At 71.0% G+C, this 230686-nt stretch carries 179 protein-coding genes, 5 tRNA genes and 4 pseudogenes (2 of these 188 only partly in view); 114 read left to right on the top strand and 74 right to left on the bottom strand.

Going from position 1 to position 230686, the window contains the following annotated elements; all coding sequences use genetic code 11:
• The 5 genes from IE198_RS06045 to IE198_RS06025 all read right to left on the bottom strand — a co-directional run.
• Positions 1-905: the 5' portion of an ABC transporter substrate-binding protein gene (locus IE198_RS06045; RefSeq protein WP_189883431.1), read on the bottom strand. It extends 127 nt beyond the left edge of the window; the window shows 905 of its 1032 coding nt (coding positions 1-905); it begins with the start codon at positions 903-905; its stop codon lies beyond the left edge, outside the window.
• A gap of 187 nt (positions 906-1092) precedes the next feature.
• Complete coding sequence (locus IE198_RS06040; RefSeq protein ID WP_100107265.1) at positions 1093-2253, bottom strand: acyl-CoA dehydrogenase family protein; 1161 nt, start codon at positions 2251-2253, stop codon at positions 1093-1095.
• Positions 2254-2259: 6 nt separating this feature from the next.
• The gene (locus tag IE198_RS06035) at positions 2260-3195 is read right to left on the bottom strand and encodes a hydroxymethylglutaryl-CoA lyase (protein WP_189883429.1); all 936 of its coding nucleotides are present in this window, start codon (positions 3193-3195) and stop codon (positions 2260-2262) included.
• The gene (locus IE198_RS06030) at positions 3192-5159 is read right to left on the bottom strand and encodes an ATP-binding protein (protein ID WP_189883427.1); all 1968 of its coding nucleotides are present in this window, start codon (positions 5157-5159) and stop codon (positions 3192-3194) included. The genes IE198_RS06035 and IE198_RS06030 overlap by 4 nt, the downstream gene beginning before the upstream one ends.
• 14 nt (positions 5160-5173) lie before the next feature.
• Entirely contained in the window at positions 5174-6790 is a 1617-nt protein-coding gene (locus IE198_RS06025) for a carboxyl transferase domain-containing protein (RefSeq protein WP_189883424.1), read from the bottom strand.
• An 88-nt stretch (positions 6791-6878) separates the two neighbouring features.
• On the opposite strand from IE198_RS06025, the gene IE198_RS06020 reads away from it, so the two are divergent.
• Both IE198_RS06020 and IE198_RS06015 read left to right on the top strand, forming a co-directional pair.
• Positions 6879-7475 (top strand): SACE_7040 family transcriptional regulator, encoded by a 597-nt coding sequence (locus IE198_RS06020; RefSeq protein WP_189883422.1) that lies wholly within the window; start codon positions 6879-6881, stop codon positions 7473-7475.
• Between the two features lie 364 nt (positions 7476-7839).
• On the top strand, positions 7840-8628 hold the full coding sequence (locus IE198_RS06015; RefSeq protein ID WP_189883420.1) for a phosphatase: 789 nt from the start codon (positions 7840-7842) through the stop codon (positions 8626-8628).
• A 10-nt stretch (positions 8629-8638) separates the two neighbouring features.
• Here IE198_RS06015 and IE198_RS06010 read toward each other — a convergent pair whose 3' ends face one another.
• Complete coding sequence (locus IE198_RS06010; RefSeq protein WP_189883418.1) at positions 8639-8932, bottom strand: hypothetical protein; 294 nt, start codon at positions 8930-8932, stop codon at positions 8639-8641.
• Positions 8933-9161: 229 nt separating this feature from the next.
• On the opposite strand from IE198_RS06010, the gene IE198_RS06005 reads away from it, so the two are divergent.
• The 3 genes from IE198_RS06005 (at position 9162) to IE198_RS05995 (ending at position 11130) form a co-directional block, all read left to right on the top strand.
• Positions 9162-9839: a response regulator gene (locus IE198_RS06005; protein WP_229833763.1), complete on the top strand. Its 678-nt coding sequence runs from the start codon at positions 9162-9164 to the stop codon at positions 9837-9839.
• The gene (locus tag IE198_RS06000; RefSeq protein ID WP_189883415.1) at positions 9836-10918 is read left to right on the top strand and encodes a sensor histidine kinase; all 1083 of its coding nucleotides are present in this window, start codon (positions 9836-9838) and stop codon (positions 10916-10918) included. Before IE198_RS06005 ends, IE198_RS06000 begins: the two co-directional genes overlap by 4 nt.
• A gap of 68 nt (positions 10919-10986) precedes the next feature.
• Positions 10987-11130, top strand: a complete 144-nt coding sequence (locus IE198_RS05995) for a hypothetical protein (RefSeq protein ID WP_189883412.1) — start codon at positions 10987-10989, stop codon at positions 11128-11130.
• Positions 11131-11158: 28 nt separating this feature from the next.
• On the opposite strand, the gene tesB is transcribed toward IE198_RS05995, so the two are convergent.
• The 3 genes from tesB to IE198_RS05980 all read right to left on the bottom strand — a co-directional run bounded on the left by tesB (position 11159) and on the right by IE198_RS05980 (position 13903).
• Positions 11159-12034: an acyl-CoA thioesterase II gene (gene tesB / locus IE198_RS05990; RefSeq protein ID WP_189883409.1), complete on the bottom strand. Its 876-nt coding sequence runs from the start codon at positions 12032-12034 to the stop codon at positions 11159-11161.
• A gap of 34 nt (positions 12035-12068) precedes the next feature.
• A complete protein-coding gene (locus IE198_RS05985; RefSeq protein WP_189883406.1) occupies positions 12069-13226 on the bottom strand; it encodes an acyl-CoA dehydrogenase family protein in 1158 nt (385 codons plus the stop codon).
• Between the two features lie 176 nt (positions 13227-13402).
• A complete protein-coding gene (locus tag IE198_RS05980) occupies positions 13403-13903 on the bottom strand; it encodes a hypothetical protein (RefSeq protein WP_189883403.1) in 501 nt (166 codons plus the stop codon).
• A 148-nt stretch (positions 13904-14051) separates the two neighbouring features.
• Here IE198_RS05980 and IE198_RS05975 point away from each other — a divergent pair, with 148 nt between their 5' ends.
• The gene (locus IE198_RS05975; protein WP_189883400.1) at positions 14052-14690 is read left to right on the top strand and encodes a hypothetical protein; all 639 of its coding nucleotides are present in this window, start codon (positions 14052-14054) and stop codon (positions 14688-14690) included.
• Between the two features lie 34 nt (positions 14691-14724).
• Here the strand turns inward: IE198_RS05975 and IE198_RS05970 are convergent.
• The 3 genes and pseudogenes from IE198_RS05970 to IE198_RS05960 all read right to left on the bottom strand — a co-directional run.
• Positions 14725-14907: pseudogene (locus IE198_RS05970) on the bottom strand (DUF397 domain-containing protein); the annotation flags it as partial.
• Positions 14907-15293, bottom strand: a complete 387-nt coding sequence (locus tag IE198_RS05965; RefSeq protein WP_189883397.1) for a contact-dependent growth inhibition system immunity protein — start codon at positions 15291-15293, stop codon at positions 14907-14909. The gene IE198_RS05965 and the pseudogene IE198_RS05970, both read right to left, overlap by 1 nt.
• Positions 15269-16693 (bottom strand): PucR family transcriptional regulator, encoded by a 1425-nt coding sequence (locus IE198_RS05960; protein WP_189883394.1) that lies wholly within the window; start codon positions 16691-16693, stop codon positions 15269-15271. The genes IE198_RS05965 and IE198_RS05960 overlap by 25 nt, the downstream gene beginning before the upstream one ends.
• Positions 16694-16828: 135 nt before the next feature.
• Here IE198_RS05960 and IE198_RS05955 point away from each other — a divergent pair, with 135 nt between their 5' ends.
• The 4 genes from IE198_RS05955 (at position 16829) to IE198_RS05940 (ending at position 21533) form a co-directional block, all read left to right on the top strand.
• Complete coding sequence (locus IE198_RS05955; RefSeq protein ID WP_189883391.1) at positions 16829-18307, top strand: sodium:solute symporter family protein; 1479 nt, start codon at positions 16829-16831, stop codon at positions 18305-18307.
• 79 nt (positions 18308-18386) lie between these two features.
• The gene (gene speB / locus IE198_RS05950; protein WP_189883388.1) at positions 18387-19358 is read left to right on the top strand and encodes an agmatinase; all 972 of its coding nucleotides are present in this window, start codon (positions 18387-18389) and stop codon (positions 19356-19358) included.
• The gene (locus tag IE198_RS05945) at positions 19355-21037 is read left to right on the top strand and encodes a thiamine pyrophosphate-binding protein (protein WP_189883385.1); all 1683 of its coding nucleotides are present in this window, start codon (positions 19355-19357) and stop codon (positions 21035-21037) included. The genes speB and IE198_RS05945 overlap by 4 nt, the downstream gene beginning before the upstream one ends.
• Before the next feature lie 154 nt (positions 21038-21191).
• On the top strand, positions 21192-21533 hold the full coding sequence (locus IE198_RS05940; protein WP_189883382.1) for a hypothetical protein: 342 nt from the start codon (positions 21192-21194) through the stop codon (positions 21531-21533).
• A 203-nt stretch (positions 21534-21736) separates the two neighbouring features.
• Here the strand turns inward: IE198_RS05940 and IE198_RS05935 are convergent, their stop codons facing one another.
• On the bottom strand, positions 21737-22150 hold the full coding sequence (locus tag IE198_RS05935; protein ID WP_189883380.1) for a nuclear transport factor 2 family protein: 414 nt from the start codon (positions 22148-22150) through the stop codon (positions 21737-21739).
• Positions 22151-22566: 416 nt separating this feature from the next.
• Between IE198_RS05935 and IE198_RS05930 the strand changes: the two genes are divergently transcribed.
• From IE198_RS05930 to IE198_RS05915, 4 genes are all read left to right on the top strand, one after another.
• Positions 22567-26385 (top strand): ABC transporter ATP-binding protein, encoded by a 3819-nt coding sequence (locus tag IE198_RS05930; protein WP_189883377.1) that lies wholly within the window; start codon positions 22567-22569, stop codon positions 26383-26385.
• A 291-nt stretch (positions 26386-26676) separates the two neighbouring features.
• On the top strand, positions 26677-26991 hold the full coding sequence (locus IE198_RS05925; RefSeq protein ID WP_189883374.1) for an LAVTG motif-containing sortase-dependent surface protein: 315 nt from the start codon (positions 26677-26679) through the stop codon (positions 26989-26991).
• A gap of 126 nt (positions 26992-27117) precedes the next feature.
• Entirely contained in the window at positions 27118-27483 is a 366-nt protein-coding gene (locus IE198_RS05920; RefSeq protein ID WP_308426787.1) for a hypothetical protein, read from the top strand.
• An 89-nt stretch (positions 27484-27572) separates the two neighbouring features.
• A complete protein-coding gene (locus IE198_RS05915; protein ID WP_189883371.1) occupies positions 27573-29006 on the top strand; it encodes a S28 family serine protease in 1434 nt (477 codons plus the stop codon).
• Positions 29007-29075: 69 nt separating this feature from the next.
• Here IE198_RS05915 and IE198_RS05910 read toward each other — a convergent pair whose 3' ends face one another.
• A complete protein-coding gene (locus tag IE198_RS05910; protein WP_189883368.1) occupies positions 29076-30908 on the bottom strand; it encodes a glycoside hydrolase family 3 protein in 1833 nt (610 codons plus the stop codon).
• A gap of 307 nt (positions 30909-31215) precedes the next feature.
• Complete coding sequence (locus IE198_RS05905) at positions 31216-32136, bottom strand: LysR family transcriptional regulator (RefSeq protein ID WP_189883366.1); 921 nt, start codon at positions 32134-32136, stop codon at positions 31216-31218.
• Between the two features lie 110 nt (positions 32137-32246).
• Here IE198_RS05905 and IE198_RS05900 point away from each other — a divergent pair, with 110 nt between their 5' ends.
• Positions 32247-33155 carry an EamA family transporter gene (locus IE198_RS05900; protein ID WP_189883364.1) on the top strand — a complete coding sequence of 303 codons (909 nt, stop codon included), beginning with the start codon at positions 32247-32249 and terminating at the stop codon, positions 33153-33155.
• Between the two features lie 266 nt (positions 33156-33421).
• The gene (locus tag IE198_RS05895) at positions 33422-34591 is read left to right on the top strand and encodes a DUF1266 domain-containing protein (RefSeq protein WP_229833762.1); all 1170 of its coding nucleotides are present in this window, start codon (positions 33422-33424) and stop codon (positions 34589-34591) included.
• Here IE198_RS05895 and IE198_RS05890 read toward each other — a convergent pair.
• The 5 genes from IE198_RS05890 to IE198_RS05870 all read right to left on the bottom strand — a co-directional run bounded on the left by IE198_RS05890 (position 34572) and on the right by IE198_RS05870 (position 39177).
• Positions 34572-35183 carry a DUF6058 family natural product biosynthesis protein gene (locus tag IE198_RS05890; protein ID WP_189883361.1) on the bottom strand — a complete coding sequence of 204 codons (612 nt, stop codon included), beginning with the start codon at positions 35181-35183 and terminating at the stop codon, positions 34572-34574. The two genes, IE198_RS05895 and IE198_RS05890, sit on opposite strands and share 20 nt — an antisense overlap.
• A gap of 36 nt (positions 35184-35219) precedes the next feature.
• Positions 35220-36047 (bottom strand): sugar phosphate isomerase/epimerase family protein, encoded by an 828-nt coding sequence (locus IE198_RS05885; protein WP_189883358.1) that lies wholly within the window; start codon positions 36045-36047, stop codon positions 35220-35222.
• The gene (locus IE198_RS05880; protein ID WP_189883356.1) at positions 36044-36934 is read right to left on the bottom strand and encodes a bifunctional helix-turn-helix transcriptional regulator/GNAT family N-acetyltransferase; all 891 of its coding nucleotides are present in this window, start codon (positions 36932-36934) and stop codon (positions 36044-36046) included. Before IE198_RS05880 ends, IE198_RS05885 begins: the two co-directional genes overlap by 4 nt.
• A gap of 317 nt (positions 36935-37251) precedes the next feature.
• On the bottom strand, positions 37252-37692 hold the full coding sequence (locus tag IE198_RS05875; RefSeq protein ID WP_189883353.1) for a DUF7144 family membrane protein: 441 nt from the start codon (positions 37690-37692) through the stop codon (positions 37252-37254).
• A 411-nt stretch (positions 37693-38103) separates the two neighbouring features.
• Positions 38104-39177, bottom strand: coding sequence for a LacI family DNA-binding transcriptional regulator (locus IE198_RS05870; protein ID WP_189883350.1), 1074 nt, complete (start codon positions 39175-39177; stop codon positions 38104-38106).
• Positions 39178-39317: 140 nt separating this feature from the next.
• Here IE198_RS05870 and IE198_RS05865 point away from each other — a divergent pair, with 140 nt between their 5' ends.
• The 5 genes from IE198_RS05865 to IE198_RS05845 all read left to right on the top strand — a co-directional run bounded on the left by IE198_RS05865 (position 39318) and on the right by IE198_RS05845 (position 46701).
• On the top strand, positions 39318-40469 hold the full coding sequence (locus IE198_RS05865) for a Gfo/Idh/MocA family protein (protein ID WP_189883347.1): 1152 nt from the start codon (positions 39318-39320) through the stop codon (positions 40467-40469).
• Positions 40466-41644 (top strand): dihydrodipicolinate synthase family protein, encoded by a 1179-nt coding sequence (locus IE198_RS05860; protein ID WP_189883344.1) that lies wholly within the window; start codon positions 40466-40468, stop codon positions 41642-41644. The genes IE198_RS05865 and IE198_RS05860 overlap by 4 nt, the downstream gene beginning before the upstream one ends.
• A 32-nt stretch (positions 41645-41676) precedes the next feature.
• Positions 41677-42474, top strand: a complete 798-nt coding sequence (locus tag IE198_RS05855) for a sugar phosphate isomerase/epimerase family protein (protein WP_189883702.1) — start codon at positions 41677-41679, stop codon at positions 42472-42474.
• 473 nt (positions 42475-42947) lie between these two features.
• Complete coding sequence (gene recD2 / locus IE198_RS05850; RefSeq protein ID WP_189883341.1) at positions 42948-45164, top strand: SF1B family DNA helicase RecD2; 2217 nt, start codon at positions 42948-42950, stop codon at positions 45162-45164.
• A gap of 247 nt (positions 45165-45411) precedes the next feature.
• Entirely contained in the window at positions 45412-46701 is a 1290-nt protein-coding gene (locus IE198_RS05845; protein WP_189883338.1) for a citrate synthase, read from the top strand.
• A gap of 419 nt (positions 46702-47120) precedes the next feature.
• On the opposite strand, the pseudogene IE198_RS34975 reads toward IE198_RS05845, so the two are convergent.
• From IE198_RS34975 to IE198_RS05830, 3 genes and pseudogenes are all read right to left on the bottom strand, one after another.
• Positions 47121-47729: pseudogene (locus IE198_RS34975) on the bottom strand (heavy metal translocating P-type ATPase); the annotation flags it as partial.
• A gap of 327 nt (positions 47730-48056) precedes the next feature.
• Positions 48057-48377 carry a heavy-metal-associated domain-containing protein gene (locus IE198_RS05835; protein ID WP_189883332.1) on the bottom strand — a complete coding sequence of 107 codons (321 nt, stop codon included), beginning with the start codon at positions 48375-48377 and terminating at the stop codon, positions 48057-48059.
• 104 nt (positions 48378-48481) lie between these two features.
• Positions 48482-49165 carry a TetR/AcrR family transcriptional regulator gene (locus IE198_RS05830; RefSeq protein WP_229833761.1) on the bottom strand — a complete coding sequence of 228 codons (684 nt, stop codon included), beginning with the start codon at positions 49163-49165 and terminating at the stop codon, positions 48482-48484.
• A gap of 163 nt (positions 49166-49328) precedes the next feature.
• On the opposite strand from IE198_RS05830, the gene IE198_RS05825 reads away from it, so the two are divergent.
• Positions 49329-51713 (top strand): MMPL family transporter, encoded by a 2385-nt coding sequence (locus IE198_RS05825; protein WP_189883327.1) that lies wholly within the window; start codon positions 49329-49331, stop codon positions 51711-51713.
• A 79-nt stretch (positions 51714-51792) separates the two neighbouring features.
• On the opposite strand, the gene IE198_RS05820 is transcribed toward IE198_RS05825, so the two are convergent.
• Positions 51793-51990, bottom strand: coding sequence for a helix-turn-helix transcriptional regulator (locus IE198_RS05820; RefSeq protein WP_189883324.1), 198 nt, complete (start codon positions 51988-51990; stop codon positions 51793-51795).
• Positions 51991-52201: 211 nt separating this feature from the next.
• Positions 52202-53113, bottom strand: coding sequence for a sugar phosphate isomerase/epimerase family protein (locus tag IE198_RS05815; protein WP_189883321.1), 912 nt, complete (start codon positions 53111-53113; stop codon positions 52202-52204).
• A 138-nt stretch (positions 53114-53251) separates the two neighbouring features.
• Between IE198_RS05815 and iolC the strand changes: the two genes are divergently transcribed.
• The 5 genes from iolC to mmsA are packed head-to-tail and all read left to right on the top strand — an operon-like array spanning position 53252 to position 59546.
• Complete coding sequence (iolC, locus tag IE198_RS05810; protein WP_189883318.1) at positions 53252-54403, top strand: 5-dehydro-2-deoxygluconokinase; 1152 nt, start codon at positions 53252-53254, stop codon at positions 54401-54403.
• On the top strand, positions 54400-55284 hold the full coding sequence (locus IE198_RS05805; protein ID WP_444545422.1) for a Cgl0159 family (beta/alpha)8-fold protein: 885 nt from the start codon (positions 54400-54402) through the stop codon (positions 55282-55284). Before iolC ends, IE198_RS05805 begins: the two co-directional genes overlap by 4 nt.
• Positions 55285-55300: 16 nt before the next feature.
• Complete coding sequence (gene iolB / locus IE198_RS05800) at positions 55301-56125, top strand: 5-deoxy-glucuronate isomerase (RefSeq protein WP_189883311.1); 825 nt, start codon at positions 55301-55303, stop codon at positions 56123-56125.
• On the top strand, positions 56122-58029 hold the full coding sequence (gene iolD / locus IE198_RS05795; RefSeq protein ID WP_229833760.1) for a 3D-(3,5/4)-trihydroxycyclohexane-1,2-dione acylhydrolase (decyclizing): 1908 nt from the start codon (positions 56122-56124) through the stop codon (positions 58027-58029). The genes iolB and iolD overlap by 4 nt, the downstream gene beginning before the upstream one ends.
• A 14-nt stretch (positions 58030-58043) precedes the next feature.
• Entirely contained in the window at positions 58044-59546 is a 1503-nt protein-coding gene (mmsA, locus tag IE198_RS05790) for a CoA-acylating methylmalonate-semialdehyde dehydrogenase (RefSeq protein ID WP_189883306.1), read from the top strand.
• A 128-nt stretch (positions 59547-59674) separates the two neighbouring features.
• Here the strand turns inward: mmsA and IE198_RS05785 are convergent, their stop codons facing one another.
• Complete coding sequence (locus IE198_RS05785) at positions 59675-60865, bottom strand: S8 family peptidase (RefSeq protein ID WP_189883303.1); 1191 nt, start codon at positions 60863-60865, stop codon at positions 59675-59677.
• A 351-nt stretch (positions 60866-61216) separates the two neighbouring features.
• Between IE198_RS05785 and IE198_RS05780 the strand changes: the two genes are divergently transcribed.
• From IE198_RS05780 to IE198_RS05760, 5 genes are all read left to right on the top strand, one after another.
• Positions 61217-63988 carry an alpha/beta fold hydrolase gene (locus IE198_RS05780; protein WP_189883301.1) on the top strand — a complete coding sequence of 924 codons (2772 nt, stop codon included), beginning with the start codon at positions 61217-61219 and terminating at the stop codon, positions 63986-63988.
• Complete coding sequence (locus tag IE198_RS05775; RefSeq protein WP_189883297.1) at positions 63985-64872, top strand: ABC transporter permease; 888 nt, start codon at positions 63985-63987, stop codon at positions 64870-64872. Before IE198_RS05780 ends, IE198_RS05775 begins: the two co-directional genes overlap by 4 nt.
• 150 nt (positions 64873-65022) lie before the next feature.
• Positions 65023-66630, top strand: a complete 1608-nt coding sequence (locus tag IE198_RS05770; protein WP_189883293.1) for a vWA domain-containing protein — start codon at positions 65023-65025, stop codon at positions 66628-66630.
• A 105-nt stretch (positions 66631-66735) separates the two neighbouring features.
• Positions 66736-67209 carry an anthrone oxygenase family protein gene (locus tag IE198_RS05765; RefSeq protein WP_189883291.1) on the top strand — a complete coding sequence of 158 codons (474 nt, stop codon included), beginning with the start codon at positions 66736-66738 and terminating at the stop codon, positions 67207-67209.
• Between the two features lie 491 nt (positions 67210-67700).
• Positions 67701-68201 (top strand): MarR family winged helix-turn-helix transcriptional regulator, encoded by a 501-nt coding sequence (locus tag IE198_RS05760; protein ID WP_189883700.1) that lies wholly within the window; start codon positions 67701-67703, stop codon positions 68199-68201.
• A 287-nt stretch (positions 68202-68488) separates the two neighbouring features.
• On the opposite strand, the gene IE198_RS05755 is transcribed toward IE198_RS05760, so the two are convergent.
• A complete protein-coding gene (locus IE198_RS05755; protein ID WP_229833759.1) occupies positions 68489-69190 on the bottom strand; it encodes a DUF4142 domain-containing protein in 702 nt (233 codons plus the stop codon).
• 492 nt (positions 69191-69682) lie between these two features.
• Here IE198_RS05755 and IE198_RS05750 point away from each other — a divergent pair, with 492 nt between their 5' ends.
• Entirely contained in the window at positions 69683-70228 is a 546-nt protein-coding gene (locus IE198_RS05750) for a flavoprotein (protein WP_189883696.1), read from the top strand.
• 527 nt (positions 70229-70755) lie between these two features.
• Here IE198_RS05750 and IE198_RS05745 read toward each other — a convergent pair.
• A tRNA-Arg gene (locus tag IE198_RS05745) sits at positions 70756-70828 on the bottom strand.
• 304 nt (positions 70829-71132) lie between these two features.
• Between IE198_RS05745 and IE198_RS05740 the strand changes: the two genes are divergently transcribed.
• The 7 genes from IE198_RS05740 (at position 71133) to IE198_RS05710 (ending at position 79842) form a co-directional block, all read left to right on the top strand.
• The gene (locus IE198_RS05740; RefSeq protein ID WP_189883694.1) at positions 71133-72746 is read left to right on the top strand and encodes a dynamin family protein; all 1614 of its coding nucleotides are present in this window, start codon (positions 71133-71135) and stop codon (positions 72744-72746) included.
• 6 nt (positions 72747-72752) lie between these two features.
• Entirely contained in the window at positions 72753-74564 is a 1812-nt protein-coding gene (locus IE198_RS05735; protein WP_189883289.1) for a YfjP family GTPase, read from the top strand.
• A gap of 119 nt (positions 74565-74683) precedes the next feature.
• Positions 74684-75127, top strand: a complete 444-nt coding sequence (locus tag IE198_RS05730; RefSeq protein ID WP_189883288.1) for a single-stranded DNA-binding protein — start codon at positions 74684-74686, stop codon at positions 75125-75127.
• A gap of 256 nt (positions 75128-75383) precedes the next feature.
• Complete coding sequence (locus IE198_RS05725; protein ID WP_229833758.1) at positions 75384-76796, top strand: Cys-Gln thioester bond-forming surface protein; 1413 nt, start codon at positions 75384-75386, stop codon at positions 76794-76796.
• Positions 76797-77045: 249 nt separating this feature from the next.
• Positions 77046-78710 (top strand): energy-dependent translational throttle protein EttA, encoded by a 1665-nt coding sequence (gene ettA / locus IE198_RS05720; protein ID WP_189883286.1) that lies wholly within the window; start codon positions 77046-77048, stop codon positions 78708-78710.
• A gap of 8 nt (positions 78711-78718) precedes the next feature.
• Positions 78719-79168 carry an acyl-CoA thioesterase gene (locus IE198_RS05715; RefSeq protein WP_189883284.1) on the top strand — a complete coding sequence of 150 codons (450 nt, stop codon included), beginning with the start codon at positions 78719-78721 and terminating at the stop codon, positions 79166-79168.
• A gap of 8 nt (positions 79169-79176) precedes the next feature.
• Positions 79177-79842 carry a DUF8010 domain-containing protein gene (locus tag IE198_RS05710; protein WP_189883282.1) on the top strand — a complete coding sequence of 222 codons (666 nt, stop codon included), beginning with the start codon at positions 79177-79179 and terminating at the stop codon, positions 79840-79842.
• On the opposite strand, the gene IE198_RS05705 is transcribed toward IE198_RS05710, so the two are convergent.
• Both IE198_RS05705 and IE198_RS05700 read right to left on the bottom strand, forming a co-directional pair.
• Positions 79823-80095: a hypothetical protein gene (locus tag IE198_RS05705; RefSeq protein ID WP_189883279.1), complete on the bottom strand. Its 273-nt coding sequence runs from the start codon at positions 80093-80095 to the stop codon at positions 79823-79825. The two genes, IE198_RS05710 and IE198_RS05705, sit on opposite strands and share 20 nt — an antisense overlap.
• A 48-nt stretch (positions 80096-80143) precedes the next feature.
• On the bottom strand, positions 80144-80548 hold the full coding sequence (locus IE198_RS05700) for a globin (RefSeq protein WP_189883276.1): 405 nt from the start codon (positions 80546-80548) through the stop codon (positions 80144-80146).
• Positions 80549-80665: 117 nt separating this feature from the next.
• Here IE198_RS05700 and IE198_RS05695 point away from each other — a divergent pair, with 117 nt between their 5' ends.
• Positions 80666-81652 (top strand): methyltransferase domain-containing protein, encoded by a 987-nt coding sequence (locus IE198_RS05695; RefSeq protein ID WP_189883273.1) that lies wholly within the window; start codon positions 80666-80668, stop codon positions 81650-81652.
• A 69-nt stretch (positions 81653-81721) separates the two neighbouring features.
• Here IE198_RS05695 and IE198_RS05690 read toward each other — a convergent pair whose 3' ends face one another.
• The 14 genes from IE198_RS05690 to IE198_RS05625 form a co-directional block, all read right to left on the bottom strand.
• Entirely contained in the window at positions 81722-82984 is a 1263-nt protein-coding gene (locus IE198_RS05690; protein ID WP_189883269.1) for an FHA domain-containing protein, read from the bottom strand.
• Positions 82985-83045: 61 nt separating this feature from the next.
• Positions 83046-84401, bottom strand: coding sequence for a vWA domain-containing protein (locus IE198_RS05685; protein WP_189883266.1), 1356 nt, complete (start codon positions 84399-84401; stop codon positions 83046-83048).
• Positions 84402-84604: 203 nt separating this feature from the next.
• Positions 84605-86269, bottom strand: a complete 1665-nt coding sequence (locus tag IE198_RS05680) for a PP2C family protein-serine/threonine phosphatase (RefSeq protein WP_189883264.1) — start codon at positions 86267-86269, stop codon at positions 84605-84607.
• A 3-nt stretch (positions 86270-86272) separates the two neighbouring features.
• Entirely contained in the window at positions 86273-88870 is a 2598-nt protein-coding gene (locus tag IE198_RS05675; protein WP_189883263.1) for a serine/threonine-protein kinase, read from the bottom strand.
• A complete protein-coding gene (locus tag IE198_RS05670; protein WP_189883261.1) occupies positions 88867-90210 on the bottom strand; it encodes a coiled-coil domain-containing protein in 1344 nt (447 codons plus the stop codon). The genes IE198_RS05675 and IE198_RS05670 overlap by 4 nt, the downstream gene beginning before the upstream one ends.
• A gap of 52 nt (positions 90211-90262) precedes the next feature.
• Complete coding sequence (locus IE198_RS05665) at positions 90263-91294, bottom strand: glutamate ABC transporter substrate-binding protein (protein ID WP_189883260.1); 1032 nt, start codon at positions 91292-91294, stop codon at positions 90263-90265.
• An 11-nt stretch (positions 91295-91305) separates the two neighbouring features.
• The gene (locus IE198_RS05660) at positions 91306-92700 is read right to left on the bottom strand and encodes a GlnX family signal transduction membrane protein (protein WP_189883258.1); all 1395 of its coding nucleotides are present in this window, start codon (positions 92698-92700) and stop codon (positions 91306-91308) included.
• A gap of 331 nt (positions 92701-93031) precedes the next feature.
• On the bottom strand, positions 93032-94030 hold the full coding sequence (locus tag IE198_RS05655; RefSeq protein WP_189883690.1) for an N-acetylglucosamine kinase: 999 nt from the start codon (positions 94028-94030) through the stop codon (positions 93032-93034).
• Entirely contained in the window at positions 94027-95292 is a 1266-nt protein-coding gene (locus IE198_RS05650) for a 6-phospho-beta-glucosidase (RefSeq protein ID WP_189883257.1), read from the bottom strand. The genes IE198_RS05655 and IE198_RS05650 overlap by 4 nt, the downstream gene beginning before the upstream one ends.
• Before the next feature lie 12 nt (positions 95293-95304).
• Complete coding sequence (locus IE198_RS05645; protein ID WP_189883255.1) at positions 95305-96219, bottom strand: carbohydrate ABC transporter permease; 915 nt, start codon at positions 96217-96219, stop codon at positions 95305-95307.
• A 3-nt stretch (positions 96220-96222) separates the two neighbouring features.
• Positions 96223-97185: a carbohydrate ABC transporter permease gene (locus IE198_RS05640; RefSeq protein WP_189883253.1), complete on the bottom strand. Its 963-nt coding sequence runs from the start codon at positions 97183-97185 to the stop codon at positions 96223-96225.
• A complete protein-coding gene (locus IE198_RS05635) occupies positions 97185-98522 on the bottom strand; it encodes an ABC transporter substrate-binding protein (protein ID WP_189883250.1) in 1338 nt (445 codons plus the stop codon). Before IE198_RS05635 ends, IE198_RS05640 begins: the two co-directional genes overlap by 1 nt.
• Positions 98523-98589: 67 nt before the next feature.
• Positions 98590-99798, bottom strand: a complete 1209-nt coding sequence (locus IE198_RS05630; protein WP_189883248.1) for an ROK family transcriptional regulator — start codon at positions 99796-99798, stop codon at positions 98590-98592.
• 197 nt (positions 99799-99995) lie between these two features.
• Positions 99996-101075: a mechanosensitive ion channel family protein gene (locus tag IE198_RS05625; protein ID WP_189883246.1), complete on the bottom strand. Its 1080-nt coding sequence runs from the start codon at positions 101073-101075 to the stop codon at positions 99996-99998.
• Positions 101076-101325: 250 nt separating this feature from the next.
• Between IE198_RS05625 and IE198_RS05620 the strand changes: the two genes are divergently transcribed.
• Positions 101326-101862 (top strand): HNH endonuclease, encoded by a 537-nt coding sequence (locus tag IE198_RS05620; protein WP_100107195.1) that lies wholly within the window; start codon positions 101326-101328, stop codon positions 101860-101862.
• A gap of 367 nt (positions 101863-102229) precedes the next feature.
• On the opposite strand, the gene IE198_RS05615 is transcribed toward IE198_RS05620, so the two are convergent.
• Complete coding sequence (locus IE198_RS05615; RefSeq protein WP_189883243.1) at positions 102230-105181, bottom strand: glycoside hydrolase family 84 protein; 2952 nt, start codon at positions 105179-105181, stop codon at positions 102230-102232.
• A gap of 242 nt (positions 105182-105423) precedes the next feature.
• On the opposite strand from IE198_RS05615, the gene IE198_RS05610 reads away from it, so the two are divergent.
• Genes IE198_RS05610 through IE198_RS05600 form a run of 3 tightly spaced genes read left to right on the top strand, consistent with a single transcriptional unit; the run spans position 105424 to position 108166 of the window.
• Positions 105424-105705, top strand: coding sequence for a hypothetical protein (locus tag IE198_RS05610; protein ID WP_189883241.1), 282 nt, complete (start codon positions 105424-105426; stop codon positions 105703-105705).
• Positions 105706-105715: 10 nt separating this feature from the next.
• Positions 105716-107914 carry a 4-alpha-glucanotransferase gene (gene malQ, locus IE198_RS05605; RefSeq protein ID WP_189883239.1) on the top strand — a complete coding sequence of 733 codons (2199 nt, stop codon included), beginning with the start codon at positions 105716-105718 and terminating at the stop codon, positions 107912-107914.
• A 21-nt stretch (positions 107915-107935) separates the two neighbouring features.
• Complete coding sequence (locus IE198_RS05600) at positions 107936-108166, top strand: hypothetical protein (RefSeq protein ID WP_189883238.1); 231 nt, start codon at positions 107936-107938, stop codon at positions 108164-108166.
• 431 nt (positions 108167-108597) lie between these two features.
• On the opposite strand, the gene IE198_RS05595 is transcribed toward IE198_RS05600, so the two are convergent.
• The 10 genes from IE198_RS05595 to IE198_RS05550 form a co-directional block, all read right to left on the bottom strand.
• Positions 108598-109941 carry a cytochrome P450 gene (locus tag IE198_RS05595; RefSeq protein ID WP_229833757.1) on the bottom strand — a complete coding sequence of 448 codons (1344 nt, stop codon included), beginning with the start codon at positions 109939-109941 and terminating at the stop codon, positions 108598-108600.
• A 16-nt stretch (positions 109942-109957) separates the two neighbouring features.
• A complete protein-coding gene (locus tag IE198_RS05590; RefSeq protein ID WP_189883235.1) occupies positions 109958-111055 on the bottom strand; it encodes a selina-4(15),7(11)-diene synthase in 1098 nt (365 codons plus the stop codon).
• Between the two features lie 154 nt (positions 111056-111209).
• The gene (locus tag IE198_RS05585; protein WP_189883233.1) at positions 111210-112658 is read right to left on the bottom strand and encodes a cytochrome P450; all 1449 of its coding nucleotides are present in this window, start codon (positions 112656-112658) and stop codon (positions 111210-111212) included.
• Positions 112655-113275 (bottom strand): GTP-binding protein, encoded by a 621-nt coding sequence (locus IE198_RS05580; protein ID WP_189883231.1) that lies wholly within the window; start codon positions 113273-113275, stop codon positions 112655-112657. The genes IE198_RS05585 and IE198_RS05580 overlap by 4 nt, the downstream gene beginning before the upstream one ends.
• The gene (locus tag IE198_RS05575; protein WP_189883229.1) at positions 113256-113615 is read right to left on the bottom strand and encodes a DUF742 domain-containing protein; all 360 of its coding nucleotides are present in this window, start codon (positions 113613-113615) and stop codon (positions 113256-113258) included. Before IE198_RS05575 ends, IE198_RS05580 begins: the two co-directional genes overlap by 20 nt.
• Positions 113612-114028 (bottom strand): roadblock/LC7 domain-containing protein, encoded by a 417-nt coding sequence (locus IE198_RS05570; protein ID WP_100107186.1) that lies wholly within the window; start codon positions 114026-114028, stop codon positions 113612-113614. Before IE198_RS05570 ends, IE198_RS05575 begins: the two co-directional genes overlap by 4 nt.
• Positions 114025-115509, bottom strand: a complete 1485-nt coding sequence (locus tag IE198_RS05565; RefSeq protein ID WP_189883686.1) for a sensor histidine kinase — start codon at positions 115507-115509, stop codon at positions 114025-114027. Before IE198_RS05565 ends, IE198_RS05570 begins: the two co-directional genes overlap by 4 nt.
• A 454-nt stretch (positions 115510-115963) precedes the next feature.
• Positions 115964-118534 carry an aminopeptidase N gene (pepN, locus tag IE198_RS05560; protein ID WP_189883228.1) on the bottom strand — a complete coding sequence of 857 codons (2571 nt, stop codon included), beginning with the start codon at positions 118532-118534 and terminating at the stop codon, positions 115964-115966.
• Positions 118535-118808: 274 nt separating this feature from the next.
• Positions 118809-119837: an aspartate-semialdehyde dehydrogenase gene (locus tag IE198_RS05555; protein WP_189883226.1), complete on the bottom strand. Its 1029-nt coding sequence runs from the start codon at positions 119835-119837 to the stop codon at positions 118809-118811.
• A 191-nt stretch (positions 119838-120028) separates the two neighbouring features.
• Positions 120029-123358 (bottom strand): S8 family serine peptidase, encoded by a 3330-nt coding sequence (locus IE198_RS05550; protein WP_189883224.1) that lies wholly within the window; start codon positions 123356-123358, stop codon positions 120029-120031.
• Positions 123359-123555: 197 nt separating this feature from the next.
• Here IE198_RS05550 and IE198_RS05545 point away from each other — a divergent pair, with 197 nt between their 5' ends.
• A complete protein-coding gene (locus IE198_RS05545; protein ID WP_189883222.1) occupies positions 123556-124041 on the top strand; it encodes an NUDIX hydrolase in 486 nt (161 codons plus the stop codon).
• Here the strand turns inward: IE198_RS05545 and IE198_RS05540 are convergent.
• Together IE198_RS05540 and pepN (IE198_RS05535) are read right to left on the bottom strand one after the other, a co-directional pair.
• A complete protein-coding gene (locus IE198_RS05540; RefSeq protein WP_189883220.1) occupies positions 124017-125015 on the bottom strand; it encodes a hypothetical protein in 999 nt (332 codons plus the stop codon). The genes IE198_RS05545 and IE198_RS05540 overlap by 25 nt on opposite strands.
• Before the next feature lie 453 nt (positions 125016-125468).
• The gene (gene pepN, locus IE198_RS05535) at positions 125469-128030 is read right to left on the bottom strand and encodes an aminopeptidase N (RefSeq protein WP_189883218.1); all 2562 of its coding nucleotides are present in this window, start codon (positions 128028-128030) and stop codon (positions 125469-125471) included.
• Positions 128031-128146: 116 nt separating this feature from the next.
• Here pepN (IE198_RS05535) and IE198_RS05530 point away from each other — a divergent pair, with 116 nt between their 5' ends.
• Positions 128147-128782 carry a mycothiol-dependent nitroreductase Rv2466c family protein gene (locus tag IE198_RS05530; protein WP_189883216.1) on the top strand — a complete coding sequence of 212 codons (636 nt, stop codon included), beginning with the start codon at positions 128147-128149 and terminating at the stop codon, positions 128780-128782.
• Between the two features lie 124 nt (positions 128783-128906).
• On the opposite strand, the gene IE198_RS05525 is transcribed toward IE198_RS05530, so the two are convergent.
• Both IE198_RS05525 and IE198_RS05520 read right to left on the bottom strand, forming a co-directional pair.
• A complete protein-coding gene (locus IE198_RS05525) occupies positions 128907-130325 on the bottom strand; it encodes an amino acid permease (RefSeq protein ID WP_189883215.1) in 1419 nt (472 codons plus the stop codon).
• Positions 130326-130414: 89 nt separating this feature from the next.
• A pseudogene (locus tag IE198_RS05520) lies at positions 130415-130720 on the bottom strand (hypothetical protein); the annotation flags it as partial.
• 258 nt (positions 130721-130978) lie between these two features.
• On the opposite strand from IE198_RS05520, the gene IE198_RS05515 reads away from it, so the two are divergent.
• Positions 130979-131563 carry a biotin transporter BioY gene (locus IE198_RS05515; protein ID WP_189883213.1) on the top strand — a complete coding sequence of 195 codons (585 nt, stop codon included), beginning with the start codon at positions 130979-130981 and terminating at the stop codon, positions 131561-131563.
• Positions 131564-131932: 369 nt separating this feature from the next.
• On the opposite strand, the gene IE198_RS05510 is transcribed toward IE198_RS05515, so the two are convergent.
• Positions 131933-133426: an amino acid permease gene (locus IE198_RS05510; RefSeq protein ID WP_189883211.1), complete on the bottom strand. Its 1494-nt coding sequence runs from the start codon at positions 133424-133426 to the stop codon at positions 131933-131935.
• Between the two features lie 169 nt (positions 133427-133595).
• Between IE198_RS05510 and IE198_RS05505 the strand changes: the two genes are divergently transcribed.
• Together IE198_RS05505 and IE198_RS05500 are read left to right on the top strand one after the other, a co-directional pair.
• On the top strand, positions 133596-134084 hold the full coding sequence (locus IE198_RS05505; protein ID WP_100107173.1) for a ribose-5-phosphate isomerase: 489 nt from the start codon (positions 133596-133598) through the stop codon (positions 134082-134084).
• Positions 134084-134896 (top strand): Fpg/Nei family DNA glycosylase, encoded by an 813-nt coding sequence (locus IE198_RS05500; protein WP_189883209.1) that lies wholly within the window; start codon positions 134084-134086, stop codon positions 134894-134896. The genes IE198_RS05505 and IE198_RS05500 overlap by 1 nt, the downstream gene beginning before the upstream one ends.
• A 155-nt stretch (positions 134897-135051) precedes the next feature.
• Here the strand turns inward: IE198_RS05500 and IE198_RS05495 are convergent.
• Positions 135052-136185: pseudogene (locus IE198_RS05495) on the bottom strand (GNAT family N-acetyltransferase); the annotation flags it as partial.
• A 139-nt stretch (positions 136186-136324) separates the two neighbouring features.
• On the opposite strand from IE198_RS05495, the gene IE198_RS05490 reads away from it, so the two are divergent.
• Positions 136325-137470 (top strand): PP2C family protein-serine/threonine phosphatase, encoded by a 1146-nt coding sequence (locus IE198_RS05490; protein ID WP_189883207.1) that lies wholly within the window; start codon positions 136325-136327, stop codon positions 137468-137470.
• 262 nt (positions 137471-137732) lie between these two features.
• Complete coding sequence (locus IE198_RS05485; RefSeq protein ID WP_189883205.1) at positions 137733-138197, top strand: HD domain-containing protein; 465 nt, start codon at positions 137733-137735, stop codon at positions 138195-138197.
• A gap of 9 nt (positions 138198-138206) precedes the next feature.
• On the opposite strand, the gene IE198_RS05480 is transcribed toward IE198_RS05485, so the two are convergent.
• On the bottom strand, positions 138207-139373 hold the full coding sequence (locus IE198_RS05480; RefSeq protein ID WP_189883204.1) for an acyltransferase family protein: 1167 nt from the start codon (positions 139371-139373) through the stop codon (positions 138207-138209).
• A gap of 422 nt (positions 139374-139795) precedes the next feature.
• Between IE198_RS05480 and IE198_RS05475 the strand changes: the two genes are divergently transcribed.
• On the top strand, positions 139796-139990 hold the full coding sequence (locus IE198_RS05475; RefSeq protein WP_005317603.1) for a hypothetical protein: 195 nt from the start codon (positions 139796-139798) through the stop codon (positions 139988-139990).
• Between the two features lie 87 nt (positions 139991-140077).
• On the opposite strand, the gene IE198_RS05470 is transcribed toward IE198_RS05475, so the two are convergent.
• Positions 140078-140148: transfer RNA gene (locus tag IE198_RS05470), tRNA-Gly, on the bottom strand.
• Between the two features lie 140 nt (positions 140149-140288).
• On the opposite strand from IE198_RS05470, the gene IE198_RS05465 reads away from it, so the two are divergent.
• The 5 genes from IE198_RS05465 to clpX all read left to right on the top strand — a co-directional run bounded on the left by IE198_RS05465 (position 140289) and on the right by clpX (position 144956).
• Positions 140289-140365: transfer RNA gene (locus IE198_RS05465), tRNA-Pro, on the top strand.
• A 149-nt stretch (positions 140366-140514) separates the two neighbouring features.
• The gene (gene tig, locus IE198_RS05460) at positions 140515-141903 is read left to right on the top strand and encodes a trigger factor (RefSeq protein ID WP_189883203.1); all 1389 of its coding nucleotides are present in this window, start codon (positions 140515-140517) and stop codon (positions 141901-141903) included.
• 294 nt (positions 141904-142197) lie between these two features.
• The gene (locus IE198_RS05455) at positions 142198-142803 is read left to right on the top strand and encodes an ATP-dependent Clp protease proteolytic subunit (protein ID WP_189883680.1); all 606 of its coding nucleotides are present in this window, start codon (positions 142198-142200) and stop codon (positions 142801-142803) included.
• A gap of 42 nt (positions 142804-142845) precedes the next feature.
• Complete coding sequence (locus tag IE198_RS05450; RefSeq protein WP_189883202.1) at positions 142846-143520, top strand: ATP-dependent Clp protease proteolytic subunit; 675 nt, start codon at positions 142846-142848, stop codon at positions 143518-143520.
• A gap of 149 nt (positions 143521-143669) precedes the next feature.
• On the top strand, positions 143670-144956 hold the full coding sequence (gene clpX / locus IE198_RS05445; RefSeq protein ID WP_189883201.1) for an ATP-dependent Clp protease ATP-binding subunit ClpX: 1287 nt from the start codon (positions 143670-143672) through the stop codon (positions 144954-144956).
• A gap of 69 nt (positions 144957-145025) precedes the next feature.
• Here clpX and IE198_RS05440 read toward each other — a convergent pair whose 3' ends face one another.
• Positions 145026-145991: a hypothetical protein gene (locus IE198_RS05440; RefSeq protein ID WP_189883200.1), complete on the bottom strand. Its 966-nt coding sequence runs from the start codon at positions 145989-145991 to the stop codon at positions 145026-145028.
• 136 nt (positions 145992-146127) lie between these two features.
• Here IE198_RS05440 and IE198_RS05435 point away from each other — a divergent pair, with 136 nt between their 5' ends.
• The 16 genes from IE198_RS05435 (at position 146128) to IE198_RS05360 (ending at position 170531) form a co-directional block, all read left to right on the top strand.
• Positions 146128-148749 (top strand): valine--tRNA ligase, encoded by a 2622-nt coding sequence (locus tag IE198_RS05435; RefSeq protein ID WP_189883198.1) that lies wholly within the window; start codon positions 146128-146130, stop codon positions 148747-148749.
• An 80-nt stretch (positions 148750-148829) separates the two neighbouring features.
• Positions 148830-150338, top strand: coding sequence for a bifunctional tetrahydrofolate synthase/dihydrofolate synthase (folC, locus tag IE198_RS05430; RefSeq protein WP_189883196.1), 1509 nt, complete (start codon positions 148830-148832; stop codon positions 150336-150338).
• A gap of 6 nt (positions 150339-150344) precedes the next feature.
• On the top strand, positions 150345-150692 hold the full coding sequence (locus tag IE198_RS05425) for a DUF4233 domain-containing protein (RefSeq protein WP_189883194.1): 348 nt from the start codon (positions 150345-150347) through the stop codon (positions 150690-150692).
• A gap of 108 nt (positions 150693-150800) precedes the next feature.
• Positions 150801-151214, top strand: a complete 414-nt coding sequence (gene ndk / locus IE198_RS05420; protein ID WP_100107161.1) for a nucleoside-diphosphate kinase — start codon at positions 150801-150803, stop codon at positions 151212-151214.
• A gap of 260 nt (positions 151215-151474) precedes the next feature.
• Positions 151475-152494: a rod shape-determining protein gene (locus IE198_RS05415; RefSeq protein WP_189883677.1), complete on the top strand. Its 1020-nt coding sequence runs from the start codon at positions 151475-151477 to the stop codon at positions 152492-152494.
• 136 nt (positions 152495-152630) lie between these two features.
• Positions 152631-153677, top strand: coding sequence for a rod shape-determining protein MreC (gene mreC / locus IE198_RS05410; protein WP_189883193.1), 1047 nt, complete (start codon positions 152631-152633; stop codon positions 153675-153677).
• Between the two features lie 13 nt (positions 153678-153690).
• On the top strand, positions 153691-154362 hold the full coding sequence (gene mreD, locus IE198_RS05405; protein ID WP_189883191.1) for a rod shape-determining protein MreD: 672 nt from the start codon (positions 153691-153693) through the stop codon (positions 154360-154362).
• A gap of 16 nt (positions 154363-154378) precedes the next feature.
• Positions 154379-156544 carry a penicillin-binding protein 2 gene (gene mrdA / locus IE198_RS05400; RefSeq protein WP_189883189.1) on the top strand — a complete coding sequence of 722 codons (2166 nt, stop codon included), beginning with the start codon at positions 154379-154381 and terminating at the stop codon, positions 156542-156544.
• 3 nt (positions 156545-156547) lie between these two features.
• Positions 156548-157747 carry a rod shape-determining protein RodA gene (gene rodA, locus IE198_RS05395; protein WP_189883187.1) on the top strand — a complete coding sequence of 400 codons (1200 nt, stop codon included), beginning with the start codon at positions 156548-156550 and terminating at the stop codon, positions 157745-157747.
• A 665-nt stretch (positions 157748-158412) separates the two neighbouring features.
• A complete protein-coding gene (locus IE198_RS05390) occupies positions 158413-159930 on the top strand; it encodes a CYTH and CHAD domain-containing protein (RefSeq protein WP_189883185.1) in 1518 nt (505 codons plus the stop codon).
• A gap of 50 nt (positions 159931-159980) precedes the next feature.
• Positions 159981-161906 (top strand): TIGR03960 family B12-binding radical SAM protein, encoded by a 1926-nt coding sequence (locus IE198_RS05385; protein WP_189883183.1) that lies wholly within the window; start codon positions 159981-159983, stop codon positions 161904-161906.
• 76 nt (positions 161907-161982) lie between these two features.
• Positions 161983-162195 (top strand): hypothetical protein, encoded by a 213-nt coding sequence (locus IE198_RS05380; RefSeq protein ID WP_189883182.1) that lies wholly within the window; start codon positions 161983-161985, stop codon positions 162193-162195.
• A 55-nt stretch (positions 162196-162250) separates the two neighbouring features.
• Complete coding sequence (locus IE198_RS05375; RefSeq protein ID WP_229833756.1) at positions 162251-163375, top strand: hypothetical protein; 1125 nt, start codon at positions 162251-162253, stop codon at positions 163373-163375.
• Between the two features lie 124 nt (positions 163376-163499).
• Positions 163500-164279 (top strand): TIGR03936 family radical SAM-associated protein, encoded by a 780-nt coding sequence (locus IE198_RS05370; RefSeq protein ID WP_189883181.1) that lies wholly within the window; start codon positions 163500-163502, stop codon positions 164277-164279.
• Positions 164280-164512: 233 nt separating this feature from the next.
• Positions 164513-168787 (top strand): Rne/Rng family ribonuclease, encoded by a 4275-nt coding sequence (locus IE198_RS05365; protein WP_189883180.1) that lies wholly within the window; start codon positions 164513-164515, stop codon positions 168785-168787.
• 88 nt (positions 168788-168875) lie between these two features.
• A complete protein-coding gene (locus IE198_RS05360; RefSeq protein WP_189883179.1) occupies positions 168876-170531 on the top strand; it encodes a glycosyltransferase family 2 protein in 1656 nt (551 codons plus the stop codon).
• A 59-nt stretch (positions 170532-170590) separates the two neighbouring features.
• On the opposite strand, the gene IE198_RS05355 is transcribed toward IE198_RS05360, so the two are convergent.
• Positions 170591-172528: a glycosyltransferase family 2 protein gene (locus IE198_RS05355; RefSeq protein ID WP_229833755.1), complete on the bottom strand. Its 1938-nt coding sequence runs from the start codon at positions 172526-172528 to the stop codon at positions 170591-170593.
• A 319-nt stretch (positions 172529-172847) separates the two neighbouring features.
• On the opposite strand from IE198_RS05355, the gene rplU reads away from it, so the two are divergent.
• From rplU to IE198_RS05300, 11 genes are all read left to right on the top strand, one after another.
• Positions 172848-173168, top strand: a complete 321-nt coding sequence (gene rplU / locus IE198_RS05350; protein ID WP_015033583.1) for a 50S ribosomal protein L21 — start codon at positions 172848-172850, stop codon at positions 173166-173168.
• Between the two features lie 14 nt (positions 173169-173182).
• Positions 173183-173437 carry a 50S ribosomal protein L27 gene (gene rpmA, locus IE198_RS05345; protein ID WP_100107140.1) on the top strand — a complete coding sequence of 85 codons (255 nt, stop codon included), beginning with the start codon at positions 173183-173185 and terminating at the stop codon, positions 173435-173437.
• A 119-nt stretch (positions 173438-173556) separates the two neighbouring features.
• Positions 173557-174993: a GTPase ObgE gene (obgE, locus tag IE198_RS05340; RefSeq protein ID WP_189883178.1), complete on the top strand. Its 1437-nt coding sequence runs from the start codon at positions 173557-173559 to the stop codon at positions 174991-174993.
• Between the two features lie 223 nt (positions 174994-175216).
• Positions 175217-177247, top strand: a complete 2031-nt coding sequence (locus IE198_RS05335; protein ID WP_189883177.1) for a glycosyltransferase family 4 protein — start codon at positions 175217-175219, stop codon at positions 177245-177247.
• 201 nt (positions 177248-177448) lie between these two features.
• Positions 177449-178948 (top strand): bifunctional cytidylyltransferase/SDR family oxidoreductase, encoded by a 1500-nt coding sequence (locus IE198_RS05330; RefSeq protein ID WP_189883176.1) that lies wholly within the window; start codon positions 177449-177451, stop codon positions 178946-178948.
• A 137-nt stretch (positions 178949-179085) separates the two neighbouring features.
• Entirely contained in the window at positions 179086-181164 is a 2079-nt protein-coding gene (locus IE198_RS05325) for a hypothetical protein (RefSeq protein WP_189883174.1), read from the top strand.
• Positions 181165-181297: 133 nt separating this feature from the next.
• Positions 181298-182530 carry a glycosyltransferase family 2 protein gene (locus IE198_RS05320; RefSeq protein WP_189883172.1) on the top strand — a complete coding sequence of 411 codons (1233 nt, stop codon included), beginning with the start codon at positions 181298-181300 and terminating at the stop codon, positions 182528-182530.
• 69 nt (positions 182531-182599) lie between these two features.
• Entirely contained in the window at positions 182600-183667 is a 1068-nt protein-coding gene (locus tag IE198_RS05315) for a glucose-1-phosphate thymidylyltransferase (RefSeq protein WP_189883170.1), read from the top strand.
• Positions 183664-184650, top strand: coding sequence for a dTDP-glucose 4,6-dehydratase (rfbB, locus tag IE198_RS05310; protein ID WP_189883168.1), 987 nt, complete (start codon positions 183664-183666; stop codon positions 184648-184650). The genes IE198_RS05315 and rfbB overlap by 4 nt, the downstream gene beginning before the upstream one ends.
• A 29-nt stretch (positions 184651-184679) precedes the next feature.
• Positions 184680-185555, top strand: coding sequence for a dTDP-4-dehydrorhamnose reductase (gene rfbD, locus IE198_RS05305; protein ID WP_229833777.1), 876 nt, complete (start codon positions 184680-184682; stop codon positions 185553-185555).
• Positions 185556-185633: 78 nt separating this feature from the next.
• Positions 185634-186428 (top strand): O-methyltransferase, encoded by a 795-nt coding sequence (locus IE198_RS05300; protein WP_189883164.1) that lies wholly within the window; start codon positions 185634-185636, stop codon positions 186426-186428.
• A gap of 72 nt (positions 186429-186500) precedes the next feature.
• On the opposite strand, the gene rfbC is transcribed toward IE198_RS05300, so the two are convergent.
• Positions 186501-187100 carry a dTDP-4-dehydrorhamnose 3,5-epimerase gene (gene rfbC, locus IE198_RS05295; protein ID WP_189883162.1) on the bottom strand — a complete coding sequence of 200 codons (600 nt, stop codon included), beginning with the start codon at positions 187098-187100 and terminating at the stop codon, positions 186501-186503.
• A 57-nt stretch (positions 187101-187157) separates the two neighbouring features.
• Entirely contained in the window at positions 187158-189212 is a 2055-nt protein-coding gene (locus IE198_RS05290; protein WP_229833754.1) for a glycosyltransferase family 2 protein, read from the bottom strand.
• 331 nt (positions 189213-189543) lie between these two features.
• Here IE198_RS05290 and IE198_RS05285 point away from each other — a divergent pair, with 331 nt between their 5' ends.
• From IE198_RS05285 to IE198_RS05260, 6 genes are all read left to right on the top strand, one after another.
• Positions 189544-190842 (top strand): acyltransferase family protein, encoded by a 1299-nt coding sequence (locus tag IE198_RS05285; protein WP_229833753.1) that lies wholly within the window; start codon positions 189544-189546, stop codon positions 190840-190842.
• A 204-nt stretch (positions 190843-191046) separates the two neighbouring features.
• Positions 191047-192153, top strand: coding sequence for a glutamate 5-kinase (gene proB, locus IE198_RS05280; RefSeq protein ID WP_189883671.1), 1107 nt, complete (start codon positions 191047-191049; stop codon positions 192151-192153).
• Positions 192154-192299: 146 nt separating this feature from the next.
• Entirely contained in the window at positions 192300-192845 is a 546-nt protein-coding gene (locus tag IE198_RS05275; RefSeq protein ID WP_189883160.1) for a DUF8830 family protein, read from the top strand.
• An 88-nt stretch (positions 192846-192933) separates the two neighbouring features.
• Entirely contained in the window at positions 192934-194226 is a 1293-nt protein-coding gene (locus IE198_RS05270; RefSeq protein ID WP_189883157.1) for a glutamate-5-semialdehyde dehydrogenase, read from the top strand.
• Between the two features lie 90 nt (positions 194227-194316).
• Positions 194317-194925: an SCO2584 family spore wall biosynthesis protein gene (locus IE198_RS05265; RefSeq protein WP_189883155.1), complete on the top strand. Its 609-nt coding sequence runs from the start codon at positions 194317-194319 to the stop codon at positions 194923-194925.
• Between the two features lie 125 nt (positions 194926-195050).
• Positions 195051-196127 carry an SCO2583 family membrane protein gene (locus IE198_RS05260; protein ID WP_189883153.1) on the top strand — a complete coding sequence of 359 codons (1077 nt, stop codon included), beginning with the start codon at positions 195051-195053 and terminating at the stop codon, positions 196125-196127.
• On the opposite strand, the gene IE198_RS05255 is transcribed toward IE198_RS05260, so the two are convergent.
• Positions 196112-197206, bottom strand: a complete 1095-nt coding sequence (locus tag IE198_RS05255) for a M48 family metallopeptidase (RefSeq protein ID WP_189883150.1) — start codon at positions 197204-197206, stop codon at positions 196112-196114. The two genes, IE198_RS05260 and IE198_RS05255, sit on opposite strands and share 16 nt — an antisense overlap.
• A 221-nt stretch (positions 197207-197427) precedes the next feature.
• Here IE198_RS05255 and IE198_RS05250 point away from each other — a divergent pair, with 221 nt between their 5' ends.
• From IE198_RS05250 to IE198_RS05215, 8 genes are all read left to right on the top strand, one after another.
• Entirely contained in the window at positions 197428-197589 is a 162-nt protein-coding gene (locus IE198_RS05250) for a hypothetical protein (RefSeq protein ID WP_189883148.1), read from the top strand.
• A gap of 38 nt (positions 197590-197627) precedes the next feature.
• Positions 197628-198260 (top strand): nicotinate-nucleotide adenylyltransferase, encoded by a 633-nt coding sequence (nadD, locus tag IE198_RS05245; protein WP_189883146.1) that lies wholly within the window; start codon positions 197628-197630, stop codon positions 198258-198260.
• Positions 198261-198279: 19 nt separating this feature from the next.
• Positions 198280-200007, top strand: coding sequence for an LCP family protein (locus tag IE198_RS05240; RefSeq protein WP_189883144.1), 1728 nt, complete (start codon positions 198280-198282; stop codon positions 200005-200007).
• 95 nt (positions 200008-200102) lie between these two features.
• A complete protein-coding gene (rsfS, locus tag IE198_RS05235; protein WP_100111109.1) occupies positions 200103-200537 on the top strand; it encodes a ribosome silencing factor in 435 nt (144 codons plus the stop codon).
• A gap of 38 nt (positions 200538-200575) precedes the next feature.
• Complete coding sequence (locus tag IE198_RS05230) at positions 200576-201211, top strand: histidine phosphatase family protein (RefSeq protein WP_229833752.1); 636 nt, start codon at positions 200576-200578, stop codon at positions 201209-201211.
• A 145-nt stretch (positions 201212-201356) separates the two neighbouring features.
• Positions 201357-201429 (top strand) — tRNA-Ala (locus tag IE198_RS05225).
• Positions 201430-201778: 349 nt separating this feature from the next.
• On the top strand, positions 201779-202012 hold the full coding sequence (locus IE198_RS05220; protein WP_005317760.1) for a hypothetical protein: 234 nt from the start codon (positions 201779-201781) through the stop codon (positions 202010-202012).
• A gap of 158 nt (positions 202013-202170) precedes the next feature.
• Positions 202171-202243: transfer RNA gene (locus IE198_RS05215), tRNA-Ala, on the top strand.
• 64 nt (positions 202244-202307) lie between these two features.
• On the opposite strand, the gene IE198_RS05210 is transcribed toward IE198_RS05215, so the two are convergent.
• Positions 202308-203903, bottom strand: a complete 1596-nt coding sequence (locus tag IE198_RS05210) for an NADH-quinone oxidoreductase subunit NuoF family protein (protein WP_189883142.1) — start codon at positions 203901-203903, stop codon at positions 202308-202310.
• A complete protein-coding gene (locus IE198_RS05205) occupies positions 203900-205489 on the bottom strand; it encodes a hypothetical protein (RefSeq protein WP_308426786.1) in 1590 nt (529 codons plus the stop codon). The genes IE198_RS05210 and IE198_RS05205 overlap by 4 nt, the downstream gene beginning before the upstream one ends.
• A 521-nt stretch (positions 205490-206010) precedes the next feature.
• Between IE198_RS05205 and leuS the strand changes: the two genes are divergently transcribed.
• The 5 genes from leuS (at position 206011) to IE198_RS05180 (ending at position 214740) form a co-directional block, all read left to right on the top strand.
• Positions 206011-208863 carry a leucine--tRNA ligase gene (leuS, locus tag IE198_RS05200; protein WP_189883138.1) on the top strand — a complete coding sequence of 951 codons (2853 nt, stop codon included), beginning with the start codon at positions 206011-206013 and terminating at the stop codon, positions 208861-208863.
• Positions 208864-208969: 106 nt separating this feature from the next.
• On the top strand, positions 208970-209737 hold the full coding sequence (locus IE198_RS05195) for a hypothetical protein (RefSeq protein ID WP_189883136.1): 768 nt from the start codon (positions 208970-208972) through the stop codon (positions 209735-209737).
• 99 nt (positions 209738-209836) lie between these two features.
• Positions 209837-210682 carry a DegV family protein gene (locus IE198_RS05190; RefSeq protein WP_189883134.1) on the top strand — a complete coding sequence of 282 codons (846 nt, stop codon included), beginning with the start codon at positions 209837-209839 and terminating at the stop codon, positions 210680-210682.
• Positions 210683-211357: 675 nt separating this feature from the next.
• Positions 211358-212194, top strand: coding sequence for a ComEA family DNA-binding protein (locus tag IE198_RS05185; protein WP_373299773.1), 837 nt, complete (start codon positions 211358-211360; stop codon positions 212192-212194).
• The gene (locus IE198_RS05180; protein ID WP_189883131.1) at positions 212191-214740 is read left to right on the top strand and encodes a ComEC/Rec2 family competence protein; all 2550 of its coding nucleotides are present in this window, start codon (positions 212191-212193) and stop codon (positions 214738-214740) included. The genes IE198_RS05185 and IE198_RS05180 overlap by 4 nt, the downstream gene beginning before the upstream one ends.
• Positions 214741-214920: 180 nt before the next feature.
• On the opposite strand, the gene IE198_RS05175 is transcribed toward IE198_RS05180, so the two are convergent.
• Positions 214921-215376 (bottom strand): pyridoxamine 5'-phosphate oxidase family protein, encoded by a 456-nt coding sequence (locus IE198_RS05175; protein WP_189883129.1) that lies wholly within the window; start codon positions 215374-215376, stop codon positions 214921-214923.
• Between the two features lie 124 nt (positions 215377-215500).
• On the opposite strand from IE198_RS05175, the gene IE198_RS05170 reads away from it, so the two are divergent.
• From IE198_RS05170 to holA, 3 genes are all read left to right on the top strand, one after another.
• Positions 215501-216349, top strand: coding sequence for an arylamine N-acetyltransferase family protein (locus IE198_RS05170; protein WP_189883127.1), 849 nt, complete (start codon positions 215501-215503; stop codon positions 216347-216349).
• Positions 216350-216407: 58 nt separating this feature from the next.
• A complete protein-coding gene (locus tag IE198_RS05165; protein WP_189883125.1) occupies positions 216408-216653 on the top strand; it encodes a hypothetical protein in 246 nt (81 codons plus the stop codon).
• 98 nt (positions 216654-216751) lie between these two features.
• The gene (gene holA / locus IE198_RS05160; RefSeq protein WP_189883123.1) at positions 216752-217735 is read left to right on the top strand and encodes a DNA polymerase III subunit delta; all 984 of its coding nucleotides are present in this window, start codon (positions 216752-216754) and stop codon (positions 217733-217735) included.
• Between the two features lie 259 nt (positions 217736-217994).
• Here holA and rpsT read toward each other — a convergent pair whose 3' ends face one another.
• Positions 217995-218261: a 30S ribosomal protein S20 gene (gene rpsT, locus IE198_RS05155; RefSeq protein WP_189883121.1), complete on the bottom strand. Its 267-nt coding sequence runs from the start codon at positions 218259-218261 to the stop codon at positions 217995-217997.
• Between the two features lie 255 nt (positions 218262-218516).
• Between rpsT and lepA the strand changes: the two genes are divergently transcribed.
• The 4 genes from lepA to hemW all read left to right on the top strand — a co-directional run bounded on the left by lepA (position 218517) and on the right by hemW (position 226042).
• Entirely contained in the window at positions 218517-220382 is a 1866-nt protein-coding gene (gene lepA / locus IE198_RS05150; RefSeq protein WP_189883119.1) for a translation elongation factor 4, read from the top strand.
• A 271-nt stretch (positions 220383-220653) separates the two neighbouring features.
• Positions 220654-222543, top strand: coding sequence for an AMP-dependent synthetase/ligase (locus IE198_RS05145; protein ID WP_189883117.1), 1890 nt, complete (start codon positions 220654-220656; stop codon positions 222541-222543).
• A gap of 247 nt (positions 222544-222790) precedes the next feature.
• Positions 222791-224794, top strand: a complete 2004-nt coding sequence (locus IE198_RS05140; RefSeq protein ID WP_189883667.1) for a SpoIIE family protein phosphatase — start codon at positions 222791-222793, stop codon at positions 224792-224794.
• Between the two features lie 15 nt (positions 224795-224809).
• The gene (gene hemW, locus IE198_RS05135; protein WP_189883115.1) at positions 224810-226042 is read left to right on the top strand and encodes a radical SAM family heme chaperone HemW; all 1233 of its coding nucleotides are present in this window, start codon (positions 224810-224812) and stop codon (positions 226040-226042) included.
• Between the two features lie 57 nt (positions 226043-226099).
• Here the strand turns inward: hemW and IE198_RS05130 are convergent, their stop codons facing one another.
• Both IE198_RS05130 and IE198_RS05125 read right to left on the bottom strand, forming a co-directional pair.
• Positions 226100-226906: a DUF3097 domain-containing protein gene (locus tag IE198_RS05130; protein ID WP_189883113.1), complete on the bottom strand. Its 807-nt coding sequence runs from the start codon at positions 226904-226906 to the stop codon at positions 226100-226102.
• Between the two features lie 26 nt (positions 226907-226932).
• Complete coding sequence (locus IE198_RS05125) at positions 226933-227655, bottom strand: MBL fold metallo-hydrolase (RefSeq protein WP_189883111.1); 723 nt, start codon at positions 227653-227655, stop codon at positions 226933-226935.
• Positions 227656-227845: 190 nt separating this feature from the next.
• Here IE198_RS05125 and hrcA point away from each other — a divergent pair, with 190 nt between their 5' ends.
• The 3 genes from hrcA to IE198_RS05110 all read left to right on the top strand — a co-directional run.
• Positions 227846-228871 (top strand): heat-inducible transcriptional repressor HrcA, encoded by a 1026-nt coding sequence (hrcA, locus tag IE198_RS05120; protein ID WP_189883109.1) that lies wholly within the window; start codon positions 227846-227848, stop codon positions 228869-228871.
• Positions 228872-230008, top strand: a complete 1137-nt coding sequence (gene dnaJ / locus IE198_RS05115; RefSeq protein ID WP_189883107.1) for a molecular chaperone DnaJ — start codon at positions 228872-228874, stop codon at positions 230006-230008.
• A gap of 346 nt (positions 230009-230354) precedes the next feature.
• Positions 230355-230686 carry the 5' portion of a nitronate monooxygenase gene (locus IE198_RS05110; RefSeq protein WP_189883106.1) on the top strand. The gene runs 742 nt beyond the window's last position, so 332 of the gene's 1074 nt are visible here — the first part of the coding sequence; it begins with the start codon at positions 230355-230357; the stop codon falls past the right edge of the window.

Genomic DNA, 230686 nt, shown 5'->3' with positions numbered 1-230686 from the left:
CCGGCCCAGGTGGGCTTGGCCTTGAGGGTGTCCGGCTGCAGGGTGCCGGTGCGGTTGTCGAGGATGATGATGTCGGCGTCGTACTTGCCGGCGTTCTCCCAGCTGAGCTCCTCGAAGAAGCCCTGGGCGTTCGGCTTGGGCTCGACGAACTTCACGCCGAGTTCCCGGAAGTAGAGCGTGTCCGCGGACATCTCCGGGACGGAGACATAGAAGAGGTCCTGGCTGCCGGAACCGATGAGGACCTTCAGGTTCGGCTTGGCCTTGGCTGCCTGGCGCAGGCGCTCGGCGGCCTTCTCGAAGCGCGCCTTGGCGTCCGTGACCTTCTTGGCCTTCATGTCGGCGCCCAGGGACTCCGCGAGGTCCGCACGGCGCTGGAGGGCACCCGGCATGTTGATCTGGGCGGCCCACAGGGCGACGCTCGGGGCCAGCTTGAGGATCTTGTCCTTGGACTGGTCCGGCACGTACCAGAGGGCGTTCTTCTCCCACATGTCCGTCACCAGCAGCTCCGGCGCGAGCGCCGCGTACTTCTCGACGCTGAACTCGCCCCAGACATTGCCCAGGATCTCGAGCTTGGTGATGTCCATGTCACCGGCCTGGACGTCGGGCTTGCCGTCGGCGGCCTTTGTCGGGCCGAACACGCCCGTGACCTCGATGCCGTAGTCGAACAGGGCGGCGGCGGTGCCGGTGAAGGCGACGATGTTCTGGGGCGTGTACTCGGACTCGGCGCTCTGGCCGCGGTCGTCCCTGAAGGACCAGGGGCCGGACGTCGGGGCGGCCTTGCCTGAGGCGTTCTTCTTGTCCTTGCCGTCCTGGCCGCACGCGGCGAGCGCCACGCCCAGCCCGACGGCGCCCCCGGCGGAGAGCAGACCGCGTCGGGTGAGGTGGGAAGCTCGGGCGTTGGGCATGGTGTTTCCGCTTTCGTACGGTGCCGGATGAGGCACCGGCAGGTTCGAGGGTAGGTTAGCCTAACCTCACAACCTGTCCAGGGGCTGCCCCGATCGAGCGGCGCCGGCCGTGCGTGAGCTTGAACACGCGGCGGCGCGCGGCCCCTCCGGGGTGCCGCGCGCCGGTTGTCGCCTGCCTGTCGCCGGCTCAGCCGGTGAGACCCAACTCCCTTGCGATCAGCATTCGCTGGACCTCGCTGGTGCCCTCGCCGATCTCCAGTATCTTCGAGTCACGCCACATTCGCGCCACCGGATACTCGTTCATGAAGCCATAGCCGCCGTGGATCTGGGTTGCCTCACGGGCGTTGTCCACCGCGACCGTGGAGGAGTACAGCTTGGCGACGGCCGCCTCCTTCTTGAACGGCTCTCCGGCCACCAGCCGGGACGCCGCGTCACGCCAGCCGACACGCGCCATGTGGGCCTTCATCTCCATGTCCGCGATCTTGAACTGGATCGCCTGGTTCGCCCCGATCGGCCTGCCGAACGCATGCCGTTCCTGGGCGTACTTCACGGACTCGTCCACACAGCCCTGCGCGAGGCCGGTCGCCAGCGCCGAGATGGCGATCCGGCCCTCGTCGAGGATGCGCAGGAACTGCGCGTACCCGCGGCCCTCCTCGCCCAGCAGGTTGGAGAGGGGGACCCGCACGTCGGCGAACGAGAGCTCACGGGTGTCGGACGCGTTCCATCCCACCTTGGAGTAGGGGGCGGCGACGGTGAAGCCCGGCGTACCCGAGGGGACGATGATGGACGAGATCTCCGGCCGTCCGTCCGCCTTGCGGCCCGTGACCGCGGTGACGGTCACCAGACCGGTGATGTCGGTGCCCGAGTTGGTGATGAAGCACTTGGAACCGTTGATGACCCACTCGTCGCCGTCCCGCACGGCGGTGGTCTTCGTACCGCCCGCGTCGGATCCGCAGTCCGGCTCGGTCAACCCGAAGGCGCCGAGGATCTCACCCGAGCACAGCCGCGGCAGCCACTGCTGCTTCTGCTCCTCGGTGCCGAACAGATGGATCGGCATCGCGCCGAGCGAGACGCCCGCCTCCAGGGTGATGGCCACGGACGAGTCGACACGGGCCAGCTCCTCCAGGGCGATACCGAGGGCGAGGTAGTCGCCGCCCATGCCGCCGTACTCCTCGGGGAACGGCAGCCCGAACAGGCCCATCCTGCCCATCTCGCGGACGATCTCGTACGGGAACTCGTGCCGCTCGTAGAAGTCGCCGATCTTCGGGGCGACCACGTCGTGCGCGAACTGCTCGACCGTACGGCGGAGTTCCTCGTGTTCGGCGGAAAGCCGGTGGTCAAGGGACATCAGGAGTCACTCCTTGTGGGAGAGGGCACGGACGGTACGGGAGGGGCTGGGGCGGCCCAGCTGTTCGGCCATCCACACGCTCGTGGCGGTGAGCCGGCCGAGATCGACCCCGGTTTCGATGCCGAGGCCGTGAAGCATCCACACGAGGTCCTCGGTGGCGAGGTTTCCCGTCGCGCTCTTCGCGTACGGGCAGCCGCCGAGGCCGCCCGCCGAGGAGTCGACGACGCCCACGCCCTGCTGGAGCGCGGCGAGGGTGTTGGCGAGGGCCTGACCGTAGGTGTCGTGGAAGTGCACGGCGAGCCGGTCGCTCGTCACTCCGGCCTCGTTCAGCGCGGTGAGCAGGGCGGCCACATGGCCGGGGGTGGCGACGCCGATCGTGTCGCCGAGGCTCAGCTCGTCGCAGCCGATGTCGGCGAGGCGCCGCGTCACCCGGACGACCTGGTCGATCGGGACCGGGCCCTCCCACGGGTCGCCGAAGCACATGCTGAGATAGCCGCGCACCCGCAGGCCGTGCTCGACGGCCCTGGTCACCACCGGCTCGAACATGGCGAGCGCCTCGTCGACCGTGCGGTTGAGGTTGGCCCTGGCGAACGACTCGGTGGCGCTGGCGAACACGGCCACCTCGCGGGCACCGAGGCCCAGCGCACGGTCCAGGCCCCGGTCGTTGGGGACCAGGACCGGCAGCCGCACGCCGACGAGGTCGCTGACCAGGGGGAACAGCTTTTCGGCGTCGGCCAGTTGGGGCACCCACTTGGGGTGGACGAAGCTGGTCGCCTCGACCGTGGTCAGTCCGGCACCGGCGAGGCGGCGGACGAACTCGGCCTTGACCTCGGTGGGTACCACCGACTTCTCGTTCTGCAGACCGTCGCGGGGGCCGACCTCGTGGATACGGACCCGGGTGGGCAGGCCCTTGGCACGGACCGTCATGGGCAGCGTCGTCATTTCTGCTCCTCGCCGGGCTCGTCGCTCTCCTGCGGGGTGACCACGGCCAGCACCTGGTCCATGGCGACGGTCGAGCCCGCGGTGACGTCGAGCTCGGTGACCGTCCCGGCGTGCGGGGCGGAGATGACGTGCTCCATCTTCATCGCCTCGACCACCAGCAGGCTCTGCCCGGCCGCCACCACGTCGCCGACGGCGACCTTGACGACGGTGACCGTGCCCGGCATGGGCGCGGCCAGGGTGTCCACCCCGGAGCGGGCGGCACCGCTGAGCGACGCCTCGACCGGGTCGTGATCCGCCACATGCCAGGAGTCACCGTCCCGGCCGAGCCAGTCGCCGGCCCGGTGGAAGGTGTGCGTGACGCCGTGCATCTCCACGGAGACCGTGTGCGCCTCCACCCGGGGCGTGGCCTGCCTGCGGACGGTGTGCGTGACGGGATCGGTGCCCGGCACGCGCAACGGGAAGGCGAGCGGGGCCGGTTCACCGCCCGTCCGCCAGCCGCTCGGCACCGAGAACGGGTCGGTCCAGCCCTTCGTCACGGGCGGTGCCAGCTCGGCGGCCCTGACCGCGGCCGCCGCCTCGTACACCTCGTCCGGCACTCCATGTGGCACCAGGGCGTCCGCCTCGCGCTCCACCAGGCCCGTGTCCATCTCGCCGGACACCACCGCGGGATGCGCCAGCAAGCGGCGCAGGAAGCCCGCGTTCGTCGGGACGCCGAGCGTCACCGTATCCGCGAGGGCCGCTCGCAGTTTGCGCAGGGCCGTGGGGCGGTCGGGGCCGTACGCGATGACCTTCGAGAGCATCGGGTCGTACAGGCTGCCGACCTCCGAACCCTCGGTGAGGCCCGAGTCGGTGCGCACACCGTCGGCCTGCGGCTCCCGGAGCAGCAGGACCGTACCGCCGGAGGGCAGGAAACCGCGGGCCGGGTCCTCGGCGCAGACACGGGCCTCGACCGCGTGCCCCGTGAGCGTGATGTCGTCCTGGGTGAAGGCCAGCCGCTCACCGGCGGCCACCCGCAGCTGCCACTCCACCAGGTCCAGGCCGGTGACGAGCTCGGTCACCGGGTGCTCCACCTGGAGGCGCGTGTTCATCTCCATGAAGAAGTACTGCGAAGGGTCGGTGCCCGGGACGATGAACTCCACCGTGCCCGCGCCCCGGTAGCCGCAGGAGCGGGCCGCCTGCACGGCCGCCTCTCCCATCGCGGCGCGCGTCGCCTCGTCCAGCAGGACGGACGGCGCCTCCTCGATGATCTTCTGGTGGCGGCGCTGCAGCGAGCACTCGCGCTCGCCGAGGTGCACCACATTGCCGTGACCGTCGGCCAGCACCTGGATCTCGATGTGCCGGGGCCGGTCGATCCAGCGCTCGACCAGCAGCGTGTCGTCGCCGAAGGAGGCCCGGGCCTCCCGCCTGGCCGCCGCGATCTCGTCCATCAGCGCGGACTCGACACGGGTGAGGCGCATGCCCTTGCCGCCACCGCCCGCCGAGGGCTTGAGGAGCACCGGCATACCGATCTCGCGGGCCGCCGCGGCCAGTTCACCGTCGCTCAGGCCGCTGCCGGAGGAACCGGGCACGACCGGCACACCGGCCGCCTTCACGGTCTCCTTGGCGCGGATCTTGTCGCCCATCAGGGAGATCGCGGAGGCGGGCGGGCCGATGAAGACCAGGCCGGCCTCCGCACAGGCCCGGGCGAAGCCCGCGTTCTCCGCGAGAAAGCCGTAGCCGGGGTGGACGGCCTGGGCGCCGGTGCGGGTCGCGGCGTCCAGCAGTCGGTCGATCGAGAGGTAGCTCTCGGCGGCCGGCGCCGGGCCGATACGGACGGCCGTGTCCGCCTCGCGCACATGGCGGGCATCGGCGTCCGCGTCGCTGAAGACGGCCACGGAGCGCACGCCGAGGGACCGCAGGGTGCGGATGACCCGTACGGCGATCTCGCCCCTGTTGGCCACCAGAACGGTGTCGAACATCGTCATCGTCTCGAGGTCCCTCACATCCGGAAGACGCCGAAGCCGGCGTCTCCCAACGGGGCGTTGGCACACGCGGTCAGAGCGAGCCCCAGCACCTGCCGGGTCTCCATCGGGTCGATCACGCCGTCGTCCCACAGTCGGGCCGTGGCGTAGTAGGCGCTGCCCTGTGTCTCGTACTGGGCGCGGATCGGGTCCTTGAAGGCCTCTTCCTCCTCGGCGGACCACTGCTCGCCTCGGCCCTCCAGCTGGTCCCGCTTGACGGTGGCCAGCACGGACGCGGCCTGCTCGCCGCCCATGACCGAGATCTTGGCGTTGGGCCACATCCACAGGAAGCGGGGGCCGTACGCCCGGCCGCACATCGAGTAGTTGCCCGCGCCGTAGGAACCGCCGACGACGACCGTCAGCTTCGGTACGCGGGTGCAGGCCACCGCGGTGACCATCTTGGCGCCGTGCTTGGCGATGCCGCCGGCCTCGTAGTCCTTGCCGACCATGAAGCCGGAGATGTTCTGCAGGAAGAGCAGGGGGATGCCGCGCTGGTCGCACAGCTCGATGAAGTGAGCGCCCTTCTGGGCCGACTCGGCGAACAGGATGCCGTTGTTGGCGACGATGCCGACCGGGTGGCCGTGGATCCGGGCGAAGCCGGTGACCAGCGTCTGGCCGAACTCGGACTTGAACTCGCAGAAGCGGGAGCCGTCCGTGATCCGGGCGATGACCTCCCGGACGTCGTACGGCGTGCGGGAGTCGACCGGCACCGCGCCGTACAGCCCCGCCGGGTCGACCTTGGGCTCCTGGGCCGGCTCGACCGACCAGGGCAGCGGGCCGCGCTCGGGGAGTGTCGCCACGATGTTCCGCACGATCCGCAGCGCGTGCGCGTCGTCCTCCGCGAGGTGGTCGGTGACGCCGGAGACGCGGGAGTGGACCTCGCCGCCGCCGAGTTCCTCCGCCGTGACGACCTCGCCGGTCGCCGCCTTCACCAGCGGCGGGCCGCCGAGGAAGATCGTGCCCTGATTGCGGACGATCACGGCCTCGTCGCTCATCGCCGGGACGTACGCCCCGCCCGCCGTGCAGGAGCCGAGGACCGCCGCGATCTGGGGGATTCCCGTGCCGGACATCCGCGCCTGGTTGTAGAAGATCCGGCCGAAGTGCTCGCGGTCGGGGAAGACCTCGTCCTGCATCGGCAGGAACGCGCCGCCGGAGTCCACGAGGTAGACGCACGGCAGCCGGTTCTCCAGTGCGACCTCCTGCGCCCGCAGATGCTTCTTCACCGTCATCGGGTAGTACGTGCCGCCCTTGACGGTGGCGTCGTTCGCCACGACGACGACCTCGCGCCCGCTGACCCGGCCGATGCCGGCGATGACCCCGGCGGCCGGGGCCTGCCCGCCGTACATCCCCTCGGCCGCGAGGGGGGCGAGCTCCAGGAAGGGCGAGCCGGGGTCGAGCAGGGTGTCCACTCTGTCCCTCGGCAGCAGCTTCCCGCGCGCCGTGTGGCGGGCGCGCGCCTTCTCGCCGCCGCCGAGGCGGGCCGCCGCGAGGCGTGACCGCAGGCCGTCGGCGAGCTCCTGGTGTGCCGCCTCATTGGCCTGCCAGGCCTCGGACGCCGGGTCTGCGGCGCTCGTCAGCACTGGTGCCTGCTGCATCGATCGAGCTCCCTTGCTCGGTTAATGAGCGTTAACGTATTGCGTCCAGGTTAACGACCGCTAACCGCCCTGTCTAGAATGAATGTTCATGAGCACCAGGACCGCGGCCCCGACCCGCCGCGAGCAGATCCTCAGGGAGGCCGCCCGCCTCTTCGCAGAGCGGGGCTTCCACGGAGTGGGCGTCGACGAGATAGGAGCCGCGGTCGGCATCAGCGGCCCGGGCCTGTACCGCCACTTCGCGGGCAAGGACGCGATGCTGGCGGAGCTGCTGGTCGGCATCAGTGAGCGCCTCCTCGACGGGGGGCGGCTGCGGGTCGAGGAGGCGGGAACGGGCCCGGAGGCCCTGCTCGCGTCGCTCATCGACGGCCACATCGACTTCGCACTCGACGACCGCCCGCTGATCACCCTGCACGACCGCGAGCTGGACCGCCTCCGGGACAGCGACCGCAAGCGGGTGCGCCGGCTCCAGCGGCAGTACGTGGAGCTGTGGGTGACCGTGGTGCGGGAGCTGCATCCAGAGGTCGCCGAGTCGCAGGCGCGGGCGGCGGTGCACGCCGTCTTCGGTCTGCTGAACTCCACCCCGCACCTGGGGGCGAACGGCGGCGGCCCCCTGGGCCGCACGGCGACGGAGGCGCTGCTCAGACGCCTGGCGCACGGCGCGTTCGCGTCGCTCGCTACGCCGTAGGCGCGACCGGGCCGTTCGACCGGCGGGCGCGGAAGCGGGCCACGACGCCCGAACGGCCGGGCTGTCGGACCGTCCGGGGCCGTAGGGCCACCGGCCGGCCGTCGCGCGCGACCGACGGCCCGCCGCCGGGGCCGCCCCCGTCGCCCGTAACCCGTGACGTCCGGCGGGCCGCGGCGTCGGCCGCATGCCGGCCCCTGCCTGGCCACCGAGCCCGACGCCCCAGCGGCCGGGCAGGAGCAGGACGGGGGCAGTGCGGGCAGGGCCGAGGGCCGTCACCGCGGCCTCTGGCGCCGCGCGCGGCGCCCCGCGTCCCAGCGGGCAATACGGTCGACACGCTCCGCGCACCCCACGGCACAATGGGTCCATGCCGATACCCAGCCGCGCCGCCCTCGTCGACCACCTCGTCCGCTCACGTATCGCAGGAGACGTCGCCACGCCACGCGACAACAACCTCTCCCACTACCGCAAGCTGGCCAACGGCGACCGGCACTACTGGCTCGGGCTCGAGCTCGGCGACCGCTGGAGCGACGAGCAGGACGTGCTCGCCGTCATGGCCGAGCGGTGCGGTGTGAGCGACGACCCGGAGCACCGGCAGGGGCAGGACACCATCGACCCCGAGCTGACCGTCGACGCGCTCGAGCGCATGGCCGCGCGGCTGCGCAAGGCGGCCGACGCCCAGGAGCGCGTGCTCTTCGCGACCGGGCACCCCGGTGGCCTGCTCGACGTGCACCGGCAGACCGCGGCGGCCCTGCGGGCGGCCGGGTGCGAGATCGTACGCATCCCCGGTGGACTCTTCGCCGACGAGGGCATGGTCTTCCAGTTCGCCGACGTCGCCATGCTGGAGCGCGGCGCGACGCTGTGGCACACCCACTCGCCCGCCCCGATGGCAGCCATCCTGGACGCCATGGCGCGCGAAGGCCGGCCACTGCCCGACCTGGTGGTGGCCGACCACGGCTGGGCAGGCTGCGCGGGCCAGCGCGGACTGGACTCCATCGGATACGCGGACTGCAACGACCCGGCGCTGTTCATCGGCGAGGCCGAGGGCACCCTCCAGGTCACCGTCCCCCTGGACGACCACGTCACCGATCCGCGCTTCTACGACCCGATGACCGCGTATCTGCTGGATGCGGCGGGCCTCACACCCGCGGAGTGACCCCGCGGGCTCAGTCCCGCCAGCGGCCGCGCACCACGCAGTACGTGCCGGCCAGCAGCAGCAGGAAGAGCCCGCCGCGCAGGGTGAGACCGAGTGCGTAACGCCAGCCGGTGCCGAGCTCGACCACCCGCTCGCGCAGGACGAAGAACAGCACCACGGAGCCGACGATGAGTACGGCACCACCGACGGTCCACGCCGCCCGGGCGTGGGGGGACGCCTTCGCCCATCCGGCGGTCCCGGCCGCGTCGTGCGCCGGCTCAGCGGCGTACGACGGTTCCTCCTCGGCCGGGGGCACCGCACTCATCAGTTCCCCTTGTGGGACGGGCCCGGCGGCCCGGGCGACGTGTGTCCCGGGAGGTGGTCCAGCTCCCGGGGATCCGGACGGGGCGCTTGTGGCGTCCCCGCAGACCTGTCCGAGAGGTCACGCCGCCCCGCGCGTGTGGGGCGCGCGGGGATGCGCTTCGGGCAGTTCTAGGATCTGCACCCAGACTCTCAGCAGCCGCCGTCGCATCGCTCAGACCACAGGACGACCTTTGCTCTACGACTTGAGGCCGCCGGTGCGTGTGCTCCTCGTCGACGACGAGGAGCTCGTACGCACCGCGCTGCACCGCATCCTCGACTTCGCCGACGCCATCACCGTCGCCGCCGCCTGCGACGGGCCGGACGCCGTCGCCGCCGCCCGACGGCTCGCCCCCGACGTGGTGCTGCTCGACATCGACATGCCGTCCGCGAACGGCCTCGACGTGCTGCGAGACCTGCGGGCGCTGCCCGAGCCGCCCGTAGTGGCGATGCTCACCGCCCTGGACCGGGCCGACCACGTCGAACGGGCGCTGCAGGGCGGCGCCTCCGGCTTTCTGCTCAAGACCACCGAGCCGCGCCTGTTCGTCGACGCCGTGCGGCTCCTCGCCGCCGGCGGAGTGATCTGCACACCGCCCGGCAGCGCCGCCGTCCTCGGCCGCCGGCTGCGGTCCGCCCCCGCAGTCGCGCCCGCCGAGCCCGAGGACCTCACCGGCCTCACCGACCGGGAGCGCGACGTCCTCGCCCTGATCGCGGCCGGACTTCCCAACGCCGACATCGCCACGTACCTCGGCATGGGCGTGACCACGGTCAAGACGCACATCGGCGCCCTCAAGCGGAAGCTCGCCGTGACCAGCCGGGTGGGCCTGGCGGCGGTCGTCCACCGGTCGGCGGGCGGACGGGAGCAGGAATGACCCCTCGAACCTGGGCGGTCGAAGCTCTCGTCCTCACCGTCGCCGTCGCCGAGGTCCTGGCCACCCGCGCCTGGCTGGAGGACTGGATGACGGTGGGCGCGCTCGCCGCCGCCGGCACGCTCGTCCTGCGCAGACGCTTCCCGCGCACCGTGCTCGCCCTCGCGCTGCCCACCCTCGCGACCGGAGTGCTGTGGCTGCCGGCCATGTGCGCACTGCACGCACTCGCCGCGTCCGAGCGCCGCCGCGGCGAGGTCGTCGCCGGGTCCGCGGCCGTCGCCGTCGTGGCCTTCGTCCCGTGGCGGCACCTCGGCGGCTACGTCTGGTCGCTGCCGGACACCACCCTCGCCGTCATGCTGGCCGGGCTGCTGGCCGTCGCCCCCGCCGCCCTCGGCCTGCTGGGCCGCGCCCGCGCCGAACTCGCCGCCCGCCTCGCCGAACTGGCGCTCTCCAGGGAGCGCGAGCGCCGTTACGCCGCCGAACAGGCCGCGCAGCGGGAACGGGAGCGGCTGGCCCGCGACGTGCACGACACGGCGTCCCACCATCTGAGCCTGATCAGCCTGCGCGCAGGCGCACTCGCCGCGACCGCCGAGTCCGCCCCGTACCGGGAGGAGGCCGCGGCCCTGGGCGAGCTCGGCCGCCGGGCCGCGGCCGACCTGCGCCGGGCCATCCGCCACGACGGACCCGGCCTGGACCGGCTGCCGGAACTGCTCGAGGCCGCGGGCGACATCGTGGGCTCGGCGCACCTGGATGCGGGCGACTGCCCTCCCGCCGTCCAGCACACCGCGTACCGCATCGTGCAGGAGGCCCTGACGAACATCCGGCGCCATGCCCCGGGCGCCTCGGCGGAGGTCTCGGTCCGGCGCACCGACGACGGCCTGCGCATCACCGTCCGCAACACCCCGCCGCCGGGCCCCTGTGCTGCTCCGGACCGGGGCGGTCACGGTCTGCCCGGCCTCCGTACCCGCACGGCAGCCCTCGGCGGCACCCTCACGGCGACCCCGACACCGGACGGCGGTTTCGCGGTGGATGCGACCTTGCCGCTGCCGGGGCTGCCCGCTTCGGCAGCCGCGCGCGCCTGAGCCAAGGGCACGTCAGCCTGGACCGATCCTTCACTCGAGGACGAGTTTCCAGGCTGTCCACGACCGCCATGGGGCTACAGCCGGAGCCCGGCGGCACCATGCCGCTGGCCCGCCTGGCCCGCCTGGCCCGCGCCCTCGACGCGGCGCTGAGCCTGGAACCGGACGGCGACACCTCGCGCGTGACGTTCAACGAACACGCGCCCGCTGCCTGAGCAGCGGGCGCGCGGGGTTCATGTCACATCAGGCGCGGGGGACGCGGACCACGCCCTCCTGGATGACCGTGATCGCCAGGCGCCCGTCCTGCGTCCAGATGCGGGCCTGGCCCAGACCGCGGCCGCCCGAGGCGGACGGGGACTCCTGGTCGTACAGCAGCCATTCGTCCGCACGGAACGGCCGGTGGAACCACATCGCGTGGTCCAGCGAGGCACCGACCACGTCGCCGACCGCCCAGCCGCCGCGCCCGTGCGCGAGCAGGATCGAGTCCAGCAACGTCATGTCGGAGACGTACGTGGCCAGGCAGACGTGCAGCAGAGGGTCGTCGGCGAGTTTGCCGTTCGCGCGGAACCACACCTGGGAGTGTGGCTCGCGAGGCCGGCCCGCAGTGGCGTACGGCGGCTCGTCCACGTACCGCAGGTCGACCGCCGCCCGCGCCTCGAGCATCCGGTCCACCACGCCCGCGTCGACGAACCGGTCCGCGTAGCGCGGCAGCATCTCGGCCGCCGTGGGCAGCGTCTCCGGGTCCGGAGAGTCCGGCATGTCCTCCTGATGCTCCAGGCCCTCCTCGTACGTCTGGAACGACGCGGAGAGGTGGAAGATCGGCTGCCCGTGCTGGACGGCGACCACGCGGCGGGTCGTGAAGGACCGGCCGTCGCGGATGCGGTCGACCGTGTAGACGATCGGCGCGCCCGGGTCGCCCATGCGCAGGAAGTACGAGTGCAGGGAGTGCGCCGTGCGGTCCGCCGGGACCGTACGGCCCGCGGCAACCAGCGCCTGGGCCGCGACCTGTCCGCCGAAGACCCTGGGGACGACGGCGGACCGGGAACGCCCGCGGAAGATGTTCTGCTCGATCTGCTCCAGGTCGAGCAGATCGAGCAGACCGTCGAGTGCTGAGCTCATGTCAGGAACGTACAGCTCCGGTTCTACCGGCCTCTTACAGACCCATGTCCTTGGCGATGATCATCTTCATGACCTCGCTGGTGCCGCCGTAGATCCGGTTGACGCGGTTGTCCGCGTACAGGCGGGCGATCGGGTACTCGTTCATGAAGCCGTAGCCACCGTGCAGCTGGAGGCACCTGTCGATGACGCGGTGCGCGACCTCGGTGCAGAACAGCTTCGCGGACGCGGCCTCCGCGGCCGTGAGCTCACCCGCGTCCAGCGCCTCGGTGGCACGGTCGGCGACCGCCTCGGCGGCGTCCACCTCGGCCTTGCAGGCGGCCAGCTCGAACTTGGTGTTCTGGAAGGACGCGACGGTCTTGCCGAAGACCGTGCGGTCGCTCACGTACTCCTGGGCGAACCGCACGGCAGCCTTGGCCTGCGCGTACGCACCGAACGCGATGCCCCAGCGCTCGGACGGCAGGTTCTGGCCGAGGTAGTAGAAGCCCTTGTTCTCCTCGCCGAGCAGGTCCTCGACCGGGACCTTCACGTCGACGAACGCCAGCTCGGCGGTGTCCGAGGTCTTCAGACCGAGCTTGTCCAGCTTGCGGCCGACCGAGTAGCCCTCGGCCTTGGTGTCCACGGCGAAGAGGGAGATGCCGTGGCGGCGGTCCTCGGCGGTCGGCGCGTCCGTACGGGCGCACACGATCACGCGGTCGGCGTGCACACCGCCGGTGATGAAGGTCTTGGCGCCGTTGAGGACGTAGTGCGTGCCGTCCTCGGAGAGCTTGGCGGTGCTCTTCATGCCCGCGAGGTCGGAGCCGGTGCCGGGCTCGGTCATCGCCAGCGCCCACATCTCCTCGCCGGAGACGAACTTCGGCAGGAAGCGCTTCTTCTGCTCGTCGGTGGCGAGAGCCTTGATGTAGGGCAGGGCCAGCAGCACGTGCACGCCGGAGCCGCCGAAGTTGACGCCCGCGCGTGAGGTCTCCTCGTAGAGCACGGCCTCGAACTTGTGCGTGTCCAGGCCCGCGCCGCCGAACTCCTCGGGGACGTTGATGCCGAAGACGCCCAGCTCACCGAGCTTGTAGTAGAAATCGCGCGGCGCCTGGCCCGCAGCGAACCACTCGTCGTAGACCGGGACGACCTCGGCCTCGATGAAGGCGCGGATCGTGTCCCGGAACGCCTCGTGGTCCTCGTTGAAAACGGTACGGCGCACGGACGCCTCCTCGTGACTGTGACTCTGGCTGGTGGGCGCGCTGAATATCTAAGCGCTTGCTCAGCCTAAGTTACCCGGGGGTTGTTGAAAGTGTCCATAGTGATGCTGAGCACGCCCGGATGCGACGACGGCCTCGCAAGTGCGGTGCCCTCGCCGAATGTCGCTTTTGGGTGCCCTCAGCAGGCGATTCCCTGCGAGCGCAGCCACTCGCACTGTGTCTCACCGGTCGTCTTCCCGCCGTCGTAGGCGCGGGGGTCCTTGTATCCGGGGCCGACGGGTTCGTGCTCCTCGAAGACGCCGTCGCCGTCCAGGTCGCCGCCGTTCGGGTCGATCGTCCCGCCGGGGTTACGGCAGTTCAGGCGGTCGGCGGGGTCCGTGGTGCAGGCCTTGCCGTCGGCGGCGGAAGGGGCGGAGCGGGACTTGCGGGCTTCCGCGGCAGCCTTGTCCTGCACGGCCTTCCTGGCCGCGGCATCCTGGGCTGTGGCCTGGCGCTCAAGGGCCTCTTCGAGCGCGGGTGTCCCTGCTTGGAAGGAGATTCGCGGACGCTGGTCGGCCGGCGACTGGGATCCGGACACCTCCGACCCGCAGGCGGCGAGGGTCGAGAGCAGGCTTGCCGCCAGAAGGGCGGTACCGGCGAAGGTTCCGGTCCTGCGACGCTTTGCGTGAATGAGGCCCATGGTTCGACCAATGCGAGAATTGTCCGCCTGTCTGATGAACGCTACGACGGCTCTCCCAGGGGGTCAACGTTTCGGTGAAGGTCCCGGCACGGCAACGGAAGGGGACACCGTGCCCCGGGCGGGAAGGTCGTGCGACACCATGGCCCGCATGAAGCCTGCCGCGCGGCTGCCGCGCCCTTGGTTGCCCCTCACAGCCGTGGTGTCCGTCGCCCTGGTCGCCTGCGGAACCGAGACCGCCGGAAGTGGTGCCGACCGGGCCGAACTCGAGGAACGCGCGCGTGCCGCGCAGGTGGCGATCGAGAACGTCTATGTCACCGAGGTGCCCGGCTACGAGGTAGCCAAGCAGTCCGTGGGCGTCCTCGGTGCGGACGGCTTCTCGGCGACGTACGTCAAGCAGGACAGCGGCGCGCAGATACGCCTCGGCGTCGACCGGGGCACCATGGACGCGGCGAACTGCCCGAAGCTTCCGGTCGGCGTCGGCACCGGTGGCACGGGCGGCGCCGTCGAGTGCGTGGAGGACGGCAAGAGCTGGTACCGCACGAGCGGCACGCAGCACGAGTACGTGACCGAGGCGGACGGGCGTCTGGTGCGGGTAGAGGCCGACACCGCGGCCGTCGAACGCGACACCCTGCGCAAGGCGGCCGAGGCCGCGCATGCCGCGAGCGACGCGGAACTCGACGCCGTACTGCCTCCCGCGCGGGCGGGCGCCGGTCAGCCGGTCGAGCGCGGCGACCTGCCTCCGGCCGGTGACGGGGCGCCGAACAACGAGGTGGGCGTGGGTGGTTGAGCGGGGGCTGGCGGCCGGAGTGCTTCAGGTCCGTGAGGAACGCGGACCAGGCTGCGCTGTGGAACATGAGTGCCGGGCCCTGCGGATTCTTGGAGTCGCGGACCGGGACGCCGGAGGTTTGGCCGTCCAGAGCCTTGACGCAGCCGCCCGCGTCGCGCCCGCTGGGTGAGGACTCGCGCCAGCCGGCCAACCCGGACGAAGGCCGGATGAGGTGCATCAATCCCGGAGGCTGTGGATGAGGATGCCCTTGATGCCGTCGAGCCATTGGCGGAGAGAGACGTTCTTCGGTGGGCGTACCTCAAGGCCAAGCGCGTCAGCTGCGATGCGTAGCTCCTCGTCGGTTTCGACGATCGACAGCAAGGCGCGGATTTCTGTTGCCGCCCGCCGAAGGTCTTCCCCGGGGTGTCCTGCGAGATAGTCGTCGAGGGCTTCCTTGTGAGATGCGTAGTCGACAGAGAAGTCCTGGTGGAAGTAGGCGCCAATGAGTTGGTGCAGCTCGGGGAAGCGCTTGCGCCACTCCCAGGCGTTCTGCGGGAGAGCTGGTTGTATGTACTGGCCGCGGACGTCCGAACAGTCCGTCACCCGTGCCGCAGCGCGAACCACAGCTCCATCCGGACGTCCACGTCGTCCAGGTCCGCGTCCAGCAGCGCCGCGCAGCGGCCGATGCGCTGGCGGACCGTGTTGCGGTGGATGTCCATGGCGGCGGCGGTGCGGTCCCAGCTGCCGTGGAGGGAGAGCCAGGTGCGCAGCGTCTCGACGAGCGCGGGGGAGTCCGCGAGCGGCGCCAGCCGCCGGCGGGCGGCGTCGAGGGAGAGCGGGTCGGCGTGCCGGTGGTGGACGAGGGGCTTGCCGGTGGCGACCGCGCGGCGGACGGCCCTGGCCGCCTGCGCGTCGGCGGCCGCGAGCTCGTCGGGGCCGACGGGGGCGCTCACGCCGAGCGTCCAGCCGGGCTGGGCGGTCGCCTCCCGGTCTGCCGGGAGCAGGATCCGTACGGAGCCGTCCGCGTCGGGGTCGACGAGCGCGCTGCCGAGGGCCGCCCCGAGCGCGGCCGCCGCGAAGGGGGAGCGGTCGCCACGCCCGTGGACCACCGTCCACGGGCCGGGCCCCAACAGCGGCGCCGTCTCGGCCGGTGCCGACCCCAGCAGCAGTCGTACGAGCGCGGCGCTGCGGCCGGAGGCGTCCGCACCCTGGTGCGGCGCGGTGAGCAGGGAGAGGAGCACGACGGCGACCCCGGCCACCGTGTGGTCGCCGGGCTCCCGGGCGGGCGTGGCGAGCCCGAGGACGAGTCCCTGGCTGCCGCCGAGGGCGTAGGCGGCGAGGTGTCCCTCGGCCACCCGGTCCGTCGCGGAGGCGGGGGCGGGGCGGGGCGACGCACCCGGGCTCACGACGTGCGCCAGCCGGGTCAGGCCCGTCGCCACGTCCGGCGCCGGTTCGCGGCCCGCCGCGGAGAGCCGGGTACCGTCCGGGCCGAGCAGGACCGCCCAGCCCTCCAGCCGGACGGCGAGCTGGTGCAGCACCGCCGGGACCGGGTCCGGGCGGGCAGCTGCCGCGGCCAGGCCCTGCTGGGCCTGGGTCACCCGGCGGAGCTCGCGGTGGCGGGCCTCCGCCATCAGTCGCCACACCACCCGTGCGACGGCGGTGAACGTGGTCTGCGGCGGCACCTCCAGCAGCGCCAGCCCGTGCCGTTCGCATGCGTCGACCAGCTCGACGGGGACCGTGTCGTACACGGGTGCCACGCCGAAACCGAGCGCCACCGCGCCCGCCTGGACGATGCGTGAGACGTAGCGGTCCGGGTCGTCCAGCAGTACGCCCGCGCTGAGCAGCAGCTCGCCGCCCAGCAGATACGGATACGGGTCGGCCATCTCCGAGGTGTGGACCATGTGGACGACCGCGCCGTCGCTCGCGGGCGGCCCCGCCAGCTGGCGCAGCCCGAGTTCCGGGTCGGCGAGGAGTGCGGCCAGCGGGATCGGCGGGGTGGGTGGGGCCGCTGTGGGCTCCGGCATGGACGGTCCATCCATCGACAACGAGAAGAATGGATAAAACGTACACTTCAAGGACGCTTTCCGGCCACTTACCGTCGACTCTCACAAGCGCGCAACCAAGGACCGTTCCCGGGGGACGAGACGGAAGGAAAGCCGATGGCTGTCGACTACGCAGTGATCGTCGTCTATCTGGCCGGCATGCTCGGCATGGGTTGGTGGGGCATGCGCCGCGCCAAGTCCAAGAGCGAGTTCCTGGTCGCGGGCCGCCGCCTCGGCCCCTGGATGTACTCCGGAACCATGGCCGCGATCGTCCTCGGCGGCGCGTCCACCATCGGTGGCGTCGGCCTCGGCTACAAGTACGGGCTGTCGGGCGCGTGGATGGTCTTCACCATCGGCCTCGGGCTCCTGGCGCTGTCGATCTTCTTCTCGGCGCGCATCGCCCGGCTGAAGGTCTACACCGTCTCCGAGATGCTCGACCTGCGCTACGGCGGCAAGGCCGGTGTCATCTCCGGCGTCGTGATGTGGGCGTACACGCTGATGCTCGCGGTCACCTCGACCATCGCGTACGCCACCATCTTCGACGTCCTCTTCGACCTGAACCGCACCGCCTCGATCGTTCTCGGCGGCGCCGTCGTCGTCGCGTACTCGACCCTCGGCGGCATGTGGTCGATCACCCTCACCGACATGGTGCAGTTCGTCGTCAAGACGATCGGCGTGCTGCTGCTCCTGCTGCCGATCGCGGTCGTCAAGGCGGGCGGCTTCAGCGAGATGAAGGCCGCGCTGCCAGGCGAGTACTTCGCCCCGCTCGGCATCGGGGGCGAGACGATCTTCACCTATGTCCTGATCTACACCTTCGGCATGCTGATCGGTCAGGACATCTGGCAGCGGGTGTTCACTGCCCGCGGCGACAAGGTGGCACGCTACGGCGGCACCGTCGCCGGTACGTACTGTCTCGTCTACGCCCTGGCCGGCGCGGTCATCGGAACCGCGGCCAAGGTCCTGTACCCGAACCTCGCCAACGCCGACGACGCCTTCGCGACCATCGTCAAGGACGAACTGCCGACGGGTGTGCGCGGCCTGGTGCTCGCCGCGGCCCTCGCCGCCGTGATGTCCACGTCGTCCGGCGCCCTGATCGCCTGCGCCACCGTCGCCAACAACGACATCTGGTCGCGGCTTCGCGGCCTTGCGCACAAGGGCCCGGAGCACGACGAGGTGAAGGGCAACCGTGCCTTCATCCTGATCATGGGCATCGCGGTCATCTGCGTCGCGATCGCGCTCAACAACGTCGTCGAGGCGCTGACCGTCGCCTACAACCTGCTCGTCGGCGGTCTGCTCGTGCCGATCCTCGGCGGTCTGCTGTGGAAGCGCGGCACCGTGTACGGCGCGCTCGCCTCCGTCGTCGTCGGCGGCTGCGCGGTCGTCGGCCTGATGGCGACGTACGGGATCCTCGCCAACGAGCCGGTCTACTACGGCCTGCTGTCCTCGCTCGCGGCGTACGTGATCGTTTCCCTGGCCACCCCGCCGACCGACGCGGCGGTCCTCGCGAACTGGCGCGAGCGGCTCGCGGGCCGGGGCGGCGTCGAGGATGCGCAGCCGGAGCCCCCGGCGGCCGAACCGGCCGCCGTGCACAGTTGAAGCCGGGCACAGTTAAAGTCGTACAACCGCACTGAAGCGCAATGAAGCGCCACGAAGCGTAGGAAAGAAGGCATTTCACATGAGCAGCAACGAGCAGCCGCGCGGCCCCGTCGACTCCTCCCGCATCCCGCGGTACGCCGGACCCGCGACGTTCGCCCGGCTGCCCAGGCTCGACGAGGTCGGCCGCGCCGACGTCGCCGTGGTCGGCGTCCCCTTCGACTCCGGTGTCTCCTACCGCCCCGGTGCGCGCTTCGGCGGCAACGCCATCCGCGAGGCGTCGAGGCTCCTGCGCCCCTACAACCCGGCGCAGGACGCCTCGCCCTTCGCGCTCGCCCAGGTCGCGGACGCGGGCGACATCGCGGCCAACCCGTTCAACATCAACGAGGCCGTCGAGACCATCGAGGCCGCCGCCGACGACCTGCTGGGAACCGGAGCCCGGATGATGACGCTCGGCGGCGACCACACCATCGCGCTGCCGCTGCTGCGCTCGGTCGCCAAGAAGCACGGCCCCGTCGCGCTGCTGCACTTCGACGCGCACCTCGACACCTGGGACACCTACTTCGGCGCCGAGTACACGCACGGCACCCCGTTCCGCCGGGCCGTCGAGGAGGGCATCCTCGACACCGAGGCGCTCTCCCACGTCGGTACCCGCGGCCCGCTGTACGGCAAGCAGGACCTCACCGACGACGAGAAGATAGGCTTCGGCATCGTCACCTCCGCGGACATCTACCGCCGCGGCGCCGACGAGGTCGCCGACCAGCTCCGCCAGCGCATCGGCGACCGCCCGCTGTACATCTCCATCGACATCGACTGCCTCGACCCGGCGCACGCGCCCGGCACCGGCACCCCCGAGGCGGGCGGCATGACCTCCCGTGAACTGCTGGAGATCCTGCGCGGCCTCGCGTCCTGCAACCTGGTCTCCGCCGACGTCGTCGAGGTCGCCCCGGCCTACGACCACGCCGAGATCACGTCCGTCGCCGCGTCGCACACGGCGTACGAGCTGACCACGATCATGTCCCGCCAGATCGCGGCTGCAAGGAAGTCGCAGTGACGCACGACCACGACCTGGTGCTGCGGCCCACCGCCGCACAGACCGCGGCCGCGCTGAACCCGCCGGCCGGGCGCAACGGCGGCGACCTCGTCGTGGAGACCCTCTCCGGGCTCGGCGCGACGACGCTCTTCGGCCTGCCCGGCCAGCACGCGCTCGGCATGTTCGACGCGCTGCGCCGCTCGTCCCTGACCTACGTCGGTCTCCGCGTGGAGAACAACGCCGGCTTCGCCGCCGACGCGTACGGCCGGATCACCGGCGAGGCCGCGCCGCTGCTGCTGTCCACCGGGCCCGGCGCGCTGATGTCCCTGGCGGCGCTGCAGGAGGCGGCCGCGGCGTCGGCGCCCGTGCTGGCGATCGGCAGCCAGGTGCCCTCGGCCGGACTCGGCGGTGGCCGCCACGGCTATCTCCACGAACTGCGCGACCAACAGGCGTCGTTCCGCGACATCGTGAAGTCCGTGCACGTGGTGCGTACCGCCTCCCAGATCCCGTCCGCGATCGCGGCGGCCTGGGAGTCGGCGCTGACCGCCCCGCACGGGCCGGTATGGGTGGAGATCCCGCAGGACGTCCTCCTCGCGGAGACCACCCTGCCGGTCGTCACCGCCATGGACGCCACGCCCGACGAGGTGGTGCCGCGCCCCGAACTGACCGCGGTCGCCGCCGATCTGCTGTCGAACGCCACCCGGCCGGCGATCATCGCGGGCGGCGGAGTCGTCCGCTCCGACGCGTCCGGCAAGCTGCTCGCGCTCGCAGAGAAGCTCGACGCGCCGGTCGTCACCACCTTCGGCGGCAAGGGCGCCTTCCCGTGGGAGCACCCGCTCTCTCTCCAGTCCTGGCTGGAGGACCGCCACACCACCGACTTCCTGGAGTCGGCGGACGTGCTGCTGGTCGTCGGCTCCGGACTCGGTGAACTGTCCTCGAACTACCACACGTTCGCACCGCGCGGCCGGGTGATCCAGATCGAGGCGGACCTCGGCAAGCTGGAGTCCAACCATCCGGCGCTCGGCATCCATGCCGACGCGCGTCTCGCGCTGTCCGCCCTGCTGGAGACGGTGTCGGAGCGCGAGGACCCGTCGGCCCCCGAGTCGGTACGGAACGTGCTGGGCGCGGTCAGGGACCGGATCGAGTCCCAGGACCTGACGCTGGAGCAGCAGATCCTCGCCTCTGTGCGCGAGGCCCTGCCGGACGACTCGCCCAGCTTCTGGGACATGACGATCCTGGCGTACTGGGCGTGGTCGGCGTTCGATGCCCGCCGGCCCAACACCATGCACTCGGCGCAGGGCGCGGGGGGCCTCGGCTACGGCTTCCCGGCGGCCGTCGGTGCCGCGGCCGCCGACCGGTCCCGCCCGGTGCTCGCCGTCTCGGGCGACGGCGGTGCGATGTACTCGATCGCGGAGCTGGCCACCGCCCGCCAGTACGACCTTCCGGTGACCTGGCTGATCGTCGACGACGGTGGCTACGGCATCCTGCGCGAGTACATGACGGACACCTTCGGCGAGGCCACGGCGACCGAGCTGTCCCGCCCGGACTTCGTCGCCCTCGCCGAGTCCTTCGGGGTCCCTGCGGTCCGTACGAGCGCGGAGTCGCTGTCGGAGGACCTGTCGAAGGCTTTCGCCCAGCCGGGCCCCTCGGTGGTCGTGCTCCCCGCGCTGCTGCGGATGTTCGCCCCGACGCATCTCTGACGCCGGCGGGCCGGGGGCCCTTGTGCCCCCGGCACCGAGGGCGACTCGTCGGTGTCCAGGCGCTGCTGGTCACCTGTGTCGTCCGGCGGACCGCGCCTGGTCACCAGCACGACGTGCTTCGTCCTGGGCCAGATCGCCCTGGGCGACCGGGGCGTTGGGCATAGGTGCCCCGGGTGCGCTGCGAGCCGTCGTGGGATGCGGGCTCTACCTGGCGCTGATCACTCTGTTCGCGGCCGGTCTCGCGGCGGCGCTGCGCAGTGCGCCCGCGGTCATGGGCATTCTGATCCCGTTCCTGCTGATGCTGTCGTTCGTACTGGGGGATGTGTCCGAGGGCGGCGGCTGGGTCGACTTCCTCCCGGACCGTGCGGGCCAGCAGATCCTGCTCCAGCACCCGGACGGCCCGTTGAACCCATGGACGGGAACGGGCGTCCTGGTGCTCTGGGTCGCAGCGGCACTGTGGGTGGGCGGCCGTCGGCTGCTGCGGCGGGACGCCTGAGGAGCGGTCGGGGCGGGGCGCCCGGCGGCCTGGGCGGCGCGACCGGGACGCCAGCGTCAGCGCACGGACAGTGTGGTCGGGCGCGGCGTCGCCCTGCTCGTCCCCGTGCCGGTCCCGGTTCCTCGTCCCCGTCCCCGTCCTCGTCCCTCCGTCCGGCGACTGCCGTGACTCACTACCCACGGTCCGTGACAGGGGGACATCCGTCAGCCGCCGCCTGCTCCGGTGGTGTCCGCGAACGAGTGGTGTTCGTGCGCGACGACCCAGCGTCCCGTCTCCTTCCGCAGCCCGATGCTGAGCCGCAGCCGTGTCTCCGGATGCTCGGTGAGTTCCTGAGGAGTTCCGCAGCGCAGCAGGGCGTGCGCGAAGGCGACATCGGTACCGGCGGTGACGTCGAGGGAGACGATCTCGAACGCGGCGCCCTGCGTCTGCCACTCGAAGAACGGCGGCCAGGTCTCGCGGTACACGTCGATGCCACGGACGCCCTCATGAGGGGGCGGTACGTCGAACATCATGATGTCGTCGGCGTGGTCAACAAGGACGGCGTCCAGTTCGCCCTTGTGAACGGCCGCGGCCCATTGCTCGATCAAGGTACGGATCTGCTTCTCGTCGTCAGCCATGGTTCCGCCCCTCTCGACTCGTGGACATTGCTTACAGGGACGACTCGGCCGCCCGCCCGAACTCATCGCCGGCCCGGCGCCCGGTGGTGCCGGTGGCCACGAAGCCGAGGTGGACCGGCTCGGGTGCGGGCTGCGCGGTCGGTCAGGGCGCGCAGCTCTCGCCGCATCCGGTCGGTGTCGGAGTCCGTGTCGGTAAAGGTGTCGGTGTCCATGGAGAGCCTGTTACCTCAAGTCCGCTTGAGGTAAAGACTTCGGCCGTCGTGCTCCCGCAGCCGCCGGTGCCGAGCCCTGCCCACGGTCCTAGGTCTCAGGACCGGTCTTTGTTGCGGAGGGATGAAATCCGGGGCCTTTCGCGTTGGTGCATTCCGGAAGATCAGGCCCGTAGGGCCGAGGCGGAACCAACGGGGAGGCATCACGTGGCGGCGGAGCCAGCAGCGCAGGGATGGGCACGGCGGCTGTCCGGGTACGCCTGGCGGTACCGGCGCAATGTCGTGCTCGCGCTCGGTTCGTCGCTGGGCGGCATGGCCGTCATGGCGATCGTGCCGCTGATCATCAAGGTCGTCATCGACGATGTGATCACCGCGAAGACGCGCTCGCTGACCACCTGGACCGGGCTGCTGATCGCCGCCGCCGTGGCCGTCTACCTCATGACGTACATCCGGCGCTACTACGGCGGACGGCTCGCCCTCGACGTGCAGCACGACCTGCGCACCGACATGTACGGGACGATCAGCCGGCTCGACGGGCGGCGGCAGGACGAACTGTCCACCGGGCAGGTCGTCGGTCGGGCCACCAGCGACCTGCAGCTGATCCAGGGGCTGCTCTTCATGCTCCCGATGACCATCGGGAACTTCCTCCTCTTCGCCATCTCGCTCGCCATCATGGCGTGGCTGTCGCTTCCCCTGACCCTGATCGCGCTCGCCGTGGCCCCCGCCCTGTGGATCATCGCAAGGCGCAGCCGCACCCGGCTGCACCCCGCCACGTGGTACGCGCAGAGCCAGGCCGCCGCCGTCGCCGGGGTCGTCGACGGCGCCGTCAGCGGTGTGCGGGTGGTGAAGGGCTTCGGGCAGGAGGAGCAGGAGACCGGGAAGCTGCGCGAGGTGAGCAGGAAGCTCTTCGCGGGCCGACTGCGGACGATCAAGCTCAATGCCACCTACACACCCGCCCTGCAGGCCGTGCCCGCCCTCGGCCAGGTCGCCATGCTCGCGCTGGGCGGCTGGCTGGCCACGAAGGGCGAGATCACGCTCGGCACGTTCGTCGCCTTCTCGGCCTACCTCGCCCAGCTCGTCGGACCGGTCCGGATGCTCGCCATGGTGCTGACCGTCGGCCAGCAGGCCGGGGCCGGAGTGGAACGGGTCCTGGAGCTGATCGACACCGAGCCGAGCATCAAGGACGGGACGAAGGAACTGCCGGCGGACGCCCCGGCCACCGTCGAGTTCGACCACGTGAGCTTCGCGTATGCGGACGGCAAGCCGGTTCTCGACGGTTTCTCGCTGGAGATCGCCGCCGGCGAGACCGTCGCTGTCGTCGGCGCGTCCGGCAGCGGCAAGTCCACCGTCTCGCTGCTGCTGCCCCGCTTCTACGACGCCACCCGCGGCGCCGTCCTGGTCGGCGGCCACGATGTGCGGGAGCTGTCGTTGGACTCGCTGCGGGCCGCCATCGGCCTCGTACCGGAGGACAGCTTCCTGTTCTCCGACACGGTCCGTGCGAACATCGCGTACGGGGTACCGCACGCCACCCAGGAGGAGATCGAGAAGGCTGCCCGTGCTGCCCAGGCCGACCGCTTCATCGCCGAGCTCCCCGAGGGCTACGACACCAAGGTCGGCGAGCACGGGCTCACCCTCTCCGGCGGCCAGCGCCAGCGCATCGCCCTTGCCCGCGCCATCATCACCGACCCGCGGCTGCTGCTCCTCGACGATGCCACCTCCGCCGTCGACGCCCGTGTCGAGCACGAGATCCACGAAGCGCTGGCGCACGTCATGGCGGGGCGCACGACGCTGCTGATCGCCCACCGCCGCTCCACGCTCAACCTCGCCGACCGCATCGCCGTCCTCGACGGCGGCCGGCTCGCCGACATCGGCACGCACGAGGAGTTGGAGCGGCGCTCCGCGCTGTACCGGCGGCTGCTGACCGACCCGGACGAGCTGGGCGGCGTCTCGCCCGGGCACGTCCTTCAGCAGGCCGGGCGGGAGCCGGACGAGGACCGCACCGTGCGTGACGAGCTGGACGCCGAATTCGACGTGGAGCGCGGCATCACCCCCCGGCTGTGGGTGCGCGACGAGAGAGCGGAGGAGGCCAAGGAGGACCCGGGCGCCACTCCCGAACTGCTGGCGCAGGTCGAGGCGTTGCCTCCGGCCACCGACACGCCCGGCATCGACGAGGCACAGGCCACCCGCCCCGAACCGGCGGGCGCGGCGTCCGGCGAGGGCGGCCGGCTGCGCGCCGTGCTGCGCGGCTTCGGTCTGCCGCTGCTGCTCAGCCTGGCCCTGGTGGCGGTCGACGCCGGCATGGGGCTGCTGCTGCCCGTGCTGATCCGGCACGGCATCGACGAGGGTGTCGAGCAGCTCGCGCTCGGCGCCGTATGGGTGGCGTCCGCTCTTGCGCTGGTTACCGTGGTCGTCCAGTGGGCCGGTCAGATCGGCGCGATGCGGATGACCGGCCGCACCGGCGAACGAGTCCTGTACTCCCTGCGCCTGAAGATCTTCGCGCAGCTCCAGCGACTCGGCCTGGACTACTACGAGCGTGAGCTGACCGGCCGGATCATGACCCGGATGACGACGGACGTCGACGCCCTGTCCACGTTCCTGCAGACGGGCCTGGTCACCGCTTTCGTCTCGGTCGTCACCTTCTTCGGGATCATGGTCGCGCTCGTCGTCATCGACGTTGAGCTCGCGCTGGTGGTCTTCGCGACCCTGCCCGTGCTGATCGTCGGCACGTACTTCTTCCGCAAGCAGAGCGTCAAGGCGTACGAGCTGGCCCGCGAGCGCATCAGCGTCGTCAACGCCGAACTCCAGGAGTCCGTCGCCGGACTGCGGATCGTGCAGGCGTTCCGGCGGGAGCGTGCCGGGCGCGAGAGCTTCGCGGCCCGCAGTGACAGCTACCGTCAAGCCCGGGTCCGCGGCCAGTGGCTGATCTCGGTCTACTTCCCGTTCGTGCAGCTGCTCGCGTCCGTCGCCACGGCCGCCGTCCTGATCGTGGGCGCCGGCAGGATCGAGGCGGGGACGCTGACCACCGGAGCGCTCGTCGCCTATCTGCTCTACATCGAGCTGTTCTTCGCGCCGGTGCAGCAGCTCTCCCAGGTCTTCGACGGCTACCAGCAGGCGGCGGTGTCGCTGCGCCGCGTGCAGGAGCTGCTGCGTGAGCCGACCTCGACCGTCGTGCCGCACGAGCCGCAGCCGGTACGGGCCCTGCGCGGGGACGTCGCCTTCGAGGACGTGTCGTTCGCCTACGGCGACGACGAGGAGGCGCTGACCGGCGTCGATCTGCGTATCCCGGCCGGCCAGACCGTGGCCTTCGTCGGCGAGACCGGCGCGGGCAAGTCGACGCTCGTCAAGCTGGTGGCACGCTTCTACGACCCGACGGGGGGCCGGGTGACCGTCACGCTCGCGGACCCGTCGTCGCGGGCCGAGGGCACATCCCGGGCCGATGGCTCCGGGGGAGCACGGGACCTGCGGGAGCTGGATCTGGCGTCCTACCGGCACCGGCTCGGTGTCGTCCCGCAGGAGGCGTACCTGTTCGCCGGCACCGTACGGGACGCCATCGCCTACGGCCGCCCTGGTGCGAGCGACGCCGAGGTGGAGGCCGCCGCACGGGCCGTCGGCGCGCACGACATGATCGCCACGCTCGACGGCGGCTACCTGCACGAGGTCTCCGAGCGCGGCCGCAACCTCTCGGCCGGACAGCGCCAGCTGATCGCCCTGGCCCGCGCCGAACTCGTCGACCCCGACGTGCTGCTGCTCGACGAGGCGACGGCCGCCCTGGATCTGGCCACCGAGGCACAGGTCAACCAGGCCACGGACCGGCTGACCGGCCGGCGCACGACGCTCGTCGTCGCCCACCGGCTCACCACCGCCGCCCGCGCCGACCGGGTGGTCGTGATGGACCACGGCCGGGTCGCGGAGGACGGCACCCACGACGAACTGCTGGCCTTGGACGGCCGGTACGCCGCACTGTGGCGCGCCTTCATCGGCGAGGGCATAGAGGGCATAGGGGAGGATGAGCCGGCGGCGGTGTGAGGCCGGTGGACCGTACAACCTTCCGGTACCGGACCTCCCCCCGCACCTGGTTCTCGTCACGCTCCCCGCCGGTACGAAGGCGGTGAAGATCCCAGGTCTGTGCAACCCGTCGGACGAGCCGGGGCGCTACAGGTGCGGCAGCTGGCAGCGGTGGGTGGAGGAGGACTACACGGCGCCGCTCACGTTCACATTGAAGGTCGAGAAGGCGGTCCCCGGCGCCAAGGGCACGGTCGCGCTGACAGGTGAGCCGCGCCCGTTCGACAAGAACCCGGCGAACGACACTCTGCGTTCGTGCTCGACGTGGCGGACGGCGGCTCGTCGACGGGCGGTTCCGGCGGCAGCTCCGGCGCGTCCACCGGCGGTTCGGGTGGTTCCGGTGGTTCCACCGGTTCCGGCGGGCCGTCCTCGACCGGCGCCGGCTCGTCCTCGATCGGGGGCGGCTCCTCGTCGGCGACGGGCGGCGCGGGGACGGCGACCAGCGGCGGCAACCTGGCGGCGACCGGCTCCGGTTCGGCCCTGCCTCTCGCCGGCGCTGCCGCAGCAGCGGTGGCCGCGGGCGGCGGCCTGGTCGTCGCGCTGCGCCGTCGCCGGGCCCAGCGGCAGTAGCGGGCCGGCCGGGTCGCAACCAAACACGGCCACCATGCGTCGTACGCATGTACGGAGCAGTGGCATTTGGGGGCAGGCGTGTTCGGTGGGGCGGGGAGCAGGAAAACGGAGCGGCCGGGGCGCGTCGTGGCACGGGCACTCGCCGTGGTCACGGCCATCGCGGCGCTGACCTTCGCCGCCCCGGGCGTCCCGCACGCGGAAGCCGCCGCGGCCTGTCCCGGCCGGCTGGCGAAGACGGTCTCCTTCTCCACCGGCGAGCTGCGCGTCTACGAGCGCGGCGACTACGCCTGCGCCATCACCCTTGCCAAGCGTCCCGGCACCCGGCGGTCGATGTCCGTGTCGCTCCAGCCCCGTGGCGGACACGGGGACGAGGACAGCGGGAGCTTCACCCGGCAGGCCGGGCCGGTCACCGTCCACTCCCTCAACCGCTGTGTCCGCGCCACCGGTTCCGTCTCCGGGGTCTCCCGCTCCACCGGCTGGATCCTGTGCTGATGCGCCGCTGAGCCCCAACCAGGTCTGGCGGGGCCGCTGTTGACACCGCTAGGTTCACCGCGTCCGCTTTTGATCAAAGGGGAGGGTGAATGCGCAAGGCGCTCAGATGGCTGCTGTCGCTCGTGGTGCTGATAGGTACCGTGAGCGCGGCCGGTGCCACGGCGAACGCGGCTACCGCCGCGGAGCCGGCGACCGGCACGGACATCAAGGACCGGATTCTGTCCATCCCGGGCATGGGCCTCATCGAGGAGAAGCCGTACCCGGGTTACCGTTTCTTCGTCCTCGACTACACACAGCCGGTCGACCACCGGCACCCGTGGCGCGGCACGTTCAAGCAGCGGATCACCCTGCTGCACAAGGACACCAACCGCCCCACCGTCTTCTTCACCTCCGGCTACAACGTGTCCACCACGCCGCGCCGCAGCGAGCCGACGGCCATCATCGACGGCAACCAGGTCTCCCTGGAGTACCGCTACTTCACGCCGTCCCGCCCCGCGCCCGCCGACTGGTCCAAGCTGGACATCTGGCAGGCCGCCAGCGACCAGCACCGGGTCTTCGAGGCGCTGAAGAAGATCTACGACAGGAACTGGATCTCCACCGGCGGCTCCAAGGGCGGCATGACCGCCACCTACTACGAGCGCCACTACCCGCGCGACATGGACGGCGTCGTCGCGTACGTCGCCCCCAACGACGTCGTCAACAACGAGGACAAGGCCTACGACCGCTTCCTGGCCAACGTCGGCACCGAGGAGTGCCGCCAGAGGCTGAACGCCGTCCAGCGCGAGGCCCTGGTCCGCCGTGAGCCGCTCGAGGCCATCTACGAGAAGTACGCCGCGGATGCCGGGTACACCTTCGAGACCGTCGGCAGCCTGGACCGGGCGTACGAAGCGGTCGTGCTCGACTTCGTCTGGGCGTTCTGGCAGTACAGCCGACTCTCCGACTGCGAGACGATCCCGGCCGCGGCCACCGCGTCCGACCAGGAGATTTTCGACACCGTCGACTCGATCGCCGGGTTCTCGGCCTACGCCGACCAGGGGCTCGCCAACTACACGCCGTACTACTACCAGGCGGGCACCGAGCTCGGTTCGCCCGACATCACGCAGCCCCACCTGGACGGTCTGAGCCGCTACGGCTACCAGCCGCCGCGGAACTTCGTGCCGCGTGACATCCCGATGCGCTTCAAGCCGTGGGTGATGAAGGACGTCGACACCTGGGTGAGGCACAACGCCAACCGGATGATGTTCGTCTACGGCGAGAACGACCCGTGGGGCGCCGAGCCGTTCCGGGTGGGCAAGCACACCCGTGACAGCCACGTCTACACCGCGCCGGGCGCCAACCACGGCGCGAACGTGGCCGGTCTGGTGGCCGAGGAGAAGGCGGAGGCCACTGCCGCGATCCTGCGCTGGGCGGGCGTCGCCCCGGCCGCGGTCCAGGAGGACCCGGCGAAGGCCAGGCCGCTGGCGAAGGCCGACGCGAAGCTCGACAAGCGCGACCTGGAGGGTGAGCCGCTGCTGCGCCCGTAGCCGGCCGACAGCCGAAAGGCCGTGCCCCGCCGCTCGTACGAGCGGCGGGGCACGGCCTTTTCGAGCGTGCTACCGGTACGACAGCCCGTGGCCGACCGGGAACAGCACCCGTGACGGGTCGTCCGCCCGCTGCACCGGCACCGGCAGGCGTCCCTCCGGCTCCGCGTGTCCCGCGATCACCCGTGCCGCGGCCCGCAGTTCGACATCGGTCCAGGAGTAGGCCGCCAGCGCTGCCGCGACCCCGTCGAGCAGGGCGATGTCGTACGGATTGCGGATCGCGAGCGCCACCACCGGCACGCCTGTTGTGACCAGGCGGGCCACCAGCGTGCGCTGGGAGCTGTTCGCGGAGACGTTGTACGTGCCGACGACCACCACGTCCTTGCCGTTCGCGGCGGAGACCGCCTCCGCGATCTTCGTGCTGCTCGGCGCGGTCCCGGTCGACAGCGCGGTCGCCCGGAAGCCCAGCTCGCCCAAGGCGTTCGCCAGTACGGTCGTCGGCGGCCCGGTCGTGCCGCTGGGAGACGCGAGATCGGCGCCGACGACCAGGACGTCGCCGTGGCTGCGGTGGCTCAGCGGCAGCAACCCGTCCGGGTTGGTCAGCAGCGTGGTCGTACGCTCGGCGATCCGGTCGGCGGCGGCGAGGTGGGAGCCGGTGCCGACGGTGCGGTCCACCCCGTGCCGGGACACGAACGGGTCACGGAACAGGCCGAGTTTCGCCTTGAGCAGCAGGATGCGCAGGATCGATTCGTCCAGCCGGGCCTCGGTGATCTCGCCGCTTCTGACCGCGTCCATCACACCGTTCCAGGCGACCGCCAGGTCCGGCGGGTTGAGCAGTTGGTCCACGCCCGCGAGCAGCGCGAGCACCGGCACCCGGTGGTCCCCGTACTTCTCCCGTACGCCCTCCATGTTGAGAGCGTCCGTGACGACCACGCCGTCGTAGCCGAGCTCCTCGCGGAGGATGCCGGTGAGGATGGGGCGGGAGAGCGTTGCCGGATCGTTGCTGGGGTCCAGGGCGGGGAACTGGATGTGCGCCGTCATGATCGAGTCGATCCCGGCGGCGATCGCCGCCCTGAACGGCGGTGCGTCGATCTTCTCCCACTCCTGGCGGGTGTGGGAGATGACCGGGATGCCGGTGTGGCTGTCGACAGTGGTGTCGCCGTGCCCCGGGAAGTGCTTGGACGTCGCCGCGATCCCCGCGCTCTGGTAGCCCGAGACCTGTGCCGCCACCATCCTGGCGACCGCGGCCGGGTCCGCGCCGAAGGACCGTACACCGATGACCGGGTTGGCCGGGTTGATGTTCACATCGGCGACGGGCGCGTAGTTCTGGACGATGCCCATGGCGGCGAGTTCGCTGCCTGCGATCTGCGCGGCCTTGTGGGCGAAGGAGGCGGACCCGCCCGCACCGAGCGCCATCGCGCCCGGCATCAGCGTCGCCGGTTTGCCGACGCGGGCGACGATGCCGTGCTCCTGATCGGTGGAGATCAGCAGTGGCAGCGGGGTCGGCTGGGCGAGACCGGCCCGCTGGATGCCGTTGGAGAGGTCGGCGATCTGGTGCGGATCACGAGTGTTGTGCGCCCAGGCGAAGTAGATGATGCCGCCGACGTGGTATTCGGCGATGAGCTCGGCGGCGTTGCGCACGCCCATCTCTTCGAGGTTGAGGTCGACGTCGGCCTGGTCCGGATCGGTGGCGGAGTGACCGTAGACCCGCATCACGAAGAGCTGGCCGACCTTCTCCTCGAGGCTCATCCCCGAGACGATCCGCTCGAGCCGTAGTCGGGTGCCACGGGATGCGGTGGCGGTCGCCGCGGCCGCCGCTGAACTGGGCGCTGCGGTGGCGATCGCGCCCGCGGCGACGGCGGTCGCGGTGAGAAGTGTGCGTCTGGAGATGTTCCGGTCGTGCACTGGTGCTCCTTCCGGCCTTGCTCGACAGGGGCGTTGCACAAGGGAGTTGAAGGAAACTTCCAAGGTGTCACGGATATCCGGAAACTAACTGCCAGGTCAAGGCCCCGCGCACAAACGTCACCGGACCGGCGGGGCGGGCCGGGCCCGGGGGACGGACTCCGCGGGCACCGACGCTGCTCGGACCGGCCCCCTTGTCGCCGGCCGCCGGTTCGTCGTACCGGTCCCCGCAGGGCAGGCACTCCGGGCGCGCCCGTATCAAGGGCCGGCCGCACGGGCGCGGCTGGAACCGACCGGACCTGGGCAAGGCTCAGTGCGGCCCGGGCTTCGCGATCACCGAGGGCCAGAGCTTCTGCAGGGTCCGCACCGTCTCCGTGATCGCAGGCCGCCTTGCCGCCCCCGTACGCCACAGTGCGTGCAGCCGGCGCGTCGGTACTGGGGCCAGCTGCACGGCCACGACCTGCGGTGGCAACGTCCCGCGGCCCAGCCGGGGGACCAGTGCCACGCCGAGCCCGGCGGCCACGAGGGCGACCTGGGTGTGGTACTCCTCCGAATGATGCGCGATCAGGGGTTCGCAGCCGGCGGCCCGCAGGGTACGCAGCAGCCAGTCGTGGCAGACCGTGCCCGGCGGCTGGGTGATCCAGCGCTCGTTCTTCAGGTCCTCACGCCGTACGGAGTCGGCGTCTGCCAGCAGGTGGCAGGCAGGGACCAGCACGTCGCACATGTCGTCGCCGATGACGGCCTGTTCGACGCCGGGCGGGGTCGGCAGTGGCGCGATGTCCCAGTCGTGCGCCACCGCCAGGTCGATCGCGCCGCGCGCGACGAGATCGACGGACAGGTGCGGGTCGACCTCGTGGAGCCGGGCGTCCAGCTCGGGGTGGCGGCGGGCGAGATCGGCGAGCACATGCGGCATCAGCCCACGGGACGCGCTGGCGAAGCACGCGATGGAGAGCCGCCCGGTCGGTTTGCCGCGCCGCTCCTCGAGGCGGACCTCCGCCTCCTCGACCAGGGCGAGCAACTGTTGGCCGGTGGCCGCAAGTTGCGTTGCTTCTTCGGTCAACCGGATGCCGCGGCCCTGACGTTCGAGGAGTGTGGTGCGGGTCTCCCGCTCGAGTTTGGCGATCTGCTGGGAGACGGCTGAGGGCGTGTAGCCGAGCGCGGCCGCCGCGGCGCCGACCGTGCCGTGGACGGAGACGGCGTGCAGGGCGCGCAGTCGGCCGAGATCGAGCATGGTTGCTCTCCTTGTTGCGCATGCACCAGATTTTCATTAGCAGTACTTCATCCAACCATGAAGAAATCCGCGCTGGTGCTACATGGTTTCTCAGGGTGATGCTCGATGCCATGCGACCCGCCCACATCGCCCTCGCCTCTCTCGTCGCCGCCGTCTGGGGAGTCAACTTCGTCGTCATCGAGATCGGCCTCGACCACTTCCCGCCGCTGCTCTTCTCCGCCCTGCGCTTCCTCGCCGCCGCCCTGCCCGCGGTGTTCTTCGTCGGCCGGCCGAAGGTCGCCTGGAAGTGGATCGTCGGCGTCGGATCGGTGCTGGGCGTCGCCAAGTTCGGTCTGCTCTTCATGGGCATGGACAGTGGGGCCCCCGCCGGACTCTCCTCCTTGATCGTTCAGATCCAGGCGGTCTTCACGGCCCTGTTCGCCTTCACCGTCCTCGGCGAACGACCCGGCCGGGTCAGAGCCGCGGGCATGGCCGTGGCCTTGGCCGGTATAGCGGTCGCCGCCGTCGACGAGGGCACCTCGGGACCGCTCCTCGGCTTCGCCCTCGTCATCGCCGCGGCGGCCTGCTGGGGCGTCTCGAACGTCCTCACCCGCAAGGCGTCCCCGCCCGACGCCTTGAACTTCATGGTCTGGGTCAGCACCGTCCCGGTCCTCCCACTGCTCGCCCTGTCTCTCTTCATGGAGGGCGCCGACCGCGATCTGGCTGCCCTGAGCTCCCTGGACTGGACGGGCGCCGGGGTCGTCCTCTACGTCGCCTGGGTCACCACGATCTTCGGTTTCGGCGCCTGGGGTTGGTTGCTCCGACGCCACCCTGCGTCCTCGGTGGCCCCGTTCTCCCTACTCGTACCTGTCTTCGGCATGTCGTCGGCGTTCCTGATCCTCGACGAGCCGGTGAGCCCGCTTCGGTGGTGCGCGGCGGCGCTCCTGGTCGGCGGCGTCGCCCTCACCACCCTGCCGGGCCGGCGGAAGCCGCGGCCCGCCGTACCGCAGCAGGAGCCGCTGACTACCGGAAGGGCCTGACGTTCTAGGGTGATCCCTCCGACCGACCGACGGGGGATCGACATGTTCACGCAGCGCGGCGACGGGGCGCAGGGCCGGTACGACGCCCCTGTGCAGCATCTGCACCAGGCGAACACCGGAGCGGGGCCCGGACGAGCCGTTCCCTGTCGGATGTGCGGCTCGCTGCCTGCCGTCCACAGGGCAGTCCGCGTGCACCCGGGCATGTCGGATCTACGCGGCCGGCGCCGAGGCCCTGTGCCTGAAGCTTCCCTGCAGCGGGTGAGCCGGTGAACGCCGGACCGATGACGGTCGGCTGGCAGGCGCCCACCGACGTGGAGAGCAGGTTGTACGCGGCGAAGATGCGGGGCGACTGGGCCGCGTTCTTCGACCAGTTGGCCGGGACGTATCTCTACTGTGCCGTCCAGCGGGCGGAGGCGGAGGCGGGCAGGTCGACCCACGCCCCCTTCCGCAGCCCGGCGACCGGTACCTGGTGCTTCGCCTACTACACGCAGGGCGTGCTGCCGATGCCGCAGCCCGACCCGGTCTTCCACCGCAGCACCTTCGCGGCCGTCGTACGCGGCTGGGGCAACGACAGCCGCTGGCTGGCCATCAACCCGGGCACGCCGGGCGAGGCGTACTTCCCGGCGAACCCGCAGACACTGCACCTGTGGCGGCAGCACGCCGAGCGCTTCTCACCCGTCGAGTCCGGAACGCTGCGGACCCTGCGTGTGGGCGGCCCGCTCCAGGGGCCCATGGCCAAGGGCCTGGCCTGCGGTGCCCAACTCGCTGTGCACCGGGGCGATCTCTGGAACTCGCTGGCGGACCACGGCGCAGGCTTCAACGCGATGCGCCGGTTGGTCGCCGACTCGTGGGACATCCGAGGCGCGGACGACTGGCAGGGTGTTCAGGAAGCGATGCTCGAGGGCCGATGCGTGAGCCGGGTCTGGGAGTTCGTCCTGTCCGTCCGCCAGGAGATGGCACGCCAGTACGGGGGAGCGGTCGATCCTGTCCACTGGCGGGAGACCGCCGCCCGCATCCTGCGCAGCAACGCCGAGCCGGACAGGGTGCCCGACGCCGCGGTCAGCGGTGTCCAGCAGCTGATCGGCCGCATCACCCGCTACGAGGCCCGTTTTCGCGCGGACGGCCTGCTGTCCGAGGGCCGCTGTGTGCGCTCCGTCCTGGCCTGGGACTTCGGCCGGGCTGTCCACATGGCCCGCTGGGGTGTGGCCGCGCGCTACTGCGACCTGCCGGCCGCCGAGCGGGCGGTGCTCCGTGCCGCGGAGTCGAGCCTGGAGACGTACCGGTCGTGGGAGGACTTCGGTGCGGGGTACGCCCTGGGCCGCTGCCTGCATTTCGACGAGGAGGAGTTCGGCCCCTGGTACACGGAGCTGGTCGACATCCACCGGATTCTCACCACCGATCCGGACAGCCCCTGGCTCACCGTCCCGTGGAGGTAGGGGCCGTACCGCGCGGGAAACGGGCCCGCATCGCGTCGATGCAGAGGTCGCGGGAGGTGGGACGGCCGAAGCGGAGCCGGTCGTAGGGGGTGAACGCCGGCTCCAGCGCGTCCAGTTCGTCGATCGCGGCATGGAGCCGGGCCGACCACTCGGGAGAACCGGCGTCCGGATCGTGGGGCGCCGCCGTGATCTCCGTCGTGAGCTGCTCCTTGCGCTGGATCGTTTCCGGGCGGACCGACTGCAGGCACACGTACTGGCCGCTCAGATACGCCTCCCACTCCTGCCGACCCACCGACGGGTCCGCCCAGTGCGCGACGAACCAGGTCGCCGGCTTCTCCGGGCCGCCGGCCGCATCTGCCAGTGCGAACAGGTCCTTCGGGACCATCTCCGCTCCGTCGGACCGCAGATAGCCGGGCAGGGGCAACAGTCCGGCCGGCATCGTCAGGCGCACGGCGTCGGGCTCGCGCCCGGAGGTCAGGCACAGGTCGTCCAGTACGGCGAACTGGGCGCTGACGTAGGCGTCGTCCGCCGCGGACATCGGATGGTCGCCGTTGACCTGCCGGAACCGGGCCGCCAGCTCGCGCTCGTACATGGGACGTCGCTCCTTCGTGAGTCGGTCCCGTGCACGCTAGGTGCCGGAAGGTTCGGCGGCCGCCGAACCGTCCCCGGCGTCCCGGTCCCGGATCACTGCGAGGAGATGCTCGCGCCCGGCCGTCAGCAGGCCCGGCAGCTCCGGCGCCGTCGGATACCAGCGCTTCTCGTACTCCCAGCACACCCAGCCGTCCGGGTCCGCGAGCGCAAGGCACTCGGCGAGCGGCAGCACGCCCCGCCCCAGCGGGAGCGGGGCCAGGTCGTCACGCGAGGCCACGTCCTTGACCTGGATGTATCCGAGGAACGGGCTCAGTGCCGCGTGGGTCGCCTCGGGCGCTTCACCTCCGATCCACGTGTGCAGCACGTCCCACAGTGCGCCCGCGTGCTTGTGGCCGACCAGCCCCAGCACGCGGGTGACGTCGGCGCCCGTGCGGTGCGAGTCGTGCGTCTCCAGCAGGATCCGTACACCCAGATCGGCCGCGGTCTCCGCGGCGGCCCCGAGCCGGCGCGCCGCGATGGCGTCGGCCTCGGCCGGGGGCAGGTCGCCACCGCCGGGGAAGACACGGACGAACGACGCGCCGAGGTCCTTGGCCAGTCGGCAGAGGCGCTCCATCTCCTTGATCACGGGGCCGTCCTCGCCCACCGCCGCGATGCGCGCGTACCCGGCGACGGTCAGGATCTCGACGCCCGCGCGCTCGAACTCCCGGACGGCCTCCGCCCTTTCCGTCGTGCCGATGCCCGGATGAACCGGCTCCTCCGGATGGGCGCGCAGCTCGACGCCCTGGTATCCGCTGTCGGCGGCGAGACGGGCCACCTCCTGCAGCGGCCTGCCCGGCACGCCGAGGGTCGAGAGGGCGAACTTCATCGATCCGTTCCTTTCCGCAGCTCCAGCCGCCAGTCCTGACCGATCAGATCCGCCCCGTACGAACGGTGCGGTTTCTCGGCGACGAGGGTGAACCCGGCCCGCTGGTAGATCCGGCGGGCCCCGGCCAGTACGTCATTGGTCCACAACACCATGTCCCGGTACCCGGCCTCGCGCGCGAAATCCACGGCTGTGCGCACCAGCCGGTCACCAAGACCGTGGCCCCGCACCTCGGGCTCGACCAGCAGCAGCCGCAGTCGGGCCGTCGCCGGTGTCCCGTCCCGTACGCACATCACGGAGCCCACCGGCCGCCCGTCCAGCTCCGCTATCCACACCCGCTCCAGGTGCGGGTCGTGGTCCTGCGCGAAATCCGCGACGATCCGGGCGACCAGGCCCTCGAAGCCGGCGTCCCACCCGTACTCCGCGGCGTACAGCGCGCCGTGGCGCTGGACGATCCATCCGAGGTCACCGGGGCCGGGTCCGCGCAGTACCGGCTCCGGTGGTGCGGCGCCCGGGCGGGCCGCCGACAGCAGCTCCCGTACGGTGCGCAGCGCCCCGGACAGGCGCTCCCGGTCCTGCTCGGGCACCGCGTCGACCAGCGTGCCGACCGCTTGTCGCGACCGCTCGTCGAGCAGCGCGACGGCCTCCCGGCCACGCTCGGTGAGCGTGATCCGCTGCCGCCGGGGGTCCCGCTCGGACGGCGCCCGCTCGACGAGCCCGTCCCGCTCGAACCCGGCGAGTAGCCGGCTGAGGTAAGCGGCGTCGAGCGAGAGCTCGACGCGGAGGTCGGCGGCGTCTCTACGGGTGCCGTGCGCGAGCTCGTACAGGACCCGTGACTCGGTGAGCGTGTAGGGCGTGTACAGATGCCGGCGTGGAGGTGCCGGAGACACCGAGCCCGTGGGGCAAGGTGTTCCAGAGCCAGTGCTGGACCCGTTCGGCGAGCCGGCTGACCCCGAGCAGCACGAGCCCGGACCCGACACCGATGAGCAGCGCGGGCAGCACAAGAGGGAAGAGGGCGCGGGTCTGCGGGGGCCAGATGCCCGACCGGTGAGGTCCTGCGGGTGCTTCGCGGGTCACGGTGTGCTCCCGCGACGGTGGACGGGACGCGACCCGGCCTTCCGGCTCGCTCGGTGCGCGCTGCCGCGCGGCCGTGGCAACTGGCCTCGGCCGCGCTCCGCGAGCATCCCGTCGACCGACGGGCGCGGGATCAGGGCGCCGGGGCGGACGTGCGGCCGCGATCGGTGCACAGCGCCCAGATGACGAACACGCCGATCGCGATGCACACGACGGCCCAGATCGGCTGGTACGGCAGCCACATGAACTGGAACACCACGGACAGCGCGGCCAGCCCCACGCCGAGTCCCCGGGCCCAGGCTGCGCCCTGCAGGATGCCCCAGCCGGTGACGGCCAGCAGGACACCGAGGATCAGATGGATCCAGCCCCAGGCGGTGAGGTTGAACTCGAAGACGTAGTCGCCCACCTGGGTGTACACGTCGTCCTCGGCGATGGCGGCGATACCGGCGAGGATCCCGAGGACGCCTTCCATGAGCAGCAGGACACCGGCGAGCACGGTCCCGCCGGCCGCCCAGGCCCGCGTGGCGCGTCCCGTGTGCGGGGCGTGACCGGTGCTTCGGGTTGCGTTGGCCATGATCGTTCTCCGTCTCTCCGTCTCCGCCCCTGTGGGGCAAGGGGCTCCAGCCTGCGGTGGAGCTGCGGTGACGGCGAGCGGTGTGGGCCATTCGGGTGACCCTCCCGGCCCGGCCCGGCCCGGCCCGGCACGCGCCGCCGGTCGCCGGGCCGCGGCGGTCGTCGGCGGCTGCGTTCGCTGCCGGTCCGGGCTCCCGGCCGGCGCATACAGCCGCTGCCGGGCGGGGGCCGTGCGGGTCAGGACCGCCGCTGGTACGACGGCGGGCCGACGCCGGGTCAGGCAGGCCCGAGGCGCGGCCGTTGCCCATGCCCGCGTCCGGGTGCTGCCCGGGCCGGGCCGGCCGGCCTGCCCCGCCCGCGTCGCTCACGGCCGCGCGCCTGATCGGGGCGCGGCCGTGTCACGACCTGTCCGTCACCCCTCGCGGGGCGGGGCCGTCGAGTCGCGGGCCATCAGTTCCGCCGCGATCGTCGCGATACCGCCCGGCGGTGGCGCTTCCTTGCCCATGGCCAGGCGGCCGGCCCTCGCGCCCGCCGCGAAGAGGGGGAGACGGACCGTCGTGAGCGCGGGGACGGCGTCCACGGAGAAGGGGAGGTCGTCGAAGCCCGCGACGGAGATGTCCTGCGGTATCCGCAGGCCCTGGTCCCGCAGCGCCGCGCACGCGCCCAGTGCGACGGTGTCGTTCGCGGCGACGATCGCGGTCAGGTCTGGTTTCCTGCGCAGGAGTTCGAGGGTGGCGTCGTAGCCGGAACGGCGGTCGTACGGGCCGTGGACCGTCAGCCGTTCCCGCTCCGCGGCGTCCCCGCAGAGCCCTGCCGCCGCCATCGCCGTCCGGTGGCCCTCCAGCCGGTGGCGGGTCGTGGTGCGTTCCACGGGGCCGGCGACGTAGCCGATGCGCCGGTGTCCGAGCGTGATCAGGTGTTCGGTGAGCCGCCGGCCGCCGCCGCGGTTGTCGAAGGCGAGCGCGGCGGCGACCGCGTCACTGCCGGGCAGCGGGGGGCGGCCGCACAGCACGATCCGTGTCCCCGCGTCCGCGAGCCTGGCGAGCTTCGCGGTCATGGCAGCCGTGTGGCCGGGGTCCTCCAGTGCGCCGCCGGTGAGGACGACGGCCGCAGCCCGCTGGCGCTGCAGCAGGGTGAGGTAGGTGAGTTCGCGTTCGGGTGAGCCGCCGGTGTTGCAGACGACGGCGAGCTTCTCGCCGCCTGCCCGACCCGTTCCCTCCTGCCCACCGATCTCGGTCTGCGCCGCTCCGGCCATGATCCCGAAGAAGGGGTCGGCGATGTCGTTGACGAGGATGCCGACGAGGTCGGACGTCGCGGCGGCGAGCGAACTCGCGGGACCGTTGAGGACGTAGTCGAGTTCGTCCACCGCGCGCAGCACCCGTTCGCGTGTCGACACGGCGACCGGATAGTTGCCGTTCAGTACGCGGGAGACGGTCGCCGGGGACACCCGGGCGCGGGCCGCCACATCCGCCAGGGTGACTGTCATCGCTTTCCTCCGTGGGAGCTGGAGCGGCCCCTTGTCCGGGCCGCTGTCGGCAGGCTAGCTTCATATCGCCTAGAAAGCGCTTGCTACGTTCAGGTCGAGGGAACGCGGAAGAACCGGGATGAAGGACGGGGAGGCACTTCGTGACACGCAGAACCGTGCGGATCGCCTTGAACGGCGTCACCGGTCGGATGGGGTACCGCCAGCACCTGGTGCGCTCCCTCCTCGCCATCCGCGAACAGAGTGGTCTCGACCTCGGCGGCGGCGAAGTGCTCTGGCCCGAGCCGGTGCTCGTCGGCAGGCGTGAACACGCGCTGCGTGAGATTGCCGAGCAGCACGGACTGACCGAGTTCTCGACCGATGACGACGCCGTCCTCGCTGACGAGAGCATCGACATCTACTTCGACGCGCAGGTCACCTCCGCCCGCTTCGAGTCCCTGAAGAAGGCCATCGCGGCGGGCAAGCACGTCTACACCGAGAAGCCGACCGCAACCGATCTCGCCGGTGCCCTCGAGCTGGCCCGCCTCGCCGAGAGCAGGGGCATCAAGCACGGCGTCGTCCAGGACAAGATCTTCCTGCCGGGCCTGCTGAAGCTGAAGCGCCTCATCGAGGGCGGTTTCTTCGGCCGGATCCTGTCCGTGCGCGGCGAGTTCGGCTATTGGGTCTTCGAGGGCGACTGGCAGGAGGCGCAGCGGCCGAGCTGGAACTACCGGACACAGGACGGCGGCGGGATCACCGTCGACATGTTCCCGCACTGGGAGTACGTGCTGCACGAGCTGTTCGGCCGGGTCACTTCCGTCAACGCGCACATCGCCACGCACGTCCCTCAGCGGTGGGACGAGCAGGGCAGGCCGTACGCGGCGACCGCCGACGACGCCGCGTACGGCATCTTCCAGCTGGAGGGCGGCGCGGTCGCCCAGATCAACTCCTCCTGGACGGTACGGGTCAATCGCGACGAACTCGTCGAGTTCCAGGTCGACGGCACGCACGGCTCGGCCGTCGCCGGCCTGCGCAACTGCAGGGCCCAGCACCGCTCCGCCACCCCGAAGCCGGTGTGGAACCCGGACTTGCCGGTCACCGAGTCCTTCCGCGACCAGTGGCAGGAGATTCCCGACAACACCGAGTTCGACAACGGATTCAAGGTCCAGTGGGAGCTGTTCCTGCGCCATGTCGCCCTCGACGAGCCGTACCACTGGGACCTGCTGGCGGGTGCGCGCGGTGTGCAGCTCGCCGAGCTCGGCCTGCGCAGCTCCGCCGAAGGCCGCCGCTTCGACGTGCCGGAGCTGACGCTGTGACGATCCAACTGCCGCGCCCGGACGGTAGCTTGGCGGCGTACGAGCCACGCACCGAGCCCCTGACCTTCACGTCCGGTGCCCCTCTCGCCTCCCGTACGGTCTTCTCCGCCGCCCACGTGGTGGCCGACCCGTACGCCGACACCAGCCCCGACTCTCCCCCTGGCTTCGCCGGGGGGAACCCCAGCGCCGTCGACTGGGAGGCCACCCTCGCCTTCCGCCGCCACCTGTGGTCGCACGGGCTCGGCGTGGCGGAGGCCATGGACACCGCACAGCGCGGCATGGGCCTGGACTGGGAGAGCGCGGCCGAGCTGATCCGGCGCTCCGCGGCGGAGGCGAAGGCGGTCGGCGGCACGGTCGCCTGCGGGGTGGGCACGGACCAGCTGACCGCACCGGCCTCCCTCGCCGAGGTCCGCGACGCCTACGAGCAGCAGCTCGCGCTCGTCGAGTCCACCGGCGCACAGGCGATCCTGATGGCCTCCCGCGCCCTCGCCGCGGCGGCGACCGCGGCCGACGACTACCTCACGGTCTACGAGCACCTGCTGCGGCAGGCGTCCGAGCCGGTGATCCTGCATTGGCTGGGCCCGATGTTCGACCCGGCCCTGGCAGGCTACTGGGGCAGCACGGATCCGGACGCGGCCACCGAGTCGTTCCTGGCGGTGATCGCCGCCCACCCGGACAAGGTGGACGGCGTCAAGGTGTCGCTGCTGGACGCGGGACGGGAGATCGCCCTGCGCCGCCGACTGCCGCAGCGCGTGCGCTGTTACACGGGCGACGACTTCAACTACCCCGAACTGATCGCCGGCGACGAGTGCGGCTTCAGCCACGCCCTGCTCGGCATCTTCGACCCGCTCGGTCCGCTGGCGGCGGAGGCGGTGCGCGTCCTGGACACGGGCGACACGGAAGGCTTCCGCAAGCTCCTCGACCCCACGGTCGAGCTGTCCCGCCACCTGTTCCAGCCGCCGGCCCGCTTCTACAAGACGGGTGTGGTGTTCCTCGCCTGGCTGGCCGGCCACCAGTCGCACTTCTCGATGGTGGGCGGCCTCCAGTCGGCGCGCTCCCTGCCCCACCTCGCCCGGGCGTACGAACTGGCCGACGGCCTGGGCCTGTTCCCGGATCCGGCACTCGCCCGGTCCCGCATGCGGTCCCTGCTCGACGTTTATGGAGTCCCCCGGTGAGCCCTGACCTGAGTCGCTTCAGCATCAACCAGATGACGGTCAAGCAGCTGAGCCTGCCCGAACTGACCGAGGCGTGCGTCCGGCTCGGCGTCCCTGCCGTGGGCCTGTGGCGCGAACCGGTCGCCGAGTACGGGCTGGACGCCACGGCCAAGCTCGTACGGGACGCGGGGCTCGCGGTCACCTCCCTGTGCCGCGGCGGTTTCCTCACCGCGACCGATCCGGCGGAGCGTGCCCGCGCCCTGGACGACAACCGGGCCGCGATCGACGAGGCGGCGGTCCTGGGCACGGACACGCTGGTCATGGTCTCGGGCGGCCTCCCGCCGGGCAGCCGCGATCTGACCGCGGCCCGCGAACGCATCGCGGACGCGCTGTCCGTGCTGGCCCCCTACGCCGGCGAACGCGGCGTCCGTCTCGCCATCGAGCCCCTGCACCCGATGTTCGCGTCCGACCGCTGCGTGGTCCCGACGCTCGACCAGGCCCTCGACCTGGCGGAACGCTTCCCGGCAGACCAGGTGGGCGTGGTCGTGGACACGTACCACATCTGGTGGGACGACCGGGCACCGGCGGCCGTGGCACGCGCGGGAGCCGCGGGCCGGATTCACTGCTTCCAACTCGCAGACTGGACCACCCCGTTGCCTGCGGGCGTACTCAACGGCCGAGGTCAGCTCGGCGACGGCGCGATCGACCTGCGCGCGTGGCGGGAGAGGGTGGAGGCGGCGGGCTGGGCGAGGCCCATTGAGGTGGAGCTGTTCAACGACGGGCTGTGGGCGAGGGACGGGGTGGAGGTACTGGCGGAGACCGTGGAGAGGTTCGTCGACTGCGCGGGGTGACCACCGGGGTGCCGGCCGCACACTGAAGCTCGTCGCCGGCCTCACCTCCCGCCGCGTCGGCGAACGCCCCCTGCATGGCGAGGACAGTGCGCCGGTCCGGGCCGCGACCGGAAGCACCGATGCCGCACCGAACGCGCGGTGACGCCGACGCCGCAGATGCATCGCACGGGGCAGAAGACCAGACCGGCCGACCGGCACCGGAAGCCCATGGCCGGAACCGGGCGGAAAACATGGCGAGAACTACTCCCCGCAATCGTGCAACCAACTTTGGGTGACCGGAGTCGTATGTGTCGTCAGGGCTCCGGGGGAGCGCCTCCGGGGGGAGGGCGCCGAGCCTTGACGGGAGGGGGAGCGCAGGGGCCCGGTCGTCGATCGGGCCCCCTTTCTCCTTCCTGAGTGACGCCGGGGCCCGGAGCGACCCTGGTTGTCCACAGGCCGTCCGCGTTGTCGGACCGTGGCGATAACGTCGGGTCATGTCCAATCCGGCCGTCTTCCGACCCGCCGTGCTCGAGGGCGTCCTCGAGCGGATCACGTATGCCAACGAGGACAACGGCTACACCGTGGCGCGTGTCGACACCGGGCGCGGCGGTGACCTGCTCACCGTCGTCGGCTCGCTGCTGGGTGCGCAGGTGGGCGAGTCGCTGCGGATGGAGGGCCGTTGGGGCTCCCACCCGCAGTACGGCAAGCAGTTCACCGTGGAGAACTACACGACCGTGCTGCCGGCCACGATCCAGGGCATACGCCGCTATCTCGGATCAGGTCTGATCAAGGGCATCGGACCGAAGATCGCCGAGCGGATCGTCGACCACTTCGGCACGGACACCCTCGACGTCATCGAGCAGGAGCCGAAGCGGCTCATCGAGGTGCCCGGACTCGGACCGAAGCGGACGAAGATGATCGGCGCGGCCTGGGAGGAGCAGAAGGCCATCAAGGAGGTCATGGTCTTCCTCCAGGGCGTGGGCGTGTCGACGTCCATCGCGGTGCGGATCTACAAGAAGTACGAGGACGCCTCGATCTCGGTCGTGAAGAACCAGCCGTACCGCCTGGCGGCCGACGTGTGGGGCATCGGTTTCCTGACCGCCGACCGGATCGCGCAAGCGGTCGGGATACCCCATGACAGCCCGGAGCGGGTCAAGGCCGGGCTGCAGTACGCGCTGTCGCAGTCGACCGACCAGGGACACTGCTTCCTGCCGGAGGAGCAGCTGATCGCGGACGCGGTGAAGCTGCTCCAGGTCGACACCGGCCTTGTCATCGAGTGCCTCGCCGAGCTCGCGGCCGACGAGGAGGGGGTCGTGCGGGAGCGCGTGCCGGCGCCGGACGGGGGAGAGCCAGTGACGGCCGTGTATCTGGTCCCCTTCCACCGCGCGGAGTTGTCCCTCGCCGGGCAGGTGCGGCGGTTGCTGGCGGCCGGGGAAGACCGGATGGCGGGCTTCCAGGACGTGGACTGGGACAAGGCGCTGGCCTGGCTCGTGGAGCGTACGGGCGCGAAGTTGGCACCGGAGCAACAGGCGGCGGTGAAGCTGGCCCTGACCAGCAAGGTTGCCGTGCTGACCGGCGGGCCCGGCTGCGGCAAGTCGTTCACCGTCCGCTCCGTGGTGGAGCTGGCGCGGGCGAAGAAGGCCAAGGTGGTGCTTGCGGCGCCGACCGGGCGGGCCGCCAAGCGCCTCGCCGAGCTGACCGGCGCAGAGGCGTCGACCGTGCACCGGCTGCTGGAGCTGAAGCCCGGCGGCGACGCGGCGTACGACAGGGACCGGCCGCTGGACGCGGACCTGGTTGTCGTCGACGAGGCGTCGATGCTCGACCTGCTGCTGGCGAACAAGCTGGTCAAGGCCGTGGCACCGGGCGCGCACCTGCTGATGGTGGGGGACGTCGACCAGTTGCCGAGTGTGGGCGCCGGCGAGGTGCTGCGGGATCTGCTCGCCGAAGGCGGCCCCGTTCCGAATGTGAGGCTCACCCGGATCTTCCGGCAGGCGCAGCAGTCCGGCGTCGTCACCAACGCCCACCGGATCAACTCCGGACTGCAGCCCATCACCACGGGGCTCCCGGACTTCTTCCTGTTCGTGGCGGAGGAGACGGAGGACGCCGGACGGCTCACCGTCGACGTGGCGGCACGCCGTGTCCCGGCCAGGTTCGGCCTCGATCCGCGCCGCGATGTGCAGGTGCTGGCGCCGATGCACCGTGGCCCGGCCGGTGCGGGGACGCTCAACGGGCTGCTCCAGCAGGCAATCACCCCGGCCCGGCCGGATCTCGCCGAGAAGCGGTTCGGCGGCCGGGTCTTCCGCGTCGGCGACAAGGTCACTCAGATCCGCAACAATTATGACAAGGGGCGCAACGGCGTCTTCAACGGCACGGTGGGCGTCGTCACCGCGCTCAGCACGGACGACCAGCGGCTCACCGTCCTGACCGACGAGGACGAAGAGATCGCGTACGACTTCGACGAACTGGACGAGCTGGCGCATGCGTACGCGGTGACGATCCACCGCTCCCAGGGCAGCGAATACCCGGCGGTGGTGGTCCCGGTCACCATGGGAGCCTGGATGATGCTCCAGCGGAACCTGCTCTACACCGCCGTGACCCGGGCGAAGCGGCTCGTGGTGCTCGTCGGGTCCCGCAAGGCGATAGGCCAGGCGGTCCGAACCGTCTCCGCGGGCAGGCGCTGCACGGCTCTCGCGCACCGGCTCGCCGTGTGACCGCTGCCCGTCGCTGCCGCTCGGCGGGGTGACGGTTCGGGTTCCCCGGGGCGTGGGAAACACCACCTCGACCCCACCTCGGCTTCCAGAACCGGGGCGAAGGGGGCAAGATGAGCAGGTTGGCGGCACTGAGTGCCGCCGATAGGCCCAATGGTCGACCCCGAGTGCACTCTCCTGAGCCAAATGGGGGATGGTAGAGACAGTCAGGGCACCTCGAAGAAGAGGCACTACGTCGGTGAGGGATGACGTGAGCGACAACTCTGTAGTACTGCGGTACGCGGACGGTGAATACACCTACCCGGTGGTCGAGAGCACCGTCGGCGACAAGGGCTTCGACATCGGGAAGCTCCGAGCCCAGACCGGTCTGGTCACCCTGGACAGCGGATACGGCAACACCGCCGCCTATAAATCCGCCATCACCTACCTCGACGGCGAGCAGGGCATTCTGCGCTACCGCGGCTACCCGATCGAGCAGCTGGCCGAGCGCTCCACCTTCCTCGAGGTGGCCTCCCTGCTGATCAACGGCGAACTGCCGACCGTCGACGAGCTGGCGTCCTTCAAGGGTGAGATCACGCAGCACACGCTGCTGCACGAGGACGTCAAGCGCTTCTTCCAGGGGTTCCCGCGCGACGCCCACCCGATGGCCATGCTGTCCTCCGTGGTCAGCGCGCTGTCGACGTTCTACCAGGACAGTCACAACCCGTTCGACGAGAAGCAGCGCCATCTTTCGACGATCCGGCTGCTCGCCAAGCTGCCGACGATCGCGGCCTATGCCTATAAGAAGTCGATCGGCCACCCCTTCGTGTACCCGCGCAACGACCTCGGGTACGTCGAGAACTTCCTCCGCATGACCTTCTCGGTCCCGGCCCAGGAGTACGAGCTCGACCCGGTCGTGGTCTCCGCGCTCGACAAGCTGCTGATCCTGCACGCGGACCACGAGCAGAACTGTTCCACCTCCACCGTGCGCCTGGTCGGCTCCTCGCAGGCGAACATGTTCGCCTCGATCTCCGCCGGCATCAGCGCCCTGTGGGGCCCGCTGCACGGTGGTGCCAACCAGTCGGTGCTGGAGATGCTCGAGGGCATCCAGGCAGGCGGCGGCGATGTCGACTCCTTCATCCGCAAGGTGAAGAACAAGGAGGACGGCGTCCGTCTGATGGGCTTCGGCCACCGGGTCTACAAGAGCTTCGACCCGCGCGCCAAGATCATCAAGGCGGCGGCGCACAATGTCCTCTCGGCACTCGGCAAGTCCGACGAGCTGCTCGACATCGCGCTGAAGCTCGAGGAGCACGCGCTCTCCGACGACTACTTCGTATCGCGCAACCTTTACCCGAATGTGGACTTCTACACGGGTCTGATCTACCGCGCGATGGGCTTCCCGACCGAGATGTTCACCGTGCTGTTCGCGCTCGGCCGGCTGCCCGGCTGGATCGCCCAGTGGCACGAGATGATCAAGGAGCCGGGCTCCCGTATCGGCCGCCCGCGCCAGATCTACACCGGCGAGGTCCTGCGCGACTTCGTCCCGGTCGAGGCCCGCTGACCCCCTACCGTCCGGGCCGGGGCCGCTGAACCCCGCACCGTACGGGCCGGGGCCGGTGCGGCCCCGGACCCCGGAACAGCGGAAAGCGCCCCGCTGCCGATCCCCCCACGGGTCGGCGGGCGGGGCGCTTCCCATTTCCCCGACAGCGGATTCCCCCCACGGGATCCGGCCGGGCGTCTGCTGAGGCAGAAGCTCCTCACGCGGTATGCCGGGGTACGTACGTACGGGAGGGCCGCTCAAAGCTCCCCGGTGCACGTGCCCCGGCCAACGCTTGCCTGGGACGTCCCCCAAGACATCCCATGAACGTCCCCCAAGACGTTCTCGGCATCGCCCACTTAGACTCGCTGCGAGCCTGAATGGTTACCCCCAAATATCTGTGATCTAGGTCTCCTTGTGAAGGTCTTGTGACCTGTTTGTAGTCACGAGAAGGAGTGTAAGTGCAGGCTGTTGAACACCACAAAACGGATGAAAAGGTCGCGGCGAACCCGGTGATCATGGGTTTGAGCAGGCCGGATGCCGCCAGAGGCGGTGCGGCAACGTTGTAGCCAAGGCCCAGTAAAGATTGCCTTTGATGGTGGCCGGAGTCCGCCTGGCGAGACGGATGACGACCGCTGCGAGGTGCAGATCACCCCTCACGAGGGTGAGGCCCCCGCCTCGATCGCCACATCCGTACCGGTACCCATCGCCGGTCCCGGATCCGCGGTCGCTGTCGCCGCCGCGTCGCCGTCGCCGACCATCGCCTCGGTGCGGCCCTCCGCCTGCAGTCGTGCGACGACCTCGACCGTCTGCTCGGGTGTGACCCCCGCGTTCACCCTCCACACGGGCCTGAGTCAACGACCACGCATCCGTGGTCCTGCCCGTCGGTAGCGCCGGAGGGAGCCCGGGCGCCCGGAGGCCCCGTACGGCCTCGGCGCCGGTGTCCTTGACCGCGTCGGCCACGGTGAGGGCGCCGGGGTCTTGCCGTTCCGCGCGGCGAACACGGCCGTGCGGCCCTTCGCAGCGGCTGGGTCCGTCTCATGGGGGAGGTCGGGCCCAGCGGCGGGCTCGGGCGGCTGCTCGGCCGTGCACCAGGCCCTCGCGATGGCCGCGATCAGGTCGGCGGCCTCGGGGCGCCGGGTAGGAGATGTGCGCCTTCGGCGGTCGCGTGGTTTCCCGTGGCCGAGATGCCGTCCGTGCGGTTCGGCTTCCTCTCGGCGCGAGCCCCGCAGGAGGCGCAGGTCATTGCGCCGATGGTGAGCTCCACCTCGAACGTCTCCGTGTTCGGGACACCGGCCGGCCGGGCCGTACCCCACCGGTGGCCGACCGCTCGGGGACGGCCCGGGCCCGGGCGTGGTCCCGGGCGTCCCGGGTGCGGGTCAGGCCTTGCCTGCCAGCTCGTAACCGGCCTCGTCGACGGCCGAGCGCACCGCTTCGTCGTCCAGCGGAGCCTCGGAGACCACGGTCACCTGGCCGGTGGCGGCGACGGCGGTCACCGAGGTGACCCCGGGGAGCGCGGAGATCTCGCCGCTGACAGCGCCCTCGCAGTGGCCGCAGGTCATGCCGGTGACCCGGTAGACGGTGGTCACGCCGCCCTGGGGGGCGGCGGCGGAGTCGTGGCAGGAGCCGGTGGGGGAGCAGCAGGAGCCTGCCGCCCGGGTGTCCTCGATCTCGATGCCGGTCTTCGTCTCGGCGGTCATGGCGTTCTCCTCTTCGAGGGCTTCGGCGCGTACGTGGATACGGACATGGCGAGCCGGCGGTGCGGACGGCGCCGCTTCCTCCTGCCCCGTGAAACACTATACCCCTAGGGGGTATAAATCCCGGCACCCGGGCCGCAGAAAAGGGGCTGCAGATAGCGGAACATGATCGCCTTCAACTCGTTCGTGTACGCCATGCGCTCCGCTCCCTCGTGGGCGAGGATCAGGTCGAGTCCGGCCTTGAAGACGGCGAACGTCATGGTCGACACCCGGTGGACCTCCGTGGCGGAGCTGTCCGGGAGGGAGTCGGTGAGGATCTCCTCGATCCTCTCGAGCAGGCCCGCGTGGACGGTGTCGAACTCCTGGGTGATGCGTCCGGGGATGTCGGGTCCGTGCATCAGGACGGCGAAGGCCGGGTTCTCCTCGTTGAAGGTGATCAGTGGGTCGAGCACGGCTTCGAGGAGCTGTTCGAGCGGGAGATCCAGATTCGCCGCGGTCAGCGCCGCGCCGTGGGAGTCGCGCCACTGGTGCAGGAGTCGGTCGCCCAACTCGATCGCGATGGCCTCCTTGTTGGGGAAGAACTGGTAGAGCGTGCCGGGCGAGACGCCGGCCTCGCGGGCGATCGCATTGGTGCTGGCCGCGGTGTAGCCGGTGGTGCAGAAGACATTGGCCGCGGCGTCGAGGAGTTGGGTGATGCGCCGTTCGCCGCGGGCCTGGCGGCGACGCGGCCTGGCGTCCGGTGACTCCGTCTCCGGTGTGTTCGCGGGCTCCGGCTTGGTCTGCTCCGGCACGTGAAATCCCCAGCTTCCTGGCACGGTTGACAAACACGAGCAGGCACTCGCATTCTTGGTGAATGCGAGTGATCACTCGTGTTTGCCAGTCTATGGCAATGGTCGACCCATGCTGCCTGCCGGGAAGCCTGCGCACGGGTCAGGGTGAAGGGGACACCGCAGCATGTCCGAAGTCAACAGCCCGCCCCGCGCCGCGAGCGCCTCGCCGGGAGGCGGTCCGCCCGGCGGCGACAGCCCGGCGTCCGGTGGGAAGGAGCACCGCCGCGGGGGCCCGTCCGGCGAGGGCGCGTCGCGTGTCGGGGGATGGACCGGCTTCGTCACGGCGCGGCCCCGTCTCGCCCTGCTGGCCGCGCTGGTCCTGACCGCGCTCGCCGTCTTCGCCGGCAGTGGAGTGGCCGACCGCATGGGCAGCGGCGGCTGGGAGGATCCCGCCGCCGAATCGACGTATGCGACCGAGGCCATGGAGCGGGCCTTCCCCGCCTCGCAGCCGAATCTGCTGCTCCTCGTCGACGCCGGTCGGGCCGGTGTGGACGACCCGGCGGTCGCCGCGAAGGCCGCCCGCCTCGCGAAGCGCCTCTCAGCGGAGGGCGGCGTCACGGGCGTCGGCTCGTACTGGCAGACCAAGACGCCCGCCCTGCGCTCGGAAGACGGGCGGCACGCGCTGATCGCGGCCCGTATCGAGGGCGACGAGAAGACAGCGGCCGAGGTGCTGGACCGGATCGCGCCCACCTTCCGGGGGGAGCACGGCCCGGTGGAGGTGTCGGTCGGAGGACCGGTCGCCGTGCAGCACGAAATGACGACGATCATCCAGGAGGACCTGCTCCGTGCCGAGCTGATCGCCCTGCCGGTGACGCTGGTGCTGCTGGTCATGGTCTTCGGCAGCGCGGTCGCAGCGCTCCTGCCGCTCGGCGTCGGCATCGTCGCCATTCTGGGGACGAACGCGGTACTGCGCGGCATCACCGAATTCGCCGACGTCTCCGTCTTCGCCCAGAACCTCACCACCGCACTCGGGCTGGGACTCGCCATCGACTACGCGCTGTTCATCGTGCGCCGCTTCAGGGAGGAACTGGCAGGCGGTGCCGAGGTGCGTGACGCGGTGGGCGCGACGCTGCGCACCGCGGGACGCACGGTCCTCTTCTCCGCCCTGACGGTGGCTGTGTCACTCGCGGCCATGCTGGTCTTCCCCCAGTACTTCCTCCGTTCCTTCGCCTACGCAGGGATCGCGGTCGTGCTGCTCGCCGCGGCTGCCGCGCTGATCCTGCTGCCCGCCGCGCTGATGATCCTGGGCCACCGGGTCAACGCCCTGGACCTGCGGCGCCTCTTCCGCCGGGGGCGAGGCGACGCCACCGCCGCCGCGTCCGGGGCCCCGGGCCAGGCAGAGGAAGGCGGCGCCGGATGGGGGCGGTTCGCCGGGCTGGTGATGCGCCGGGCGCCTCTGTTCGCCTTCGCCACCGTCATCGGCCTGGTGCTGCTCGGACTCCCGTTCCTGGGCGTCAAGTTCGGTACGCCCGACGACCGTCAGCTGCCGAGCACCGCCGAGTCCCACATCGTCCAGCAGGAGATACGGGACGGCTTCCCCGGCAGTCCCACCGGCGGCCTCGAGGTCTTCGCCGAGCCGGCCGCGGGTGCGGCCTCGGGACCGACACCCGCGCAGTACGCGCAGTACCGCGACCGGATCACCGTCCTCCCGGGCGTCCTGAGGGTCGACGGCCCCGTCACCGCGGGCACCTCGGCGTACTTCACGGTGCTGCCCGAGGGGGAGGCCGTCGGTGAGCAGGCGCAGCGGCTCGTCCATGAACTGCGCGACGTCTCCGCCCCGTTCGACACGTCGGTGACGGGCAGGGCAGCGGTCCTGGAGGACTCCAAGGCCGCCATAGCCGACCGGCTGCCCCTCGCGCTGGGGATCATCGCCGTGGTGACCCTGCTGCTGGTCTTCCTGCTGACGGGAAGCGTGCTCATCCCCGTCCAGGCCGTCGTGCTCAACGCGCTCAGCCTGACGGCGATGTTCGGAGCCGTCGTCTGGGTTTTCCAGGACGGCAACTTGTCGGAGCTGCTGTCCTTCACCTCCACCGGTGACATCGAGACGACCCTTCCGGTGCTGATGTTCTGCATCGCCTTCGGACTCTCCATGGACTACGGGGTGTTCCTGCTGTCCCGGATCAAGGAGGAGCACGACCGCACCGGCGACCACGAGCACGCCGTACGGTTCGGGCTCCAGCGCACCGGCGGGCTGATCACCGCCGCCGCCGTGATCCTCGCTGTGGTGATGATCGCCATCGGCATGTCCCGGGTGACCAACACCAAGATGCTCGGCCTCGGGATCGCGCTCGCCGTCCTGATGGACGCCATGGTGGTGCGCAGCCTGCTGGTCCCCGCGGTGATGAAGCTGACCGGGGCCGCGACCTGGTGGGCACCGCGGCCGCTGCGCCGCTTCCACGATCGGTTCGGCCTGAGCGAGGGCGAGATATCGCCGAAGTCAAGGCAGCCGGAGGAGACGGCCGATGGCGCTGCGGCGGCCGCCGAAGAGCGGGACGGCGTGAAGGTCTGACGGACGGTGTCCCGCAGTGCACGGCCGGCCCCGCAGCCGTCACCGGTGCGGGGCCGCCGCTGTCATCCTGCGCCGGCGCTCACTCCCTACGGCCCCGGTTCCCGGGCCGGTTGGCCACCCAGATGCGGATCGTCTCCGCGTACCAGAACGGCTTGCCGGACTCCACATGGTCCGGTGGCGGCAGAAAACCGTGCTTGCGGTACGAGCGGACGGTGTCCGGCTGCACCCTGATGTGCGCGGCGATGTCCTTGTAGGACCAGAGCCTTTTGTTCGTCATGTGTGGCACCTCCCTGCGCGCGCAGCAGAGGCGGTGGGTATGCCGTCGGGGGAGCTGCCGCGCGGACGCTGGCGATCACTGAGCCTTTGCTCGCCCAACGACATGGAGTGGCTCCAGGAGGCCGCCTGTTGAGCACCTGTGACGTAATGCCCGCGTAATGGAGACATGTGTGATGCGACGACGACATCAGTGACAGATGCGATGCATTACGTCAGACGCCGCAGGAGCGCAGAAAACCGCGCGTTCGTTCGGCGATCGGAAGGGGCTTGTCCGGCGGGCAGGGATACATGTCCTGCTCGACGATGGCGAAGAGCTCGACCCCCAGGGACTGTGCGGCGGTCAGTACGGGTTCGAGCGCGGGCACGCCGGCCGGCGGCTCGCACATCACACCCCGGCCCACCGCGGGTCCGAAGGGAACCTCGTCGGCGACGACTTGGGCGAGGATCTGCGGATCGACCTGCTTGAGATGGAGGTAACCGATCCGCTCCCCGTAGGTCTCGATGAGCTTGACGCTGTCGCCGCCGCAGTAGGCGTAGTGACCGGTGTCCAGGCAGAGCGAGACGCGGTCGGGGTCGGTGGCGTCGAGGAAGCGGGTGACGTTCTCCTCGGTGTCGATATGGGTGTCCGCGTGGGGGTGGACGACGATCTCCAGGCCGTAGCGCTCGCGCACCTCGTGGCCGAGCCGCTCGGTCTGCTGCGTCAGGTGGCGCCATTGCTCCTGGGTGAGCGTGCGGTCCTCGAGCACCCGTCCCGTCTTGTCGTCGCGCCAGAAGGAGGGGATGACGACCAGGTGGGAGGCGCCCATCGCCTGGGTCAGCGCCGCGATGTCGGAGACATGCGCCCATGTCTCGTCCCACACCGCGGGGCCGTGGTGCAGGCCGGTGAAGACGGTGCCGGCCGAGACGTCGAGACCGCGCCGCGAGGTCTCCTCCGCCAGACGGAACGGGTCGGTCGGCAGATAGCCGTAGGGGCCGAGCTCGATCCACTCGTAACCGGCGTGTGCGACCTCGTCGAGGAAGCGCTGCCAGGGGACCTGCCGGGGATCGTCGGGGAACCACACCCCCCAGGAGTCGGGGGCCGAGCCGACCCGGATGCGGTTCAGGGCGGGTACGGATGAGGTCATGCCGGTCAGCTTTCCGGCCGCCGGAGAAAGGTGTCAAGGCTTGGTCCGAATGTAAGGACAAAATGTTGACAGGGTTCGCCGGGGAGGGCTAGACCTGGAGTCAGCCGGCACCGGCGGGTTCGAACCGAAGGGACGCGCATGCCTCAGCCGTATGACGTGATCACGATGGGCCGGATCGGGGTCGACCTCTATCCGCTGCGTGCCGGGGTCCCGTTGGCGCAGGTCGAGACCTTCGGGAAGTTTCTCGGCGGTTCGGCGACGAACGTCGCCGTGGCCGCCGCCAGGCTGGGCAGACGGACCGCCGTGATCACCCGGACGGGGCGCGACGCCTTCGGTGACTATCTGCACCAGGCGCTGGGGGAGTTCGGCGTCGACGACCGCTGGGTGACCCCGGTGGACGCGTACCCGACGCCGGTCGCCTTCTGCGAGATCTTTCCGCCGGACGACTTCCCCCTCTACTTCTACCGGCTGCCGAAGGCGCCCGATCTCGAGATCCGGGAAAGTGAGTTGGAACTGGAGCCGATCCGCGAGGCCCGGGTCTTCTGGATGACCGGTACGGGGCTGTGCGCGGAGCCGAGCCGGTCGGCGACCCTCGCGGCGCTGGCCCATCGGGCCAGGTCGGGGATCACCGTGTTCGACCTCGACTGGCGGCCGATGTTCTGGCCGGATCCGCAGGAGGCAAGGGCCTACTACGCCCAGGCCCTGACCCATGTGACCGTCGCGGTGGGCAACCTGGAGGAGTGCGAGGTCGCCACGGGCGAGCGTGAGCCGCACGCCGCCGCCCGGGCCCTGCTGGCGGCCGGGGTCGAGCTCGCGGTCGTCAAGCAGGGCCCCAAGGGAGTGCTCGCGCTGCACCGGGACGGCACCCAGGCAGAGGTGCCACCCGTACCGGTCGACGTCGTCAACGGCCTCGGTGCAGGGGATGCGTTCGGGGGGGCGCTGTGCGACGGGCTGCTCGCCGGACGGGAGTTGGAGCCGACGATGCGGTTCGCCAACGCGGCGGGAGCGATCGTGGCGTCGCGGCTCGCCTGCTCGACGGCGATGCCGTACGCGAAAGAGGTGGAGATGGTCCTCGCGGGCGGCCCGCTCCCACCGGACCCGAGCGCGCCCCCGGACCCGGCCGCGCCCCCCGACACCGCGCGAAGCGCGGTTGCGGGCCCTGGGGGTCCCTCCGCGCCGCCAGGCGCAGGGGGAGGAGCCCGGTTCGGAGAAGGGACGGGCAGAGGTGCGGCCCCATGCCCGCCGACAGCGGAGCCCGCTTCCGACGATGCGCGCGGGGAGCCGTCGTGAGCCGGGTCGACATCACCACGCTCGTCGGGATCCGGGCCCGCCGTCCCGAAGCGGTCGCCGAGGCGGCCGTGCGCAGACGGCGCCGGCCCCGGCTGGTCGGCGACAGCGGACGGCTGCTGATCATCGCCGCGGACCACCCCGCACGCGGTGCCCTCGCCGTCGGCGACCGCCGTCTCGCCATGGCCAACCGCCTCGATCTCCTGGAGCGGCTCTGCCTCGCCCTGTCCCGCCCCGGTGTCGACGGCGTCCTCGCCACCGCCGACATCCTCGACGACCTGCTGCTCCTCGGCGCCCTCGATGACAAGGTCGTCATGGGCTCCATGAACCGCGGAGGACTCGCCGGCGCCGCCTTCGAGCTCGACGACAGGTTCACCGGTCACCGCGCACGCGACCTCGAGCGGCTCTGTTTCGACGCGGGCAAACTGCTGCTGCGCATCGACTACGACGATCCGGCCTCCCTCGACACGCTGGCGGCCGCCGCCCGCGCGGTCGACGAGATGGCCGAGTGTCAGCTTCCCGTCTTCATAGAGCCGTTCATCTGTCACCGCACCGACGGCCGGCTCCGCAACGATCTCAGCGCCGAAGCCGTCACCCGTTCCATCGCCATCGCCTCCGGACTGGCCGGCACGTCCGCGTACACCTGGCTGAAGGTGCCCGTCACCGACGACCCCGACGACATGCGGACGGTGATGGAAACCTCCACCCTCCCTGCGGTGCTGCTCGGCGGCGACATAGGGGACGACCAGGACCGCGCCTACGAGAAGTGGCGCGGAGCGCTGCAACTGCCCACGGTCCAGGGACTGGTGGTCGGACGCTCATTGCTCTATCCGCTCGACGGCGATGTCGCGGGCGCAGTCGACACGGCCGTCGGGCTGCTCTAGGGGATACGGACGACGCATGGAAGACAACGACAAGCCGCAGGGTCTCCACCTTCCCGCGGGCAGCGCCGCGAGCGCTCCGTACGCCTTGAGCATCAGCCCCGGGCGGGCCGGCTGGGGCTACTCCGCCTTGCGGGTGCTCGAGCTGGAGCCGGGCGGCTCGCATCCGCTGACAGCCGGCGACAGCGAGTGGATCGTGCTGCCGCTCACCGGCGGTTGCACCGTGCACACGCAAGGCGAGATCTTTGAACTGCAGGGGCGGGAGAGCGTGTTCGACACAGTGAGCGACTTCGCCTATGTGCCGCGCGACGCCCATGCCCAGATCGCCTCCGGCGCGGGAGGCCGCTTCGCCCTGGCAGGAGCGAGGTGCGAGCGCCGACTCCCCGCTCGCTACGGCCCCGCGCCGGAGGTACCCGTCGAGGCTCGCGGCAGCGGCATCCATTCCCGCGAGGTGCACAACTTCGCCGCCGCCGGCGCCTTCGAGTGCGACCGGCTGATCGCCGTCGAGGTGCTCACCCCCGGTGGCAACTGGTCCTCCTACCCGCCGCACAAACACGACGAGCACCGCCCCGGCGAGGAGAGCGAACTCGAGGAGATCTACTACTTCGAGATCGACCGCGGCGGCCTCGGCTACCAGCGCATCTCCCCGTCCCGCCCGGGCGGCGCCGACCTCCTCGCCGAGGTCCGCACCGGCGACGCCGTCCTCGTGCCCGACGGCTGGCACGGTCCGTCCATCGCGGAGCCGGGCCACACCATGTACTACCTCAATGTGATGGCGGGCCCCGGCGCCGAGCGCGAGTGGCTGATCCGCTTCCACCCCGACCACACGGAGGGCTACCGGTGACCACCCCACGACAGGCCGGCTCGGCGCCGACGGGATCCCGGCGGCTGACCACGGCCCAGGCCCTCGTCGCGTTCCTCTCCCGCCAGTACACCGAGCGCGACGGCCGGCGCCACCGACTGATCGGCGCCACCTGGGGCATCTTCGGCCACGGCAATGTGGCGGGCGTCGGCCAGGCACTTCTGGAATCCGCCGAGGACATGCCCTATCTCCAGGGCCGCAACGAACAGGCCATGGTGCACGCGGCCGTCGGTTACGCCCGCCAGTCCCGGCGGCTGGCCGCCCACGCCGTCACCACCTCCATCGGCCCCGGGGCGACCAACCTGGTCACCGGCGCCGCCCTCGCCACGATCAACCACCTCCCCGTCCTGCTGCTCCCCGGCGACACCTTCGCCACCCGCCCCGCCGACCCCGTTCTCCAGCAGCTCGAAGTGCCGTACGCCGGCGATGTGTCGGTGAACGACTGTCTGCGCCCCGTCTCCCGCTGGTTCGACCGGATCACCCGCCCCGAAGCACTCGTTCCGGCCGCGCTCCAGGCGATGCGCGTCCTCGCCGACCCGGCGCAGACCGGCGCGGTCACGCTCGCGCTCCCGCAGGACGTGCAGGCGGAGGCGTACGACTGGCCGGAGGACTTCTTCGCCGAGCGCACCTGGCAGATCCCCCGGGCGCGCCCCGACGCCCGTGCGACGGCGCAGGCCGCAGCCGCCCTGCGGGCAGCCCGCCGCCCCCTGCTCGTCGCCGGCGGCGGAGTCCACCACTCGGAGGCGCAGGACGCGTTGCGGGCCTTCGCCGACGCGACCGGTGTCCCGGTCGCCTCCACCCAGGCCGGCAAGGGATCGCTGCCGTACGACCACCCCTGCGACATCGGCGGCATCGGCCACACGGGCACCGCCACGGCCGACGACCTGGCACGCAGCGCGGACCTGGTGATCGGCGTCGGCACCCGCTGGTCCGACTTCACCACCGCTTCCTCGACCCTCTTCCAGGGCGAGCAGGTCCGCTTCGTCAACATCAACGTCACCGCGTTCGACGCCCACAAGATGTCCGGTCTCTCCCTCGTCGCCGACGCCCGCGCCGCGCTCCAGGAGTTCACGGCAGCCGTCGAGGGCCATCAGGTCGGCGCCGCGTACTCAGCGGAGTACGGCGAGGCAAAGGCGGCCTGGGAGCGGCGGGTGACCGCTGCCTTCACCGCCCCGGACCCCGAGGTGCCCCCCACCCAGCCGCAGGTCCTCGGCGCACTGGACTCCCTGGTGACGCCCGACGACATCCTGATCAACGCCGCCGGCTCCCTCCCCGGCGATCTGCACAAACTCTGGCGCGCCAGGTCGGTCGACCAGTACCACGTCGAGTACGGCTACTCCTGCATGGGCTACGAGATCCCGGCCGCCATCGGCGTCTCCCTGGCCGCCCCCGGCCGTCCCGTGTGGGCCCTCGTCGGCGACGGCACGTACCTGATGAACCCCACCGAGATCGTCACCGCCGTCCAGGAGGGCGTGCCGATCAAAATGGTGCTCCTGCAGAACCACGGCTACGCCTCCATCGGCGGCCTCTCCGAGTCGGTGGGCTCCGAGCGCTTCGGCACCGCCTACCGGCACCGGACCGCCGAGGGCACCTTCACGGGTGCCCCGCTGCCCGTCGATCTCGCGGCCAACGCCGAGTCCCTCGGCATGCGGGTCCTCCGCGCCCGCAGCGTGCGTGACCTGCGGGAAGCACTGGCGGAGGCCCGCGCCGCGGACGGACCCACATGTGTCTACGTCGAGACCGAAACGGCAGACACTGTGTCGGGCGCGCCCGGAGCACAGGCGTGGTGGGATGTTCCAGTGGCCGAGACCGCGACTCGCCCGTCGGCGGTCAAGGCCCGGGAGGAGTACGACAGGCAGGCCGCAACCCGACGCCGCCATCTCTGAAGGAGCATTTCGTCATGACGAAGACCGTCAACCACTGGATCGGTGGCAAGACCGTCGAAGGGGCGTCGGGTAACTGGGGCCCGGTCACGGACCCGGCGACGGGAGCCGTCACCACGCGCGTCGCCCTCGCCTCCGTCGACGAGGTCGGCGCGGCCGTGGCCGCGGCGCGGGAGGCGTACGCGACCTGGTCCACGTCCTCGCTCGCGCAGCGCACCGCGGTCCTGTTCCGCTACCGCGCCCTGCTGGACGCGCGCCGCGACGACATCGCGGCCCTGATCACCGCCGAGCACGGCAAGGTGCACTCCGACGCACTCGGCGAGGTCGCCCGCGGCCTGGAGATCGTCGAACTCGCCTGCGGCATCACCACCCAGCTCAAGGGCGAGCTGTCCACCCAGGTCTCCAACCGGGTCGACGTCGCCGCGATCCGTCAGCCGCTGGGCGTCGTCGCCGGCATCACCCCGTTCAACTTCCCGGCGATGGTGCCGATGTGGATGTTCCCGCTGGCCATCGCCTGCGGCAACACCTTCGTCCTCAAGCCGAGCGAGAAGGACCCGTCCGCCGCCAACCTCCTCGCGGAGCTGGCCGCGGAGGCCGGTCTGCCCGACGGCGTGCTCAATGTGGTCCACGGCGACAAGGTCGCCGTGGACGCGCTGCTCGAGCACCCGGACGTCGCCGCGGTCTCGTTCGTCGGCTCGACCCCCATCGCCCGCTACATCCACACCACCGCCTCCGCCAACGGCAAGCGGGTCCAGGCGCTCGGCGGTGCGAAGAACCACATGCTGGTCCTGCCCGACGCCGACCTCGACGCCGCCGCCGACGCGGCCGTCTCCGCTGCGTACGGCTCGGCGGGCGAGCGCTGCATGGCGATCTCCGCGGTCGTCGCGGTCGGCTCCGTCGCCGACGAGCTGGTGGAGAAGATCCGCGAGCGCGCCGAGAAGATCAAGATCGGCCCGGGCAACGACCCCACGTCCGAGATGGGCCCGCTGATCACCGCCGCCCACCGCGACAAGGTCGCCTCCTACGTCAGCGGCGCGGCCGCCCAGGGCGCGGACGTGGTCCTCGACGGCACCGGGTACACCGTCGACGGCTTCGAGGACGGCCACTGGATCGGCCTCTCCCTCCTCGACAAGGTCTCCACCGACTCCGACGCCTACCGCGACGAGATCTTCGGCCCGGTGCTGTGCGTGCTGCGGGCGGAGACGTACGAGGACGGCGTGGCACTGATCAACGCCTCGCCGTTCGGCAACGGCACCGCCATCTTCACCCGTGACGGCGGTGCGGCGCGCCGCTTCCAGCTGGAGATCGAGGCCGGCATGGTCGGTGTGAACGTGCCGATCCCCGTGCCGGTGGGCTACCACTCCTTCGGTGGCTGGAAGGACTCGCTCTTCGGCGACCACCACATCTACGGCAACGACGGTGTGCACTTCTACACCCGGGGCAAGGTCGTCACCACCCGCTGGCACGACCCCGCCGACGCCCCGGTGGGCGTGGACCTGGGCTTCCCCCGCAACCACTGACGCGTGAGGCGGTGCGCGGCCGTCGGGCCGCCACCGCGCGCGATTGCCCGAGGGGCCCCGCACCCGCCGGACACGGCGGATGCGGGGCCCCTCGGGCGTCGGCTCCCTCGGGGGAGCCCCGGTATCGGCTAGAACAGCGAGTGCAGCAGCCTGTTCGGCGAACCGGTCATCGGGCTTTGGACCTTGCCCGGTGTCGCGTTGTTCACCAGGGCGTCCCGGACCTGCGCCGGGGTGGCCGTCGGGTGTGCCGAGAGGTAGAGCGCGGCCACGCCCGCGGTGTGCGGGGTCGCCATCGACGTGCCCGAGATGGTGCTGGTGGCGGTGTCGTTGTCCTTCCAGGCCGAGGTGATGTCCACGCCCGGCGCGAACAGGTCCAGGCACGTGCCGTAGTTGGAGAACGACGCGCGGCGGTCCGTGCGGTCCGTCGCGCCGACCGTGATCGCCTCCGGGACACGGGCGGGCGAGTAGTTGCACGCGTTCGCCGGGATGCCCAGGAGCGGCAGGCCGTTGCCGGCCGCGACGGAGTAGCTGACGCCGGAGGCGATCGACTTCTTCACGGCGTTGTCCAGCGACGCGCTGGCGCTGCCGCCGAGGCTCATGTTGGCCACGGCGGGCTTCTGTGCGTTGGCGGTGACCCAGTCGACGCCCGCGATGACACCGGCGGTGGTGCCGGAGCCGTTGCAGTCGAGGACCCGTACGGCGATGAGGTTGACGGCCTTGGCGACGCCGTAGTTCTTCCCGCCGACGGTGCCCGCCACATGTGTGCCGTGGCCCTGGCAGTCCTGGCCGTTCTGGCCGCCGCCCACCGTGTCGGTGCCGACGCGCGCCCGTCCGCCGAACTCGCCGTGCGACGTGCGGATGCCGGTGTCGATGATGTAGGCGTTCACGTTCGACGCCGACGTGTTGTAGGTGTACGTCTTCGACAGCGGCAGATCGCGCTGGTCGACGCGGTCGATGCCCCAGGTGGCGTTCGCCTGGCTGTCGTTCAGCCGGACCGTCGAGTTCTGCTCGACGTAGGCGACCCTCGGGTCGGCCGCGATCTCCTTCGCCTTGGCGGCCGGTATCGCGGCGGAGAAGCCGGAGAGAACGTTGCTGTAGGTGTGCTTCGGAGTGACGCCGAGATCTGCGGCGCGGGTCGTGCCGTCCTTGAGAACGACGATCCAGCTGTTGGGGATGGCAGTTGCAGTGGGAGCGAGACGAAGATCGCCGATGATCGCGCTGTGCGCGGTGGGGGAGACGGCGAACTGGAGACCGGTCGCGGCGGCGACTGCTGATATCAGCGCCCCGGCGCGACGGGCAGTGGCTCTCATCTCGTGCACCTGACCTTTCGTTGACCGGTTGTTACGGGCAAGTACGGGCGTGCATGGTGCCAGGACGTGCGGATACCAGGGCCAGAGCCCCGTTATGTGACCTGCGCCACAGGAGGGCGACTGATGAGTAACTGGCCGGATAAGTACCCCTGCTGAGCAGGTTTCAGGGAGTGTGGATCTTGTGTGCCTCCTGTCACGGTCCCAAATGTCCCGTACGGGCCACGGCCTGGCTCGGAGTCTGCGTTCCGGCGTCTACCGCGTCCGGTGTAGAAGGCCGGCGTCGTGTACTACCCGAGGAGGCGTACCGGTTCCACCTGGCGGCAGCCGACGGCCGGCCGTCGTGCGCTTAGGGTTTCAACCATGCAGATCCGAACCCCCCGGCCGCGGGGCCGCCTGCTCGCGGGCGTAGCCGCCTTCGCCGTCCTTGCCGGCGCCGGTACGTGGACCGCCGTGGCCGACGACTCCGCGCCTGCCGTGCACCGCGAGGACCGGGTGCACAGCATGCCCGGGGCGGAGATCGACACCTCGTACTTCACCAGCGGCGGAGCCGGCCGTCGCCCTGCCGTCCTCCTCGGGCACGGCTTCGGCGGCAGCAAGAACGACGTCCGGGAGCAGGCCGAGAAACTGGCCCGCGACGGCTACGCGGTGCTCACCTGGTCGGCCCGTGGCTTCGGCCGGTCCACCGGACAGATCGGAATCAACGACCCGGACAAAGAGGTCAACGACGTCTCCCGGCTGATCGACTGGCTGGCGCAGCGGCCCGAGGTGCAGCTCGACGCGGACGGCGACCCGCGGGTCGGCATGAGCGGCTCGTCCTACGGCGGCGCGATCTCCTTGCTGGGCGCGGCGTACGACCGGCGGGTGGATGCGATCGCACCGCAGATCACCTATTGGAACCTCGCCGACGCGCTCTTCCCCGACGGCGTCTTCAAGAAGCTGTGGGCCGGAATCTTCTTCTCGACCGGCTCGACGGCCTCGATGGGCGGCACGGCGCCGGGAGGCCGCCCGTCCGCCGAACCGGACACCCCCGCCGAGCCGCCCGCGCCCGACGCGCCCGCCGGACAGGCTGAGGCGGCCAGGGGCACCGGGGCGCCGGCGGTCGCGCCCGTGAACCCCGACGGGTGCGGCAGCTTCCAGCCGGCGCTGTGCGCCATGTACGAACGCGTCGCCGTCGCCGGGAAACCCGATGCAGAGGCGCGGAAGCTTCTCGAAAGCCGCAGCCCCTCCGCCGTCGGCGACCGGATCAAGGTGCCGGCGCTCATCGTGCAGGGCCAGTCCGACTCGCTGTTCCCGCTCTCCCACGCCGACGCCATGGCGAGGACGATCAGTGCCAACGGCGCACCCGTCGCCGTCGACTGGATCGCGGGCGGCCACGACGGCGGTGACCGCGAGACCGGCCGCATCGAGGCCCGCATCGGCGACTGGTTCGACCGGTACCTGAAGCAGGACGAGGGCGCCGGCACCGGCCCCGCCTTCCGTGTCAGCCGCACCGGCGGCGTCGACTCCACCGACGGCCAGGCGCTGCTGCGCGGCGCGACCGGCCCCGCCTATCCCGGTCTCACCGACGGCGCCCGGCAGTTCACGCTGACCGGCCGCGAACAGCGCTTCTCGAACCCGGCCGGCGGCACGCCGCCCGCCATCTCCGCCGTCCCGGGCCTCAGCGGCGGCGCGGGCGCGCTCTCCTCGCTCGGCGTCGGTCTGTCCCTGGACTTCCCCGGGCAGTTCGCGGGCTTCGAGTCCGGGCCGCTCGACACCGCCACGCGTGTCACCGGCTCGCCCACGATCAGGGTGAAGGTGACCTCCGACAGCGGCGAGGCCGTGCTGTTCGGCAAGGTCTACGACGTGGGACCGGACGGCAGGCAGCAGGTGCTGCCCGCACAGCTCGTCGCCCCCGTCCGGATCGAGGACGCGAAGGCCGGCAAGGAGGTCGAGCTGACCCTGCCGGCCGTGGACCACGAGGTCGACGCCGGGCACCGGCTGCGTCTCGTGCTTTCGGCGACCGACCTCGCCTACGCCTCCCCGGCCACTCCTGCCACCTACACGGTCTCCCTCGCCGGACAGCTCTCCGTGCCCACCGCGCCCGCCGTGCGGAGCCAGGCGGCCGGCCTGCCCCCGTGGGTGTGGGCGCTGCCCGCCGCAGGCGTCGTCGTGGCCGGGGCCCTGCTGCTCACCGCCCGACGCCGCACCGTCGCACCGGCCCCCGACCCCGCGCGCGCCGACGTGCCGCTGGAGATCACCGATCTGACCAAGCGGTACGCCAAGTCGGCCGACCGGTACGCCGTGCGGGACCTGTCCTTCCGTGTCGAGAAGGGCCAGGTGCTCGGCCTCCTCGGCCCCAACGGCGCCGGCAAGACGACCACACTGCGCATGCTGATGGGCCTGATCCGGCCCGACGCGGGCGAGATCCGGGTCTTCGGCCACGCGATCAAACCGGGCGCGCCCGTGCTCTCCCGGGTCGGCGCGTTCGTCGAAGGCGCGGGCTTCCTGCCGCACCTGTCCGGGCGACACAACCTGGAACTGTACTGGCGGGCCACCGGCCGTCCCGCGGCCGACGCACACATCGAGGAGGCCCTGGAGATCGCCGGCCTCGGGGACGCGCTGGCACGCGCGGTGCGCACGTACTCGCAGGGCATGCGGCAGCGGCTCGCCATCGCCCAGGCCATGCTCGGCATGCCGGACCTGCTGATCCTCGACGAGCCGACCAACGGGCTCGACCCGCCGCAGATCCGCGAGATGCGGGACGTGATGATCCGTTACGCCGCGGGCGGCCGGACCGTCATCGTCTCCAGCCACCTCCTGTCGGAGGTCGAGCAGTCTTGCACCCATCTGGTGGTCATGGACCGCGGCCGGCTCGTGCAGGCCGGGCCGGTCGCCGAGATCACCGGCGAGAGCGACACTCTGCTCGTCACCACCGACGGCGAGGTGGCGGAACCTGTCGTCGAGAAGATCGCGGCACTGTCCGGGATCGGCTCGGCCGCGCGTGCGGACGAAGGGCTGCTCGTACGGCTCGACGGAGCCACCGCCACCGAGTTGATCACCGAACTGGTGCGGCTGGACGTGCCCCTGACGGGCGTCGGCCCGCACCGCCGCCTGGAGGACGCGTTCCTCACCCTGATCGGAGGTTCCGCATGAGCGCGCCCGTGGAGACCGGCACGCCGAGCGCGGTGCTCGTCGAGTCCGCCCCCGGCTACCGTGCCCGGCACACTCTTCCGCTCCGGGTGGAGGCCGTGAGGCAGCTGAAGCGCCGCCGGACACTGGTGATGGCCGCCGTGTTGGGCGCGCTGCCGCTCGTCCTGATCGCGGCCTTCGCGATCGGAGGCACCCCGGACGGCCGGGAACGCGGCCGGATCACCCTGATGGACACCGCCACCGCCTCCGGCGCGAACTTCGCGGCCACTTGCCTGTTCGTGTCCGCCGGCTTTCTGCTGGTGGTGCCGGTGGCACTGTTCCACGGCGACACGGTCGCCTCCGAGGCCAACTGGTCCTCCCTTCGCTATCTGCTGGCCGCTCCCGTGCCGCGTACCAGGCTGCTGTGGTCGAAGCTGGCCGTGGCGCTCGGCTTCAGCGCCGCCGCGATGCTGCTGCTGCCGCTGGTCGGGCTGATCTCGGGCACGATCGCCTACGGCTGGGGGCCGCTGAAGCTGCCCACCGGCGGATCGCTGGCGGCCGGCGACACACTGGCCAGGATCGGTCTCGTCGTGGCGTTCGTGTTCGTCTCCCAACTGGTCACCGCCGCTCTGGCCTTCTGGCTGTCCACCAAGACCGACGCCCCGCTGGGCGCGGTCGGCGGCGCCGTCGGCCTGACCATCATCGGCAATGTGCTGGACGCGGTGACGGCGCTGGGCGGCTGGCGCGAAGCGCTGCCCGCGCACTGGCAGTTCGCCTGGATCGACGCCCTGCAGCCGCAGCTGGAGTGGAGCGGCATGCTCAAGGGCGCGTCGGTGTCCGTCACTTACGCGCTGGTGCTGTTCGCGCTCGCCTTCCGGAACTTCGCCCGTAAGGACATCGTGTCCTAGCAGAGCGGGGGTAAGGGCAGAGCGGGGCGTAGGGGGCGAAAGCCCCGTCCCGTTGCCGCATCGAGACCCTTCCGCAACTCCTTCGACTGCTCCTTCCGGCCACCTGGGACGTCACATTCACAAGTGCCGACGACCCGAGGGGGAGACCGGATGAAGTTCCGTACAGGGACCGGTTCGAGGAGGGGCAGGGCAGTCGTGGCGGCCGTTCTGGCCGGTGGCGTACTGCTGACGGCCGGCTGCGGGGCCGGTTCCGACAATCAGGCCACCGACTCGAGCTACGACGGAGGGCGGCCCGACGGCGCGCCCGAGCCCGTCCTGCCCGACGGCGGCAAGGGCGCGCCGAGCCGTGAGGGCGACGAGAGCGGCGAGGAGAAGCGTGACTTCGCGCCGCCGGCCGACTACCTGTCCACCTTCGCCCTCGACGTGGACACCGCCTCCTACGACTACACGCGCCGCCTCCTCAAGGAGGGCGGCATGCCGGCGCAGAGGCAGGTCCGGCCGGAAGAGTTCATCAACAGCTTCCGCCAGGACTATCCGCGGCCCGGGGGCAACGGCTTCTCCGTGACCGTCGACGGGGCGCGGCCGAACGCCGGCGCCGACGGCGAGATCAAGGCCTCCGGCGGCGACACCCCCGACTACGACGGCGACAACTGGTCCCTCGTCCGCGTCGGGCTCTCCACCCGGGCCGAGGACCGCGAGGCGGACCGGCCTCCCGCCGCCCTCACCTTCGTGATCGACATCTCCGGCTCCATGTCCGAACCCGGCCGGCTCGACCTCGTCAAGAAGTCCCTCGGCACCCTCACCGACCAATTGCGCGACGACGACTCGGTCGCCGTCGTCACCTTCAGCGGCGAGGCGGAGACCCGGCTGCCGATGACCCGCCTCGACGGCAACCGCGACCGCATCCACTCCGTCGTCGACGAACTGGAGCCAACCGACTCCACCAACGTGGAGGCCGGCGTCACAACCGGCTACGACGAAGCCGTCGAAGGCCGCAGGAAGGGCGCCACCAACCGCGTGGTGCTGCTGTCCGACGCCCTCGCCAACACCGGCGAGACGGAGGCCGAGGCCATCCTCGAACGGATCCAAGACGCCCGACGGGACCACGGCATCACGCTGTTCGGCATCGGCGTCGGCAGTGACTACGGCGACGACCTGATGGAACGCCTCGCCGACAAGGGCGACGGCCACACCACCTACGTGTCCACCGAGGAGGAGGCACGCAAGGTCTTCGTCGACCAGTTGCCCCGCCACATCGAACTGCGGGCGCGGGACGCCAAGGCACAGGTCGCGTTCGACCAGCAGACCGTCAAGCAGTTCCGGCTCATCGGCTACGAGAACCGCGAGGTCGCGGACGGGGACTTCCGCAACGACCGGGTGGACGGCGGCGAGGTCGGCCCCGGCCACACCGTCACCGCGCTCTACGCCGTGCGCCTGAGGGAAGGCGCGAGCGGCCATGTCGCGACCGCGACCGTGCGCTGGCTCGACCCGAGGACGCGGGCGCCGCACGAGGAGAGCGGTTCGGTCGAGACCGACTCGATCGACGGCTCCCTGTGGGGCGCGCCGTCGATGCGGCTCCAGATCACCGCGGTCGCGGCCTACTTCGCCGAGTCGCTGCGCGGCGGTTCGATGCCGGGCGCCCCTGGCCTGGCCGCACTGGAGGACCGGGCACGGGCGCTGGCCAAGGAGACGGAGGACGACGCGGTCGGCGAACTGGCGGACGCCATCGGGCAGGCGCACCGGCGGTCGGGCGACTGAGGCCTCGCGGGCGAGCGGTCCGGGGCCGTCGTCGACCGACCCCGGACCGCCGCCCACACATGAAACAACGGCACGTCACCCTTCGCGTCACGCCATCATGAAGGCATGGCCACCCCGCTGCTCGCACTCGCCGTCGTCTCCACGGGCCTGTACGCGGGCTTCTACCTGATCTTCCTGACCGGCATCATGCCCGCTCTTGCGCGCCTGTCCGACGAGCAGTTCACGGCCGCCATGCGGCGCATCAACGAGAAGGTGCCGCGCGCCACGTTCCTGCTGGTCTTCCTGGGGGCCGTCGGCTTCCCGGCCGCCGCCCTCTTCGTCCCGGTCGAAGGCCGGACAACGGCCGACCGGTGGCTGGTCCTCGCCGCGCTGGTCTGCGCGATCGCCGGCCATCTCATCACCGCCGCCGGCAACGTCCCGCTGAACAACGCCCTCGCGGCATCGGAGAATGCGGCCCCGCCCGTGCCCGACCGGGACGCCCGGGCGGCCTTCGAGTCCCGGTGGAACGCCTTCCACCTGGTCCGCACCCTCCTTGCACTCGCCGCTTTCGCATGTGTCGTCTGGGCCGCTGTGCCGTGAATGGGCGGGCCGCGACGGGTCCCGAGGGCCGCAGAACCGGCCCGCCGCGGGCGGCGGCCCGACCTGCTCGACGCCGGGCTCTGGACGTGTCACCCCATCCGGACCCCCGGCCGTTCGGGCTCGTCCTCGCCCTGCTCGACCGCTCTCTCCCCCGGGCCGGGGCGTGGCTGCTGATCCGCCCGAACCGCCGGGTTCCTCCGCGGCGTTCGCAGTCGGCGGGGTGTCGGCCGACCGGCACGCCCGCCGTTTGGCGTCCTGTGGCCGAGCCCGGCCGCGGCCGCCGCCGCCCCGCCTGTGCCTCGACGCAGGTGCCGCCGCACGACGACGCAGCGATGCCGCTGATCCGCTACCGCCGTGCCAGAGGAGGGCGGCGCCCCGAGTCGTGAGCCGGACGGGGCGCCTGCTGCGAGGTCGCCGTGGGGTGCGAGGCCGGCGCACGATACAAAGAAGAAATGACCGAACCAGCGCACTCCTCGTACTCCTCACGGGGGATGGACGACGTCGACGCGGTGACCCGTGCGGTGCTGACCGCGTCCCGACTGCTCGTCGCCCTCTCCGCACGCTCGCTCGCCGCGGTGGAGGACCGAGTGACGCTGCCGCAGTTCCGGCTGCTGGTGGTGCTCTCGCTGGAAGGGCCCGCGAAGCTCGTCGCGCTCGCCGACCGGCTCGGCGTGAACCCGTCGACGGCCATGCGCATGATGGACCGGCTGATCGCTGCGGGCCTGGCGGACCGGCAGGTCAACCCGGACAACCGGCGTGAGACGGTGCTGCGGCTGACGAGGGAAGGCCGGCGCATCGTCGAGGACGTGACCGCCCAGCGCCGCATGGAGATCGGCGCCATCGTCGAACGGCTCGACCCCGTGCAGCGGGCCGCACTCGTCGACGCGCTGGCCGCCTTCACGGAAGCCGGCGGTGAACCGACGGTCCCCGACCAGGACGGCGAGCTGTATCCGCTGGGCTGGTCGGACCTGGACCCGCGCGCCGGGCACTGAAAGCTCCGCCCGGTGCTGCGTGCGCCTGAGTGCCGGCGCCTGAATGCGCTTATGTCCGTCGCCCCGTACGGCGGGCGTTCCTGGTACGGACGGTCTGTGGACGGGGAGGACCCGGTCGACTCGTCGGCGTACCGTGTCGAGCTGCGTCACCGTGCCAGTGCCGCTCCCGGGCAGAGGCCGGCGAGAAGCCGGGTCCTCCACCACGGGAAGCATTGCACAGTGCAAGGGAATTTACTTCCCCTCGGCGGCTTGGTGTTCGCCCGCCCGCGGCGCACGGGGCGGTCGCACTACTTCGGCGCCACCGCGGCCTCGACCTCCGCGAGCGTCGCCGCGTCGACGAGCCCGGTGTCCTCGAGGACCTCCATGTGGTCCAGCACCGTCTGGTTCGCCTGGCGTGCGTGACGACGGATCAGGTCGTTCTGCGTGGAGGCCCTGACCTCCGCGATCGTGGCGAAGATCTTGCCGTGCGAGGAGCGCAGCAGGTTTGCGAAGAGCCGGTCGAACTCGGCGCCCTGGGCGTTCTCCATCTGCGTCACGAAGCCCTGCTGTTCCGCGGTGGCCTCATTGGGAAGCTCCACACCCAGGATCTTGGCGTCCTCGCGGACGAGCTGGTCGAGCTTGCTGTGACCGTCGAGAAGGTGCAGTCCGGCCCGCTTCACGGCTTCGCTGGAGGCATGCGTCTGAGCGAGTCGCCCGGCGGGTATCTCCCAGAGTCCGGCCTGCCGCACCTTCACGAGGAACGTCCGGTCCACCTCGGTCACCTTCTGCGGCCCCTGGGCCTCCGCGGCGGTCGCACCGGAGTATCCGGCCCCCGCATGTCCGGCACCGTGCTGCGCGGACCCGCCCGCCGCCGCGGTACCGGCGGTGGCCTCTCCGCTTCCCGTCTGGAGCGAGACGATCACAAGGGCCACCACGGCCACGGCGGCGGTGACGATTGCGACGACCCGCATCGAGACCCCGGAACGTGCTGCGCGTCGATTCGAATGCATGGATGCCTCCCGGCTCGGCATGGAGAGAACAGTTGCTGAAGGGCGCTCGGGGAGCTGATGTCGCGGCTGGCACGGCACGCAAGGGGGAGTACGGGCCCGAGCGCCGGGGTGTTCAACCCGCGCAGTCCGTACGGCCCGACGCATCGGCTGCGGGCAAGGCGAAAGGTCCTGCGCACGGTTGTGCGCAGGACCTTTCTGCCGGTACGTCGAGGCGGGGCAGTCCGCGCCATCGACCCGTAGCCGCAGGCCGGCGCCGTGAGCTCGTGGTCGTAACCCTGGCCGACGGCACGGAACCGCCCCGGCGAACCGCGGCGGCGGAGCCGGCGGTAGAGCGACCAGCATCGTGCGCTCCGTGGTGGCGCCGACTCCCGTGCCCCGTGCAAGACGAAGTCCTCGTCGCACGAGACCCGGTCGTCCAGCGGGCCGTACGCTGCCCGAACCCCCTTGCTCCACCCGCTGACCAGGAGTCCCCGCGTGACCGAGCAGCCCGGACTGTCCGCACAGCCCGAACCGCCGAAGAAGCCGTTCCTCTACGTCGTCGTCTGCGCCTCCCAGATAGCCGGCGACGTCGGCGAACTGATCACGGCCGCACAGGAACAGAGCTGGGACGTGGGCGTCGTCGCCACGCCCCAGGGCCTCCGCTTCATCGACGCCGAAGCGATCGAGACCCGGACCGGCTACCCGATCCGCTCGGCCTGGCGCGCACCGGGCGACCCACGGCCGCTGCCCCCGGCCGACGCCATCGCGGTCGCCCCGGCGACCTTCAACACGATCAACAAGTGGGCCGCCGGGATCTCCGACACGCTCGCCCTGGGCATTCTGTGCGAGGCCTACGGCTGCGGCATCCCGACGATTGCCCTCCCCTGCCTGAGCGCCGCACAGGCCGCCCACCCCGCCTATCCGCGCAGCCTGGAACGTCTCCGGGAGATGGGCGTCCTGATCGGCTCGTACCGGCCCGAGGGCGGCGGTGGCACGGACCGCTTCCGCTGGCAGGAGGCCCTGGATCTCCTTGCTGCCGCGAGCCGGCGCCGGAGCTGACGCCCCGGGGCCGGCCGGAGGAAGCGCCGTGGTCAAGCGCGTCATGGATGCGCGGCTGCCGGACGGCGAAGACCAGTGGGGCGAACTGCTGTTCGGCCCCGCGCAGCCGGAGGTGGGAAGCAGTGGACGGGCGCGTGGGAAGGTCCACGAGGTAGGGGGCTCAAGGACCGGCGCAACGCCGGCATCCCGTCGGCGCAGGTCGTCGAATGGGCGGGCAACGGCGTGCCGGTCCTGCTCGCAACCTGCGCTCGCTGCGCCTCGGGTCTCCCCCGGCCTCGGCGGCGGCGAGGCGGGGGAGACCTTCCCGGCCTGACGCAAGATCGCTGACCCGCCCCGTGAAACTTCGACACGTATTCGACAGGGCCACCAGCAGGAACCCGGTGACAGCCGGACAGTGCCGGATGCCCCTCGTGATCACCCGAGGGCGGTCCGGCGCTTACGTCTCCGCTACGCCCCGCCCGCTAGGGTGCCTCTGACCAGCGAAAAGGCCCTCCGGGGTGGAGGGCCTCTCGGTGGTGCGCGGTGTGCGCCCCCGGCAGGACTCGAACCTGCGGCCAAGCGCTTAGAAGGCGCCTGCTCTATCCACTGAGCTACGGGGGCCGGTGGCCTGGAGACCCACTCGGGTGGTCCTTGACCTTGCTGGGCACAAGGATAGGGCTCCGATCGCCTTGGCCCGGTTGCTTCACCTGCGTGGCACGATGTGGAGGTTCGGTGAAGCGAACCGATAATCGCAGGCAGGCGCGATTCGTGCATCGCTTTTGACGTCTCGCGCCGCAGGGTGTTGTGCACTCGTTATGCCTGCGTCCCACTCGCCCCATGTGTCCCGTCTGTCGGATCGGCGCGCAGAGATCGTCATACGCTTCAAAAAGCCTCCAAAATTGGGCATTCTTCGCTTGTGGTGACCTTGGATGCACGGCCTCAGCTGATCGACGCACTTTCCGCCCTGCGCGACCGTGTCGCCGCCGTGCGTCTACCGCTTCCGCTGGCCGGCGCGCCACGGGCGCGGCAGACGCGGGCCGAACTGCTCGCCCAGCTCGACGACTATCTGGTACCTCGCCTCAAAGAGCCCGAAGCGCCCATGCTCGTGGTCATCGGCGGGTCCACGGGGGCCGGTAAGTCCACGCTGGTCAATTCCCTTGTGGGGCGGCGGGTCAGCGAGGCGGGGGTGCTGCGGCCCACCACCCGTACGCCGGTGCTGGTGTGTCACCCCGACGACCACCACTGGTTCGCGGGGAAGCGGGTGCTGCCGCAGTTCACGCGCGTCTGGCTGCCGCCGCAGGACGAGCTGGAGGAGGAGCCCCTGCCCCGCAGGACGGGTGGTCGGGCCGCCGTGGAGGAGAAGGCGCTGCGGATCGAGACCGCATCCTCCCTGCCGCGCGGCCTCGCACTGCTCGACGCGCCGGACATCGACTCGCTCGTCGTCGAGAACCGGCTGCTGGCCGGTGAGTTGATCTGCGCCGCCGACGTGTGGGTGATGGTGACGACAGCCTCGCGCTACGCCGACGCCGTGCCATGGCATCTGCTGCGTACGGCCAAGGAGTACAACGCCACGCTGGTCACCGTGCTCGACCGGGTGCCGCACCAGGTGATCGAGGAGGTGTCGCGGCAGTACGCGGCGCTGCTGACCAAGGCGGGGCTCGGCGAGGTGCCGCGGTTCACCATCCCGGAGCTGCCCGAGTCGGCCGGTGGCTCGAACGGGCTGCTGCCCAACACGGCCGTCGCGGCGCTGTTCGCCTGGCTCGCCCACCGGGCGCAGGACCCGGCGGCGCGTCAGCAGGCCATGGCCCGTACGGCCGGTGGGGTGATCGATTCACTCAATGTGCGGATGCCGGAGCTCGCGAGCGCCGTCGCCGCCCAGTACGCGGCGGCCGTACGGCTCACGACCGCGGTGGAAGAGGCGTACGAGACGGAGCGCCAACGGGTGGGCAGGCAGCTGCGTGCCGGTGCCGTGCTGGCAGGGGACGCGCGGACGCGTTGGCGCGGCTACCCCCGCGACAGTTCGGCCGGCGAGCTGCTGGACTCGCTCGTCGCCAGCCTGTCGGCCCTGCTGCAGTGCGCCGTCGCCGCCGCCGACGAGCAGGTCGAGAACGCCTGGCGGCGCGAGCCCGCGGCGGCCGCCGTCCCGCTGAACCGACGGCGTGACCTGGAGGTGGGGGAGCGGATCGGTATGGCCGTACGCCGCTGGCGCCGGGTCCTCGAGGAGCTGGCGGAGGAGGAGGTGCGGGGCATGGAGCGCAACGCCGCGCCCGACCCCGAGACCGTGGCCGCCTTGCTGGCCGCGTCGCTTCTGGGCGGGCGGCGGGCGCGGAGCGCGGGGGAGCGGCTCGCCGAGCGGATCGGGGCGCAGGGCGCGCTGCGGCTGCGCGACAAGGGCAGCGAGCTGGCCACGACGTACATCGACGAGGTGCTGAACGGCGAGCGGGAGCGGCGCCTCGCCCCCCTCGACGCGCTCGAGGTCGGCCCGGAGCCGCAGGCCGAGCTGATCGCCGCGCTGTCCCTACTGCAGAAGGAGAGGTGACCGCGGGTGACCGCCATCACCGACGACCAGAACGAGACCGGTGACCGCTGGGACGACGGCCTGATCGCGCGCCGCGCCGACGGGCGGCCCGAGACCGGCGGGACGGGGGGCGAGACGGCGGACGGGGAGGGTGACGGGCCTCCGGAGGGGAGCCTTCTGGCGGGCGACGACCACCTGCCCATCGGCGGCACGTACTGCGGCCCGCTGCGGGATCGGCTCAACGCGCTGCGTGAACTGCTCGGCCTGTCGCAGACCCGGCTCGACGGGAAGACCCTCGCGGAGGCCGGGCGCGTGCTCGACGAGGCCGCGGCGCGCCAGCGGCTCTCGTCCCGCCACACCGTCGTGGCCATCGCCGGTGCGACGGGAAGCGGCAAGTCGGCGCTGTTCAACGCGCTCGCCGGGGTGCGCATCGCCGAGACCGGGCTGCGCAGGCCCACCACGTCCGCGCCGATCGCCTGCACATGGTCGGAGGGGGCGGCGGGCCTGCTCGACCGGCTCGCCATCCCGGGGCGGCTGCGGCGTAAGCCGCTTGCGGGTGGTGACGGCGACGAGCAGCTGCACGGCCTCGTACTGGTGGACCTGCCGGACCACGACTCGGCCGTCGTACGGCACCGGGAGCAGGTGGAGCGGGTGCTGGCCCTGGTCGACGCGGTGATCTGGGTCGTCGACCCGGAGAAGTACGCCGACGCGGCCCTGCACGAACGCTATCTGCGGCCGCTCGCCGGGCACGCGGAGGTCACCTTCGTCGTGCTCAACCAGATCGACCGGCTGCCGGGCGAGGCCACCGACCAGGTCCTGGACGATCTGCGGCGGCTTCTCGACGAGGACGGCATTGCGCTGGGGGAGCACGGCGAGCCGGGCGCCACCGTCCTCGCGCTTTCCGCGCTCACCGGCGAGGGTGTGGGCGAACTGCGGGAGATGATCGGGGCGTTCGTGCAGGAGCGCAGCGCGGCGGCGCGCCGGTTGTCCGCCGATGTCGATGCGGCGGCGGCGAAGCTGCGGTCCGTGTACGTCGCCGACGGCCGGACCGGCCTGGACGAGCGGGCACGTGAGGACTTCTCGGCGCGCCTCGCCGAGGCGATCGGCGCGACGGCGGCAGGCGAGGCGGCGGAGCGCGAGTGGCGCAGGAACGCGGGTCGGGCGTGTGGTACGCCATGGCTTCGGCTGTGGCGCTGGTACGAGCGCAAGCGCATGCCGGGGGCCGCGTCGGCCGAGCCGCCGGCGCCCACGGAGGAGGAGCCGACCGCACGTCAGCGGGTCGAGCAGGCCGTCCGTACCGTCGCTGACGAGGCCGCGCACGGGCTGCCCGCGCCATGGGGGCAGGCGGTACGGGAAGCGGCCGTCCGGGGGGCCGAGGGGCTTCCGGAGGCGCTGGACGAACTGGCGGCGCGTGAGGCGGCGGAGACCAAGGGGCGGCCGCTGCGGCCCGCGTGGTGGCCGGCCGCGGTCCTTGCGCAGGCGTCGATGACGCTGCTGCAGATCTTCGGCGGCCTGTGGCTGGTGGGCCAGATCGTCGGCGTACTGGAGCCGGGGCTCGTCCCGCCGGTGCTGGTGATGCTCGCCGGGATCGTGGGCGGGCCGCTGGTGGAGTGGGCGTGCGCGGCGGCGACGAGGGGGCCCGCGAGACGGTACGGGCAGGACGCTTGCCGGCGCCTGCACGAGGCCGCGGCCGGATGCGGGCGGGCGAAGGTCCTCGATCCGATCGCGGCGGAGCTCATGCGGTACCGGGAGGTGCGGGAGCAGTACGCGGCGGTCTCCGGTTCGACGAAGCCGGGGCCCGGGGCCGTGCCGGGAGGGGTGCGTACCCGTATCGGGTGACGGGGCTGTCCACATCGGTGTGCTCGTCCACAGGCGTCGGCGGGATTTCTCCGTCCGGTCCAGCATGGAGACCGGTCGCAGTGATCGGGCAAATGCAGTCGGACGGGGAGGTGACCGTCATGAACGACACCACGGTGACGGTGGTGGGCAATGTCGCCACGAATGTGGAGTACCGGGAAACGGCCACAGGGGGGATGGCGCGATTCCGTTTCGCGGTGCCGTCGCGGCGGTGGGACCGCCGGAGCGGTAACTGGACGGACGGGCCGACGAGCTTCTACACGGTCTTCGCCTGGCGGTCGCTCGCACAGAATCTCGCGGGTTCCGTTTCGGTGGGGGAACCGCTGCTCGTGCACGGCCGGTTGAAGGTGCGCGAGGAGGAAGCGGACGGCAGACGGCGGACGTTCGTGGACATCGACGCGCTGGCGGTGGGACACGATCTGACCCGCGGGACCTCGGCTTTCCGTCGAGTGGTCAGGAGTCGGTCGGACCTGGCAGAGCGGGGATCGGCGGTGCTGGACGGTGAGGCCAGGGCGCGGCCGGAACCCGTAGCGGCCGCGCGCTGAAGGCAGTTGAGATGACCGGGACGATTCCGTCGTCGACGGGACCGGTGGGAAAGCGGGCGATCAGGGTGTGAACTGACCGGCAGGATAACGATTTTGAGTCGGAATGGTTATCTGATGGCATGACCGGGGATCGGGCTGCGCGCCGTCCATAGGATTCCCGCGTACTCACGGGGCACATGAGTCTGCTGGCGAGACACTCCCCCCACGCGTCACACGCGAAAGGTCTCGCCCGGAGGGGAATTCTGCTGTGTTTGCTGTGTTCTCTGCGTCTGCCACACGCAGGCGGCGCGCCGCTCGTCGTCTCGCAGCCGTGGCGGTGGCGTCCGGTCTGATGGCCGTCGGCTCCATAGCCGGAGCTGGCGCTGCCGTCGCCGACGATGCGCTCCAGCACCAGGGCGGTGCGGTCGCCACGCTCGACGGGCTGCAGACGTACGACGAGGCGGTGCTGCACACCGACGGCAAGGATCAGGAGATCCTCGCGGGTCTCTTCGAGATGACGGTCGACGGCGGCGGTCAGCTGCAGACCTACTGCATCGACATCCACAACCCGACCCAGGACCAGGCCAAGTATCTGGAGACCCCCTGGGACCAGACGTCGCTGAACGACAACGAGAACGCGGGCAAGATCCGCTGGATCCTTCAGCACTCCTTCCCCCAGGTGAACGACCTCGCCGCACTGGCCAAGAGGGCGGAGCTCGGTGGCCCGCTCACGGACAGGACCGCCGCTGCCGGCACCCAGGTCGCCATCTGGAGGTTCTCCGACGGCGCAGACGTCACGGCGTCCGACCCGCAGGCCGAGAAGCTCGCCGACTGGCTGGAGAAGTCCGCCCAGGATCTCGCCGAGCCCAAGGCCTCGCTGAGCCTCGAGCCGAACGCCGTCTCCGGCAAGCCGGGCGGGCGGCTCGGCCCGGTCACGGTCCGCACCGACGCCGGTGAGGTCGCGGTGACGCCGCCGGCCGACGCGGCGGCCAGTGGTATCAAGATCACGGACGAGGCCGGCAAGCCGGTCACCTCCGCCGCCGACGGCAGCAAGCTGTACTTCGACGTCCCCGAGGACGCCGCGGACGGAACGGCCGCGCTCGGTGTCCAGGCGAGCCTGTCGGTGCCGGTGGGACGGGCGTTCGCCAGCGCCACCAAGAGCCAGACGCAGATCCTCGCCGGATCGAGCCAGTCCACCGTCTCCGCGAAGGCCACGGCGACCTGGGCGAAGGCGGGAGCCATCCCCTCCCTGTCCGCGAAGAAGAACTGCGCCAAGGGCGGCGTGGACATCACGGCCGGCAACAAGGGTGACGCCCCGTTCACCTTCTCGCTGGCCGGCTTCGAGCACACCATCGAGGCGGGGGCGTCCCGAACCGTGACGGTGCCGGTCGCCGAGGACCAGGCATACGACTTCACGATCATCGGGCCGGGCGGCTTCAAGAAGAACTTCAAGGGCGTGCTGGACTGCAAGACCGCGAGCGCGCCTCAGGAGCCGGGCACCGAGACACCGTCGCCGCAGCCCAGCCCCGCCTCGGCGGGCGGCACTTCCGCGGGCCTCGAGGGCGACCTCGCCGCGACGGGCGGCTCCAGCGCCACGCCGATGATCGCGGGCATCGCGCTCGCGCTGGTGCTGGTCGGCGGCGGCGCGGTGTTCTTCTTCCGTAAGAAGAAGACGACCGCGGGCGAGTGACGGCAGCGCTGCTCACGGTGACAGTGAGCTGAGGAGGGGTCCGGGACGGGGACGTGCCGGGCCCCTTTCCGTCCCGGCCGCGCGCAGGACCGTGCCCCACAGGCGGGACCGCGCTGCCCGCAGGGGGCGGGTACCGGAAGTCCGGTATCCGCCCGGTCGCCGGGCGCTGCGGGCGCGGTTTTCGTCCGGGGGGCGGCGTACGGCAAGATGGGTGTATCTGCCCACCCACTTCCTGCCGGACGGTTTCTCTTGGCTGAGTACATCTACACGATGCGCAAGACGCGCAAGGCGCACGGCGACAAGGTCATCCTCGATGACGTGACGCTGAGCTTCCTGCCCGGTGCGAAGATCGGTGTGGTCGGCCCCAACGGCGCCGGTAAGTCCACCGTGCTGAAGATCATGGCCGGACTGGAGCAGCCCTCCAACGGCGATGCCTTCATCTCGCCCGGTTACAGCGTCGGCATCCTGCTGCAGGAGCCCCCGCTCGACGAGTCCAAGTCCGTCCTCGAGAACGTCCAGGACGGTGTCGCCGAGGTCAAGGGCAAGCTCGACCGTTTCAACGCGATCGCCGAAGAGATGGCGACGAACTACACGGACGAGCTGATGGAGGAAATGGGCAAGCTCCAGGAGCAGCTCGACCACGCCAACGCCTGGGACCTCGACGCCCAGCTCGAGCAGGCCATGGACGCCCTCGGCTGCCCCCCCGGCGACTGGCCCGTCACCAACCTCTCCGGTGGTGAGAAGCGCCGCGTCGCGCTCTGCAAGCTGCTGCTCGAGGCGCCCGACCTGCTCCTCCTCGACGAGCCCACCAACCACCTGGACGCCGAGTCGGTCCAGTGGCTGGAGCAGCACCTGGCGAAGTACCCCGGCACCGTCGTCGCCATCACCCACGACCGGTACTTCCTCGACAACGTCGCCGAGTGGATCCTCGAGCTCGACCGCGGCCGTGCCCACCCGTACGAGGGCAACTACTCCACCTACCTGGAGAACAAGGCTTCCCGCCTCAAGGTCGAGGGCCAGAAGGACGCCAAGCGCCAGAAGCGGCTCAAGGAAGAGCTGGAGTGGGTCCGCTCCAACGCGAAGGGACGGCAGGCCAAGTCCAAGGCCCGTCTTGCGCGTTACGAGGAGATGGCCGCCGAGGCCGACAAGATGCGGAAGCTGGACTTCGAGGAGATCCAGATCCCGCCGGGCCCGCGTCTGGGCTCCGTCGTGGTCGAGATCGAGAACCTCAGCAAGTCCTTCGGCGACAAGGTCCTCATCGACGACCTCTCCTTCACCCTGCCGCGCAACGGCATCGTCGGTGTGATCGGCCCGAACGGCGCCGGCAAGACCACGCTGTTCAAGATGATCCAGGGCCTGGAGAAGCCGGACTCCGGCACGATCAAGGTCGGCGAGACCGTCAAGATCTCCTACGTCGACCAGAGCCGCGCCAACATCGACCCCAAGAAGACGCTGTGGGCCGTCGTCTCCGACGAGCTGGACTACATCAACGTCGGCCAGGTCGAGATGCCCTCCCGCGCGTACGTGAGCGCCTTCGGCTTCAAGGGCCCGGACCAGCAGAAGCCGGCCGGTGTCCTGTCCGGCGGTGAGCGCAACCGCCTCAACCTGGCGCTCACCCTCAAGCAGGGCGGCAACCTGCTGCTCCTCGACGAGCCGACCAACGACCTCGACGTCGAGACGCTGTCCTCCCTGGAGAACGCTCTGCTCGACTTCCCGGGTGCGGCCGTGGTCGTCTCCCACGACCGCTGGTTCCTCGACCGGGTCGCCACGCACATCCTCGCGTACGAGGGCGACTCCAAGTGGTTCTGGTTCGAGGGCAACTTCGACTCCTACGAGAAGAACAAGATCGAGCGTCTCGGCCCGGACGCGGCCCGTCCGCACCGCGCCACCTACAAGAAGCTCACCCGGGGCTGATGTCGCGCATGGCTCGTCACATCTACCACTGCCCGCTCCGCTGGTCGGACATGGACGCCTTCGGGCACGTCAACAACGTGGTCTTCCTGAGGTATCTGGAAGAGGCGCGGATCGACTTCATGTTCCGGCTGGCGCCGGGGGACGGCTCGCCGTCGTTCTCCGGCGGCTCCGTGGTCTCCCGGCACGAGATCGACTACGTGCGGCCGCTGGTCCACCGTCACGAGCCGGTGATCATCGAGTCGTGGGTGACGAAGATCAACGCCGCGTCCCTGACCATCGCGTACGAGGTCAAGGAGGCGGACGATCCCGCGAAGGTGTATGTGCGGGCCTCGACCGTCGTCGTGCCGTTCAACCTCGAGGCGCAGCGGCCTCGGCGGATCACCGCCGAGGAGAAGTCGTTCCTCGAGAAGTACCTCGACGACGCCGACAAGGCCTCCGAGGGTGCCCTCGTCGCATGAGCGTGCCCATGTCCGTACCTGTGCAGAGTCTGCGGCTCGCCGACACGAGGGAGGCGGAGGACCTCTCCGCCTTCCTCGCCCGGCTGATCCACTACGACCGCGCCGCCGCGGTCCGGCTGCAGGCGCAGGGCGAGGCGCTCGCGGTCTTCGGGCGCCCGCCGTCCTTCGAGGTGCTTGCCATCCGTACGGCGCGGCTCGCTGAGGCGGTGCAGATGGACGTCACGGTCTCCGCGGGTGAACTGCTCGAGTCGCTGGGCGCCGCGGAGTTCGCCGTACCGGGCGCGGTCACGGGCCCGCCGTGGGCGGGCGTCCTCCCACCGCGCGGCGGCTGGCGGGAACTGCCCGGGCTCCCGGACGTCTCCGCGATGCGGGGTGCGGTGGCGGCGGCCGTCGCCGAATTCCGCGAGCGGGACGAGGCGCTTCCCGCGGAGCGGCGCACACGGGTGGAACGGGACCGGATCGGCCGCGAGATCTGGTCGCGCACGGTCGGCGGGACGGGCCTGCCGTTGCGTGCGGTGCACGCAGCGCAGTCCCTCGGCTTCCTGCGGCCCGGTGTGCCGGTGGAGCTGCTGTCCGCGGGGGCGGTGTGGCTGAGGCTGCGTACGCCCTTCGGTTCGATCGCGGTCCGCACGGGCGGGCTGGGCGGCCTGCCCCTCACCCCGACGGGGCCTTGACCTGGCGGGTGGGGTCGGGCTCGCCCTTCCGGGCCTCCGGCTCCTGGAGGGAGCGCGGCAAGGCGTACCGCCCCGAGCGTTCGAGCCTGCGCACCGTCACTGGCAGCCCGTCGAAGGACCGCTCGGCCCCGCGGACGACGGCCTTCTCCGCCGCGTCGCGGCGCTCCTGAGGGACCCGGGCGGTGACGGTCAGCGCGGCGGCTGCCGCGTCCCGGCCGCTCAGGGGTGTGCCGCAGCGCGGCGTCACCGACACAGCCGCGGATTCCGTACCGGTCGCCGTCGGGGACGGGACGGAAGGCGGTCAGTCCGGGGTGTTCATCATCGAGGCCGCGGCATAGGTGAGGTAGTCCCACAGCTGCCGCTCGTGCTCCTCGGCGAGGCCCAGTTCGTCCAGCGCCGTACGCATGTGCCGCAGCCAGGCGTCGTGGGCGGCCCGGTCGACGGTGAACGGCCCATGGCGCATCCGCAGCCGCGGGTGGCCGCGGCGGTCGCTGTAGGTGCGCGGCCCGCCCCAGTACTGCATCAGAAAGAGCGCGAGCCGCTCCTCGGCCGGGCCCAGGTCCTCCTCCGGGTACATCGGCCGCAGCAGCGGATCCTCCGCGACGCCCTCGTAGAAGCGGTGGACGAGGCGCCGGAAGGTCTCCTCGCCGCCGACCTGCTCGTAGAAGGTCTGCTCCTGAAGCGTCCCGCGCGGAATCTCATTCACGTCCCCATGCTCTCAGACCCGCCGGCCGAGGACCGAGGGCCTAGGACTCCCCGGGGACTCCCGCCCTGCGCGGCATGGAGGCTCGCTTCGAGGACGGCCGCGCAGGAAAGTGGACATATGGGTCACGAGGTGGACCGTTTTTCCGAGCCCGCCGCACAGGCGCGGCGGTCGATGGTGCGGCGGATCGTTGCCGGGGGAGGGCTGACCGATCCGGCCTGGCGGGCCGCGTTCGAGGACGTGCCGCGGCATCTGTTCGTGCCGTACTACTTCACCGCCCGGGCGGGGACCTATGAGCGCCTGTGGTGCGAGGACCCGGACCCCGCACGCCGTGCCCGCTGGCTGCGCGGTGCGTACGCGGACGAGCCGCTGGCCACCCGCCTGCGCGACGGCGATCTCGTCTCTTCCAGCAGCCAGCCCTCGCTGATGGCCCTGATGCTGGAGGCGCTCGAGGTCGCCGACGGGGACCGCGTCCTCGAGATCGGTGCGGGCACCGGCTACAACGCGGCGCTGCTGGCGCACCGGCTCGGTGACGCGGCGGTGACGACCATCGACCTGGACCCCGAGATCACCGAGTCCGCCCGCGTACATCTCGCGGCCGCCGGCCACCGGCCCACCGTGGTCACCGGCGACGGAGCACGCGGCTGCCCCGAACGCGCCCCCTTCGACCGCATCATCGCGACGTGCACCCTGGCGTCGGTGCCGTCGGCCTGGCCCGCCCAGTGCAACGACGGAGCGCGGATCGTCGCACCGCTGTCGACGGGGATCATCGCCCTGCGGGTCGGCCACGGCGCAGGCGGCCGCACCGCTGAGGGACGCTTCCTGCACACGTCGGCGTACTTCGTGCCGCTGCGCGGAGGGGCCGTGCCCGAGGAGACGCCGGCCGGCGGTCTGCCGAGGCGGGCAATCGAGAACGACCTCTTCCGCTTCCTGCTGAGCCTGAGCGCGGGCTCGCTCGACGCGCGCGAGGCGCTGTCCCTGTGGGAACGGGAACACCGCCCCGACCGCAACCGCTTCGGGGTCACGGTCAGCGGCGAACACCAGTGGGCGTGGCTGGACGACCCCGCGGGACCCTATGTCTGGCCCCTCGGGTCGCCCGGCGTCTGAACGCTCGCGGCGCGCGCCGCGTATCCATGGTTGTCGGCAGCAGGATCGCCGCCGCCGCGGCTGGGTCTCTCAGCCGCGGCGGACGGTGATCGTCGTCCAGGCGCCGACGTGCACCCGGTCGCCGTCGTTCAACGGGACCGGGACGTACGGCTGGATCGGCTCCTCGGCCCCGTTGAGCGTGGTGCCGTTGGTCGAGTTCTGGTCGACGACCGCCCAGGATCCGTCCGGCTGCTGCACCAGCACCGCATGCTGGTGCGAGACACCCGGGTCCTCCGGAGGCACCGACAGATCGATGTCGGGGGACTCGCCCGTCGACTGCCGGCGGCGGCCGATGGTGATCTGACCTCCGGTGAGCGGCAGTTGCTGCTCGGGCGAGAACGCAGGCAGATTGAGCCCGGTGGCCTCGGGGCCGCTGCGCTGCATCATCGCCATGAAGTACTCGCGGTCCGGCCCGATCACGGCCGTCCAGCCCACCGGAGCGGCATCGGGCCGTGGAGCCTGCGGCCGACCGGGGTGCGTGCCCTGCATGCCGGGGCCCTGGTGGTGCTGCGGGGGCATCGGCTGCTGCGGGAACGACGGCGGCCCCTGGTGGCCCTGCGGACCACCCGGGTGACCCTGCGGTCCCGGCGGAGGCGGGGGCGACTGGGTACGGGAGGGCGGGGGGAGCATCCAGTCGTCGCCACCGGTGTGCTGGGGCTGCGGTGGCGCGGGCGGCGGCTGCTGGAAGGCCGGGGGGGCCGGCGGTCCGGGCTGCTGGAAGGCCGGTGGCGCCGGCGGTCCGGGCTGCTGCGGGAACGGCGACGGCGGAGGCGGCGGACCGCCCTGCGGCTGGAAGGCACCGGGCGGCGGCTGGTGGTGCCCGGGCGGCTCCTGCTCCAGCGGCTCCGCCGGCCGGTTCATCTGCGAGGGACGCGAGCCCTGGTACTCGAAGGGATCATGCTGCTGCCGCGCCGGCGCCGGAGGAGGCGGGCCGTGCTGCGCCGGCGGGGCGGACGGGCCCGGCTGGGACTGGAAGCCCGGCGGGAGGTTCAGCCCGCCCTGCGGCTGGGGCGGAGCCACGGGCGTGTACGACGTCGCCGTGTGCGTGAGGAAGTTGTACCGGCACTCCTCGCAGAACGGGGCCATGGCCTCGCGCGGGGTGCGGCACTGGGGGCAGAGCTCCGCCTGGGCCGTGGCGTTCGGATCGCCCGGGCCGGGATAGCCGTAGCCGGGCGGCGGCGGTGGAGGCGGCGGTACGGCACCCGCGGGCGCGCCGGGAGGAGCCATGCGGTGGCCGCAGACCTCGCACCAGTCGTCGGATCCCGACTGGTGTCCGTTCGGGCAGGTCGGCATGTCGGCGCTTCCCCCTCTCCTCATCCGGCCCGTGGGCCGTTCACTTCGTGTCCGTGCGTGATCACTTCTTGACGCGAACCGTCTTGGTGGAGCGCGTTTCGAGAGTCATCTCGTCCGCGTCCGCGACCTTCGCCTTCAGTCGCACAGTACCGGTCGCCGCGTCGACGACGTCCACCACCTTCGAAAGCAGTTTCGCAGTGTCCTCGTTCCCGGAACGTGCCGCCAGCAGCACCGCGCGGCCCAGTTTCGCCGTTGCACCGTCGAAATCGCCCGACTTCCTGGCCTCCAGCCCCTGCTGGATCACCTGTGCCAGCTCCGCCTGGCCCGTGTAGTGCGCCACCTGCGGATTGATCGAGGTCGACGCGGCCATGTCGTCCGTCCACACCGCCCGTACGAGGCCGTGCGACAGGACCTCGGGAGCGCCGCCGTCCGCCGCCGGGACGATCAGAGAGGCCCTCGCCGCCAGCATCTCCTGGCCGATTCCGGCCTCCGGCACCTGGACACATATGTGGTAGTCCCGGGACTCGTCGCCCCAGGAGCCGGTCGGATAATCGCCTGCGCGCGGGCCGGCCTCCGTTCGCCGCCCGGTGAGGTCCTCGACGGTCGGCGCGACCTGCTTGACGAACTTGATCTCCACGCCGACCGGGGTCCACAGCCGCAGCGCGACGTCCGCGACCTCCTTGTTCATCGCGTTCTCCATCATCCGCGTGAAGTCCGCGGCCAGGCCGCCGGGGTCGGCGACGATGTCGGCCGTGCCGAGCAGCGCGGAGGCGATGCCTGTGACTTCTTTCACCTCCCAGTCCGTGCCGACGCCGCGGGCGTCACAGGTGAAACGGCCCGCGCATGCGTCGAGCGCGGCCCGCAGCTCATCGGCCGACTCGTGCTCGTTGCGCCCGTCGGTGAGCAGGATGCCGTGCCGGATCGCCAGGTCGGTCGAGGACAGCAGCCGGTCGGCCAGACGCAGCCAGGTCCCGATCGCCGTGCCGCCGCCGGCCGTGAGCGCCCGCAGCGCGCCCTTGGCCTGGGTGCGGGTGGCCGGATCCGCGACGGCGAGCCGGCCACCGCCCGGATACACCTCAAGTGCTTTGTGCGTGCCAGCGACCACCGCGAAGGCCACACCGTCCCGCAGGGTGTCGATCGCCGCGGCCGTCGCGTCCCGGGCGTTGCGCAGCTTCTTCGGCGGGTAGTCCATCGAGCCGGAGCAGTCGACCATGATCACCACACCGGCGGCCGGCCCGCGGTCCGACTCGGAGGGTGGCGGCGACGCCTGCCGCAGCGGCACCCCGCCGGTGGTGCCGCCGCCGGTCGAGGTGACCGTGACGATCGCGTTGACCTCGCGGCCGCCTTCCGGGAGGTATTCGTTCTGGTACACCTCGACCGAGAACTGCGGCACCTGGGACTTGGAGAAAACGGCCATCCGATCAGCTCCTTGTGACTCCGCCGAGGCAGCGGGAAACGACTGTGCAGGCGGGTTGGCAGGGTGGGCAGGGGGTTGGTGGGCCGGTGGTGGACGAAGCGGTCAGTGGCCGACCCGAGTTGTCAGGGGCTGACCCGAGCGGTCGGGGCTGATGGAAGAGGTCGGGGCTGATCGGCAGCGGTCAGGTCCACGGAGCGGTCGGGTCAAGCCATGTCGTAGGCCGATCCTGCGCCTTGCTGCGGTACGGCGAACGGCAGCACCGCCACCGTTACGTTGTCGTGGCCGCCGCCGTCGAGGGCGTGGCCGACCAGCATCTGCGCACTGTGCAGGGGCCGTTCCGAGGCGTCCGCGGGAATGACCCGGGCCATCTCCTCCGCGGCCTCCGCGTAGTTCCACAGCCCGTCCGTGCAGACTACGACCACCCCGGAGCGGTCCGGCTTGAACGCGGCGGTGTGCGGCTCGAGTTCGTAGGCGTCGGCGCCCAGCCAGCCCGTGATCGCATGGGCCCGCTCGTCCGCGTACGCCTCCGCCTCGTTCATCAGGCCTGCCGCCACCATCTGGGCCGCCCATGAGTCGTCCTCGGTCAGCCGGGCAGGCGGTCCCGAACGGTCGTCGGGGACCCAGTAGGCCCTGCTGTCGCCGACCCAGCCGACGATCAGCAGACCGCCGGCCGCCACCGCGGCGACGATCGTGCAGGCGGGTGCGTTCTGATGGCGGTTCGGGTCGTCCCCGGGGGCCTGCTCGGACTGTTCGGCCAGGGAGTTGACCGCCTCGGAGGCGGCCACGATCGCCTCGTGCATGGCCTGCTGCGCGTGCGTGCCGCGGGGCAGCGCCTCCAGCAGCCGCTCGTTGGCGGCGCTCGCCGCGGCGGCCGACGCCTCGTCGGGGCGGGTCGCCGACGAGACACCGTCGCAGACGACGGCGACGACGGCCGGTGAGCCGTCCGGAAGGGCGGTGGACGAGACGGCGAACGAGTCCTCGTTGCGGTGGTGCCGCAGGCCCCGGTCGCTGACCGCGGCGACCGAACCGAGCTCCTGCTCCATGTGGTCGCGTTCACGGGGCTGGGCGTGGCCGCAGTTCTCGCAGTAGCCGTCGGTGTCGACCCGGCCGGCCCGGCAGGCCACGCAGAGCTTGGCACCGGGCGGCTCGGCGGCGGGCTCGGCGGCGGCCGCTCGAGGGTCGGCGGGGCTGCCCGGCGCGGGCGCGGCGAGCTCGAAGTCGCCGAAGGGTGGGCTGTCGTACCGCACGCCGGACGCGGCGGGCGCTTCCTGGCCGGTGCCTTCGCCGGTTCCGGCGGAGCCGGCCGACGGCGCACCGCCGGCGGAGCGCTCGTGGTCACCATGGCCCCCGGTGCAGGGCGCCTGGGCGGAGGGGACCGCCGGTCCGCCCGCCACGGGTCCGCATCCGTACGCCTGGTCGGCGGACCCGGCCACCGGGTCCGGCGCGCATGCGGTGGCCGGGTGCGGTACGGCGGACGGTGCCGCCGCGACGGAGCCGGCCGGGCCGGGTGCGGCGCCCGGTCCGGCAGCGGGACGGGCGGGACCGGCCGCGCAGGCGCCGGAAGCCGCGTCCGCGCCGGGCGCAAGGGTGTTCGCCGACGCTCCCGGCGTCAGCTCCTCGCCGTCGGAGTCGGTGCCGGGAACGTCGGCCGCGCGCTGCGTCGGGGTGGGAGTGCCCATCGTGTCGGTGCCGGTGGCCGCAGGCCATTCGACAGGGGTGGCGATGGCCACGGTGGGGCGGTCCTGCGCCGTGACGGGCACGGCCGACAGGTCGTACCCGCAGGCCCCGCAGAACCGGTCACCCGGCTCCAGAGGTTCGTCGCAACCGGGGCAGGTCGACCCGGCAGCCGGCTGGTGCTGTTGCGCCATCAATCACACCCACGTCCGGGGGCGGTAGCGGTTGGCCCGCTCCACCAGCTCTATCCGCTCCTCGCCGCGCTGGGCGAGCCGGGCGAGCACCCGGAAGGAGCGTTCCAGTCCGAAGCGCAGACCGCGTTCGTCCAGCGAGCTCCCGAGCAGTGCGCTCGGGGCGTGCACAACGGACGGCCCGCTTCCGGGACTTCCGGAGAGTACCCAGTCCAGCGCCGTGCCGAGTACCTCTGTGGACAACTGCTCGCGCCGCACCGCGTCCAGGCCGAACTCCTCGAGTGCGGCCACCTGGGCGGCCGCCGCCGACAGGTCGTCCAGCAGCGGCTCGTGGACGGCGCGGCGCCGGAGCCTCGCCCTTACGGCGGCCACACGCGCCGCCGTGTAGTGGATCGAGGCCTCCGGCACCGACTCCAGGGTCCGTACGGCTCCGGCGCCCTCGCCCGCCGCGAGCTGGACCCGGGCGAGCCCGAATGCCGCGCTCACATGGCTGGGGTCGGTCGTCCACACGAGACGGTAGTAGTCCGCCGCGTTGTCCAGCTGGCCGAGCACCTCCGCGCACAGACCGAGGGCCAGCTTGGGCGCGGGCTCGCCGGGGAACGCGTCGTAGATCGCGTCGAAGGACAGCGCCGCGGCCTCGTGGTCGCCGGTCACCAGGGAGGTGACGCCCCGGTACCAGACCACCCGCCAGTCGTCGGGCTGCTGCTTCTCCATGGTGGCGAGCGCGGTCGTCGCGGACGACAGGTCGCCCGTCTCCAGCAGGGCGCGCAGCTCGCGCAGCCGGGTCTCCGGGGAGCTCGCGGGAGCCGTGTGCAGTGCCGCGATCAGTTCGGGGGGTGCCGCGGCCATCAGCCCGGCCAGGAAGCCCGCGTTCGGGTCGCCCGGGTCGACGCGGGGGAGGGGCAGCGCAAGCGCGTGCGCCCGAGCGTCGAGCACGGCGAGGTAGGGGGCGAGGGCCGGTCCCGCCGGCGCCCCGCCCGGCGCGGGGGGCACGGGCTGCGCGGGCGTACGGGGTGCGGGAACCGCCGCGTACGGGGCGTGGGCGGACGGCACCGGCGGCTGAGCAGGTGCCTGCGGGGCGACGGCGGCCGCCGGGGCGAGGCGTCTGCCACGTGCCCGGGCCCGGGAGCCGAGCTGCGAAACGTCCCCTGTCGGCTCGGCGAACAACTCGGTGTCCGTCACCCGCAGTTCCGGCCTGAACAGCGTCGACATAGCGGGGCGGGGACGGCCGGTCTGCATGGCGACGACCTCCCTGAGCACCCCCGTCAGCTGCTCGGCCATCTCCTGGGCGGACGCGAACCGCCGTGCCGGGTCCGGGTCGGTGGCCCGCACCAGGAACCGGTAGAACGACTCGTACGTCCGGAAGACCTCGATGTTCTCCGGGTCCGGCAGACAGTCGACGAACACATTCGTGTAGCCCTGGAAGTCGAACGTCAGGACGGCGAGGGTCCGCGCCACCGTGTAGAGGTCGGAAGCGACGGAGGGGCCGACCTCGGCCACCTCCGGTGCCTGGTAGCCGACCGTGCCGTAGATGGCGGACTCTTCGTCGTCCATCCTGCGGACCGCACCCATGTCGATCAGCTTGAGCTGGTCCTGCTGCTGGATGGCGTTGTCGACCTTGAAGTCGCAGTACAGCAGGTTCCTGCTGTGCAGATGGCCGAGCGCCTCCAGCGCCTCGATGCCGTACGCACAGGCCTGCTCGATCGGCAGCGGGTCGCGCCGCCCGTCCGGGCCGCGCCGCTCGTTGGCGATCTCCTTGAGCGACTTGCCGCCCACGTACTCCATGACGATGTAACCGTCGAGGGAGCCAGTGCGCTGGTCGAGGTGCTCGACGAAGTTGTAGATACGGACGATGTTGGAGTGCTCGATCTCGGCGAGGAATCGCCGCTCGGAGATCGCGGCCGCCATGGCGTCCTGGTCACCGGTGTCCAGCAGGCCCTTGAGGACCACCCACCGGTCGGACACCGCACGGTCCACGGCCAGATAGACCCAGCCCAGACCGCCGTGCGCGAGACAGCCGACCACCTCGTACTGGCCGTGCACGATGTCGCCACCGGTCAGCTTCGGCACGAACGAGTAGGGGTGGCCGCACTTGGTGCAGAAACCCTCCGTGCGTCCGGGCCGGTCGCCGCGCGCCCGGCCCACCGGAGCGCCGCAGTCCGAGCGTGAGCAGAACCGCTTGCGCTCGGGCACCTCCGGGTTCGCCATGACGGCGGAACGCGGGTCGGGGCGCGGGACGTCCGGCACGGTCACCAGCCCCGCGCCCAGCCGGTTGCGCGCAGACGAAGCCGTCGAAGAGCCGGAGCTGCGGACCGAGACCGACCGTGCCGAAGTGCTGCTTCCGGTCAGCGAACGCGACAGCCGCCCCGACACCGACCGGCGCGAGGTCGACGAACGCGCGGACGCCCGTGACGAGCGTGAACTGCTGCGCGAGGACGAGGAGTCCCGGCCGCCGCCGGCGATGCCGGTGGGCGGCGAGGAGACCATGCCGGTGGGCGACACCACCGGGGCGAGGCCGCAGGTGTCGCAGTACAGCTCGCCGCCGCCCATGTCCTCGTACGAGCCCTCGCAGCCGGGGCGCTGGCAGTTCTTGTTCCCGCTCATGAATACCCTCCGCGGTCGGTCGGTCCCGGCTCCGGTGCGGCCGCTCTCGGCACCAGGGCTTCCGCCGCGGCGTGCTGGTAACGCAGAACGGCCTGCTCGGCGACGCGCAGATCGCACGGCGCGCTCCACAACATGCGGCGTGCCGCGTCGTACCGTTCGATGAGCAGTGGGTCCTCGGCCATGCCGTGCCGTGCGATCTTCGCCTTGTACGCGTCCAGGCGGCCGCGCAGCTCGGCGCGGACCGCGAGGGGCGCGGTGACGGCGGTCAACGACTCGCGAGCACGCTGCAGTTCGTCCTCCGCCTCCCGCTCCAGGGAGTCGAGCAGCGGAGACAGCCGGTGCCACCGGGCGTGCCTGCGGTACTCGGCGGCCGTGGCGAGACGCTCCTGCAGCGCGGTCGGCGGGCCGCTGACGGCAGGCACCTCCGAGGCGGCGATCTTCGCCAGGACCTCCCCGCGCGCCGCGCGGGCCTCCGCCAGGGTCCGGTCGGCGCGGGAGAGCAGGTCGCGCAGTCGCATCAGCCGCTCCTCCGAATCCTGCCGGACCTGGAGCACCGCCTCGATCTCACGGCGCACATCCTCCAGGGCACGCGCCGCCCGGTCGTAGCGGTCCGTGTCCGGCCGGCCGCCGCCGGGTGCCGAGCTGCCCGGCCCCGGCCGCCAGAAGGCGAGCGGGTCGGACACCACCTGGGCACGCAGCGTGGACAACTCGTGGGTGATGGACTCCAACTCGTCGCCGGCGGGGTGCTCCCCGGGCCGCACGCCCACCGAGTGCGCGAGCGAGCGGGTACGCCGCAGCTCGGCGGAGAGCAGGTCTATGCGGGCCGGAAGCGCCGACCACACCGCGTCGGCGGTCACCACCGTGTCCAGCGAGGACGCGTAGAGCTCGTTCATCCTGGCGACGAGTTCCTCGAGGGTGAACTCCTCCGCGAGCTTGGCGGGCCCGGTGATCTGCGGCGCGGGGAGGGCGGCCGGGCTCGCCACGGTGACGCTGCGGCCGCGCAGCCGCTCGGTCAGCTCGACCAGGTCCTCGCGGCTGGACCAGCGTCTGCGGGCCCGGAGCTGACGGATGTCGGTCAACGCGGCCGTGTAGGCGTCGAAGTAGGACCAGAGCAGGGCGATCTGCTGTTCGGCCGTGGCCCAGCGGTCCTTGGTGACGCCCGTCAGCTCGGCGCCCTCGAGCAGCCTGCGGCCCGCGTGGTCCTGGAGCGCCAGCAGCGAGGTCTCCACCGCTTCGTGCTCCGCTCCGAGCCGGGCCAGCGCACGGTCCACCTCGTCCCGGTCCATCACCGGCCCGTGCGGTCTCCCCGCCGAGCTGGGGAAGGGTCCCGCGACGCCCATCGATCACCTCTCCGTTCGTACTCGTCGTGTGAGCTGTGAGTGTCCAGCAGGTCTAGTTCCGGTATTTGGGCTGCGGCGGTCCGGTGATGCCCGGCAGGTCGGCCGCGAGCCAGCGGTCGTACGCCTTCTGCCAGGCGCCCCTGCGGTAGTCGACCAGGACCTGGTTGATCCGGCGCACCAGGTCGTCGTGGCCGAGTTTGGTGGCCACTCCGTAGTACTCGGTGGTGAAGGGCTTCGCACCCTTGAGCTCGACCGCCGGGTCCTGGGCCGCCTGTCCGGCCGCCAGGGCGTTGTCGGTGACGATCGCGTCGACCATGCCCTGCTGGAGCCTGACCAGGCAGTCCAGCTGGTTGGGCACCGTGTACAGGTCCTCGTCCCCCGGCAGGCCGTCGTGCTTGTCCTTGAACGTCGCGCCGAAGCTGTTCTTCTCCAGCGCCTCGTACGCCGTCGAGCCCTCCGCCGAGCAGATCCGCTTGCCCGCGAGCGACGTGTCGTACCCCGTGATCGACGAGCTCTTCGAGGCCAGCACCTGCTGGCCCGCCTGGAAGTAGGCGGTGGAGAAGGCGACCTGTTCGATACGGCCGCAGCTGATGGTCATCGTGCGCACCACGATGTCCACCGTGCCGTTTTCCAGGGCGGTGATGCGCTGGTTGGTGGGTATGGCACGGAAGATGACGGCGTCGGGGCTGCCGACGATGTCTTCGGCGATGGCGCGGGCGAGGTCGATGTCGAAGCCCTCGAGGCCACCGCTGACCGGGTTGCGGTACCCCCAGCGGTAGCTGTTCTGATCGACGCCGACGACCAGCTTGCCCCGTTCCTTGATCGCGTCGATCGTGGGCCCGCCGGCGCTCGACGGGGGCAGGGAGGCCTCCGGGTCCTCGCAGGTGTCGGCCTTGGCGGCCACGGCGGAGGTGAGTGCCTGGCCGGTGTTCCCCGTCAGGGCGTCCGCACCGCCGTGGGACAGCGGCAGCAGGGTGACGGCAGCGGTCAGCGCACAGGCGGCGGCCATTCCCGCGACGCCGCCCCAGCCGCGCAGTGCGCGCACGGAGCGCCGGCCGCTCGGGCGTGCCTTCGTGTCCGTCATCGCTCCCCCTCTCACCGGTACTCCGAAAGCCTGCGGTTGATACCCAGCACAGCGCCCGCCGCGCCGAGGACGCCCAGCGCTGCGGCCCCGACCGGCAGGCCGGACAGCGCCCCTCGCCCGTCCTTCGCCGCCGCGGTGAACTCATGCTGCTCGTGCGCCAGCGCCTCCTCCAGCGCGGCGTCGACCTTGTCGAAGGACTCGCCGGTGGAGCCCTCGGCGCCGATGACCTTACGGAGCACGCCGTCGTAGTCACCGGCCCGGTCGGTCCTGGTGACGTCCTTGTGACGCTCCTGCCACTCGGACACGGCCGAGACCGCGGCCTCGACCGGCCCGCGGCCCTTGCCGTCGTCGGCCAGCAACTGCGCCCGGTGCAACTGCTCGCCGAGCTGCTTCATGCCGACGGCGTAATCCGTCTCGTACTTGTCGCTCTTGCCGTCGTTGGTGAGCACCGCACCGCGCGCCACCACGGTCAGGTTCTCGTTGGCCCGGGCCTTGAGGGAGTTGATCCGCGCGTCGCCCAGCACCTTGAGGGACTGCTGGCCGTGCAGGTCGGCGTCGTTCAACTGGGCGCGGGCCACCGTGTGTCCCACCGCGAGCCACAGCAGCAGGACCGTGGTGGCCGCGGTCGCGGCGACCAGGCCGGTGTTGAACACGCGGTTCGTACTGCGGTAGTTGCGCCGCTGCGCCCATACGAGGGCGCCGATCGCCACCGCGCCGGCCGCCAGGGAGAGGACGGGCCAGAAACGGGCGTCGTCGTCGTCCTGCTGGAGCCGCGCCGTCTCCGCGTCGTACAGCTTCTGAGCGGCGGGCAGCAGGTCCCTGGACATCTGGTCGTTGGCGAAGCGGAGATACGCGCCGCCCAGCGGCCGGCCGAGCCGGTTGTTGGCCCGGGCGCTCTCGATCAGGCCCGTGTAGTACGGCAGCGCCTCGTTCAGCAGGGCGATCTGCTGTCCGGATTCACTCGAACTGTCGGTGTTCGTCGCCGCCTTGACGAGCAGCCGGGAGGCCAGCGCGATGTCCTTCTCGTACCGCTGTGCCACATCGCTCGGCTCTTCGATACCGGCGAGGAAGCCGCTGGACGCCGCCGCGTCCGCGTCGGCGAGCGAGCGGTAGATCGCGGCCGCGTCGGCGCTCAGCGGCTGACTGCGGCTCACCACGTCGTCCGCGGCGCTCGCGCGGGCGGAGACCTCGAATGCCGTCACCGCACCGAAGGCCACCACCAGCGCCGCGAGGACGGCACCGATGATCTGCAGCCGCCCGGGCTCAGTCGTCGCGGCGGCACGCAGCCGCCGACGGCCCTCGGCCCAGGCGCCGCGCCCCGCGGGCGGCTGGGCCGGCGGGTGTCCGGGCGGCGCATGGTGCGGAGCCGACTGAGGCGCTGTGCGCACATTCGGCGGGTGTGTCACGTGACCTCCCCCTTGGTCGCTGACGTCGGCCCGCCCCCCGGCGGGTCCTGGACTGCTCCGGCCAGAAGTATGGCCGCAGGGGACTGTCTCACACCACAAGTGACTCGATCTTGCTACCGGCGCGGACGCCGGACATCGCCCTCTTCGCAACTTCCCCACTGTGTCCCCACCATGAATACGCTTCCCGACCTTGATCGGTTCCCTCGCACCACGCGAATGACGACACGACGGCTACGACACGACGGCTACGACCGGGCAGCCACGAGGAGACGGCACAGCGCCGCCTGCGCCCCGGAAGGCACGGCGGCGCGCCGTCCCCCGGCGGACCACCTCACGCGTACTGCTCCCGCAGCGCCGCCCGCGCCCCAGCCGGAGCCCCGAGGTGGTCCAGTCCCAGCAGCGCCGCCCCCAGCACCGGCGCTGCCGTCACCACCTCGACGACCGCCTTCGGCGCCCGTACCGCCAGCAGTTCGCGGATGCGCCCGTCCAGCTCGGGGTGCCGGGCGGCCAGCACACTGCCGCCGAGCAGCACCGGCACCTCCTCGCCGAGGAGTTCGAGGCGGTCCAGAGCGACGGTCGCCATCGCCACGACCTCCGCGGCCTGCCGGTGCACCAGCGACCGGGCCACCGGGTCACCCGCGGCGCTCGTCGCGAAGAGCACCGGCGCCAGTTCGTGCCGTCGTGCCGCCGTGACATGGCCGAGGTGCAGTGCCTCGATCAGCGCGTACATCGAGTCGAGGCCGAAGTGTGCAGGCAGCGTGGCGGCCAGCGCCGTCGGCTCGCCGCGTCCGTCCTCGGCCCGCGCCGCGTGCCACAGTGCCTCTTCCGCGAGGCCCCCGCCGCCGCCCCAGTCCCCGGAGAGCTTCCCGAGCGCGGGGAAGCGTGCGGTGCGGCCGTCGGGCAGCATGCCGACGCAGTTGATGCCCGCTCCGCAGACGACGGCGACGCCCCGCGGTTCGTCCACCCCGGCCCGCAGGATCGCGAAGGTGTCGTTGCGCACCTCGGTGGTGCGCCCCCAGCCGCGGTCCTGCAGGGCGGCGGTCAACTCCCTCTCCTCCACGGGCAGGTCGGCGTTGGCGAGGCAGGCGGAGACATGCTCGACCGCGCCGCTGATCCCGCACCTGGCCCTGGCGTCCTCGACCGTGGCCGCAAGGGTGTCGATCGCCGCCGTGACACCGACCTTCGGCGGCTGGAAGCCCGGCCCTCTGCTCGAGGCGAGCACCCAGCCGTCGGCGCCGACGAACGCCACGTCGGTCTTGCTGTTCCCCGCGTCGATGGCGAGGACGACCCGGGGGGTTCTTGCCGGTTTCCCCCCGGAAGGACCGGTCACGCCCACGCGAGGTGCTCCCGGTTGTGCGCGATCAGCCGGCCGGTGAGCCTGTCGGCGTACTCGTACTGCCCGACCAGCGGGTGTGACAGCAGCGCCTTGAAGACCCGCTCGCGTCCGCCCCGCAGCGCGGCCTCCAGCGCCAGGTCCTCGTAGGCCGTCACGTTCGCGGTCAGCCCGGTGTACAGCGGGTCGAGTTGTCCGACCGCCAGCGGAGTCGCCCCGTTGGTGTCCACCGCGGCCTGCACCTCGATGACGGCGTCGTCCGGCAGGAAGGGAAGCGTGCCGTTGTTGTACGTGTTCACCACCTGGTACGGGGAGCCCGCGCCGCTCAGCAGTGAGGCGGCGAGGTCCACGGCCGCCTCCGAGTAGAACGCGCCGCCCCGCTTGGCGAGCAGCTCCGGCTTCTCGTCGAGCTGCGGGTCGCCGTACATCTCCAGCAGCCGCTTCTCCATCTCCGCGACCTCCACGGCCCGGGAGGGCTTGGTCCGCATTTCCCGTACGGCCTCGTCGTGACCGTAGTAGTAGCGCAGGTAGTACGAGGGCACGACGCCGAGGCGGTCGATCAGCTCCCGCGGCATGCGCAGATCGCCGGCGACGGCGTCACCGTGCTCCGCCAGCAGCCGCGGCAGCACGTCCTCGCCCTCGGGACCGCCGAGCCGGACGGCGGTCTCCCAGGTGAGGTGGTTGAGCCCCACATGGTCCAGATGGATCTCGGACGGCACCACGTCCAGCAGCCCGGCGAACTTCCGCTGGAAGCCGATGGCCACGTTGCACAGCCCGACGGCCTTGTGCCCGGCCTTCAGCAGCGCGCGGGTGACGATGCCCACCGGGTTGGTGAAGTCGATGATCCAGGCGTCCGGGTTTGTGCGGCGCACCCGCTCAGCGATGTCGAGGACGACCGGCACGGTCCGCAGCGCCTTGGCGAGACCGCCCGCGCCGGTGGTCTCCTGGCCGATGCAGCCGCACTCCAGCGGCCAGGTCTCGTCCTGTTCGCGCGCGGCCTGCCCACCCACGCGCAGCTGCAGAAGTACGGCGTCGGCGCCCGCGACGCCCGCGTCGACGTCCGCAGTGGTGACGATCTTTCCCGGATGGCCCTGCTTGGCGAAGATCCGCCGGGCGAGGCCGCCGACGAGTTCGAGCCGGTCGGCCGAGGGGTCGACCAGTGCGAGTTCCTCGATCGGAAGGGTGTCGCGCATCCGCGCGAAACCGTCGACGAGTTCGGGGGTGTACGTGGAACCGCCCCCCACGACAGCGAGCTTCATGAACTGGCCTTTCTAGCCCTTCACTCCGGTCAGTGTGATGCCTTCGATGAAGGCCTTTTGCGCGAAGAAGAAGACCACGATCACCGGCGCCATGATCACCACCGTGGCGGCCATGGTCAGGTTCCAGTCGGTCCGATGGGCGCCCTTGAAGGACTCCAGGCCGTAGCTCAGGGTCCAGGCGGCAGGGTTCTCCGAGGCGTAGATCTGCGGGCCGAAGTAGTCGTTCCAGCAGTAGAAGAAGTGGAAGAGAGCCACTGCCGCGATGGCCGGCCTGGCCATCGGCAGCACGATCCGCACCATCGTGCGCAACTCGCCGCAGCCGTCGATCCTGGCCGCCTCCGTGTAGTCCCTGGGGATGGTCAGCAGGAACTGCCGCAGCAGGAAGACGGTGAACGCGTTGCCGAAGGCGAACGGGATGATCAGCGGCCACAGCGTGCCCGCCAGATCCAGCTGCTTCGCCCAGAAGAGGTACATCGGAACGACGACGACCTGCGGCGGCAGCATCATTGTCGCGATGACGAGCATCATCGCCAGATTCCTGCCGCGGAAGCGGAACTTGGCAAGCGCGTACGCCACCGGGATGCTGGAGCCCACGGCGAGGACGGTGCCGAGTCCCGCGTAGAGCAGGGTGTTGCGCCACCAGGTCAGGAAGCCGGGCGTGTTCCAGACGGTGGCGAAGTTGCCCCACTCCCAGGTGTGCGGCCACAGATCCCGGGTGAGCGCCTGGTCGTCGCTCATCACGGCGGTCAGGAACACGAAGACGAACGGCAGCAGGAAGAACAGCGCGGCGGCGATCGCCAGCGAGTGGATCGCGATCCACTCCAGCGCGGCGCGCCGCCGTGCCGTGTGCCGGGCGCAGGCGCCCCGGCGGCCGGGGGAGGCCGACTTGCGGGTGGCCCGGACAGGGCTCCGGGTGATGGTGGTCATCGTTCAGTCCTCCGCCGACAAGAAGCCGGAGCGCCGCCGCATCAGCAACGCCGTGAACGCCATGGCCAGGGCGAACAGCACCAGGGCGACCACACAGGCCGCACCCGTGTCGAAGCGCTGGAAGCCGAGGTTGTGGACCGTCTGCGGGAGGGTGAGCGTTGTCCTGTCCGGGTAGCCGGGCTCGAACTGCTGCCCGGAGCCGCCGATCACCCCGCTCGCCACCTTCGCCGCCACCAGCGGCTCCGTGTAGTACTGCATCGTCGCGATCACCCCGGTGACCACGGCGAAGAGCACGATCGGCGAGATGCTCGGCAGCGTGACGTAACGGAAGCGCTGCCAGGGGCGGGCACCGTCCAGCTCCGCCGCCTCGTACTGCTCCTTCGGCACGTCCAGCAGCGCCGCCATGAAGATCACCATCAGGTCGCCGATGCCCCACAGGGCCAGGATCGTCAAGGACGGCTTGGACCAGGCGGGGTCGGTGAACCAGCCGGGGGCCGGCAGCCCGATTCCCCCGAGGATCGTGTTCGCCGGGCCCGTGCCGGGGTTGAGCAGGAAGACGAACGACATGGTGGCGGCGACCGGCGGGGCCAGATACGGCAGGTAGAACAACGTCCGGAAGACCCCGGCCCCCGTCTTGATCTTCGTGATCAGCAGTCCGATGCCGATACCGAACAGGACCCGCAGCGACACCATGACGGCGACCAGCCACAGGGTGTTGCGCAGCGCAGGCCAGAAGAACGGGTAGTCGTTGAACACGTACGACCAGTTCTTCAGCCCCACCCACGTCGGCGGGGCGAACCCGTCGTACTTCATGAACGAGAAGTAGACCGTCGAGACCAGCGGGTAGACGAAGAAGACCGCGAAGCCGATCAGCCACGGGGACAGGAAGCCGAGCGTGCGCAGCGTCGACCTGCGGCGCCTGGAGCGCAGTGCGCGGCCCGCCGGGTGGAGGGCTGTGGCCGGCATCAGCGTGCCTGCTCGTTGTCCTTGTCGACCTGGGCGTCGGTCTTCTTCAGGGCCGCGTCGAGGTCCTTCTCACGGCCGGCCTCGTGGCGCACACCCAGGTTCTGCGCGGTCAGCAGGAACGCGCCGCCGTTCACGGAGGACGGGGCGTGGGCGCTCTTCGGGTGCTGCGCGATGTCCACGAACGTGCGGTACAGCGGGTCGTCGATCAGCCTCGGAGACTTCAGCGCCGCCACCGTGGAGGGCACGTTGTGGATGGCGTTGGCGAACGAGACGACCGCGTCGGTGTCGGTGGAGAGGTACTTCACCAGCTCCCATGCCGCGTTCTGCTTCTTGCTCACCTTCGCGATGCCGAGGACGGTGCCGGACAGATAGCCCTTGCCGTAGTCGGCCACCTGGTCGTCCGGGACCGGGAAGGGCGCCGCGCCGATCTCGAAGTCCAGGCCGGCGTCCATGGCCATCCTGCCGCGCCATTCGCCGTCGAGCTGCATGGCGACCTGACCGGTGTGGAAGGGGTGCTTGGGACCCCATTCGTCGCCGAGGCCCGTGCGGAACTTCTCCAGCTTCTTGTGGCCGCCGAGCTTGTCGGCCAGGTTCTTCTGCCAGGTGAGCAGGGCTTTGGCCGCGGGGTCCCCGGCGAGGTTGGACCTGCCCTCCTCGTCGAAGTACTCGACGCCGAACTGTGAGGCGTAGTGCTCGAAGGTCGTCTCGTAGCCCTGGAAGTTGGGCATGAACCCGAGCTGTTCGTAGCTGTCGCCCTTGGCCTTGGTGAGCTTCTTCGCGACCTCGTCGAACTCCGAGAGGGTCTTCGGCGGCGCGGCGATCCCGGCCTCCTCGAACGCCTTCTTGTTGTAGTAGAGGCCGTACGCGTCGCCCAGCAGCGGCACCGCGCACCGCTCGCCCTCGTGCTCTGTGTACTTGGCCATCTGCGGCAGGAAGGTCTTCGACGGGTCGATCCCCGACTTCTCCAGGTACGGCTTCAGGTCGGCGAGCGCCCCGGTGGTGCAGAACCGGCCCACGTTGTCGGTGGTGAAGGAGGAGACGACGTCCGGGGCGTTCGAACCGCCCGCCCGCAGCGCCTGGTTGAGCTTGTCGTCCGTGATGCCCTTGACGATTTCGACCGTGATGTTCGGATGCTTCTTCTCGAACGACCTGATGTTCGCCTCGATCGCGGCGACCTCGCCGGGTGCGGACCAGCCGTGCCAGAAGGTGAGCGTCGTCCTCGCGTTCGGATCGTCCGTGGCGCCGCTGTCGGCGGAGCCCGTACAGGCCGTTGCGAGAAGCGAGGTCGCGGCGGCCGCGGCGAGCGCGATGCCCGGGGTCCGGTTGTTCTTGGGCATGACGAAGTCTCCCTGTGACAAGGACGGGTCGGGGGAAGGGGAGAAGCGGGGTGAAGGGGTCGTTCGGTCAGCGGGAGGTGTCGAAGACCTCGTCGCGGGTGGTGGCCAGCGCGCTCTCGAGCGCGCCGCGCAGCACCGGATGCCGGCGTACGGACCCGACCACGAGACGCGGACGGGACGCGGCCAGTTCGGTCAGCTCCGCCTGGACGCGCGCCCGCAGCGGCTCGCCGCCCGCGACGATGGCCGCGCCGGACAGCACGACCAGCTCCGGGTCGAGCACGGCCACCATGGAGGCCAGACCGGTCGCGAGTCCTGTCGCGTATGCGTCGAGCAGCTGTCCGTACGGTCCCGAGTCCCTCTCCGCGGCCCTGGCCACCAGCGCGCTCGCGACCTCGGCGTGCGGGCCGCCGCCGATGTGCTCGGGGGCGAGACCGAGTTCGCGGGCCAGCCGGGGGAGTGCCTGGGCACCGGCCAGTTCCTGGAAGCCGCCGCTGTTCGCCTTGGTCACCTGGCGGACCAGCGGCGTGCCCGGCACGGGGAGGAAGCCGACCTCGCCGGCGCCGCCGGTGAAGCCGCGGTGCAGCCGGCCGCCGATGACGACGGCGGCGCCGAGGCCTTCCTCGTTCCACAGCAGGACGAAGTTCTCGTGGCCGTGGGCGGCGCCGAGGCGCTGCTCGGCGACGGCGGCGAGATTGACGTCGTTCTCGTACTCGACGGGCATCGGCAGCGCGGCCGCCAGCTCGTCGAGCAGTGTGCGGGAGTGCCAGCCGGGCAGGTGCGACGCGTAGCGCAGGCACCCGGTGGACGGGTCGAAGGCGCCGGGCGTGCCGATGACGAGGCGGTGGACGTCGCCGCGGGTCAGGCCGGCGGCCTTGACGGCCCCGTCGAGCGCGTCGGTCACCTGCCGTACGACGCTGTCGGCGCGCCGACCAGGGGTGGGCAGTTCGAACTCGCCGACGGTCGCGCCGGCTATGTCGGCGACGGCCGCGCGGATGCGCTCGGGGGTGACGTCCAGGCCCGCGGCGTGAGCGACGCTCCCGTTGATCGCGTACAGCTGGGCGCTGGGCCCGGGCCGCCCCTCCGTGGTGCCCGTGACGACGACGAGCCCCGCCGCCTCCAGCCTGGCCAGCAGCTGTGAGGCGGTGGGCTTGGACAGGCCGGTCAGCTTGCCGATCCTGGTCCGGGAGAGAGGGCCGTGCTCCAGCAGGAGATCGAGCGCGGCACGGTCGTTCATGGCGCGCAGTACGCGCGGGGTACCGGGCGTGGTTCCGGCCACAACGGTCGCACCTGCCTCTCGGATCGGCCTCTCGGCTCTCACTGTTAGGAAGGTTTCCTATTCTGTGGATTCGAAAGTAGGCCGCGCGCCGGGCCCCGTCAATGGCGAACGCCCCCTGGGCGACCAAAGCGTTACCCGGGGGCGTCGTGTGTCGGCGTCCCGGTCCGGCAATCAGCCCGGACCGGGACGGCCCGTCCTCACTTCGAGAGGTTGGCGGACGGTGCCAGCGGCGAGGCCGCCATCGACTGCGGGGACCGGTCCGACGCGAAGACGGACGGGGCCGACATGCCGGCGGTCGGATCGGCCGGGGACTCCTCGGCCTGCTGCGGCAGCCCGCCGACGATGCGGATGCCCGCCGCGTCGAATGCGCGCTTGATCCGCCAGCGCACCTCCCGCTCCACGCCGAGCGCCTTGCCCGGCATCGTCTTCGCGGACACCCGGAACGTCATCGAGTCCAGCAGCACCTCGGTCAGGCCCAGCGTCTCGACCGGGCCCCACAGCTGCTCGTTCCACGGCTCGGCCTTCGCCAGATCGTCCGCGACCCCGCCGATGACGGACTTGACGTGGTCCAGGTCCTCCGAGGAGCGGACCGTGACGTCGACGGCAGCGGTCGCCCAGCCCTGGCTGAGGTTGCCGATCCGCTTGATCTCGCCGTTGCGCACGTACCAGATCTCGCCGTTGTCGCCCCGCAACTTGGTGACTCGCAGACCCACCTCGATCACCTCGCCCGAGGCGACACCCGCGTCCACCGCGTCCCCGACCCCGTACTGGTCCTCCATGATCATGAAGACGCCTGAGAGGAAGTCGGTGACGAGATTGCGCGCGCCGAAACCGATCGCGACGCCCGCCACACCCGCGGAGGCCAGCAGCGGCGCCAGGTCGATCTTGAAAGCGCCGAGGATCATGAGGCCGGCGGTGCCGAGGATCAGGAACGACGCGATCGACCGCAGCACGGACCCTATGGCCTCCGACCGCTGACGGCGCCGCTCGGCGTTGACCAGCAGGCCGCCCAGCGCCGTGCCCTCGACGGCCTGTGCGGAGCGGTTCATCCGCGAGATCAGCTTGGTCAGCGCCCGGCGCACAAGCATCCGCATCACCAGGGCCACGACGAGGATGAGCGCGATACGAAGCCCGGTGTTCAGCCAGGTGGACCAGTTCTCCTCCACCCATCCGGCGGCGCTTTCCGCGCGCTGCGCGGCCTCGTCGAGCGTGACGGGGGCCGGCGAGGGGTCGGTTTCCAGCACGGCGGACGACCAGGACGACCAGAAGGCGGTCACGGGAGAAACCTCCAGCTTGCGACGAGAGACCAATAACCCTAACCGGGCATCACGGCTCCTCCGGCGTCTTCAGGGGCCAAGAGACAAGGCTCACCACCGTCCGTCGAGGAGGCGCGGCGGCCTTGTGGCGGAAAACACCTCGAGCCCGTTACGCATACGTGGTGGCGCAGGAAGCGGCGATGAGTAGAAACTGTTGGCAGATCGTCCCGGCGCGAGCCACGCGCCGCCGGCGTACAAGGAGGCATCCACCGTGCCGCACGTCCTGGTCCTCAACGCGTCGTACGAGCCCCTCGGCGTCGTACCGCTCCGCCGCGCGCTCGTCCTCGTCCTGGAGAACAAGGCTCTCTGCCTCGAGGAGTCCGGCGCCTTCATGCATAGCGCGACCCGCGTCATCGCCGCGCCCAGCGTCGTGCGACTCAAACGGTTCGTGCGGGTCCCCTACCGGGGGCCCGTTCCTCTTACCCGCAAAGCGCTCTTCGCCCGCGACGGCGGGCGCTGCATGTACTGCGGTGGCATCGCAACCAGCGTCGACCACGTCGTACCGCGCAGCCGCGGGGGCCAGCACGCCTGGGACAACGTGGTGGCCGCGTGCCGCCGCTGCAACCACGTCAAGGCCGACCGTCACCTGCGCGAACTCGGCTGGCGCCTGCGTCATCAGCCGGCCCCCCCGAGCGGGCTCGCGTGGCGCATCATCGGGACCGGGCACCGGGATCCGCGGTGGCTGCCGTATCTGCAGCCGTACGGGGCGGACGACGCGATCACTCGCATCGACGGCATCTCCGCGTGAGGCGGGCCCTGCCGCTGCTCGGGGCTGTCCCCTCTCCGCCCTCCCCCTGGGGGCGGCGTCGGTGGTACCCCCATCCCGAAGCGGGGCACGCCCGCGCCCCGGTACCGGGGCGCGCGGTCGGCCTTCGGGGCTTCGTTCCCGGCGCCGGTACGCGCTTCGCGCGGTGGTCGCGACCTCTCCGCCTGGCCCGGCGGCCGGGGAGTACCTCCCGCGCCGCCGGGCGGAGGGGAGTGGCCCCGGACGGGCCGCACTGCAGCCCGCCGGTGTGTGAGGCGCGGCGGGGAAGCCCCGGGGAACGAGACTCCGGGAGGAGCCGAACGCCGGCACAGCGGGAAGGCGCGGCGGGAGAACGACTCCGCCCAGCGGCTCAGTCCGGTGCCACCGCGTACGCCTCCACCGAGAACAGCGAGTAACCGAACTCCGTCGCCCGCTCGTCCCCCTGCACCCGGATGAACCGTGTCCCCTTCGCGTCCATGCCCACCGACTCCCGGCCGCCACCGCCGTCCGTGATCGTCGCCGCGGTGCGCCAGACCTTGCCGTCCGCCGAGACCTGAATGCGGTAGCGCGTCGCGTACGCCTCCTGCCAGTGGAGGGTGACCCGGCCCACCCGGGCCGGGCGGGGGAGTTCCACCTGCCACCACGCGCTCGGGCCGATCGGTGACGACCAGCGGCTCCCGGCGTCGCCGTCGACCGCGGCGGCTGCCGGGAAGTCGGGCGTCTCGTCGCCGGACGAGGACGCCTCCGCGCCCGCCTGGCGCGCCAGGTCGCCGCCCGTGGTCGGCGGGAAGGCGCGCACGGTCAGCGTGCGCTCCTGACCGGCGAAGGAGAACGGCACCCGGTACTCCCCCGCGGGGGTGTCCTTGGGCACGGCGACCTCGACGGGGACCGTGGTCCGCTGCCCCCGCGGCACCGTGGTCCGCCCGGGGACGGTCACCTTGATCCCCGCCGGCGCCTTCGCGGTGAGCCGGCCGCGCACCTCGCCCGGGCGCTGCGCGGTCAGCCGGACCCCGGCGCTCCGGGGCCTGCCGCCGATCTCGGCGTCGGTGGTCTCGCGTACGAGGTCGAGCCCGGCCGCAGGCCCGTCCGCGAACCAGGGGACCAGCGAGCGTACGGCCGGCCGGTCGCCGCCGTCCGTGGTGACGCGTACGGCGTCCACCCGCAGCCCCTTGGCGTCGACCTGCGTCCAGCCTCCCGCCGACAGCGGGCCGAGCGGACGCCACCCCTCGCCCGGGACGTGCACCTCCAGCCGGCCGACCGACTGGGCGGACCCGGAGGAGCCGCTGGTGGGCGCTGTCATCGCGGTCACGGCGGCGAGCGGCCGCGGCCGCTCGAGGCGCACCACGTCCTCGCCGGGCCGGCCGGCCGCCGCCCGGTCGGCGCCCGTCCAGGCCCGCGACTCCTGCACCGCCCGGTCCAGGAACGGCGTCAGCACGCCCTTGCCGACCGTCGCCCGGCTCGCCGCCGCGTCCGCGCGCAGCGGCTCCAGGGCCAGCGAGGCACGCCACGCGGTCTCGCCGTCGCCGCGGCTCTGCGCCTGGAGCATGTCGACGGCCAGTTCGCCGGAGCGGCCGTAACGGGACAACTGGCTGAGCCACGGCCGTACTTCCGCCGCCAGACGGCCGTCCGCGGTGTCCGCGAGCCGGTCCGGCGCCTGGCGCATGACCGTGAAGGCCGCGCGCAGGGAGGCGGCGGCACGGTCCCTGGCCCTGGTGTCCGTCGTGGTGCGCGAACGCCAGAACTCGTCGAGCAGCGGACGCAGGTACGCCGACTCGTCGTCGGGGCTGAGGATAGACGACGCGGCGTTCCCCGCGAGGGCACGCAGCGCCTCCCGGCCCTTCGCGTCGCCACCGGCAAGGTCGTCCAGCGCGGCCTGCCAGGACTGCCCGGGCCGGTAACCCTTCGGGTTCCAGGCGTAGTCGGCGGCGGTGAACAGCGGGATCCGTGAGGCGGCGGCCTGTTCCATCGCGTTGGCGAGCAGCGCGGCGGAACCGGTGGCCACGGCGGGCTCCCGGCCGGTGTAGGGGCCGAGGAATATCCGGTCCTGCGCGTAGTCGTTGACCGGGTAGTTGTCCATGGTGACCAGCGGGTGCTCGAAGGCGTCCCGCGCGCCCGCCAGTTCGCGGCCGGTGATGGTGCGCGGCACCACGCCGACCCCGGTCCACGCCACGCGGACCGTTCCGTCCAACTCCTCGGCGAGCGCGCGCCGGTAGTCGGTCGCACCCTCCTGGTAGAACTCGGTGGGCATCACGGACAGCGGTTCCGCACCCGGGTGACGCTCCTCGAGGTGGCGCGCCAGCTGTCCCGCGACCCGCGCGTGCGCCCTGGCCGCCGCCTCGGGGCCGGAGCCGAAGGTCTCCGCGTCCTTCGAGCAGTGCCACTCGCTGTAGCTGACGTCCTGGAACTGCAGCTGGAAGGCGCGGATGCCCAGCGCCCACATGGCGTCGATCTTGCGGGTGAGCGCCTTCACGTCCGCCTCGTCGGCCAGGCACATCGACTGAGCGGGTGCCACGGCCCAGGCGAGGGTGACGTGGTTGCGGCGTGCGCGCTCGGCCAGTTCACGGAACTCCGCGCGCTGTGTGGCCGGATACGGGTCGCGCCAGCGGGACTGCCGGAAGGCGTCGTCGCCGGGGGCGTAGAGATAGCGGTTCTGCTTGGTGCGTCCCATGAAGTCGAGCTGAGCCAGCCGCTGCTCACGGTCCCAGGGCTGCCCGTAGAACCCTTCCGTCGTGCCGCGCACGGCGGTTGCCGGCCAGTCGCGTACGACGACTCCCGCGACGGTCCCCTCGACGACCAGCCGGCGCAGGGTCTGCACACCGTGGAAGAGGCCGTCCTCGCCGACGCCGTCGAGGGCGATCGTGTCACGGTTCGCGATCCGGCCGACCGCGAGCCGGTAGCCGCCGGAGGGGAGGTCGGCGCGCTCCGGTGCGCGCAGGGCGCGCAGTGCCGACGCGGCTTCCCCGCCACCGAGGTGCACCACCGGGCCACGTCCGGGGAGCCCGGTGTGCACGGTCCGTACGCCGGAGGCGTGCAGCACCTCCTTCAGCAGTTCGACCGCATACGGGTCGGCGGAGGGGTCGGCGACGACCGTCGCCTCGTCGCCGAGGCGGACCGCCTCTCCCTGGGCGCGCAGGGACTGCGGGCGCGGCCACACGGCAGGGGGCGCGGCTTCGTCCTGGGGGTCCTGTGCGGTGCCGGCCGGGGAACCGGGTTCCTGCGGCAGGAGGGTCGCGCCGTGCGCGGCTCCCGCACCGCCGAGCAGGCTGCCGATGACCGCAACCGCGACCGCCGCCGCTGTACGCCGTCTGCCCCCGAGTCGCACGGCTTTCTCCCCTCGGTCTTCCTGCCGTTCCGGTCGGTTTCGAGCCCACCACCACCACCGTCGGAGTGTCAATGTGCGTGGCCGTTGTGCGCCTTTTGCCTGGCGTGGTGAATGATCGGGGGACAACTGCCGGACGGGGAGGGCAATGTGACACGGAACACGTCGACCGATCGTGTACGTCTGCGATTCCGCCGGCTGGGTAGGGCTGCTTCGACCCCTCACGTCAGCTTGGAGTGATTATCGTGGCCGCATCCGCGCACCTGCTGCTCTCCGCCCTGTCCAAACAGGTTCCGGGACACGTCCCCGGCCCGTCGAAACCGGCCCCGAGCGCCTGCCCGCTCGCCGACGAGGTGCCGCTCACCAGCGAGCCGCCGCTCGCCTACGACGTTCCTCTCACGAGTGAGCCGCCGCTCGCTCACGCCGCCCCCCTCACCAGCGAGCCCCCGCTCGCCGACATCGCGCCCCTCACGAGCGAGCCGACCGCCCACGGCACGGCGGGCGGTACGGAGTCGCCAGGGGTCTGAAGGAGTCCGCATGGGCCTGGCCCGGCTAGCCGAGCTGCACGGAGTCGCCACCGCGTTCTCGCCCGCCAAGGGCGTCACCGTCGCAGTCCCGGACGCCACCGTCGTGGCTGTTCTCGCCGCGCTCGACATCGACGCGTCCACGCCCGAAGCGGTACGCGTCGCGCTGGAGCGCGCCGAGCGGGCCGCCGCGGAGCGGTTGCTGCCGCCGACGGTGGTCGTATGGCGAGGCCCCGACGGCGGACGGCCCGAGATCCCGCCGGCTCTGACCGGCCTGCCGGCCGGCACGGCGCTCCGCCTGAGCATGGAGTCCGGCCAGGAACTCGCCTGGACCGCCCCGCCGCCCCCAGGGCACCCGACCCCGACGCGCCCGCCGGGCGTTGTCCGGCCGTCCGCGTCACCCGCGCAGGGCGCCGGGCCCGGCGCCGGCGGCGCGCGCACCGCGCCGTGGCCGCAACTGCCGCTGGGCGCGCACCGTTTGGAGGCCGAGGCGCCGGACGGGCGCTCCGCCCGCGCCACCCTCGTCGTCGCTCCGGACCACGCCCCTGCCCCTGGAGGGCGCTCGCACGGCTTCCTGATCCAGCTGTACTCCCTCCTCTCGGCCCGCTCCTGGGGCATGGGCGACCTCGGGGATCTCGCCGAGCTGGCGAGGTGGTCGGGACGCTCACTCGGTGCGTCCTTCGTGCAGGTGAACCCCCTGCACTCCGGCGTCCCGGGCGCCCCCGCCGACCCCTCCCCGTACCGCCCCTCCTCCCGGCGCTTCCCCGACCCCGTCCATCTGCGCATCGAGGACGTCCCCGAGTACGCGTACGCGGACCCGGCGGCCCGGCAGCGATTGGAGGAACTGCGCGACAAGGCGGCCGAGCTGCGTGAAGCGGTGCTGGACAAGGGTGCGTTGATCGACCGGGACGCCGTCTGGGAGCTCAAGCGCGAGGCGCTGGAGATCCTGCACCGCGTCCCCCTCGGCCCCGGACGCCATGCCGCCTACTGCGCCTTCCTCGCCGAACAGGGCCAGGCGCTGGAGGACCACGCCACCTGGTGCGCACTCGCCGAGGTGCACGGCTCCGCGTGGCACGACTGGCCGACCGCGCTGCGCGACCCCCGTTCACCGCAGACGGCAGCGGCCCGGACGGAGCTGACCGACCGGATCGACTTCCACAGCCGGTTGGTCTGGCTGACCGACGAGCAACTGGCCGCCGCGGGACGCGCCGCGCGCGAGGCCGGTATGGATGTCGGGATCGTCCACGACCTCGCTGTCGGCGTGCATCCGGGTGGCGCCGACGCCTGGGCGCAGCAGGACGCCTTCGCCGCGGGGATGTCGGTGGGCGCCCCGCCCGACGCGTTCAACGCGCACGGCCAGGACTGGGGGCTGCCGCCCTGGCGGCCGGACACCCTGGCCGCGTCGGGCTACGCCCCCTACCGAGGACTGCTGCGCAGCATCCTGCGCAACGCGGGCGCGCTGCGCATCGACCATGTGATGGGCCTCTTCCGGCTCTGGTGGGTGCCGGCCGGCAGCCCGCCCACCGACGGCGCCTACGTCCGGTACGACGCGGAGGCGATGCTCGCGGTCCTCGTCCTGGAGGCGCACCGCGCGGACGCCGTCGTCATCGGAGAGGACCTGGGCACGGTCGAGCCCGGTGTGCGGGAGGCCCTCTCCCGGCGAGGTGTGCTCGGCACCTCCGTGCTCTGGTTCGAGCGGGACTGGAACGGCGACGGAGGCCCGCTGCCGCCCGACAAGTGGCGCGAGGGCTGCGTCGCCACCGCCACCACCCACGATCTGCCCTCCACGGCGGCCCGGCTGACCGGCGGCCACGTGGAGCTGCGCCACCGGCTCGGTCTGCTGGCCCGTTCACTGGAGGAGGAGCGCACCGAGGACACGGCCGACGTGACCGAATGGCTCGGCCTGCTCGGCGACCTCGGTCTGCTGCCGGAAGGCACGGGCGACGAGGAGGGCGGGATCCGGGCCGTCTACCGCTATCTGCTGCGCACACCGGCCCGGATGGTCGGCATCTGGCTGCCGGACACGGTGGGCGACCGCCGCCCGCAGAACCTGCCGGGCACCTGGGACCAGTACCCGAACTGGCGGCTGCCCGTCTCCGACACGGAGGGACGGCCGACGAGCCTGGAGGAGCTGGCCGCCTCGCCCCGGCTGCACCGCCTGCTGGAGGTCTTCACGGCCCGTACGGCACCCCCGGACGCGCGTCCGTCATAGCGGTTCGCTACGTTGGGCACCGTGGACAAGAAGAACGCCTTGCGCGCCGGCGCCGTCGCGGCCGGTACGACGCTGATGATGCTGCTCATGTCGTCCCCGGCGCTTGCGCTCACCCCGGACGACGGCGACGACCCGGGTCCCGGCCTGAGCGTGGCCCAGACCCTCGGCCTGTACGTGATCGCGCCGATCGCCCTCTTCGTGGTGATCGCCGGTCTGGTGATGGTGCTCGACAAGTCCAGGAAGCAGGGCTGACACAGCGCTGATCCGGTCCTGGGGCGCCCGGGGTGCATGACGCACCCTGGGCGCCTTTGTCATGACCGGACAGAGATCTGGCCTTGCTCGGGTCCCTTCAAACAGCCGTCGAAAACATTCGATGGACTGTGGTCCGAGATCACGCTCACGGTGTCCGAGGCGGCCGGTTTATGCCCGAGCACGCGCCCTCCGCGGTGGGCGGGGCGGCGATCCTGGCGGTGGCGGAGGCCGGGACGGGTGTGGCGCTGGGGCCCCGGACGGCGGCCGAGCGGCGGGCCGGTGTGGGGATGCGGGCCTTGGGGGCCGACCGGCCCCGCCGCCATGCGGTGGCGGTGGTCCGGCGCGGCTCGGAGTCGGCTTCCGGAACGTCCAGGGTGCTGGACGCGCCGCGGGGGGCGGCGGAGCGGGCGGAAGAGACCGCTGGTGTGAGCTCAGGCGTCCCGGGGGAGCACCGTCATGGGCACGTGGTCCGGATGGGCCATCGCCGAGGCTGCGGCACGCGGCGTGTGGCCGGGCACCGGACGCAGTTTCCAGCGGCGGAGGATCGTGGCGAGGGCGATGGTCGCCTCAGTCCAGGCGAAGGCGTCACCGATGCACTTCCTGTTGCCCGAACCGAACGGGACGAACTCCTCTCGCCCCCGTCCTGCCCACCGCTCCGGCAGGAAGCGGTCAGGGTCGAAGCGGTCCGGGTCCTCGTACAGATCCGGGTCGCGGTGCAGCGCGTAGAGGCTGAAGGCGACCTCGGCCCCGGCGGGCAGGGTGTAGCCGCCGAGATCCACCTCGGTTGTCGTACGGCGCATCAGCAGGGTCACGCCGTACAGCCGGATGACCTCGTCGAGGACCCGCTTGACGCCGGGCAGCCGTGGAATGTCCTCGATGGTCACCGCCCGGTCGCCGACGACCTCGTCGATCTCCGCGACCAACTGCTTCTCGACGTCCGGGTGGCGGGCCAGCTCGTGGAAGGCCCAGGACAGAGTGGAGGCGGTGGTCTCCGTGCCGGCGAACAGGATCGTGACGAGTTCGTCCCGGACCTCCGTGTCGGTCAGGCCTTCGCCGGTGTCCGCGTCCCGCGTGGCCAGCAGGACCGACAGCAGATCGGGCCGGTCGGCCTGGCCGGATTCACGTGTGGTGGCGATGACTTCGTCGATGACGCGGCGCATGCTCTCCGAAGCGGCGTCGAACTCGCGGTTGGGGCGGATCGGCAACCGGTCCAGGAACCTGGGCGACGCGGCCCGAATCAGCATGTACTTCAGGATGACGGGGAAGTTCCGGCGCACGGCCTCCACCGCGGGCCTGCCGATGTCCGCCGAGAACATCGTCTCCGCAAGCGTCTCGATCGTGTACTCGCCCATCACCTGCTCGACGGCGATCTCCTGGCCGGGCGTCCAGGACTCGGCGAGCGCCAGCACTCGGCGGCTCATGGTCTCCGCGTAACCCGCGATGCGCTGATGATGGAAGAGGGGTTGCATCAGCCGCCGGTGCTTGCGGTGGGTCTCGCCGCCCGCGTTCGCCAGACCGTTGCCGACGAGGGGACGGACGCGATCGAAGAGCCGGCCCTTCTCGAAACTGCGGGCCTGTTTGACGGTCACCTCGTTCACCAGCCGGGCACTGGTGGCGACATACATGGGCATGGTTCCCAGGTCGACGCGGACCAGTTCCCCGTTCTGCCGCAGGGAGTTCAGGAAACCGAGCGGGTCGCGCCACAGTTTCAGGGCGTGGCCCAGAAGCGGTACGCCCCCGGGAGCGCGTGGGACCGACTGCAACTCAACAGACACCGCAGAATCCTTTGCTCTAAGCGGAATGCCGGGCCGGTGCAGGTCGGCGGGCCGACACGGGTGCCGTGGCGGGGAGGTCCCACCACCAGGAAATCGCGGGGATGTCCAGCGGATCGGTGCTGTCGTCGGTGGGGACGTCGGTGAACACCGACGGCATGCTCGCCGGGTCGTCCGGTGTGGTGTAGCGCACCGAGCTGATGCCCCAGTCCTGGGCGCCGCGTATGAAGCAGCGCAGGCTGTGGAGGTACTGGCGGAGCTGGGGGCTGCCCTGCTCCGCCAGGCGCGCACTCACCCTCTCGAACAGGCACATCACCCGGTCCCGCTGGGAGATCGCCAGATCCAGTGCACGGGTCGGAGTCAGGCCGTGTTCCTGCTCGAGCACCCGCAGCACGTTGAGGTAGTAGCCCGCCGCCCTCCGCTCCTTGTGGTGGGAGAAGATGTCGTTGTCCCAGGTGATGATGAAGGACGCCATCTCGGCCACGGCACGTACCGCGGTGCGGTCGCGCTCGTGCGGCTGGAGTTCATAGCCGTAGCCCATCTCCAGTATGGGAAGCACCACCGACGTAGCACCGTCGTAGAGGCGCATCAGGGTGTAGTCGTTGAGGTTCGGCACGGTGCCCGCACGCCGGTGCGCGGCCTCCCACACCACCGAGAAGAAGTACTCCCGCAGAGCGTCCACCCAGCGGGCCGTCTGACCTGCCGTTGCATAGCGGTCCACCCGCAGTCGCAGGTCCCTCAGGCCGGCGGCCAGCGGGTCGTCCTCCAGCATGGGAGCGTCGGGGTTCTGCGCCACCCGGATCAGACGATGGAGGAGGCCTGCCAGGTCGCCCGGGCGGTGGCCCAGTTCGCCCTCCTCGCAGTGCCCGTCGTCGACGCCGAACAGCCACAGGACGAAGTCCGCGAGGAGGGAGACGACCTCCTCGCGGCCCTCCGGGAGGATTCGGGCGGAGAACGTGCCTATGCCCTGTGTGACCAGCTTGGCGCGCAGTTGCTCGGATCCGATGCGAAACGTTTCCGCCCAGGCTGCCGTCTGGACATCAATGTCCGCGTGCCGTGGGTGTATCGCCTGCGGGATGGGAGAGAAGAGCGGCGGAACGGTCAGCTCGGGCTCCACTGCTGCCTGCCTCTCGAAGCCGGGTGCAGCGCGACAACACCTCTGCAACACACGCAACTTGCACCTCAGTTGATCAACTAAGGCGCATCGTACTCAGCCGACCCGGTCGATCCAACAGGACGATGCCTGGATGAAACCGGCCAGGTCGGAACAATCAACGGCCGGAACGGAACAGTGACCGCCATGTGCCTCCGGCGCGGCGGGCAGTTGGCTGCTGGGGCACTGCTGGAGGAGCGGCAACCGGCACCGTGTCGGGCAACGGACCGGGCGCGGAAGCGAAATCCACCGCCTGCTTTCCGCCGCTTCCGTTCGACGAGCGGGGTGGTGCGAAGACCACCGGCAGTGCCTCCAGCCGCTTCGAAAGCCAGGCCGCACGCGACCGCAGTTCACCCTCGGGGACAGCGAGCCGGACGTTCGACAGCCGGGCCAGCAGCGTGTCGATGCCGGTGTCGGCGATCGCGCGGCCGATCTCCTGCCCGGGACACTCGTGGGGCCCGCTGCAGAAGGAGAGATGAGCACGGTTCCCGTGCAGGGGCGCGGTGACGTCCGGCCGGATCTCCGGATCGGCGTTGCCGGCCTCGAGACCCAGCATCAGGATGTCGCCGGCCTTGATCTGCTGACCGCCGAGCACGGTGTCGCTGATGGCCCAGCGACCAGGGATCGTCGAGAGAGGCGGCTCGTCCCACAGCACCTGCTCCAGCGCGTCGGGGAGCGTCATGTGGCCGCCGGCGAGATTCGCGCGGAAACGGCGGTCGGTCAGCACCATCCGGAGAGTGTTGGCGATCAGATTGACCGTCGTCTCGTTCGCGGCGACCAGCACGAGCCGCAGATGCTCGACGACCTCGTCGTCGCTCAGGCCCGCCGGGTGGCTCAGGAGCAGGCTGGCCAAATCGTGGCCCGGATTCTGCTTCTTGCGCCCGACCAGGCTCCGCAGCGTCTCCACGACGAAGTCGTTGCTGGCCAGAGCAGTCTCGGTGCCCTTCATCAGGTCCAGGGCCGCATCCACCAGCTGGGGCCCGTACTCCTCGGCCATGCCCAGCAGCTGCGTCATCACCAGCATGGGCAGCTTCTCCGCGAACTGCCCGATCAGATCGGCATGTCCGGTTCCGGCGAAGGCGTCGACGAGCTGGTTCGTGTACCGGATGACATAGCGCCGGATGCCACGGCGGTCGAACTGTTCCAGGCTTTCCGTCACCGCGGAACGAAGTCGCCGGTGCTCCTCGCCGTCCACGAAGATGCAGGTCGGCTGCCACTCGACCATGGGGCGCAACGGCGAGTCCGGGGTCACCTTCCCCTCTTCGAACATCCGCCAGTGCCTCGAGTCGCGGGTGAACCGGGAAGGGGAGCGCGTGACTTCGAGAATCTCCCGGTAGCCCAGCACAAGCCATGCCGGCAGGTCCCCGTGCAGCAGCACGGGTGCCACCGGACCGTGCTCCTGGCGCAGGAGCTCGTACATCGCCCGGGGATCCGCCTCCGCCTCCGCGCCGTACAGCCGGCGCAGTGCATCCGGGGGCATGCCGTGGGCGGGGCAGCCCGGTGGCGGGACGGGGCCGGGAGGCGCGGAGGGCTCGGGGGCGTGGCCGATCGGGTCGGGGGTGGTCATGACGCCTCCTGCGTCGTGGCAAGGTTCTGGAGATAGCGCATCAGCGTCATCAGGACGTCCCGGCTGGAGCCGCGCTGCCGCGCGTCGCAGAGGACGATCGGCACCGACGCCGGCAGGTCCAGGGCGCTGCGCAGCTCCTCCAGGGGGTGGTCGGGTGCGTCGGGGAAGTTGTTGACGGCCACCACGAACGGCACGCCGCGCTCCTCGAGCCGCCCGATGACGTCGAAGCTGACCTCGAGCCGGCGGGTGTCGACGAGCACCACGGCGCCCAGCGCGCCCTCGAACAGTCCGCGCCACAGGAACCAGAAGCGTTCCTGGCCCGGGGTGCCGAACAGGTAGAGCACCAGCTCCTCGTTGATGCTGATGCGGCCGAAGTCCATCGCGACGGTCGTGGACGTTTTGCGCTCCACGCCCTGGGTGTCGTCGACGCCGACCCCGGCCTGGGTCATCGTCTCCTCCGTCGTCAGCGGCCTGATCTCGCTCACCGAGCCGACCAGTGTCGTCTTGCCGACGCCGAAACCACCCACGATGACCACCTTGACGGCAGCGGTGGCCGTCGTGGGCAGCACGTCCTCGCTCCGCGGCCCGACGGCCTGCTCAGAGCTTTTGAAGTCCATCGATCACTGCCTCAATCAAAGCGCGGTCGGGGAGACGGGCGGCCTGGACGGGTGCGCGTGCCAGCACCTTGTCCTCGGCCAGAAGGTCGCTGAGCAGCACGGTGACGACACTCACCGGGAGACCCAGATAGGCGGAGATCTCGGCCACCGAGAGCGGGGCCTGACAGATGCGGGTGATCGCCGCGTGCTCCGGCTGCATGCCGGGCGCGGGACCCGACCTGGCCACGATCAGGGTGACCAGGTCGAGCGTGGCGGGCGTGGACGAGCCGCTGCGGCCGCCCGTGATGACGTAGAGCCGCTCGGGACTGCTCTCCTCCCAGTCCCCGCCCGCGTCGCTCACGCGGTCTGCCCTTCGTGCCGCGGCGGCGTGCTCAGGTGTTCTCCGATCCGCAGCACGAGGTCCCGCATCCGCTGGCCCATCAGTCCGGCGTCGACTCCCTCGTCGGCCAGCACCGCCAGGTACGCGCCCTGGCCCGCGGCCATCAGATAGAAGAATCCGCCGTCCATCTCGATGACGACGAGTCGCATCTGCCCGTCACCGTGCGGAAGTTCGGAGGCAACCGCGGCTGCCAGGCTCTGCAGCCCCGCGCAGGCGGCGGCGAGCCGGTCGGCGGTGTCGGTGTCCGCGCCGTACTGGGCCATGCGCAGACCGTCGGCTGACAGGACGACGACGTTACGGGTCTGCGGAACGCCCTCCGCCAGGTCCTTGAGCATCCAGTCCATGTTGGTCTGGTTGGACTGCCGCTGAATCATGGCTGCTGGTTCCCCTTGCTTGGCTGGGTGGTGTCGCCGGACAGGCCGCTCTGGAAGGCGGCCAGCCACATGCCGGGCTGCACCGCCGGTGCGGACGCGGGCGCCGCCTCGCCCGTGGCCGGTGCGGACTGCGCGGCCGCAGTGGCGGGGGCGGCCGGCGCGGCGGGCTCGGTCACGCGGGCCTTGCGGCGCCGCTGCGGCAGGCCGTTGGGCGTCCGCTCGGTCACCACCGGCATGTCGTCTTCGGCCGGGCCCGCCGCCGGGCCCGAGGCGGTCGGCCCGGTGACCGGCCGCGGCAGCCGCTCGTGAGTGTCGGACCCGGCCGCGCGGGGGCCGGAGGAGGTGCCGATGCCGTGCGCGAGACCGGTCGCGGAGGAGGTCGTGGTGATCAGGTCCTGCGGTACGACGAGCACGGCCCGCACGCCTCCGTACGCCGACGAGCGCAGCGATACCTGGAAGCCGTACGCCTGGGACAACCGGCCGACCACCGCGAGACCCAGGCGAGGCGTCTCGCCGAGGTCGTTGACGTCGATGCCCTGCTGCGCCTGGCGGAGCATGCGCTCGGCCCGGAGCCGGGCCTCCTCGCTCATGCTGACGCCGCCGTCCTCGATCTCGATCGCGATGCCCGACTGCACGTCGACCGCGGTCAGATGGACCTTGGTCTGCGGCGGCGAGTAACGGGTGGCGTTGTCGAGCAGTTCGGACAACGCGTGGATCAGCGGCTCGACCGCGCTGCCGACGACGGCGACCTCGGAGACCGAGTGCAGCTCCACCCGCTGGTAGTCGAGGATTCGCGACATGGCACCGCGCATCACGCTGTACAGCGGTACCGCCCTGCTCCACTGGCGGCCCGGGCGGGCACCGCCGAGCACGGCGATGGAGTCGGCGAGACGGCCGATCAGGGCCGTGCCGTGGTCGATCCGGAGCAGGTCTCCGAAGACGCTCGGCGTCTGGCCGTGCCGCTCCTCCATCTCCCGGAGCTCCTGCGCCTGCTGGTGGACGATGGCCTGGACGCGGCGGGCGATGTTCACGAAGGCCCGCTGGGCGGACTCGCGCAGGTCCTCCTCGGCGCTGACCGCCTCGACGACCGAGCGGAGCACCGCCTGGTGCTCGGCGGGGGCGTCGATCGAGGCGAGCACGTCCTCCGGGAACTCGCCCTTGCGGAGCTGTTCCACCACCTGGGGCAGCAGTTCGCCGGCGAGGCGAGTGGTCTCGGCCGCCCGCCGTCCCAGGGCCGCATCCTGCTCCGCTACCGTACGGCGCAGCTGGGCGACGACTCTGCCGCGCCGCATGACCTCGCCGCAGGCGACGGCGACCGCGGCGACCGCGACCAGGCAGATCGCGATGACCGGTGTGCGGGCCGAAGCCGGCACCAGGGACACGGCCGCGATCGCGGCAGCGACGGTCGCGGCTACGGGCAGTTGCCAGACCAGGCCGGCCGGGGGCCGCGGACTTCCGGTCGACGTTCCCTGTCGAACCATCGGCATCCTCAGAATCGAACGTGGAAGATCATATGACGACGGGCGGGAGCATATCCCGCTCCGGCGCGCAGGTTTGACGGAGGGCCATGCGGTTGTCGTGATCCATATGTTTGAAATGGCAAAAGGGCAGCTCGAGTTGACGACGGATGGGTGACGGCGCGAGGAGCGCCTGGGCGGGTGGGGCCGTTTCCCCCGGCCCGACCCGAACCCTGACGGCGCTTTGCGGGCTGCTCCCCGCGCTCGCCGCGATCGGCCCCCTGCTGCGCGGCGCGTTGCCTGTGGGACGTCGGTTTGATCGTGTCGGCGGTGGTCCCTGCGGGGTGAGGTCCGCCCAATGGGTCGCGTCGTCGGTGGGCCGCGGCAGATGCGTGAGAGGGCCCCCGGAACCGCCAAGGTTCCGGGGGCCCTCTCACACATCGGGGCCGACGCGGCGCGCCGCCCCCCGCCGCCGGGGTCAGCCCGCTGCCGCGTCCGCCGCCTGTGCCTTGAGGGCGCGCTCGACGCCCGCGCGGGACTCGGAGACGAGGCGCCGCAGGGCCGCGTTCGGGTCCGCCGAGGCGAGCCACGCGTCCGTCGCGTCCAGGGTCTTCTGGGAGACGAGCAGCGACGGGTACAGCCCGATCGCTACCTGCTGCGCCATCTCGTGGCTGCGCGACTCCCAGACACCCTTGACCGCCGCGAAGTACTTCTCGGCGTACGGCGCGAGCAGTTCACGCTGGTCGGTCTGGACGAAGCCCGCGATCACCGACTCCTGCACGGCGTTCGGTAGCTTGTCGCTCTCGACGACGGACGCCCATGCGCCGGCCTTCGCCTCCTGCGTCGGCCGCGCCGCACGCGCGGTTGCCGCGTGGCGCTCGCCTGCGGCCGTCTTGTCCCGCTCGTACTCGCCCGCGATGTCGTCCTCGTCGAAGACACCGGTCGCGGCGAGCCGCTCGACGAATGCCCAGCGCAGCTCGGTGTCGACGGCGAGGCCCTCGATGGTCTCCGTGCCGTCCAGCAGCGCCTGCAGCAGGTCCAGCTGCTGCGGGGTGCGTGCGGTCGCGGCGAACGCCCGAGCCCAGGCCAGCTGGTGGTCGCTGCCCGGCTCCGCCGCCCGCAGGTGCGCCAGCGTCGCATCGGTCCACTGGGTGAGGCCCGCCTCGCGCCAGGCCGGCGCCGCGTACAGGTCGATGGCCAGCTTGACCTGGCGGTGCAGGGACTGCACCACGCCGATGTCGGACTCCTTGCCGATCCCGGACAGGACCAGCGCCAGGTAGTCGCGGGTGGCGAGCTCGCCGTCGCGGGTCATGTCCCAGGCGGAGGCCCAGCACAGCGCGCGCGGCAGGGACTCGGTGAAGTCGCCCAGGTGCCCGGTGACGTTGCGCAGGGACTCCTCGTCGAGGCGGACCTTGGCGTACGACAGGTCGTCGTCGTTGAGGAGGACGACGGCCGGACGCGTCTTGCCCACCAGCTCCGGTACCTCGGTCAGCTCACCGTCGACGTCCAGCTCGACGCGCTCGCGGCGCACCAGCTTGCCGGCCCCGTCCAGGTCGTACAGGCCGATCGCGATACGGTGCGGCCGCAGGACCGGCTCGCCCTTGGCGCCCGCGGGAAGCGCCGGGGCCTCCTGCTTCACCGCGAAGCCGGTGATGACTCCCGAGCCGTCCATGGCGATCTCGGGCCGCAGGATGTTGATGCCGGCCGTTTCCAGCCACGCCCTCGACCAGGTCTTCAGGTCCCGGCCGCTGGTCTCCTCCAGCGCGCCGAGCAGGTCCGACAGACGCGTGTTGCCGAACGCGTGCGCCTTGAAGTACGCCTGCACGCCGCGGAAGAACTCGTCCATGCCGACATAGGCGACGAGCTGCTTGAGAACCGATGCACCCTTGGCGTACGTGATGCCGTCGAAGTTCACGAGAACGTCATCGAGGTCGCGGATCTCGGCCATGATCGGGTGCGTCGACGGCAGCTGGTCCTGCCGGTACGCCCAGGTCTTCATCGAGTTCGCGAACGTGGTCCACGAGTGCGGCCACTTCGACCCCGGCGCGTACGCCTGGCAGGCGATCGACGTGTACGTGGCGAACGACTCGTTCAGCCACAGGTCGTTCCACCACTCCATGGTGACGAGGTCGCCGAACCACATGTGCGCGAGCTCGTGGAGGATCGTCTCCGCCCGCACCTCGTACGCCGCGTCCGTCACCTTCGAACGGAAGACGTACTGGTCGCGGATGGTGACCGCGCCCGCGTTCTCCATCGCGCCCGCGTTGAACTCCGGCACGAACAGCTGGTCGTACTTGGCGAACGGGTACGCGTAGTCGAACTTCTCCTGGAACCAGTCGAAGCCCTGGCGGGTGACCTCGAAGATCGCGTCCGCGTCCAGGAACTGAGCCAGCGACGGGCGGCAGTAGATGCCCAGCGGGACGGACTGCCCGTCCTTCTCGTACGAGCTGTGCACGCTGTGGTACGGACCGACGATCAGTGCCGTGATGTATGTGGAGATCCGCGGCGTCGGCTCGAAGCGCCAGACGTTGTCCTTCGGCTCAGGCGTCGGGGAGTTCGAGATGACCGTCCAGCCCTCGGGCGCCTTGACGGTGAAGGCGAACGTCGCCTTCAGGTCCGGCTGCTCGAAGGACGCGAAGACCCGCCGCGCGTCCGGCACCTCGAACTGCGTGTACAGATAGGCCTGCTCGTCCACCGGGTCGACGAAGCGGTGCAGCCCCTCGCCGGTGTTGGTGTACGAGCAGTCGGCGACGACCTTGAGCTCGTTGTCGCCCTGACGCAGATGCTTCAGCGCGATCCGTGAATCCCTGAAGACCGCGGCCACGTCCAGCGACTTGCCGTTCAGCACGACGTCGTGCACCGCGGGTGCGACGAGGTCGATGAACGTTTCCGCGTCGGCCTCCGCGGACGCGAAGCGCACGGTGGTTTCGGACCGGTAGGTTCCGCCTTCCTGCGCCCCGGAGAGATCGAGGTCGATCTCGTACGAGTCAACGGTGAGCAGGCGCGCACGCTGCTGCGCCTCTTCACGGGTCAGGTTTGTGCCAGGCACCCGGTCATCTCCTCGGTATGTGATGTTTGCGGCACATCCTTCCACGCGCCCGGGGTCGTACGCCCGGGAGAATCCGGTCTCACCGTCACCGCGAGGATCTTCCATTCCACGACGCGGCCGACCGGTCGGTCGAGCGCCGCGGCCGTGGGCCGCCACCGTGGCGCGTGTGACGTCCGTCATGTCGCGTGCGCCTCTGGCGCCGTGAATGGCCACAGGGGGCGGGCGCCGCGTGGGCGCCCGCCCCCTGTGACGGTCCTGGACCGGACGTGCGGGGTCAGCCGCGCAGCTCCTCGGCGACCAGCTCCGCGATCTGCACCGCGTTGAGCGCCGCGCCCTTGCGCAGGTTGTCGTTCGACACGAACAGCGCCAGACCGTTGTCCACGGTCTCGTCCACGCGGATACGGCCCACGTACGAGGCGTCCTTGCCGGCCGCCTGCAGCGGGGTCGGGATCTCGGAGAGCTCCACGCCCGCGGCGTCCTTCAGCAGCTCGTAGGCACGCTCCACGGCCAGCGGGTTCGCGAAACGGGCATTGACCTGCAGCGAGTGGCCGGAGAAGACCGGCACCCGGACGCAGGTGCCGGAGACCTTGAGCTCCGGGATCTCGAGGATCTTGCGGGACTCGTTGCGGAGCTTCTGCTCCTCGTCGGTCTCGTGTGAGCCGTCGTCGACGAGGTTGCCCGCGAGCGGGAGCACGTTGTAGGCGATGGGGCGCTTGTAGACGCCGGGCTCGGGGAAGGCCACGGCCTCACCGTCGTGGGTGAGCTCCTTGGCCCGGTCCGCAACGGCCCTGACCTGTTCGTCCAGCTCCGCGACACCGGCGAGACCCGAGCCGGAGACGGCCTGGTACGTGGTGGCGATCATCGAGACGAGGCCCGCCTCCTGGTGCAGCGGCTTGAGGACCGGCATGGCGGCCATCGTGGTGCAGTTCGGGTTGGCGATGATCCCCTTGGGGCGGTCCTTGACCGCGTGCGGGTTGACCTCGGAGACGACGAGCGGCACCTCGGGGTCACGGCGCCAGGCGGAGGAGTTGTCGATCACGACGACGCCCTGCGAGGCGACCTTCTCGGCGAGCGCCCTGGAGGTGGCGCCGCCCGCGGAGAAGAGTGCGATGTCCAGCCCGGTGTAGTCGGCGGTGGAGGCGTCCTCGACCGTGATCTGCCGCCCCTCCCACTCGATCGTGGAACCGGCGGACCGGGCCGAGGCGAACAGCCGCAGCTCGTCCACCGGGAACTTCCGCTCGGCAAGGATCTTGCGCATGACCGTGCCGACCTGCCCGGTGGCTCCGACGATTCCGACCTTCACGGGGACTCCTCCGTACGATGTGCGGCTCTGGTGCCGCTCCATGATGCGTATGTCCCCACTCGCCTTGTCCAATCGGTTGTCCGAAGGGCGGGACATGTGAGACACCTCATGCCGTCCGACCTGCGACGGAGACGGCGAAGGGGCGGGGACCCGTACCGGATCCCCGCCCCGCACCGATGTGCCCGCGGGTGCTACCCGGTGACCTTGCCGATCACCACGCTGCCCGCGCCCGCGACCGTGCCGCGCCCGTTCAGCAGCTGCACCTCACCGAAGAACTGACGCCCCTCGGGAGCCGCGCCGCTAACCACGACCTCGGCGCTGACCTGCGCCGACGCGCCGTTGGCGAGCTCGACCGGCTTGCTGGAGTCGACCTTCACGGTGCCGAGCGACGTGGAGAAGAACACATCGCGGTAGTCGTACTCGGTGGTCCCGGCCGGGACCGAGTAGCCGTCGACCACGATCGTGTAGGTGCCGGCGGCCGGCTTGACCAGGCTCACCGCCTCCTCCGAGTCGCCGTCCGCGGCCTGGCCGACCACGGCGCCGTCCTTGAGGACCACGAGGTCCAGGTCCGCGCCGTTGTCCGAGGTCGAGCCGATCGCCACGTCGAGGCGCTCCACGCCCTCGCCGATGGTGACCGTGGACTCCTGCGACTCACCGTCCGTGATGGACGGACGGGCGACCTTCGCCGAGCCCAGCGAGCCGCCGGCCAGCTTGCCGTCGATGGCGGCGAAGCCGTTGGTGACGTTCCACTCGACGGCCGCCGGCGTGCCGATCTTCGCCTCGGGGAGCGTCTTGACGGCCGGGTCGAAGTCGGCGCCCAGCACTGTCACGTCCAGCTCGAACGGGTTGTCCAGCAGCGGGGACGTACGCCGCGACTCGACCTCGATCTCCCAGACGCCCGGCATCGGGTCCGCGTAGGGGCGGACGTCCGGACGGCAGGTGTTGGCAGGGTTCTCGTAGTTCGGGTAGCAGAAGATCGTCGAGCTGTCGTCGACCGGCAGTCCGTACGGGTGGATGCCGATGAACCGGGTCTGGCTGCCCTTGTCGAGCCCGCCGAGCGCGACCTCGAGGTTCTTGGCGCCCTCGGGGACCGTGACGAAGTACGACTTGTGGCTGTTGCGCTGCACCGAGTCCGACTTGGAGACGGTGTACCCGGGCTTCGCGAGCTCGTCGCTGACGACCACGGTGGCCAGGATCTGCTTGTCCACGCCGACGCTGCCCCGGTCGTCCGCCTCGAGGATCGCGCTGTGCACGCCGGCCGTCTTGGGCCGGGCCTGGACGGTGACGGTGACCGGCTGGTTCAGCGGGAGCCGGACCTTCGAGCCGCTGAGCAGACGGAAGGTGCCGTCGTTGTTCTTCCAGCGCAGCTTGTGCTCGACCGCCTTCTTCGGGCCGGTCGTGCGGGTGATGGTGACGTCGTACGTCCGGCTCTTGCCGGCCTGCAGCCCGCCCTCACGGTCGTAGAGGCCGGTGCCGAAGCCCGGAGTCTTCAGTGCGAAGTCTATCGAGGTGTCGACCGGCGCCTTGACCGCGTATTCGTGAGCGGCGACGCCCTGCCGGATCTGATCCCAGGCGTCCACCACGTTGATCAGGCCCGCGCCCTGCTCGTGCGCCTGCACATCCGCGATGCGGTGCGCGGTGCTGGTGAGGGCGGTGCGCAACTGCGCCGGGGAGAGCTCGATGTCGCGCTGCTTCGCCGCGGAGAGCAGCAGCGCGGCCGCGCCGGCGGCCTGCGGCGAGGACATCGAGGTGCCCTGCATCATCGAGTAGCCGGGAGGCAGCTGGTAGCCGGCCTCCTTGACCGGGCCGCCGGGCGACCAGGTCTGGGTGGTGTTGACCGCCGCACCGGGCGCGGTCAGCGTCGGCGTGAAGCCGCCGTCCTCACGCGGGCCGCGGGAGGAGAAGGGCAGCATCGCGTACGTCTTCTCGACACCGGAGCCGTAGTTGGCGGCCCAGGTCTCCTTGGAGATGGACGCGCCGACGGAGATCACCTTGTCGGCGACGGCCGGGTCGCCCAGGGTGTTGGTGCCCGGGCCCTCGTTGCCGGCGGAGATCACCAGCTGGACGCCGTAGGTGTCGATGAGCCGGTTGTAGAGCTCGGCACGCGCGTTGTTGCCGTCGTTCAGCGGGGGCAGACCGCCGATGGACATGTTGACGATGTCCACGCCGCGGTTGATGACCAGGTCGGCCATGCCCTCGGTGAGCGCGGTGTTGGTGCAGCCGCCGCTCCAGGTGCAGGCGCGCGAGGAGACTATCTTCGCGCCGGGTGCCGCACCGTTCATACGGCCGCCGAAGAGGCTGTTGGCGGCGGTGATGCCGGCGACGTGCGTACCGTGCGAACCTTCGATGACGCCGATGTTGACGTAGTCGGCAGTCGCGCCGGTGCTGTTGTAGACGACGTCGGTACGGACCTCGATGACGAACGGGATGCGCTCGGCGATCTCGGTCTTCGGGTCGTCCTTGCCGAAGTAGCCGACCTGGAAACCGTTCTTGTACGGCTTCATCAGGGTGTCGTCGGTGAAGTCGGCGTTGTTGTTCAGGTCGACGCGCGCCGTGCGGGTGCCCTCGTCGTAGAGGACCGCCCAGACGTCGGTGGTGTCGCCGTCCCGGTTCAGGTCGCCGGCCATGTCGCCGCCCCTGGTGGCGGCCTCGGCGAACAGGTTGAAGCGGTGGGCACCGGCCGGAGCGGTGTAGGTCCGCCCGTTCACGGCGAACGTCGGACCGGAGACGGCTGTGCTCATCCGCAGCCAGGTGCGGTCGCCGTCGGCCACCGGGTCCGTAGCCGTGACCCAGTCGACGATCTTGCGCTCGCCGGTAGTGGTCTTCTGCAGTGCCGGGTGGGCGATGTCGACACCGGAGTCGAGGACGCCGATGGTCACGCCGCGGCCGTCGGCCTTCGGGTGCTTCTTGACGAAGTCGACCGCACCGGTCTCGAAGGACGGGTTGTACGGGTTCTCTGCCGGCGTCCCCTCCCCGGGCGCCGGGTACTGCTCGACCTGGGCCTCGGCAGTCCCTGCGGCCCTGACGGTGTCCGCTGCCGGGGTCGGGTCGTCCAGCTCGATCTCGTGTTTGAGATCGATGCCGTGCACGCTGGACAGCTTGGCGGCCGACTTGAGCGCCGCCTCCGCCTTGTCCGTGGGCAGCGTGGCACGTACATAGCCGAGCTCGTCGAAGGTCCGGCCGACGGTGGCGCCTTCCACGGCGTCCAGACGGTCCGCGACCTGCTCGGTCTGGCCCGGGGCGGTGGCCACCATGACGGTGACGCTCTTCTCGCCCTTGGCCTCGGCCTCGGCGAGCAGTTCCTCGTCGGCCGTTCCGATCTTGTCCGAGGAGGCCCTGGCGGCCTTGACCTCGCTGGTGCCTGCCGGGTCGTCGGCGGGTGCCGAGGCGACGGCCGGGGCGACGCCGGCGGCGACGAGCGCGGCCACCATCGAGGCGGCGGCCGCGACGCGCGCCACGCGTCTGTGACCAGGCGTCGAGCGTCCTGCTGTGGAGCTCTCGGGTTCTGGGGTCATCAGCATCCCTGTTTGTGAAAGAGAGGGTCCGGAATACGGTGCCGGATGACCGCTCAGCCTTTCGTAATTGACAGGGCTTTGTAGAGGTCTGATTGAGACGGGATGTGTTCATGGCGTAAACCCGCCAGGGCGAGCCCTGCGCCACGCGGTACGAATGGGTCGCTATTGCCCTCCGGGATCTGACTGGTCGGTAATCTCGCCCAATGAACAAGGAGTTGAGGGTCGCGGCGTACGCCGTATGCATACGGGACGGACAGATCCTGCTGGCCCGCTGGGTCGCGCGCGAGGGTACGAAGAAGTGGACGCTGCCCGGCGGCGGCATGGACCACGGCGAGGACCCCCTCGACACCGTCGTCCGCGAGGTGGAGGAGGAGACCGGGCACACCTCCGAGATGACGGCCCTGCTCGGCCTCGACTCCGTGCGCCGCCGTTACCCGCGCCGACTGGGCGCGTTCGCCGACTTCCAGGGGCTGCGGATCGTGTACGAGGGCCGGATCACCGGCGGTGAGCTGCGAAGCGAGACCAACGGTTCGACGGACCTCGCCGCCTGGCACCCCCTGGCGTCGGTGCCTGGCCTCGACCGTGTGGAACTCGTCGACGTCGGCCTGGAACTGTGGCGCTCCAGACCCGCGCTCGGCAGAGCCGCTCAGCGCGGTCGCGACGCTCAGCGGGGCAGTACGACGACATAGGCGGCGGGCTCGCGGTCCGCCGCGGCCATCAGCGCCGTACGCACCACGGTCGCCTGCTGCTCGGGCGATTCCCGCAGCTTGCGGGGCGTCAGGTGTACGACGGTGATGCCCAGGCGCTCCAGATGGTCCCGCTTGCGTGCGTACCGTGACCACTCGGTGTCCTCGTCGTGGCGGGGCGCCCGGGTGTCCAGTTCCACGGCGACGGCCTGGTCCGGCCAGTACGCGTCGACCCCGCCGAGAGGGGGCCCGCCGGGCAGGCGCAGTTCCACGTTCCACAGGGGGTCGGGCAGGTCGCCGTCGCGCACGAGGCCGTACAGCCGCCCCTCGGCCAGTGCGCGGCCCTCCGCGAGCAGGTCGTCGACGGCACCGACGACATGCGGTCGGTCCAGCAGCCGGGCGTCGTTCAACTCCCGCAGCAGCGCGGCCGGCTCGCAGTGCCCGCCGCGCACCGCCTCCGTCAGCAGCCGGCCGATCAGCTGCGCGTCGCCGAGCTGCGCCAGGGCGTCGGCGAGTGCGCGGGGCACGGGGGCCACGGGCAAGCCGGTGATCTCCTGCGACCGCGGCATGATGTGTCCCCGCACCAGCCGGGCGCACCCCGTCGACCGCAGCCGCCGCGTCCGCGGCACGAGTACGTCGATCACCTCGAGTGCCGTCAGCGACGGCACGGCCGAGAACCCGTGCAGCGCGAGCGCGGCGGCCCCGGTCACCATGGCCTCGCCGTACGGGGCGGAGTTCTGCCGCTGGGACGGCAGGACGGGCCGGCCGGCGTACAGCAGCGCGGCGTGCAGCCGCTCCTCGCCGGTGGGCGGCCCCGGATGCAGCAGGTACACCCCTGGAAGCAGCATCTGCCATGCCCCGCCGGGCCGGCACTGCTCCGCGACCCGCGACGGCAAGACGCCGTGCGTCCGCAACTGTGCGCCGGAGACGACGCCGCGGAGGGGGAGGGGGGAGAGGGAAACGTCGGGCTGGCTCATGCCGATGAGATGCCCGCGTCGCCGGACCGGCCTAACCGCTGTTACAAAGCCGTCGACAATTCAGGACACTGCTGTCCTAAAGTACGCACGTTCGATTGCCGACAAGGCGCCCTGCGGGCCCCGCCCCCAACCCGCCTCTTTCCGCTGTACCGATGTGCGGCTCCGTCGCGTGGCGGGGGCAGGTCGCGAACCCCGGTACCGCGCTCCGTGGGGTGTCCGGGCAACTCGAGCCCCGCCGGCGTTCGAGGCGCCGGTGTCCGGGGGCAGAGCCCCCCGGCATCCCGCATCCCGCATCCCGCATCCCGCATCGCGGAGCGCGGTGAGCGGGTTCTGGACCCCCCCACGCCGGCAGGGAAGCCGGTTCCGGGAACGGGCCGGCGGGGGAACAGGCTTGCCGCAGCCGCAGCCGCAGCCGCAGCCGCAGCCGCAGCCGCACGCCGGCCCCGCGGACCGTCAGGCCCCGTCCCGCTCCTGCGCCCGCAGCGCCCGCGCCAGGTCGTCCCGGGACTCGACCACCAGCCGCCGCAGCGCCGGAGCCGCTCCCGCATGCGCGGCGAGCCACTCGTCCGTCGCGGCGAGCGTCGCGACGGAGTCCTGCAGGGCCGGGTACAGGCCCCGCACCACGTCCATCCCGATCTGGATCGACCGCTCCGCCCACACCCGCTCGATCGACGCGAAGTACTTCTCGGCGTACGGCGCGACAAGCGCCCGCTGCGACGGCTGGACGAAGCCCGAGATCGTCGCCTCGACGAGCGCGTTGGACAGCGCGTCCGACTCGACGACCGCCGCCCACGCCTGGTCCTTGACCGCCGCCGACGGCCGCGCCGCCAGGCAGCGCACCTCGTGCCGCTTGCCCGACGCCGTGTCGTCGCGTGCCAGTTCCGCCGCGATCGCGGTCTCGTCGGCGACGCCGTACGAGGCCAGCGGCTCGAGGAACGACCAGCGCAGCTCCTGGTCGACGTCCAGACCGTCGATCTTCGCGGTGTCGTCCAGCAGGGCGCCCAGCAACTGGAGGTCCGCGTCCGACGCGGCGACCGACGCGAAGAACCGTGCCCACGTCAGCTGGTGCTGGCTGCCCGGTTCCGCGGCCCGCAGCTCCCGCAGCGCGCCCTCTGCGGCAAGTCGGCCGCCCTCCTCGCGCCAGGCCGGCGCCACGTAGTGGACCAGGGCGGACCGCGTCCACGCGTGCAGCATCTGCAGCACACCGATGTCGGACTCACGCCCGGCGAACTTCAGTACCAGACCCACGAAGTCCCGTGCCGGGATCAGCGCGTCCCGCGTCAGGTTCCACAGCGCCGACCAGCACAGCGCCCGCGCCAGCGGGTCGGTGATGTTGCCGAGGGACGTCCGCAGCGTCTCCAGGGATTCTTCGTCGAAGCGGACCTTGCAGTAGGTCAGGTCCTCGTCGTTGACCAGGACCAGCCCCGGACGCTCCTCGCCCGCCAGTTCGGCCACGACGGTCCGCGCCCCGGTGACGTCCACTCCGGCCTGCGCGTACCGCACGAGCTCGGAGCCCTCGACCCGGTAGAGGCCGACCGCCACCCGGTGGGGGCGGAGCGTCCCGCCGTCCTGGGCGATCGCCAGCTCCGCGATGCGTCCGTCGTCGCCGCAGACGAGCTCGGGCGTCAGCGAGTTGACGCCGGACGTTTCCAGCCAGGACCGCGACCACGTCTTCATGTCGCGCCCGGACGTCTCCTCGAGCACGGACAGCAGGTCGCCGAGCCGGGTGTTCCCGTACGCGTGCCGCTTGAAGTAGCGCCGCGCGCCTTCGAGGAACGCGTCCCGCCCCACGTACGCGACCAGCTGCTTGAGCACGGACGCGCCCTTGGCGTACGTGATGCCGTCGAAGTTGAGCTTGGCGTCCTCCAGGTCACGGATGTCGGCGGTGATCGGATGCGTCGACGGAAGCTGGTCGGCGCGGTACGCCCATGCCTTGCGGTTGTTGGCGAAGGTGACCCAGCCGTTGGTGAAGCGGGTCGCCTCCACCATCGAGAACGAGCCCATGAAGTCCGCGAAGGACTCCTTGAGCCACAGGTCGTCCCACCACTGCATGGTGACCAGGTCGCCGAACCACATGTGCGCCATCTCGTGCAGGATGACGTTCGCCCGGCGCTCGTAGGACGCCTGTGTCACCTTGCCGCGGAAGACGAACTCCTCGCGGAAGGTGACGCAGCCCGGGTTCTCCATGGCGCCGATGTTGTACTCGGGCACGAACGCCTGGTCGTACTTGCCGAACGGGTACGGGTAGTCGAAGTGCTCGTGGAAGAAGTCCAGGCCCTGCTTGGTGAGGAGGAAGATGTCGGCGGCGTCGAAGTGCCTGGCGAGCCCCTTGCGGCACATCGCGCCCAGCTGGATCCGCAGCATCGTCCCGTCGGCCAGCTCGCGCTCGTACAGATCGGTCTCGTAGTGGTACGGCCCGGCGACGATCGCCGTGATGTACGTCGAGATCGGCGCGGTCTCGGCGAACCGCCACGTCCCGTCCTCGGCGCGGGCCCCCTCGCGGTTGCTCCACACCGTCCAGCCCTCCGGGGCCGTCACCTCGAACCGGAACGGTGCCTTGAGGTCGGGCTGCTCGAAGTTCGCGAAGACCCGGCGCGCGTCGGCCGGCTCGTACTGGGTGTAGAGGTAGACCTCGCCGTCCTCGGGGTCGACGAAGCGGTGCAGGCCCTCACCGGTGCGGCTGTAGGCGCATTGGGCGTCGACGACCAGAACGTTCTCCGCGGCCAGACCGTCGAGGGCGATCCGGGAGCCGTCGAAGACGACGGCGGGGTCCAGCTCCTCGCCGTTGAGTGTGACGGCCGTCACGGCCGGGGCCACCAGGTCCACGAACGTCGAAGCGCCCGGCTCCGCGGCCCGGAAACGGATCGTGGTCACCGACCGGTACGTGCGCGGCCCGGAGGAGTCCGCCGGCTCCCCGACCGCGGAACGCACGTCGAGGGCCACCTCGTACCCGTCGACGGACAGCAGTCCGGCCCGGGTGCGGGCCTCGTCGCGGGACAGATTCTCACCGGGCACAAGCACTCCTTCGTGTCTCGTTCGAACAGGAGCGATCCTCCCACGGGAATTGGCGGAGCCGTCGGCGGCGTTGCCCGGGTGAGGCGCGCAGGGCGCTGACCTTTTTGAGGAGTGATATGTCGCACAACGGCAAGACACCCGTGGACTTCTGGTTCGACCCGTCGTGCCCGTGGGCCTGGATGACCTCCCGGTGGATGCTGGAGGTCGAGAAGGTCCGTGACGTAGAGGTGCGTTGGCATGTGATGAGCCTTGCCGTGCTCAACGAGGACAAGCTCGACGAGCTGCCGGAGCAGTACCGGGAGCTGCTCAAGAACACCTGGGGCCCGGTGCGGGTCGTCGTCGCAGCTCAGCAGGAGCACGGCGACGAGGTGGTCGGCAAGCTCTACACCGCGCTCGGCACCCGATTCCACAACGAAGGTCAGGGCCCCGTCCGTGAGGCCGTCGTCGCGGCGCTCAAGGAGGTCGGTCTGCCCACCTCCCTCGCAGACTTCGCCGACAAGGGCACCTACGACGCCCAGCTGCGCGCCTCCCACAAGGAGGGCATCGAGAAGGTCGGCCAGGACGTCGGCACACCGGTCATCGCGGTGCCCGGCGCGGACGGCGAGCAGATCGCCTTCTTCGGCCCGGTCGTCACCCCCGCGCCCAAGGGTGAGGAGGCGGCCAGGCTCTGGGACGGCACCCTGATGGTCGCCTCGATCCCGGGCTTCTACGAGATCAAGCGCACCCGTACGCAAGGCCCCGTCTTCGACTGAGCGGTTCGCACAGGGGTGGATGTTGATCGGCTCTCGGTCCTGGGACGCAGCGGACCCCCGGACCTGAAGGCCCGGGGGTCCGCTGCGCAGGCGTGCGCCGTGTCGCTCTGCGAGCTGCCGCGTATCAGTCGGCCGTGCCGGCCCCGGTGGCGGCACGGGACTCGCGCGTCTTCTGGAGCGCGAAGCCGATGACCGCGAGCACCAGCGTCAGGATTCCGGTGCCGAGCAGCTGCAGCCGGGTCTCCTCCTCACGCAGCATGAGCGCGAAGACCGTGACCATGCCGCCCATGGCGAGCAGGGTGAGGCCGGGGAACAGCCACATCTTCACGACCAGCTTCTCGGGTGCCTCGCGCTCGGTGCGGCGGCGCAACACCAGCTGGGAGACGGCGATGAAGAACCAGACGACCAAAATGATCGCGCCGATCGTGTTGAGCAGCCACATGAAGACGTCGTCCGGCCGCCAGTAGGACAGCAGCACGCAGAGGAAACCGAAGACCGAGGAGACGGCCACGGCGATACGAGGCACGCCGCCGAAGATCCGGCCCAGTGCCTTCGGGCCCTGGCCGCGGGCGACCAGCGAGCACGTCATGCGGGAGGCGCCGTAGATGTTGGCGTTCATCGCGGACAGCAGGGCCGCCAGCACGACGACGTTCATGATTTCGCCCGCGGCGGGGATGCCCAGGTGGTCCAGGGTCGCGACATAGGGCCCCTTCTCGGCGACCGCCTTTTCGTCCCAGGGCACCAGCGTGACGATGACCGCCATCGAACCGATGTAGAACAGGGCGATGCGCCACATCGCGGTGCGCACAGCCTTCGCGACGCCCTGCACCGGGTGCTCGGACTCGGCGGCGGCAATGGTGACCGTCTCCAGACCGCCGTAGGCGAAGACGGACGCGAGCAGGCCGACGATCAGACCCTCCGTGCCATTGGGCATGAAACCGCCGTCGCCGGTGAGGTTGGCGGTGCCGGGGGCTTCGGTGCCCGGCAGGACGCCGACGATGGCGAGCACGCCGATGCCGAGGAAGAGCACGATCGCGCCGACCTTCAGCGCGGCGAACCAGAACTCGAACTCACCGAAGTTCTTCACCGCCGCAAGGTTGGTGCCGCAGAACACCAGCATGAACAGCGCCACCCAGGCCCACTCGGGGGTGCCGGGGAACCATCCCGTCATGATGGCGGCAGCGCCGATGGCCTCCAGGCCGACGGCCACGCAGAGCAGGAACCAGAAGGCCCAGCCGGCCGTGAAGCCCGCCCATGGGCCGATCGCGCGCTCCGCGTGCACCGAGAACGAGCCGGAGGCCGGGTTCGCCGCCGACATCTCGCCCAGCATGCGCATCACCAGCATGACCAGCAGGCCGGAGAGCGCATACGCGACGACGATGGACGGGCCGGCCGCCGCGATGCCGGCCCCGGAGCCGACGAAGAGCCCGGCGCCGATGACACCGCCGAGGGCGATCATCGACAGATGGCGTTGTTTGAGGCCGTGCGTGAGCGTGGCGTCGGCCTGCTGGTCGACCTGCGCGGGCGCGGTGGTCCGAGACATGGGCGTGCCCTGTTCATGAGCTGAGACGGGGGGAGCGGCCCAGTCTGGTCATGTATACCGCTTACAGGGAACGGATGTCCGTTATACGGTCACGATGTTCGCGCAAGGTCAGCGGTCGTGCACAAGGGCTCCATATCTCGGAGATGCCGCTCACGTACCTCTCGCAGGGCCGGAACCAGCAGTACAACTGATGTGGCGCCGCTCGACCCCAGCACCTGCGGGCGGGCGTCGTCGTCGGTGAGCATCAGCACCAACACGGCTGCAACGGCCGCGAGCGCCGCCCATGTGAGCCAGGGGAACGCCCACATCCGCAGGGCCGGCTGCCCCGCGGCCTCCTCCTCGATGCGCGGGCGCAGCCGCAGTCGGGACACGGCGATCAGCGCCCACGCGAACAGCGGAGAACTCTCGGCTCACTCGGTACCAATTAGGGGGTCCCTACAGTCTCTCCGAGTCAGGGCGGCCTACGCAGAACGCTCCCTGAGCCCAGGACCTCAGTGGCGAGCACCACGTCCTCTCCGGTATGGTCCCGGCTCTTTGTGTGAACCCCACCAAATCGTCAACCACGGTCTTGTGGGCGGTTGCTGATGATCGAGTGACTCTCCGTGGACTACGGTCGCCCTGTCCCGAACTGCCCTCACCCTCGCGGAGTCCCGATGAGCACTGCTGCCGCCCCCGTCCGTCCGGGGCTCGTCCTCGCCGACCTCCTGCCCGCGTCCCGCGTACGGGACATGGCCCTGGTCGTCGGCGGCGCCGCCCTCACCGGCATCGCGGCGCAGATCGCCGTCCCCGTCCCCGGCTCGCCGGTGCCGGTCTCCGGCCAGACCTTCGCCGCGCTCCTCGTGGGCACCGCGCTCGGCGCCCGCCTGGGCCTGCTCTCCCTCGCGCTGTACGCGGTGGCCGGCATGGCCGGGATGCCGTGGTTCGCCCAGGGCACCTCCGGCTATGCGATGCCGTCCTTCGGATACATCCTCGGCATGCTGCTCGCCGCGGCCGTCGTCGGCCACCTGGCCCGCCGCGGCGGGGACCGTTCGGTGCTGCGCATGGCGGGCACGATGGCCGCCGGTTCCGCGGTCGTCTACGCGGTCGGCGTCCCCTATCTGGCGCTCGCCACCGGCATGTCCCTCGGTGAGGCGGTCGCCGTCGGCCTGGTGCCGTTCCTGATCGGCGACGCGTTGAAGGCCGCCCTGGCGATGGGCGCGCTGCCCACCGCCTGGAAGCTCGTCGGCCGCCGCCGCTGACGCTCACGCCTCTTCTCCCCCACCCGCGTGGTGCGGGCCGCGGCGTCGAGCCGTATGCCGTCCATCCGGCGGGTGTTGATGAGCGGCCCGCCGTCGACGGGACCGGGCGTGCCGTGCCCGGTGGCCTGCGCCAGGACGGCCAGGCCGGCTTCGGCGGCGTGGGCGACCCCCGCAGGCACGTCCTCTATGCCGCGTGCGGCGACGGCGATGGCCGGGCGCCGCACGAAGCCGAGCCGGAAACCGGCCAGTTCGCTCTCGTGGCCCTCGTCACCGGGGCGAAGGACGGTGGTGGAAAACATGGGGGAGGCCCTCCGTTCGTTCCTCTTCGGACGTGGCGGAGAGCCTCCCCGGTTCACCTGACACGCGCCGTCAGGTTTTGTCTCGGACTCCGGAGACCGGCTCCGGGGCCTTCTCGCGGTCGGCCGGGACGGCGGCCGCGGCGGACTGCGGGAAGAACTTCTGGCGGATCAGCGCGATCGCGACGACCAGTGCCGCGACGGCGATGGACAGGAGCGCGACCTGCCGGTTGGCGTCGTCGAAGACCATGTAGACGAGCACGAAGGTGATCATCGCCGCGGTCGCCCAGGTGAGATACGGGAAGAGCCACATCTTCACCGTCAGCTTCTCCGGTGCCTCGCGCAGCAGGATGCCGCGCATCCGCAGCTGGGTGAAGCAGATCACCAGCCAGACGAACAGGGCCACCGCGCCGGAGGAGTTCAGCAGGAACAGGAACACCGTGTCCTTGAAGACGTAGTTGAAGTACACGGCGACGAAGCCGAAGACCACGGAGGCGAGGATGGCCGCGGTCGGCACGCCCTTGGGGTTGACCTTGGCGAACGCCTTGGGCGCGTCACCGCGCTCACCGAGCGAGAAGGCCATGCGGGATGCGGTGTAGAGGCCGGAGTTGAGACAGGACAGGACCGCCGTCAGGATGATCACGTTCATGACCTGGCCCGCGTGCGGGATGCCGATGGAGTCCAGGGCCGCGACGTACGAGCCCTTCTCCTCGACCGACTTGTCGTTCCAGGGCAGCAGGGTCAGCACGACGAAGATCGAGCCGAGGTAGAAGAAGCCGACCCGCCAGATCACGCTGTTGGTGGCCTTGGTGACCGCGCGCCTCGGGTCCTCCGACTCCCCAGCCGCCAGCGTCACGATCTCGCTGCCCATGAAGGAGAAGACGACCAGCAGCACACCGGCGAGGATCGTGCCCGGGCCGTTGGGCATGAAGCCGCCCGTGTCGGTCAGATGGGCGAAGCCCGCTCCCGGGTTGTCCGACCCCGGCAGCATGCCGAAGACGGCCAGCAGACCGACGACCACGAACGCGCCGATGGCGACGACCTTGATGCCGGCGAACCAGAACTCGAACTCGCCGTACGAGGAGACGGAGACCAGATTGGTGGCGGTCAGCACGACCATCACGATCAGCGCCCAGCCCCACTGCGGCACCGCCGGTATCCAGCCCTCGAGGATCTCGGCGCCCGCCGCGGCCTCGACGGCCAGCACGACGACCCAGAAGAACCAGTAGAGCCAGCCGATCGAGAAGCCGGCCCAACGGCCGAGGGCGCGGTCGGCATACGCGGAGAAGGACCCGGAGTTCGGGCTGGCCGCGGCCATCTCGCCCAGCATCCGCATCACGAAGACCACCAGCATGCCCACGAGCGCGTACGACAGGAGGATGGCGGGGCCGGCGGCGATGATGCCGGACTTCGATCCGACGAACAGGCCGGCGCCGATCACACCACCGATCGCGATCATGGAGAGGTGGCGGTTCTTGAGACCGGCCTTGAGACCGTCGGGGGAAGGTGACTGTCCGGGGGTGCCCGGCTGGCCGCCTTCCTTTGTGAGGGTCGTCTGCGACGTCATGGACGAATCCTTATGTCTTGGTGCCGCTCGGGTTACGAACCTGGGAATTAGAACCCAGTTCCCGCCCGCACGGAAGGGTCGACTCCGATTCGTTGCACTCGTCACTCCGGCGCGTGCCGAGCCCGGCCCCGCGCCCGGCTGCGCCTGCCCCGCATGCCACACTCGAACCATGCGCGTGTACCTCGGCTCGGACCATGCCGGCTTCGAACTCAAGAACCACCTCGTCGAGTGGCTCAAGGCCCATGGCCATGAGCCCGTGGACTGCGGTCCCCACATCTACGACGCCCAGGACGACTACCCGCCGTTCTGCCTGCGTGCCGCAGAGCGCACGGTCGCTGACGAGGGCAGCCTCGGCATCGTGATCGGCGGCTCCGGGAACGGCGAGCAGATCGCGGCCAACAAGGTCAAGGGCGTGCGTGCCGCGCTCGCGTGGAGCGAGCAGACCGCCGCGCTCGGCCGCGAGCACAACAACGCCAACGTCGTGGCGATCGGCGGTCGGATGCACTCCCTGGAGGAGTCGACGAAATTCGTCGAGATCTTCCTGAACACCCCGTACTCGGGTGAAGAGCGTCACACCCGCCGCATCGACATGCTCTCCGCGTACGAGACCACCGGCGAGCTCCCCCCGATCCCGGCCCACCACCCGCAGCAGGACTGATGCCCGAAGGGCACACCATCCACCGACTGGCCGCCGACCACTTCGAGAGGTTCGGCGGCCGGTCCGTGCGCGCGACGAGCCCGCAGGGCAAGTTCTCCGACTCGGCCGCCCTCGTCGACGGCCAGGTCCTCGAGAGCACCGAGGCCCACGGCAAGCACCTCTTCCTCGGTTTCGGCCCGCTCGGCTGGGTCCACATCCACCTCGGCCTCTTCGGCAAGGTCGCCTTCGGTAACGCTCCGGCGCCGCCGCCCACCGACACGGTGCGGCTGCGGCTGGCGGACCCGCGCTCGTACGTCGATCTGCGCGGCCCCACCGCCTGCGCGCTGCTCACGGACGCCGAGAAGCAGGCGATACACGACCGGCTCGGGCCCGACCCGCTCAGACCGTCCGACGGCCCCGACCGGGCCTGGGCACGGATCTCCCGGTCCCGCACGACGATCGCCGCGCTGCTGATGGACCAGAAGGTCGTGGCCGGCGTCGGCAACGTCTACCGCGCCGAGGTGCTCTTCCGCCACGGCATCGACCCCTACCGGACCGGCAGGGACCTCACCCGCGGTGAGTGGGACGCGATCTGGCACGACCTGGTCCTCCTGATGCGCGAGGGGGTACGCAACAACCGCATCGACACCGTCCGCCCCGAGCACACCCCGGAGGCGATGGGCCGTCCGCCGCGTGTCGACGACCACGGTGGCGAGGTGTACGTCTACCGCCGGGCGAACCTGCCGTGCCATGTCTGCGCCGGCGCCGTCCGCACCGCCGACCTCGCCTCCCGCAACCTCTTCTGGTGCCCGTCCTGCCAGCGCCCCGCCTGACCGGAGCCTGCGGCGCTCTTCCCCACCCGGGGCTGGAAATCCAGCCCCGCCGGCGTTCGATGCGCGGGGTCCGGGCAGAGCCGGGTATCGGGAAGGGAGGGGTGGGGGAACGGCCCGGCGCCGCGGCCGCACCCCCAGCGCCCTCGCACCCCGCCCTAGAACCCGTGCGGCAACCACGCCGCCACGTCCGAGCGGAACGCGACCGCCGCCTCCCCCAGCGCCCCCTCCCGCAGCTCCCGGACCCGCCCCGCCCACGCGAGCGCCGACAGCGACACGCCGCCGAGGTAGGCCGCGCCCAACTCCCGTACCGTCAGCGCCAGGTCCGCCGCGTCGCGGGTCCGTTCGCAGATCGCGCCCTTCGCGTCACCCGTGAGCCGCCAACGTCCGGTGTTCCAGGGGCAGAAGGCGTCGCCGACGTCGAACACCACGTCGACCGGCGCCGCGTAGCGACGGGCCGCCAGCGCGGCGCCCACATCGATGAGCCGGACGTGCAGCGAGTCACGCACCCGCACGTCGCAGCGGCGGATGTCGCTGACGAGGTGGAGCAGCGGGTCGTCCACCGGACGGTTGCGGGAGCGGACGGTCGACGTCAGGTCGATCCCGCACAGGAAACGCCACAGCATCGCGTACGCCACCGGATCGAGGGCGTCGATGTGCCGTACCGAGATCGAGCCGGCGGGACCGGCCGCGGTCCAGTCCGGCTTGTTGTGGAAACGGGCGTAGCCCACGACCTGCCCGTCCCGCTCGGCGAGCACGCACTGCATCGGGGACGCGCCCTGGCGCTCGCTCGGAGGGTCGAGCAGGGGCAGCCGCTCCCATCCCGGCCGGCGCGCGAGCATCCCGGGCCGCGCGCCGATCGTGCGCCGGTACACCTCTTCGCACGCCTGAGCGCCCTCGGCGACCGAAACGAACCGCAGACGGACGTTCTGGCCGTCCGGCGGCACGGCGATCCGCACCCGTGAGGAGTCGATCTCGACAGACATCTGGTGGGTGGCGATGCCGTAGCCGAACCGGCCGTAGATCTCCGGCTCGGAGGCGGTCAGCACGGCGAGCGGCTCGCCCCACGAGCGGACGTCATCGAGCTGGCGGCGCATCATCGACGTCAGGATCCCGCGCCGCCGGTGCGTGGCCGCGACGCTGACCATGGTCACTCCGGCCGCGGGCACGAATGTGCCGCCCGGTGCGGACACGGAGAAGGTGAACGCCCCCGCGGTACCGACGCAGTTGTCGCCGTCCCAGACGCCGATCGAGCGCTCCGTCTCCGTGAGCGCCGCCCACAGCTCGCGCTCCGGCCGGGTCTAGCACCCTCGGATCTGTCGTCATGCGCCATCCCTACCAGCCGCCCACGAACCGTCGCGACCCGATTTCGAATGCAATGTCGTGGGGTCCCCCTGCACGCGGGGGCGGCGGGTGGATAGGGTCCCGGCAATGGCCCACGGCTCTGCAGCAGACTCGTTCACGGCCCGGATGCGGAAAGCCGTGCACCGGGCCCGTACGACGCTGCGCCGATCGGCGGTCGACTACTTCCGCGGCGACGGCTCCGACTGGCTCGCACTGGCGGGCCTGCTGTTGACCGTCCCCGCGATCACCTGGGGCACGATCGCCGCGCCCGTGTGGTGCTCCCCGGTGGCGCTGGTCCTGCCGATCGTGGCGGGCGGGCTGCTGCTGCGGCCCGCCAGCCTGCTCGGTCTCTACGCGGCCGCCGCGGCAGCCCTGATCGTCGAGACCGTGGCGCTCGGTCCGTATCTGGAGGGCCCGGCAAGGGTCACTCCGGGCACGGTCCTCGTCGTCGCGGCCTGCGGCCTCTTCGGCCTGCTGATCGCCCAGTTCCGGGCCCGGGTCGGCGTGCCGTGGCGGCGCGGCGGCACCATGCTCTTCGACCTCCGCGAACGCATCCGGGTGCAGAGCGCCCTGCCGCGGCTCCCGCGGGGCTGGCACCAGGAGATGGCGCTGCGCCCGGCCGGCGGCCAGTCGTTCTCCGGCGACTTCACCGTCGCCGCCCGTACGAACGGCGGCCGCACCCTCGAGGTCGTCCTCACGGACGTGTCCGGCAAGGGGATGGACGCGGCGTCGCGCGCGCTGCTGCTTTCCGGGGCGTTCGGCGGGCTGCTGGGCTCACTGCCGCCGCACGCCTTCCTGCCCGCGGCCAACGGCTACCTGCTGAGGCAGGACTGGGACGAGGGGTTCGCCACGTCCATCCATCTCGTACTCGACCTCGACTCGGGCGACTACGAACTGCTGTCCGCCGGGCATCTGCCCGCGCTCCAGCTCCACGCGGGCAGCGGACGCTGGGAGGAGAAGTCCGCGGAGGGCCCGCTCCTCGGCGTCTACGACGGGGCGCAGTTCGACCCGGTCAAGGGCTCCCTGCGCCCCGGCGACGTGCTGATGCTCTTCACCGACGGCCTGGTCGAGGCATCGGGCCGGGACATCACCGAGGGCATCGACAGGCTCACCGGAGAGGCCGACCGCTATGTGGCCTCCGGCTTCGAGGGTGCGGCCTGGCATCTCATCGAGGCGGTCGCCAAGGACGTCAACGACGACCGGGCGCTGCTGCTGCTGTGCCGTCAGACGTGAGGTCGCCCGCCCCTCCCGTCCCCCGTCACCGCACGGCCCCGGCAGGTGGCGGCGGCCAGGCCGTCGGCCGCGGACATGATCGGCTGGAGCGCGGCCGGGCAGGGGGCGATGAAGATGCCCTCGACGGGTGAACCCGGTCCCTTCGCGCCGGGCAGCCTCTCAAGAGATGGTCAAGAGATGGTCAGTAATTAGTTTACCAAACGATTACCTGGCCACCTCTGTGCCTCTCCCGTCCGTATGCCGCTACGCGTACAGTCGTGCCATGTCGGAGCAGATGTTGACCCTGGCCGAGGTCGAGGAGATCGCCTGCGAGGCCCACGCCGCGCAGCAGGACAAGGCGGGCCGCCCCTACGTGGAACACATCGCGGCCGTCGCCGAGGGTGTGCGAGCCCGTGGCGGGAGCGACGACCAGATCGCCGCCGGCTGGCTCCACGACACGGTGGAGGACCGTGTGTTGAGCCGCGAGTGGCTGGAGGGCGCCGCGCTGCCGCGGCCCGTGAAAGACATGGTCCTCGCCCTCACCCGAGGTGAGGACGAGGACCTCGAGGACTACACGCGGCGCATCCTGGCCACGCCCGGCGCACTGCTGGTCAAGCAGGCCGACCTGGCCCACAACGCGGACCCCGCGCGCCTCGCCCTGCTCGACGGGGCGACGCGGAACAGGCTGGCCGCGAAGTACGCCAGGATCCGCGAACTGCTGGGCCTGGCCGCCGATCAGGGCGCGTGAGGCCGGCACTCACCGGCGCGGCCCCGACTCGGCGGAGTCCTGGCGGAACGCCCATTTCATCTCGGGCTCCGTGACGAACCGCAGGACCCGTCGCACCGGCGGCGAGCACAGCAGGGTCACCATCCCGCCCGCGCACAGCGTGACCACCACCAGACCGACCGGACCGCCGAGCCACGCCTGACTCTCGAACACGCCCCAGTAGTCACCGGCCTTGATGACGAAGCCGTGCAGCAGATAGCCGCAGATGGTGCCGGCACCCAGCGCCGTGAACCAGGCCCGGCGTCCCGGCACCAGCGCGAGGAAGGCGGCGCTCAGCACCAGTGCGCACCCGAAGAGCGCGATGACCACCACCAGGCCCGAGTACCAGGGCCAGCCCCGCTCCTGCACGCTGCCGGAGCGGTAGAACCAGCTCAGACTGGCGCGGGGCGCCACCCAGTACGCGAACAGCAGCGCCCCCGCGACGACCGGAACGGTCAGCAGTCGCACCTCGCGCCGCCGCAGCAGTTGGAAGTGCTCCGGCTTCAGGCACAGTCCCAGCACGAAGAACGGCAGGAACTGCAGTACCCGCGCGAGGTTGAGGTCGGCCCCGATGTCCGGGGTGAGCGCCGCCAGCGCACCGATGGCGAGTGCGATGGACATCGGCCACCGCACCATCCGCCACAGCGGGGTGGTCAGCCGCCAGATGAACAACGCCGCCAGGAACCAGGTCAGATAGAACGGGTCCAGCAGGCTGATCGGATGCGAGGGATCGTCGTTCGCGTACCGGACGAACAGCGAGTAGGCCACCTCGAAGACGACGTACGGCAGGGCGATGCCTGTCAGCAGTCGTCTGAGCTGATGCGGCTTGCCCTGGTAACTCCGGGAGAAATAGCCGGAGACGATGATGAAGGCCGGCATGTGGAAGGTGTAGATCACCATGTACAGGGCACGCGCAGCCCTGCTGCCGTCCATCACCGGCTCCCAGGCGTGCGCCACCGCCACCAGCACGATGGCCAGATACTTCGCGTTGTCGAAGTAGGCGTCCCGCCCGGTGGCCTCGGAAGCCGTCGAAGAGGCGGACTTCAGGCCACTCGGGGCCGGGGCGAGAGCGGTCGCCGCCCGGTTCGTCGGGGTGGTCTCGGGCCCTTTGACCTCAGGTGCGGGAGCCCTCTCGTATCCATGCGCAGCGTGGGACATTCAAGGCACCCTAGCCGGGCCCATTCGATTCCGTAAACTGCGCTGCGTACCTTGCCATTCGAATCCGGCACCCCTGTCCACAGGCCGATATGCACAGGTTAATCCCCCTTGAACAGGGCATATCGCCCACGCTCTGCAGCGGCGTGAATTACCTCACGGACCAACCTCGAATTTCTCGTGACCGAAGTGTGGGGACAGTGAAACGATCAAGAGGAATTCCTTCTCGTATTTCACCCGGCCGGCCCCTGCGGCGCGGCCGCGGCCCGCTCGCCCCCGCCTCCGGGTGGTGTGATCTTGTCCACGACGATTCGTCACGTGGCAGCAGGGGCAGGGGGGTTGGTGGCACGATGGTGCAGGCGGGAGTGTGCTGGGCCGCGCGCTCCCGGGCCGGCAAGGCGGACCGACCGAGGGTGTGATCAGTTGTGGCCATTTCACTGTCAGTGGTGCTTCTGTTGGCGATCGTCCTCGTGGTGCTGATCCGCGGCGGCTCCATCAAGGCGGGACCCGCCATCGTGGCGGTCCTCTTCGGCTTCTTCCTCGCCTCGACGGGCATGGCGCCGTCGATCAACAGATTCATGAACTCGATAGCCGAGACGATCAACCAGATCAGCTTCTGAGCGCCGCTCCCCGCGCGGCCCTCCCGCAAAACGACCTCGGGCCCGGTCCGGTGAGTGATCACCGGACCGGGCCCGAGGCGTGCACAGAGCGGGCGACGGGAATCGAACCCGCGTAGCTAGTTTGGAAGACTAGGGCTCTACCATTGAGCTACGCCCGCAAGCTCGCACCGCAGGTCACGAAGGCCGCGGCACGAGAAGCATCGTAGCGGGTCCGGGGTGCCGGGCGCACACCCCGTTCGTCATGCCGCAAAAGAGAGGGCGCACGCCCGCCGGGCATGTACCCTACGGTTCGCACCGACGGGGTGTGGCGCAGCTTGGTAGCGCGTCCGCTTTGGGAGCGGAAGGTCGTCGGTTCGAATCCGGCCACCCCGACCACCAGCAAGATCGCGTTGTGAGGCTCCTCCTGCTTGCCGTTACTATGCAAGCTGCGTGCCCGTGTGTCTGATGTGCCGGGCCCGATCCGCTGAATCGCCGAGTCCGGCGCAGCAGAACCCCAAGATGTCAGCCACCAAGGAGACCGAACCGTGAAGAGCGCCGTGGAGACCCTGAACCCGACCCGGGTTCGGCTCACTGTCGAGGTGCCCTTCGAGGAGCTCAAGGACAGCCTCGACGCGGCGTACAAGAAGATCAACCAGCAGGTCACGGTCAAGGGCTTCCGCAAGGGCAAGATCCCTGCCCGAGTGATCGACCAGCGGTTCGGCCGTGGTGCGGTGCTCGAGGAGGCGGTCAACGACGCTCTTCCCAAGCTCTACACCGAGGCCGTCAACGAGGCCGAGCTGAACCCCCTGGGCCAGCCCGAGGTGGACATCACCGAGCTGAAGGACGGCGAGACGCTGGCCTTCACCGCCGAGGTCGACATCCGCCCCGAGATCCAGATCCCGGACTACTCGGGCATCGAGGTCACCGTCGACGCCATCGAGGTCACCGACGAGGACGTCGAGAAGTCCGTGGAGCAGCTGCGTGAGCGCTTCGCGTCCACCAACCCGGTCGAGCGCGCCGCCGCCGATGGTGACGTCGTGACGATCGACCTCGAGGCCAAGGTCGACGGCGAGGTCCTGCCCGACGGTGTCGCGAACGGCGTTTCCTACACCATCGGTTCCGGCGAGCTCCTCGACGGCATCGACGAGGCCGTCACCGGCCTGGAGGCCGGCGGCGAGGCCACCTTCACCTCGCAGCTGAAGGGCGGCTCCGCCGAGGGCAAGGACGCCGAGGTCACCGTCAAGGTCACCGCCGTCGCCGCCCGTGAGCTTCCCGAGCTCGACGACGACTTCGCCCAGATGGCGAGCGAGTTCGACACCCTCGAGGAGCTGAAGGCCGACAGCCGTAAGCGCCTCACCGACATGAAGCAGTACGACCAGGCCACGCAGGCCCAGGAGCGTGTCCTCGAGAAGCTGCTCGAGCTGGTCGAGGTCCCGGTCCCCGAGAAGCTGCTCGAGGACGAGGTCAACACCCGCAAGCACAACCTCGAGCACCACCAGCTCGGTCAGATGGGTCTGACTCTCGACAAGTACCTGGAGATTCAGGGCAAGTCGGCCGAGGAGTTCGACGCCGAGACCAAGGAGCAGGCGGTCAAGGGCATCAAGACCCAGTTCGTCCTCGACGAGCTGGTCAACAAGGAGAAGCTGAACGTCAACCAGGAGGAGCTCACCGAGCACCTCATGCGGCGTGCCCAGTCCTCCGGCATGAGCCCCGACCAGTTCGCCCAGGCTGTCGTCGAGGGCGGCCAGGTGCCGATGCTCGTCGGCGAGGTCGCCCGCGGCAAGGCGCTGGCCGTGGTCGTCGAGGCCGCCAAGGTCCTCGACACCAACGGCGAGGTCGTCGACCTCGAGGACGAAGAGGACGAGACCGAGACCGCCGCGGAGACGGTCGAGGCCGTCGTCGACGGTGACGACGAGGAGAAGACCGAGGCCTGAGCCTCGCGCTGACCCTGCTACGGGCTCCGGACGCCACGGCGCGCCCGGGGCCCGTACGCGTACTCCCGCTCTTTCACCGGCCCGTTCCCGGCCGCCACCGCCCCGCCCGGGCGCCTCGGCGGACAGCGTGGAGCTTGCGCTCCGAGCGAACAGTTCGGGAAGCGGGATGGCTCTGTCCGACCTGCGCGTTAGGGTCCATGAATACGAGGGCAGGGGAGTCCCCCGCCCCCGGTACGAAGACGCTGAGACGGCCGAAGCCGTCAGAGACGAGCAGGTGGATACGTGACGAATCTGATGCCTACAGCCGCCGGCGAGCCGTCCATCGGTGGTGGCCTCGGCGACCAGGTCTACAGCCGACTGCTCGGCGAGCGCATCATCTTCCTCGGGCAGCAGGTCGACGACGACATCGCCAACAAGATCACCGCGCAGATGCTGCTCCTTGCCGCCGACCCGGACAAGGACATCTACCTCTACATCAACAGCCCCGGCGGCTCGGTGACGGCCGGCATGGCGGTCTACGACACCATGCAGTACATCCCGAACGACGTGGTGACGATCGGCATGGGCATGGCCGCCTCCATGGGCCAGTTCCTGCTGACCGGCGGCGCCGTCGGCAAGCGGTTCGCGCTGCCCAACACCGACATCCTCATGCACCAGGGTTCGGCCGGCCTCGGTGGCACCGCCTCGGACATCAAGATCCAGGCCGAGTACCTGCTCCGTACGAAGAAGCGCATGGCGGAGATCACCGCCCAGCACTCCGGGCAGACCGTCGAGACGATCATCCGCGACGGTGACCGCGACCGCTGGTTCACCGCCGAGGAGGCCAAGGATTACGGCCTCATCGACGAGATCATCTCCGCCGCCTCGGGCGTCCCGGGTGGCGGCGGCACCGGCGCCTGAGCCGCACCGCACCCCCGCCCGAGCCCGCAGAACGCCACCAGGATGGTGAACACCCACATGAGCAACTTCTCCGCGAACGGCCTCTACACCGGCCCGCAGCCGGACAACCGGTACGTCGTTCCCCGCTTCGTCGAGCGCACCTCCCAGGGCGTGCGCGAGTACGACCCGTACGCGAAGCTCTTCGAGGAGCGCGTGATCTTCCTCGGCGTGCAGATCGACGACGCCTCTGCCAACGACGTCATGGCGCAGCTGCTGTGCCTGGAGTCGATGGACCCGGACCGGGACATCTCGATCTACATCAACAGCCCCGGTGGCTCGTTCACGGCGCTGACCGCGATCTACGACACGATGCAGTTCGTGAAGCCGGACATCCAGACGGTCTGCATGGGCCAGGCGGCCTCCGCCGCGGCCGTGCTGCTCGCCGCCGGCACCCCCGGCAAGCGGATGGCCCTGCCGCACGCCCGTGTCCTGATTCACCAGCCGTCCTCGCAGACCGGCCGCGAGCAGCTCTCCGACCTGGAGATCGCGGCCAACGAGATCCTGCGCATGCGCGAGCAGCTGGAGGAGATGCTGGCCAAGCACTCCACCACGCCGCTGGAGAAGATCCGCGACGACATCGAGCGCGACAAGATCCTCACCGCCGACGGCGCGCTCGCCTACGGCCTCGTCGACCAGATCGTCTCCACCCGTAAGAGCACGGCCGCGTCGGCCGCCTGACCGGTACGACGGCCCTTGGCGCGGTACACGACAATGTGTGAACCGCGCCAAGGGGGGCCCGAACGGGGGGCCAGGCAAGGTACCGTCGAATATGAGGCACCAGGAGCCGGCTGAACCAAGCCGCTCCCAGGCGATTGGGGAAGCACCTCGTGGCACGCATCGGTGATGGCGGCGACCTGCTCAAGTGCTCGTTCTGCGGAAAGAGCCAGAAGCAGGTGAAGAAGCTCATCGCAGGCCCCGGGGTGTACATCTGCGACGAGTGCATCGACCTCTGCAACGAGATCATCGAGGAGGAGCTCGCAGAGACCTCCGAGGTGCGGTGGGAGGAACTCCCCAAGCCGCGCGAGATCTACGAGTTCCTCGAGGGGTACGTCGTCGGGCAGGAGCCCGCGAAGAAGGCCCTCTCGGTCGCGGTGTACAACCACTACAAGCGCGTCCAGGCCGGCGAGAACGGCGGTGCGCAGGGCCAGGACGACGCCATCGAGCTCGCCAAGTCCAACATCCTTCTGCTGGGCCCCACCGGCTCCGGCAAGACGCTCCTCGCCCAGACCCTCGCCCGCATGCTGAACGTCCCGTTCGCCATTGCCGACGCGACGGCGCTCACGGAGGCCGGCTATGTCGGCGAGGACGTCGAGAACATCCTGCTCAAGCTGATCCAGGCGGCCGACTACGACGTCAAGAAGGCCGAGACCGGGATCATCTACATCGACGAGATCGACAAGGTCGCCCGTAAGAGCGAAAATCCGTCGATCACCCGCGACGTCTCGGGCGAGGGCGTACAGCAGGCCCTTCTCAAAATCCTTGAGGGAACCACCGCTTCGGTCCCTCCTCAGGGCGGACGCAAGCACCCCCACCAGGAGTTCATCCAGATCGACACGACGAACGTGCTCTTCATCGTGGGCGGTGCCTTCGCCGGTCTCGAGAAGATCATCGAGTCGCGCGCGGGAGCGAAGGGCATCGGCTTCGGGGCGACGATCCGCTCCAAGCGCGAGATCGAGGCGAGCGACCAGTTCCACGAGGTCATGCCGGAGGACCTGGTCAAGTTCGGCATGATCCCCGAGTTCATCGGCCGCCTCCCGGTCATCACCTCGGTCCACAACCTCGACCGTGAGGCCCTTCTCAAGATCCTCGTCGAGCCGCGCAACGCGCTGGTGAAGCAGTACCAGCGGCTCTTCGAACTCGACGGCGTCGAGCTGGACTTCGACCTCCCGGCCCTGGAGGCCATCGCCGACCAGGCCATCCTCCGCGGCACCGGCGCGCGTGGCCTGCGCGCGATCATGGAGGAGGTCCTGATGTCGGTGATGTACGAGGTCCCCTCCCGCAAGGACGTGGCCCGCGTGGTCATCACCGAGGACGTGGTCCACAACAACGTCAACCCGACGCTGGTCCCGAGGATCGTCAAGGACGACAACGGCCGCCACGAGAAGAGCGCGTAGCGCTCGTCATACGAACGCGGAAGGGGCGCCCGGTCGTTGACCGGGCGCCCCTTCCGTGTGGCGGGGGTGTCACGCCTTGACGCGGACCTCGTTGCGGAGGTCGGCGGCGATGGCCGCGGTCGCCTCGATGCCGAGGCCCTTCGCCTTGTCCGTGGAGATGACGAGTGCCAGGGTGCTGTAGTCGCCCCAGACGCAGAACGCCTGAGTCTCCTGCTTCCCGGTCTGCGCGTTCTTGCCCTCGACGTTCTGGCATTTCATGATCGCGCCGTCGAGCCCGTCGGGCTCCACCGCTTCCGGCTCGCCGATGAACTTGGCGTTGCTGTCCTTGTCCTGTTCGGATTCGAGCTTGATGGCGGCGAACAGGTTGTCGATGGACTTTTCAGGGTCGTCCAGGGTGCCGTACGCGCCGGTGAACGTGAGGCCCTTGGACAACTTGACCTTGTCCTGCGCGCTGGGATCGATGAGGTCCTTCATCGTCAGGGTCGAGTACGCACCCCCGACGTTCGTGCCGTCCTTGACCCCGGCCGCGGCAAAGTCCTTGGCCATGTCCTTGTCGTCTGCCGCCGCACCGTCCTTGCTGATGCGGTTGAACTCCTTGAGGACGCTCGCGGGCGTGGTCAGCTTGTGCGGGCCGTCGTCCTCGAGGCCGCCGCCGCCACCCAGCAGGAAGTAACCGCCGCCGCCGAGGACCGCGAGGGCCACGACCACGGCGCCGATGATGAGGCCGGTCTTCTTGCCGCCGCCGCCCTGGGCCGGCGGCGGGGGCGGGTAGCCGCCCGGCTGCTGGGCGCCGTACTGGGGCTGCTGGCCGTACGGCCCGGGCTGCTGCGGCTGGCCCCACTGGCCGGGCTGCTGCTGCGGCGGCACGCCCTGCGGGGCCTGCTGCGGGTACCCGTAACCGGGCTGCGGAGCCTGCGGCTGCTGGCCGTAAGGGCCCGGCTGGCCCTGCGGCTGGCCGTAGGGCCCCGGCTGGCCGTACGGTCCGGGCTGCTGCGGCTGCTGCCCGCCGTACGGGCCCGGCTGGTTGTAGCTCATTACGGGGGTCCCCTCGTGATGTTTATGTGTTGCCAACATCCTGTCCCAAGGCCGCGTCCGCGTGGGCGGCGGGGGCCACACCGTTACCGAAGAATCGGGTTTCAGTACGACCCTGTGACACCTCTAAACTGGCCCGGTGACCGAGAACACTCAGCAGCAGACAGCGCCCCCTTCCGAACTGCCGACCCAGTACGCGCCGGCCGAGGTGGAGAGGCCGCTGTACGAGCGCTGGGTAGAACGGGGTTACTTCGAGGCCGACGAGAAGAGCGAGAAGCCGCCGTTCACGGTCGTCATCCCGCCGCCGAACGTCACCGGAAGCCTCCACCTGGGCCATGCCTTCGAGCACACGCTGATCGACGCCCTCACCCGCCGCAAGCGGATGCAGGGTTACGAGACGCTGTGGCAGCCCGGCATGGACCACGCCGGTATCGCCACGCAGAACGTCGTCGAGCGAGAGCTGGCGAAGGAGGGCAAGTCCCGCCACGACCTGGGCCGTGAGACGTTCATCGAGCGGGTCTGGCAGTGGAAGGGCGAGTCCGGCGGCCAGATCTCCGGCCAGATGCGTCGCCTCGGCGACGGCGTCGCCTGGTCGCGTGAGCGCTTCACCATGGACGAAGGCCTCTCGAAGGCCGTCCAGACCATCTTCAAGAAGCTCCACGACGACGAGCTGATCTACCGCGCCGAACGCATCATCAACTGGTGCCCCCGCTGTCTGACCGCCATCTCGGACATCGAGGTCGAGTACCAGGACGACGACGGCGAGCTCGTCTCCATGAAATACGGCGACGGAGACGACACCATCGTCGTCGCCACGACTCGCGCCGAGACGATGCTCGGTGACACGGCCGTCGCCGTCCACCCCGACGACGAGCGCTACCAGCACCTGATCGGCAAGCAGATCAAGCTGCCGCTGACGGACCGTACGATCCCCGTCGTCCCGGACACGCATGTCGACCCCGAGTTCGGCACGGGCGCCGTCAAGGTGACGCCCGCCCATGACCCGAACGACTTCGAGATCGGACAGCGGCACAACCTGCCCTCGCTCACGGTCATGGACGAGCGCGCGGTCATCACCGCCCCGGGCCCGTTCGAGGGCCTGGACCGGCTGGAGGCGCGCAGCGCCATCGTCGGCGCCCTGCGCGCCGAGGGCCGGATCGTTGCCGAGAAGCGGCCGTACCTCCACTCCGTCGGCCACTGCTCGCGCTGCAAGACCACCATCGAGCCGCGCCTGTCCATGCAGTGGTGGGTCAAGGTCGGCCCGCTGGCGAAGGCCGCCGGTGACGCCGTCCGTGACGGCCGGGTCAAGATCCATCCGCAGGAGATGGAGAAGCGGTACTTCGACTGGGTCGACAACCTCCATGACTGGTGCATCTCGCGCCAGCTGTGGTGGGGCCACCGCATCCCCGTCTGGTACGGACCGAACGGCGAGATCGTCTGCGTCGGCCCCGACGAGCAGCCGCCCACCGGTGAGGGATGGCACCAGGAGACCGATGTCCTCGACACCTGGTTCTCCTCCGGTCTGTGGCCGTTCTCCACGCTCGGCTGGCCCGAGCAGACCGAGAGCCTCGCGAAGTTCTACCCGAACTCCGTCCTGGTCACGGGCTACGACATCCTCTTCTTCTGGGTCGCCCGGATGATGATGTTCGGTCTGTACGCGATGGACGGCACGCCGCCGTTCCACACCATCGCCCTGCACGGCATGGTCCGCGACCAGTTCGGCAAGAAGATGTCCAAGTCCTTCGGCAACGCGGTCAACCCGCTGGACTGGATGGACAAGTACGGCTCCGACGCCCTGCGCTTCACGCTGGCGCGCGGCGCCAACCCCGGTGTCGACGTCCCGATCGGCGAGGACTGGGTCCAGGGCTCGCGCAACTTCGCCAACAAGATCTGGAACGCCACCCGCTTCGCGCTGATGAACGGCGCCACGGTCGAGGGCGAACTGCCTCCGGTCGAGAAGATGTCGGCGACCGACCGCTGGATCCTGTCGCGGCTGAACAAGACGGTCGCGGAGGTGGACGCGAACTACGAGGACTTCCAGTTCGCGAAGCTCTCCGAGGCGCTGTTCCACTTCGCCTGGGACGAGGTCTTCGACTGGTACGTCGAGCTGTCGAAGACGACGTTCTTCGCGGGCGGCGAGCAGGCGAAGGTGTCCGGCCGGGTCCTCGGTGAGGTCCTGGACGTGATGCTGCGGCTGCTGCACCCGGTCGTCCCGTTCGTCACCGACACCCTGTGGACGACGCTGACCGGCGGGGAGTCCTTGGTCGTCGCCGACTGGCCCGCCGACAGCGGCTTCCGTGACGAGGCGGCCGAGCGGGAGATCGAGCTGGTCCAGCGCGTCGTCACCGAGGTCCGCCGGTTCCGCAGCGACCAGGGCCTGCAGCCCGGCCAGAAGGTCCCGGCCAGGCTCACCCTGGACGGCACGGCCCTCGCGCCGCACGAGGCGGCGATCCGTCAGCTGCTGCGTCTGCAGCCGGAGGGCGAGGGCTTCCACGCCACCGCGTCGCTGCCGGTCGCCGGTGCCACCGTCGCGCTCGATCTGTCGGGCACGATCGACGTCGAGGCGGAGCGCAAGCGTCTGACGAAGGACCTGGGCGCCGCGCAGAAGGAGGTCGCACAGGCGACCGCCAAGCTCGGCAACGAGGCGTTCCTCGCCAAGGCACCGGACAATGTGGTCGACAAGATCCGGACCCGGCTTGCCAAGGCCGAGGAGGACATCGCGCGGATCAACACGCAGCTCGGCAATCTGCCCGAGAGCTGACGGACACCAGCGGCCGAGGCCCCGGGGAGCCCCCGGGGCCTCGGCCGTTTCTCTCGGTGCCCGTCCGTAGACTGGACCGCGTGAGTGAGCACCCCGATCCCTTCGACGAGTCCGACGTCTTCGACGAGATCGTCGACGCAGAGACCGACCGCGACCCTGACCTGGCGGTGATCGAGGCCGGCAGTCGCACCCTGCGCACGCAGGCCGGGACGCCGCAGGCCGACCATGTGCCCGCCCGGCCCGCGGACCCGGAGGTGGACAAGGCGCTGCGGGAGGTCGAGGCGGACCTGGCGACGCGCTGGGGCGAGACCAAGTTGGAGCCCTCCGTGGCCCGGATCGAGGCGCTGATGGACGTGCTGGGCGAGCCCCAGCGCGCGTACCCGTCGATCCACATCACAGGGACGAACGGCAAGACGTCCACGGCGCGGATGATCGAGGCCCTGCTCGCCGGGTTCGAGCTGCGCACCGGCCGGTACACCTCGCCGCACGTGCAGTCGGTCACCGAGCGGATCAGTCTGGACGGCGCGCCCATCGAGGCGGAGCGGTTCATCGAGACGTACAACGACATCAAGCCGTACGTGGAGATGGTCGACGCGAGCCAGGACTTCCGGCTGTCGTTCTTCGAGGTGCTCACCGGTATGGCGTACGCGGCCTTCGCCGACGCCCCGGTGGACGTGGCCGTCGTCGAGGTCGGCATGGGCGGCAGCTGGGACGCGACGAACGTGATCGACGGCTCGGTCGCCGTGGTCACCCCCATCGATCTGGACCACACCGACCGGCTGGGTTCCACGCCCGCCGAGATCGCGGTGGAGAAGGCCGGGATCATCAAGCAGGGCGCCACGGTCGTGCTGGCGCAGCAGCCGGTGGACGCCGCGCAGGTGATGCTGAAGAAGGCCGTGGAGGTCGACGCGACCGTCGCCCGTGAGGGCATGGAGTTCGGCGTGGTCTCGCGCGAGGTCGCGGTCGGCGGGCAGCTGCTGACGCTGCGCGGCCTGGGCGGCGAGTACGAGCAGATCTTCCTCCCTCTCTACGGCGCGCACCAGGCGCACAACGCGGCGGTTGCGCTCGCCGCGGTCGAGGCGTTCTTCGGCGTGGGCGCGGGCGACGCGCGCACCCTGGACGTGGACACGATCCGTACGGCGTTCGCCGCCGTGTCGTCGCCCGGCCGTATGGAGGTCGTGCGCCGCAGCCCCACCGTCGTACTGGACGCCGCGCACAATCCGGCGGGTGCCCGGGCGACGGCGGCGGGCGTCACGGAGTCGTTCGGCTTCTCGCGCCTCATCGGTGTGGTGGGAGCCAGTGGTGACAAGGACGTCCGCGGCTTCCTCGAGGCGTTCGAGCCGATCTTCGCGGAGATCGTCGTGACGCAGAATTCCAGCCATCGCGCGATGGACGCCGACGAGCTCGCCGCGGTCGCCGTGGAGGTCTTCGGCGACGAGCGGGTGGTCGTGGAGCCGCGGCTCGACGACGCGCTGGAGGCGGCGATCACACTCGCCGAGGAGGAGTCCGAGTTCGCCGGCGCGGGCGTGCTGGTGACCGGTTCGGTGATCACGGTCGGCGAGGCCCGGCTGCTGCTGGGGAGGGGCTGACATCCCGTGCGTACGCTCTGTGCATCGACCCTGATCGGCGAGTTCTTCGTGATCGGCTTCGCCGGTCTGGTCGCCATGAAGTCGGACGACGTCTCGATGACGGTGGTCTGGACGGTCTGCGGCGTCCTGATGCTGCTGTCGCTGCTGCTGTGCGGCATGATCACCAGGCCCGGCGGTGTGCAGCTCGGCTGGGCGCTGCAGATCGCGCTGATCGCCAGCGGTTTCGTGGTGCCGGCGATGTTCTTCCTGGGGGTGCTCTTCGCCGGCCTGTGGTGGGCGTCGGTCCACTTCGGCCGCAAGGTCGACGAGGCGAAGGCGGAGTGGGCGGCGCAGGCGGAGGCCGAGGCCCCGTAGGCGGGGCCGGGCTGCCGTACGGCTCCCGGGGCGGGTGACGCCCCGTGCGTCACACCCGGTAATGTCGGCCCCACCGCACACTTCCTGGCCTGCAAGGAGCCGCACACCATGACTCAGCGCACCCTCGTCCTTCTCAAGCCGGACGCTGTCCGTCGCGGACTCGTGGGCGAGGTCATCGGCCGCATCGAACGCAAGGCCGACTGGAAGATCGCGGCGCTCGAGCTGCGGCAGCTGGACCGCGCCACCCTGGAGCAGCACTACGCCGAGCACGTCGGCCGGCCGTTCTACGAGCCGCTCGTGGAGTTCATGCTGTCCGGTCCGGTCGTCGTGATGGTCGTCGACGGTGAGCGCGTCATCGAGGGTGTACGCCAATTGGCGGGTCCGACAGACCCGATCGCGGCCGCACCGGGGTCCATTCGGGGCGACTTCGGCACGATCGTCCGGGAGAATCTGATCCACGCCTCGGACTCCGAGGAGTCCGCCATTCGGGAACTTAAGATTTTCTTCCCAGGGCTTTCCTGACAGCGCGTCAGCCGAACAGGCCTCTTGCCCATGGGGCGACCGAAGGAATTTCGGTCGCCCTTCGGCATACGCACGGGCATTGCGGGAACGCATCGCCTCAACGCATCGTCACCATAAGCAAGAGGTGGACCACCGCGCGGTCTCGCTGCAGGCGGCACTACGATGTAAGCCTCCACGCCACACGCACCCACCTCGCCATCCTGAAAAGCCATCAAACGCTTCGATTTGGGAAGGCCAGACGCATCCTCATGGGGAACAACATGTCGTTCATCGGCCGTGACATGGCTGTCGACCTCGGGACCGCCAACACGCTGGTGTACGTCAGAGGCCGGGGGATCGTTCTCAACGAGCCGTCCGTCGTCGCCATCAACACCAACACGGGCGGCATTCTCGCGGTCGGCGCCGAGGCGAAGAAGATGATCGGCCGGACACCGGGCAACATCGTTGCCGTCCGGCCACTGAAGGACGGCGTGATCGCCGACTTCGAGATCACCGAGCGGATGCTCCGCTACTTCATCCTGAAGATCCACAAACGGCGGTACCTCGCCCGGCCCCGTGTGGTGGTCTGTGTGCCCTCCGGCATCACGGGCGTCGAGCGCCGCGCGGTCATCGAGGCGTCGACGCAGGCCGGCGCCCGGCAGGTGCACATCATCGAGGAGCCCATGGCAGCGGCCATCGGCTCCGGGCTCCCCGTGCACGAGGCCACCGGCAACATGGTCGTCGACATCGGTGGCGGCACCACGGAGGTCGCCGTGATCTCCCTCGGAGGAATCGTCACGGCACAGTCCATCCGCGTCGCCGGTGACGAGCTGGACAACGCGATCATCCAGCACATCAAGAAGGAGTACTCACTCCTCCTCGGTGAGCGGACCGCCGAGAGCATCAAGATCACCATCGGTTCCGCCTACGAGATGGACAAGGACGAGCACACCGAGATCCGCGGCCGTGATCTCGTCTCCGGTCTGCCCAAGACCGTGGTCATCTCCGCCGCGGAGGTCCGCAAGGCCATCGAGGAACCGGTCAACGCGATCGTCGACGCCGTGAAGACCACTCTCGACAAGTGCCCGCCCGAACTGTCCGGCGACGTCATGGACCGCGGCATCGTCCTCACCGGCGGCGGCGCGCTGCTGCGCGGCCTGGACGAGCGGCTGCGCCGCGAGACGGGCATGCCGATCCACATCGCGGAGGACCCGCTGGACTCGGTGGCACTCGGGTCCGGCAAGTGCGTCGAGGAGTTCGAGGCGCTCCAGCAGGTGCTGGACGCCCAGCCGCGTCGTTAGACGGGCGGACCGTACGCCGTGCGGGGGTCGGCAGGGCCCCCGCACGGGACCTCCCCCCGGACGGGGAAGGATCGCTGCTCCATCCGACACGACCATTCCTACGACCATTCCTACGAGGAAGGCACGGCCGCCGCACGTGAGGGACACAAAGGAGAGCCGGCTGCTCCTGGTGCTGCTGATCGCCATCGCGTTCGCCCTGATCACGGTGGACATCCGCGGCGGTGAGGAGTCACCGGTCGACGGCGCCCGACAAGCCGCGGCGTCGGTCTTCGGGCCTGTCGAGAACGGCGTCGCGGCGGCCGTCGATCCGATCGGCAACGCGATAGGGGCGGTCCGTAACTCCGGTGACCGTCACGACCGCATCAAGCAGCTCGAGCTGGAGAACGCCGAGCTGAAGCAGCGGCTCGGAAGCGAGGCCCGCAAAGAGAGCAGACTGCGTCAGCTCGACGGCCTGATCAGAACCGCTGCCGCCGGCCAGTACGGCATCAAGGGCGCCGAGGTCATCGGTATAGGAGCGGCCCAGGGCTTCTCCTGGACGGTGACCATCGACATCGGCTCCGACGACGGCATCCAGCGCGACATGACCGTCATCAACAACGACGGGCTCGTCGGCCGGGTGACCACCGTCGGCCCGCGCACCTCGACCGTGCTGCTCGCCAACGACCCGGACTTCACCGTCGGCACCCGTATGGAGAAGACGGACGAGCTGGGCTTCGCGACCGGTCAGGGCGACCGGCCGCTGCTGGTCCAACTGCTCAACGGCAAGTCGAAGGTCAAGGAGGGAGACCGGCTGGTCACCTTCGGCTCGCAGGCCAACAAGCCGTTCGTACCGGGTGTCCCGGTCGGCGAGATCGTCCAAGTCGACCGGGCCCGCGGTGACCTCACGCGCAACGTCCATGTCCGCCCGTACGTGGGCTTCAGCAAGCTCGACATCGTCGGTGTCGTCGTCCAGGCGCCGCGCACCGATCCGCGCGACACCGTCCTGCCGCCGAAGCCCGCCGCGCCCAAGCCCACGCCCACCGTCACGGTGACCGTCACGCCCGGGGCGACCCCGCCCGAGGGTGAGGACGACGGGCAGGCGCAGGACGGCCAGGCCCAGGACAACGGCCAGGCGCAGGACGGCGGTCTTGATCCGGGCGCGGACGACGGTGGCGACGCCACAGGCCAGAACGACGACCAGTAGGAGCTGATCCGTCATGCGTTTCAACCGGATGCTGCTCTCCACGGCGCTGGTCGTGGTCGCCCTCGTCCTCCAGGTCTCCGTCCTCTCCCGTCTCCAACTCCCCGGCGCCGTACCCGACCTGGTGCTGCTCACGGTGCTCGGACTCGCGATGGTGTACGGGCACGTGGCGGGCGCGCTCATCGGATTCGGCGCCGGACTGCTCGCCGACCTAGCTCCGCCCGCCGACCACGCCGCCGGCCGCTACGCCCTCGTCCTGTGCGTCATCGGCTACCTCGCCGGTCTCGTCCGCCCCGAGAACGGCAAGCCGCTGCGGTCCGCCACCGGCCCGATGGCCGTCGTCGTCGCAGCAGCGGTCGGTTCCACCCTGCTGTACGCCATGGTCGGCGCCCTCGTGGGCGACACCGCCGCCCGCCATGTCGGCCTGGTGGGCCTGCTGTTCACGGCGGTGATCTACGACCTGATCCTCGCACCGTTCACGGTTCCGCTGATCATGTGGCTCGCCAGACGCAGCGACAACGATCCGCTCGTCGACAGCCAGAACTCCGGCGGCACGGACGTGGCCGCCGGCTGGCTCACCTCCGGCACCGGACTGCGCCTCGGCAGCCAGCGCGGCGGCCTGCGGCTCAAGGCGGCGAAGAGCCGTGCCGCACGGGCCGGACGCATCAAGGGAGTCAAGCGACTGTGACCGAGGGGGCAGCAGCGTGAGCAACATTCCGGAGACCGGGCGGACCCCCCGGGTCCAGATCCGGCTCGTCATCATCCAGGTACTCGTCTTCTCCCTCCTCCTCACCCTCGCCGGACGGCTCTGGTACCTCCAGATCCGCAACGGCGAGGAGTACACCGACGAGGCGAAGAGCAACCATGTGCAGCGGGTCGTCTCTCCCGCTGTCCGCGGCTCGATCCTCGACGCCCGCGGTGTGCCGCTCGCCGACAACGAGACCCGCCTCGTGGTCTCCGCCTCCCGTACCGAGCTGATGAAGATGAAGGACGACGGCGAGGCAGTCCTCACCCGGCTCGCGGGAGTCCTCGGCATGAAGCCGAAGGACGTGATGGACAAGGTCCGGCTCTGCGACTCCGAGACACCGCAGCCCTGTTGGAACGGCTCCCCGTACCAGCCGATCCCGGTCACCGACGAGGCCACCACCCAGCAGGCGCTGAAGATCCGCGAACAGGCGGAGGACTTCCCCGGCATCACCGCGGAGCCCACCGCCGTCCGCCGCTACCCGGCGCCCGGCAAGGCACGGACCTCGCAGGTACTCGGTTATCTGTCGCCCGTCACCGACGAGGAGATCCAGAAGGCCAAGGACAGCGCCTCGCCGTTCCTGCGCTCCGACCAGGTCGGCCGTTCGGGCCTGGAGCGCAGTTACGACAAGGAACTGCGCGGCAACGCGGGGGTCACGTCGTACGAGGTCGACAAGCTCGGCCGGGTCATGGGCCAGACGGAAGCGGACCCGGGGGTGCCCGGCTCCCACCTCGTGACCAGCATCGACGCCCGTGTCCAGGCCGTCGCCGAGTACGAGCTCGACCAGGCGATGAAGACGGCCCGGAAGGAGACCGACAAGATCACCGGCCGCCCGTACAAGGCCGACGCCGGCGCCGTCGTCGTCATGGAGTCCAGGACCGGCCGCGTCGTTGCCATGGCCTCCCAGCCCGACTACGACCCCAACGCCTGGGTCGGCGGCATCTCCGGCAAGGACTACGCCAAGCTCACCGGCAAGAACTCCAACTACCCGCTCCTCAACCGGGCGATCCAGGGCCAGGCCGCCCCCGGCTCCATCTTCAAGGTGGTGTCGGCGAGCGCGGCCGTCCGGGGCGGCCACCCCTTCGACGACCGCTACAACTGCAGCAGCTCCTACAGCATCGGCGGCCGGAGCTTCGCCAACTTCGAGTCCAAGGGGCACGGCCCCATCACCCTCGGCGATGCGCTCAAGTTCTCCTGCAACACCGTGTTCTACGCCCTCGGCCACCAGGAGTGGCGGCGCGACGGCGGCATCAAGCCGAACAAGAACGCCAAGGACTGGTTCTACCGGACCGCCCACGACTTCGGACTCGGTGCCGAGACCGGCATCGACCTGCCGAACGAGGTCAAGGGCCGCATCCCCGACCGTCAGTGGAAGAAGGACTTCTGGGAGGCCAACAAGGACGCGTGGTGCAAGGAGGGCAAGAAGGGCGGCACCTATGTCGAGCAGATCGCCTACGAGAGCTGTCTCGAGGGGAACCAGCTGAAGGCCTACGACAGCGTGAACTTCGCCATCGGGCAGGGGGACATCCTGGTCACCCCCATCCAGATGGCCACCGCCTACGCCGCCATCAGCAACGGCGGCACGCTCTACGACCCCACCGTCGGCAAGGCCGTCGTCAGCCCCGACGGCAAGCGGATCGAGGAGATCAAGCCCGAGTCCCACGGCAAGCTGCCGGTGGACGCAGCGACCATCGAGGACCTCGACAAGGGCCTGCGCTCCGTGGTCGAGCCCGGCGGCACCGCCGCCTGGAGGTTCGGCGGCTGGCCGCAGGACAAGATCCCCATGCGGGCCAAGACCGGTACGGCCCAGGTCTACGGCAAGCAGACCACCTCGTGGTTCGCGACCTACACCGACGACTACACCGTCGTCATGACGATCTCCCAGGCCGGTACGGGATCCGGCGCATCCGGTCCCGCCGTCCGCAACATCTACGACGCGATGTACGGCCTGGACAAGGAGGGCAACCAGGACCTGAAGAGGGCCCTGCTGCCCGAGCCACAGAAGACCCTGCCCAAGATCTCCCCGGACGGATCGATCGAGGCCCCGGAGGTCAGGCCCTACGTTCCTCCGAAGCCGAAGGACGCCGAACAAGTGCTCGCGGGCCCGCCCGCGCGGAGGGACTGAGCCATGGCCACAGGCGGCTTCTCCGTCTCCGGGTACGGACCCGAACGCGGCGGGATCTGGAGCAGGCTCACGGCCCGCGACTCGGTGGTGCGCAGACTCGACTGGCCGATCCTGTGCTCCTCGATCGCGCTGTCGCTGCTCGGCGCGCTGCTGGTGTGGTCCGCGACCCGCGGCCGCACCGAGCTCAACCAGGGCGATCCGTACTACTTCCTGGTCCGGCACCTGCTCAACACCGGCATCGGCTTCGCGCTGATGGTAGGCACCATCTGGCTCGGACACCGCACCCTGCGCGGTGCGGTCCCGTTCCTGTACGGGCTGTCCGTCGTACTCGTGCTGCTCGTGCTCACCCCGCTGGGCGCCACCATCAACGGTGCGCACGCGTGGATCCAGCTCGGCGGCGGCTTCTCCCTGCAGCCCTCGGAGTTCGTGAAGATCACGATCATCCTCGGGATGGCGATGATGCTCGCCGCTCGGGTCGACGCCGGCGACCAGGTGCATCCCGACCACCGCACCGTCGCCAAGTCCCTCGGGCTGGCCGTCGTCCCGATGGCCATCGTCATGCTGATGCCGGACCTCGGCTCGGTCATGGTCATGGTGGTGATCGTCCTCGGCGTACTGCTCGCCTCCGGCGCCTCCAACCGCTGGGTCCTGGGACTCATCGGCGCCGGCGCGCTCGGCGCGGTGGCCGTCACCGCGCTGGGACTGCTCGACGAGTACCAGCTCAACCGCTTCGCCGCCTTCGCCAACCCCGAACTCGACCCGGCCGGTGTCGGCTACAACACCAACCAGGCGCGCATCGCGATCGGCTCGGGCGGGCTGTACGGCGAGGGCCTGTTCAACGGCCACCAGACCACGGGCCAGTTCGTGCCCGAACAGCAGACCGACTTCATCTTCACCGTCGCCGGGGAGGAGCTCGGCTTTCTGGGGGCGGGGCTGATCATCGCCCTGCTGGGCGTGTTGCTGTGGCGCGCGTGCCGGATCGCACGCGAGACGACGGAGCTGTACGGCACGATCGTGGCCGCCGGGATAATCGCCTGGTTCGCCTTCCAGTCCTTCGAGAACATCGGCATGACGCTCGGCATCATGCCGGTGGCGGGGCTGCCGCTGCCGTTCGTGTCGTACGGAGGCACGTCGATGTTCGCGGTGTGGATCGCGGTCGGGTTGCTGCAGTCGATCAGGGTGCAGCGACCGATAAGCGCCTAGTGCCGGGGCGGGGGGCGTGTCCCGTGCCGGGGCGTTGCGCCCCCGCCGGCCGTGTGGGGAGAGCAGGCTCCGTCGGCTCCAGGTGACTGGCAGCCTCCGGCCCCGCGTCGATGGCCGCCCGGATTGCGGCCGCGGTGGCTGCGGGGCGCCTGCGGCGGTACGTTCCCGCACCGGCCCCTTCCCGCTGTACCGATGTGCGTCTCCGCCGCGGGTCGGGGCAGGTCCCGGATCCCGGAACGCCCTTCGGGCGTCGCGTCGGACGCCGTGCCCCGGCTCCGCGGGGCTCCGCCCCCGGCGCTGAGCCCCGCCGCGGGGCGCACCGGGCTCGGCACGGGCCCCGTACCGCGCTTCTCGGGGCGTACCGGCCAAGCTCGGGGCCACGAGGTGCTCCGCGCGGTGTTCGGGGCTCCGCCTCCGCGGGAGTGGGCCCGGGGGCACTCCGGCGCTTCGTGCGGCGGCCTCGAAGCCCCCTGCGCCGCCGGGGCGCCGGGAGTACCCCCTGGCAGATTGCATACGCAGCCCGTGCGAGGCTGAGCCCCCGGCGGTGCGGGCGGAGCGCGGGGCGGGATGGGGCACCATCCACGCCGCCGGGCGTAGGGGGAGGATGGGGTGGGGAGAGCCACGGGGTGCCCCCCGCGCGCCACCGCCGCGCTAGATTCGAAGGCATGGCGGACACCAAGCGCGAGATCGAGCGTAAGTACGAAGCCACCCCCGACACCCCGATGCCCGACCTGACGAAGGTGGCCGGCGTGGCCCGTGTCGTCGGGAAGGGGACGGCCGAGTTGGATGCCGTCTACTACGACACCGACACTCTGCGGCTGGCCGCCGCGTCCGTCACGCTGCGGCGCAGGACCGGCGGCACGGACGCCGGCTGGCATCTCAAGCTGCCGGTGTCGCCCGGTGTGCGGGACGAGATCACAGCCCCGCTGTCCGACGCGGTTCCGGCAGACCTGGCCGGGCTCGTTCGGGCGTATGCACGGGACCTGCCCCTCGGACCCGTGGTGCGGCTGCTGTCCTCACGGGACGTGCACCACCTCGTCGACGGCGACGGCACCCTCCTCGCCGAGCTCAGCCGGGACGCGGTGGTCGCGGAGCGGCTCCACGGGCCAAAGGCCACCGCGCAGTGGGACGAGATCGAGGTGGAACTCGCGGACGGCGGGGATCCGGCCCTTCTTGACGCCGTCGACAAGCGGCTCCGCAAGGCCGGGGTGCGCGCGGCCGCCGCGCCGTCGAAGCTCGCCAGGGCCCTGACCGAGACGGGGGCAGGCCCAGTGGGCCCGCCCCGATCGTCCGGGTCGCGGACCGCGGGCGATCACGTCCTTGCCTACGTGCGCGAACAGACCGACGCGATCGCGGCGTACGACCCCGGTGTGCGCCGTGACCTGCCCGACGCCGTGCACCAGATGAGGGTCGCCACCCGGCGTCTTCGCAGTGCGCTGCGGACGTTCCGCAAGGTCCTCGACCGCGACGTCACCCAGCCGGTGATCGACGAGCTCAAGTGGCTCGCGGGAGAGCTGGGCGTGGCCCGTGACCAGGAGGTGCTCGCCGAGCGGCTGCACGGCATGGTCGACGCCGTGCCGGTGACGCTGCTGCTCGGCCCGGTCGCCGCACGGCTGCGGCACTGGTCCGTCGCGGGCGCGGACGAAGCGCGGCGGACCGCGGTCGCCGCGCTCGACAGCGACCGCTATCTGGCCCTGCTCGACTCGTTGGACGCGCTGCGCGCCGACCCGCCGCTGCTGAGGGCCGCCTCGGGTGCGCCGGGGGCGGTGCTCGCCAAGGCGGTCCTCAAGGAGTACGACCGGCTGGCCGCCCGTGCGGACAGGGCCCTGTCGCTGCCCGCGGGCAAGGAGCGGGACCTCGCCATGCACGACGCGCGCAAGGCCGCCAAGCGCGCACGGTACGCGGCCGAAGTGGCGCGGCCCGCGCTGGGCAAGGCGGCGAAGCGGTTCGGGAAGCGGATGAAGGCCGTGCAGAAGGTGCTCGGCGACCACCAGGACAGCGTCGTCGCCAGGGAGGCGCTGCGGGAACTCGCGATCAAGGCGCATGCGGTGGGGGAGAGCGCCTTCGTCTGGGGCCTGCTGTACGGGAGGGAGGAGGCACGCGCCGGGGCACGGGAGGCGGAGCTGCCCGCGGTGTGGGCGGAGGCGTCGGCCCCGGGAATCAGGGCCGCACTCGACGGCTGAGCGTGCGGGTACGCTTGAGAGTCGCCCCCTTGCCAGCCCAGAAGGTTTTCATGTCTGCCGAGTCGGTCTTCCCACAGCTCGAAGCGCTGCTCCCGCATGTGCAGAAGCCCATCCAGTACGTCGGCGGTGAACTCAACTCCACCGTCAAGCCCTGGGAGTCCTGCGACGTCCGCTGGGCGCTCATGTACCCGGACGCCTATGAGGTCGGGCTGCCCAACCAGGGCGTCATGATCCTCTACGAGGTGCTGAACGAGCGCGAGGGTGTGCTCGCCGAACGCACGTACAGCGTCTGGCCGGACCTCGAGGAGCTGATGCGTGAGCACGAGGTGCCGCAGTTCACCGTGGACAGCCACCGGCCCGTCGGCGCGTTCGACGTGTTCGGTCTCAGCTTCTCCACCGAGCTCGGCTACACCAACATGCTCACCGCCCTCGACCTCGCGGGTATCCCGCTGGAGTCGAAGGACCGCACGGTCGATCACCCGATCGTGCTGGCCGGCGGTCACGCCGCGTTCAACCCCGAGCCGATCGCCGACTTCATCGACTGCGCGGTCATCGGCGACGGCGAGCAGGCCGTCCTCGACATGACCGAGATCATCCGCGCCTGGAAGGCCGAGGGCCGCCCGGGCGGGCGCGAGGAGGTCCTGTTCCGGCTGGCGAAGACCGGCAATGTGTACGTGCCGGGCTTCTACGACGTCGAGTATCTGCCCGACGGCCGCATCGGCCGCGTCGTGCCCAACCGGTCCGGCGTGCCGTGGCGGGTTTCGAAGCACACCGTCATGGACCTCGACGAGTGGCCCTACCCGAAGCAGCCGCTCGTCCCGCTCGCCGAGACCGTCCACGAGCGGATGTCCGTCGAGATCTTCCGCGGCTGCACCCGCGGCTGCCGCTTCTGCCAGGCCGGCATGATCACGCGCCCCGTGCGGGAGCGAAGCATCACCGGCATCGGCGAGATGGTCGACAAGGGTCTCAAGGCGACCGGCTTCGAGGAGGTCGGTCTGCTGTCGCTGTCCTCCGCGGACCACAGCGAGATCGGCGACATCGCCAAGGGCCTGGCGGACCGCTACGAGGCGGAGAAGATCGGTCTCTCCCTGCCCTCGACGCGGGTCGACGCCTTCAACGTGGACCTCGCCAACGAGCTCACCAGGAACGGACGCCGTTCGGGCCTGACCTTCGCCCCCGAGGGCGGCTCCGAGCGCATGCGCAAGGTCATCAACAAGATGGTCTCGGAAGAGGACCTGATCCGTACGGTCGCCACCGCGTACGGCAACGGCTGGCGCCAGGTGAAGCTGTACTTCATGTGCGGTCTGCCGACGGAGACCGACGAGGACGTGCTGCAGATCGGCGACATGGCGGTCAACGTCATCGCCAAGGGCCGCGAGGTGTCCGGCTCCAACGACATCCGGTGCACGGTGTCGATCGGCGGCTTCGTGCCCAAGCCGCACACGCCGTTCCAGTGGGCGCCGCAGCTGAGCGCGGAGGAGACCGACGCGCGTCTGGAGAAGCTGCGCGACAAGATCCGCGGCGACAAGAAGTACGGCCGCTCGATCGGCTTCCGCTACCACGACGGCAAGCCCGGCATCGTCGAGGGCCTGCTCTCGCGCGGTGACCGTCGCGTGGGCGCGGTCATCCGCGCCGTCTACGAGGACGGCGGCCGTTTCGACGGCTGGCGCGAACACTTCTCGTACGACCGCTGGATGGCGTGTGCGGAGAAGACGCTGCCGGACTTCGGCGTCGACGTCGACTGGTACACCACGCGCGAGCGTACGTACGAGGAGGTCCTGCCCTGGGACCACCTGGACTCCGGTCTCGACAAGGACTGGCTCTGGGAGGACTGGCAGGACGCCCTCGACGAGACCGAGGTCGAGGACTGCCGCTGGACGCCGTGCTTCGACTGCGGCGTGTGCCCGCAGATGGACACCCACATCCAGGTCGGCCCGACGGGCAAGAAGCTGCTCCCGCTGACGGTCGTCAAGTAGGCGCTCGCCGCACGACTCCGGGGGAGGGCCCGGCCGCAGGGAATCCTGTGGCCGGGCCTTCGTCCGTTTCCCCGCGATGGCGATGCCGCAGCTCATCGCCCCGCATACACGGGTACACGACTCCTTCCTGGACGCGATCGCGGAATTCGCCGCGGACGGGACCGAGGCACACGCTGGGCACCCGCACGATGTCGCCGGCTTCGGCGACGCCCGCACCGGACGGACGGCTTCGCCGAGGGGAATGGCGCAGGTACTGGATCCGAACTCGCCTGTGCTGCGTCATGTCTGACATGGACTTGGAGAAGCCGTCGCCGGCTACCGCCGCACGGCGCCACGGCGCGCACATGGCGCCGAAGGATTACGAGCCGGGGGACGGCTGCCTCGTGCAGGTCATCCGGATCCCGGTGCGCGTCGTCGTGGTGCTCGTCGTCATCCCCGTGCGGATGGTCTGGGACGTCCTCGTGCTCTGTGGCCGGGCCGTCGAGCGGGTGCTCCTGAGGCCGCTGGGGCGGGCGCTGGGCTGGGTCTTCGAGAAGGTGGTCACGCCCGTGGCGCTCGCCCTGGCACGGCTGGCGGCCGCCATCGGCAAGGCGTTGTTCTACTGGCCCTGGGTGGCGCTTTGGCGGTACGTGGTGGTGCCGGTGGTGACGTACGGGTTGGTGGTGCCGGTCGTGTGGGTGTACCGGCAGCTGCTCACCCCGCTCGGGCACGGCATCGCCTGGCTGGTGGAGCGCCTGCTCGTCGCCCCCGTGACGTGGGTGTACCGGCAACTGCTCACCCCGCTCGGGCACGGCGTCGTCGCGGCTCTGGCGTGGTTGGTCAGGGCGTTGTTCTACTGGCCTTGGGTGGCGCTTTGGCGGTACGTGGTGGTGCCGGTGGTGAGGTACGGGTTGGTGGTGCCGGTCGTGTGGGTGTACCGGCAGCTGCTCACCCCGCTCGGGCACGGCATCGCCTGGCTGATGGAGAGGCTTTGGCGGGGCTCCGTCTGGTTGGTCAGGACGCTGCTCGTGGCGCCCGTGGTCTGGCTGTACCGGTACGTCCTCGCTCCCGTCGGCCGGGAGATCGCGTCGGCGGTCGGCGTGGCCTGGCGCATCGCCGGATACGTCTCCCGCGCGGTCGGCCGGTGCCTGAAGTGGCTCGCCCGGAACCTGGTCGGCCGCCCCGCACGCTGGTGCTACCGCGAGGTGTGCACCCCCCTCGGGCACTTCGTACGCGACGCCCTGTGGCGCCCTGCCGCCAACGCCGCCGTGCAGACCGGCCGAGCGACCCGCGCGGCGCTCGCCTCGGCTCGTGAAACGGTGCGCCAGGCACGGCGTGACGCCTGGCGGGCGCTCATCGGCACACCCCGGGAGCCGCAGTCCGTGGCGGGCCCCAACGGTCAGGCGCGTAACCTGGGTGGCAGACAACAAATACAGACCGTTCCCGGCGCGGCGGCCGAACCCGAGATCTCCCTGCACCAGCAGGGGTGAACCGGTCGGCCCCCGGGGAGCACCCTTACACGTTGAGGGCGGCGTGCCACCCGCGCCCGCTCCACACCGAGGAGAAGAACCACTGGGCAAGCGACAGCCCGAAGGCCCGCCGCCCGCACCCGCGGTGCAGCGCATCCGACTGCGCTACACCAAGCGCGGCCGCCTCCGGTTCACCAGCCATCGTGACTTCCAGCGCGCCTTCGAGCGGGCGCTGCGGCGCGCCGAGGTGCCCATGGCGTACTCGGCGGGCTTCACCCCGCACCCGAAGGTGTCGTATGCCAATGCCGCACCCACCGGCACCGGCAGCGAGGCCGAATACCTGGAGATCGCCCTCACCGACCACCGCGACCCGGACAAGCTGCGCGAACTGCTCGACGAGTCGCTGCCGACCGGTCTCGACATCACCGATGCCGTCGAAGCCCGCACCTCGGGACTCGCCGACCGGCTCACCGCCTCCGTGTGGGAGCTGCGCCTGGACGGTGTCGAGCCCGCGGACGCCGAGAGCGCCGTGGCCGCCTTTCTCGCCGCCGAGACCGTCGAGGTCCAGCGGAAGACGAAGAACGGCATGCGCACCTTCGACGCCCGCGGTGCGGTGGCCGACCTCCGGGCGGCTCCCTCGGCGTCCGATAGGACCGGGCAGGGGCCCTGTGCGATACTGCGCCTGGTTGTTCGGCACGTGACACCTGCCGTGCGACCCGACGACGTCCTGTCCGGTCTCCGAGCTGTGGCCGACCTGGCGCCGCCGGTCCCCGCAGCGGTGACCAGGCTGGCGCAGGGGCTCTTCGACGAGGAGTCCGGCACGGTGACCGACCCGCTCGCGCCCGACCGCGAGGCAGCCCCGGCCGCTCCACCCACGGCCGCCGGGACCGCTTCTGCGACGGCGCCGGAAGGTCCCGCCGCGTAAGGACGGTCGTCGTAGCGCGGCTCTTGTACTCGGGAGCCACCTGGGTCGGGCCGCGCGATGACACAGAAGACTTTCGCCAGGCCGTGCGTACATCGCGTAGGGAACCGGCGAGCCAGACATCAGCTCCCGTGCGGCGCCCGCGCCCCGGACGGCGGCACCGCGCACATCACGCGGGCCGCTGCCGGACCGGAACCAGGCGCGGCGCCCGGGAGCGTGACGGGAGAACCGCCCGCATGCTCGAGCAGACCGAATCCGGCACTGCCGGTAACAACAACGAAGACCACAACAACAGCCCGAGCGACACACTGCCGCCGCGCCGCAGGCGCCGCGCCGCGTCGCGTCCGGCTGGTGCTCCGCAGACGGCCGAGGCCGCAGAAGGGGCCGCCCAGGTGCAGGCCGCCGAGGCCGTGATTCCGGCCGTGGCCGCAGTGGGCGCCGTGGTGGAAGGCTCCGACGAGGCTGCCGAAGAGGCGCCCGCGGAGCCGGCGGCCGCCGAGGCCGCCCAGGTGGCACAGGCCGTCACCGATGCGCCGCGTGCGCGTCGCCGCGCCACGCGCAAGGTGACGGCTCCGGCCGGTTCGCCGCAGGCGGCGGAGGCTGTGGAGTCGGAGGCCGTAGTCACTGGTGGTGTGTCCGACGAGGCCGCTGTGCCGGTTGAGGCTGATGCGCCTGCGGCGCGCCGTCGTCGTGCGTCCGCTCCCGCGGGTGCGCCGGCTGTCGCTGCTTCGGCCGAGGCCGTTGCAGCTGAGGAGCCGGAGGCGGCCGCGCCGCGTACACGTCGTCGTGCGACCCGTAAGGCGACGGCTCCGGCCGGTTCGCCGCAGGCGGCGGAGGCTGTGGAGTCGGAGGCCGTAGTCACCGGTGGTGTGTCCGATGAGGCCGCTGAGCCGGTTGAGGCTGATGCGCCTGCGCCGCGGCGTCGTCGTGCGACCCGTAAGGCCACCGCTCCGGCCGGCGCGCCGAGCACCGCGGAGCCCCTGAGCGGCGAGGCCGCAGGGACGGAGTCCGCTACCGCGGCCGACGAGGCCCCCGAAGAGGCACTTGAGCCCGCCACGGTGGAGAGCGCCGCCCCCCGCCGCACCCGTCGCCGCGCTTCCGCGCCGGCCGGTGCGCCGAAGGCCGTCGAGGCCGCCGTGACCGAGGCCGCCGAGGAGGAGGCCGTCGAGGAGGAGGCCGTCGAGGCCGCCGTCGGTGAGGAGCCCGAGGTCGAGGAGCCCGAGGCCGAGGCGGCCGAGGAGGCGCCCGCGCGCCGCCGTACGCGCCGCCGCGCTTCCGCACCCGCCGGTGCCCCCCCGACCGAGACCGCAGAGGACGCCCGGCCGGTCGAGGCCGAGCCCGCCCCGGCCGACGAGGAGGAGGTGCCTGCGCCGCGCACCCGTCGCCGGGCCGCACGCAAGGCCACTGTCGCCGCCGCGCCTGAGGCGGCCGACGAGGACATGGCGGACGCGGGCGAGAGCCTGCCCGAGAGCGCCGTCGCCCAGATCGCCTCCGAGGAGGTGGAGGTCGCGGCTGCGGAGAAGGCCGCGACCCGGGGCCGTACGCGCCGCCGCACGGTGTCGCCCCGGTTCACGTCGCAGCCTGTCGAGCAGGCCGAGGAGACGCCCGCCCGCGGCGGTCGTGGCGGGCGGCCGGCCGTGCCCACCTTCCAGGCGCCGGTCTTCGCCGAGCCGATGTTCCAGACTCCGGAGACGGCCGCTGCCGCTGCCGCGAGCCGCCCGGAGCCGCAGGAGGAAGAGGAGACGGCCGAGGCCGCCGCCCCCGAGCAGACGGGCCGCCGTCGCCGCCGCCGTCGCGGTGAGCCCGTGGAGCCCGTCGAGGCGCCGGTCGCGGAGGCCGCCCCGGCCGAGGACGAGACGGAGCCCGAGCAGGCGGAGGCCGAGGAGGGCGAGGAGCAGGACGAGTACGAGGATCGTCCGTCGCGCCGTCGCCGTCGCGGAGGCCGCCGTCGTCGCCGTGGTGAGGCCGCGGAGGCGGACGAGGCCGCGGAGGAGCAGGCAGAGGAAGCCGGCGCCGAGGACGAGGGCGCCCACGACGAGGGCGAGGAAGACGAAGAGGCCGAGACGGAGACTCCGTCGGCGGCCGGCACCAGCAGCAGCCGTCGCCGTCGTCGTCGCCGCCGTCGCAGCGGTGACGCCGCCGAGGGCGAGGAGGTCGCCGACGACCCGGAGCGTACGGTCGTCAAGGTCCGCGAGCCCCGCAAGAAGGAGGAGCCGAGCGACGAGGTCCAGTCCATCAAGGGCTCGACCCGTCTTGAGGCGAAGAAGCAGCGCCGCCGCGAAGGCCGCGAGCAGGGCCGCCGCCGGGTGCCGATCATCACCGAGGCGGAGTTCCTGGCGCGCCGCGAGGCCGTCGAGCGCGTCATGGTCGTCCGCCAGAGCGGCGAGCGCACCCAGATCGGCGTCCTCGAGGACAACGTGCTCGTCGAGCACTACGTCAACAAGGAGCAGGCCACCAGCTACGTCGGCAACGTCTACCTGGGCAAGGTCCAGAACGTCCTGCCGTCCATGGAGGCCGCGTTCGTCGACATCGGCAAGGGCCGCAACGCGGTCCTGTACGCCGGTGAGGTGAACTTCGAGGCGCTGGGCATGGCGGGCGGCCCCCGTCGAATCGAGGCCGCCCTCAAGTCCGGCCAGTCGGTACTGGTCCAGGTGACCAAGGACCCGATCGGTCACAAGGGCGCCCGCCTCACCAGCCAGGTGTCCCTGCCCGGCCGCTACCTGGTCTACGTGCCCGAGGGCTCGATGACCGGCATCAGCCGCAAGCTGCCCGACACCGAGCGCGCGCGTCTGAAGACCATCCTCAAGAAGATCGTCCCCGAGGACGCCGGTGTCATCGTGCGCACCGCCGCCGAGGGTGCGAGCGAGGACGAGCTGCGCCGCGACGTCGAGCGTCTGCAGGCGCAGTGGGAGGACATCCAGAAGAAGGCGAAGAGCGGCAACGCGCCGACGCTGCTCTACGGCGAGCCGGACATGACCGTCCGTGTCGTCCGCGACATCTTCAACGAGGACTTCTCCAAGGTCGTCGTCAGCGGTGACGAGGCTTGGGAGACCATCCACGGCTACGTCTCGCACGTGGCGCCCGATCTCGCGGACCGGCTGCAGCGCTGGACCAGCGAGACCGACGTCTTCGCGGTTCACCGGATCGACGAGCAGCTGATGAAGGCGCTGGACCGCAAGGTCTGGCTGCCGAGCGGCGGCTCGCTGGTGATCGACAAGACCGAGGCCATGATCGTGGTCGACGTCAACACCGGTAAGTTCACCGGCCAGGGCGGCAACCTCGAGGAGACCGTCACCAGGAACAACCTGGAGGCGGCCGAGGAGATCGTGCGCCAGCTGCGGCTGCGCGACCTCGGCGGCATCGTCGTGGTCGACTTCATCGACATGGTGCTGGAGTCCAACCGGGACCTGGTCATGCGGCGGCTGCTGGAGTGCCTGGGCCGGGACCGGACCAAGCACCAGGTCGCCGAGGTGACGTCGCTGGGCCTGGTCCAGATGACCCGCAAGCGCGTCGGTCAGGGCCTGCTGGAGTCCTTCTCGGAGACCTGTGTCCACTGCAACGGCCGTGGCGTGATCGTGCACATGGAGCAGCCTTCGTCGGTCGGCGGTGGCGGCAAGCGCTCGAAGAAGCGCGGCCGTGGCGGTGCTCAGGAGCAGGCGGAGCCGCAGCAGGAGGCCATCGAGACCGAGACCGAGGCGGAGGTCGCCGCCGAGGTGGCGGTGCCCGTGGCGCTCGAGGAGCCCGAGTTCGTACCGGACGAGGAGCTGTACAGCAGCGTGGCCGAGGCGGAGGCGGCCGCCTCGCGCGGACGCGGTCGTCGCCGGGCCACCCGCAAGGTGTCGGCCCCGGCCGGCGCGCCGAAGGCCGCGGAGCCTCCGGCCGCCGAGGTACAGGCCGCGGCTCCCGCGCCCGTCGAGCCGGTTGCCGAGCCCGAGCCGGCCGCGCCGGCGGAGGAGGCCGCCCCCGCGGGCCGTACCCGCCGCAGGGCGACGCGGAAGGTGTCCGCTCCGGCGGGCCCGCCCGTGACGTCCGAGCCGACCGTCGTGGAGACGACCGTCAAGGAGCCGGCCGAGCCGCAGCCCGAGCCGGCGGAGGCGGCCCCCGCCCCCGCCGCCGAGGAGGCGCCGGTCGCGGCTCCGCCGCGTGCGCGCCGCCGGGTGACCCGCAAGGTGACGGCTCCCGCCGGTTCGCCGTCGGGCGCCGAGGAGGCCGCGGTCGTCGTGGTCGCCGCCGAGCCCAAGGCCGCCGAGCCCAAGGCCGCCGAGCCCAAGGCCGCGGAGCCGGAGGCCGAGGCCCCGAAGGCCGACGAGACCGAGGCTCCGGCCCCGGCGGCCAAGAAGGCGGCTCGCAAGACCGCCAAGAAGGCCACCGCGAAGAAGGCGGCGGCCAAGAAGACCGCGGCCAAGAAGACGACTGCGAAGAAGACGACGGCGAAGAAGGCCTCCAAGAAGGCCGTGGCCGCCGAGCAGGCGTCGGCTCCGGGCGTCTCGTCGAGTACGTCAGAGGCGTAGGAACAGCATCACCACCGGCGGTGGGGCCCCCGGGGGGGGGGGCCCCACCGCCGGTGGCAGGAAAACTGGGGGGGACCTGGTGAAAGCGTTGAAAGTCAGCATTGTGGTGCCCGTTTACAACGCGGGCGAGTACATCGAGCGATGCGCACCCTCGCTGACCGGGCAGAGTCTCGGTCAGGACGAGTACGAGATCATCTACGTGGACGACGGGTCGACGGACGACTCCCTGGAGCGTCTCGAGCGGCTCGCCGCCCGGCATCCGAACGTGCGCGTCCACACGCAGCAGAACTCCGGCTGGCCCGGCAAGCCCCGCAACGTCGGCATCGAGATGGCCCGGGGCGAGTACGTGCAGCTCGTCGACCAGGACGACGTGCTGGCTCCCGAGGCGCTGGAACGCCTCTACGCGATGGCATCGCGCAACGGTTCGGACATCGTGCTCGGCAAGATGGCCGGCACGATGGTCGGCCCGTCCAACATCTTCAAGCGCAACCGGGAGCGCTGCACGGTCGCCGACGCGCCCCTGATCGAGACCCTGACCGCACACCGGCTGTTCCGCAGGCAGTTCCTCGTCGAGAACGACATCCGCTTCCCCGAGGGCTACTGGCGCATGGAGGACCTGCTCTTCATGGTCCGGGCCTATCCGCTGGCCAAGACCGTCTCCGTCCTCGCGGACCACCCCTGCTACTTCTGGAACCGGCGCGAGGACGGCGGCAACAACAGCGGGGCCGCGTTCGACCTCGCCGACCACTACCGGCGGTTGCGCCTCATCATCGAGGCGCTCAAGGACGCCACCGAGCCGGGCGAACTCCAGGACCGGCTGCTGCGCAGGCTCTACCGCGTCGAGACGATGGTCCGGGTCGGCGAGCCGTTCATCACCGACGCCGAGGACGAGCTGCGGCGTGAGTCGTACGAGCTCTCCCGTGGTGTGGCCCGCGAGTGCTTCCCGCCCGGCGTGCGCGAGGGCATGCCCGCCGTGCAGAAGCTGCGCGCCACCCTGCTGGAGGACGGCGAGCCCGAGGGCCTGCTCGAACTGGCCCGCCGGGTGCGGCAGGTCAAGGCGCACCTGGACGTGGCCGACATCGGCTGGCGCGAGGACGGTGCCCTGTCGATGAAGGTCCGTTTCACGCTCCGCCGCCCCTCGGGCGCACCTCTGGCAGTGCTGGAGAAGGACGGGGAGTTCATCCTCGACCCGGACTTCACCGACGGCGTCCCGGGAGTGCGGACGCTGCCGATCGCCGACGCCCTGTCGTACGCGTACGGCGAGCTGCTCGTCCACGACCGGGCCCGCAACATCTGGTGGTTCCCTCAGGGCGACCTCGTACCGCGCCTGGAGGCGATCGGCGACGGGCTCAGCCAGGTGGTGGTGGACGGCCAGGCCGTCCTCGATCCGCGGACGCTGGCGGGCGGCGAGCCGCTGCAGCCCGGTTCGTACGACGTCTGGCTGGGCGCCCAGGCGCTCGGTGTCGGCCGCCGTCCCCGGCTCAACCCGGCCGACACCCAGCAGCGCACACCGGTGGGGAGCACAGCGCTGGGGGACACGGGCCGTACGGTCAGCGCCGGCTGGTCGGGCCCCGGGAAGCAGCTCCGTCTGGTCGTGAAGGAGCCCGCGCCCGCCCCGGCACCGCCGCCGCGGCCGACGGGTGCGCGGCGCGTCTACCGCGCGGCGCTGCGCCTGCTGCCGAAGCGCTCCCGCAAGGCGGTCCGCAAGCTGGCGGCGTCGGTCGCAAGGCGCGTACGAGGCTGAGGGTCGCCCGGTCCGGTCGTTTCCCTGCCCTGTTTGACCGGGCAGGGGAACGCGGCCGGTCAGTGCCGCTTGAGGACCCTGCGGACCTTGCGGCGGGCCCGGTCGGTGAAGGACGGGGCGGGAGCTGGAGCCCCGGGCGCCTGAAGGCGTACGACCCGGCCCCGTCGCAGCACGGCGACGGCGAAGGGCGGCGTCTTGGCCTTCGGGGCGGTGGCGGTGACCAGGGTGACGGGATGCCGGCCGTCGGGGAGGGGGATCCGGTCGGCGAGCGACAGGATGCACTCCATACCCGCGGTGATGAACGCCGGCAGCGTCTTTGCGGAGGGGCCCTTGCCCACGCGGACCTCGAGCACGAGCCGGCCGCTCGCCCCCGCCGACAGCAGAGGCAGGGCCAGTGTGGCCCGGCCGTCGCCCGGCCGCGGTCCGACGGCGGCACCGGCACGGGCGGCCAGTTCGGTGCCGAGGCGCCGCAGCCGCTCGTCCATGTCGAGGGCGAGCTGTCCGCCCTTGGTCCAGTAGGGGATCGCGATCCGTGCCGGGCTGCCCACCAGCGCGGGCCCGCAGGCCGCCCCTTGGCCGGGGACCGCCGCCGGGCCGCCGACGCGGGGCTGGCGTCCGATGCCGAGCAGCTGGAAGAAGGCCCACACGTCGTGCGGTCCGGTCTCCAGCGGCTGCCCGCCCTTCAACGACAGCGGGTCGATGCGGAGCGTTCCGGCGGCGACGAGACGGCTGCGTCCCTCGCCGAGCGGCTCGAGCCGGATGTCGAGTTCATCCTCGGGGAACCACCAGTCCTCGCGGTCGCGGTCCTTGACGATGAACTCGCCGTAGGCGTGGGCGTACGGGTCCTCGACCTCCCATTCGTCGACCCCGGGGACGTCCTTCAGCAGCTCGGGGTCGAGCAGCAGCCGGCCGTCCTGTTCCACCAGTGCCAGCGGCTCGCCGTCGGGGCGCAGCAGGGTGAGCCGTACGTCCGCCCGCAGCTCGCCGTCCTGCCAGCGGACGCCGTCGACCTCCGTGCAGGCCCTGACCTGCCGGATCCGGTCGGCCAGGGCGACCAGGGAGTCGAGCCGCCCCTCCTCGAGCAGCGTGGCGCGCAGCTTGGTGACGGCCGCGAAGCCGTCGCGTACGGCGGGCGGGAACTCCTCCAGGGCGATGGCGCGCACCGCTTCGAAGCGGCGCTGCCGCTCCTGCGGTTCGAGGCTCAGCACCTCGCCCTCGCTGACCCGCTGGAGCACCTCCGCGCGGTAGAGGCGGTGCAGCATGCCGTTCTGCCGCTCGCCGGGCTCCGTACCCTCCTTGACGGTGCGGATGGCGTGCCGGAGGTTGCCGAAGAAGTCGTGGCGGTCGGTGAACATCGACTGGGTGTTGTTGCCGCCGTCCTCCCGCTTGAGCCAGTAGTAGCAGGGGTAGTCGCCGAGGACCGATATGCGCTCCGCCTTCAGGTAGGCGGCGATGACGAACGGCATGTCCTCGAGGATCCATGGACCCTCCGGGAAGCGGATGCCGTGCTCCAGGAGGAACTCCCGGCGGAACATCTTGTGCGGGGTGAGCGTCTCCATGAGCTGGAAGTTGTCGGCCGTGCACGACTCGACCGTGCGCTTGAAGACGCTCTTGGGGCGGACCATGGTGCTGGAGACCTTGCCCAGCACCACGTCCGACCTGTTGCGGACCGCCAGTTCGTACATACGCTCCAGTGCCTGCGGGCCGAGCAGGTCGTCGTGGTCGACGAAGTGCACGTACTCACCGCGTGCCAGCTCGATGCCCACGTTGCGGGGTCTGCCCGGCCAGCCGGAGTTCGCGATCCGCTCGATGCGTACATGGGGGTGCGCGGCCGCCAGCTTCTCCAGGCGGGCCACGCTGTCGTCGGTGGAGCCGTCGTCGACGTAGACGACCTCGTAGGCATCCGCTCCGAGGGACTGGCCGAGCAGTGAGGGCGCGCAGTCGTCGAGGTACTGGCCACCGTTGTGGACGGGGACGACGACGCTGACCTTGACCACAGGAACCCCCCGGTGCTGATGATGTGAACGATCCGTGACCGTGGGGTGGATCCTACGATGCAAGCGCCGCGCGGCGTTCGTGGCGAGGGGTCCGGGGGTCGGGTGCCTGGGCCGCCTCGGGGTGCGGGCAGGGCCGGTTTGACCCGCCGGGGCGCGGTCCGTAACCTTGACCCTCGGCGTGTTTCCCTATGCGCCCACTCCTGAGCACCTCCCTCCCGGTCCGCCGGGAGAGGCCGCTCATCCATTCGGATCACACGGGCCCCGGCCCGTGCGAGCGGCTGGCATCAGGGGTTCCGTTCCGAGCGAGAGAGAGATCCGCGTGTACGCCATCGTGCGCAGCGGTGGTCGCCAGCACAAGGTTGCTGTCGGCGACATCGTTGAGGTTGACAAGATTTCCACTGCCAAGGTTGGCGACACGGTCGAGCTCTCGACCCTGCTCGTTGTCGACGGCGACGCCGTGACCAGCGACCCGTGGGTGCTGGCCGGTATCAAGGTCACGGCCGAGGTCGTGGACCACCACAAGGGCGCGAAGATCGACATCCTTCGCTACAAGAACAAGACCGGCTACCGCCGCCGCCAGGGTCACCGTCAGCAGTACACGGCGATCAAGGTCACCGGCATCCCCGCGGCTGCGAAGTAAGGGACTGAGGAGAGATGGCACACAAGAAGGGCGCATCGTCCACCCGGAACGGTCGCGACTCCAATGCCCAGCGGCTCGGCGTGAAGCGCTTCGGCGGTCAGGTCGTCCTCGCGGGTGAGATCCTGGTCCGCCAGCGCGGCACCCACTTCCACCCCGGCACCGGCGTCGGCCGCGGCGGCGACGACACGCTGTTCGCGCTGCAGCCGGGTGCGGTGGAGTTCGGTTCCCACCGTGGCCGCAAGGTCGTGAACATCGTTCCGGTCGCCTGACCGGAAGCGCATCCGAGGGGCGGACCTCACTTCCCGTACGGGAAGCGGGTCCGCCTCTCGTGTGTTGAGAGACAGACATTTACGTACGTACGACCCCCGTCATCACTGGAGGCACTTCCATGACCACCTTCGTGGACCGCGTCGAGCTGCACGTCGCCGCGGGTAACGGAGGGCACGGCTGTGCCTCCGTGCACCGGGAGAAGTTCAAGCCGCTCGGCGGCCCCGACGGCGGCAACGGCGGCCGTGGCGGGGATGTGATCCTGGTCGTCGACCAGTCGGTCACCACGCTGCTGGACTACCACCACAGCCCGCACCGCAAGGCCACCAACGGCAAGCCCGGCGAGGGCGGCAACCGCTCCGGCAAGGACGGCCAGGACCTGGTCCTGCCGGTCCCCGACGGCACCGTCGTCCTCGACAAGCAGGGCAACGTCCTGGCCGACCTGGTCGGCCAGGGCACCACCTACGTGGCAGCGGAGGGCGGCCGCGGCGGCCTCGGCAACGCGGCGCTCGCGTCCGCGCGCCGCAAGGCCCCCGGCTTCGCACTGCTCGGCGTGCCCGGGCAGGCCGGGGAGGTGGTGCTGGAGCTCAAGACGGTCGCCGACGTCGCGCTCGTGGGATATCCGAGCGCCGGCAAGTCGTCGCTGATCTCCGTGCTCAGCGCCGCCAAGCCGAAGATCGCGGACTACCCGTTCACCACGCTGGTGCCGAACCTGGGTGTGGTCACCGCCGGCTCGACCGTGTACACCGTGGCGGACGTCCCCGGGCTGATCCCGGGTGCCAGCCAGGGCCGCGGGCTGGGTCTGGAGTTCCTGCGCCACGTCGAGCGCTGCTCGGTGCTGGTGCACGTCCTGGACACCGCGACGCTGGAGTCCGACCGCGACCCGGTCTCCGACCTCGACGTCATCGAGGAGGAACTGCGGCAGTACGGCGGCCTGGAGGACCGGCCGCGCATCGTCGTGCTCAACAAGGTCGACATCCCGGACGGCCAGGACCTCGCGGACATGATCCGCCCGGACCTCGAGGCGCGCGGCTACCGCGTGTTCGAGGTGTCCGCGGTGGCGCACAAGGGTCTCAGGGAGCTGTCCTTCGCGCTCGCCGAGATCGTGGCGGAGGCGCGGGCGGCCAGGCCGGTGGAGGAGGCGACCCGGATCGTCATCCGTCCCAAGGCGGTCGACGACGCCGGCTTCACGGTCCGGCAGGATGAGGAGGGCCTCTTCCGCGTGCGTGGCGAGAAGCCGGAGCGCTGGGTGCGTCAGACGGACTTCAACAACGACGAGGCCGTCGGCTACCTCGCCGACCGGCTGGCCCGCCTCGGTGTCGAGGAGGAGCTGATGAAGGCCGGTGCCCACGCCGGCGACGGTGTGGCCATCGGTCCCGAGGACAACGCGGTCGTCTTCGACTGGGAGCCGACGGTCATGGCGGGCGCGGAGATGCTGGGCCGCCGCGGCGAGGACCACCGCTTCGAGGCGCCCCGGCCGGCGGCACAGCGGCGGCGGGACCGCGAGGCTGAGCGCGACGAGGCGCTGAAGGAGTACGAGGGCTTCGACCCGTTCTAGCCGTCCGTACGGGACCGTGGCCGGATTCGTACGGTCGTTCCCCTGAAATTGGCCCGGAGATCATCTCCGGGCCAATTTCGTATGCAACCCTCCGCGCCGCTTCTCCGTCTCCTTGGGTGAAGGCGGGCCGAAAGTGCATCAATGGTGAAAACCATGACCAGGCGGTCAAATCGGATGTGATGCACGTCCCCTTCGTCCTGGAGCGGCACCGAACGGAGCGCAGATGAAGATCTCTTTCCTCATCCACACCATTTACGGCATCGGCGGCACCATCCGCACGACGCTGAATCTGGCGGAGGAGCTGGCGAACCGCCACGAGGTCGAGATCGTGTCCGTCTTCCGCCACCGCGACGAGGCGGCCTTCTCCATCGACCCGCGCATCACCGTCGTGCCGCTGCTCGACATCCGCAAGGACTCCCCGGCGAGCGACCGGGAGGACCCCCGTTTCAGCGAGCCCGCCACGGTCTTCCCCCGCGCCGAGGCGCGCTACAAGGAGTACAGCCGGCTCACCGACGAACGGGTCCGCGAGCACTACGCCGGCTGCGACGCGGACGTCGTCATAGGGACCCGCCCCGGTCTGACCGCGTACGTCGCCCGGTTCGCCGCTCCCACCGCCGTACGGATCGGGCAGGAGCACATGACGCACAATCACCACAAGGTGGCACTCCGGGAGGAGATGTACGAACACCTCGACGCCGTCGACGCGTTCGTCACCGTCTCCGAGGGGGACGCGGCCGTGTGGCTGGAGAAGATGCCGCTGCCGACCACCAGGGTCCTCGCCATCCCGAACAGTGTCCCCGAGCCGCCCGTCGCCCCGTCCGACACGGCCGGCAGGACGATCGTCGCGGCCGGACGGCTGGCCGCGGAGAAGCAGTACCACGTCCTTCTCGACGCCTTCGCGAAGGTCGCCGCCGTCCACCCCGACTGGATGCTGCGCATCTACGGTTCCGGGGACCAGCGGGACAAGCTCAGGGCGCGGATCGACGCACTCGGCCTCTACAACAACGCCTATCTCATGGGCCCCCGTTCGCCCATCGAGCCGGAGTGGGTCAAGGGCGCCATCGCAGCGTCCACTTCACGCCACGAGTCCTTCGGCATGACCGTGGTCGAGGCGATGCGCTGCGGCGTGCCCATGGTCAGCACGGACTGCGACTACGGGCCGCGCGAGATCATCCGCGACGGCGAGGACGGGCTCCTGGTGCCGGTGGGCGACACGGATGCCGTCGCTGCCGCGTTGCTGCGGCTGATCGAGGACGAGGACCTGCGCAGACGGATGGGCGCGGCAGCCGTGCGCAACGCCCGCCGGTTCGATCCCGCGGTCGTCACCAAGCAGTACGAGACGCTCTTCGACGAACTCGCCTCTCAGGCCGCACGACGGGCGGAGCTCGCCGGGATCAGCCCCGCCGCGGACTGCGTGGTCGAACCGGACGGCTCCCTCACCCTCACGCTCGCCGCCCCGCTGCCGCAGGGCGCCCGGGGCGGTGTGCGCCTGGTGTGCACACGCACCAGCAACCCCGATGGCGCACGGACCTTCGACTTCGACGCCGCTGGGCGCGTGACGGTCCCGGCCGACGCGGCGTTCGCGGAGGGGCTGTGGAACACCTATGTGGAACTGGTGGACTCCGGTGTGCGTGGACGTGTGACCGCACGGGTCGTCGACCAGCGCGGCGCGGTCGGCGTCGCCGGACGGCTCGCGCCCGACGAGACCGTCCACAACCTGATCCCGTACAAGGACACCGCCAAGGGCGGAGCCCTGATGCTGCGGGCTTGGTGGCGGCCGGTCCACGCGGAGGCCGACGTCGTCGAGGTGGACGGCACGCGGGTGACCCTGGCCGGCAGCCTCCACGGCCGGGCCACCGCCTCCGGTGCGCCGGTGCTCGTGCTGCGCCGCCGCGGAAAGCCGAAGGACGAGATCACCTTCCCGGGTGAGCGGCAGGGCGCCAAGGGCTTCCGGTTCACCTTCTCCTCGTCCGTGCCCGCCGCCTCGCAGACCACCTCGCACGACGTGTGGGACGCCTATGTGCGCTACGCGGCGGATGAGAAACCCGTGAAAATAGGCCGGGTGCTGGACGACGTGGTGCAGAAGAAGGACGTCTTCGTCTATCCGCAGAGCGTCATCGCCAAGAGACGGACGGAGAGCCTTGCGCGGACCACGGCCAAGCGGCTCCTGGGCAGACCCCGGCCCAAGGTGCGGGTGCGGGTCTACTACACGCTCACCAATGACCTGGCACTGAACGTCGTCGACCTTCCATGACCCGCTCAGGGGTGATTCATGCCACTCAGATGTGTGGTGTCGGTCACTTCAGGGTTGCCGTCGGCGTCGGTCAATTCCCCTGATCACCGGTGAACAGGAGGTTTATCGGAGCGGTTGCAGCGGCGTCACCCGCCTTGCGGGACGGTAACGGGGGGTGCAACCATCAGTTTTGTTCCCCAGCCCTCGCAAGGTAGGTCGTCTGTGTCTGTGCAGCACATAGCCAAACCCCGAACCACAGCAGTCGTGCTCGCCGGTGGAACCGGTCAGCGCGTGGGTCTGTCCATCCCCAAGCAGCTGCTGAAGATCGCAGGCAAGGCTGTCATCGAGCACACACTGTCGATCTTCGAGCAGGCCGACTCCATCGACGACGTCATGGTGCTGATGGCCCCCGGCTATGTTCCTGACGTCGAGAAGATCGTCGCCAAGGCCGGGCTGACCAAGGTCGTCAAGATCATCGAGGGCGGCTCGACGCGCAACGAGACCACCGAGCGAGCCATCGCTGCGCTGGGTGAGGGCCTGGGCGAGGGCGAGGACCGCAACGTCCTGTTCCACGACGCCGTGCGCCCGCTGCTCTCCGAGCGGGTCATCAAGGACTGCGTCGACGCGCTGGACCGTTACCAGGCCGTCGACGTCGCCATCCCGTCCGCGGACACCATCATCGTGACCCGGACCCACGGCGAGGACGGCGAGTTCATCACCGACGTCCCCGACCGCTCCCGGCTGCGCCGTGGCCAGACGCCCCAGGCGTTCAAGCTGTCCACGATCCGCAGGGCGTACGAGGTCGCCGCGGGCGACCCGAACTTCCAGGCCACGGACGACTGCTCGGTCGTGCTGAAGTACCTGCCGGACGTGCCGATCTACGTCGTCGCGGGCGACGAGTACAACATGAAGGTCACCCAGCCGGTCGACGTCTTCATCGCGGACAAGCTCTTCCAGCTTGCCTCGACCGCCGCGCCGCGCCAGGCCGACGAGGCCGCCTACCGTGAGCTGCTCGCCGGCAAGACCCTCGTCGTCTTCGGCGGCTCGTACGGCATCGGCGCCGACATCGCCTCGCTCGCCGAGTCCTACGGCGCCACGGTGTACGCGCTCGGCCGCTCCACCACGGGCACGCACGTCGAGAATCCGGAGCACGTCGACGACGCCCTCTCCAAGGCGTACGCGGAGAGCGGCCGCATCGACTACGTGATCAACACGGCCGGAGTGCTGCGCATCGGCAAGCTGGCGGAGACGGACAACGCGACCATCCAGGAAGCGCTGAACGTCAACTACCTGGCGCCCGTCCAGATCGCCCGGGCATCGCACAAGTACCTCGCGGAGACCCAGGGGCAGCTGCTGCTCTACACCTCCAGCAGCTACACCCGCGGCCGCGCCGAGTACAGCCTGTACTCGTCCACCAAGGCCGCGATGGTGAATCTCACCCAGGCTCTTGCGGACGAGTGGGCCGGCGACGGCATCCGCGTGAACTGCGTGAACCCGGAGCGCACCGCAACTCCCATGCGCACCAAGGCGTTCGGCACGGAGCCGGCCGGTTCCCTGCTGTCGTCGGAGGCCGTCGCGCGGACCTCGCTCGACGTGCTGCTCTCCGAGCTGACCGGACACGTCATCGACGTCCGCCAGCAGGACCCCACCCGTGGGGCTTCCGAGGCGTCCGGCTTCGAGCAGGCCCTGGCCTCCGTCCTGGACCGTCAGGAAGATGTGTAATAATTCCTGACAAATATTCTCTGGGCCTCTGTAGTTGTCGCCTTGTCGCGCACTGCGGGGGCCCGAGTTCGTGAAGGTCCGCCTTCACACCTTCTTTGCAAGGCAAAACAGTCGGTACCCCCAGGAGCAGGTTCTTCGTGATTTCGAAAGCCATTCGCTTGGCTCGCGTGGGTAGCGGATCCGAGCTGGCCGCCGCACTTCTTCTGGTGCTGGGATTCCCGTGCGTCATGCTCGCCGCGATAATTCCCAGTCTCTGGTTCTTCGTGGCGGCCGTCGCCGTGACATACCTGGCCGACCAGTTTCTGCACCAGCGCTCCAGCTATCTGATCAATCGCCTCGCCAAGGTGCGGGCCGGTCTGTCGATCCGATTTCTGCTGCGCCAGCTGCTGCTCGTTCTGCTGATGGCCCGTATGGGGCTCGCGGACCAGACGGTCTTCTACGTGACCGTCGCCTGTTTGCTGGCCTTCTACGGCCTCCAGGCGCCGCACGGTGCGATGGTCACGCTGCTGCGGTTGCGTCGCAAGCTGCCGGTCGTCACCCGCAACATCGATCTCTCGGGGTACGTGCGCATCCCCGACGCGCCTCCGCGGCGACTGCTCGAACGGTCCGCGGAGAAGATGCTGCACCTCGACGTCTTCGCCATGCTGGGTGTGCTGGTGGCGATCGGCGCCGACACCCCCGGCTTCGCCTACGCGGGCCTGGCGATCACGCTGGGCCTCGCCGTCGTGTATCTGGCGCTGCTGATTCCGCACCTGCGGCCCAGCAGGCTCGTGCCGCCGGCGGACAAGGTCCTGCAGGGCATCGACAGGTGGCTGACCGACTACAAGCCGACCGTGATGATGTACTTCTCCGGATCCTCCGACTCCGCCTACCAGGTCAACATGTGGCTGGAGACGATGTCCCAGCTCGAAGGCCGGCCGGTCCTCTTCCTGCGTGAACGCAACATCGTGCCCCAGCTCGGACCCACATCGGTGCCCGTCATGTGTGTGCCGGGCAGCGTGCACCTGATGAACCTGGACCTGTCGTCCGTGCGGGTCGCGCTGTACGCCGCCAATGTCGGCAAGAACATCCACATGCTGCGCGTGCCCACCATGAAGCACGTCTTCATCGGCCACGGCGACAGCGACAAGCTCGCCAGCGTCAACCCCTTCAGCAAGGCCTACGACGAGGTGTGGACCGCCGGCCGCGCGGGACGCGACCGGTACGCGCTGGCGGACGTCGGTGTGCGCAGCGAGGACATCGTCGAAGTGGGCCGCCCTCAGCTCGCGCCCATCAAGACGGGCAACGCCAGGACGGGGAACCCCATCCCGACCGTGCTCTACGCCCCCACCTGGGAGGGCTGGGACGACAACCCCGGCAACACCTCCCTGCTGTTGGCCGGCGAGAACATCGTCAGGAAGCTCCTCGACGCGCCGGAGCCCGTGCGCGTCATCTACAAGCCCCACCCCTTCACCGGCACCCGCAGCGTCAAGGCCAAGGCCGTCGACGCCCGTATCGTGGCGCTGATCGAGAAGGCGGCGGCGGCCCGCGCGGCCGACCCCCGCTGGGCGAAGGAAGCCTCCTCGCACGCGGCGGACCAGGCCGCGGCCTCTGCCGAGCTGCAGCGCATCGAGGCCCGGCTGGCCGAGCTCGCCGGCGGGACCGGCGACGGCCAGGACGAGGCGGAGGGCTCGCGGGACTCGCTGCCGGATCCGGCGCGCGAGGCGGAGGCTGCCCGGCTCAGGGACGAGTGGAACACTGCGTACTGGCGTTCCTTCGGCTGGTGGGAGCACAAGGTCATCACCGGGCCCGCGCCGCGGCTGTACGACTGCTTCAACGAGTCGGACGCCATGGTCTCCGACATCTCCAGCGTGGTGTCCGACTTCATCGCCAGCGGCAAGCCGTACGCAGTGACCGACTCGGCTGCGCTCGGCACGGACGAGTTCAAGCGGCAGAACACGGCGGTCCGCGCCGCGGTGATCCTCTCCAACAGCGCTGAGGAGATCGACGAGCTGCTGGCCGCGGTCGCCGATCCCGCCGCCGACGCCCTCGCCGAGGAGCGCCGCACGCTCAAGGAGTACCTGCTCGGACCGGACGAGCCGACGTCGATGCAGCAGTTCGACACCGCGGTGCAGAACCTGGCCGCGAAGTCGCGGGCCCGTAATGCGGGTGTCGAGAGGCGGCTGGCCGAGCCCGAGCAGACGCCCGGTCTCGACGACACGCCCGTGGGCGGCTGACCCGCAGAAGCCTCCGGCCCGGCGGCCGCCTCCCTCGGAGGTGGGCGCCGGGCCGGGCTGCATCTGGGAACAGATCCATACGGATTGTGTCGTTCCGGACAACCTACGCACCACTCCGGTTGTCTTGGATTTGATGAATGACAAACCTTCAGTGCCCGATGTCACCGTCGTGGTCGGTGCGTACGAGGCCATGCCCTATCTCATCCGCTGCCTGGAGTCCGTGGAGAGCCAGACCCTGGGCGCCGACCGAATCGAGATCGTCGCCGTCGACGACGGCTCGACCGACGGAACCGGTGAATACCTGGACGAGTTCGCCGCCCGTTCGAAGGTGCCGACCCGCGTGATCCACCAGTCCAACTCGGGCGGACCCAGCGGCCCGCGCAACGTGGGTCTGAGGCTCGCCCGTGGCAGGTTCGTCTTCTTCCTCGACGCCGACGACTTCTTCGGCGACGAGGCGCTGGAGCGCTTGGTCGCCATGGCGGACCGGGCCGGCACCGACGTCGTCCTCGGCCGCCTCAAAGGGGTCGGGCGCAAGGTCGGCATGTCGATGTTCGCGCGCACCGAGGAGCGGGTGGACGTGTACTCCTCGCGCGTCATCTTCGCCCTGAGCGCGCAGAAGCTGTTCCGGCGCGAACTGCTGTCCCGGCTGAGCCTCGAATTCGACGAGACGCTCCCCACCGGCGAGGACGCGCTGTTCACCATGGAGGCGTATCTGCTGGGGAAGGGCGTCTCGGTCGTGGCGGACTACGACTGCTACCACCTCGTCGCCAGGGACGACGGCAAACACGCGACCCGCAGGGGCAGCTATCCGCCCCGCTTCGCGGCCATCACGGCACTGACGGAGCTGATCGTCCGGCTCGAACCGGCCGGACCGAAGCGGGACTCGCTGCTCGTCCGGCCGTTCACCGTCGGGCTGCTGCAGCAGTTCGGCCCCGCTCTGCTCAGGGAGACGGAGGAAGTGCGGCGGCACAAGCTGGAGTTGGCGGCCCCCATCATCAGGCACTGGTCCAAGGGCGTCGCCGACCGGATCAAGGTCGGGGAGCGGCTGGTGCTCGCATGTGTGGCGGCGGGCCGCCTCGACGTCCTGGCGGACGTGCTCGAATTCGTCCGGACCAAGGAGGTCCCGAGGGTGGTGACCGGGGGGCGCAGGGGCAGACTGTTCCTCGCGTATCCGCACTTCGAGAACAGACAGAGCGGCATCCCCCGGTCCACCTACGCGGTCACCGTGCCGGACTGGTCGGGCAGCGTGCGTGTCCTGCCGCCGAACACCCTTCCCTCACTCGTCCGACGAACCGTACGCAGGGCGCGAAGGAGCTGGCGGAAGCTGCGCGTCGTCCGGCGCCCGCCGACGGCGGGTCGAGCTTGACAGTGGGTAAAATCGAGCGGCCGGAGCGATAGCCGCTCGGGAAACAAGACCCAATCGAGGACAGAAATCGTGAAGGCACTCGTACTCTCTGGTGGAGCGGGCACACGCCTGCGGCCCATCACGCACACCTCGGCCAAACAGCTGGTGCCCGTCGCCAACAAGCCGGTGCTGTTCTACGGCCTGGAGGCGATCGCCGAGGCCGGGATCACCGAGGTCGGCGTGATCGTGGGCGACACCGCCGAAGAGATCCGCGAAGCCGTCGGCGACGGTTCCCAGTTCGGGATCAAGGTCACCTACATCCCGCAGGACCAGCCGCTCGGTCTCGCGCACGCCGTGCTGATCGCCCAGGACTTCCTCGGCGACGACGACTTCGTGATGTACCTCGGCGACAACTTCATCGTCGGCGGCATCAGCGGTCTGGTCGACGAGTTCCGCTCCGAGCGCCCGGACGCCCAGATCCTTCTCACCAAGGTCCCCAACCCGACCTCGTTCGGTGTCGCCGAGCTGGACGGCACCGGGCGCGTCGTAGGGCTCGAGGAGAAGCCGAAGCAGCCCAAGAGCGACCTCGCTCTGGTCGGCGTCTACCTGTTCACGCCGGCCATTCACGAAGCGGTGCGCTCCATCGAGCCGTCCTGGCGCGGCGAGCTGGAGATCACGCACGCCATCCAGTGGCTCATCGACCAGCAGCGCGACGTCCGCTCCACGACGATCGGCGGCTACTGGAAGGACACCGGCAACGTCACCGACATGCTGGAGGTCAACCGTTCGGTGCTGGAGAGCGTCGAGCCGGTCGTCGAGGGTACGGTCGACGAGAGCAGCGAGATCATCGGCCGGGTCAGGATCGAAGCGGGCGCCAAGGTCAGCGGCAGCCGGATCGTCGGCCCGGCGATCATCGGCGCCGACACCGTGATCAGTGACGCCTACGTCGGCCCGTTCACCTCGGTCTCCGAGGGATGCCGGATCGAGGACAGCGAGATCGAGTACTCCATCGTCCTGCGCGGCTCGTCGATCACCGGTGTGCGCCGTGTCGAGGCGTCCCTCATCGGCCGTGACGTCGTCGTCACGCCCGCTCCCCGCAACCCGTCCGCCCACCGACTCGTGCTCGGTGACCACAGCAAGGTGCAGATCTCCTCATGACCACGAAGATCCTGGTGACCGGCGGCGCCGGCTTCATCGGCTCCCACTACGTCCGCACCGTGCTCGGCCCCGAGGGTCCCGGTGACATCGCCGTCACCGTGCTGGACAAGCTGACGTACGCGGGCAACCCGGCCAACCTCGACGAGGTCCGTGAGCACCCCGGCTTCTCGTTCGTGCAGGGCGACATCTGCGACGCCGAGCTCGTCGGCAAGCTCATGGCCGAGCACGACCAGGTGGTGCACTTCGCGGCCGAGTCGCACGTGGACCGGTCCATCGACGGCGGCGCCGAATTCGTCCGCACCAACGTGGTGGGCACCCACACGCTGATCGACGCCGCGCACCGGGCCGGCATCAAGACCTTCGTGCACATCTCCACCGACGAGGTCTACGGCTCGATCGACGAGGGCTCCTGGCCCGAGACGCACCCGCTGGAGCCCAACTCCCCGTACTCCTCGGCCAAGGCGTCCAGCGACCTGATCGCCCTGTCGTACCACCGCACCCACGGTCTGGACGTGCGGGTGACCCGGTGCTCGAACAACTACGGGCACCACCACTTCCCCGAGAAGGTCATCCCGCTGTTCATCACGAACCTGCTGGACGGCAAGAAGGTCCCGCTGTACGGCGACGGCGGCAACGTGCGTGACTGGCTGCACATCGACGACCACGTGCAGGGCATCGAGCTGGTCCGCACCAAGGGCCGCGCGGGCGAGGTCTACAACATCGGCGGCGGCACCGAGCTTTCCAACAAGGAGCTCACCGGGCTGCTGCTGGAGGCGTGCGGCGCGGACTGGGACACCAGCGTCGAGTACGTCACCGACCGCAAGGGCCATGACCGCCGCTACTCGGTCGACTGCAGCAAGATCCGTGAGGAGCTCGGTTACGAGCCCCGCAAGGAGTTCGCGAAGGGCCTCGCGGAGACGGTCCAGTGGTACCGCGACAACCGCGCCTGGTGGGAGCCCCTGAAGGAGCGTGCGGCGCTGTGAGTGTCTGGCTCGTGACCGGCGCCGGCGGCATGCTGGCCCCGGACGTACTGGAGCGGCTGGCGGCCGACGGCATCCAGGCCGTCGGCCGAGGCCGGGCCGACCTGGACATCACCGACCCCGAGTCGGTCCGCGCGGCCATGGCCGAGCACCGGCCGGCCGTCGTCGTCAACTGCGCCGCATGGACGGACGTCGACGGCGCGGAGACCCAGGAGGAGGCCGCTCTCGCGGTCAACGGCACCGGCCCCCGGGTGCTGGCAGAGGCTTGCAAGGAGGCCGGAGCGGTGCTGCTCCACGTCTCCACGGACTACGTCTTCGCCGGCGACGGGACCAAGCCCTACGCCGAGGACGCCCCCACGGGCCCGCGCAGCGCGTACGGGCGCACCAAGCTGGCGGGCGAGGGGGCCGTACTCGACCTGCTGCCCGACACCGGCCATGTGGTCCGGACGGCGTGGCTGTACGGTGCGGGCGGCCCCAACTTCGTCCGCACCATGATCAAGCTGGAAGCGGTCAAGGACACCCTCGACGTCGTCGACGACCAGCGGGGCCAGCCCACCTGGACCGCCGATCTGGCCGATCGCCTGGTCCGGCTCGGGCAGGGCGCACTGGCGGGCACCGTCAAGGCGGGCGTCCACCACGGCACCAGCAGCGGTGAGACGACCTGGTTCGAGTTCACCCGGGAGATCTTCCGGCTGCTGGGCGCGGACCCGGAGCGGGTGCGCCCGACGACGAGCGCGGCCTTCGTCCGGCCGGCCCCCCGTCCTTCTTACAGCGTGCTCGGACACGAGGGGTGGCGGGCCACGGGTATCGAACCCATCCGCGACTGGCGCGAGGCGCTCGCAGAGGCGTTCCCCTCGCTGGTCGCGGCGGAGCGTGGCAACGACACACCCGACACTACCCGCCGGTAGATGTTTACCGTCAGGCCACGTACCCGCTAACTTCGCTGGGAATCAATCACGTTGATTCCCAGCGAAGGGCCCCACAAGGTGGACCGCCACAACTTCCTGCGCCATCTGCACCGCGTCTACAAGCCCCGGAACTATCTGGAGATCGGGGTCAACGACGGTCGCAGTCTGGCGCTGTCCCGTGTTCCCTCCGTCGCCGTCGACCCCGCTTTCCGGGTCGTGACGGACATCAGTTGCGACGTCCATCTGGTCAGGGCCACCAGTGACGACTTCTTTGCGCGCAAGGACCCGCTCCTGCACCTGCGCAACGGCCGCAACCCCTTCCGCGCGCTCGCCCGCAAGGACCCGATGAACCTTCTCGGCGCGGATCCCAAGCTGGAGCTCTCCTTCATCGACGGAATGCACCTTTTCGAATTCGCGCTGCGCGACTTCATGAACGTCGAGAAGCACTCCCGGTGGTCGAGCGTCATCGTTCTCGACGACATGCTCCCGCGCGATGTCGACGAGGCCGCCCGTGACCGCCACACGAAGTTCTGGGCGGGCGACGTCTACAAGGTCGCCGAGGTGCTCCGCAAGCACCGCCCCGACCTGGTGGTCGTCGAGGTGGACACCGAGCCGACCGGCGTGGTCTGCGTCTTCGGTGCCGATCCCGACAGCACGGTGCTCAAGCACGGATACGACAAGATCCTCGAGGAGTACGTCGTCCCGGACCCGCAGAACGTCCCCGAGGAGGTGCTGGTCCGCAAGAACGCGGTCCGGCCCGAGGCGCTGCTGGGCGCGGACTTCTGGCCGGGCCTGATCCGGGCCCGTACGCTGCGGCGTCCCCGTTCGGCCTTCGCCCAGGTGCGCCGGGGCATCGAGGCCGTCAGGGGCTGACCGCCCACCGGCACACCGGAGCCCCCGAGGCCGACGGCCTCGGGGGCTCCTTGCTGTTCACCGCAGGGCGGCTCAGCCGCGCTCGCGCAGCTGCGCGTAGTACGCCCGGCAGTCCTCGTACGACGGCAGCAGGCCCTGTGCCTTTGCCTCGGCGAGCGTCGGCGCGGCTTCGTCCTTCTCGGACAGCAGGGGCGTGATGCCCTCGGGCCACTCGATGCCGAGCTCCGGGTCGAGCGGGTTGATGCCGTGCTCGCGACCGGGGGAGTACCCCTCGGAGCAGAGGTAGACCACGGTCGCGTCGTCGGTCAGCGCCATGAAGGCGTGTCCGAGGCCCTCCGACAGATAGACGGAGTGGTGGTCGGCGTCGTCGAGGCGCACCGCCTCCCACGTCCCGAAGGTCGGCGAGCCGACCCGGATGTCGACGATCACGTCCAGCACAGCGCCACGCACGCACTTGACGTACTTGGCCTGGCTCGGCGGCACGTCGGCGAAGTGAATGCCGCGCAGGGTGCCACGGCTCGACACCGAGCAGTTGGCCTGGGCGAGGTTCAGACCGTGCCCGGCCGCCTCGGTGAACTCCGGAGCCTTGAACCACTCGTGAAAGCTGCCCCGGCTGTCCGTGAAGATCTTCGGCTCATGCACCCAGGCTCCGGCGATGGAGAGCTGCCGCATGGGATCACATCCTTGTTCTGTTGCTGTGGAAAGTGCGTGGGGCGCCGGCCGGCCCGGTCAGCCGGTGATCCGGGCGGCGAGGCGGCGGACCTTCTTGCGAGCCGAGGGGGGCAGCCTGCGCACGATCGGGCGGGCCACCCCGAGCAGCCGGCGCAGCCGGAAGCTCCGGCGCAGCGCGGCCACCTCACGCATCAGGGCCGCGTCGGCCTGCGGCAGGCTGTCGTCGAGCTGCAGGCGGCCACCCGTGTCGACGCGCACGCCGCACAGGGGCGCCAGCGGGCCCTTGTCTCCGTCCAGACGGGCCGAGAGCTGCCACTGCCCTGCCGGAGCCCCCGGCATACGGGCGGGAACCGTCAGGTGGGCGCGGCCCTTGACCGGACGGATCTCCGTCGGGAAGGAGTGCACGACCTTCGGCGCGGCGTCGGCGTCCTGCGCCGCCTCATCGCCCGCGGCAGGCTCGCTCAGCACCAGCGCCGCCCTGCCGCTCGCGGACTTGGCGGTGGTGAACACCTCCAGGCGCAGCTCGCTCTGCCCGCCGGCGAGCCGCAGCACGGGGCGGCCCTCCAGGTAGGTGGCGATCTTCTTGGCGCGGCGCGCCACATCGAGGGTCAGGTTCCCGTGAGGGTCCGTGAAGTACGGGATCACGGGGCGGACCGGGGACGAGAGCAGCGCGGGCAGGCACTTGGCATCGACGTGCTCGGCGCGGTCGGCGCCGAGGCGGGCCTTGCGCACGACACCCAGGCCCCGCAGCGGCACCCAGACGTCCCAGAAGCCGCGCGAGACCTTGCCCCGGCCAGGAGCGCCCTCGGAGGACAGCTGGCCGGTGCCGCGCAGGAGGACGCGGCAGACGTCGTCCCCCAGCTCGTCGATCTCGGTGGTGAAGGTGGCGGGGCAGGGCCACTCGACGGCGGTCTCGCGGTTGCGGAGCGAGATCTCGGCCTTGAAGGTGTCCAGGTCGTCGGTGACGTCGACGAGGGAGTCGTCGTCCACGACTCCCTCGGTGACATCCGGGTGGATGTACAGCCGGCCGTCGCGGCGCAGCAGCGTCAGGGGCTTCTGGTCCTCGCCGTACACGAGCTGGCCGGTGACCTTGATGGAGATCCGGCCGTCGGGCTGCCAGTCGAAGTCCTCCAGGCGGGCCGTCGCCTTGACGGAGGCGGCGAGGCGGGCGAGGCGCACCAGGCCCTGCTGGTCGTTCGCGCGCAGCAGCGTGGAACGCAGCCGCAGCAGTGGACCGAGACCGTTGTGCACGCCCTCGCCCACGAAGTCCTCGACGAGCGGCAGGATCGCCTGGACCATCTCGTCGAGGTACTCGGCGTCGTACTTCAGCACGGACGGCTCGCTGAGGCGGCCGAGCATCTCCACACGGTAGAAGCGGCGCAGCAACTGGTCACGGAAGTCGCCCGGCTCGGTGTTGGCGACCACGACGTCGAGGACCTCGCGGAGGTTGCCGTAGTAGCCGGACGGCACGATCTTCGCGGAGCCCGCGTTCTTCCCGTCGTCGCGGCGGGAGTAGTAGTAGCAGGTGTACGTGCCCAGGATGGAGACGACCTTGGCGGGGAAATACGCCTCCATCATGTACAGCTGGTCCTCGAGGCGGCGCTTGCCCTCGGGGTAGGCGATGTTGTTCTCGCGCAGGAACTCCGTACGGAACATCTTGTGCGGAGTGAGGCTGTCGTACAGCGGGGCGTCCTTGAGCGAGCACTTCTCGCGGTTCTTCTTGAAGACGCCGTGCGGAACGCCGCGGAAGTTGCTGGCGACCTTGCCGATGACGATGTCCGAGCCGTTGCGGTGCCCCATGTCGTAGAGACGGCGCAGCGCGTCGGAGGCCAGGTAGTCGTCCTGGTCGACGAACTGGACGTACTCGCCCTTGGCCTCGGCGACGCCGATGTTGCGAGGCTTGCCCGGCCAGCCCGAGTTGGGAATGTGGATCACACGGAAGTGAGGGTGCTCCTTGGCCAGCTTGTCGAGCCGCTCCGCAGTGTCGTCGGTCGATCCGTCGTTGACGAAGAGCACCTCGAACTCGTCCGCCGGAAGGGTCTGGCGAACGAGCGAATCGATGCACGGATCGATGTACTTGCCCGGGTTGTAGACCGGGATGACGACGCTCACTTTGGTTGACACAACTGTGCCCATCTCTTGTGGGAACCCTGGCGCGAAGGTGGGGTGGGGCGCCGGCCGGCCCGGTACGGGGCACGGGCCACCGTCCGCTCTGAGGGCGGGCCACCGTCCGGTTGCACTCTATCGGTTGCCGGCGTGCGACAGTTCAGTCGCATGCCAGTGACATCCCGGTGACATCCGGACGGCACAGGGACGCGCCCGCCCGGCGGAGCCGGCGATCTTGGTGCCGTGCCGTCGTCACGGCTGAGAACGGGTGACGTTCCTTACTTTGTTTTGACGCCGATGTCAGTGGGCGGACAGACTGACGCCTCCGTCCGGTCGCTTGGGGGACATCATCATTCGGCACATCCGCAGCAGTGCTCGTCGTCTGTGCTGGACGCACGGCTCGGTCGCCGAGCGCTTCTCGGGACGTGACAACAGCCTCGGAGTCCTCAGGCTTTCACTGGCCATGGCGGTCGTCGTCTCCCACGCCAGTGTCCTCGGCTTCGGCGACAAGGAATTCGGGCACTTCTTCAGCCACGGCCAGACCGACCTCGGGAAGCTGGCCGTCTACGGCTTCTTCGTCCTGTCCGGCATCCTGGTGACCCGCAGCGGCAAACGCCTGTCCCTCGGGCGCTTCATGTGGCACCGGGCCCTGCGGCTCCTCCCGGGACTGTGGGTCTGTCTCGCCGTCACCGCCCTCGTGGTCGCCCCCTTCCTGTACTGGCGCCAGCAGCACGGCCTGGACGGTTTCCTCGGCCACGCCGACGGGCCCCTGGACTACCTGCGGGCCAACTGGGCCGTCGCCCTCCAACAGCGCGACATCTCCGGGGTGATGGCGACTGCCCGTGACGCCGGGCTCGCGCACAGCCCGAGCTTCGACGCCGCCCTCTGGTCGCTGCGCTACGAGGTGCTCTGCTACGCCGGAGTGGCACTGCTCGCGGTGACGGGCGCTCTCACCCGGGCCCGCCGGGTGGTCGTGCTGATCACAGCGGTGCTGGGATGGCTCGTCGTCCGGCAGGCCATGGACTTCTCCTACTGGGCCGGATTCGACGACTCGTCGTACTACAAGAGCGTCGTGCTCGTGCCGGCCATGGGACGGTTCGACCCGGACGTCGTCGTCCATCTCGGCTTCGCCTTCGCCCTCGGCGCCCTCATCGAGCTCTACCGCGAGCGCATCCCGGTCAGCGACGTCCTGGGCGTCGCCTCGGCGCTGGTGCTGCTCGCCAGCCTGCGCTTCGGCTACCTGTACACCGTGGGACTGCCCGCCTTCGCGTATCTGCTGGTGTGGCTCGCGATCCGGCTGCCCGCTCCGTTCCGCCGCATCGGGGCCCGGCACGACTACTCGTACGGCATCTACATCTACGGCTTCGTCGTGCAGCAGGCGCTGGCCGTCCTCGGGCTCGCCCGCTACGGGTTCTGGGCGTACCTCGCCATGTCCGTGGCCGGCACGCTGATCGCCGCCGTGCTGTCGTGGCACCTCGTGGAACGCCCCGCGATGCGGTTCAAGGACCTGGGTCGCTCCCGCCGGCCGCGGAACACGCCCGCCGCGCAGGGGCGGGCCCGTGAGGCGGAAGGACAGCAGGCCGTTCCGGACGACGACAAGGTCCTCGTCGACAGCGGAAGCCGCAGCGCGACCTGATCGCCGGCGCACCCGTCGCCGCCTGTCCAGCGGGCGGAATGCGCGCGCACACGGTGCGTGCGCTGGCATACATTCGGCCTTGTGACAGAGGCGAGGCAGAGCGTGGCAGGACAAGTCGCAGGGCAGGCCGAAGAGCGGCGGACCGTGGAGGGAACGACGGCCGGGCACTCGACCGCCGGGCAGCCGGCCCCGTCGAGGACGCAGGTGACCGAGGCACGCAGGATCGTCGTCAAGGTCGGCTCGTCCTCCCTGACCACCGCCGCAGGCGGACTGGACGCGGACCGGGTGGACGCCCTCGTCGACGTCCTCGCCAAGATCCGCAGCGGCGGCGAGAAGGAGATAGTGCTGGTCTCCTCGGGCGCCATCGCGGCCGGTCTGGCACCGCTGGGCCTGGCCCGCCGCCCCAAGGACCTCGCCCGCCAGCAGGCCGCCGCCAGCGTCGGCCAGGGACTGCTCGTCGCCCGCTACACCGCCTCCTTCGCCCGCTACGGCGTCCGCGTCGGCCAGGTACTGCTCACCAGCGACGACACCAGCCGCCGCGCCCACTACCGCAACGCGTACCGGACCCTGGACCAGCTGCTCGCCATGGGCGCGGTCCCGGTCGTCAACGAGAACGACACCGTCGCCACCGACGAGATCCGCTTCGGCGACAACGACCGGCTCGCCGCCCTCGTCGCCCACCTCGTACGGGCCGACCTGCTGGTGCTGCTCTCCGACGTCGACGGCCTCTACGACGGGGACCCGGCCCGCCCCGGCACGTCCCGTATCGACGAGGTCCACGGCCCCGACGACATCGCCCATGTGCAGATCGGCAGCGCGGGCAAGGCAGGCGTCGGTACCGGCGGCATGGTCACCAAGGTGGAGGCGGCCCGGATCGCCGCCGCCGCCGGCGTGCCCGTGGTCCTCACCTCGGCGAGCCGAGCGGCCGACGGCCTCTCGGGTCGCGCGACCGGGACGTTCTTCCACGCCACCGGCCGTCGCTCGGCCGACCGGCTGCTGTGGCTGGCTCACGCATCCGCCCCGCAGGGCTCCCTGACCCTCGACGACGGAGCCGTACGGGCCGTCGTGGTGGGCAGGAAGTCGCTGCTGCCGGCGGGCATCGCCGGCGTGGACGGCGAGTTCAGCGCCGGGGACCCGGTGGAGCTGCGTGACGCCGCCGGGCGGGCCGTGGCACGCGGGCTGGTCAACTTCGACGCCAAGGAGATCCCGCAGCTGCTGGGCCGCTCCACCAAGGAGCTGGCCAAGGAACTGGGCCCGGAGTACGAACGGGAAGTCGTACACAGGGACGATCTGGTCGTCCTTGAGCCCTGAAAGGCGCAAAGTCCCGCCCTGCGGCACAGACCTTTGCCAAAACCGCCACACGCTCCGCCGTGGGCTGGTCAACTTTGTTGCGGGGGACGCGGGGAACGGCTCGATGACGCAGCTCGACGAAGCACGCAGCAACAGGGAGGCCGCCGGTGAGAGGAGCGCGCCCAGGGGACGCACCCCGAGGGAACGGGAGGCTGCCCTACGCCCGCCGGGCGGTGGGCGAGGAGCGGGCCCTGACCAGCGTAGGGCAGGGCGCCGACTTCGGTGAACGGCCCGGTGAAGGTCCGGCCGGGAGCGGGACCGGCGCTCCGGGGGCCGGGACACGGCCCGCCCCCGGTGGCGACGAGCGAGTGCTGTCCCGCCTGTGGCACGTCACCCTCACCGTCTCCGGCGCGGAGGCCCCCCTGAGGGACGTCCGCCGCGGGCTCGAGCAGCTGGCCCACGACCACCCCTTCCTCCTCACCAGCCGGTACGCGGGCGACCACGCGGAGATCCGCTACTGGGAAGAGGCGCGCGACCTGCACGACGCGGCCGCCGTCGCGCTCAGGCTGTGGGGCGAGCACCGGTCCACGGCCAAGCTGCCGCCGTGGGAGATCGTCGGCCTCGAGGTCATCGACCGACAGACCTACCACCAGCGCGTCGCCGAGGGTTACGGCCCGCCACCCGCCGCGCCCGTCGGAGTGCACCCCTTCTGAGCAGCCCGTTCCGACGCGGGCCGGACCCGGTCGTCTCGTACTCCGGGATGTGTGCCGGTGCCCGTCGACGGCGCATTACGCTGCACGTATGACGTCGCTCTCTTCGGTCTCGCCGTACGACAACATGTCCCCGGTCGCCCAGGCGGCCTACCGGGCCCGCGCCGCGGCCGCCGACCTCGCCCCCCTGCCGCGGTCCGCCAAGGACGACGCCCTGCTGGCGATGGCCGACGCCCTCGAGGTCCGTACGAGCGAGATCGTCGAGGCCAACGCCGAGGACGTCGCACGCGCGCGTGAGGCGGGCACCAGCGAGGCGATCATCGACCGGCTCACGCTCACCCCCGAGCGGGTGCGGGCCATTGCCGCCGACGTGCGTGACGTGGCCGCACTGCCGGACCCGGTCGGCGAGGTCGTGCGCGGCTCGACCCTGCCCAACGGCATCGACCTGCGCCAGGTGCGGGTCCCGCTCGGCGTCGTCGGCATCATCTACGAGGCCCGGCCGAACGTGACCGTGGACGCCGCCGCGCTCTGCCTCAAGTCGGGCAACGCGGTGCTGCTGCGCGGCTCGTCCTCCGCGTACTCCTCCAACATGGCCCTGGTGCGCGTGCTGCGGGACGCGGTCGGCGGCTCCGGTCTGCCGGCCGACGCCGTGCAACTGGTGCCGGGCGAGAGCCGGGACTCCGTACGGGAGCTGATGCGGGCGCGCGGCATGGTCGACGTGCTGATCCCGCGCGGCGGCGCCTCCCTGATCCGCACGGTTGTCGAGGAGTCCACCGTCCCCGTCATCGAGACGGGCACCGGGAACTGCCACGTCTATGTGGACGCGGAGACCGACATCGACATGGCCGTGGCGATCCTGCTCAACTCCAAGGCCCAGCGCCCGAGCGTCTGCAACGCCGCGGAGACCCTGCTCGTCCACAAGGACGTCGCGGCCGCCTTCCTGCCGCGCGCGCTGGACGCGCTCGCGGACGCCGGGGTGACCGTGCACGGCGACGAGCGGGTCGTCGAGTACGCGGACGCCACCAAGGCCAAGATCGTGCCCGCCACCGCCGAGGACTGGGAGACGGAGTACCTCTCCTACGACATCGCGGCAGCCGTCGTCGAGTCGCTGGAGTCGGCCGTCGCCCACATCCGGCTCTGGTCCTCCGGCCACACCGAGGCGATCGTCACCACCTCCCAGGCCGCGGCCCGGCGATTCACCCAGTTGGTGGATTCCACGACGGTCGCGGTGAACGCGTCCACGCGTTTCACCGACGGTGGTCAGTTCGGATTCGGCGCCGAGATCGGGATCTCCACGCAGAAGCTGCACGCGCGGGGCCCGATGGGGCTTCCCGAGCTGACCTCGACGAAGTACATCGTGACGGGCGACGGCCACACCAGGTGACCGTCAGCGGGGCTGTGCCCCGTGTCACCCGGGCGGGGAGAGTTTGCGCTCTCCCTGCCCAAACCGGCCCCCCAGGTCTACTCTGAAGGCGTGCCGGACGACGTGGGGGGCATGCCGTTCCCGGACGGCTGGGAGCCCGACGACGACCGCGGGGGCGCGGACGAGGACTTCGCCACCGTGGTGTTCGACGAGGACTTCGTACGGGCCGCCACGATCCACGAACCGACCGCGGTGGAGCGGCTGCTCGCCGCCGCCGAAGCGCGCGCGGAGGCCGAGGCCGCCCGCTCCGGCCCACGGGGCCACTCGGCCGACGACGACCTCTACGAAGGCCACGCGGGCCGGTACCGCCGCCGCGCTGACGACCACGAGGACGACGAGGACACCTCCAGCGGCGGTTGGGCAGGCCCCTACGGACCGCACGGCGGCGCGTTGCGCCCCTATCGGGGCAGCGCGCGCTGGCACCGGCCGGTGGCCTGGATCCTGGCGCTGGTGATGGGCATCGGGATGGTCGCGCTCGCCTTCACGGCCGTCTACCGCGGGGCCTCCAACAACAACCGCCAGGAGCCGGTACCGCAGCCCGCACGGACCGGCGTGGACGCGCCTCCGACGGGAGCCACCGTCAGCGGGCGCGGCAACGGCCCGACGGCCGCCCTCGAGCGCTCCGCCTCGGGGGCCTCCACCGTCCCGCCCACCCCGTGAGCCACTGCCCCGCCGACGGCCCCCGTTAACCTCCCGGCGTCAGGCGCGCAACTTGGTGAGACCTCGTCAGAAGTTGTCGCGTACCAGCGCGTTTACCGCACGCCCGGCGGACCTACCCTGAAAGTATGGCTGGGCGTGGAGACCCGCCCGAGGGGACTCCCGAGGGGCTCCCCGGCGGTGGAGAGGACGAGTACGGATCGGTCGTCTTCGACGAGTCCTTCGTCCGTGCTGCCCGCGTCCAGGAATTCTCCGCCATGGAGCGGATGGGCGAGCACGCGCCGGCCGTACGGAGCCTGCCCGCGTGGAACGCCAAGCGGGCGCCCGCACAGATCCTGGTGCTCGTCCTCCTCGTGGTCATCGCCTTCGGGACCGCGATCTACCTCGGTGTCCGGCACCCCTATCAGCCGGCCCCGGGCAGGCAGGCGGAGCCGTTGCGCGTCACGGTGGTCCCGCTCGCGCCGCGGGGCCCGGTGCCGGGCGGCACGCCCGCCGAGCTCTACGCGCACAGCCCGGCGGAACAGTTCCGCACCGGCGCCGCCGGAATCACCATGCCCCCGGTCCGCCGGACCGAGCACTTCTCGGAGGGGCAGGTGATGACCGCGCTGGCGACTGTCAAGGACTACCTCGTGAGGTCCTCGCTCGACCCCGACGTCGTCCTCGGCGACGCCGTGCAGCCCCTGCGCACGCTGCTCCACCCGGACCAGATGCCGCAGTTCGACCGGAGCGTCACCTCACCGGCCGCCGACGGCCGTCATGCCACGACCGGCTGGCTCGTGCGCTTCGACCCTGGGCAGGTCGCGCTGGCGGACTCCGAGGTCCGGGTGCGGGGCACGCTGGAGGTCCTGGAGACCGGGGCGGGCACCCTGGAGATCACCTCGGACCACACCTTCGTCTACGCGCTGCGCAGTGCGGCCGCCGGCCCACCGGGCTCCGACGAGGCCTCCCTCTTCATCGTCCGCCGCGAGCTGCACTTCCGCTTCGACCGTGACGACCTGGCACACCACCGCCTGGAGGTGCGGTCCAGCTATCTCCAGGCCGGGCCCCAGTCCTGCTCCGCCGACGCGTCGGCCGCCCTGCGTCCGCTGCTGGCCGGACAGCGGCCGGACCCCCGCGGTCCGGCCGGCACCGATCCGTACGCGACGGGCCGGGCCTCCGCAGCTGTGTGCGGGTCGCTCGCCCCCGAGGCTCAGCCCTCGCCCTGAGCGCTGCCCGCTTCACCTCCACCCGCCGCACCCGTGCCGTTGCTCCCGCCGCCCGCGGCGCCGTTGCCCATGAACTTGTCCCGCAGCTTGCCGCCGAGGTCGCCGGCACCGCCCGCTATGTCGCCGACCAGCTTCATCAGCGGATCCTTGCTGGTGCGCACCGACTCCGCGTAGTGCGAGGCGGACTCGCGGAAGGAGTCGCTGACCGAGGTGTCCTTGTCCTCGGTGCGGCGCGGGTAGTGGCCGTCCATGATCCGCTGGTAGTCGCGGCTCTCCGCCCACTGCTTCAGCTCGGCGGCACGCACCGTGGTGAACGGGTGGGAGCGGGGCAGCACGTTCAGAATCTTCAGCACCGAGTCACGCAGGTCACCGCCGGCCTCGTATTCCTCTGCCTGCTTGAGGAACGCGTCCACGTTCATCTCGTGCAGGTGGTTGCCGCCGGCGATCTTCATCAGGCCGCGCATCGACGCCTGCAGGTCCTGTCCCACCAGCAGGCCCGCACGGTCGGCGGACAGCTCCGACTTGCGGAACCACTCGCGCAGCGCCGTGACGATGGCCATGATCGCCACATTGCCCAGCGGGATCCAGGCGACCTTCAGCGCCAGGCTGGTGAGGAAGAGCAGGATCGTGCGGTAGACGGAGTGGCCCGACAGGGCATGGCCCACCTCGTGCCCCACGACCGCCCGCATCTCCTCCTCGTCGAGCAGCTCCAAGAGCCCGGTGGTGAGGACGATGATCGGCTCGTCCAGGCCGATGCACATGGCATTGGGCCGCGGGTCCTGCGTCACATACATCGCGGGGACCTTCTCCAGGTCCAGGATGTAGCAGGCGTCGCGCAGCATGTCGTTGAGATGCGCGAACTGGGCGTCGCTCACCCGCACCGAGTCGGAGAGGAACAGCAGCCGCAGGCTGCGCTCGGGAAGCAGCGCGCTGAGCGCCTTGAAAACGGTGTCGAAGCCGCTGAGCTTGCGCAGCGCGACGAGCGCCGAGCGGTCCGCGGGGTGTTCGTAGGCCCGTGAGGAGATCTCCGGGAAACGCTTGCGCTGCCTGCTCGGAACCTGTTCGTGGCTGTCGGTCATGGTGCCCCCTGTTGGTGCGAGTCCTCGCTCGTCCCCCTGACGGACCCCAGCGTAGGGGCTGGGGCCGCGGCACGGTGGGGCCTGTGGACAACTCCCGGCGGCCCTGCGACGGCGTCTGCGGGATGCACAACGACTGAGTCGGCGTGAGCGTGCCCGGGCGGCCCGCATACGATGTGCGCGAAGTCTCCGCTCCCACTCCCGATCGATAGGTTCTGTTGAAGATGAGCCTCACCGGCACCGCCGCAAACCTGGTCACTCTCGCCGAGGGCGCCGAGCACGGCGGCAACCACGCAAGCCTCAGCCCGTACGTCACCGGCATCGGCGCCTTCGCCGTGCTGCTGCTGCTGCTGTGGATCACCACCCGCTTCAACCGCGACCGCTGAGCCGTGGCCGGCGGCCGGTGCCAGTAGGCTCTGCACGCATGGGAGAGCAGATAGTGGCCACGGGCGGCGCCGGCTCCGGTCCGGGCAAGCGCCGACTCGGCGTGATGGGCGGGACGTTCGACCCGATCCACCACGGGCACCTGGTGGCGGCCAGTGAGGTGGCCGCCCTCTTCCACCTCGACGAGGTGGTGTTCGTACCGACCGGGCAGCCGTGGCAGAAGAGCCACAAGAACGTGTCACCGGCCGAGGACCGCTATCTGATGACGGTCATCGCCACGGCGTCCAACCCGCAGTTCTCGGTGAGCCGCATCGACATCGACCGCGCCGGACCTACGTACACGATCGACACACTGCGGGATCTGCGCTCCCTCAACAAGGACTCGGACCTGTACTTCATCACGGGTGCCGACGCGCTTTCCCAGATCCTCGGCTGGCGGAACGCCCAGGAACTCTTCTCGCTCGCCCACTTCATCGGAGTGACCCGTCCGGGCCATGATCTGACGGACGACGGGCTGCCGGAGGGCGGGGTCTCCCTTGTGGAGGTGCCGGCTCTGGCGATCTCGTCGACCGACTGCAGGGAGCGAGTCGCCCACGGGGACCCGGTCTGGTACCTGGTGCCGGACGGTGTGGTGCGCTACATCGACAAGCGCCAGTTGTACCGCGGCGAGTGAGCCGCGGAGAGGGGCACCGTTGAACGACCAGCAGAATCCGTACGACCCGTACCACCAGCCGCAGATCGTCGGCTACGACGAGTACGGGCAGCCGGTCTATCAGCAGCCCCAGCAGTACGACCCCTACGCACAGCAGCAGGACGGCCACTCTCGGCAGCAGGACGGGCAGCGCCCGCAGGGCTACCAGCAGGGCTACCAACAGGGTTACGCCCCGGGACAGCACGAGTACGGCGCCGATCAGAACTACGGCCGGCCTCAGGGGTACGGCTACGACCCGTACGCGCCCCAGCGCCCGCAGGGCGGTCAGTACGACCCGTACGCGGGCTCCCAGGCCGGTTACGGCCACGAGACCGGCACCCAGCCCGCCGTCGACACCACCGCGCAGTGGAGCATCCCGCAGCAGCAGGAGCGTCCCGCTCCTGCGGCGGCCCCGCAGTCGCCGGCGGTGCCGGAGCAGCGCCGGCCCGAGAACGGCTTTGAGCGGCCCTACCGGACCGAGCAGTTCTCATTCATCGAGGAGCCCGACGAGGACTCCGAAGACGTCATCGACTGGCTGAAGTTCACCGAAAGCCGCTCGGAACGGCGCGAGGAGGCCAAACGCCGCGGCCGCAACCGCGTCGTCGCCCTCGTCGTCACGCTGGCCCTCGTGCTCGTCGGCGGCGTCGGCTACCTCTGGTACGCCGGCAAGCTGCCCGGCCTGTCCGGTTCCGACACCAAGAGCGACACGGCGGCCGGCCCGCAGAAGCGCGACGTCATCGTGGTGCATCTGCACAACACCAAGAAGGAGGGCACCTCCACGGCCCTCCTCGTCGACAACGTCACCACCGAGCAGGGCACCACCGTCCTGCTCCCCAACACCCTCTCCGTCGCCAACGACGACGGCACCGCCACCACTCTCGGAAAGTCCGTCGAGGACGACGGATCCACCGGCACCCGGGAGGCGATCGGCACCCTGCTCGGCGCGGAGATCTCGGGCACCTGGCGCCTCGACACACCCTTCCTGGAGAACCTCGTCGAGCTGGTCGGCACGATCGACCTCACCACCGACACCGAGGTGCCCGGTGCCAAGAAGGGCGATCCGCCGCTGGTGAAGAAGGGCGAGAACCAGACCCTCAACGGGAAGGCGGCCGTCGCGTACGCCACCTACCTCGGGCCCGGCGAGGCCGAGGAGAAGCAGCTGCTGCGCTTCGGCCAAGTGATGCAGGGGGTGCTCAAGAAGCTCCCGGACGACCCGAAGTCGGCGACGGTCATCGTGGAGACGCTGGGACAGATCCTCGACCCCTCGCTGAAGGAACGGGACCTCGGCGCCTCCCTCGCCAAGCTCGCCGAGCGCGCGAAGGGCGGCGACCACCGGACGGCGGTGCTGCCGGTCCAGCAGGACGGCACGCTCACCGAGCAGGCCGCGAGCAGTGTGGTCAAGGACGTCCTGGGCGGCTCGGTCAGCGCGCCCGAACCCGGCGACACGATCCGCGTGGGCATCAAGGACGGCAGTGGGAGGGCCGACGCCCTGGAGAGGGCGCGGGTCACCCTGGTCAACGGTGGCTACAGCGTCGTCAACGGCGGCAAGGCCGACACCGTCGACGCCTCGCAGGTCACCTACGGCGACGACGCCCAGAAGGCCAAGGCGCAGGAGGTCGCCCAGACGCTCGGTCTGCCGGCCGGTGCCGTGAAGAAGGGCAAGCCGGCGGGCAACGCCGATGTCTCGGTCGTCCTCGGGCCCGATTTCAAGACCGGGGACCCGCAGTGACCGGGGCGACGGCGGTGCCCTGACCATCGCATCGTGGACTGTCGGCGGTCCGTGAGACCCTTGAAGGGTTCTTGACCGCCGACGAAAGCCTGCCTGTGACCGCCACGGATCGCTCCATCGAGCTCGTCAACGCCGCCGCCCAGGCGGCCGCCGACCGGCTCGCGCACGACATCATCGCGTACGACGTCAGCGATGTGCTCTCCATCACCGACGCCTTCCTGCTCGCCTCCGCGCCGAACGACCGCCAGGTCAAGTCGATCGTGGACGAGATCGAGGAGCGGCTGAACAAGCAGCTCGGCGCCAAGCCCGTGCGCCGCGAGGGCGACCGCGACGCCCGTTGGATCCTTCTCGACTACGTCGACATCGTGGTGCACGTCCAGCACAGCGAGGAGCGGGTCTTCTACGCCCTCGAGCGGCTCTGGAAGGACTGCCCCGAGCTCACGCTCCCGGAGGACGCCCAGAAGACCCGCGGCAAGGCGCAGGAGCACGCGCAGCTCACCGGCGGTGACACGGAAGGGGAGCAGCGCTGAACGGCATCGACACCGGCGCCCCCGCGACCAAGAATCCGGTGAGCGGCCGACGCATCGTCCTGTGGCGCCACGGCCAGACCGCGTGGAATCTGGAGCGCCGTTTCCAGGGCTCCACGGACATCGAACTGACCGAGGCCGGTGTCGCCCAGGCACGCCGCGCCGCACGGCTGCTCGCATCGCTGAACCCGGACGCGATCGTGGCGTCCGACCTGAAGCGGGCGGCGGCGACGGCGGGCGAGCTGGCCGCCGTCACGGGGCTCGACGTCTCCTACGATGCCGCCCTGCGCGAGACCTACGCGGGCGCCTGGCAGGGCCTGACCCACGACGAGATCGTCGAGCGGTACGGCGAGCAGTACGCGGCGTGGAAGCGCGGCGAGCCGGTCCGGCGCGGCGGTGGGGAGCTGGAGACCGAGGTCGCCGACCGGGCCGCTCCGGTGGTGCTGCACCACGCCGACAAGCTGCGCGACGACGGCACGCTCGTCGTCGTCAGCCACGGCGGCACCATCCGCACGACCATCGGCCGGCTGCTGGGCCTCGAGGCGCACCACTGGGAGAGCCTCGGTGGGCTCACGAACTGCTGCTGGTCGGTCGTGGGTGAAGGCGCGCGGGGCTGGCGCCTGCTCGAGCACAACGCCGGCACCCTCCCGGAGCCGGTCCTCGGCGACGACACCTGAGCGGGCCGGGCCGGGACCGGGCGCTCCAGGGCCCACGGTGCCACTCCTCCGGCCCGGAGCGGAGATCCCCGACCCGGATTTCACTTTCCGGCAGGTCGCAGGCTAAAGTTCTTCTTGTTCGCAGCGCGGAGCGCGAGGAACACGCGGGGCTATAGCTCAGTTGGTAGAGCGCCTGCATGGCATGCAGGAGGTCAGGAGTTCAATTCTCCTTAGCTCCACAACCGGATCCCGTCCCCATCGAGGGGGCGGGATTCTTCGTTCTCCGAGGCCCCCGCCCTCCCGGCGGGCGCCGTGGTCGATCTCGTACGCAAACGCCGCTGACCCCTGTGCGCGGCCGTGGCAGAATCGGACGGCCGGAGGGGACACCGGCGGTACGGGAGGGAGCGCACGATGTCCGCAAGCGGCGAGGAAGCCGGGGAGGCTGCCGATGACCTGCTTGCCACGGCGGAGGTCGGTGCTCGCCTCAGCTGTCCATCCTGTGGCTCTGCCCATGTCGCCCAGGTCCTCGGGGACAACGGTGGCGTTTCCTACGTGTGCACGGCCTGCGGCCACAGCTGGAGCTGAGTGATGGGTGCACACAGGCGGAAATGTGACTGGTGCGGCAGCGGTACGCCGATCGTCCGGGACATGGATCCGGTCAATCCGGAGTTCCAGTACTGGTGCGAGGAGTGCGCGCGGGCGCTGATCATAAAAGGCGACCCGATCGAGACGTACCGCGAGCTCGAGGGTGAGCCGATCTACGGCCGGCTCCTGGACGAGCACTGCACACTCAAACGCTTCTACTCGTTCGCGACGGCCTGACGGACCGTCGGTGGCCCGCGCCACTCGGTTGCGCGAAACGGGCATCACGGGGCGTTCCGGGCTGGCCTGGAAACGATTTGGAGATGCGACGACGGGCGCGTTAATGTTCTCCACGTCGCCGCCGCGGGGGAGACCCGAAGCGGGGCGGCACACAGCGAGGGGCTATAGCTCAGTTGGTAGAGCGCCTGCATGGCATGCAGGAGGTCAGGAGTTCAATTCTCCTTAGCTCCACAGAAGAAAGTGAAGCGGGCCACCCGGATCGGGTGGCCCGCTTCACTTTTGTGCCCGCCTCCCGTCAACCCCGGCCGCTGCCCAGGGCCTTGCGGCTGCTGCTGGGCAGCGCGGGGCGCGATGGCGGCGGCGTGGGGCCCGAGGGGGCCACCTGCTCGATGCGCATGGCGAGCGCCGGGCAGCGGCGCACGGCCCGCTGCGCGCGTCCCTGCATGTGCACGGGAACCATCGCGTCGGCCACCGACGGGTAGCCGTCGGGGTTGAGCCGGATCAGCTCCGGGATGATGTCCGCGCACAACCCGTGGCCCTGACAGAGCGTCCAGTCGACGAAGATCTTCTCCCCGCTCGGGATCGACTCCTCCGCCTCCTCGTAACCGGGCAGCGGCAGCGGCAGCACACCCGTCGTGTCACGCCCGCAGCCGCCGTGCAGGACATGCGCCGCCAGGTCGTCGGTGAACGCGGACAGCGTCGACGCGAAGAACCGTGCGGAACCGTCCGGGTGTTTGCACGCGCCACGGCCCTTGACGGCCTGGGTGACCTCGCGCAGCGCCTCCAGAGCGGCCGGGCCGCCGCCGTTCATCACATCGGCCAGCCCCCCGGCCGCGGCGGGAAGCCCCAGCTTGCAGGGGCCGCACTGCCCGGCGGTCTCCGCGGCCAGCCAGTTCGCCACCCGCAGCGCCTCGCCCAGTGGGCAGGTCTCCGGGCCGATCGGCAGGATCGCACCGGCTCCCAGCGCACCGCCCACGGAGGCCAGGGACTCCTTGGACACGACCGCCTCGTGCACCGCGGCCGCGTCGATCCAGTTGCCGTGGTAGCCGCCCGTCAGCACGCCCTGGGGCTGCGGAGGCGCCCCCGCGAGCTGGAGCACGTAACGCAGCGGCACGCCTGTCGGCACTTCGACGACCATCGGGCGGGCGACCGCCCCGGAGATCGTCAGCATGACCGTGCCAGGCTCGGAGTCGAGGCCGGTGTTGCTGTAGCGGCGGGCGCCGATGCGGGCGGCGACGGCGAGCTGCGCGAACGTCTCCGCGTTGGACAGCAGCGTCGGCGCGCCGCCGACACCGGTCTCAGCGGCGCGCACCCGGCGGCCGGGCGGCAGGGCGGGGCCGCCGTTGACGGCCCGGATGACCGAGGACGCCTCGCCGGAGACCATGCGCTCCGGGGTGCGCACCACTCTGGCCCGCAGGGCCTGGCCGCGCCGGTCGGTGAGACCTCGCTCGGCGAGTGCCGCGCGCATCGAGATCTCCGTCGAGTTGCGGGTGACCGCGACGACGAGGGTCCGTGCGCCGAGTGCCTCCGCGGCGAGCAGCGCGCCGTCGAGGATCAGATGCGGGGCTCGGTTGAGCAGCACCGTGTCCTTGCGGCAGGCGGGCTCGCCCTCGCTGCCGTTGACGACGACCACCGGCCGGATGCCGCGGCGGATGGCGGACTTGGCGACGGCGCGCAGCTTCTTGCCGAAGGGGAAGCCGGCACCGCCTCGGCCGGTGAGGGATATGTCCTCCGCGAGCTGCGCGAGCCGTTCGCCGCTCACGGGTTCGAGCGGCCCGTGCACCTTCAGATGCATGGGTAGGTCGAGGCGTTCGACGAGGTCGAACCCCTGTGTCAGCTGGGGAAGGCCGACGACGCGAACTTCGGGGACGTCGGGGAGGGGGGCGTTCACGGTCGTTCTCCTGCTGGTGCGTGCCAGGGCTCTCCTGCCGGGGGCGGGAAGAGCGGGCCGGGCAGTGGCGCTGTCTCGTCGTACGCCGGGACGGTGCCGGTGTCGTACGAGGATCGGTCGGTGTAAGGGGACGTGGGCTCGGTCAGGGGGGTGTCGTAGGCGGCGGTGTAGCCGCCGGTGGCCTCGTACGCGGGGGTGCCGCCGGTGTCGTACGCGGGGAGGCTGCCCGTCTCGTACAGGGGGGCCGAGCCGGTGTCGTACGGCGAGGGCGCTTCGTACGCCGTGGAACCGCCGTACGCCGCCGGAGGGGTGTCGTACGAGGGGGCGGGGTCGAAGTGCGGCGGAGGAGGGGTGTCGTACGAGGGGGCGGGGTCGAAGTGCGGCGGAGGAGGGGTGTCGTACGAGGGGGCGGGGTCGAAGTGCGGCGGAGGAGGGGTGTCGTAGAGGGGCACCGCCGGGTCCGGCCGCACGGACTGGGCCGGCGGGGGCGGCGAGGGCGTCGGCCAGCTGTCCGTCCGGGGCCCGGTCTCCGTCACCACGGGTATCTCCTCGGTCATCGGGACCCGCTCGGCGAGCGGGGCCGACGACTCGCCGGCCAGCGAGACCGCGCGGTAGGCGGCGGACATGCCGGCACCCCGGCCGCCGGTGGCCGCGGTGCTGTCCGGCACGACGGCCGGCTCGTCCTCCTGGGGCCGCGGGGCCTCGTAGAGCTGCGGCGACGGAGCCGCGAGCCTCGGGGGCTGGGCGCGTGCCTGGCCGAGGGGCGGCTGAAAGTCCTGCTCGTACGGGCGCTGCGACGGCACGCCGTTCATTCCGCCGGTCATGCGCTCCATGCGGTCCATACGGTCCATGCCTGCGGGTACGGTCGGGCGGCCCGTCCCGTTCATCGCACCGATGCCCGGGAGCGGTGCGGTGCTGAGATCGCGCTGCGCCTGCTCGTCGGCGGCGGCCGGCCCGTCGGCTCCGGCGCCGCCGGTCAGCTGCACGATCCTGGCGGCGATCCTGCGCTGCACGGGGCGCGGCAGCAGGCGCACGGAGACCGCGGCGGCGACTCCGGCGAGAGCCAGGCAGTACAGGGTGACGACCCAGGTGGCGGCGGGCCGGCCGGTGTAGAGGCCGTGGACCAGGGCGAAGCACCAGGCCGGGTACGCCAGCATGTGCAGCGGCCGCCAGCGGCCGGCGACCTTGATGTTGCCGGCCAGGGCGCTGCGGAGCGCACCGGTCGTGCCGGCGACCACCATCAGGAACCCCGCCAGAGAGCCGAAGCCGATCAGCGCCTCCGTGCCGGTGACCCCCAGCCCGAACGGGATCAGGGCTCCGAGCAGCGGCACATGCCCGAGTGACACCTTCACCGTGGCGTGCAGCAGGAGGAAGCCGAGCGAGGCGATGGCGGTCGCCCGGTGGATGCCCTGGGCGAGCAGCCGATGGCGTGGCGAGAGCAGCAGTCTGTCGGTGGCGATGAGGCCCCAGGCGACGGACGCGGTCAGTGACACCAGGGAGAGGACCCCGGTGGTGAAGTCGAGCGTGGCGCGGAAACTGTCGCTTCCTCCGACAGCGAGCAGGGGTATGAGCACCAACGCGGCCACGGAGAGGCCGCCTTGCACCTGGCGGCTGACTCCGCGGTCCGGACCGGACGGCAAACGCATCTTGAGACGAGGGTTCATGGGGGCGACTCCGAATGGTGCGGGAAAGCTGTCCCGTTGACGCACTCTAGGTCGACCCATACCAACCGGTACGAGGTTTCGAGGTTTATAGAGGTCAAGTGAGCCCAACTGACTTTGGGGTTGCCCTGGATAAGGTCGATACGCGGAGTAACCAGGAAGGCTCGGCCGCCCACGGCGGCCGAAACCCGTCGCCAGGGCGTCCAGAAGCGGCCGAGAGCGGTCCCGCGTGGACATCAATGCGGACGCTTCCTCCGCTGCGGTACCCTGACGCCATGCGTGCCGTACGCCTTCTGCTTAGCGAGCCGCGCTGATCAGTCCCGAAGGATGAGAAATCCGGTCGGAATCGGCGCGGCGTCCCCTCCTGTGCGAGGGGATTTTTCATTTCCCCTGGTACGTGAATCGGCTGGCAGTCGGCGAAGACGATCGATGGAGCTTTAAGGATCATGAGCGAGATGAACTCGGCTGCCGAGGCAGCAGCCCCGCATCGTTACACGGCCGCCATGGCGGCCGACATCGAGGCACGCTGGCAGGACTTCTGGGACGCGGAGGGCGCATACGAGGCGCCCAACCCGAGCGGGGACCTGGCGGGGGCCCCCGCCCAGGTGGCGAAGCCCAAGAAGTTCATCATGGACATGTTCCCCTACCCGTCGGGTGCGGGACTGCACGTCGGTCACCCCCTCGGATACATCGCGACCGACGTCTTCGCCCGTCACCAGCGGATGACCGGGCACAACGTCCTGCACACCCTGGGCTTCGACGCCTTCGGCCTGCCGGCCGAGCAGTACGCCGTGCAGACCGGCACGCACCCGCGCGTGTCGACCGAGGCGAACATCGAGAACATGAAGGCGCAGCTGCGCCGCCTGGGCCTGGGCCACGACAACCGCAGGTCGTTCGCCACGATCGACCCGGACTACTACAAGTGGACCCAGTGGATCTTCCTGCAGATCTTCAACTCCTGGTACGACGAGCAGGAGCAGAAGGCCCGCCCGATCGACGAGCTGACGGCCCAGTTCGAGAGCGGCGCGCGCCAGGTTCCCGGCGGGCGGGAATGGAGCGCGCTGAGCGCCCGTGAGCGCGCCGACCTGCTGGGCGAGTACCGCCTGGCGTACGCCTCCGACGCGCCCGTCAACTGGTGCCCCGGCCTGGGCACCGTGCTGGCCAACGAGGAGGTGACCTCCGACGGCCGCTCCGAGCGCGGCAACTTCCCTGTCTTCAAGTCCAAGCTGCGCCAGTGGAACATGCGCATCACCGCCTACGCCGACCGGCTGCTGGACGACCTGGACGCGCTGGACTGGCCGGAGGCCATCAAGCTGCAGCAGCGCAACTGGATCGGCCGCTCGGAGGGCGCCCGCGTCGACTTCTCGGTCGCCGGCCACGACGGTGCGCGGATCACCGTCTTCACGACCCGCCCCGACACCCTGTTCGGCGCCACCTACATGGTCCTGGCGCCCGAGCACGGCCTGATCGACTCCATCGTCCCGACCGAGTGGCCCGAGGGCGTCAAGGAGGCCTGGACCGGCGGCGCCGCGACCCCCGCGGAGGCCGTGGCCGCCTACCGCAAGCAGGCGCAGACCAAGAGCGACGTCGAGCGGCAGACCGAGCACAAGGACAAGACCGGCGTCTTCACCGGCTCCTACGCCCTGAACCCGGTCACCGGCGAGCGGATCCCCGTCTTCGTCGCCGACTACGTCCTGATGGGCTACGGCACCGGCGCCATCATGGCCGTCCCCGGGCAGGACGAGCGCGACTGGGAGTTCGCGGAGGCCTTCGAACTGCCCATCGTCCGAACCGTGCAGCCGCCGGAGGGCTGGGAGGGCGAGGCGTTCACCGGACAGGGCCCCGCCATCAACTCCGCCAACGACGAGATCTCCCTGGACGGTCTGGACGTCGCTGCCGCCAAGGCGAAGATCACGGCCTGGCTGACGGACAAGGGCATCGGCGAGGGCACGGTCAACTTCCGGCTGCGCGACTGGCTGTTCAGCCGCCAGCGCTACTGGGGCGAGCCCTTCCCGATCGTCTACGACGAGGACGGCGTCGCGCACGCGCTGCCCGAGTCGATGCTGCCGCTGGAGCTGCCGGAGGTCGACGACTACTCGCCGCGCACCTTCGACCCCGACGACGCCGACACCCGGCCCGAGACGCCGCTGTCCCGTGACGAGGACTGGGTGAACGTCGAGCTGGACCTGGGCGACGGCCCCAAGCGCTACCGCCGCGAGACCAACACCATGCCCAATTGGGCCGGTTCGTGCTGGTACGAACTGCGCTACCTGGACCCGCACAACAGCGAGCAGCTGGTCGCCCCCGACATCGAGCAGTACTGGATGGGTCCGCGCGAGGGACAGCCGCACGGCGGCGTCGACCTGTACGTCGGCGGCGCGGAGCACGCCGTGCTCCACCTGCTGTATGCCCGCTTCTGGTCCAAGGTCCTGTTCGACCTGGGGCACGTCTCCTCGGTCGAGCCGTTCCACAAGCTGTACAACCAGGGCATGATCCAGGCGTACGTCTACCGGGACGAACGCGGCTTCCCGGTCGCCGCCGCCGAGGTGGAGGAGCGGGACGGCAAGTTCTGGTTCGACGGCGAGCCGGTCAAGCGCGAGCTGGGCAAGATGGGCAAGAGCCTGAAGAACGCCGTCACCCCGGACGAGATCTGCGCGGAGTACGGCGCGGACACCCTGCGCCTGTACGAGATGGCCATGGGCCCGCTGGACGTCTCGCGGCCGTGGGACACCCGCGCCGTCGTCGGCCAGTACCGCCTGCTGCAGCGGCTGTGGCGCAACGTGGTCGACGAGGCGACCGGTGAGGTCACCGTTGTCGACGGCGAGCCGGACGAGGCGACGCTGCGTGCCCTGCACAAGGCCGTCGACGGTGTCTCGCAGGACATGGCGGCGATGCGCTTCAACACCGCCATCGCCAAGATCACCGAGCTGAACAACCACCTGACGAAGGCGGGCGGCGCCCTGCCGCGGTCGGTGGCCGAGCGCCTGGTGCTGCTGGTGGCACCGCTGGCCCCGCACATCGCGGAGGAGCTGTGGCGCAGGCTGGGCCACACCGACTCGGTCGTCCACCAGGACTTCCCCGTCGCCGACCCGGCGTACCTGGTGGACGAGACCGTGACCTGTGTCGTGCAGATCAAGGGCAAGGTCAAGGCGCGCCTGGAGGTCTCCCCGGCCGTCACGGACGAGGAGCTGGAGACGCTGGCCCTGGGTGACCAGGCCGTTGTCGCAGCTCTGGGCGGTGCGGGGATCCGCAAGGTGATCGTACGCGCGCCCAAACTGGTCAACATCGTGCCTGCGTGACGGACAGGGGTTTCCCCTTACGGGCAGGTTGGGGGTTCCGTCGGAACCTACGGCCTGCCCGTTCCGTTTACCGTGGAAGGACCACCGACGACGCCGGAGGGCGCACATGGAAGCCGTGATCACGATTCTTGCGCTGCTCTTCTTCGCCTTCATCGCGCTGGGGGTGTATGTGAGCGTGAAGGCCGTGCGGGCCGCCAAGCGCGGGGTCGAGCGCACCGTCACCCAGGCGCGACGCACGGTCGAGGAGACCGCGCTCCGCGCCAAGAGCTACGGTCAGACCGGCGTCGCAGGCGAGCTCGCCCAGCTCCGGCTGAAGCTGCGTACGTCGATGCGGGCGACCCAGGACACGCTGAACGCCGGTGCTGCACAGGACGCCTCGCTGTCCGAGTCACTGGCCCTCTTCCGGCGGCTCAGCGAGCACGCCCACGAGCTGGACGAAGAGCTCAGGCGACTTGAGCGCGAGCCGGACCAGGGCACCGTCTCCTCACTGATGCCCGGTCTGCGCGAGCGTACGGAACGGATCACGCACTCCGCCGAATCGCTGCGCTGGGCGGCGCGCGACAGGGCGCAGAAGTTCTCCGACGACGACCTGGACGCGCTGAGCACGCAGATCGACATGGAGGCGGGGGCGCTGCGGCACTGGTCGGCCGCGGACGGCTGCACGGAGCCGGCGGCGTGGCCGAAGGCGCCGGAGACCGGAGCCGCGGACCGGGCCGGGCCGGACGCGGGCGCGCAGAACCGGCCGGAGACCGAGCCGCAGTCGCAGGCGGGAGCAGGGGCGCCGGGCCGCCCGCAGGCGATCAGCGCCCGGGACCCGCGGCAGCAGACGGCGTATCCGTGGCAGAAGACGGCCCGTCCGGAAACCACGAACTGACGCGTCACGGCGCCGTGAAGACCTTCGCGGGGACGTCCGCGTCGCGCGTGGACGGGGTCGGGCTGCCGTACGGCGCCGCCTGCGGGTAACCTCCCGGTCATGTCCCGCCATGTCGCGATCGTCACCGATTCCACGGCCTACCTGCCGCCGCCGGCGATGGAGCGGCACTCCATCACCGCCGTGCCGCTGACCGTCGTGCTCGGAGACCAGGCGCTGGAGGAGGGCACCGAGATCTCGGCCCGCTCACTCGCGACCGCCCTGCAGAAGCGGCGCCCGGTGACCACGTCCCGGCCCAGCCCGGAGATGTTCAGCCAGGCCTACCGCGCCGCCGCCGACGCCGGTGCCACGGGAATCGTCTCGCTGCATCTCTCCGCGGAACTCTCGGGCACCTACGACGCGGCCGTGCTGGCCGCCAAGGACGCACCGGTGCCGGTACGGGTCGTCGACACCGGAATGATCGCCATGGCGCTGGGATTCTGCGCGCTCGCCGCCGCCGAGGTGTCGGAGACGGGCGGCTCGCTGGACGAGGCGGTGGCCGCCGCGGAGAAGCGGGCTGAAGGCACCTTTGCGTACTTCTACGTCGACACCCTCGACTATCTGCGCCGCGGGGGCCGGATCGGTGCGGCACAGGCGCTGCTCGGCTCCGCGCTCTTGGTGAAGCCCCTGCTCCAGTTGGACGACGGCCGCATCGACATGCTGGAACGGGTGCGCACGGCGTCGAAAGCCATCGCCCGGCTCGAGGAGATCGCCGCCGAACGGGCGGGCACCGCGCCGGTGGACATCGCAGTGCACCATCTGTCGGCGCCGGAGCGGGCCGCGGCACTCGCGGACCGGCTGCGCGAGCGGGTGCCGGGACTGGTCGACCTGCATGTCAGCGAGGTGGGTGCGGTGATCGGGGCGCACACGGGCCCGGGGCTGCTGGGCGTCGTCGTCTCGGCGCGCTGAGGCGGCGACCGCCGCGCTCACCCGTGACGGTGGTCGAGTTATCCACAACGGTCCGGTTGTCCACCGGAATTGGGCGGGCTCGGCGGGTTCGGACGATTGTGCCTACCGTCCTGTGGCATGGCTCTTCGATCACGTTCCGCAACCAGTGGACCGGGCCGCGCCCCGGCCTCCGACAGCCGCGTCCGCCACGGTCGTCGCCATGGTCACGGCCCCGGCCACGCTCATGTCCGTCGGCCCGAGGCTGTTCAGGGGCCGGGGCATGGGCTCGGGCAAGGGCCGGTGCGGGGGGCGGCGCACGACGTCGGGGACGGTGTCCGTCCCGGTCGGGGTGTGGGCGCGGACACGCGTGGATTACGGGCTGTTCGGCTACGTGGTGGGCGCGCGCCGACGGCCCAGGCGGCGGCGCTGCGCCGGCGGGCGGACGCCCTGTTCAGGGCTGTTCCACGGCCCGCGGGCGGGCAGGCCGCGGGCCCGGTGCCCGGAGAGCGGGAGGCACGCCCGCTCCCGGGCGCGTACCCGGCTCCGCATCCGGCGTCGTCCGACGCGGTGCGCCCGGCTCCGCTTCCGATGCCGCACCCGGCGGCGCTCGGGGTGCCCGGCACCGACTCGGGGCAACGGCGGGTCGGGGCGGGCACCGGGCCGGGGCGAAGCGGTCTCGGTGGGCGGGTGCGAGCGGTGGCGCAGACTCCGCCGCGGTCGCCTGCCCGCCGGTCGCCGGGGGTGGCCACCGCCGGCGACGCCCAGGACAGGGCAGGGGCAACCTGGTCCGGCACCGGCAACGACACGGAGACGTCCGGGGACAGGCCGCCGCCGCGCTTCCGGCTCGCGCTGCGCGACCGACTGCCGGTGTGGGTCCAGCTCCGGTGCGGGCTCGAACCCAGGACACTCGCTGCGCTCGCCGTGGTCCTCGTGGCGGCGACCGTCTTCGCGGTGCAGGACTTCTGGGTCGGCCGGCCCGAGCCCGTACGCGCCCCTGAACTCGTCCAACAGGGCTCCGCCCAGCCGCCGTCCGGGCCCGCGGGGGAGCCGTCCCACTCGTCGGGGCCTCCGGCCTCCGGCCCGGGGCAGGCCGCCGCCATCGTCGTCGACGTGAGTGGCAAGGTGAGGCGACCCGGTGTGCTCGAACTCCCCGCCGGCTCGCGGGTCGCCGACGCGCTGGCGGCGGCCGGAGGAGTCAGGGAAGGTACCGACCTGACCGGGCTCAACCGGGCGCGGGTGCTGACGGACGGCGAACAGGTCGTCGTGGGCGTCCCCGCCCCGCCGGCACCGGGCGGTGCCGGCGCAGGACCTTCCACCGGGACAGCCACCGGGACACCCACCGGGCCGATCAGCCTGAACTCGGCCACCGCCGAGCAGTTGGAGACGCTGCCCGGAGTGGGCCCCGTGCTCGCGCAGCACATCCTCGACCACCGTGTGCAGAACGGCGGCTTCCGGTCGGTCGACGAACTGCGCGATGTCAACGGGATCGGTGACCGCCGGTTCGAGGACCTGCGGAACCTGGTGCGGCCATGACCCGGGCGGCGGTCCACGCCCAGGCGGCGGCACACGGGCTGGGGGCCGCCGCCCCGCGCCAGGAGGAAGGCCCGACCGACCTGCGGCTCGTCCCGCCCGCGCTGGCCACCTGGGTGGCGTCGGCTCTCGCGCTGGGGGCACCGGGCCGGTGGACGGCGGTCGGCGCGGCGGCCTGTCTGGCCGCCGCGGCACTGCTGCCGCTCTGGGCGGCCGCCGGACGGCGCCGGGCCCGGCAGGACGCCGTGGGCGCAGCCGCCTACCCGGCGGGGGTGTCTGCTCCGGCAATCCGCTCGCAGAGGTGGCGTCCGGGCGCCACGGCCCTGGCCGGGGCGTTGGTGTGCGCCGCTGCCGGGGCCGCCTCCGCCGGGCTGCACGGGGCGGACCTGCGTCGAGGGCCGCTGCCCGGCCTGGCGGACCGGCACGCGCGCGTCACCGTCGAACTGACCGTCACCTCGGACCCGCGGCCCACCAGTCCCAAGGTGGTGGGTGCCCGGACGGCCCCGGCAGCCGTCGTGCTGAATGCGGAGGCGACACGGGTGACTGCGCCGGGCGGCGCCGTCACCGCGACCCGCACGCCCGTACTGCTGCTGGTGTCCCCCGGCGAAGGGGACACGGCCTGGCAGCGGCTCCTGCCTTCCACACGACTGAGGGTGGGCGGACGCCTCGCCCCGCCGCTGCGCCCGGACGACCCCTTCGCGGCAGTGCTGCGGGCCGACGACGGCACACCACGGACCATCGGCCCGCCGACCGCTCTGCAGCGCACGGCCGGCGACCTGCGTGCCGGACTGCGCAATGCCACGGACCACCTGGCACCCGACGCGCGCGCACTGCTGCCGGGCCTGGTGGTCGGGGACACCTCACGCATCCCCGCCGACCTGCGGGATGCGTTCGAGGCGACGGACCTGACCCACCTTCTCGCCGTCTCCGGAAGCAACCTCGCCATCGTGCTGATCCTGCTGATCGGACCCCCCGGCACGGCCCTGCTGGCCGAACGGCGTGGTCTGGCACCCCGTTTGGGCCTCACCCTGCGAGGAACGGCGCTGCTCGGCGGCGCGCTCACGCTTGCTTTCGTCCTCGTGTGCCGGCCGGAGCCCAGCGTGCTGCGGGCGGCAGCCTGCGGACTCATCACCCTGCTGGCCATCGGCACCGGCCGGCGCAGATCGCTCGTCCCGGCGCTGGCCGCCGCCGCCCTTCTGCTCTTGTTGTACGACCCATGGCTGTCACGGAGTTACGGCTTTCTGCTCTCCGTCCTGGCCACCGGCGCGCTGCTCACCGTCGGTCCTCGCTGGAGCGAGGCACTCCAGCGGCGCCGGGTACCGGCCCGGCTCGCGGAGGCGCTGGCCGCGACCGCCGCCGCGCAGGCGGTCTGCGCCCCGGTGGTGGCCGTGTTCGCCGCCCGGGTCAGCCTGGTCGCGATTCCCTGCAACCTGGCCGCCGAACTCGCCGTGGCCCCGGCGACGGTCCTCGGTTTCGCGACGCTGGCCGCGGCACCCGTCGCGATGCCGGCCGCGGAACTGCTGGCCCGCTGCGCAGGCTGGCCCGCAGGTTGGATCGCCTCCGTGGCGCGTGCCGGCGCGGCCCTGCCGGGCGCCCAGATCGACTGGCCGGGCGGCTGGCGCGGCGGGCTGCTGCTCGCGGCACTCACCGCGGTGGTGCTTATCGTGGTCCGCCGACTGACGCGGCATCCGTGGGTCGCGGCGCTCTGCGTGCTCCTGCTCGTGCTCGTCGTGGCGCGCCCGGCCCCGCTGACCTCGAGGCTCACCGGCTGGCCGCCTCCCGGCTGGGTCCTGGTGATGTGCGACGTGGGACAGGGCGATGCCATGGTGCTCGCGGCCGGTGACGGCTCGGCGGTGGTCGTGGACGCCGGGCCGGACCCTCGCCTCACCGACCGGTGCCTGAGCGAACTGGGCGTCACACAGGTGCCGTTGCTGCTGGTCACCCACTTCCACGCCGACCATGTGGCCGGACTTGCCGGAGCGCTGCGCGGCCGGGCGGTCGGCGCGATCCAGACGACCACCTTCGAAGAGCCGCGACGGCAGGCCGAGTTCGTGCGGCGCACGGCATCCGCGGCCGGCGTACCGGTGATCCAGGCGATACCGGGGGAGCACCGCCGAGCCGGAGGGCTCACGTGGCAGGTACTGTGGCCGGATCTGTCGCGGGGCGCCGCCCCGGAAGGTCCGAACGACGCCAGCGTTGCACTGCTCGTCCGGTCCGCGGGAGGCCTGTCGATGCTGCTCCTCGGTGACCTCGAACCACCGTCCCAGCGGCGGCTGATACGGGCACACCCCGCACTGCCCGCAGTCGACGTCCTCAAGGTCGCCCACCATGGATCGGCCTACCAGGACGCCGCCCTGCTGGCCGGTGCCAGGCCCCGGATGGCGCTGATCTCGTGCGGCAGGGACAACCCGTACGGGCACCCCGCACCCCGTACGGTCGGAGCGCTGCGGGCACAGGGGGCGCTCGTGCTGCGTACGGACCGGGACGGCGCGATCGCGGTGACGGGCGCCGGGGCCGACCTGCGGGCGGTGGCACGGGGCACCGGTTGACGGGGGCGCCGAGCCGCCCAATGCCGCCGAGCGGCCAAGACCCGCCCTGCCGCGGAATGCCGCCGAGTGGCCAAGACCCGCCCCTGCCCCGGAATGCCGCCGAGTGGCCAAGGCCCGCCGTGCCACCCTGCCGCGGAATGCTGCCGAGCGGCCGCAGACCGGCATGCCGCGGTCCGGCGGTCAGTCCAGCCAGCGTCCGTCCGCCATGATCAGCCGGTCCTTCAGTTCGTTCTCCTCACGCCACGCCTTGACGACACGGGGGGTGATCCGCAGATACACCCAGGACTGCCGGTCCCGGGGGTCCCAGTCCAGCTTCGCCGCGAAGGCGTCCGCGGACTCCGTGGCCAGAGCGGACCCCTCGACGACCTCGGCCGAACCTTCGACATGCACGACGTCCCGGGTGTGGCCGAGGGTCACCACGACCTCGCCCCGCGGTGTCACATTGCGCGCCGTGGGGTTGCGGCGCCGGGTGCACATCAGCAGGGAGGCACCGTCCCAGACGAACGACAGGGGCATCAGGCACGGTTGACCGTCCTCGGTCGCTGTGGCGACCCAGGCGTCGTCGTCGGTGACGAGCCGGGCGAGGGTGTGCCGTCGGCGCTCTTCCCGGCTGCGCGCCGGCTCGTGAGTCGTCATGGACGGCACGCTATTGGTCCGCCGGGCGGTGCCGCGTCGGACGAAGGGAGGAGCGACCTCCGCCATCGGGACCAGGACCAGCGACGCCTGGCGGGGCAGCGAAGCAAGCGGGCAGACTGCACGTATGAGCACGCCTCCGCTGAGCCCCTCGGCGTCGCACCTCTCGCCGCCGGCGCCGCCGGTCCCTTCACCGCAGGCCGTCGACGCCTATCTCGCACGCATCGGCGGCGGACGGCCCGAGCGCGCCGACGCCATGGCGCTCCGCGAGCTCCAGCTGCGGCACCTGTTGTCCGTGCCCTTCGAGAATCTGTCCATCCACCTCGGCGAGCCCCTCGTCCTGGCGGACGGCCCACTCCTCGAAAAGATCGTCGGCGCCCGCCGCGGCGGCTTCTGCTACGAACTCAACGGGGCTTTCGCCGCGTTGCTGCGCGGTCTCGGCTTCGGTGTCACGCTGCTCCAGGCCCGGGTCTTCGGCGACGGCGGACGGCTCGGCATCCCCTACGACCACCTGGCGCTGCAAGTCGAGACCGTGGACGGCACCGGGCCCTGGCTGGCCGATGTCGGGTTCGGTGACCACAGCCACCACCCTCTCCTGCTCGGCGAGCGGGGCGACCAGGCCGACCCGGCGGGGACCTTCCGTGTCGTCGGGGCGGGAGACGGGGACCTCGACGTGCTCCGGGACGGCAAGCCGCAGTTCCGCCTCGACACCAGGCCGCGTGAACTCGTCGACTTCGAGGCAGGCGCCTGGTGGCACCGCACCTCGCCCTCCTCCCACTTCACCCAGTCGCTGGTGTGCTCGATGCTCACCGCGGACGGACGGATCACCCTTTCCGGCCGCAAGCTGGTGACCACCGTCGGCGGCAAGCGCCAGGAGCGACCGCTCGGGGGAGACGACGAGGTGCTCGCCGCCTACCGGAAGCACTTCGGCCTGGAACTCGAGCAGGTGCCCCAGATCCGGCCTGCCTCGCGCTGAGACCTGGTGCCGCCGGGTGCCACGACGGAGCGTCCCCGCGCACCGGCACAATATGGCGGTGAGCGATGTGAGACATGTCCTGGTGCTGCCCGACCGTGACGCCGCCGAGGAGGTGGCGGAGACGATCGGTGACCGTTTCACGGTGACGGGGGAGCCCCAGCTGGTACGGGACGCGCTGGCCGGCGAGGACGACGCCGAGGACGCGCAGTGGCTGGTCGTCGTGGAGGACCCCGACGGCAGGCTGGACGCCGACGCGCTGGACGAGTTCGTCGCCGACTGGGACGGGTGGCGCGAGGCGCACTGACCGTCCGTCCGCTTCGCCGGCACCGGGTCCTGCGGTACGGGCCCGAGCGGCAGCGGGGAGGGCCGGACTGTCGGCGGCGCGTGGGATGCTGGAGCACGATGGCCACCAAGAATTCGACCGACGATCCCCTCGCCCCCGTCACGCTCGCGGTGGGCCAGGAGGATCTGCTTCTCGACCGCGCCGTCCAGCAGGTCGTGGCGGCGGCGCGGGCCGCCGACGCGGACACGGACGTACGGGACCTCACCGCGGATCAACTGCAGCCCGGCACGCTTGCCGAGCTGACCAGCCCGTCGCTGTTCGCCGAGCGCAAGGTGGTGATCGTGCGCAACGCGCAGGATCTTTCCGCCGACACGATCAAGGACGTGAAGGCGTATCTCGGCGCGCCCGTCGAGGAGATCACCCTCGTCCTGCTGCATCCCGGCGGCGCCAAGGGCAAGGGCCTGCTGGACGCGGCCCGCAAGGCGGGGGCGCGCGAGGTCGCCTGCCCGAAGACGACCAAGCCCGGGGAGCGGCTCACCTTCGTGCGGTCCGAGTTCCGCGCGTCGGGCAGGTCCGCCACGCCGGAGGCCTGCCAGGCCCTCGTCGACGCCATCGGCAGCGATCTGCGCGAGCTGGCGTCGGCGGTGTCCCAGCTGGTCGCGGACGTCGAGGGCACCATCGACGAGGCGGTCGTCGGCCGTTACTACACGGGCCGCGCGGAGGCGTCGAGCTTCAACGTCGCCGACCGGGCGGTCGAGGGCCGGGCGGCCGAGGCCCTGGAGGCCCTGCGCTGGTCCCTGTCGACCGGCGTCGCGCCCGTGCTGATCACCAGTGCGCTCGCGCAGGGCGTGCGGGCGATCGGCAAGCTGTCCTCCGCGCGCGGCGGCAGGCCGGCCGACCTGGCGCGGGAGCTGGGCATGCCGCCGTGGAAGATCGACCGCGTGCGCCAGCAGATGCGCGGCTGGACTCCTGACGGGGTGGCGGTGGCCCTGCGGGCCGTGGCGGAGGCCGACGCGGGGGTCAAGGGCGGCGGCGACGACGCGGAGTACGCGTTGGAGAAGGCGGTCGTGGCGATCGCGATGGCGGCGCGCTCGCGGCGCTGAGCGCCCAGGACCGGGCCGGCCACCGAGAGGGAACCGGGCCGGTCGCCGAATGCCCTGGGGAGCGCCCCGGAGATGACGCGCTGGTACGACGAAGGCCCCGGGCCGGCCGCCCTGGGGAAGGGCGGTGGCTCGGGGCCTTCGTGTGAAGCTCGGTGCGCCGCACCCGCGTGGCGAACGCAGGCCGCGTGCGGCGCGAGGGGTGCCGGTCAGGAGCGGATGAGAGGGCCCGCTGGATCCGTTCCGGCGATCAAATCAGTGCTCAGCCCTGGAGGGTGGCAACCTTGGAAGCCAGCGCCGACTTCTTGTTGGCGGCGGCGTTCTTGTGGATGACGCCCTTGGAGACGGCCTTGTCCAGCTGGCGGGAGGCGGCACGGGTCGCCACGGTCGCCTGCTCGACGTCGCCGGCGGCGACAGCCTCACGGGCCTTGCGAATCGCGGTCTTGAGCGAGGACTTGACGGCCTTGTTGCGCAGGCGCGCCTTCTCGTTCGTCTTGTTCCGCTTGATCTGGGACTTGATGTTCGCCACGAAAGAGCCTTTTCAGGATCGATGATCTTCGGGTTGTGTCCCTTCCCCGCGGCCCTTCGGGCCGGGAGGTGTGCCCAGAGAGGGAGGGCACGAGACACAGCTGCTCAGGCTACCAGCAGCTCCTCGGGCGGCCCAAACCGGGCACAGTCCCGTGCGCGTGGGACCATGGAGCCTACGTATCGATCCGACATCGACCCGAGCCGCGCCCGAGTCGAGCTCACCGACCCGGCGTCTGCCAAAGAATCAGGACCCTGCGTGCCCGCGACTCCTACCCACGTGCCCGAGCCGAGCCGTACCGCCCCGGCTCTGATCCGCAACTTCTGCATCATCGCGCACATCGACCACGGCAAGTCGACGCTTGCCGACCGGATGCTCCAGCTGACGGGTGTGGTCGAACAGCGGCAGATGCGCGCTCAGTACCTCGACCGGATGGACATCGAGCGCGAGCGCGGCATCACGATCAAGTCCCAGGCGGTCCGGTTGCCCTGGGCCCCCACCGAGGGAGAGGGTCAGGGGAAGACCCACATCCTCAACATGATCGACACTCCGGGCCACGTCGACTTCACCTATGAGGTGTCCCGGTCCCTGGCCGCCTGCGAGGGCACGGTCCTGCTGGTCGACGCGGCCCAGGGCATCGAGGCGCAGACCCTCGCCAACCTGTACCTGGCGATGGAGAACGACCTCGCCATCGTCCCGGTACTCAACAAGATCGATCTGCCGGCCGCCCAGCCGGAGAAGTTCGCGGAGGAGCTGGCGAACCTGGTCGGCTGCGACCCCGACGACGTGCTCAGGGTGTCCGCCAAGACGGGTCTCGGTGTCGAGGCGCTGCTCGACCGCGTGGTCAGGGAGGTCCCGGCCCCGGTCGGTGTGGCCGATGCCCCCGCCCGCGCGATGATCTTCGACTCCGTCTACGACTCGTACCGCGGTGTCGTCACCTACGTCCGCGTCATCGACGGCCAGCTCAACAAGCGTGAGCGCATCCGGATGATGTCCACGGGCGCCACCCACGAGCTGCTGGAGATCGGCACCAACTCGCCGGAGATGCTGCCGGCCGACGGGCTCGGAGTCGGCGAGGTGGGCTATCTGATCACCGGTGTGAAGGACGTCCGCCAGTCCAAGGTCGGTGACACGATCACCAGCCTGCACAAGGGCGCCACGGAGCCCCTCGGCGGCTACAAGGACCCGAAGCCGATGGTCTTCTCGGGGCTGTATCCGCTGGACGGCTCCGACTACCCCGAGCTGCGCGACGCCCTGGACAAGCTCCAGCTCAACGACGCCGCGCTGGTCTACGAGCCGGAGACGTCCGCGGCGCTGGGCTTCGGTTTCCGCGTGGGCTTCCTCGGTCTGCTGCACCTGGACGTGATCCGGGAGCGCCTCGAGCGCGAGTTCGGCCTGGACCTGATTGCCACCGCTCCCAACGTGGTCTACCGCGTGACCATGGAGGACGGCACCGAGCACACGGTCACCAATCCGAGCGAGTTCCCCGAGGGCAAGATCGCCGACGTCCACGAGCCGGTCGTTCGGGCCACGATTCTCGCGCCCAGCGAGTTCATCGGTTCGATCATGGAGCTCTGCCAGACCCGCCGGGGCACCCTTCTGGGCATGGACTACCTCTCCGAGGACCGGGTCGAGATCCGCTACACCCTGCCCCTCGCGGAGATCGTCTTCGACTTCTTCGACCAGCTGAAGTCCAAGACGCGCGGTTACGCGTCCCTCGACTACGAGCCCACCGGCGAGCAGGCGTCCAGCCTGGTCAAGGTGGACATCCTGCTGCACGGTGACAAGGTCGACGCCTTCTCGGCCATCACCCACAAGGACGCCGCCTACGCCTACGGTGTGCGGCTCGTCGCCAAGCTGCGCGAGCTCATTCCGCGGCAGGCGTTCGAGGTGCCCATCCAGGCGGCCATCGGCTCCCGGGTCATCGCCCGCGAGACCATCCGCGCCATCCGCAAGGATGTCCTCGCCAAGTGCTACGGCGGTGACATCTCCCGTAAGCGGAAGCTGCTGGAGAAGCAGAAGGAAGGCAAGAAGCGGATGAAGATGGTCGGTTCCGTGGAGGTCCCGCAGGAGGCCTTCATCGCGGTGCTGTCCAGCGACGAGGGCGGCAAGAGCAAGAAGTAGCCGACGCGTCCCCCCGGGTCCGGGAAAGGCGCCCGTCCCGTGCCGGGACAGGCGCCTTTCGGTCTTACGGAACCTCCTGGGCGGCAGATGCCTGAAGAGGGCATCGTTCCTACTCCAAACGGCGGATCCGCGTTCCGTTCGTTATGAAGCGGCAGCCCGCAGGCTCTTACGCGCCGGTCGAACGGGCTCTACCCTGAGCACGGCTCGATGGTTACTCGCCAGTTAAACAACCAGCCCGTCGTGCAGTGCTGCCGCCGGCCCGGAGGACGTCGTGAGCGAAACCCAGACCCTGATCGAGAACCGGCCACCCTCGGTGGCCGCCCTCTTCACCGAGCGCGTGGCAGCCACGCCGGACGGCGAGGCCTACCGCTATCCGGTGCCCTCCGCCTCGGGCTCGGGGCCCGACGACTGGAAGTCCCTTAGCTGGGGCCAGGCCGCCGAGCGGGTCTACGCCATCGCGGCCGGGCTGATCGAACTCGGGGTGAACCCCGAGGACCGGGTCGCCCTCGCCTCCTCCACCCGGGTCGAGTGGATCCTCGCCGACCTGGGCGTGATGTGCGCAGGCGGCGCGACCACGACGGTCTACCCCTCGACCAACGCCGAGGAGTCGGCGTACATCCTCTCCGACTCCGAGAGCCGGGTGCTGATCGCGGAGGACGCCTCCCAGCTGGCCAAGGCGCGCGAGAAGCGCGCCGAACTGCCCGAGCTGAAGCACGTCGTCGTCATCGACCCCGCCGGTGTGGAGCCGGACGCCGCCGACCCGGAGGGTTGGGTCCTCACCCTGGCCGACCTGGAGGCGCGCGGCGCGAAATACCTCGCCAAGCACCCGGAGGCCGTCCAGGAGAGGGTCGCGGCGATCACCGCCGACCAGTTGGCGACGCTCATCTACACCTCCGGCACCACCGGACGCCCCAAGGGTGTGCGGCTGCCGCACGACAACTGGTCCTACATGGCCAGGGCCACCGCCGCGACCGGCCTCATCACCAAGGAGGACGTGCAGTACCTCTGGTTGCCGCTCGCCCATGTCTTCGGCAAGGTGCTGACCTCCGGACAGATCGAGGTCGGCCATGTCACCGCGGTCGACGGCCGGGTCGACAAGATCATCGAAAATCTGCCGGTCGTCCAGCCCACGTACATGGCGGCCGTGCCCCGCATCTTCGAGAAGGTCTACAACGGAGTCGCGGCCAAGGCCCGGGCCGGCGGCGGCGCCAAGTACAAGATCTTCCAGTGGGCCGCCGGCGTCGCCCGTGAGTACGCCAAGGTCACTCAGGACAACTTCCGCCGCACCGGCAGGGCGTCGGCCCCCTTCGGGCTGAGCGCCAAGCACAAGATCGCCGACACCCTCGTCTACGCCAAGCTCCGCGAGGCCTTCGGCGGCCGGCTGCGCGCCGCCGTCTCCGGCTCCGCCGCGCTCGCGCCGGACATCGGCTACTTCTTCGCCGGCGCCGGCATCCACATCCTGGAGGGCTACGGCCTCACCGAGTCCAGCGCCGCCTCCTTCATCAACCCGGGCGAGGCCTACCGCACCGGCACGGTCGGCAAGCCCGTTCCGGGGTGCGAGGTGCGCATCGCCGACGACGGCGAGATCCTGCTCCGCGGCCCCGGGATCATGGAGGGCTACCACAACCTGCCCGAGAAGACCGCCGAGGTCCTCGAGTCCGACGGCTGGTTCCACACCGGCGACATCGGTGAACTGTCCGCCGACGGCTACCTGCGGATCACGGACCGCAAGAAGGACCTGATCAAGACGTCCGGTGGCAAGTACATCGCGCCCGCCGAGGTCGAGGGCCAGTTCAAGGCGGTGTGCCCGTTCGTCTCCAACATCCTGGTGCACGGCGCGGACCGTAACTTCTGCACCGCGCTGATCGCCCTGGACGAGCCGACGATCCTCGGCTGGGCCGAGGAGAACGGCCTGGGCGGCAAGAGCTACGCCGAGGTCGTCGCCTCCCCGCAGGCCGAGCAGCTCATCGAGGGCTATGTGAAGCGCCTCAACGAGGGGCTCCAGCGCTGGCAGACCATCAAGAAGTTCCGGCTGCTCCCGCGTGACCTGGACATCGAGCACGGCGAACTGACGCCCAGCCTCAAGCTGAAGCGCCCGGTCGTGGAGCGCGAGTACAAGGACCTGATCGAGGACATGTACGCCGGGTCCCGCGAGGCGTAGCCGTACGGCACGAGCGACCGGGCGGAAGCGCGGGAGCGGCATCCGACGGGCCGGCATCGGCCGGCCCGTCGGGGCCTTCCGCCGCTTCCGCCCGTGCTTTTTACTCGTTCCTGCCTGTTTCGATCCTGTTTCGTTCCAACCACTTCGGTGACTCGGTGCTTATGAGTGCCCTCGGTCTGTCACTCTGTCGGTGTCATAAGCGGCGCACGCCAGCACCGACCAGGAGCCGCAGGTGGGGTCCATTCCGATGCAGCGCGAAACCGGCAACAGATCGATGCCCGTGTGGCCGGCACGGTCCGACCCCAGGCTGGTCGCGCACACCAGCCTGCCCGGCAACCTCCTCGCCCCGGCCGCCGGGCGCCGCTTCGTGCGCGACGCCGTGGCCGAGTGGACCGGGCTGGGATTCCTGGCAGCAGGCCGCTGCGCCGACCGGCTCGCCGACGAGGCGGCCGTCGTCGTCAGCGAGCTCGTCACCAACGCCGTCGTGCACGCCGGTACGGCGGCGGAACTGTTCTGCCGCTTCGAGGAGCCGACGCACGAGGAACCGGCCGCACTGGTGGTCGAGGTCTCCGACCACCACCCCGCCAGTGGCGTGACCGGCGGTACGCACAGCGCCGACCAGTCGGGCACCCCCGACTACGGCCGCGGCCTCCACCTCGTCGCCTCCCTCGCGGAACGCTGGGGCGTCACCTTCCACGCCGCGCTCAAGACGGTGTGGGCCCGGCTTCCGCTCGACGGTCGTGACGTCCGGCCGGCCGCCGCGTTCTCCGACCCACCCGCGCGCCCTGTCGCGCCCCGTGCCGAGGCGTTCGCCACGGGGCGCGGCGGACGTGACGACCTCGAATGGGCGAGCCGCGGGGCGCCCGCGTTTCTCGCCGAGGCGTCGGACCTGCTCGCCGGTCAGCTGGACGAGGACATGGTCGCGGCGCTGGCCGGTCAGCTGCTGGTGCCCCGGCTCGCCGACCGGTGCGCGATCTGGCTGGACGGCGGGGGCACAGGGCACGGCCCCGGGGCCCGGACAGGCGGGGCCGGGGCAGCATCGAGGCTCGTCGGGGTATGGCACAGCGACGAATCGCGGGTGGAGCCGCTGCGGGAGGCGCTGGGCGAGGAGCCGCCCGTGCTGCCGGACGCGCCGGACGGCGGGCCGCTGCGGGTGACGTGGCCGGACCGGACGCCTCCCCACGACCCGCCCGACCCCGCGACGGCAGGCTCGAGCACCGGCCCCGCGAGGGACCCGGACGGCGCCGGCCTCGAGGCGGGAGGGGGAGGCGCACGCACCGCCCTGGCGTACCCCCTCCGCGCCGGAGGCCGATGGCTCGGGGTACTGCTCGTGGCCCAGCACGGCACGGAACCCGTCCCCGCCGAGGTCGCCGCGCTCGTCGAGGACTTCGCCCGGCGGGTCGCCCTGGCCGTCGGCGCCGCACGCCGGTACACCCGGCAGGCCACCATCAGCCGGGTCCTCCAGCGTGGCCTGCTCCCCAGCCGGGTGGGGCAGATCCCCGGCGTCGACACCTTCCTGGTCTACGAGCCAAGCGACGAGGGGGTGGCCGGCGGCGACTTCTACGACGTCTTCCCCGCCGGATCCGGCGACCGCTGGTGCTTCATGCTCGGCGACGTCCAGGGCAGCGGGCCCGAGGCCGCAGTCGTCACCGGACTCGCCAGGCCCTGGCTGCGGCTGCTCGCCCGCGAGGGCTACGAGGTCGGCCAGGTCCTCGACCGGCTCAACGGCCTGCTGCTCGACGACGCGATGGAGGCGGCGGAGGCGACGGCGCTGCTGGTCGCCGGCGGACACGGACCCGGTCTGCCGGACGGCCAGCACTCCCGCTTCCTGTCGCTGCTCTACGGCGAGGTGGTGCCCTCGCCGTCCGGCGACGGCGGCGCCCGCTGCACCCTGGCCAGCGCCGGACACCCGCTGCCCCTGCTGCTCCGCCCCGACGGCACGGTCAGCGCCCTGGCCGAGCCTCAGGTGCTGCTCGGTGTCGTCGACGACGTCGCGTACCAGAGCCACACCTTCGATCTGGAGCCCGGTGACACGCTGCTGTGCGTCACCGACGGGGTGACCGAGCGCCGCTCCGGGGCGCGGATGTTCGACGACGAGGACGGCCTGGCGGCGGTCCTCTCCGGGTGCGCCGGGCTCTCGGCACAGGGTGTCGCCGAGCGGATCAGGGCCGCGGTGCACGCCTTCGCGCCGATTCCGCCGGGCGACGACCTGGCGTTGCTGGTGCTCCAGACGGGATGGTCCGGTGCGTGACGGACAATGGGGGGCATGCCTTCCGTACTGCCTGACGGCGAGCCCATGCCCGAGGACGGCGCGCTGCCCGCGTCCGCCCTGCACGGGGCCGGAGCCCGGCCGCTGGCCTTCTACCTGCACGTGCCGTACTGCGCGACGCGCTGCGGCTACTGCGACTTCAACACCTACACGGCCACCGAGCTGCGTGGCTCCGGCGGAGTGCTCGCCTCCCGCGACAACTACGCGGAAACCCTCGCCGACGAGGTCCGCCTCGCCCGCAAGGTCCTCGGGGACGACCCGCGGCCGGTGAAGACGGTCTTCGTCGGCGGTGGCACGCCGACGCTGTTGGCGGCCGGTGATCTCGTACGGATGCTGGACGTGGTCCGCCAGGAGTTCGGCCTCGCCGACGACGCGGAGGTGACCACGGAGGCGAACCCGGAGTCGGTCGACCCGGCCTATCTGACGGCTCTGCGGGAGGGCGGCTTCAACCGGATCTCCTTCGGCATGCAGAGCGCCCGCCGGCACGTGCTGAAGGTGCTCGACCGCACCCACACCCCGGGCCGGCCGGAGGCGTGCGTCGGGGAGGCCCGGGCGGCGGGCTTCGACCATGTGAACCTCGACCTGATCTACGGCACCCCTGGCGAGAGCGACGACGACTGGCGGGCCTCGCTGGAGGCAGCCGTCGGCGCGGGACCGGACCATGTCTCCGCGTACGCGCTGATCGTCGAGGAGGGCACACAGCTCGCGCGGCGGATCCGGCGCGGCGAGGTCCCGATGACCGACGACGACGTCCACGCGGACCGCTATCTGATCGCCGACGAAATCCTCGGCTCGGCCGGCTTCGACTGGTACGAGGTCTCGAACTGGGCCACCACAGAGGCGGGCCGCTGCCTGCACAACGAGCTGTACTGGCGCGGAGCCGACTGGTGGGGCGCGGGACCCGGGGCGCACAGCCATGTGGGCGGCGTGCGCTGGTGGAACGTGAAGCACCCGGGGGCGTACGCGGCCGCGCTGGCGGAGGGCCGTTCGCCGGGCGCGGGCCGCGAGGTCCTCTCGGACGAGGACCGCCGCGTCGAGCGGATCCTGCTGGAGTTGCGGCTGCGCGAGGGCGTGCCGCTGTCCCTGCTGCGCACGGCCGGTCTGGCCGCCGCCGGGCGGGCGTTTTCCGACGGTCTGCTGGAGGCGGCCCCCTACGGGGAGGGCCGCGCCGTCCTGACGCTGCGCGGGCGGCTGCTGGCGGACGGGGTGGTGCGGGACCTGGTGGACTGATCAGTCACCGCTCGACCTGGGGCCGGACACGTCGGAGTTCGCGACCCTGCCCGGTGATCAGACAGGCTCGGTCACGAAGTCGATCAACTCCTCCACCCGTCCCAGCAACGACGGCTCCAGGTCCTTGTAGCTCGTCACCTTCGACAGGATGTGCTGCCAGGTCGCGCCCGTGTTCTCCGGCCAGCCGAGCGCCCGGCACACGCCCTTCTTCCAGTCCTGGCCCCTCGGGACCGCCGGCCACGCCGGAATGCCCACGGAGGACGGCTTCACCGCCTCCCACACGTCGACGTACGGGTGGCCGACCACCAGCACGTGCGGATGGGTCACCGACGCCGCGATACGGGACTCCTTCGAGCCCTCGACCAGATGATCCACCAGGACGCCGAGGCGGGCGTCGGGGCCGGGGGCGAAGTCCGCGACGATCGACGGCAGGTCGTCGACGCCCTCCAGATACTCCACCACCACACCCTCGATCCGCAGGTCGTCGCCCCACACCCGCTCCACCAGCTCCGCGTCGTGGCGGCCCTCCACATAGATCCGGCCCGCCCGGGCGACCCTCGCCCGTGCGCCGGGCACGGCGATCGAGCCGGAGGCCGTACGGGAAGGCCTGGCCGGGCCCGCCGCAGCCGGGCGGACCAGGGTGACGACCTTGCCCTCCAGCAGAAAGCCGCGCGGCTCGAGCGGGAAGACCCGGTGCTTGCCGAAGCGGTCCTCCAGGGTCACCGTCCCGGCCTCGCAGCGGATCACCGCGCCGCAGAAGCCGGTCGACACCTCCTCGACCACCAGATCCGGCTCGGCCGGCACCTCGGGGACGGGCTTCGACCGCTTCCACGGCGGCGTGAGATCAGGGCTGTAGCTGCGCATTCGAATGACGATACGGCCACCCGCCGCTACGACACACCGAAACGCGCAGCCAGTTCGTCGCGCTGGGCCCGTACGAACGCCGCGTCCACGGCCGCGCCGTGCCCGGGGACGTACACCGCGTCCTCGCCGCCCAGATCCAGCAGCCGGTCCAGCGCGGCGGGCCACCGGGCCGTGATGGCGTCCCGCCCCGCCTGCGGTTCGCCGGACTCCTCCACCAGGTCGCCGCAGAACACCACCTCCGGCTCGCCCGGTACCAGCAGCGCCAGGTCGTGGCCCGAGTGCCCCGGCCCCACGTTCGCCAGCAGCACCTGACGGCCGCCCAGCTCGAGCGTCCACTCACCGCACACCGGATGGTGCGGCGCCACCAGCAGGTCGGCCGCCTCGGCCGCCTCGTCGGCCGCGACCCCGTGCCGTACCGCGTCGGCCCGGATCGCGTCCCGTTCCCGGCGCAGCAGCGCGTCCAGGCCCACCGCACCGTAGACCTCGGCGCCGGCGAAGGCCGCGGTGCCCAGCACGTGGTCGAAATGGGGATGGCTCAGTGCGATGTGCGTCACCCTGCGGCCGCCCAGCAACGCCTGCACCTGGGCCCGCACCTCCGCCCCCTCGCGGAGCGTCGAGCCCGTGTCGTACAGCAGCACGGCGTCCGCGCCCACCACCACGCCGACGGTCGCGTCCCAGCCCGGCAGGCGGCGGCGGCCGACTCCGAGGGCAAGCCGTTCCCAGCCGAAGTCTTCCCAACTGACGTCCATACGGCGACGCTATCCCCATCACATCCCCGCCGACCTGTGCGGGCCGCGCCCCGAAGCGTGTCCGACCGCATGGTCTGCCACCCTTGCTACCCGTGTACCCCGCAGCCGTACACTGGCCGGGGAATGTTGGCACTCGGACACAGTGAGTGCCAGACCACACACCGAGGAACCACAGCTTGGAGGTGCGCGAATGCTCAGCGAACGCAGGCTCGAGGTGCTGCGCGCCATCGTCCAGGACTACGTCGGCACCGAGGAACCCGTCGGCTCCAAGGCTCTCACCGAGCGGCACAAGCTCGGCGTCTCCCCGGCCACCGTCCGCAACGACATGGCCGTGCTGGAGGAGGAGGGCTTCATCGCCCAGCCGCACACCAGCGCGGGACGGATCCCCACCGACAAGGGGTACCGGTTGTTCGTCGACCGGCTGGCGGGCGTCAAGCCGCTGTCGTCGCCCGAGCGCCGCGCCATCCAGAACTTCCTGGACGGGGCGGTCGACCTCGACGACGTCGTGGGGCGCACGGTCCGGCTGCTGGCGCAGCTGACGCGGCAGGTCGCCGTCGTCCAGTACCCCTCACTGACCCGGTCCACGGTCCGGCATGTGGAACTCCTCTCCCTCGCGCCCGCCCGCGTGATGCTCGTGCTGATCACGGACACCGGCCGGGTGGAGCAGCGCATGATCGACTGCCCCGCGCCGTTCGGCGACACCTCGCTCGCGGACCTGCGGGCCCGGCTGAACAGCCGGGTCGTGGGACGCCGCTTCGCGGATGTGCCGCACCTGGTGCAGGATCTTCCCGAATCGTTCGAGCACGAGGACCGCGGCACCGTCTCCACGGTGCTCTCCACCCTGCTGGAGACCCTGGTCGAGGAGACCGAGGAGCGGCTGGTGATCGGCGGAACCGCCAATCTGACCCGCTTCGCGCATGACTTCCCGCTGACCATCCGGCCGGTGCTGGAGGCGCTCGAGGAGCATGTGGTGCTCCTCAAGCTGCTCGGGGAGGCCAAGGAATCGGGCGGTATGGGCATGACCGTACGGATCGGTCATGAGAACGCCCACGAAGGACTCAACTCCACGTCCGTGGTCGCTGTCGGCTACGGTTCGGGCGACGAGGCAGTCGCCAAACTCGGCGTGGTCGGACCGACCCGCATGGACTACCCCGGAACGATGGGAGCGGTACGCGCAGTGGCACGTTACGTCGGACAGATCCTGGCGGAGTCGTAAGTGGCCACGGACTACTACGCCGTACTCGGCGTACGCCGCGACGCATCGCAGGACGAGATCAAGAAGGCCTTTCGCCGTCTCGCGCGCGAACTCCACCCGGACGTGAATCCGGACCCGAAGACGCAGGAGCGCTTCAAGGAGATCAACGCCGCGTACGAGGTGCTCTCGGACCCGCAGAAGAAGCAGGTCTACGACCTCGGCGGAGACCCGCTCTCGCAGGCCGGAGGAGGCGGCGCGGGCGGCTTCGGCGCGGGTGGCTTCGGCAACTTCTCCGACATCATGGACGCGTTCTTCGGTACGGCGTCGCAGCGGGGGCCCCGCTCGCGGACCCGGCGCGGCCAGGACGCGATGATCCGCCTGGAGGTCGAGCTCAACGAGGCGGCCTTCGGCACCACGAAGGACATCCAGGTCGACACGGCCGTCGTCTGCACGACCTGTTCGGGCGAGGGGGCTGCGCCGGGGACCGCGGCGCAGACGTGTGACATGTGCCGCGGGCGCGGTGAGGTCTCGCAGGTGACGCGGTCCTTCCTCGGCCAGGTCATGACCTCCCGGCCCTGCCCGCAGTGCCAGGGCTTCGGCACGGTCGTGCCGACGCCGTGCCCCGAGTGCGCCGGCGACGGCCGGGTGCGCTCGCGGCGCACCCTGACGGTGAAGATCCCGGCCGGCGTCGACAACGGCACGCGGATCCAGCTCGCGGGCGAGGGCGAGGTCGGCCCAGGCGGCGGCCCCGCCGGCGACCTGTACGTCGAGATCCACGAGGTCGCCCACCCCGTCTTCCAGCGGCGCGGCGACGATCTGCACTGCACGGTGACGATCCCCATGACGGCGGCGGCGCTGGGCACGAAGTGCCCGCTCGAGACGCTCGACGGCATGGAGGAGGTCGACATCCGCCCCGGCACCCAGTCCGGCCAGTCGATCCCGCTGCACGGGCGCGGCATCACCCACCTTCGGGGCGGCGGGCGCGGCGACCTGATCGTGCACGTCGAGGTGACGACGCCGACGAAGCTGGACGTGGAGCAGGAGCGGCTGCTGCGGGACCTGGCGAAGCTGCGGGGCGAGGAGCGGCCGACGGGTCAGTTCCAGCCGGGGCAGCAGGGCTTGTTCTCGCGCCTGAAGGACGCGTTCAACGGGCGCTAGCCCGCGGGTGCGCCTGCGGCCGGCGTGTTGCCTACCCAGCAGCCTCCCCCCACGCCGCCAGGCGTGGGGGGAGGCTGCTGGGCCCTCGACCGCGCTCCGCGGGGTGTTCTCGGGGCTCGCCCCCGTACCCGCGGCGGCGTTCGAGGACACCGCGCGGAGCGACGTCCGGGGGCCCGGGGCGCCTCCGACACGGCGGCCGCACGGGGGTGCAGCGGGATGGGAGTACCACCCACGCCGCCAGGCGTGAGTGGAGGGCGGGGTGGGGAAAGCGCTCCGCGCAGCGGCCATGCCTCCACCCCGGAACGGGGGATTCGGCCCCGCCGCAGCGACATGGCACGATGCCTGCATGTTCTCCCCGCTGACCGATCTCTGCCGTCACCCGATCGTGCAGGCCCCCATGGCCGGCGGCGCTTCCTGCCCCCACCTGGCGGCGGCCGTGTCCGAGACCGGCGGGCTGGGTTTCCTCGCCGCCGGGTACAAGACGGCGGACGGGATGTACCAGGAGATCAACCAGGTCCGCGGACTCACCGCCGCCCCCTTCGGCGTCAACCTGTTCATGCCGCAGCCCGGCACCGCCGACCCCGCCGCGGTGGGCGTCTACCGGGATCAGCTGGCCGGTGAGTCGACCTGGTACGAGACGCCGCTCGGCGACCCGGACAGCGGACGGGACGACGGCTA

It is taken from the genome of Streptomyces xantholiticus, assembly GCF_014651015.1.
GTDB lineage: Bacteria > Actinomycetota > Actinomycetes > Streptomycetales > Streptomycetaceae > Streptomyces > Streptomyces xantholiticus.
This window is presented reverse-complemented; position numbering and strand designations above follow the sequence as displayed.

Excerpts from the sequence above, each read along its gene's own strand:
- iolC (WP_189883318.1), top strand. The coding sequence starts at position 53,252 with ATGCCTCAGCCGTATGACGTGATCACGATGGGCCGGATCGGGGTCGAC.
- IE198_RS05320 (WP_189883172.1), top strand. The coding sequence starts at position 181,298 with ATGAATGACAAACCTTCAGTGCCCGATGTCACCGTCGTGGTCGGTGCG.
- rfbC (WP_189883162.1), bottom strand. The coding sequence starts at position 187,100 with ATGCGGCAGCTCTCCATCGCCGGAGCCTGGGTGCATGAGCCGAAGATC.
- IE198_RS05525 (WP_189883215.1), bottom strand. The coding sequence starts at position 130,325 with ATGTCTCGGACCACCGCGCCCGCGCAGGTCGACCAGCAGGCCGACGCC.
- IE198_RS06020 (WP_189883422.1), top strand. The coding sequence starts at position 6,879 with ATGAGCACCAGGACCGCGGCCCCGACCCGCCGCGAGCAGATCCTCAGG.
- rfbD (WP_229833777.1), top strand. The coding sequence starts at position 184,680 with ATGCTGGCCCCGGACGTACTGGAGCGGCTGGCGGCCGACGGCATCCAG.
- IE198_RS05140 (WP_189883667.1), top strand. The coding sequence starts at position 222,791 with ATGCAGCGCGAAACCGGCAACAGATCGATGCCCGTGTGGCCGGCACGG.
- IE198_RS05335 (WP_189883177.1), top strand. The coding sequence starts at position 175,217 with ATGAAGATCTCTTTCCTCATCCACACCATTTACGGCATCGGCGGCACC.
- IE198_RS05780 (WP_189883301.1), top strand. The coding sequence starts at position 61,217 with ATGCAGATCCGAACCCCCCGGCCGCGGGGCCGCCTGCTCGCGGGCGTA.
- IE198_RS05450 (WP_189883202.1), top strand. The coding sequence starts at position 142,846 with ATGGTGAACACCCACATGAGCAACTTCTCCGCGAACGGCCTCTACACC.
- IE198_RS05570 (WP_100107186.1), bottom strand. The coding sequence starts at position 114,028 with ATGATTCAGCGGCAGTCCAACCAGACCAACATGGACTGGATGCTCAAG.
- IE198_RS06015 (WP_189883420.1), top strand. The coding sequence starts at position 7,840 with ATGCCGATACCCAGCCGCGCCGCCCTCGTCGACCACCTCGTCCGCTCA.
- IE198_RS05870 (WP_189883350.1), bottom strand. The coding sequence starts at position 39,177 with ATGACAGTCACCCTGGCGGATGTGGCGGCCCGCGCCCGGGTGTCCCCG.
- IE198_RS05680 (WP_189883264.1), bottom strand. The coding sequence starts at position 86,269 with ATGGCGCAACAGCACCAGCCGGCTGCCGGGTCGACCTGCCCCGGTTGC.
- tesB (WP_189883409.1), bottom strand. The coding sequence starts at position 12,034 with ATGAGCTCAGCACTCGACGGTCTGCTCGATCTGCTCGACCTGGAGCAG.
- mmsA (WP_189883306.1), top strand. The coding sequence starts at position 58,044 with ATGACGAAGACCGTCAACCACTGGATCGGTGGCAAGACCGTCGAAGGG.
- IE198_RS05685 (WP_189883266.1), bottom strand. The coding sequence starts at position 84,401 with ATGGCCGTTTTCTCCAAGTCCCAGGTGCCGCAGTTCTCGGTCGAGGTG.
- IE198_RS05640 (WP_189883253.1), bottom strand. The coding sequence starts at position 97,185 with ATGCCGGCCACAGCCCTCCACCCGGCGGGCCGCGCACTGCGCTCCAGG.
- IE198_RS05695 (WP_189883273.1), top strand. The coding sequence starts at position 80,666 with ATGGGTCACGAGGTGGACCGTTTTTCCGAGCCCGCCGCACAGGCGCGG.
- IE198_RS05385 (WP_189883183.1), top strand. The coding sequence starts at position 159,981 with ATGTCTGCCGAGTCGGTCTTCCCACAGCTCGAAGCGCTGCTCCCGCAT.
- IE198_RS05885 (WP_189883358.1), bottom strand. The coding sequence starts at position 36,047 with ATGAAGTTCGCCCTCTCGACCCTCGGCGTGCCGGGCAGGCCGCTGCAG.
- nadD (WP_189883146.1), top strand. The coding sequence starts at position 197,628 with ATGGGAGAGCAGATAGTGGCCACGGGCGGCGCCGGCTCCGGTCCGGGC.
- IE198_RS05980 (WP_189883403.1), bottom strand. The coding sequence starts at position 13,903 with ATGGGCCTCATTCACGCAAAGCGTCGCAGGACCGGAACCTTCGCCGGT.
- IE198_RS05730 (WP_189883288.1), top strand. The coding sequence starts at position 74,684 with ATGAACGACACCACGGTGACGGTGGTGGGCAATGTCGCCACGAATGTG.
- rfbB (WP_189883168.1), top strand. The coding sequence starts at position 183,664 with ATGACCACGAAGATCCTGGTGACCGGCGGCGCCGGCTTCATCGGCTCC.
- IE198_RS05180 (WP_189883131.1), top strand. The coding sequence starts at position 212,191 with ATGACCCGGGCGGCGGTCCACGCCCAGGCGGCGGCACACGGGCTGGGG.
- IE198_RS05195 (WP_189883136.1), top strand. The coding sequence starts at position 208,970 with ATGGAAGCCGTGATCACGATTCTTGCGCTGCTCTTCTTCGCCTTCATC.
- IE198_RS05540 (WP_189883220.1), bottom strand. The coding sequence starts at position 125,015 with ATGAGCCAGCCCGACGTTTCCCTCTCCCCCCTCCCCCTCCGCGGCGTC.
- IE198_RS05580 (WP_189883231.1), bottom strand. The coding sequence starts at position 113,275 with ATGGACTTCAAAAGCTCTGAGCAGGCCGTCGGGCCGCGGAGCGAGGAC.
- IE198_RS05760 (WP_189883700.1), top strand. The coding sequence starts at position 67,701 with ATGGACGACGTCGACGCGGTGACCCGTGCGGTGCTGACCGCGTCCCGA.
- IE198_RS05260 (WP_189883153.1), top strand. The coding sequence starts at position 195,051 with ATGGCTGGGCGTGGAGACCCGCCCGAGGGGACTCCCGAGGGGCTCCCC.
- rodA (WP_189883187.1), top strand. The coding sequence starts at position 156,548 with ATGGCCACAGGCGGCTTCTCCGTCTCCGGGTACGGACCCGAACGCGGC.
- leuS (WP_189883138.1), top strand. The coding sequence starts at position 206,011 with ATGAGCGAGATGAACTCGGCTGCCGAGGCAGCAGCCCCGCATCGTTAC.
- IE198_RS05515 (WP_189883213.1), top strand. The coding sequence starts at position 130,979 with ATGAGCACTGCTGCCGCCCCCGTCCGTCCGGGGCTCGTCCTCGCCGAC.
- IE198_RS05900 (WP_189883364.1), top strand. The coding sequence starts at position 32,247 with ATGCGACCCGCCCACATCGCCCTCGCCTCTCTCGTCGCCGCCGTCTGG.
- IE198_RS05825 (WP_189883327.1), top strand. The coding sequence starts at position 49,329 with ATGTCCGAAGTCAACAGCCCGCCCCGCGCCGCGAGCGCCTCGCCGGGA.
- IE198_RS05675 (WP_189883263.1), bottom strand. The coding sequence starts at position 88,870 with ATGAGCGGGAACAAGAACTGCCAGCGCCCCGGCTGCGAGGGCTCGTAC.
- malQ (WP_189883239.1), top strand. The coding sequence starts at position 105,716 with ATGGGCCTGGCCCGGCTAGCCGAGCTGCACGGAGTCGCCACCGCGTTC.
- IE198_RS06040 (WP_100107265.1), bottom strand. The coding sequence starts at position 2,253 with ATGTCCCTTGACCACCGGCTTTCCGCCGAACACGAGGAACTCCGCCGT.
- IE198_RS05635 (WP_189883250.1), bottom strand. The coding sequence starts at position 98,522 with ATGCCCAAGAACAACCGGACCCCGGGCATCGCGCTCGCCGCGGCCGCC.
- IE198_RS05915 (WP_189883371.1), top strand. The coding sequence starts at position 27,573 with ATGCGCAAGGCGCTCAGATGGCTGCTGTCGCTCGTGGTGCTGATAGGT.
- IE198_RS05455 (WP_189883680.1), top strand. The coding sequence starts at position 142,198 with ATGCCTACAGCCGCCGGCGAGCCGTCCATCGGTGGTGGCCTCGGCGAC.
- IE198_RS05170 (WP_189883127.1), top strand. The coding sequence starts at position 215,501 with ATGAGCACGCCTCCGCTGAGCCCCTCGGCGTCGCACCTCTCGCCGCCG.
- speB (WP_189883388.1), top strand. The coding sequence starts at position 18,387 with ATGAGCAGCAACGAGCAGCCGCGCGGCCCCGTCGACTCCTCCCGCATC.
- holA (WP_189883123.1), top strand. The coding sequence starts at position 216,752 with ATGGCCACCAAGAATTCGACCGACGATCCCCTCGCCCCCGTCACGCTC.
- iolB (WP_189883311.1), top strand. The coding sequence starts at position 55,301 with ATGGAAGACAACGACAAGCCGCAGGGTCTCCACCTTCCCGCGGGCAGC.
- IE198_RS05125 (WP_189883111.1), bottom strand. The coding sequence starts at position 227,655 with ATGGACGTCAGTTGGGAAGACTTCGGCTGGGAACGGCTTGCCCTCGGA.
- IE198_RS05670 (WP_189883261.1), bottom strand. The coding sequence starts at position 90,210 with ATGGGCGTCGCGGGACCCTTCCCCAGCTCGGCGGGGAGACCGCACGGG.
- IE198_RS05755 (WP_229833759.1), bottom strand. The coding sequence starts at position 69,190 with ATGCATTCGAATCGACGCGCAGCACGTTCCGGGGTCTCGATGCGGGTC.
- IE198_RS05890 (WP_189883361.1), bottom strand. The coding sequence starts at position 35,183 with ATGTACGAGCGCGAGCTGGCGGCCCGGTTCCGGCAGGTCAACGGCGAC.
- IE198_RS05715 (WP_189883284.1), top strand. The coding sequence starts at position 78,719 with ATGGCTCGTCACATCTACCACTGCCCGCTCCGCTGGTCGGACATGGAC.
- IE198_RS06030 (WP_189883427.1), bottom strand. The coding sequence starts at position 5,159 with ATGACGATGTTCGACACCGTTCTGGTGGCCAACAGGGGCGAGATCGCC.
- IE198_RS05415 (WP_189883677.1), top strand. The coding sequence starts at position 151,475 with ATGTCGTTCATCGGCCGTGACATGGCTGTCGACCTCGGGACCGCCAAC.
- mreD (WP_189883191.1), top strand. The coding sequence starts at position 153,691 with ATGCGTTTCAACCGGATGCTGCTCTCCACGGCGCTGGTCGTGGTCGCC.
- IE198_RS05665 (WP_189883260.1), bottom strand. The coding sequence starts at position 91,294 with ATGACGGACACGAAGGCACGCCCGAGCGGCCGGCGCTCCGTGCGCGCA.
- rpmA (WP_100107140.1), top strand. The coding sequence starts at position 173,183 with ATGGCACACAAGAAGGGCGCATCGTCCACCCGGAACGGTCGCGACTCC.
- IE198_RS05490 (WP_189883207.1), top strand. The coding sequence starts at position 136,325 with ATGGCCCACGGCTCTGCAGCAGACTCGTTCACGGCCCGGATGCGGAAA.
- IE198_RS05220 (WP_005317760.1), top strand. The coding sequence starts at position 201,779 with ATGGGTGCACACAGGCGGAAATGTGACTGGTGCGGCAGCGGTACGCCG.
- IE198_RS05510 (WP_189883211.1), bottom strand. The coding sequence starts at position 133,426 with ATGACGTCGCAGACGACCCTCACAAAGGAAGGCGGCCAGCCGGGCACC.
- IE198_RS05440 (WP_189883200.1), bottom strand. The coding sequence starts at position 145,991 with ATGAGCTACAACCAGCCGGGCCCGTACGGCGGGCAGCAGCCGCAGCAG.
- IE198_RS05380 (WP_189883182.1), top strand. The coding sequence starts at position 161,983 with ATGGCGATGCCGCAGCTCATCGCCCCGCATACACGGGTACACGACTCC.
- IE198_RS05530 (WP_189883216.1), top strand. The coding sequence starts at position 128,147 with ATGTCGCACAACGGCAAGACACCCGTGGACTTCTGGTTCGACCCGTCG.
- IE198_RS05565 (WP_189883686.1), bottom strand. The coding sequence starts at position 115,509 with ATGGTTCGACAGGGAACGTCGACCGGAAGTCCGCGGCCCCCGGCCGGC.
- obgE (WP_189883178.1), top strand. The coding sequence starts at position 173,557 with ATGACCACCTTCGTGGACCGCGTCGAGCTGCACGTCGCCGCGGGTAAC.
- IE198_RS05375 (WP_229833756.1), top strand. The coding sequence starts at position 162,251 with ATGGCGCCGAAGGATTACGAGCCGGGGGACGGCTGCCTCGTGCAGGTC.
- IE198_RS05770 (WP_189883293.1), top strand. The coding sequence starts at position 65,023 with ATGAAGTTCCGTACAGGGACCGGTTCGAGGAGGGGCAGGGCAGTCGTG.
- IE198_RS05815 (WP_189883321.1), bottom strand. The coding sequence starts at position 53,113 with ATGACCTCATCCGTACCCGCCCTGAACCGCATCCGGGTCGGCTCGGCC.
- IE198_RS05690 (WP_189883269.1), bottom strand. The coding sequence starts at position 82,984 with ATGCCGACCTGCCCGAACGGACACCAGTCGGGATCCGACGACTGGTGC.
- IE198_RS05365 (WP_189883180.1), top strand. The coding sequence starts at position 164,513 with ATGCTCGAGCAGACCGAATCCGGCACTGCCGGTAACAACAACGAAGAC.
- IE198_RS05190 (WP_189883134.1), top strand. The coding sequence starts at position 209,837 with ATGTCCCGCCATGTCGCGATCGTCACCGATTCCACGGCCTACCTGCCG.
- IE198_RS05835 (WP_189883332.1), bottom strand. The coding sequence starts at position 48,377 with ATGACCGCCGAGACGAAGACCGGCATCGAGATCGAGGACACCCGGGCG.
- IE198_RS05820 (WP_189883324.1), bottom strand. The coding sequence starts at position 51,990 with ATGACGAACAAAAGGCTCTGGTCCTACAAGGACATCGCCGCGCACATC.
- IE198_RS05505 (WP_100107173.1), top strand. The coding sequence starts at position 133,596 with ATGCGCGTGTACCTCGGCTCGGACCATGCCGGCTTCGAACTCAAGAAC.
- IE198_RS05175 (WP_189883129.1), bottom strand. The coding sequence starts at position 215,376 with ATGACGACTCACGAGCCGGCGCGCAGCCGGGAAGAGCGCCGACGGCAC.
- IE198_RS05875 (WP_189883353.1), bottom strand. The coding sequence starts at position 37,692 with ATGGCCAACGCAACCCGAAGCACCGGTCACGCCCCGCACACGGGACGC.
- IE198_RS05955 (WP_189883391.1), top strand. The coding sequence starts at position 16,829 with ATGGCTGTCGACTACGCAGTGATCGTCGTCTATCTGGCCGGCATGCTC.
- ndk (WP_100107161.1), top strand. The coding sequence starts at position 150,801 with ATGACTCAGCGCACCCTCGTCCTTCTCAAGCCGGACGCTGTCCGTCGC.
- IE198_RS05905 (WP_189883366.1), bottom strand. The coding sequence starts at position 32,136 with ATGCTCGATCTCGGCCGACTGCGCGCCCTGCACGCCGTCTCCGTCCAC.
- IE198_RS06035 (WP_189883429.1), bottom strand. The coding sequence starts at position 3,195 with ATGACGACGCTGCCCATGACGGTCCGTGCCAAGGGCCTGCCCACCCGG.
- IE198_RS05765 (WP_189883291.1), top strand. The coding sequence starts at position 66,736 with ATGGCCACCCCGCTGCTCGCACTCGCCGTCGTCTCCACGGGCCTGTAC.
- IE198_RS05960 (WP_189883394.1), bottom strand. The coding sequence starts at position 16,693 with ATGCCGGAGCCCACAGCGGCCCCACCCACCCCGCCGATCCCGCTGGCC.
- IE198_RS05270 (WP_189883157.1), top strand. The coding sequence starts at position 192,934 with ATGACGTCGCTCTCTTCGGTCTCGCCGTACGACAACATGTCCCCGGTC.
- IE198_RS05545 (WP_189883222.1), top strand. The coding sequence starts at position 123,556 with ATGAACAAGGAGTTGAGGGTCGCGGCGTACGCCGTATGCATACGGGAC.
- IE198_RS05250 (WP_189883148.1), top strand. The coding sequence starts at position 197,428 with ATGAGCCTCACCGGCACCGCCGCAAACCTGGTCACTCTCGCCGAGGGC.
- IE198_RS05645 (WP_189883255.1), bottom strand. The coding sequence starts at position 96,219 with ATGACCACCATCACCCGGAGCCCTGTCCGGGCCACCCGCAAGTCGGCC.
- IE198_RS05485 (WP_189883205.1), top strand. The coding sequence starts at position 137,733 with ATGTCGGAGCAGATGTTGACCCTGGCCGAGGTCGAGGAGATCGCCTGC.
- IE198_RS05390 (WP_189883185.1), top strand. The coding sequence starts at position 158,413 with ATGGCGGACACCAAGCGCGAGATCGAGCGTAAGTACGAAGCCACCCCC.
- IE198_RS05500 (WP_189883209.1), top strand. The coding sequence starts at position 134,084 with ATGCCCGAAGGGCACACCATCCACCGACTGGCCGCCGACCACTTCGAG.
- IE198_RS06010 (WP_189883418.1), bottom strand. The coding sequence starts at position 8,932 with ATGAGTGCGGTGCCCCCGGCCGAGGAGGAACCGTCGTACGCCGCTGAG.
- recD2 (WP_189883341.1), top strand. The coding sequence starts at position 42,948 with ATGTCCAATCCGGCCGTCTTCCGACCCGCCGTGCTCGAGGGCGTCCTC.
- IE198_RS05650 (WP_189883257.1), bottom strand. The coding sequence starts at position 95,292 with ATGAAGCTCGCTGTCGTGGGGGGCGGTTCCACGTACACCCCCGAACTC.
- IE198_RS05550 (WP_189883224.1), bottom strand. The coding sequence starts at position 123,358 with ATGCTGATGACCCCAGAACCCGAGAGCTCCACAGCAGGACGCTCGACG.
- IE198_RS05130 (WP_189883113.1), bottom strand. The coding sequence starts at position 226,906 with ATGCGCAGCTACAGCCCTGATCTCACGCCGCCGTGGAAGCGGTCGAAG.
- IE198_RS05585 (WP_189883233.1), bottom strand. The coding sequence starts at position 112,658 with ATGACCACCCCCGACCCGATCGGCCACGCCCCCGAGCCCTCCGCGCCT.
- IE198_RS05975 (WP_189883400.1), top strand. The coding sequence starts at position 14,052 with ATGAAGCCTGCCGCGCGGCTGCCGCGCCCTTGGTTGCCCCTCACAGCC.
- IE198_RS05480 (WP_189883204.1), bottom strand. The coding sequence starts at position 139,373 with ATGTCCCACGCTGCGCATGGATACGAGAGGGCTCCCGCACCTGAGGTC.
- hrcA (WP_189883109.1), top strand. The coding sequence starts at position 227,846 with ATGCTCAGCGAACGCAGGCTCGAGGTGCTGCGCGCCATCGTCCAGGAC.
- IE198_RS05935 (WP_189883380.1), bottom strand. The coding sequence starts at position 22,150 with ATGGCTGACGACGAGAAGCAGATCCGTACCTTGATCGAGCAATGGGCC.
- IE198_RS06000 (WP_189883415.1), top strand. The coding sequence starts at position 9,836 with ATGACCCCTCGAACCTGGGCGGTCGAAGCTCTCGTCCTCACCGTCGCC.
- IE198_RS05255 (WP_189883150.1), bottom strand. The coding sequence starts at position 197,206 with ATGACCGACAGCCACGAACAGGTTCCGAGCAGGCAGCGCAAGCGTTTC.
- IE198_RS05775 (WP_189883297.1), top strand. The coding sequence starts at position 63,985 with ATGAGCGCGCCCGTGGAGACCGGCACGCCGAGCGCGGTGCTCGTCGAG.
- IE198_RS05995 (WP_189883412.1), top strand. The coding sequence starts at position 10,987 with ATGGGGCTACAGCCGGAGCCCGGCGGCACCATGCCGCTGGCCCGCCTG.
- IE198_RS05855 (WP_189883702.1), top strand. The coding sequence starts at position 41,677 with ATGACGGTCAAGCAGCTGAGCCTGCCCGAACTGACCGAGGCGTGCGTC.
- hemW (WP_189883115.1), top strand. The coding sequence starts at position 224,810 with ATGCCTTCCGTACTGCCTGACGGCGAGCCCATGCCCGAGGACGGCGCG.
- IE198_RS05710 (WP_189883282.1), top strand. The coding sequence starts at position 79,177 with ATGTCCGTACCTGTGCAGAGTCTGCGGCTCGCCGACACGAGGGAGGCG.
- IE198_RS06025 (WP_189883424.1), bottom strand. The coding sequence starts at position 6,790 with ATGCAGCAGGCACCAGTGCTGACGAGCGCCGCAGACCCGGCGTCCGAG.